Below are 230,686 nucleotides of genomic sequence, written 5' to 3'. Positions count from 1 at the left end.
CAGCCGAGCGACATCGACCTGCTGATGATGCTGACCGACCCGGTCTACGTCGGCTTCTGCCCTGACAGCGCGCATATCCTGCTGTCGGGCGGCGATCCGGCCACCGTGGTCGCCCGACACATCGAGCGCGTCGTCACCGCGCACTGGAAGGACGCGAAGGGGCCGATGCCGATCAACATCCCCATCGACCACGGCATCCATCACGCCCACCGCGAATATTTCTGCGCCATCGGCGAAGGCACGGTGGACTTCGACGCCTGGGCCGCGCTCATGATATCGAAGGCCGATCAGAAGTGGGCCATCCTGGAGATCGACGCCGTGCCGGACCCCCTGACCGAGACCCGCAAGTCGCTGGCCTTCGCGGGCGAAGTGATCGCGCGCCTGCCAGCCGGGACCGCTGCATGAGCGGGGCGCTGGCCCGGGCATTGCCCTCCGCGCTGACCTGGCGCGAGAAGCTCAGCTACGCGCTGGGCAATTTCGGCATCAACCTGCCGTTCGGCATGACCAATGCCTACCTGCTCTACTTCTACACCGACATCTATGGTGTGAGCGCGGGCACGGTCGCCTCGCTGTTCCTGATCGCGCGCTGCGTCGATGCGGTGTTCGACCCGCTGATGGGCCTGCTGATCGACCGCACCGAGACGCGCTGGGGCAAGCATCGCCCGTTCCTGCTGTGGCTGGCACTGCCCTTTGCGGTGTGCGGCGCCATCGTGTTCTGGGCGCCGCCGCTCGACGGCTGGCAGAAGATCGCGTTCATCTTCGCGACCTACACGCTGATGGGCATCCTCTATTCCGCCGTCAGCCTGCCGCTCAATTCGATGCTGCCGACGCTGACGCGCGATCCCAAGCAGCGCAACACCGTCAACGCCCTGCGCGAATTCGTGGGCTCCTCGGCCACGGTCGGCATCGGCTATGCGGCGCTGCCGCTGGTCAAGGCATTCAGCAACGGGAACGAGGCGCACGGTTTCGTCGTGCTTGCCTCGATCACCGGCGCGATCACGCTGGTCTGCATGCTCAACGCCTTCGAACACGCGCGAGCGGGTGGAGGTCGATCATTCCGTCGCAAAGCTGACCACCGCGCAGTCGCTTCAGGCCACGCGCGGCAACTGGCCGTGGATCGCGACGATGCTGGTCAACTTCTTCTTCTGGATCGGCTTTACTGGCCATATCCAGTCGTTCGTCTACTTCGCGCAGAACGTGCTGGGCGATGCCGAATTCACCTCCACGCTGATGCTGACGATGCTTGCGGTGCTGGTCGGCACCGGCCTTGCGGGCGTCTGCGCCAATGCCATCGGCAAGCGCATGACGGGCGCCATCGGCGCCGTCGTCGCCACCGTATTCACCGCGATAATGCCATTGTCGAACGACCATACCTGGCTGATCGCGACCAACTGCATCGCCTACATCGGGCAAGGCCTGATCGGCGGCCTGCTGTTCTCGCTGATGGCCGATGCGGTGGACTACGGCGCGTGGAAGTCCGGCTATCGCGCGCAGGGCTTCCTCTTCGCCGCCTCAAGCTTCGGCGTGAAGCTGGGCATGAGCGTGGGCGGAGCGGCAGGCGCGTGGTTCCTCAGCCTTGCCGCCTATGACGCCAAGGCCCCGGTCACGCCCGAAGTCGTCACCGCCGTCATGGCCGGGCACGTCTGGCTGCCTGCCGCAAGCTACGTGGCGATGGGCCTTTCGCTCATCCTGTTCCGCTTCCTCCCCGCTTACAAGAACGCCTGAGACCCCATAAGATGCGCACCCAGTTCGACTACATCATCGTCGGTGCCGGTTCGGCCGGCTGCGTCCTTGCCGAGCGCCTGAGCGCGGACGGTTCCAAGCAGGTTCTGCTGCTGGAGGCGGGCGGCCGGAACGAGGAACTGATGGTCCGCATGCCGCGCGGCATGATCAAGATCTGGACCAAGCCCAAGTGGTACTGGCCGTTCCCCGCCGAGCAGCAGGGCGAACGTCCCGCCGGGGAGACGTGGTTCTACGGCAAGGGCCTTGGCGGATCGAGTGCGGTCAACGGCACCTGGTACTTCCGTGGCCAGCCGCGCGATTACGATGCATGGGCGGCGCGGGGCAACGCGGGCTGGAACTGGGCCGAGATCGAGCGCTGCTATCAGGAACTCGAAGACTATCACGGCAAGAGCTACGGCAAGCGCGGCCGCCGTGGTCCGCTTGAGGTGACGACGGTGCCGCAGGGCGATCCGGTCATGACCGGCGCGATCCTGAGCGCCGCGCGCGAGGCGGGCATCCCGGTGCTCGACGACGTGAACACGCCGGGCACGCAGGTCGCCGGGCCGACGCAGCAGACGGTGGACCCGCGCGGCAACCGCGTGACCGCCTATACCGCGTTCCTGAAGACGGCGGCCAAGCGGCCCAACCTCACCATCCACACCGGTGCGCTGGTGCGCCGCGTGACGTTCGAGGGCAGGCAGGCGACCGGCGTTCTGGTCGACATCGGGGGCGAGCAGGTGGCCTTCACCGCCGGGCGCACGATCCTGACCGCAGGCGTGCTACAGAGCCCCAAGCTGCTCCAGCTTTCGGGCATCGGCCCGGCGGACGTGCTCGCCCGTCACGGCATCGACGTGGTGCATGAGAACCGCCATGTCGGGCGCAACATGAACGAGCACATGATGGTCGCGCTGTCATGGCGGCTCAAGAAGGCGCGCGGGCTCAACCACGAGTTCCGGGGCTGGCGCGCCTACTGGCATGGCCTGCGCTACATCCTGACCGGCAAGGGGCTCATGGCCTCGCTGCTGCCCGAGGTCTCGATCATGGCCTCGCTCGAATCCGATGCCGACTGGCCGGACCTGCAGCTTGGCATCTCGCCTTATTCGATGGCGGCGTCGGAAGACGACAAGCCCGAGGCCGGGCGTGGCCAGACCGAGGCGGTTCCGGGCATCACCGCGACCGCGTTCTGCCTGCGCCCGAACAGCCACGGCTACGTCGAACTGGCGAGCACCGACCCCGCCGCGCCGCCGCGTCTGGTACCCAACTGGTTCGCTGCGCCGGAGGACCGCACCACCATCCTGCGCGCCATCCGCAAGGTGCGCGAGATCATGGCCCAGCCCTCGATCGCGCCCTTCATCGGCGAGGAAACCGTGCCCGGCCCCTCGGTACAGAGCGACGCCGAGATACAGCAGGCGGTGAACTGGATGGTCTCCACCGGCCTCCACGGGACGGGGACGTGCCGCATGGGATCGGCGGAGGAGGGCGTCGTCGATGCCGGGCTCCGGGTCCACGGCGTCTCCGGCCTCTACGTTGCGGACTGCTCGGCGATGCCCACGGCAATCTCGGGCAATACCAACGGTCCGGCGATGGCGTTCGCATGGCGGGCGGCGGAGATCATCGCGGCGGAGTAAGGCCGCACCTCGTCATTGCGAGCGCAGCGAAGCAATCCAGCGGCGCGGGTCGTCGTGGATTGCTTCGCTGCGCTCGCAATGACGAATGGGCTGAACCGAGGTGGCCGCAGGATTGCAATTTTGTAATCGCCGCAACGCCGCTTGCTCCGCCCTGCGTGCCTATGTAACGTTTACATACAATGGCCAACATCAAGGACATCGCCCGCGTCGCGGGAGTATCGGTCGCCACCGTCTCGCGGGCGCTCAGCACACCCTCGCTGGTGCGCCCCGCCACGATCGAGCGGATCGAGGCGGCCATCGCCGACCTCAATTACGAGCCCAACCACCTGGCCGCAGGCCTGCGCCGTCAGCGCAGCGACAACGTGATCGTCGCGGTGCCCAGCATCTACAACCCGTTCACCTCCGCCTTCGTCGAGGGGATCGAGAACGTGGCGCGCGCCAACAAGATGCGCGTCCTGCTCGGCATCACCGAAGGCGATCCCGAGACGCTGAACAAGTACACCTCGATGATCGCGGGCAAGCAGGCCGACGGGCTGATCCTGCTCGAAAAGAACCTCCCCGACATCGTGCTGAGACCCCCGGCCAAGAGCAAGCTGCCGCCGATGGTAGCCGCCTGCGAATATCCGCCGGACCTCGACCTGCCGCGCGTGCGCACCGACAACCATGAGGCGAGCGCGCTGATCGTCGGCCATCTTGCCGAGCTTGGCCACCAGCGCATCGCCGCGATCACCGGGCCGCTCGACCAGTTCATGTCGAAGGACCGCCTGTCCGGCTACAAGCTGGGCCTGCTGCGTGCGCGGATCGAGTTCGACGAGGCGATCATCGCCCACGGCGATTTCTCGCTCCAGTCCGGCTACGACGCGATGGTGCGCCTGCTCGATGGCGGGGCGGACTTCACCGCCGTCGCCTGCGCCAACGACGAGATGGCGATGGGCGCGCTCAGCGCGCTCCAGCAGCGCGGCATTTCGGTGCCGGACGAGATGTCGGTCGCCGGTTTCGACGACTTGCGCTTCGGCGCCTTCGCGATTCCGCCGCTGACCACGGTTCACATTCCCACGGTGGAGATCGGCGAGGCGGCGATGCGGCTGATGCTGGACTCGCTGCTCCAGCAGGACCGCGAGGGGCCGGCACGCGAAGTCGTGCTGCCGCACCGCCTGATCGTGCGCCAGTCCACCGCCGCGCCGAGGAAGCGCAAGCGCAAGGCGTAATTCCTCCCCGAGACAAGCTCGGGGAGGGGGCCCGCCGCGAAGCGGTGGTGGAGGGGGAGAACCTCGCGCCATTCCCCCTCCGTCAGCCCTGACGGGCTGCCACCTCCCCGAGACAAGCTCGGGGAGGAATTAGGCACCGTCCAGACGAAAGGCGCTCTCGCTCAAGAGTGCGCGCGCCACGCGCGTAAGATCGGGCTCGATTGAACCCGTGGCAATTCGGTGCGAACCTCGCGCCGTCAACGACAGGAGCGTGGGATGGAAGTGGCGGTGCAGGCGAAGCCGGAGGCGGAGAGCAAATACGAGCTGCTCACGATCGAGCGGCTCAACCCCACGATCGGCGCGTATGTCAGCGGCGTCGACCTGACGCAGCCTTATGGCGAGGATGTGGCCGAGGAACTGCGCATGGCGCTGGCCGACCACCTCGTGATCTTCCTGCGCGACCAGCCGCTCGATTTCGACGCGCATCGCCGTCTCGCGGCGGTGTTCGGAGAGGCGCACGTCGCGCCCAGCACGAAGCCGTGGCGCGTGCCGGGCTACGACGAGATCACGAAGATGCACGCTGACGAGAACTCGACCTATGTCGCGGGCGAGGACTGGCACTCGGACATGAGCTGCGATCCGGAGCCGCCGATGGGCTCGATCCTCTATCTCCACACGATCCCGCCGCTGGGCGGCGACACCGTGTTCTCCAACATGTACGCCGCGTGGGATGCGCTGTCCGACCGGATGAAGGCGCATCTGGAAGGGCTGACCGCCGTGCATGACGGCGTGAAGGCGTTCGGCGACATCGTGCCCGAGGGCATGGAACTGCCGCGCACCTCGCACCCGATCGCGCGCGTCCATCCGGTGACGGGCCGCAAGGCGCTCTACGTCAACCGGGGCTACACGACGAAGATCAACGGGCTCGCGGAGCGGGAGAGCGAGGCGCTGCTGACCTTCCTGTTCGAGCATGTGCAGAGCCCGATGTTCCAGTGCCGCTTCACCTGGAGCCCGCACGCCATCGCCGTGTGGGACAACCGTTGCGGCCAGCACATGGCGATCTGGGACTACTTCCCGCAGGTCCGTTCGGGCTATCGCATCCAGGTGAAGGGCGAGCGTCCGGTCTGATCCGGGGCTGAGGTTGAAGGAAAAAGGGGCCGGGAGCGTGATGCTCCCAGCCCCTTTTTCGCTTAACCCCGTTCGTCATTGCGAGCGTAGCGAAGCAATCCACGGTCGGCCCGTTCCACTGGATTGCTTCGCTACGCTCGCAATGACGAAACTCCGAACTACTCTGCCGCGACCACTGGCACTTCCACCGCCTCACCGCGCTCGCCCGGCTTGCGCAGGATGGCGACGGCGAGGAACAGCACCGCGCTCACCACCGCGAGGGCGAGGAATATCCCCGCGAAGCTGCCCGTCCGGTCCTTGATCGCGCCGCCCAGCACCGGGCCGACTGCGGCGGTGGTCGAGACCGCCATCATGATCGAGTACAGTTCCAGCGAGGCGCGCTGGCCGAAGTAGGACTGCAGCAGCATCACCGTGCTGACGTAGCTGAAGCCCAGCCCCGCGCCGAACGCGACCATCCACAGCACGACCGAGAGGGGCCCGTCGCTGAGCGCCAGCGTGGCAGCGGAGACGCCGAGGCAGCCGAGCGAGAACATCGTCAGCGTGCGCGCCGAGGTCTTCTCCCCCGCGATGCCCGCCAGCGCCGATCCCACCGCGCAGACCAGCGCCGAGAGGCTGATGAGCTGCGATGCGCGGTCGGCGGCGATGCCGTGCTCCATCAGGTGCTGGTACGCGAAGCTGTGCGTCGTGGTGTTGATGGCAAGGCAGGCGGTATAGGCGAAGACCACCACCCAGAACTGAGGGGTCGCCAGCGCGCGGCGCACGGTCCATTCCGCCGGGGCGCCGGGCGCGGGGGCCTGTTCCTCCGGCGCGCCGATGTGCAGGCGGCTGGCGGTGAGGGTGCAGAAGCCGCCGACCACGACCGAGGCGATGGCGAAGAGCAACCAGTAGAACCGCCAGTCGAACCCGGCCGACTGCGTGCCGTACCACAGCAGCGGCCCGGCGACGGCGCCGAGGTTGCCGATGGTGAAGTAGAGCCCCAGCACCGTCGACCGGCGCCTGAAGCTGCTCGACAGCACATGGACGGCGGGCACGGTGCCGCAGAAGCAGTAGCCGATGCCCAGCAGCGTCGTGCCGAGGTAATACGTCCCCACCCCCTGCGAGGTGTAGAGCAGCCCGAAGGCGAGGAACAGCAGCACCGTCCCCGTCAGCAGCGTGCGCCCCACCCCCAGCTTGCGAATGGTGAAGGCGGGCGCGAGGCTGACGATCCCGCAGGCCGTGCCGAGCAGGGTGAAGCCGAAGCCCGCCTGCGCCCACGACATGCCGAACGCCTCCACCATCGAAGGCAGCACCATGCCGAGCGAGTTGAACGACCCCGCCGAGAGCAGGAAGTACATCAGGCACAGCGCCTGGAGCACGATATAGACGAGCAGACGGGTGTTCATGCTTCGGATCCCTCTCGGGAGATGCCCCTTGGGCGCGAGCCTTCGGGGCGTGTGGACGTAGCGGCGTTCACGACGCCTGCAACGGGTTGTGCCTCTCCACGCCGGCGATGATGGCACTGCCGGAGTTCGCGGTCGAGAGGGAGTTGTGCATCAGGCGATCATCGCGCGTGTTCAGATCGGGCACGTTCATGGCGTCCAGGCCTTCACCACCGCCGCGCTCGTCACCAGCAGCGAGGTGTGCTGGTTGAGCGCGCTGAGCGAATGGGTGTGCAGGTCCGGGTCGAAGGCGGCGCAGGCGTCGGACACCACGAACGTATGGAAATCGCGGTGGAAGGCGTCGCGCGTGGTGGAATCGACGCAGCAGTCGGTGGTGAGGCCGGTCATCACCAGCGTGTCGATCCCGCGTGCGCGCAGCTGCTGCTCGAAATCGGTGCCGTGGAAGCTGGAGTAGGCGAGCTTCGACACCTCGATGTCGCCGGGTTCGGGCGCGACGCGGTAGTAGTCCTCCCCGCCCGAGCCGATGCGGCAGATGCCCTCGCTGCCCGGCGTGCCGCGCCGGACCATCCAGGTCCTGAGCGCGTTGGAGTCGGTCTCGGGCCGCGTCATCACCCGCATGAAGCCCACCGTCGCCCCGGCGTTACGGGCGGCGGCGATCAGTTCCTCGATGCGGTCGATGGCGGTTTCGGCGGGGCTCATGTCGGTGCCGAAGCGGCCGATCAGCCCCTCGGGCGAGGCGAAGTCCACCTGCACGTCCACCACGATGAGCGCGGTGCGCGCGGGCGCGATCATCTCGCCCGGTTCGTCGACGTGCGGGAGATCAGCCATGGGCGGCCTCGGCCATCTGGGCCGGGAACCGCTCGCGCAGGACCGGCAGCACCTTCTCGCCGAAGATCGGGAGCGAGGCGTGATAGTCCGGGAAGATCAGCATGAGCCCGTCGAGCGAGGTCTTCTCGAAGATCTCGGACAGGCGCGCGATCACCGTCTCCGGCGTGCCCAGCACATGCGGGGTCATGAAAGTGGAGCGGGCCTTCTGGGTGAAGGCGTTCTCCTTGCCGATCTCGGCGTCGAGGAAGCCGTAGGCGCGCATCATGCCGTGGAGCGCGCCTTCGTCGAACCCGGCGCGGAAGTGGGCGGCGGTTTCCTCTGCCGCCGCGTCGGTCTCGCCGAAGACGACGGTCATCATCGAATAGGTGCGGATCTTCGCGCCGTGCTCCGCCGCGCCCGCCTTGGCGTCGGCGCTGGCCTTCGCCAGTTCATCGACGTTGCCGCCCGACAGGAACAGCGCGTCCATCTCGTTCGCGGTGAAGGCGATGCCGACCTTCGACGTGCCCGCGCAGACGAGGAACGGCGGGGTCGATGGCTTGGGGTTCGACATGCAGTCTTCGAGGGTGAAGTACTTGCCCTCCATCGACACCGAGTCCTCTGTCCACAGCGCCTTGATGGCCTGGATCCACTCGGTCGCGAGGACATAACGCTCGTCATGGTCGACGCCCTCGGGCCAGGCGCCCATCTGCGAGAATTCGCCCTTGTACGATCCGGTGACGACGTTCAGCCCCGCGCGCCCGTGGCTGATCTGGTCGAGCGTGGCGATCATCTTGGCGGTGACGGCGGGGTTCTGGAGGATGGTGTGGACGGTGGCCCAGACCTTCACCCGGCTCGTCGCCTGCGCCAGCCCCGCCATCATCATCGGCGAGTCCAGCGAAGCGTTCCAGTGCTTCGTCTCGCCGCCGTAGCCGCGGTACTTGGCCATCGCCATGATGAAGTCGAGGCCGATCTCCTCGGCCAGCTGCGCGGCCTTGAGGTTGTAGTCGTAGGAGCCGTCGAGCGCGGGGGCGTTCTTCGACAGGATCCAGCCGCCGTTCGCCATCGGCATGAAGATGCCGAGGTCGCGCCCGCCGGTGTCGGAGGGGAGGCCGAAGCTGGCCGGTCTCGGTTGGCTCTGGATCATGTCTTGCCTGTCCCTGAAGTTCTGGCGCGAGGTTAGGATGGGGTGCCGCGTGGTTCTTGTCACCCTGCGCCCGCCCTGTTGTCGCCGGTCAAGGTGCCAGACAACAACGGGTGCGCGCGGGGTATAGATGCGCGGTGTGGGACGGGCTAGGCCCGCCGCAAATCCGCGAAGGGGAGACAGACATGAGCAACTGGTTCATCACCGGCGTCAGCACCGGCCTTGGCCGCGCGATCGCTTCGGCGGCGCTGGAGGCGGGGCATACCGTCGTCGGCACGGTGCGCAATCCCGACGCCGTCGCCGCTTTCGAGGCGCTGGGCGAGGGGGCCATCGGCATGGTGCTCGACGTGACCGACGCCGAGGCCGTGAAGGCCGTGGTCGATGCGGCGGAGGCGCGGACCGGGGGGCTCGACGTCATCGTGAACAACGCTGGGCTCGGCTACACCGGCGCTATCGAGGAGACGCCGATCGCGGATGCCAAGGCGCTGTTCGAGGTCAACGTCTGGGGCGCGCTGGCGGTGATCCAGGCGGCGCTGCCGTATCTGCGCGCGCGCAAGGCGGGACACATCGTCAACGTCGGCTCGATCAGCGGGCTGGCGTGCTGGAACGGCACCGGCATCTACGGCGCCACCAAGTTCGCGCTCGACTGCATCGGGCGCACGCTGGCGCAGGAGGTCAATCCGCTGGGAATCAGGGTGACGAACGTCGCGCCCGGCGGCATGCGCACCGAGTTCGCCGCATCGCGCCTGCTGGGGGCGGAGCCGACCATCGCCGACTATGCGGAGACGGCCCACGTCGCGCGCACCGTGCTCACCGGCCACCATGGCGAGGAGCCGAGCGACCCGGCGAAGATTGCGCAGGCGATCCTCACCGCCGTCGCCGCCGACGAGCCGCCGCTGGTGCTGCTGCTCGGCACCGATGCGCTCGGCTATGCGGAACGCGAGTTCGCGATGCTGCAGGGGCAGGTAGACGGGTGGAAGCACCTGACGACAGGCGTTGGGGCATAGTTCCACCGACCCCTGAACTGTCGCAGCCAAATCTATAATCGCGTTCCCAATTCCACGTGCGACGCGGTACATCCATCTACCGAACCGGTCACATAACGGGTTAAATTTCCCGTTATGTGACCCAGTTTACGCAGTGCCGATAGCAATATGTCCTAATAAACCCTCGCTGGTCGCGCAATAAACGAGTCGATTTCTTTCAGATCAAGCAAAGTTGCGTCGTGCATCCTGTATATTGCTTGCTTGGGTTTCGATGTGTGGCGCTTCGGGAGGGTGTTCCAATGAACAGGCTCAGAATGATTGCCTGTGCCGTTGCCGTGTTTGCCGTCGTCGGTGGAGCCGGTGGCGGACGGGCGCAGGACGATACCGATACGCTTTCCGTCATCGCGCCGCCGAACGTCGAGACATGGTCCAAGACCGTGTTCCGCCAGTTCGAGCGCAAGATGCGATATCCCATGCCGCTGGCCGGCGCGCCCATGAGCGAGGGCATCGTCGCGGTGAAGTTCGCCTGCAGCGAGAACGGCCAGCCAAGTGCCGTGCGGCTCTACGAGACATCCGGCCATCGCGATCTCGACAAGGCCACGATGCGCGCGGTCGAGCGGATCGCCACGCTTCATCCGCTGCCGCGCGGCGTTTCGGACGATCAGCAGTACGTCGTGCGCGTGCTCTTCGCGTCCTCGGAGAACTATGCGCGCAACAAGATGAAGGAACTGCGGGCGGACGCCGCGCGGCAGAACGCCTGGGTCGGGCGCAGCGGCACGACGACCGCGATGGTGGAGATCCTGCCCGTCGGTGGGTGAGTAAGGTGACAATTCCTCCCCGAGCTTGTCTCGGGGAGGTGGCAGTCGCGCAGCGACTGACGGAGGGGGAATTTCCCGAACTCTCCCCCTCCACCACCCGCTCCGCGGGCGGTCCCCCTCCCCGAGCAAGCTCGGGGAGGAATTTCGAACTACGCCGCGAAGAGGCTTTTTCTTATCACCGCGTGGACGCCCCAGTTGCCATTAGCGACCTGGCTGATGCCGAAGTCCACGCCCACCGACAGCAGCGAGATCGCCTCGTCCTCGCTCAGGTCGCGCAGCGTCATCAGGAAGCGCCGCGCCTTGCGGAAGGCGTCGCGCATGGCGGCGTCGATGGAGCTTTGCTTGTAGACCTCGCTTTGCGCATTGGCGCCCAGATCCTTGAGGTATTCCGGGCTGGAGAAGCCCAGGATCACCCATTCGTCCTTCGTCTCGATCATCGGATAGTCGATGTCGCGGATGTACTTGCGGCTGGTCTTGGCGGGGTGGAGGATGACCTGGATCACCGCCGTCATCGAGCATTCGATGGCCGTGCCGCACAGTTCGCTGTCACCCTGGCTGGCATGGGGATCGCCCATCGAGAGCAGGCCGCCCGGAACGCCCACCGGCAGGAAGCAACTGGACCCGGCGCCGAGCCGCCAGTTGTCGATGTTGCCGCCGAAGTTGGCGGGTGGGACAGAATCGATCAGTTCGGAATGCGCTGGCGCCAGTGCGATCACGCCGAAGTGCGGGCGCACGGGGATCGTCACGTCGCGCAGCACGTCGAAATTGCGGGTGATGCTTTCGGGATCGACCGGCACGCCGGGATAGTCGTAGCGCTCGTGGACCACGCCCGAAGGGTCGGTCTGCGGGGTCCAGCGGTACGAATAGACCGCCTGGGCGGTGGCGCGGCCGGGTTCGTTGTCGATCTCGTAGATCGTGATGACCTCGCGCTGCTTGGGCTCGGTCAGGAGGTCGTTGTAGTGGTAGCCCCAGTAGGCCGCGACATTCGAGCCGAAGGCGCGGCCCGCGAAGCGCGGGTTCTGGCTGGGGCGGTTCTCCATGTCGAGGATGCGCACTTCGATCACGTCGCCGGGGCGCGCGCCCTCGACCGCGATCGGCCCGGTGCAGATGTGGACGCCGAAGCCCTCGCCGGGGCCGCGCCCGAGGGCGGAAGCGTCGAAGGGACCGGCGCCGCGCCGTTCCACCGCCTTGCCCTCGGCGGTCCAGTGGAACACCGCCTCCGCGCCCGCATCGCCCTCGATCATGCGTTCGGCATCGTCGTTGGCGTGGTGCGTCAGCGTCTCGATCGTGACGTAGTCGCCCGAGCGGATCTCCAGCGCCGGTTGCAGGGACCGGCTGAAGTAGCCCCAGTGGATCGTGTCGGGCCGCGCGGGCAGGAAGTGGTGGCGGCGCGATTTCGCGGCATCGTCGAGGCTGGGCAGGCCCGCCAGCACGCTTGCGGGCTCGCGGTTGTCCATGCGCACGTCCCGCGCCTTTTCCGGACGGCCGCGGCGCGGGGTCTCGGCGGGCGAGGTCGCGATCTCGGGCGACTTGCGATACTCGCGCGGGCTCATCCCGTACTGCTCGCGGAAGGCGCGGGAGAACGAGGCGCTGTCGTTGAAGCCCCACTGGAACAGGATTTCCGAGATCGAGCGCTGCGCGTGGAGCGGGCTGCCGAGGTCGAGGCGGCAGCGCTCCAGCCTGCGCAGCTTTACGTAATGCCCGAAGCTCTCGCCATGGCTCTCGAACAGCTTTTGCAGGTAGCGCGGCGAGATGTTGTGCTCGGCGGCGATCTGGTGGGTGTTGAGGTTGGGGTCCGACAGCCGCATCTCGATCGACTGGAACACCCGCTCCAGGATCGCGGCCCGCCCGCCCGCCGCGCCGCCGAGCTGCTTGGCGGGGGCGCGGTCGAGCAGGGTGGCGGCGATCATCTCTGGCAGGGCGAGTTCGACCGGGCGGATCTGGTCGTCCGAGACGTCGAGGATGGTGTCGGCCACGGTGCGCAGCAGGCTCGACATCATGCGGCCCACGGCGGTGTCGGCGATCAGGTCGCTGATCTCGGTCGGCAGCTGCGAGCGGGATTTGAGCGCCGGAAGGCTGTGCGGCACCTTGACGATGAGCAGGCGGAAATCGCCCTCCATGGCGATCCGGCAGCGGGTGTCGCCACCGCCGTAGACCATGTCGCCCTCGCCGATCTCGACCTCGCGGTCTCCGCTGCTGGCGGCGATGCGGCCTTCGAGCAGGAGGACGAGCCAGAAGCAGCGCGCCTCCTGCCGGAAGTCGAGGGTCATCGCCTGCGCCGTGCCGGTGCAGCGGACGAACTGGATCTTCTGTCCGCTGGTGAAGCTGACGAGGTCTCCGTAGATATCCTCGTTCTCGGACTCCAGCTCCAGCGACACGCGCTGCAATGCGAAACGCCAGGCCTGCAATCGCTGGTCGTGCGGATAGGCATTGGTGGTCAAGCGCACGCCGGTCATGCCGGTAAATTCCTTCTTGGCGGCCCAGCCGGTCGACGCCGCGCGCCGCCGGAATTTCCCCGTTTCTCGTCATTGCGAGCGAAGCGAAGCAATCCAGGGCCGCCTGGGACTGCCCTGGATTGCTTCGCTTCGCTCGCAATGACGAAGAGGGTCATGGCATGAGCCTATCCGACAGTTTCCAATCCCGCCAGACGCCTATGCCAACCTTTTGTGTGCGCTGCGGTAACGATGGACCAGCCACTTGTTGAACTGGCCCTGCGCGCCTTCCTGCCACGAATAGCGGCCGCGCGGGGCGAAGCGGGATCGCAGACCCTCCTGCACCAGTTCGTCGACGTGGAAATCCTGCGCGATGATATGCGCGGTGGCGCGCATGTTCATGTCCAGCTTGTGCTCGAAATTGGGATCCTTCATCGCGCCCGGCGCGAACAGCAGGCCGGTGTCCATCTCCAGCGATTCCGGGCCGTCGGGCCGCAGGATCAGGTAGATCACCATGTCGCTCATCATGATGAGGCTGAGCGAGGGCGGGACGTTGGCGAAGGTCATCCGGTTGCGCATCGCGTCGGACAGGCCGGGGAAGATCGGCAGCACCGCGCGCTGGGTGGCGTTGAAGCTGGCGTCGGGGTGCAGCGTGCCGTTGAAGCGCAGGAACCCGGCGTCCTCGGGTTCGGAATGCGGGAACTCCGCCTTGCCGGACGGCACGAAGTCATGCAGCGGCCCGGCGTGAAGGCGGCTGGCGTGGTAGCCGTCGTTGTTGTTCTCGAACATGACCTTCCAGTTCCACGGCAGCTTCGCCGCCGGGTCCGGGCGCGGGCCTTCCGCGCTGGCAAGGTCGTAGCCCGCGATCGCCTCGGCCACGCCGGTCAGGCGGGGTGCGAGGGGCGCGGCGTTCTCGTCGAAGTTGATGAAGATAAAGCCGTTCCAGATCTCGACCGCGAAGCGCGGCAGGCTGTTGGCCTTGCGGTCGAAATTGCAGGTCTTGTTCATCGCCGGAGCGGCGACCAGCGTGCCGTCGAGCGAGTAGCTCCAGTGGTGGTACGGGCACAGGAACCCGCGCGCCGAACCGCTCCCCTCGGCCACCAGCATCGCGCGGTGCTGGCACACCGCCGACATCGCGCGCACTTCGCCCTGCAGGTTGCGCGAGACGATGATGGGCTCGTTGATGGTGCGGGTGGTGAAGAAATCGCCGGGGTTCGGAACCCAGTCCTCCCGCCCGACGCACTGCCACTCGGCATAGTAGAGCGCGTCCTTCTCGAACTCGTAGAAGTCTTTCGACGTGTAGCACGAAGGCGGCAGCGTGACCGCATCCTCGAGCGCCACCGCCGATGCGGAGAGGGAATCGATGAAGGCGTCTGTCATCGTCGTTACCGGAGTCGATGCGGGCATGGTCTGACCATCCTGAGTGCTGTCATGTACGCGCTAGGTGCCGTTCAGTGCATTTGTGCATGCGGCACCCGCGAAGGCAATATTGCATTTGCGAGAAAGGCTTACTCGCGCGTGTAATCCTCTGGAATCCTTGGCGGATCTCCGGCCTTGCCCCAGAGCAGGATCTCGTTGCCCCAGGGATCGCGGAAGCAGTGGTTGAGGCCGTTGAAGGTGCCCCAGAAGTGGTTGCGCCACAGCACCGTCGCGCCCCGCTCCTCGGCGGCGGAGAGGATGCGCTCGGGGGTATCGTCGTCGCTGATGAGTACCCAGATGCGCGGTTTTCTGCCCTCCGTGGAGATGGCGCGCGGCTCGACGCCCTCGGCATCGGGGTGCGGGCGGGCGTTGGCGGGGTCGAAGATCCCGACATGCAGGTTGCCGATCTGGCTGTCCGAACCGTCGGGATTCGGGAACATGCCGCCGGGCACCATGCGGTGATAGACCCCCTCGGGCTTGTGATCGTCGCGCCAGCCGAAGACTTCGGCGTAGAAACGCCCCGCGGCGGCCGGATCGTCGGCCGGCAGGTCTACGAAGATGAGCGTGTTGGGCATGCCTTGGGGTTCCTTCTCGTGTGCCCAAGGTCTGCGCCAAGTACGCCCGCGGCTCTTGGCGGCAGGCGTCCGGTTTGTTGACGGGCGGGACGACATGTTGATCGCGCCAAGTTCCAGTGCGCTGAGGGCCAAGACCCTTTTTCGCCCTCAGGGGAAGGTGAAGCCGACGAACCTCCACACCAACAAGGGGCACTGCATGGCTTCGGTCACCACTCTGACATCGGCGAAGGCGGAGACGCGGCCTTCGGCGATCTGGCATCTCAAGGCCACGCCGGAGACCATTCACTGGGGCTACTTCTCGCCCGAGATCAAGCCGGCGCTGACGATCAAGAGCGGCGATCTGGTCCATGCCGAGGCGATCACCCACCACGCCGGAGACGCGCCCGACCTGATGTTCGACGAGGGCGTGGAGCGCATCTTCCGCGAGGTCGATCCGTCCACCCGCGCGCCCGGCGTCCACATCATGACTGGCCCGATCTACATCGAGGATGCGGAGCCGGGCGACATGATCGAGGTGCGCTATCTCCAGATGCGGCCGCGCAACAACTACGGATCGAACCTCGCGGCGAACTGGGGGCATCTGTATGAGGAGTTCGGCAAGAAGGAGCGGGTGACGATCTACGAGCTGGACCCCAGCGCCAACACCGCCCATGCCCTATATGCCTATGATTTCCCCGGCGAATACCTCGTTCCCGGCACCATCACCAACTGCCCGGTGTGCGACCGTCACCCGGCGCTGCCCGGCATCACCATCCCGGCGCGCCCGCATCTAGGCACTGCGGGCGTGGCGCCTGCGGTCGACGCGCCGGTCTCGACCATTCCGCCGGGGCTGCATGGCGGCAACATCGACAACTGGCGCATCGGCGCGGGCTCCACGATGTTCTACAAGTGCCAGGTCAAGGGCGGCCTGTTCTCCATCGGCGACCCCCACGTCAGCCAGGGCGACGGCGAGATCAGCGGCACCGCGATCGAGGCTTCGCTCGACTGCCTGTTCCAGATAATCCTGCGCAAGGACTTCTCGTTTCCTTCGCCGCTGCTGGAAACGCCCGAGAACTGGATCGTCCACGGCTTCGGCAAGGATCTCGACCAGGCGATGAAGAACTGTTCGATGGACATGCTCCACCTGCTTCACGAGCAGCAGGGGCTGAGCAAGGAGGACGCCTATTCGCTGATGAGCGTGGCTGCCGACTTCGGCGTGACGCAGGTGGTGGACGGCACGCTGGGCGTGCACGCGCGGATCGAACGCCGCATCTTCCCGAGCAAGGGCACCGTCATCGACCCGACCTGACAAGTTCACCCTCACTCCTGACGGAGGGAGACTTCATGGCCCGGTTCCTTGCGGGGAGTCGGGCCTTTTTTTGTGCTTTCGTCATTGCGAGCGAAGCGAAGCAATCCAGCGGCACACGCCACTCTGGATTGCTTCGCTTCGCTCGCAATGACGACGGAGGGTGGACGCCTCAGCGGCCCTTCATTACCCGCCCGATGGCCAGCCGCACGTCGCGTTCGCCGTAGGGCTTGGTCACCACCGGCACGCCTTTGAACGCGCCGGACTGGAGCGAGCGTTCGCCGTAGCCGCTAGCGAAGATGAACGGGATGCCGCGCTCCTCCAGCGCATGGCCGACGGCCTCGCTGGTGTCCTTGCCCAGATTGACGTCGAGCATCGCGAAGCTGACGTCCGCGCCCTCCAGCACGCCGAGCGCCGCATTGACCGAGCCGGCGATGCGGCAGTCGGTGAAGCCGAAGCCGCGCAGCACGTCCTCCGCTTCCATGGCGATGATGACGTTGTCCTCGACGATGAGCGCGACACCGGATGCCAGCGCCTCGGTGAACTCGGCGGGATGCGGCGGTTCGGAGGCGGGCTCGCGGATGACCGCGCCGGGCGTCTCGAAGCCGGAGATGTGCTCGTCCGGGATCAGGAACAGGGCATGCAGGCCCTCCACCGGGTAGATGACCGAGGCGGTGCCGCCCAGTTCGTGCGGGATGGTGCGCTCGATGATGGTGGAGCCGAAGCCGCGACGGGTGGGCTCTTTCACCGGCGGGCCGCCTTCCTCGCGCCAGTCGATCTCCAGCGAACCATCGTCGCCCCGGCTGAGCGTCACCGTGACCTGCCCGTTCGAGTCCGACAGTGCCCCGTACTTGCAGGAATTGGTCATCAGTTCGTGGATCACCAGCGCCAGCGTAGTGAAGGCCCCCGGCGCGATCAGCGCGTCCGGCCCCTCGATCACCACGCGGTCGAGCGAGTGGCTGGCGTAGGCGTCGGTCTCGGTGCGGATGAGGTCGTAGAGCGAGGAGGGCGACCAGTCCTTGCGCGTCACCTGGTCGTGCGCGCGGGCAAGGGCGTGGATGCGGCTGCCGACGATCTCGGCGAACTCGTCGATCGTCGTCGCGCCTTCCTTGCTCTGCGCGACGAGGCCGCGGATGAGGTTGAGGATGTTGCGCACGCGATGGTTCAGTTCCGCGATCAGCATGTCCTGCTGCTGGCTCGCCTGCTCGCGCTCGGCATTGGCGGCGTCGGACAGGCGGAGCACGACTTCCAGCAGCGTGATGCGCAGGGCATCGGCGCTGGACACTTCCTCGTCGGTCCATGGCAGGGAGTAGCCGCGCCGTTCCTCCTTCCAGATCTCGAAGCTCTTGCGCGGGGTCAGGCGCGCGCCGTTGGGGCCGAGTTCGATGGCCTTTTCGGGGTTCCCCGCCCACTTCACCTCGCGCACCGCCTCGTTGCGGAACAGCACGATGTAGTCGCGCGGGGTGCGGCTGACGGGCAGGGCGAGCAGGCCCGCCGACTTGTCCGCCCACTCGGACGCGGCGGGATACACGGTGCCGATATTGTCCGATGCCCAGACGGTGCTGGCGCCCGCCGTGTTCAGGAACCGGGCGAGCGCGGCGAACTGGGTCTGGTCGGGCACGGAACCGTGGCCGATGAAGCGCCCGTCCACCCAGCCGACGACGCCGTCGAACGGGATTACCTGCCGGATCGAGTCGGTGAAGTCGTCGAAGGCTTCCAGCAGCGATCCGCCGCCTGCGACGCGGGCCATGATCTCGTCATGGAGGCGCATCGATTCCGCGCGCTTCTCCATCGAGAAGTCGGTTTCCTTCTGCTCCAGCAGGTAGGAGAAGAATTCGCCGAACAGCTCGCTCGCTGTGCGCACGGAGTAGGACAGGCGCAACGGCGAATAGTGGTGGCAGGCCATCAACCCCCACAGCTTGCCGCGCCGCATGATCGAGACGGACATGGATGCCTTGACGCCCATGTTGCGCAGATACTCGATGTGGATTGGCGAGACCGCGCGCAGGCCTGACATCGACAGGTCCAGCGGATCGCCGTTGGGGTTGGTCGCCGGGATGATCGGCACCGTCGGATCGTCCACGTCGCTGATGATGCGCAGCATGTTGCGGGTGTAAAGCTTGCGCGCCTGTGCCGGGATGTCGGACGCGGGGAAGTGCTGCCCCTTGAAGCTGTCCACCATGCCGTTGAGGCTTTCGGCGATGACTTCGCCCGCGCCGTCGCCCTCGAAGCGGTAGACCATGACGCGGTCGAACCCGGTCAGGCCGCGCAGGTGGCGCGCCGCGCTGGAACAGAGCTGCTCGATGGTGGGCGACTGGCGCAGCCGCTCGATCATCGGGCGCACGTAGGAAACGAAATCGCGCCGCTTGCCGCCTTCGTGCGGTTCGATTTCCAGCACGAAGGAGCGGCCCGAATTGTGGACCGCCACGTCGAAGGCCCGTCCGTCGCCGATCAGATCGACGTCGAACATGCGCTCCACGGTATTGGCGCTGCCGAGAATCTGCAGGCGGGTGCGGATGTCGTGCATCGCCTCCTGCGCGAGAAACTCCACCGCCGACAGCCCGACGAGGTCGCGCGGATCGCGGCCGAACAGGTCCTCGCAGTTGAGCGAGACGTGGTTGATGATCCAGTCGCTGGAGAACGACAGCAGCCAGCCGAAGCTCTGGATGCGGCCGATGATGTGGATCGGCTCCAGGTCGCAGGTGGAAAGATCTACCGGATGCATCGCCTCAGCCATCGACGCGCGCCTGGACCTGCGCGCTGGCTTCGAAGGCGTGTGAGAACGTGTCGAATGCCGCCAGCGCGGCGGCGCGGGCGGCGTCGGCCTGCGCGGGCTGGAAGGCGCGGGTGCGCAGCACGGGGACGAGCGCCTTCCACGCGTCATGGCCGCGGCCGTCACTCATGTAGGCGGAGCGGAAGCCCTGCGCCTCGCCCCAGTATCCCTTCTGGCGGATGACCGCGAGGCCGAGTCGCGAGCCGCACACGACATATGCGACGCCCGCGTCCGCACCGTCTCCTGCGATCTGGCCGGTGACGCCCGTGGCGGGCAGTTTGCCGACGCCCAGCTTGTCGAGGTCGGCGCGCAGCATGGCCGGGTAGTCCGGGCATTCGAGGCCCAGTTCGCCCTCGATGAAGCTGCGGAACGTCTCGAACAGCGGTGCGAGGCCGATCGCGTGGGCGGTGAGAAACCGCGCGAGATCGGCGCGTTTCGACAGGTCCAGAGAACCGAACGAGGCGTCGAGGCGTTCGTGGGACGGTCCCGTGGCTTCGCGCAGGGCGCTGAGAAGGTCGGGCATTACGGGCGATCCGAAGTCGGCTTGCATGTCTATCCGCATAAGTGCCCGCAGGCGATTGCAGGCGAACCGGTCGGCGCGCCTGGCTTCGGGAACCCGTGGGCTCCGTTTATGTTCCTCAGTAACACAATAACATGCTCCGGCGACGCGGTCTGTTCACTAATGATCGCTCCGCGTGGAACCGGACCCACATAACGGGGTTGTCTTCGGGGACGGCGTGGGATCGCCGCCGTCGCGGCCAAGGACATTTCATGAGCACCATCCCGCAGACGAGCCCGGTATCTGCCGCCTCCATCGCCGGCAGCGACCTGCTGACGGCGCTGCGGCAGGACGATTTCGCCTTCATCGAGCCCAGACTGGGCGAATGTCGATTGCGTGCGGGAGAGATCATCTACCAGCCCGGCGACAACGTGGATTACTGCTATTTCCCGACCGGCGGGGCGATGTGCTCCTACTTCGTGGAGATGGAGGACGGCACGGCGGTCGAAACGATCCTCGTCGGCCGCGAGGGTGCGCTTGGCGGGATCGTCAGCCATGGCTCGCTGCCCGCCTATGCCCGCGCCAACGTGCTGCACGAGGGCGTCTTCCTGCGCATCGCCACGCGCGACATCGAGGCGGCGAAGGAGCGCTCACCCGCCGTCGCGCACCTGTTCGCGCGCTATGCCGACTGCGTGATGGCGCAAGTGTTCCAGTCGATCGCCTGCAACGCCGTCCACACCATCGAGCAGCGCGCCGCCAAGTGGCTCTCCGCCGCCGTCGACCGCATCGGCCGCAACGACGTGACGATGACGCAGGAGCAGCTCGCCTCGATGATGGGCATCGGGCGCAGCTACGCCAGCCGCGTCCTCCAGCGCTTCAAGCGCGACGGCATGGTGCGCACCCGGCGCGGCGGCATCGAGGTGCTCGACCGGGAGGGCCTCAAGGCGCGCGCCTGCGCCTGCAACGATCAGGTCGAAGGCCACTTCCGCCGCGTGCTCGGAGACGTCTACCCCAAGGAGGGGTAACAACACCTTCGTCATTGCGAGCGCAGCGAAGCAATCCAGCGCGGTGCCGTGACGCTGGATTGCTTCGCTGCGCTCGCAATGACGAGAGGTCTAACGCCCCGCCAGGATGACCGGCGCGATCTGGCGGCTTGCCACCTCCCGTAGCACGAAGCTGCTGCGGATGCGGCGCACATGCGGCAGCACCGACAGTTCCTTGCGGTAGATCATGTCGTAATCCTCGAGCGACTGGACGTTGAGGATCATCAGGAAGTCGGTGTCGCCGGTGACGAAGGCGCAGAACTGCATCGACGGGCTGTCCAGCACCGCCGTCTCGAAGTCCTGCAGCACCGATTCCGCCTGAGAGACAAGCTCGATTGAGACCATAACCAGCGTCCCGTAGCCCAGCGAGCGGACGTTGAGGTGCGCCGAGTAATGCGTGATGTACCCCGATTCCTCGAGGATCTTGCGGCGGCGGGCGACCGCGGTGCTCGACAGATGGACCTTCTCGCCCAGCCACACGTCCGATGCGCGCCCGTCCGAGACGAGAGCGCGCATCAGGCGCAGGTCGGTGTCGTCCAGTTCGTGCTGCGCGGGTTTCCCGCGCGCGGCATCGAGCCAGTGCAGCTTGCCTGACGGCATGTCCATCTTGTTGAGCGCCCCTTTTTTGATTTTCGAAACCATATTGCCGGACGTCCGTTCGATTTCAAACAAAAGGGTGCGGAAAGAGCCGTTACTCGGATAGAATGTTGTCGAACCACCCCGTATCGCCCCCGATGGGCATGCCGGCGGGGATCGGCGGGCGCGGGCGGGACTGCTTGCCGATCTCAGCTTCAAGGCGCTCGGGATCGCCCAGCAGCGCCGCCATCGACACCTGCCACAGCGCATCCTCGGACCCGCCCTTCGCCTTCGCGAAGCCGAGCGCGGTCTCCTTGAGGAAGCCGTCGAGCAGCGCGGCGACGTCCGCTGGCGTGTCCGCATCGCGGCGGGCGGCGGCGATGCCGAGCAGCGTGGTCTGCGCGATCCGGCGCGACACCGCGTCGCCATGGGCGGCGATCACCGGGGACAGCTTCTGGAGCAGGGTGCCGACGCCGGGCTGCTGCGCATCATAGCCGTGCTGGATGTGCAGGCGTGTCAGGCGGGCCGGGGCGAGCAGGCTGTCGAGCGTCATCTGCGCCGCGACTTGCGCCGCGACGAGAGGATCGAACACCGCCGAGCCCGCGCCGCGCAGCACTTCGGGCGCGGCCTCCACGTCGGTGCGGGCGCTGGTGCCGCTCGAAAGCGCCAGGCTGAGCGATGCGGGCACCGTCAGCACCGTGGGGGAGAGGGTGCCGACCAGCGCGTCGATCGCGGCGACCTGCTGCGCGGCGGGGACCGGGCTGGGCGTCTCGCGCCCGTCGCCGACGACCGCATATTCGTAGTTCACGCCGCCCACCAGCTTGCCGGTGGCGTCGATCGAATAGCGGTGGAACAGCCAGATCGGGACGAACTTGCGGCGCAGGTTGGACAGCGGCTCTCCGGCGAGCAGCACGTTCGGGCCGAAGTTCGCAAGCGCGATGCGGCGCACGTCCATCGTGTGGGCAAGGTCTTCGGGCGTGTCCTGCCCTTCGGTCCACATGTTGACGCCGGGCACGGCAAGGTCGGGCGCGCGGCCGTCGATGTCGGTGCCGTAGATGAGGCCCGCCTTCTTGATGGCGTCGGCCTTCTCCGCTGCCGCCACGTCCGGATCGACGCCGGGGGCGGGCTGGCCGTAGAGCCAGTCGACGGTGAACTTGTCCCACTTGCCGATGCCGCTGGCATAGGCGTCGGCGAGGGTCAGCCTGCCGCTCACGATGTCCACCTTCGGCCCCGGATAATCCATCACCGAGGCGCGGTCCTGCAGGCTGGCCTTGAAGTTGTGGACGAAGCCGATGGCGTGGCCGACTTCGTGCGCGCCCAGCTGGCTGATGCGGGCAAGCGCCGCGCGGACCGGGTCGTCAGGGCCGCCACTGTTGTTGTGCGCGGTGCCGACGAGGCCCTCGAAGATGGTGATGTCCTGTCGCACGCGCAGCGCGCCGAGCACGACGTTGCCCTTGACGATCTCTCCGGTGCGCGGGTCGATCACGCCGCCGCCGTAGGACCAGCTGCGGTTCTGGCGGTCGGTCCAGTTGACCACGTTGTAGCGCACGTCCTGCGGATCGACGTTCGGCGGCAGGATTTCCACCTTGAAGGCATCGACGAGGCCCGCCGCGTCGAAGGCATCGGCCCACCAGCGCACGCCGTCGGCCAGCGCGGTGCGGATGGGATCGGGTGCGGCGCTGTCGATGTAGAAGACGATGGGCTTCTTCACCGGCGAGCGCGCGGCGGTGGGATCGGTCTTCTCCAGCCTGAAGCGGTTGGCGTATTCGACCAGCATCGGCTGGCCGAGCGGGGTGCCGAAGTCATAGGCCTGCGTGGCGTGCGTGCCCGAACGGATGTCGAACTTGCGCGGCACGAAGCCGGGCTCCGGCAGGGCGACGAGCGAGGAATGCACGGTCACGCTGACGGCGCGGCCATCGGGGGCGAGCACGTCCAGTTCGCGCCCGGCGCTGTCGGCGGTGAAGGTCTGCACCGTTTCCAGTTCGATGTTCTTCGGGAAGACCTTGACCGATCCGGTGTCGAGCGCGCTCAGCTTCTCGGACAGCTTGTAGCCCTTGGCGCTTTCGCCGATGGCGCCGGCAAGATCCATCGCGTCGGTCATCAGCAGCGGGGTCAGGTCAACGGTGACGGGGCCGTTCCCGGTGCCGCTGACGATCTCCAGCATGGCGACGGTGCTGAACGGGAAGCTGGCGCGCGCGCCTTTCGCGATCCCGGCGTCGCCGCTGGCGCGGAAGCGCGGGTTCTCGAACACGACGGCGACCTTGCCGCCCATGCGGCGGAACGCGAGCACCTTGGTATCGCCCTGCATGCCGCGGTCGATGCGGATCGCCGCGGAGCCGAGGCCGGTCTTGATCGCCTGCGTGAAGAGGTAGCGTCCCGAGACGCCGTCCGCGTCGGCGGGGGGCAGGGTGAACATGACCTTGCCCTTGGCGGCATCGACCTGGACCGGCAGCAGCGCACCGTCCGGCGAGGTGGTCGCGGCCACCGGCGCAGCCGATGCAGGCGCGACGGCAAGGCAGGCGACCAGTGCGCAGCTTGCGGCAAGGACGGGCTTCATGCGGGAGACGAACGACATCGAAATGCTTCCCCTTGTCTGGATATGGTTCCGTTCCCGGAACTTGCGGCGAGAGCGTGGACCCCTTCATCTCGCCGATGCAGCAAAGCCTAGCCGAAACCGGGCGCAGGTTCCCCGAACTTATCGGGTTTGTCGCGCATGCCGTTGAAGGATTCCTGCGTGACCGGCAAATATGGCGCTGATTTCATGCATCGACCGGCAAACCCTTGGGGAACTCGGGCAACCGCAGCGGAATGCTGCGCTGCATTTCGCGAATCACTGCGGTTCGGGCTTTCAAAAAATGCGCACGGGTTTCGCGTCGTGCATTTTTCTTGCGTCGATGGTCGTCGTGGCATCGAAATCCATCAACTGGCGCTGCAAATAGCCTGAACTTTCGTGGGATCGTTCGCCCCCTTCCAGATAGTATCGACGTCATCGGGCAGCAGTCGGGTTCGGGGGCAAAACCGAAATCCAAGCCGACACTGCCGGATGATGGCCCCTCTCGAACCATTCAAGGACGGTTCGGCGAGGGCGGGGAATACGGTTCGATGGATGATCCGCCGCAGGGCGGCACCGCGAGGGCGGTGAGCGCACCCGTGCGCCTGTCGGATCGATGCTTTCTCCATCCATCGGGACATGAGGGTGCCTGTGGCGAGGGATTCAGTCACAGGGAGTTTTCGCGATGCGCAATGCAGTCATGACCTCGAAGACACGGGGCGCCATGGAAACCTTTACAGCGCGTTCGGTCCGTGCCCTACTGCTGGCAGGCGTGGCCGCGCCGCTGCTTGCCGCCGCCCCGGCCTTCGCGCAGGGAGCCCCGGCCGACGAGGAGCCCGTAAACGATATCGTCGTGACCGGCTCGCGCATCGTCGGTGATGGCTATAGCGCGCCAACTCCGGTGGCGGTGCTGGGCGAGGCGGACATCGCCGCGCAGGCCCCCGCCAACATCTCCGACTTCGTGAACCAGCTTCCCGCCATCGCCGGCAGCGGCACTTCGGGCAGTTCCTCCGGCGGCCTGTCGAACGCGGGCGCGGGCATCAACTCGATCGGCCTGCGCGGCCTCGGCGTCGGGCGCACGCTGGTGCTGGTCGACGGCCAGCGCTCGGTCGCATCGACCGTGGGTGGCACCGTGGACATCAACACCATCCCGCAGGATCTGGTGAAGCGCGTCGAGGTCATCACCGGCGGCGCCTCGGCCGCCTACGGTTCGGACGCGGTGGGCGGTGTCGTCAACTTCATCCTCGACACCGGCTACAAGGGCTTCAAGCTCGGCGCGGACACCGGCATCTCCACTTATGGCGACGCCTTCAACTACCGCTTCTCGGGCACGGCAGGCTTCTCGCTGCTGGACGACAGGCTGCACCTCCTCACCAATGTCTCCTACTTCAAGCAGACGCGCGAGGAAGGGATCGACCGCGACTGGAACAACGGCGGCTACTTCCAGATCAACAACCCGGCCTACACCGCCACCAACGGCCAGCCGCAGCGCTATGTCGGCAGCGGCATCGGCCCGGCGGGCTATACCGCAGGCGGCCTCATCACCAGCGGCCCGCTGCGCGGCACCTATTTCCTGGGTGACGGGCAGACCAGCCAGCTCAACTTCGGCACCCTCGCCAGCCCTTGGATGGTCGGCGGCGACTGGCAGACGACGCTCGACGGGCACCTTGGCACCAACACCCTCGTCCCCCTCGACGAGCGCCTGAGCGCGTTCCAGCGCATCGGCTTCGACGTGACGCCGGACATCGAGATCTTCGGCCAGTTCTCCTACAACCGCTCGGTCAGCGCCAGTTCGTACCAGCAGACGCCCAGCACCGGCGTGACCATCCAGCGCGACAACGCCTACCTCCTCAGCCAGTACCCCACCGTGGCGGCGGACATGGCGGCGCGGGCCCTGCAGTCGATCACCATCGGCACGTCGAACGCGGGCTTCCCGATCCCGGGCAGCAACATCAAGCGCGAGGTCTATCGCGGCGTCATCGGCGCCAAGGGCAACCTCGACCTGTTCAGCAAGCCGATGGCCTGGGACGTCTACTACCAGAAGGGCGTGACCAAGGCGCGCGAGGAGCTGACCAACACCTGGAACAACGCCCGCATGGCGCTGGCGCAGGATGCGGTGTTCGACGGTTCGGGCAACATCGTGTGCCGTTCGACGCTCGCCAACCCGACCAACGGCTGCGTGCCCATCGACCGCCTTGGCACCAGCGGACCGTCGCAGGCTGCGCTCGACTACATCTACATGGACGGCTACCAGCCGCTGCGTCACCAGACCATCAAGCAGGACGTCGCCGCCGCGACGATCTCGGGCAAGGCCTTCGCCCTGCCCGCCGGTGAAGTGGCCTTCGCGACCGGCGTCGAGTGGCGGCGCGAGCAGATCAACGGCGAGGTGGACCCGATCCACAACTCCGGCTGGCTCTACGGCAACTTCCGCGTCAACCAGGGCAAGTACGACGTCTACGAGGGCTTCCTCGAAGTGGACGTGCCGGTGTTCGACGGCATGAACATAAACGCGGCCGCACGCGGCACGCACTATTCCACCTCGGGCTGGGTCGGCACCTGGAAGGTCGGCGCGAACTGGCAGGCGATCGACGCCCTGCGCTTCCGCGGCAACATCAGCCACGACATCCGCGCGCCCAACCTGGACGAGCTGTTCGCGGCGGGCACCGCGCGCACCAACTCGGTCATCATCCCGACGGGCGCGAACGCGCCGCAGACCGGATCGCTGCAGTTCGTGCAGAACGCCTTCGGCAACCGCGCGCTCAAGCCGGAAGTGGCGGACAGCTGGACGCTGGGCGCGATCTTCGAGCCGGGGTTCCTGCCGGGCTTCTCGCTCTCGTTCGATTACTACCAGATCAAGATCAAGGACGCGATCGGCTCCATCACCGCGCAGCAGACGGTGGACCTGTGCTACGAGCAGGGCATCACCTCCTACTGCCCGAACATCCACTTCGTGAACGGTCAGCTGAGCACGATCGACCTGACGCCGATCAACTTCGCCCGCCAGAAGACCAAGGGCTTCGATATCGAGGCGAGCTACACCACGCAGGTCGGCCCCGGCACCCTGCGCCTGCACGGTCAGGCGACGCACTACATCGAGAACGTCATCGACGACGGCATCAGCTTCCCGATCGACTACGCCGGCGTGCTGGCGGGCGGCACGTATGCCTCGCCCAACTGGGTCTACCGCCTGAGCGCGTTCTACGACATCGATCCGGTGACGTTCAACCTGGTGGCGCGCGGCTTCACCGACGGCGTCTACGGCAACGACTGGATCGAGTGCAGCGGCGACTGCCCGACCAGCAGCGCGCAGTACCGCACGATCAACGACAACTCGATCGACGGCGCGGTCTACTTCGACGCATCGGTCGACTTCAAGTTCCCGGCCATGGGCGACGGCATCGGGCACCTGACCTTCATCGTCAACAACCTGCTGAACAAGGACCCGGTGCTCGTCGGCAACGGTCCGGACGGCAACAACGTGCCCGCCTACGCCCAGACCAACCGTGGCCGCTACGACGTGATCGGCCGCACCTTCCGCGTCTCGGCGAAGATCGAGTTCTGATGATCTTCGAAGCAATCCAGTGCCGTGGAAGGCCGCTGGATTGCTTCGCTACCCTCGCAATGACGAAAGTTTTGGATGCCCGTTGAGGCCAGAGGAGTTCCCCCGATGAAGACGTTCAAGCGCGCCGCGACCAAGGCGGTTCTGGCTGCTGCCCTTGCCTCCACCGTTATGGGCGGTGTCCCCGCACACGCCGCTGCTCCGCAGGCGCTGAAGGACGAAGTGGCCGCCGAGGTGGAGGCGCAGCGCAAGCAGATCCAGGTCATGGTCGACCAGATCTTCAGCTATGCCGAACCCGGCTTCCAGGAAGTGAAGACCAGCGAGTACCTGACCGGCATCCTCGAAAAGAACGGCTTCAAGGTGGAGCGCGGCGTCGCGGGCATTCCCACCGCCTTCACCGCCACCTGGGGCAAGGGCGGCCCGAAGATCGCGCTGGGCAGCGATATCGACGACGTGCTCGGCGTTTCGCAGACCCCCGGCCTGCCGTATCTCAAGCCGCTGGTGGAAGGCGCTCCGGGCCATGGCGAGGGCCATAACTCGGGCATGCCGCTGATGGTCGCCGCTGCCATCGCCACCAAGAAGGTGATGACCAAGCACGGCCTCGAAGGGCGCCTGATGCTGTGGCCCGGCGTCGCCGAGGAACTGCTGGCGACCAAGGCCTATTTCGTGCGCGCGGGCATGTTCAAGGACGTCGACGCCTCGATCTTCACCCACGTCAGCTCCGATTTCTCGACCGGCTACGGCGAGATGGGCAACAACGGCATGGTCTCGGTGGAATACACCTTCAAGGGCAAGACCGCGCACTCGGCGGGCATGCCGTGGGAAGGCCGCAGCGCGCTCGACGCGGTGGAAATCATGGACGTCGCGTGGAACTTCCGGCGCGAGCACCTGCCGCTGACGCAGCGGTCGCACATGATCATCACCAACGGCGGCGGCCAGCCCAACGTGGTGCCGGACAAGGCCAGCATCTGGTACTTCTTCCGCGAGCGCACCTTCTCCGACATCCGCAAGCTCTACGAGACCGGCAACGACATCGCCAAGGCCGCAGCCCTCGCCACCGGCACCACGATGACGCAGCAGACGCTGGGCTACGCCGCGCCCAACTTCGGCAACAAGCCCATCGCTGAGGCCGCCTATGCCAACATCAAGGCCGTCGGCATGCCCAAGTGGTCGGCGGACGATCAGGCCTTCGCCAAGGCCGCGCAGACCTACAACGAGCGCAAGATCGAGCCGCTCAAGACCGAAGTCACCGAACTCTCGACGCCAGAGAACCGCAAGCCCTCGACCGGCGGCGGCTCGGACGACATCGGCGACATCATGTGGGCGGTGCCGACGATCACCATCCGCTTCCCGTCGAACATCCCCAACATGATCGGCCACAACTCCACCTCGGCAATCGCGATGGCGACCCCGATCGCGCACAAGGGCGTGGAAGCCGGGGCCAAGGCGGTGGCGATGACCGTGCTCGACCTCGTGACGACGCCGCAGCTGATCGCGGACGCCAAGGCGTACTTCACCGATGTGCAGCTGAAGACCGACACCTATGCGCCGGTCCTCACCGACAAGGACGTGCCCGCGATCTGGCTGAACGAGCGCAACATGCAGCTCTATCGCCCGATGATGGAGAAGTACTACTACAATCCGGCGAAGTACCCGACCTATCTCGACCAGCTGGGCGTCAAGTACCCCACCCTGACCAAGCCGGCGGAGTGAGAGGCATGGGCATCATGGACTCTGTCACTGTCGTTTCCACCGCCGTCATTGCGAGCGGCGAAGCCGCGCGGCAATCCGACCCTGTGCAAGACCGCGCTGGATTGCTTCGCTTCGCTCGCAATGACGAAGGTTTGGGAGGCAGTGTCGAAGGTATTGCAGGCAACGCCGCTTCCCCCACGTTCGTCATTGCGAGGCCCGAAGGGCCGCGGCAATCCAGCGCGCCACGCCGCCCCACCGGGCTGCTCCGCTCGCTGATTGCCGCAGCGCTGGCTTCCGTGGCCATCGCTCCCGGCACGGCGCATGCCGCCGCCGATCCGGCGATGAAGCAGGAAGTCGTCGCCGCCGTGGAGGCGCAGCGCAAGCAGATCCAGGTCATGGTCGACCAGATCTACTCGTTCGCCGAACCCGGTTTCCAGGAGGTGAAGACCAGCGAATACCTTGCGGGCATCCTCGAAAAGAACGGCTTCAAGGTGGAGCGCGGCGTTGCCGGCGTGCCCACCGCGTTCACCGCGACGTGGGGCACCGGCGGGCCGAAGATCGCGCTCGGCAGTGATATCGACGGGCTGCTCGGCGTCTCGCAGACGCCCGGCACGGCGGAAGTGAAGCCGCTGATCGAGGGCGCTCCGGGCCATGGGGAGGGCCATAACTCGGGCATGCCGCTGATGGTCGCCGCCGCGCTTGCCGCCAAGCAGGTTATGACCAAGCACGGCATCCAGGGTCGCCTGATGCTGTGGCCCGGCGTCGCCGAGGAACTGCTGGCGACCAAGGCGTACTATGTGCGCGCGGGCATGTTCAAGGACGTGGACGCCTCCATCTTCGCGCACGTCAACACCGGCTTCGGCACCGGCTGGGGCGACCTCGGCCTGACCGGGCTGATCTCGGTCGAGTACGAGTGGAAGGGCAAGACCGCGCACTCCGCAGGCTCCCCGTGGGAAGGGCGCAGTGCGCTCGACGGCGTGGAACTGATGGACGTCATGTGGAACTTCCGGCGCGAGCATCTGCCGCTCTCGCAGCGTTCGCACGATGTCATCACCAACGGCGGCGGCCAGCCCAACGTCGTGCCCGACCGCGCGAGCAGCTGGTACTATTTCCGCGACAAGGACTTCGGCACGCTGCGCAACCTCTACGAGACCGGCAACCAGGTGGCCGAGGCGGCGGCGCTGGCGTCGGGCACCACGGTCAGCCGCAAGGTGCTGGGCTATGCGGCGCCGAACTACGGCAACAAGCCGCTGGCGGAGGCGCTCTACGCCAATATCCAGACGGTGGGCGTGCCGCAGTGGTCCGCCGCCGATCAGGCTTTCGCCAAGGCGGTGCAGGTGAAGAACCACCTGAAAGTGGAGCCGCTGGCCGACAAGGTCGCCCCGCTCTCCACGCCCGAGACGCGCGGCAACGCCAGCTTCGGCGGTTCGGACGACATCGGCGACGTGATGTGGACGGTGCCCACCGTCACCATCGGCTATCCGGCGAACGTCCCCAACGTCATCTTCCACCACGCCACCGCCGCGATGGCGATGGCGACGCCGATCGCGCACAAGGGCACCGTCGTCGGCGCCAAGGCGGTGGCGATGACCATCCTCGACCTGATGACGACGCCCGAACTCGTCACTCAGGCGAAGACCTGGATGCGCGACGTCCAGTTGAAGGACCAGAAGTACGATCCCCTGATTGCCGCCACCGACATGCCCGCCATCGACCGCAACGCGCGCACGATGGGGCTCATGCGTCCGGCGATGCAGGGCCAGTACTACGATCCGAAGAAGTACGACTCCTACCTGCAGCAGCTTGGCATAGACTACGAAGCCGCGGGTCGCGAAACCTCGGGCGCAGGCAGCTAGCCTCCCAGTTGCGCCACCGGCCGGGGTGCGAACACCCTGACAAGATCAAACTGCCCCGGCCGGCTCTTTTCCATTTCCGACATCCTCCTTCATGCGAAGGGACACGCAGATGGCACGCATCATCGTCATCGGCGCCGGTATCACCGGCGTCACGGCCGCCTATGCCCTGCTCGGGCGCGGGCACGAGGTCACTCTGGTCGAGCGGCACCGCTATCCGGCGATGGAGACATCCTTCGCCAACGGCGGGCAGCTTTCGGCCAGCAATGCCGAAGTGTGGAATTCGATGGCGACGATCGCCAAGGGGCTGCGCTGGATCTTCCGCCCCGACGCGCCGCTGCTGTTCAACCCGCGCCCCTCGCTCCACAAGTATTCGTGGATGGCCGAATTCGTGGGCGCCATCGGCAGGCACCGCGCCAATACGGTGGAGACCACCCGCCTCGCCATCGCCGCGCGCCGCCACCTGTTCGACATCGCCGAGCGCGAGGGCATCGACTTTGACCTGTCGCGCTGCGGCATCCTCCACTTCTACCGCAACGCCGAGACGTTCGAGGCGGCGCGGCGCGGCAACGACCTGCTGCGCGAGGGCGGGCTGGAACGGGACGAGGTCTCCCCCGCCGACATCGCCCGCATCGAGCCGACGCTGACCGGCGATTTTCGCGGCGGCTTCTTCACCCCGTCGGATTCGACCGGGGACATTCACAAGTTCACCACCGGCCTCGCCCGGGCCTGCGCGCGGATGGGCGCGCGGTTCGTGCTGGGCGGGGAGGTGGACGGCATAGCGCTTCGTTCCGACGGTGTGTCGGTGCGACTGCAGGCGGCGGGCGGCCTTGGGGAAGGATCCGATACCGGCCGCCTGCAGGACCTGTCGACCGATGATCTCGGTGCGGAAATGCTTGTCGAGGGCGACATGCTGATGGTCTGCGCGGGCGTCGGCAGCCGGGCGCTGGCGGCGAAGCTGGGGGACCGGGTGAACATCTACCCGGTCAAGGGCTACTCGATCACCGTCATGCTGAACGATGCCGAGAGTCAGGCCGCCGCCCCGCGCGTCAGCCTGCTCGACGAGGATGCCAAGATCGTCACCAGCCGCCTCGGCGACGAGCGGTTCCGGGTGGCGGGGACGGCGGAGTTCAACGGCTTCAACCGCGACATCCGCGCCGACCGCATCCGTCCGCTGGTGGACTGGAGCGAGCGGCACTTCCCCGGCATGTGTACGCGCCAGGTGGTGCCCTGGGCGGGGCTGAGGCCGATGACGCCGACGATGATGCCCTTCGTCGGCCCCGGCCAGCACCCGCGCGTGTTCTACAACACCGGCCACGGCCACCTCGGCTGGACGCTCTCCGCGATCACGGCGGAGATGGCCTGCGAGGCGGTGTGGCAGGCGCAGGCGGACCCGCTGCGGCTCAGGGCGTAGGAACCCCGCCCTTCGCCTCACCATCGTCATTGCGACCGCAGCGAAGCAATCCGGCACGGAGCGCGCCGCTGGATTGCCGCGGCCCTGCGGGCCTCGCAATGACGGTGGTTGGGTGGCTCAGGGCGTAAGAGGCAGCAGCGGCGCGCGTCGGTAGAACGACAGGTCCTCGATCTCGTAGCACGGCGGCGTCTCGTCCGTCCGCGCATCGTGCAGCCGCTTCCAGTGCGCGAAGAGGCCCATGATGTGCGGCGGGTCGCCGTGGATCTCGGTGAAGCCGCCGTTGAGGCTGCGCGTGTCGAAGTAGGCCGCGTTCACCTCGTCCGCCCACAGCTCGGTCGCGAGCGGATAGCCCATGTCGATCCACCGCTGCCGCTCCGCCGCGAAGTCGGAGACGAGGTAGGCGACGTGGTGGAACCCCTCTTGACCGCGCGCATACATGTCGCGGTAGATCGAGGGGCTCTCGTCATGCTGCTCGATGAACTGGATCATCAGGTCGCCGAGGTAGCCGAAGGCGTAGGACACGTCCGCCTCGTTCGCGGTGCCGCGATAGGTGAACTCGTCGCAGTGGTGGTGGCGCACCATGCAGAACGGCCCGGCGCCGAAGGCCTGCGCCCACTTCGCCGCCGCCTCGTCGATGCTGTTCACGAAGAACGCCTGCTGGAACAATGCGCGGTCCATCGTCTCTCCCGTCATGCCTGTTGTGGTTCGCGGGGAGAGTGTGGGGCGGGCGCGGGCGAGGGCGCAATCGGGCGAATGGCTAGGGGGAGGTGGCCCCGCCCTTCGTCATTGCGAGCGTAGCGAAGCAATCCACGAACGGCGCGCGACCGTGGATTGCTTCGCTGCGCTCGCAATGACGAACCGGATTGGCCCTCAAATCTCCATCGCCCCTGCCTTCGCATGGGCGACGGGGTGTTGGGGTAGGATGTCATCCGGTCAAACCCAGTCCGTCATTCCCGCGAAGGCGGGAACCCATCTCCTGACTGAGCCTATTGCACGGGCATCAGATGGGTCCCCGCCTTCGCGGGGATGACCATATGGGGTGGTGGGGCGGGAGGTTGGAAGGTCACCCCCCCTCACTCCGATCGCAGCGGGCCGCTGGCGCTCACCCGGATCGTGTTGCCGAAGCGGTCCGACTTGCTGTCCCCGTCGCGCAGGAGTGGCTGGCCGTCGACGGTCAGCGCGGTGGAACTGCCGGTCAGCGTCACCTCCACGGGGATCGAGGTGCTGGAGGACGAGCCGCCCTTGGTGCCGGTGTAGCTGAACTTCGCGACCGCCTTCCACGCCGCCCGTTGCCCGTTGACGGTACAGGCCGCCCGCGTGGAGACGACGAGCGAGACCTGGGACCACATCCCGCCCGGATCGTAGCCGTCGTAGGGGCTCGAAGGCTGCCCCACCTGCGTGGACACGTCGTACTCGACCGCTATCGACCTTGCTGCCATCTCCCGATGTCCTAACCCCCGCGCAGGCGGCCGACGGCGGTGGCGATGCCACGCAGGCGGCCCGCGCTGACCTTGGCCGCATCGGCCGAAACGTTGCCGACGGTGAGCGCGCCCGCGACCTTGGCGGGATCGGCGGCGGCAAGGTCGGCCACGGTCTTTATGCCCGCGCCCGCCAGCGCCTGCCGTTCCTCGGGCGTGGCGGCGGCGAAGGCGTCGATGGCGGCGGCGCCGGGGCCTGCCTCACCGGCATGGAGGCCGACGGCGCCGATCCCGGCGATGGTGTCCGCGCCGGCCGCCCTGATCTCCTCCACGCGCGTGGTGACGACCTTGTCGGCCATCTCGTCGGTATTGGCGAAGCTGGCCGAGGCGTCGACGTTCCTGAGCGCGTCGCGCAGCATGACGCCGCCGCCGATGTCCTCGGTGCCGAACTCACGTTCGAGATCGGCCTTGGTGAAGGCCTGCCCGCCGAACTTGTCCTTCACCTTGTCGGCGTTCTCGACCGACCATGCGCCGATCCGCCCCGCCACTTCCATGCGCGGGTCGAGGTAGCCCGCCTTGGGCGCGGCGGCAGCGGCGACGGGCGTCAGCACGGTGCCGATGGGGGTCTGCCACAGCTCCACCTTGCCGCCGTTGAACACCCCTTCCGATATGCGCGTCGCCTTCATGCCGCCGATCAGGCCCACGGTGGCATCGTCGCGCGGGGTCCAGACCTTGTCGCTGGCGATCAGTTCACTGGCGATGCCGGGGTAGATCACGCGCGGGTCGCGCACACGGGGATCGAGGGGGCCGACATCAATGGGATAGGGCAGCACCTCCAGCGGCTTCTTCGGCTGGAACACCTCGCCGGGGAAGCGGATCGGCGGCAGGGTCACGTCGCCGCTCTTGGGCGAGAGATCGTGGATGTCGGCGTTGATGCGGTTCAGTTCGGCGCGCACTTCCTCCAGCAGCAGCGAAAGCTGGCCGCGCAGTTCCATCATGCATTCGAACAGGCCTGAGGTATCGCGCGACAGCGCGTCGAGATCGGCCTCGATCTTGTGGAAGCGGGCGTTGAAGCCCTCGTCCCCGTTGGAGCCTTCGGCGGAGACGACGTCCTCGCCGTCCTGCCAGTCGGCATGGATGAAAGTGCGGGCGAATTCCGGCTCGCAGTCGTCGTCGGTCGAGGCGAGCGGCTTCGAGTAGTTGAAGCGCCGCCGCGATCCGCCGATCTTGTCCTGGATGATCGAGACCGCCAGCACCGACTTCTGCGCGTCGGTCAGTTCGTACTTGTCGAGCAGCTTGAACACCTCGGTGGTGTCGAGGTCGTAGCTGGTCTTCAGGATGGTGTCGAAACTAGCCATGGCTTGTCTCCGGGGCAGGGGAGCCCGCGCGGCGGGGGCGGTGGAACCGGCGCCATGTGCGCGCGGCGGAAGGATCGAGCGGGGTCAGCGCGCCGTCGTCGGCGGCGACGTGGAAGCGGCGGATCGGCCAGGTGTTGATCTCGATGCCGGCGGGATTGCGCAGCGCCAGCATGTTCATCAGCATCTCGTACTGTGCGAAGGAGAGGAGATCGCCGTCCCCGGCCTCCACCCGCACCTCGTAGGGATCGGTGCCGCCGAGCCGCTGGTAGCCGAGCACGACGACGGCGTAGAGGCCCACCCCGCGCGCGACCATCTGCGTCGCCGTCCCCGTGGCGCGGGTGAGGCGCGCCGGGACTTCGCCGTTGGCGGACGGCGTGCCCGCGGACTTGTCGACCGGGGACAGAAACCAGCGGTACATGGTCGATGCCTTGCCGGTCAGGTTGGCCCCGGCCACCGGCAGCGCCACGGTGGAGACCAGCAGCGCTGCGGTGCCGGGGGAGAACAGCGGGACGGCGGCGGCAGCCCCGGCGCGCCTCAGGTCCGCGCCCAGCTCACCGAGCGTGCGCCATGCGGCGTCGTCGCCGTTGGCCAGCGCCGTGGCGGTGTCGGCGGGGAGCGCGAGCAGCGTCCAGGCATCGGCGGGCAGCGCGGCGAGCGCGTCGCGGATCGGCTGCCAGTCGTCGATCACCGGGAGCCCGGCGGCGCGCAGGCGCAGGCTGGCGGCGGCGTCGGGCGCGTTCGCGGCGGCGAGCGGGGGGGCGGGGTCGGCGCTCACCGTGACGCCGGGCAGGCGTTCCGCCGCGCGCGCCTGTGCTCCGGCCAGAACGGCGGATGACGCGGCTCCGGCGGCGGGCACGAAGCTGGCGGCGAAATCCTGCGTCGCCGCGCCGCCTGCCGCTCCCGGATGGAGCAGCGTCTGCCCGGCGATCGCCAGTGCCCCGGTGCCGAGGTGCGATAGGAACAGCTCGCCTGCCGCCGATGGGTGGACGGTGCGGAACCCGCAGGCGCGCAGGATCCACGCGCCGGTGGGGTCGTCCCCGGGCGCGGCGGGCGGCTCCAGCGCGCGGAAGGTGGCGCGGGTGGCTGGATCGGCCACGTTCGCGCCCGTCTGCACGGCCTGATGTACGGCGGCGATGGTCGCGGCGGCAAGCGGCGCGATGGCGATGCCGAGGCCCATGGCGTGACGCGGGTCGCCATCCGGATCGAGCGCGCGGAGCAGCTGCGGCTTCTCGGCGATGCCCAGCGCCTCCAGCAGCCCCGCCAGCCGGTCCAGCCCACGCGCGAGGTCCGGGGCCATGGCGGCATCGGGCGCGGTCAGCGTGACGCGTGCCTGCAAGCGGGCGATCAGCGCCTCCAGCCCGGCGCGATCCTCGGACGACAGCCTGCGCTCGGGCGGCAGCGCACCCCCGGCGTCGACCAGCACCCACTTGCGCAGGTAGTCGACGAAGGCCTGCCGCCGCGCCCGCGCCTTCGTCTCGTCCGCATCCACCGAGACGAGCGATACGGCGACCGAGAACGGGTTGGCGTTCTCCAGCAGGTGCAGCGCCCCGGCAAAGCCCATGTCCGCCACCGGACCGAGCGGCCCCAGCCGCGCGTCGTACTGGGCGCGGCGGGGAAAGGCGACGCTGCGATAGAGGGCGAGGCGGCGGCGGTAGTCGGCATCGGCCTCGGGCTGGTCCACGGTGCTCACGGTGCCGTCCGCAGCCAGCGTCGGTCGGGTCCGCAATCGCGCGACGCCGAGGTCACCGCCGTGCCGGTCGAGCGCGTTGCCCTCGGCGGTGGCGATGTGGCGCGCCGCACCCACCGCGCGGGCATGGCGGCGCAGGGCCACCGTCTCCGCATCCAGAAGCGCCATCAGTCGCCCCAGACGCCCCGACAGCAGCACGCCGGTGACGCTCTGGCGCACCTCGGTGTCGTTCAGTACACCCTGCGGGCCGGTCAGTTCGAGGCGGATACGGAACGGTCCGACCAGCTCCGTGGCGGGATCGGCGACCGGAACATGGAGCGGCAGCACCGTCCCCGCCTCGGACCAACCCGCGAAAATCAGCGGTTCCAGGTCACGCACAGGCCCCGGAGACATGAGCCGCGCCGCCACCCGCAGCGGCTCCGGCCCAAGGTCGGCGGTCAGCGCAAGGAACATCGCCGCCTCCCGCAAAGGCGCCTCAAGTCCCAGAATTCCGCCGTTTCCGACCGTCACCATCTCCACCCGCGCGGCCGCACTCGCCGGCCCGGTCATGTCCTGCGCCAGCCGCGCCAGAATGTTGGCGGCGAACGGATCGGCGGGAAGAAGGGCGGTGTCCATCGGCGGGCTCCTAGAGAATCTCGAGCCCGGACGGGTCATCGACGAAGACCGCCACCTGATCGCGGCTGAGCGTCATGTTGTCGTTCTCAGGCAGCAGCGAAGCCTGCAAAGCCGCGGCATCCGACACCGCCGTCGCGAAATCGAATGCCGATGGCGAAGGCAGAAGTCGGGCCAGATGCAGGTCCAGAACGTCCTCGATCCCCGGCTCGTTCAGCATTGCCCACGTCACCTGCGCCGCGCGCACCGGCTCTCCGAACGACAGCCCGCGCACATAGGCGCGCACCCGGTCGAGTACCCGTTGCTTGAGCGCCATCGCGGCAGGCGAGGCGTTGACGCTGGCGCGGTCCCCGGCGGGCAGCGGCTCGCCCCTGACGACGAGCCGGGCATGGATGGCGACGCCGACTTCCTCGGCCTGCCGGATATCGGGGAAGATGCCGATCGGCCGCAAATCCTCCAGCGCTTCCGCAACCGAGGCGCGCAGCCCGTCGGCACCCTCCCAGATCGCCGCCGGGGAGGGCTTCACCAGCACCCGGAACGCGTAGCTGGAGCCATAGTCGCGCGCGGCGGAGAACAGGTTCTGGATGAAGTTGAAGTTGCCGAAGATCGAGCGGTCGAGGTCCAGTCCGCCATACTCGTCGATCACCTGCACTGCCTCCACGCCGGGCACCAGCAGCGCCGCCGTGCGCATGGCCTCGACGCTCCAGATCGAGCGGGGCGCGGAGAGAACGAGTTCGCGGTAACGCGCGTCGCTCCACAGCAGTTCGCCACCGGTCAGCGGCGCGGTGTGGGCGATGACTGCGGCCGCTTCCGACGCCATGGCATTGGCTTCGGCCAGTTCGCGCAGGCCGTCGAGCGCCGGGTCCACCGGGTTCCACAAGGCCAGCTTCGCCTCAGGGACGGCAGGGTCGAGGTTGTGCCCCGCGCCCGGATAGAAGGCCTGTACGCGCACGGTGACGGTGGTGCGCCCCTCGGTGAAGCGCGCGCTTTCGGACAGGGCGGCGTGGTGTCCGCCCGCACTCAGCAGCCGCGCGCCCGCTGGGATGACGAAGCCGCCCGCGGGCAGCGGCGCGGCGAGGGTCACGGACACGGTCCCGCTCGCCTGCAGTTCCGGGCGGGGCAGCCCGAGTTCCTCGCCCAGCCGCGACAGCGCGTCTCCGCTCGCGCTCGATACGAAGAGACTGTCGTAAAGCCCGGCCAGCGTGGCGTGGGTCCGCGCGTGTTCCAGCGCCGACATCTCGACCATGCGGCGCAGCACGGAGCCGGGCCGCACGTCCACGTCGTCACCGAAATAGAGCCGCGCGCGGGCGAGGCCCTCGGCCACCAGCCGGGCGTAGGGCTTGGGGTTGAAGCCTTGCGCGGTGAGGCCGTAAGCCCCGCCCGCGCTGTCACGCAGGTCGGCCTCGGCGATGGCCGAAGGGTCGATGGCGACGGTGTCCGCTTCAGGCATTCGGCAACCCCTCGATGGCAATGGTGGCGTATTCGCCGAGCACCGTCTCGAAGACGGCGACGACGGAAAGCGCGGTGGTGCGTTCGGCGGCGGATCCCGCGCCGGACGGGCCTGCGAACGGGCGCGACTCGCCGTCGATGCTGACCTCGACGATGCGGCGGATGCGGGCGTCGGACTGGAGCACGCGGATCACGGCGACGCGGATGCGCTCGCGCAGCATCATCGGGTCGCTCTCCTCGAACATGGCGGCGAAGGCATCGGACCCGAAGGCCTGGTTGAGCGGGTCGGTGCCGAGCCCGGTGCAGAGTGCAAGGCGCAAGTCCTGCGTCAGCGCGTCCATGCCCGAAACCAGCGCGATGTCGCCGTCCGCGAAGGCGATGTCCTGGCCGACATCCTCCTCGGTGCCGGTCGACACGAAGGCCGGGCCCCAGCCGAGGAGCCGCCTTGCGCGAAGGGTCGTCCCGTTCATGATCCGCTCCCGTGCGTCATGCCTGCTTCACGTCCATCGTGCCCGAGACTTCGACGGCGACGTTCTTCGCCTTGATCGTCACGGTGCCGTCCTGCTCCATGGTGATGCTTGCCTCGCCGTCCATCTGCTCGATGACGATGGCGTGGTCCGATGCGCCGTTGGTGGTGGGCCGGTCGCCCGCCCGGCCGAGCGCTTTGTCGCCCACGCGGATCAGCAGCCGCCCCACTTCAATGATGCGGTTGCCTTCGCTGTCGATGAGATCGTTGGTCGCCAGCGCGTCGGACGGGGGGAGGACCGGCCCGGCCATCGCCTCGTTCCTGTCGGCGGGTTCGACGCCTGTCGGGAGGGAGAGCCACCAGTCCTCCGCAAGCGCCTGCACCGGGCGCGCGGCATCGTCGCCGGGCTTGCCATGCCACAGCGCACCGACATCGACAGGATCCTCACGGTCCCCGCGCGCGTGGACGAGCATCACGCGCGTACCCGGATAGCGCGGAACGACCAGCCCGAACCGCCCCCACGCGAAGGGCGAGGCATAGGCGATATCTGCGGTTGTCGAGGGGGTGCCCCGGAATATCTCGCCCAGTGCCGACAGGCGCGGCGTGCCGTCGGGGTCGGTCGGGTTGACGATAACCTCGGTGGAGAGCGGCAGGTGGTCCGGCCCCGCCCCGGAGCCTGCCATCGCGGCGACGACCTCGCCCACTTGCGCGGGCATGCGGTATTGCAGGGTCCGCTCGACGGTGCCCTGCACCGAGGCGGAGAGCGCGCCTTCGGGCGTGCCGTCGTCGTGCGGGCGCGGCGCGGTTCTGGCCGGGGTGCCCGGACCGGACGAGGGCACGTCCCAGATCGAGGTGGGCCTGCCGCCGGTGGTCTCCACCTCTACGCCGGTGAGGATGGTGATGAAGCCGCTGTCGCGCTCGATCCGGTGGTTCACCGTGGCGACGTAAAGCTCCATCGCCTGTTTCCAGTCGGGCGCGATCGGCAGACCTTCGGGCGATGCCGCCAGCGGCGAGGCGGCAAGGGGGAAGGCGACCACGTCGCCGGGCCGGATTTCCGGCGCGCCGACCAGCGTCAGGCGGAAGCCGCGCCGCATCTCGGGCTTGGCCGTGGCATTGGCCGGGCCGAACTCGAAACGGGGATCGCGGCGCTCCGCGCGGGTCTCAGCCTGCGCGATGAGGCCGTTGTCGGCCGAGATGCCGATCGGCTTGGCTTTGATGCCGGTGTCGGAGAACGGCACCGCGCGACCGACGCCGATGCAGAGCCTGCCGCCGCGCACCAGCAGCGGGCCGCGCCCCTCGCGGCGGTGGATGCCCTCGATCAACTGGCCGAGCCGCTGCACCTCGCCCAGCGCCTCCGCGCCAACCGAGAGGTGCAGCGCGGGCATCTCCGGTTGCGGCGGGAGCGTGGGGTCGGGCGGGATCCGATACTCGCCGGGCGTGAAGCCGCATTGCTTCAACACGCCGACCACGGCCTCTTCGGGGGTGCGGAAGGAGCCGGTCCCGTCGGTCACGCGCCGCTGCGACAGGCGATGGGCGATCCACTCGCGCGCCTGCAGGGTGACGGTGTAGGCGACGCCCTCGACGGTCGGGGTGACGGCGGTGATCGCGAATTTGCCGACCGACACCAGCTTGCCCGTCGCCCAGCCGAGGCTGAGTTCGGCGACGAGGTCCACCTTGTCGGCCCTGTCGCATTCGGCCTTGGCGATGGTGAGGCGGTCGAAATCCTCCGGGTGCGCGCGCAGCAGCGCGATGGAGAATGCGCCCGCCGCCAGCCCCACCTGCGCATCGGCGTCGATGCGGGCGTAGTGGGTAGCGTGGCCGAAGGTCATCAGCGGCGGCGCTGCGCCAAGGAAGGGACGCTCCTTCAGCAGTTGTGCCGTGACCTGCGGGTCGGATGGCGAGATCGTCAGCGACCATGCGGCGGCGACACCCGGCTTGTCCAAGAGGCGCACTTCACGCATCGGCGAACGTCCGCCCGTAGCCGCGCGGGCGTCCGGAGCCCGGTCCCAGCCTTGCATCCGCGACGACGGGGGCCGCCTCGGGATACGCGCCATCCGCGAGCCGCCGCTGGACCGCGTGCCGCGCGGTCGGGGCCTCGAAGCGGGCCGTCGCAGCACCATGGTGCGTCCATTCGAAGGCGACAAACGACCCGAAGTCCGCCGCTCCGACGAGGCTTCCGGCGTGGATGCGCCAGCCGGTGATGCGCAGGCGCAGTCCGGGTGCGGCATTGCCCACGAAGCGCACCGGTCCGAGCACCAGCGGGGCGATCCCCGCCAGCGCGCCGCCGTTGCCTCTCAACAGCAGCCGGAGGGGCAGGGGGTGCTCCGAGGCGCTGGCGCTATCGCTCGCCACGGCTTCCTTCGGCACCGTCAGCCAGTACCGCGCGAGGCCGCTGGGTGCGACGAGTCCGAGCGACAGGCCGGGGCCGAGCGGCACGACATGCGGCAGCCCGGCGGCGATCGGCGATGTCGTCGCGGTGAATGCGGGCAGCGGCTCGGGCCGTTCGGGAACGGTGGCGCGCACGATCAGCGGAAGGGCGGGAGGGCGTGCCATCATCCCACCGCGAACTCGGCCAGCGTGCCCACTGCGGTGGCTGCCATGTCGAGCATGTCGGACAGGGGGCCGGGACGCGGCAGGTGGACGAGCGTCATCGACACGTCGATCACGTCGCGCCGGGTGGCGCTGGCGGAAAGGTTGAGCGACTGGACGTAGAGGTCGGTGCGGATCGTCATCGAGGTGACGAGCACCAGCCCGCCGACACCGCCGCCGGGAATGCGCTCCAGCACCGATCCGCGCACCCCCGCGTTGGCGACGCTTTCCAGCCGCTCCTTCCAGAGAAACCGGTCCCAGCCGATCAGCGAGGCGGAGAGCGTCAGCGTATCGTCGTGCGTGTCCGACAGCTGGCGAGAGCCCGCCGCGCCCAATGGCGGACGGTGGTAGCTTGACGCGACCGCGAGCGAGGACACCGCCCAGAGCGGGATGAACGACGGCCCGTCCGCCAGCACCGCCGAGGGCATCGCACGCGGGCCGAGTCCGGCCACGCCGTTGACGTCGGCCTCTATGAAGTTGCTGAGGAAGCTGCGTCTGGCCATCAGTGCGCTCCGGCGAGGTGGGGAAGGGAGGTCACGGCGCGTTCTCCGCGTCGGAGGCGATCCATCCGGCGAGCACCGGGAGCAGCCGCCCGAAGGCGGGCGCGGCGAGCGGGTCGGCGTCGGGACGGACCTGCAGCACCAGATCGGTCGGTCGCGGCGCGCCTGCAGTCGTGACGACGAGGTGCGGGCCGTCGGCGATGCGACCGATGCGGATCGCGGCGGGGGCGCCATCGGCGCGGCGCAGGCCGGGGTAGGCGGAGAGCTCACCGGCTCCGGCGATGGTCAGGCCGCTGCGGGCGAAGCGCAGGCCGTCGGTCATGTCCAGCAAGGCGCGCAGTTCCGGGCCGGGATCGACCTCGCGCATGGCGAGAGCGGCGGCGCGGTCGTCCGCAGACAACGGGGGGCGGGCGTCCACCCGGTCGGGGCGCAGCGCGATCAGTTCGGCGAGTTGCACGGCCTGCTGCCGGATCAGGCGCGGCGCGCGCCATGGCCGGGCTCCCGCCGCGACGCCGGTCACGAAGCTGCCGAGGTCCCGCGCGCAGAGCACGGCGGACTCCGGTCCGGGATAGACGCTGTCCACCCCCAGCACCGCCCCCGCGCCCGCGTGCATCGAGCCCTCGGCATCGAGCACGAAGACCACGTCCGAGCGGTTCCAGCCGAACGCCGCCCCGCCCGGATACTCGCGCGCGATCCGCTCGCGCCCGGAGAAATCCAGCATGTCGGCGAGATCCCAGACCTCCCCCTCGTCCAGCGACAGCCCGTCGCTCGCCTGATAGAGCGCGCCGAGTTCCGGCGGCACCCGTCCGTCCGCCATGGCGTGCGCGAGCGCCGGGCGAGGTGCGGGGGAGGCGGTGCGGCGCTCCATCCCGTCGAGCGCCGCGCCCACGGCGGCGATGCGCTCGTCCACGGTCATGGCACGATCCCCGCCATCTGCTCGGTCCAGCCGCCGAGCAGCGCCTTGCGTTCGGCCTGCGTCATGTTCGGCAGGATGCGGTCGATGAAGTAGCGATCGTGCGCGGCGAGGTATTCGCGGATCGCCTTGTCGGAGATGCCCACGGTCTTCATCTCCGCCGCCGCTGTGTGGCGCATGTCGGCATAAGTCGCTTTCGCGATCTGCCCCGGCGTCATGCGTGATCCGGGTTCGGTCGGGTGGAGGCCGGTGCGGCCCTCGATCGCGGTGATGCGCCCGTGCGGGCTGCCCGCGCGCGAATTGCGCAGCCAGATCGTTGGCGCGGCGTCGGGATCGTAGCCGAAATCGCCGAACACCTCCTTCATCGGGTGCGATTGGACCCCGTGGTGCGCGTTCAGCAGGGAGGTGGTCGAGACCTTGCGCGCATAGGGATCGATGCTCACCTGCTCCTCGCGGATGGTGATGCTGGTGCCGTCGGCCTGCACCGAAGTCAGTTCGTAGCGGTTGTCGACCACGCGCAGTTCGCCGGTGCTGCCGTCGCCGTCGAAGGCGCGGCGGTAGACGCCGGGGCGCTTGGGATCCTCCACCCATTCCTTGCGGCCCGCCCGGCTGTCCCGGAGCCGGTAGCCCTTGTCCCCCGGCGCCCGGCCCCTGCTGTCGAGGAAGTCCGCGGCATGGGGCCGCGGGGTCGATTGCGTGCCCTGCTCGGCGAAAGCGGTTAGCGGGCTCCTGCCCGACCCGGTCAGCGCATCGTGGAACTTGCGCGCCAGTTCGTCCTGCGCCGCCGGGGGCAGCACGAAGGGTTCGAGCGGCTTGGCGGCATCCGCCAGCGCGGCGTCGATCTCCTTGTACTTCTTCGCCAGCCGGGCGAAATTGCCGTCGAGGTCGGCCTTGGACGGTGCATCGTCGCCGAAGCGCATCACTTTTTTATAGATCGCCTCCAGTTCGAGCCGCAGCCGCAGCACCTTGTCGATCTGCCGCCCCCGCACGGTGACGTAGTGGTCGCCCGCGTGGCGCATCACCCAGACCACCATGTCCTCCACCATCTCCCCGCCCGCCGTGCCGTGCAGGCGGGAGAGGCGCGTCTTCAGCCGCTTGAGCGTCGCCGAAGCCTCGATCGCGCGCGCCACGTCGAAGGCGGTGTCGGCGTTCATGAAGCGCCAGAGCCTTGCCATCAGAACGTCCCCTTGCGGGCGCGTTCGGCGCCTTCGGACCTGGCCTTGTCGCTGTCGCCCTCTTCATTCAGCAGGCGCTCGATGTTGGTGCGGGCTATGGCCCCGTCCGCGCCGCTGGTGTTCCCGCCGCCCACCGTCAGCTCGATCTCCTTGACCAGTGCCTCCATCGCCGGACGGATTGCCGCCTCGACGACCTGGCCCATGACCTGATCGGTGGCGATCTCCTTCACGAAGGCGACGATGAGGCCGTGCTTGAGCTGGTCCGCGATCTCTTCGGCGACTTCCTTGGCTATGCCCCTGGCGATCTGCTTCGAGCCCGCCTTCACGCCCTGCCGCACGACCGCGACGGTGCCTTTCGCACCCCACTTCGCCGCCTTTCCGGCGAGCGGAATGAACGAGAACGCGCCCTCCAGCTCGGCCATGAACAGGTCCAGCTCCGCGTCGGCGAGGGCATAGACCTTGTCGGCGTCCATCAGGCCCTTGAGCATGTCCATCCGCTCGTGCGCGTCGTGCAGGTGGATCGCCGCCATGCCCGCCTGCGCCGCCGCGCCCAGCGGGGGGCACACGACGCTGAGCAGCAGCATCCCGGTGAATTCGAAGAACTGGTTGATGCCCTGCCGCCCCAGCTCCGCGCTGAACGCGCGGTCCAGCCCCTCGGCATAGCGGGAATCGCCGAGGAAGCTTGCGCCGATGGCCTGATGGGCCAGCAGGTGCAGCCCGCCGAGCACGACCGTGGTGCCGGGCACGTCGGCCTTGGCGATGTCCTCCTGTATCTTGGAGGCGCGGAAGGCGAACTCGGCGGGGCCTTCCGCTTCGGCGGTGATCTTCGTGTTGCCGTCGAGCATCTCTGCCAGCAGTGCGCGCAGGTAGCTCTTGAGCATGTCCGGGCGGGCCTGCGCCATCATCGCGGCTTGCGGCAGGTCGGTGATCTTGCGGATCAGCGGGTCGATGGCCTCGGCCGTGCCGGTGCCGAGCGCGATGGCCTGCTCCAGTTCCTCCATCGTCCACCGCCGCCCGCGCGGATCGCGCACGCGCGGCACGTCGTCGGTGCCGAGTTCGACCCTGGCCTCGACTTTCGCCTGCCCCGCTTTCGTGCGGGAATCGTACAGGAGCGTGGTGCTCTGCTCCTCGCCGATGGCCGCCGTCAGCGCCTGCCGCGCCTCGCGCCACGTCGCGTAGCCGGAGGCCACCGTGCTGGCGACGGTGCGGCGGTTCTCGTTCAGCCAGGCGGTCAGCGTCTTGCGCAGCAGCTGCAGTTCCGCCTGCGGCGCCATCATCTGCACCAGCATCGTCTCGACCAGCTGGGCATAGCGATCGAAGTTGTTCACCCGCAGCAGGATCTCGTGCCGGGACGAGAGGCACAGCTGGATCAGGATCGACTTGCACGCGACCTTGAACCCGAAGGCGATGGAATCGCGCATCGCCGGCGAATATTCGTGCAGGAAGTGCAGGTGCCACGATACGCCATCGCCGGTGTAGTAGCTGCCCAGTCGCGCGGCGTTGGCCTTGTCGCGATAAGCGTCGAACAGCAGGTTCGACATCGCGGTCATCATCGGCACCGTCCCGCCGAGGTGACGGATGGTGCGCAGGACCGGGCTGTCGGCGGGCTCGAAATCGACGTCGCCCAGCGATCCGCCGCCGCTGACGCGCCTGAACACCGGGGACAGCGTGGCCGCGACGCCCGCCGCGCTCATGCCGGTATAGGCGACCATCGGGGACTGGTCCGCCTTGGGCATCACGCCGGTCATCGTCGCCGCGCGCACGCCTTCGAAGCCCGATGCGTTGGAGGCACGCGCGCCCCACATCTTAGCCGCGCCGACGAGGAAGGAGCCGGGATACTTCCCCTCCGGCATCGACAGGCGAAAGGCGACGCGCCGCATCATCTCGCGCAGGCGCTCGCCGACGGGGCCGAGGTCGTCGAACGAGAGTTCGCCATTCAGCGGCCCGAGGTCGATCTCCACTGGCTCGCCGCCGGGGCCGGAGGGGAACACGAAGCGGGCGGACGTGCCCTCGGCCTCGCCCTCCTCGGACCCGCCCCCGGCGCGCGCCTTCGCCTCGCCCGAGGCATCGCCATCGCCCACGCCGTCGCCGGTGCCGCTTCCGCTGCCCTTGGGGCCGCCCTTGCCCTTGCCCCGCGCGCCGGTGCCGCCACCGCCGCCGCCTTCGCCGTCCTCCAGCAGTCGGGGATCCCAGTGTGCGTAGACGATGGGATAGAGCTTGATCGGCCTGCCGGAGCCGATCACGTCCGGCACCGCTCCGTAGGCGACACCGCCGCTGCCGTCCGTGAAGCGGGCGAAGGTCAGCGACGCGCCGCCATTGCGCTTCTTCGCGTCGGCTATCGCCGCCTCCACGCGCGGATGGATCACCGCGCCGAGGTTCCTGCGCAGCGTCGCCGCGTCGGCATCGCGCAGCTTGCCCCTGGCGGTCTGCCGCTTCTCCTCGATCACGCCTTCGATGAAGGCATCGAAGTGATCGCGCATCGCGGCCGCGACGTCCTGCCCCGGCGCGGCGGATTCGATCTGGCCGACGCCGGTGAGGCTGACGGGGCTCGGCTGCGCCTTGCCGTGGTCGTTCTCGTCGACATGGAACACATCGACGTTGCCGAGCGAGAACATCCGGTCGACCGTCAGCGTATCGACATCGCCGTTGAAGTCGGCAAGGCCGATCCAGAACGTATGGTCCTTGAGGAACAGGCACCCGATGCGCCCTTCCGGCGCGGAGACCCGCCCTACCGAGGCGGGGCGGGCCAGCAGCGAGCGGATCGTGTTGCGGAACGCCTCGTCCAAGGCCCTTTTGGTGGTGAAGCGATAGAACAGCCCGACGTAGCCACGCGGGTACGCCATCTGGAATTCGCGGGGCTCCACCGCGAAGACGATCTCGTCCGGGTGCGCGCCCGATGCTGTGTCGTAGCTGGGCGCGAGGTAGCTGCCGGGCACCATGCGGTCGGCATCCGGCACCGCGCCTTCGCCGTCGCGCAGCGGTTCGGGGGCGGCGGTGTCGGCGGGGCGGTGGAGTTCGGGCTCCACGCCCGCGCGGATCGCGCCCGCGACGATGGCCTCCAGCGCGGCGCGGTGGGCGGGGTCGAGGCGGCCCATGGCGCCGCGCCAGCAAAAGGTCGGCGTGGAGAGCGTCAGCGAAAGATAGTCGCCACGGTCCTTCAGTTCCTCGGCAGCAGTCTTCGCGGCGCGGGCGCAGGCGCGCTGCACGGCGGCTTCCAGCACCTCATGCCCGCCCGGAGCGGCGGTGCGCGGGTCGAGCCGAAGCCTGACCGGCATGGAGACCGAGAGCGCCATCGCCGACTAGCCCGGATGGCCCAGACGCGCGGCGGCGCGGCGCAGCGCGTCGCCGGTCATCTGCCGCAAGTCGGCCTCACCGCCGCCCGAGACGATCTCGATCTCGACCGGAAAGACGACCTGCACCATGGCGCGGGCATCCTCGATCGCGGCCTCCGCCTCCGCTGCGGAGCCCGCTGCCGGGTAGACCAGCTCGTTCTCGTGGACGACGGCAAGGCCGGTCGTCAGGACGCGGCGGGGTGGGGGCAGGCCGCTGGAGAGGCCGATCACGCGCATCGGTCAGCCTCCCGCTCAGACGCCGACCTTGGTGGATGCGACCGCGTAAGCGCCCGCGTTGCTCTCGGTATTGCCCGACTTGGCCTTGCCCGACATCGCGAAGCCTGAGAACGTCGAGGTCGGCGCGCCCGATATCGAAGCGTTGGTGGGCGTGACGTTGGTGATGATGCAGTCGGCCAGCACGATGCTTTCGAACGCCCAGTCCGCCTCGTCGCCGTCGCGCACTTCGAGTTCGATGTTGAACGGGATGCCCTGCAGCGCGAGGTGGGTCAGCCGGGCCGAGGCGCCGTCCGCCCCGATGGCCTTCACCGTCATCGAGAAGTTCACCTGATCGGGCGAGAAGATCACGCCGATGTGCGTCGCCTCGATCGAATGGACCGGCTCCGCATTCAGCGAGAACGAGGGCTGGAAGGAATCGATCGGGGTGATCTGCCTGACCTGGCCGTTCTCGGTGTACTTGACGGACAGGCGTGAGCGCCAGTTGGACATGACGGGTTCCTCCTAAGCGGGGGTCGGAAGCGGGGTTAGAATCGGGGTTGCAGGGCGATGTTCAGCAGGTGGACCGCCGGCCCGAGGGTGATCGAGACGAGCATCTCCACCACCCGCTCGGCCCGCGCCTCTGCGACGGCCTGCGCCTCTCCGGCGGAGCGGGAGGCTTCGGGGACGCGCAGGATCTCCAGCACCGGGATGAGCACCGAATAGCCGTCTATCCCGCCGGGACCGATCAGCCGGTCGAGGATGCCCTGCGCGCGGTTGACCACGCCGTTGAGGCCCGCGCGGGTGATGCGCGCATCGCCGATCATGCCGATCAGCCCGGCCTTCAGGCGGTACTCCACGTCGTCGAGCAGGCGCACGACATCGATGTACTTGAGCGAGGCGTCGCTGGTGAAGGCGCAGCCCTCGGCGAAGTGCAGGCTCTCGCCGGGGATCAGCGTGGGATCGATGATCGGGATCACCTGCGCCTCGGACAGCGCCTTGATCTCGGTCGGGCCGAACTGCTGGGCGAGGGGGAGCGAGAAGCCCGCGACCTTCTTGAGCACGATCGAGGCCGCGACCGGCTGCCCGGCGATGGCGGATGCGGCGGCGCAGCCCACGTCGGGCGTCTCTCCCGCATCGTCCGCTCCGCGCGCCGCCACGCAGACGAGGCGCGAGACCGAGGACTTGAGGCCGTCTACCGAGGCGGCCACGTCTTCGGCATATGTCGCGGACTTCGCCAGCGCCGGGTCGATGGCGAAGACGCCGATGCGCTTGGCGCCGTCTGCGGAGGCGCCCTCGACATGGTCCTTGAGCGCCTTGATCGCGGGGTTCTTGTCCGCCGCCGTTTCGCCCGCGCCGGGCTTCTTCGCGTATTGTCCCGCGACCGCGACGAACGTCACGTCGTCCGCTGCCAGCAGCGCGCCCAGCGCTGCGGCAAAGTCGCTGCCGTCAAGTTTCACGCCGTAGATCTTGGAAGGACGCGGCGATTGCAGAAGCGCGGCCTTGAGGCCCACGAACAGCGCGGTGGAGGTCGTCACCGCGCCAGTCGGGCCGACGTCGGCGAAGGCGGCGGCGGCCTCGGCGATGGAGCCCACGGCGACGGGCACGTTGGCCGCCGCGCTGCCCTTGTTGGACGCGCCCACCACGGCGAGCACGCCCGGCGCGCGCTGCGCCACGGGTTGCAGGCCCTTGGTGTCGATGGTCACGTCTATGAACGGATAGGCGATCGACATGCAGTTTCTCCGATCAAGGCCGGTCCCCAGCATTCCGCCTGCCGCGCCGACCGGAGGCGCGGGGCGGCAGGAAAATCAGGCGGTGGCGATTGCGATCCCGTGGGTGCGCAGCCACGCGGAGGCATCGCCAAGCCGCGCGGCGGGAGAGCCGCCGGGCCAGTCGGTGTCGTCGAACCAGTTCGCAGGCGCGATCCAGACCGCGATGACATCCGCGCGGCGGCGCAGGCCGGGCGTGGGCGCGGCGGCGATGCCCTCGGTGCCGAGCCGCTCCTGCAGCCGCCGGGTCCGGCGCATCAGCGCGTCGAGCGAGAAGCCGGAGGCGGCGGGGTCGACGATGAGGATCGCGGCGGCGAGTTCCAGCCGCACCGGGACGGGCGCGGGCGGGGCTTCGGAGGCGAAGCGGACCTGAAAGCCGCCAACCTGCTCGGGCGCCCATTCGCGGGCCAGATAGCCGTCGCCCTCCGGGCCGAGCAGGGCCGTGACGTCTCCGCTGTCGATAGTGCCCGGACGCTCCGCCGCCTCGCCCAGCCGGGTGGCGAGTTGCGCGTCGGTGCCGGTGCGACCGACGAAGGCCCCGGCGACGCGGTCCACGCGTCCGCCGCCGACCTGCCCCCGGCCGATCACGGCGCCGCGCCAGACCGCTGCGCCGTCGTCGGGCGCGCTGCTGCTGCCTTCGAGGTCGAACTGGCCCTCGGCACGCATGCCTGCGCCGTCCCAGCGCGCCTCGATGCGGCCGATCTGGCGTTGCGGGAGGGCGGCGGGGAAAGTCAGCGCATCGAACGTTGCAGACCACGGGGCGTCCAGCGTTCCGGGCTCGAAGTCATAGGCGGCAAGCGCGATGCGTTCGAGCGCCCCGGCATCGAACACCTGCCCGCGTGTCGACGCGGAGGACAGTCGCACGAAAAGGCGATCCTCGAACCGCAAATCCCCGCCCCTTTCATATGAGTATTGATCCGAATGAAGTTCGGATAAATTCAAGACTCGGTGAAGTCGGATCGGAGACTGATTTGAATCAAAATCGCGGTCAACGCGGTTTTGTGTGACATTTGTTGTGAGGATTATTAGGGATAAATTGCGTGTTTATGCCGATAAAGGGCGAGCAGAACTGCTTCGAGAAGCTCGACTCGGCTCCAGTTTGTTGTGCTGACCCTCGACGGCACAGTACGCCTGCTTCGGCAGGCCGTCCAAAGGGTGAAGTGCGTCTCGTCCCGTGCAGGGCACGGCGCGGCTTGGGCGTAGTCTCGTCATTGCGAGCGCAGCGAAGCAATCCAGCGTCGTGAGCCGACCGGGGATTGCTTCGCTGCGCTCGCAATGACGATGTTTTGGGTTTGCTGGCTGCTCACGCGCCACCTGTCGGCAGCGCGTGAGCGGGAAGGTTCAGCCCTTGCCGCGCGCAGCCTGACGGCGTGCGGCGGTCGCGGCGACGTCGGCGGGGGAGACGACGCCGTCCTTGTCCGCGTCCTGTTCGGCGAAGGCGCGCCCGCCCGAGACGTCGAACTCGGCCTGCGTCATCTTGCCGTCCTTGTCCTTGTCGAGCACGCCGAAGCGGACGTGGGTCTGGCGGATCTGGCGCTGACGCTCCTCGGTTTTGCGCTCCTCGGTATCGTCCGAGGCGGCAAGCTGCTGTTCGAGGCGCGCAGTATATTCGGCGAGGTATTCCGCTTCGGAGACCCAGCCATCCTTGTTGGCGTCGGTCGCCTGGAAGCGGGCGACGCGGCCCTTGTCGAACTCGGCGCGGCTGACGCTGCCGTCGTGGTCGGCGTCGTAGTCGTGGATGAAGGCGTTGCCTTCATGCGGGGCGGCAAGCGCGGGCGAGGCGGCGGCCAGCAGGGCAGCACCGGCGGCGATCAGGGCGGTTTTCATCTTAGGTTTCCTCAAAAAAGCGACGCGGCACTCAGGCGGCGTCGAAGACCAGGGTGTAGGTGTAGCTGCGATAGGGCGTCTCGGACCCGGCGGGGGCCGCGCCGCGATGGCGCACGAGGACGAGGTAGGTGCCCGCGTCCGGCGGGGTCACGCTGAAGCCGCCGTCCTTGCCGGTCTTCACCTCGGCGGCGATCTTGCGGCCGTCGTAGTATCCGGCGGACCGGAACACGGTGATTTCCGCACCGGCCAGCGGCTTGCCGTCGAACAGCACCGCGAAGCTGGCGGGCGATCCGGCGGCGATGCCGTTGGGGTGCGACTTGGCGGCGATCTCGAGCGCCTTGCCGGTGGGCTTGAGCGCGGTTTCGCTGGGCGCGCCGCGCGTCACGTAGGCTTCGGCGAGCGTCATGCTCTGGACGTCGACCATCTCGGCGCCCGCAGGCGCCTCGCCGCCTTCGCCGCGCATCACCCATTCCTCGCCGCGCTTGAACATCTTGCCCTTGCGCCCGGCGCGCTGGCCGGTGGTGACGCGCCAGGTGCCGTCTGACGGGATGTTCGCTTCGAACACGGACAAGTCGCGCAAGTGCGTGACCGGCTGGACCTCGTGCGGCTGGCCGTCGGGCCCGACGACGTGGAACGGCGCATCGCGCATGGCGACCTCGGGCACGAAGGCGTCCTCGGCGAAACTCGACTGGACGGTGATGTGATCGGCCTTGCCCACGTCGAACTGGGTTGGGAGCACGTAGGGCATGTGCGCCCAGGCGGTGGCCCCCATGCTGCCGGTGGTGCCGAATGCCACGGCAAGGAATGCGGCGGTAAGCCGCGACTTGGTCGGAATCATCGGAAATCCCCTCTGAATGTGCATTAGGAACTAAAGATATTGAGAATCACTTGCAATAATTTTTTGTCGTCGTATCAGCGCCGCATTCCGGGGGCGGGTCGCTCCCGCTTCCTGAGGGGGATCACGGTAATGACGATGTTGAAGGCCGCGCTGGTTGCGGGCACCGCGCTGGTGGCGTTCCAGCTTCCGGCGATGGCGCAGGATGGGGCGCAGGACGCGGCCGCGCAGGAAGAGGCGGACACCACGCGCCTCTCGCTCGACCGCGTGGTCGTCTCGGCAGGCACCGAGAAGGTCGCGATCGATACGCCGCAGGCGGTGTCGGTCATCGAGCAGGAGGACATCGACCGCGCGCAGGCGTCCACCATCGGCGACCTTCTGGCCGACGTTCCGGGCGTCAACGTGCAGGGCGGCGTCAGCCAGCTGGGCCAGGGCTTCAACATCCGCGGCATGGGCACCGCGATCGGCGATTCCGACAACCGCATCCTGATGACGGTCGACGGCGTGACCAAGTTCTACGAGCAGTACCGCATGGGCGCGTTCTTCAGCGAGCCCGAGCTGTACAAGCGCGTCGAGGTGCTGCGCGGTCCCGCATCGTCCACGCTCTACGGCGCGGGCGCGCTGGCGGGCGTCATCAACTTCACCACCAAGGACGCCTCGGACTTCCTTGCCCCCGGCGATCCGATCGCGGTGCGCCTGAAAGGCGCGACCGAGACGAATGCCGAGGCCTATACCCTCTCGGGCATCGTCGCGGTGCAGCCGATCGAGGGCGTGGAACTGCTGGGCAGCTACAACCTGCGCCGCTCGGACGACTACAAGAGCGGCAACGGCGACACCGTGCCCGCTTCCGCCAACGAATCCGACAGCTGGCTCGCCAAGGCGCGCTTCACCATCGGCGGCAACAAGAAGCACGCGATCTGGGCGTCCTACCAGGACTGGATCAGCGACGCGCCGCAGGTTTACGACCAGATCTCGGCGGCGACCGGCGCCTCGCTGATGCGCCGCCGCGTCCATGACAAGACTGCCGTGGTCGGCTACGTCAATGATTTCGACGGCAGCAAGATCCTCAACATCGAAGCGCAGGCCGCCTACTCGCTGTCGCGCGTTCACCAGACCGAGACGACGTTCCTCGGCGCCAACCTCGCCTATTCCGAGTTCTCCTACGAGAGCTGGCAGGCGAACCTGCGCAACACCAGCGAGTTCGACCTCGGCGGCGACTGGACGGCGTACCTGATCGTCGGCGGCCAGTGGAGCACGCAGAAGCGCCGCAACCCGCGCGTTACCTTCGGCGGCGTCGTCACCCCCGGCGCGGGCACCCACCCCGAAGGCGAGATGACCCGCACCGGCCTCTACAGCCAGCTTGAGATCGTCTGGTCGGACAAGCTGACGATCATGCCCGGCGCCCGCATCGACTGGACCAACCTCAAGCCCGGCAGGACCGTGGTGGGCGGCACCGTGCTGACCGACAAGGTCAAGGACCACGCCGTCTCGCCCAAGCTGGCGGCGCTCTACAACCTGACCGACTGGCTCGGCGTGTTCGGCTCGGTCGCGCACACGGTACGCATGCCCAACGTCGACGAGATCTTCACCCGCTCGGCGACGCGCCCGAACAACCCCGATCTCAAGCCCGAGGAATCGGACAACTACGAAGCCGGCTTCACGCTCGCCTTCGACGACGTGCTGGGTCGCGGCAGCCGCCTGCGCACCAAGACGACGCTGTTCCAGAACGACGTGAAGAACCTCATCGTCAACGTATCTGCCGCAGCGGGAACGCCCTATTTCCAGAACATTGGCCGCTCGCGGTTCAAGGGGCTGGAGATCGAGGCGGAATACGGCCTCGGCAACGTTTTCGTGCGCGGCAACGCCTCCTTCATCGAGGGCAAGGACCGGCTGACCGGGCTCTATCTCAACACCATCCCCGCCAACACCTACCGCCTGACCCTCGGTTATGCCGATCCGGCGAGCGGCTTCTCCGGCGGCTGGACCGGCGAGTTCGCCGAGAAGCAGGACAAGGTGAACACCGGCCAGTTCGCCTCGGCGGGTTCGGGCCTGCCGTCGCCGGGCTATACCGCCCACAACGTCTTCCTGACCTTCCGCCCGCAGACGGAGCCCGGGAAGAAGGGCGGCTTCGAGTTCCGGCTCGCGGTGGACAACCTGTTCGACAAGCAGTTCCGTCGCCACCTGTCCGCGCTTGCGGCGGAAGGCCGGAGCTTCAAGTTCACCGTCGCGAACACGTTCTGACGGCGATGTACGGCGAGCGGCGTCCTTTCCGGATCGGGGCACCGGCGGCAGCGTCGCTGGCGGTCAACGGGGCGTTGCTTGCCGTATTGCTCGGCCTCGGCGCAGGGGGGAAAGCGCCGGGGCCGCGCTTGCCGGCGCTGACTTCGGTCTCGCTGGCGGTGACGAAGGGTGCCGAGAAGGGCGAGGAGGAGGCCGAACCCACCGCGCAGCCCGCCGCAGCCACGCCCGCTGCGGCCCCCTCGCCGCCCGCGCCGGAGCAGCGCGCCGTGCTGCCCCCGGTCGTGCCGCTCAGTCCGCTGGTCGTTCCGGTGACGCCCGGCGAGGCGAAGCCGGTACCGGTCGAGGCCCGGCCCGTGGCTCCGGCGGCGCCCGCCGCGCCCGCTGTTCCGGCGAAGGCCGCCGCTGCGGCGGCTGCGGCTCCCGCTCAGCCCGCACGCAAGGGCGCGGCGGACGGTCTTGCCGTGCGCGCGCCCTCGGGCACCGGGCGCGGCTATGCGGCGAAAATCCAGTCGTGGATTCACGCCCACAAGATCTATCCGCGCCGCTCGCGGATGCGGCACGAGGAAGGCGTGGTGCAGGTGCGCTTCACGCTCGACCGCGCCGGGATGCTGCTCGACGGTGCGGTGCTGCGCGGGTCCGGTTTTACGGCGCTCGATGAGGAGGCGATGGCGGTCCTGCGCCGCGCCTCGCCGTTCCCTCGCGCGCCGGTCGAAGTCACTGGCGAACGGATAGAATTCACCGTTCCAATAGAGTTTTCGCTCAGTATCTGAGGCCCGTGCGACGGACGGTTGCGGCCCATTGTCGAATGATGGTCATGATAAAGCCATCGAATTGACACTGAACTTGCGCTTTGGCGTCATGAATCAGTCCTAGCAACGCCCCCGCGACCAAAAGGGGGCAACAACCATGACCGAGATGAATCCCGCCACCACCTATACGGATGGTGACGTAGACACCAACGACACCACGCAGCGCTCGCTTGAGAGCATGGCCGCCGAGCGTTACTCGCGCCGCCAGGCCCTCTACCGCGGCGCCGGCGCGACCACGATGGCCTTCATGGGCACCAGCCTGCTCGCCGCCTGCGACGACGAAGGCGCCGAAGGCAGCATCGGCGGCAGCGTCACCGTTACCGCGGGCAGCAACGTCGCGACCAGCGCGGGCCGTCCGGTCACGCTTACCGGCAACGTTTCGGGCAGCGGCAGCGACATCGGCTGGACCCAGCAGAGCGGCCCGACCGTCGAACTGACCGGCAGCGGCAACGTGGTGAGCTTCATCGCCCCGGCCGTGTCGACCGCCACCGACCTGATCTTCCAGTTCAGCGCCAAGCCGCTGATCGGTGCCGCCAAGACCGCCACGACCACCGTGCGCGTCTCGCCCGCCGTCCTCGGCTTCACCGCCGTCGCGCATAGCCTGGGCGACACCGTGGTCGTGCCGGAAGGCTACTCGATCACCGTCATGACCCGTCTCGGCGACCCGATCGCCGCGGGCGTCGCCGCCTACAAGAACGACGGCACCGACGCCGACTTCGACAAGCGCATCGGCGACCACCACGACGCGCTGCACTTCTTCGGTCTTTCGGCCACCGGCACGCCGGACCGCAACACCTCGACGCGCGGTCTGATGGTCCAGAACCACGAGAACATCACGCAGACCTACCTGCACCCGACCGGCGCCACCGCCTCGCCGCGCCCGCTGGCTGAAGCGCTCAAGGAAATGGAATGCCACGGCGTCTCGGTCGTCGAGTACGCCGATGCGGGCGACCGCAAGTGGAGCTACAAGCAGGACAGCACCTTCAACCGCCGCATCACGCCGAACACGCCGATGGCGTTCAACGGCCCGGCGGCAGGATCGGCCTACCTCGTCACCGCCTACTCCAAGGACGGCAAGGCCGGTCGCGGCACCATCAACAACTGCGCCAACGGCGTGAGCGGCTGGAACACCAACCTCACCTGCGAGGAAAACTACGCCGGCTACTTCCGCCGCGACGCCTCGGACGATGCCAAGCGCACGATCCCCGAGATCGACTCGCTGAACCGCAACGGCATCACCAGCCGTTCGGGCAGCTACTCGTGGTCGACCGCGTCGAGCACCGACACGCGCTTCACCCGCTGGAACGCGACGATCACCGGCGCGACGTCGGCCGACGACTTCCGCTACGAGCCGAACCAGTTCGGTTGGGTGGTCGAGATCGACCCGTACAACCCGACCTCGACCCCGCGCAAGCGCACCGCGCTGGGCCGTTTCGGCCATGAAGGCGCGTTCGTCCGCGCGGTCGCCAGCCAGAAGGTCGGCGTCTACATGGGCGACGACTCGCGCGGCGAATACCTCTACAAGTTCGTCTCGAACGCCACCTGGGCCGCCGCCGACGCGGATGCCGCCGACCGCCTCGCGATCGGTGACAAGTACCTCGACACCGGCACGCTCTACGTCGCCCGCTTCAACGCGGACGGCACCGGCACCTGGCTGCCGCTGGTCTACAGCCCGACCTTCCCGAAGCGTCCGGCCAGCGGTTCGTACCGCGAGTACACCTTCACCAGCCAGGCCGACATCTGCGTCAACACCCGCTTCGCCGCCGACGCGGTGGGCGCGACGCCGATGGACCGCCCGGAATGGACCGTGGGCAATCCGGTCACCGGCGAAATCTACCTCACGCTGACCAACTCGAACAACTCGTTCCGCCCGGTCACCGGCACCAACGCCGCCAACCCGCGCTCGTACAACGACCCCAAGGGGCCGTCGAACACCGCGCAGACCGGCAACCCGAACGGCCACATCGTCCGCCTGCGCGAAGACGGCGACACCACCAGCGCCACCAGCTTCAAGTGGGACATCTACCTGTTTGGCGCGGACTCGACCGATGCCGATCCGACCAACGTCAACATCTCGGGCCTCACCACCGCCAACGACTTCTCCAGCCCGGACGGCGCGTACTTCTCGCGCTCGACCAACCCTTCGGGCCAGATCAAGCCGGTGATGTGGATCGAGACCGACGACGGCGCGCTGACCGACCGCACCAACTGCATGCTGCTCGCCGCGATCCCGGGCACCGTGGGTGACGGCGGCGCGAAGACGATCACCAACACCAACGGCGGCACCGGCACGCAGAACACCTTCGTCGGCGCCAAGGCGACGGCGGCCAACCTGCGCCGCTTCCTCGTCGGCCCGAAGCAGTGCGAGATCACCGGCATCGACCAGACGCCGGACGGCCGCACCCTGTTCGTGGGCATCCAGCACCCGGGCGAGGACGGCACTTACGCGGCGCCGGGCAGCAACTGGCCCTACACGCAGGCCGGCACCCCGGCGGCGACCGTGCGTCCGCGCTCGGCGCTGATCGCGATCACCAAGAACGACGGCGGCGTGATCGGCCTCTGATCGGTTCGACGGGTTCTCCTTTCGGGAGAATGCAGGGGGAGGGAGCGCCGGCGGGCGCTTCCTCCCTTCGTCGTTAGGCAAACCCGACCGTCGTCATTGCGAGCGCAGCGAAGCAATCCACGGTCGGCCCACGCCGCGCCGGATTGCCGCGCGGCTTCGCCGCTCGCAATGACGATCCGGGCGGAACGATTGATGCCTCGGTTGACTAGGTAATATACGAAACATATACGCATCGTATATCCATCAACCGAGAGACACCGCCATGGGCATCGTCAAGATCGCCGACGACCTGCATGAAGAAGCCCGCCGCGCCAGCGCCGTCATGTGCCGCTCCATCAACGCGCAGGCCGAGTTCTGGATGAAGGTCGGCATGCTGGCCGAGGCCAATCCGACCCTCTCGTTCAACGAGATCGTGCGGCAGCAGCTCGCCGGGGCGGTCGCGCAGGATGGGCCAGAGGACAGGCCGGAAGACAGGGCCGCCGCCTGACATGGTCAAGACTCCCGACGAACTCGCGCTCATGCGCATTTCCGGCCGCCTGCTCGCTTCCGTATTCGAGATGCTAGACGGGCAGGATCTGGCGGGACTGTCGACGATGGCGGTCAACGACATGGTCGAGCGCTTCATCACGCATGACCTTGCCGCGCGGCCTGCCAGCAAGGGGCAGTACGGGTTCAAGTACGTGCTCAACTGCTCGATCAACCACGTCGTCTGCCATGGCGTGCCCGATGCCGGTGAGGTGATCCGCGACGGGGACATCATCAACCTCGACATCACGCTGGAGAAGAACGGCTTCATCGCCGATTCCAGCAAGACCTACGTCGTCGGCGAGGTGCCCCCCGCCACGCGGCGGCTGGTGCGGGTGGCGCAGGAAGCGATGTGGCAGGGCATCCGGCAGGTCCGCCCCGGCGCGCGCATGGGCGACATCGGCTTCGCCATCGAGCAGCACGCCAGGCGCAACGGCTATTCGGTGGTGCGCGAATACTGCGGCCACGGCATCGGGCGCGAGATGCACGAGGAACCGCAGGTGCTCAACTTCGGTCGTCGCGGCACCGGCGTCCTGCTGCGCGAGGGCATGGTCTTCACCATCGAGCCCATGGTCAACCAGGGCACCCGCAAGGTCTCCACCGAGGACGACGGCTGGACCGTCGTCACTAACGACCGCAAGCTCTCCGCCCAGTTCGAGCATACCGTGGCGGTGACGGCCGACGGGGTCGAGGTGCTCACCCTGCGGCGGGACGAGAAGGTGCCTGCGCGGGGGTGAGGTTTTGGGGTTGTGGGCGGGAAACGGGCTGTCGGGAGACGGCCCAAAACAGACGTTGGGTAAGCGCCGAAATAGTAAGCTGCACTCAGCTGCCCCCGAACCTGCCTACCGAAGTTTAAATCAACTGTTGATCGGACATCACGGGATGAGATCGGCATCATCTCCGGATACTGCGTCCAAGAGATCTTCACCGGCAGGTCGGCCAATTTTGGCCTCTTTCTTTTGCTCAGAAATCTCGCGGATACGCTGGAGTCGCTCCTTCCGTTCGTGGCGAGCCACATACCACTCTTCAAAAAGCATTTCAACCAGTTCTATGAGTAGTTGAGCTTCCATAGGATCGACATCAACGATTAAATCGATGTCCTTCTCCATATGGGCGCCGATATTACCAATACTTCTTACTTGATCTATAGCTTCTATACTTTCTTCAGTCACTCCGCTTGGCGCATTTCCCTTACGGACCATATCTTTTAGAGATTGAATCTCGTCAAAAAGGGTTTTCTTGTCTTTAATTCCGCAAAAATCGCGAATCATGCCCTGCAAGCAACGGCGAACGAGTGTTGCTGATGCCTTGGGGCTAAGATCTCGGATCGAGCAGGCTTCTTCGTAATCTTCCCGCAGCGCATAGGGGATGAATTCGGGTTGAGGCTTGCTTGCAGAATTTGGAATTAATCGAAGGGACCGGTACTTTCTCTGCCGTCCAATTTTGTTGACATACATGAATCCATGCAGCGCCAGCGTAAGCGTTATTTGTCTACAACTTGGATTGGCGCATGCTACCGCGGTCGTTTCGTAAGCGCTTTGCGAGGGTAGCGCGTCTGAGAAATCCAACTTTATCCAGTTTCGTTGATGATTTTCGCCGTGAACCACCTGCGCAAAATTGCAGTGAGGGCAAATCCACCGATCCATATCCTGTTATATCCACCTCTTAACGTGAGGTGATCTTAGCCACCAATTGTCCAAGGACAAGCCGCGTGAAATGCTTGCCCGTGCACCGACCAACTCTCTAATGGGTTCATAGTCAGCAACGGCCGCTTCTCACCCTTTTACGCCGTCACCCTGAACTTGTTTCAGGGTCTATCAGGCCGCTCGCCCAGTTTTGGCATCAATGGGCCGAGGGCGGAGCGTGCGACACAACGATCCGGCGTAGACTGCCCGATGGATACTGAAACAAGTTCAGGGTGACGAAACGGGAATGTCGCGTTCGCTTCGCATTCTTTACGTCGAAATCCGGACTGAAAGCGCGCGCCTGTTCCTCCCCCTTGGGGGAGGGGTACCATGCGCAGCATGGTGGAGGGGTACCCTCGGGATTGCTGGAACTCGATCGGCGCGCGGTGTTTCAAGGCGTTCGAGCGGAAGGGCACGCGATCCGCTGCGTGCCCCTCCACCACCCTTCGGGTGGTCCCCCTCCCCGTGCCGGGGAGGAGCCCCGTCGTCAGAACCTGTCCGCGTTCATGACTTTCGCCCAGGCGGCGACGAAGTCGTCCACGAACTTCTGCTTCGCGTCGTCCGAGGCGTAGACTTCGGACACCGCGCGCAGTTCGGAGTTGGAGCCGAAGGCGAGGTCCACCGGGGTCGCCGTCCAGCGCGGCTTGCCGGTCTTGCGGTCGCTGCCCTGATAGAGCCCCGGCGTGGTCCCCTTCGCCCAGACCGTGTCCATCGACAGCAGGTTGACGAAGAAGGCATTGTCGAGCTGCCCCGGGGTGGCGGTGAACACGCCAGCCGTGGACTTGCCCGCATTCGCGCCGAGCGCGCGCATGCCGCCGACCAGCACGGTCATTTCCGGCACCGTCAGGTCGAGCGCATCCGCCTTGTCGACGAGCGCGGCGGCGGGATCGAGGCGGTAGTCGGCGGTGTAGAAGTTGCGGAAGCCGTCCGCCTTGGGCTCAAGGTAGGCGAAGGAGGCGGGGTCGGTCTGGTCCTGCGCGGCATCGACGCGGCCCGGGGTGAAGGGCACCGTCACCGTGTACCCGGCCTTGCCCGCCGCCTGCTCGACGGCGGCGTTGCCGCCCAGCACGATGAGATCGGCCATCGACACCTGCCTGCCCGACTTTGCGAAGTCCTTCTGCACCGCCGTCAGCTTCGTGAGCACCCTGGCGAGTTCGGCAGGGTCGTTCACCGCCCAGCCGCGCTGCGGATCGAGCCGCAGGCGCGCGCCGTTGGCGCCGCCGCGCATGTCGGTGCCGCGGAAGGTCGAGGCCGAGGCCCATGCCGTGCGCACCAGTTCCGGCACGGTCAGGCCCGAGGCCAGCAGCTTCACCTTCAGCGCCGCTTGGTCCGCCTCGCCGACCGGCTCGAAGCTCGCCCTGGGCAGCGGATCCTGCCATTCGAAGGTCTGGCTCGGCACGTCCTTGCCCAGATAGCGCGCCTGCGGGCCGAGATCGCGGTGGGTCAGCTTGAACCACGCGCGGGCGAAGGCCTGCGCGAATTCCTCCGGATTGTCGTGCCAGCGCTGCGCCACCTTGCGGAACGCGGGGTCTTCCTTGATCGCGATGTCGGTGGTGAACATGATCGGCGCGTGGGTCTTGCCCTTGATGTGCGCGTCGGGGACCATGTTGGCGGCGGCCGGATCGGTGGGTATCCACTGCGTCGCGCCCGCCGGGCTCTTGGTCTTCACCCATTCGAAGTCGAGCAGGTTGTCGAGGTATTGCGAGGTGAACTTGATCGGGTTCGACGACCACGCGCCTTCGAGGCCGCTGGACACGGCATCCTCGGCATTGCCCTTGCCGCACTTGTTCTCCCACCCGAAGCCCTGCTTCTCGACCCCGGCGGAGGTGGGATCGTCGCCCACGCACTTGTCGGGCGCGTGCGCGCCATGGGCCTTGCCGAAGGTGTGGCCGCCCGCGATCAGTGCCAGCGTCTCCTCGTCGTTCATCGCCATGTTGCCGAAGGCGCGGCGGATGTCGGCGGCGGCGGAGATCGGATCGTGGTTGGCGTTGGGGCCTTCCGGGTTGACGTAGATGAGGCCCATCTGCGTCGCGGCGAGCGGGCCTTTCAGGTTGCCCTTCGCGTCGCGGCGTTTGTCGGTCATCATCTTGGTCTCCGGCCCCCAGAACACGAGGTCCGGCTGCCACGCATCGATGCGGCCGCCCGCGAAGCCGATGGTCTTGAAGCCCATGTCCTCCAGCGCGACGTTGCCGGTCAGCACCATGAGGTCGCCCCATGACAGCTTGCGGCCGTACTTCTGCTTGATCGGCCAGACGAGGCGGCGGGCCTTGTCTAGACTGACGTTGTCGGGCCAGGAATTGAGCGGCTCGAAGCGCTGCTCGCCGCCGTCCGAGCCGCCGCGTCCGTCGCCCACGCGGTAGGTGCCGGCGCTGTGCCAGGCCATGCGGATGAAGAACGGGCCGTAATGGCCGTAGTCGGCGGGCCACCACGGTTGCGACGTCGTCAGCACCTTGCGGATGTCCGCCTTCACCGCGTCGAGGTCGAGCGTGGCGAACTCCTTGGCGTAATCGTAGTCGGCGCCATAGGGGTTGGAGTGCGCCTCGTGCTGGCGCAGGGCGGAAAGGTCCAGTTGCTTCGGCCACCACTCCTTGTTGGTCATGCCGTCCGGCTTGGTGCCGCCGGGGGAGGCGGGCTGTTCGGTGACGGTCTCGGCTTCGGTCGCTGCCTTGTTCGGCTTGGCCTCCTGTGCGGCGAATGCGGGGGTGGCGAGCGCGCAGCAGGCGGCGCTCAGAAGCAGGGCGAACGAACGGGTTCGGGGGGTGGCCATGGGTTCTCTCCTCCTGTTTGCTTTGGCCCGTTTCCGGGCAGGAGGAACCTACGCCCGCGCGGCGGGGGCGCAAAGCCGCGCTTCTTCGATGAGAGTGATCGGCGGCGGCGATCATTTGCCGTTCCCCATCGCCGGGGCGTTGCGCGCGCATGGCTCTGGAAAGCGCGCGGGGTCTGGCTTAATAGACAGGTCTGTTGAATAGCGCGCATGGGAGAGATCGCGTGACCACTCCGGAGGCCTACGAGCCCAACCGCCTGACCGCCGCCGACATGGACGCGGAAGTGCTCGCCACTTATCCGACCGAGGCGTTTCTCTCGAAGGACTACCTCGCGGCGGAGAAGAAGCTGCTGTGGCCCAAGGTCTGGCAGATGGTCGAGCGGGAGAGCGACCTGCCCAATCCCGGCGACTGGCTGACGTATGACGTGGCGGACGAGTCCATCATCGTGCTGAGGAAGGACGACGGATCGCTGCGCGCGTTCCACAATGTCTGCCCGCACCGGGGACGCCAGCTCGTCTCGGTGCCTGACATGCTGCCGGGCAAGGTGCATGATGTCAGGGGCTCCAACCGGCGCAACTTCATCTGCGGGTTCCACGGCTGGACCTTCGACCTCGACGGGCAGAACACCTACATCCTCGACCCGCAGGACTGGCAGAACAAGCTGACGGCGGACATGACCTGCCTTTCGCAAGTGCAGGTCGATACCTGGGGCGGCTACATCTACGTCACCATGGACCCGGACGCGGTGCCGCTGGCCGAGTGGATGGGCCGCGCCGGGGAGATCCTCGGCCACTTCCAGCTGGAGAAGATGCGCTACAAGTGGCGCCAGTGGGCGATCTACGACTGCAACTGGAAGACCGCGATCGAGGCGTTCCTGGAGCCCTACCACGTCGCCGGCACGCATACGCAGCTGCTGGCCTACGGCGATTACTACGCGCTCAGCCGCCAGTACGGGCTGCATTCGGTATCGAGCTACGACACGCGCGACGCCAAGTTCCAGATGAGCGAGAGCGCCGGCACCACCCGCGCCGGCAAGGGCGACGACCCGCGCGTCTCCACCTATGAGCTTATCCGCGAGAACTACGAGACGGTGAACTACTCCGCCTCCACCGAGACGCTGGTGAACGCCGCCTCACGCCTCCAGACCGAGCTGCCCGAGACCGCCACCCCGCAGGAATGCATCGCCCACTGGCTGAAATCCGCCAAGGCCGACGATGCCGCGCGCGGGGTGATCTGGCCCGAAGTCCCGCCCGAGATCAAGAAGGAGGGCGGCCTCGCCTGGGGCCTGTTCCCCAACCAGAACATCCTCCACGGCGAGACTTTCGCGCTGTGCTACCGCGTGCGCCCGTACAAGGACGACCCGGACAAGTGCGTGTTCGAAAGCTACGCCCTCGAACGCTTCCCCGATGGCGAGGAGCCCGAGACCGAGTGGACTTATGCCGATCCCGTGGGCGAGCTGTGGGGATCGGTGCTGGCGCAGGACTTCTCGAACATGCAGTTCGTGCAGAAGGGCATGAAGTCCAGCGGCTTTCGCGGCCCGCTGCCCAATCCGCACCAGGAGCAGAAGGTCATCAACCTCCACCGCAACCTCGCCAACTTCATGGGCGGCCGCGGCGCGCCCGTGAAGCTGGGGGTGTAGGCCCCTCCATTCGTCATTGCGAGCGTAGCGAAGCAATCCACGGGTGGCCCGCAACGCTGGATTGCCGCGGCCCTTCGGGCCTCGCAATGACGAAGGGGGACGGGGACGCGGCAGGCGAGCCTCAGCCCTCCCGTTCGGCCGCTTCCCGCGCCTTGCGCAGTTCCACTTCGCGGCGCAGCACCTCGAGCTTGCGGTGGATCGCCGCGCGCACCTCGACGAGCGACTGCTCGTTCTCGTTCAGCACCTCGCGGCGGATGCGTTCGTAGAGGGGCGAGCCCGGCGGCACCTCGCGCGCATCCTCGGTGCCGTAGCGCGAGGCGCGGCGCTGGCGCAGCAGGAACAGCATGAGCGCGGTGTCGTAGCGGGTATACGTGGCCACCACCTTGCCCTGGCTCGCCACCGGGCGCTCCTCGCCTTGGATAGCGCGTTCGAGCGCGCAGTCCTCCAGCCGCATCATGCCCCGGTCGACGGCCCTGTCCCAGGCGGCGGAGAATCCTTCCGCGCCCTTGCGGTGCCGCAGCGCGTAGAGCGCCTCCAGGCTGACGCCGATGGTCCGCGCCGCCTGCGTGACGATGCCGCTGGCGGCGAGCGCCGCGATGAAGGCGCGCTGCCGCTCGGGCGTGATCGAGTTGCGGCGCGGCGCCGCATGGAGATAGGGCGCAAAGCCCAGCAGCGGATCGTCCTCAGCCGGCGGCTCCTCGGGAAACGCCACCCGCGACGTCCGCCGCGAAGGCCGCACCGAGCTGCAACGACCCCGTTCCTCCACCTGCGGGGGAGGGGGACCATCGGCGGAGCCGCCAAGGTGAGGTGTATCGGAGGGGCACGCGGCAGATTGCGTACCCTCGCCGGAGGAGGCCGGATCGCCGCCACCGGAAGAAGTCAGGGAAAGCGGCGCCGGGACGGAAGGCTCACCGTGCGCCGAGGGGCCGAAAGGCATGGATTGTCGCGACATAAGGCAGGGAACTCCATGGGTGGTCGGAGTGGATGCCCCATATGGCGGACCTATGTATGCCGGTTCGCGGTGTGTAGGAAAATGGTTTTTCCGGCAACAAAGCAGGAAATTATTGTATCATTGCCCTTGTTGTCGAGAACACCTTGCGGTGACGGTATTTTCAAGGCGACTTACCTCGCATTGATTTAAATGAACTACTCGGCCGCCGATATTAACAGATATTTGAGAGATATCACGGCTGATGAGTGCAATTTTCACATCAGTTGTTTTTTCGAATTTTCTGTTATTGATGATGATATCGGCGCCAGAGGGTGTAGAGTTAATATTCAGATAAATTATTGAATTTATATTGGTCCCGAATATAAAAGATATTGCATCTCTCCATCCTAAATTTTGTTCAGAAATGCGCGGCGTAAATCTGCCGTATCGAAATCTATTTTTATCATCCGTATTATTTTTCGACACTGCATATTTGGCTCCTTGCCATCTATTTCTCGCGATATCCTTGCCGTTAGTGCTTAAGTGAAAGCCGCGAGTGTCTTCCGTGTTATGGATGTTTCGTTCAATTTCATCGGCGCCCGCCAGTAACTTTGCTGCATCCAGCAAATCCTCGTACTTGACGTGATGATAGTCATTTGCGAGGGTAATATTATAAAGAAAATTTGGAGTATAAAAATTATTATGACTACACAACTGTGTGGCGGAATCGTCATCGAAATACAAAATTCCTACCATTAATCGCGAAAGCATGGGGTTTGCAAGGCTAGTGATATGAAAATCAACTGGGATGGCGGGGCGGGTGCCCAATTCTCCTAGATAAAAAGTCCTAGTAGGAGCTACGTAAATAGCTTCAGAATCTTTCTGGCAGGCGATATTTTTAGGAGAATGTAGAGCTAGTCCAGTAAATGCACATTCTGTCTTGTCTTCTACGCAATTAATATCCCGTAAGGCCATGATGAATGGATTAAGTCCAGTTAGCCATCCGTTGTCTAGGGCGGGTGGCGGTGCGCTGCTGGCTGCGCTTGGAATTATCAAGGAGTTAATCAGCACGCATATGAATACGGAAAGCGCCTTTTCCATCATATTGGGTCCGTCGATCTAAGGGCGTTGGCTGGGATTAATGAGCAAAAGCGCGGCATGGCAAAAAAGGCAACATGCTTGAAGTATCAGAAAAATCCCTTGCAGGAAAATTCTGTTTTCGATCAAGTCCATTCTAAAAGTCGAAAAATATTCTTGTATAGATACTTCATACATAAATCGCAATCCACAATATATTCCCGCTATGCAAAGTATAGATGAAAAAATAAAAATAATAAAATCAACAATTTTATATATTTCTTTGAATTTCTGTGTGAAAATCCAAGTACTTCCAGCAAAAATTCCTACTGAAAGATTGAGGATTTTTTCGGATAAACTCAAGAATGCTTGTGGAGAAAACTCTGTGAAATGGGGATTGGCGATTATTTGAGGTATGGCGGGGGATGAGCGAAAGAAAAGTGAGAGCGAAGCAATTGTCAGAGGTGGTGCTAAAAAGCTGACGGCAAAAATGAATTGCGCTTGCTTGCGTGAAATGCCGGTCAAATCTTGTGGCATAACAGGCCTCCCATACTCGGAATAATGGTGCGGGTTGGGTGGGTTGCGGTCAAGATGGTGTAGTTAGCGTGTGTTGAGGGCCTCCCTTGACCCCATCCCCCCAATCCCCTAAAGGCGCGCATCCCTCGCGGGCTTGCTCGCGGTGGTGACATAGAGCTGAACATTGTCGTTCCGGCACGTTTCTCGGCCTTTCCTCAGGTGTTTCACCTTGGCGGGCCGGTGATTGCGGTGCTCGTTTCCAAGCCCGAATCGGGTGAGGGCGGGTCCGGCGGACGGGCGGCAAAGTAATCCGGCAGCGCTCTCGCGGCGGCCGGGTGGAGTGTTTTTCGGCTCACGGGTGCGGCCTTCTCTCATGGGGAGGCGGAATTGACGGCCTGCGGTCCCAGTCTTCGCTGGGATGACGGCTTTCTCCTTCCTCGCTCTCCCGTGAACGGCATCCTACTCTTCCCGACATTCCCGAAAGCCCTCCCGGCCCGGTGACCTCCGGGGTGCGACGGGTCGATGCCGATGGTTTCGGCCTCGATCCATCGCACTCCCATTTGAAAGAAGAGTATAGATGCCCACTATCAACCAGCTGGTCCGCAAGGGCCGCGAGCCGCAGAAGGCCAAGTCGAAGGTTCCTGCCATGGAGCAGAACCCGCAGAAGCGCGGCGTCTGCACCCGCGTGTACACCACGACCCCGAAGAAGCCGAACTCGGCACTTCGCAAGGTCGCCAAGGTGCGCCTGACCAACAGCCGCGAAGTCATCTCGTACATCCCGGGTGAAGGCCACAACCTGCAGGAGCACTCGGTCGTGCTCATCCGCGGCGGCCGCGTCCGCGACCTTCCCGGCGTTCGCTACCACATCCTGCGCGGCGTGCTCGACACGCAGGGCGTCAAGGATCGCAAGCAGAGCCGCTCGAAGTACGGCGCCAAGCGTCCGAAGTAAGCCACTCACAAGGCTCGCGGCGGGGCACCCGTCATCCCGGACTTGATCCGGGACCGCTGGCAGCCTGAAGCAGCCTTGAAGTACAAACACTTACCGAGCGCCCAGTGAGGCCAGCGGTCCCGGATCAGGTCCGGGATGACGTCTGAAGACCTCCGCTACGCTCCGGACCATTTGGAGTTTAAGAAATGTCACGTCGTCGTCGTCCCGAGAAGCGGGAAATCCTGCCTGATCCCAAGTTCGGGGATCTCATCCTGTCGAAGTTCATGAACAACCTCATGTACGACGGCAAGAAGTCGGTCGCCGAAGCGATCGTCTACGGTGCCATGGAAACCATGGAAACCCGCGCCAAGTCGGACCCGATCCAGCTGTTCCACGACGCCCTCAACAACGTCGCGCCGCAGATCGAAGTGCGTTCGCGTCGCGTCGGCGGTGCGACCTACCAGGTTCCCGTCGAGGTTCGTCCCGAGCGTGCGCAGGCTCTCGCCATCCGCTGGCTGATCACCGCCGCGCGCAACCGCCCCGAGACCACCATGTCGGCACGCCTCTCGGGCGAGCTGCTGGATGCCTCGAACAACCGCGGCAACGCGGTCAAGAAGCGCGAAGACACGCACCGCATGGCGGACGCGAACCGCGCCTTCTCGCACTACCGCTGGTAATGTGCTCGGTGTGCGCCCGGGTGATATGGTCATTCGGGCGTCACACTATTATTTCAGGGGGCAAGGTCTTATCTGAAGGCCGCTCTCGCTCCCGAAACCCTCGCTAAGGATTCTCCCATGGCACGCAGCCATCCGCTGAATATGTACCGTAACATCGGTATCATGGCGCACATCGACGCTGGCAAGACCACGACGACCGAGCGCATCCTCTACTACACCGGCAAGTCCTACAAGATCGGCGAAGTCCACGACGGCGCCGCCACCATGGACTGGATGGAGCAGGAGCAGGAACGCGGCATCACCATCACCTCGGCTGCCACCACCTGCTTCTGGACCTCCGAGGGCCAGGAATACCGCATCAACATCATCGACACCCCGGGCCACGTCGACTTCACCATCGAAGTCGAACGCTCGCTGCGCGTGCTCGACGGCGCGGTGGCCTGCTTCGACGGCGTTGCCGGCGTCGAACCGCAGTCCGAAACCGTGTGGCGTCAGGCCGACAAGTACGGCGTGCCCCGCATGTGCTTCATCAACAAGCTCGACCGCACCGGCGCGAACTTCAAGTACTGCGTGCAGTCGATCATCGACCGCCTCGGTGCGACGCCGGCCGTGCTGTACATTCCGATCGGCCTCGAAGCCGACCTGAAGGGCCTCGTCGACCTCGTCCACAACCGTGCGATCGTCTGGAAGGACGAATCGCTGGGCGCCGAATTCTTCTACGAAGAAATCCCGGCCGACCTCGCTGACGAAGCCGCCGAATACCGCATGAAGCTCATCGAACTCGCCGTCGAACAGGACGACGAGGCGATGGAAGCGTACCTCGAAGGCAACGAGCCCGACGTCGCCACGCTCAAGAAGCTGATCCGCAAGGGTACGCTGGGCCACGCGTTCGTGCCGGTCGTCTGCGGTTCGGCGTTCAAGAACAAGGGCGTGCAGCCCCTGCTCGACGCCGTCGTCGACTACCTGCCTTCGCCGCTCGACATCGAAGACGTCCAGGGCGTCAAGGTCGACAGCGACGAGCCCGACAGCCGTCCGCCGTCGGACGAGGCTCCGTTCTCGTCGCTCGCGTTCAAGGTCATGAACGACCCGTTCGTGGGCTCGCTCACCTTCTGCCGCATCTACTCGGGCACGCTCTCGAAGGGTTCGTACCTGAACTCGGTGAAGGGCAAGAAGGAAAAGGTCGGCCGCATTCTCGAAATGCACGCGAACGAGCGTAAGGACATCGACGAGGCCTACGCAGGCGACATCGTTGCTCTTGCCGGCATGAAGGAAACCACCACGGGCGACACGCTCTGCGCCGAACGCGCGCCGATCGTTCTCGAACGCATGGAATTCCCCGAGCCGGTCATCGAACTGTCGGTCGAACCCAAGACCAAGGCCGACCAGGAGAAGATGGGCATCGCGCTCAACCGTCTCTCGGCCGAGGATCCCTCGTTCCGCGTTTCGACCGACCACGAGTCCGGCCAGACCATCATCAAGGGCATGGGCGAACTTCACCTGGACATCATCGTCGACCGTATGCGTCGCGAGTTCAAGGTCGAGGCGAACGTCGGCGCTCCGCAGGTCGCTTACCGCGAATACCTCGGCAAGCCGGTGGACGTCGACTACACCCACAAGAAGCAGTCGGGTGGTACGGGTCAGTTCGGTCGCGTGAAGGTCAAGGTCACGCCGGGCGAGCGCGGTTCGGGCATCACCTTCAAGGACGAGATCAAGGGCGGTAACATTCCGAAGGAATACATCCCCGCGATCGAAAAGGGCATGCGCGAAACCGCTGCCTCGGGCTCGCTGGTCGGCTTCCCGATCATCGACTTCGAAATCGTCCTCTACGACGGTTCGTACCACGACGTCGACTCGAGCGCCCTGGCGTTCGAAATCGCCGGTCGCGGTGCCATGCGTGAAGTCGCCCAGAAGGCCGGCATCAAGCTGCTCGAACCGATCATGAAGGTCGAAGTCGTGACCCCGGAAGAGTTCATGGGCGACGTCATCGGCGACCTGAACTCGCGTCGTGGCCAGATCCAGGGCACCGACACCCGTGGCAACGCACAGGTCGTGGAGGCGAACACCCCGCTCGCCAACATGTTCGGTTACGTGAACTCGCTGCGCTCCTTCACCCAGGGTCGCGCGAACTATTCGATGATCTTCTCCCACTACGACGAGGTCCCGGCGAACGTCGCGGCCGAAGTCAAGGAGAAGCTTGCCTGAGGGCAAGAAAGGTTTTAGGGGCGGCGCCTGATTCCATGGGAGCCGCTCCGATACCCGCGGATTCAAATTCAAGACGAAAGAAGGTTTGAAAATGGCCAAGGCAAAATTCGAGCGGAACAAGCCGCACTGCAACATCGGCACCATCGGTCACGTCGATCACGGCAAGACCACGCTGACCGCCGCGATCACCAAGGTGATGGCTGAAGCGTTCGGTGGTACCGCCGTCGACTTCGCGAACATCGACAAGGCTCCCGAAGAGCGCGAGCGCGGCATCACCATCTCGACCGCACACGTCGAGTACGAGACCGATGCTCGTCACTACGCGCACGTCGACTGCCCGGGTCACGCTGACTACGTGAAGAACATGATCACCGGTGCCGCCCAGATGGACGGCGCGATCCTGGTCGTGAACGCTGCTGACGGCCCGATGCCGCAGACCCGTGAGCACATCCTGCTCGCTCGCCAGGTCGGCGTGCCGCAGCTGGTCGTGTACATGAACAAGGTCGACCAGGTCGACGACGAGGAGCTCCTGGAGCTCGTCGAACTCGAAGTTCGTGAACTGCTCTCGTCCTACGACTTCGACGGCGACAACATCCCCGTCGTCAAGGGTTCGGCTCTGGCCGCTCTCGAAGGTCGCGACGACAACATCGGCAAGGAATCCATCCTTGAGCTGATGAAGGCCGTTGACGACTTCATCCCGCAGCCGCCGCGTCCCACCGACAAGGCGTTCCTGATGCCCGTCGAAGACGTGTTCTCGATCTCGGGTCGTGGTACGGTCGTCACCGGCCGCGTCGAGACCGGCATCGTCAAGGTTGGCGAGGAAGTCGAAGTCGTCGGCATCCGCAACACCCAGAAGACCACCGTCACCGGCGTCGAAATGTTCCGCAAGCTGCTCGATCAGGGTGAAGCCGGCGACAACATCGGCGCGCTGGTTCGTGGCCTGAAGCGTGAAGACGTCGAGCGTGGCCAGGTTCTGGCGAAGCCCGGCACCGTGACCCCGCACACCGAGTTCTCGGCCGAGGTCTACGTTCTGTCGAAGGAAGAAGGCGGCCGTCACACCCCGTTCTTCGCGAACTACCGTCCGCAGTTCTACTTCCGCACCACCGACGTGACCGGCGAAGTGATCCTCCCCGAGGGCACCGAGATGGTCATGCCGGGCGACAACGTCTCGCTGTCGGTCAAGCTGATCGCCCCGATCGCCATGGACGAAGGTCTGCGCTTCGCAATCCGCGAAGGCGGCCGCACCGTCGGTTCGGGCGTCGTTGCCTCGATCACGAAGTAATTCGTCGATCGGCCAACAACGGCTGAAAGTGATTGGCCCGGCGTTCCGAAAGGAACGCCGGGCTTTTCGCTTTTATGGCGGGCATTGAAATTGCCTTCGCCATGCGCTCAGACTGAGCCGGCGGCGGAGTGGCGTTGCATCTCCCATGCCTCTGTAAGCTCAGCCAGAGCGGAGCGAAGTATGGGAATTGCGGGCTTCAGGGCTGCCGCAATTCGCCCTGCGCGATCTTCCATGCATCCGAGCCCTTTGGTGCCTCGGGGATGGACTTGAGATCGATGTAATAGACCGGCGGCGGGACTTTGCCGAACGGTATGGTGATGCAGGGGCCGAGGCAGCCCGGCAGGTTCCACAGGTCGGGTGGATGCAGTGCGCCGGTGCGCGTGCTTTCTTCTACCGACTTCGAGGCGGGAACCCGCTGGCTGGAGCCGTCGCCGCCGTGGGAGCAGACGACGATGGTGCCGTCATCGCCTCCGTTACTGGCGCGGGCGGCGTCGCGGCAGGCATCGTCCACCGGGCCGCCTTTGGGGTCGGGCATGCCGACGTGGGCGGTAAGGACGTCCGTGTCGTCCAGATCGATGGGAATTTCGCTTCCGGTCGGGCCGTAGGCGGAACCTGCCGCGGCGGCAGGTCCGGACGCAAGGCATGCGATAGTCAGCGCGGCAAGCGCGCCTGAAATTGTCGTGATCGTGGAGGGCATTGGCAGCGGCTTCTGTTAGGCGTCGCAGTGCCAAGGTAGGTCGCCGATCTGGTGCAGGGAAGGGGCGATGCGACGAACCGCGCTCCTGCTGCCGAAAACCTGCCGTTCCACATGAAATCAGGGCTTGCCCGACTCGTACTTCGCGTGTAGGGGCCCGGTTCGAATTTGACGGGACTTCGGTCCTTTGGCTCTTTCTCATCGGTAGTAGGTAATGGAAGCTCAGAACATCCGTATCCGCCTGAAGGCGTTTGACCATCGCGTGCTCGACCAGGCTACTGGCGAAATCGCTGACACGGCCCGCCGCACCGGCGCTCTGATTCGTGGCCCCATTCCGCTGCCGACCAAGATCGAGAAGTTCACGGTCAACCGTGGTCCGCACATAGACAAGAAGTCGCGTGAGCAGTTCGAAGTCCGCACCTACAAGCGTCTGCTTGATATCGTGCAGCCGAACGCAGCTACCGTCGACGCTCTGATGAAGCTGGACCTCGCTGCTGGCGTGAACGTCGAGATCAAGCTGGCCTGAAGCCGGTTTAATGGGGTGATCTGAAAAGGTCGCCCCGATGGTCCTTTCCGATCGGACCTAAACTAGATCGAGGATTATCTTGTCGGCTTTCGCAAGCCGGCTTTGCAGGGAGAAACCTGCAGAGACAGCGCCCCGAGGGAAAAAGCCCGAAGGGACACAAGGGATACCTCCGGCGACGTCTTCGGGTTTCGTTCGGGAATGCGTCCCCCGTCTCGTTTCCGCCGGTCCTTCGGGATCGCCAGGGAACACCTGACCCGGACGGGGTTCGTATCACACACAGGGTTGGACATGCGTGCGGGGGATGGTCCTGCGTACGCCTCTGTAAGGAGTAAGGTCATGCGTACCGGCGTGATCGCAAAGAAAGTCGGGATGACCCGCCTGTTCCAGGAGGACGGTCGCCACGTGCCCGTCACCGTCCTGGCGCTGGAGGATTGCCAGGTCGTCTCTGTCCGTACCGAAGAGCGTGACGGCTACGTCGCCGTTCAGCTCGGTGCGGGCGAAGCCAAGCAGAAGAACGTTGCCAAGCCGCAGCGTGAGCACTTCGCTAAGGCTCAGGTTCCCCTCAAGATGCGCGTCGCGGAATTCCGCGTCGCCGACGACGCCCTCCTCGAGGTTGGCGCGACGATTGCGGCTTCGCACTTCGTCCCGGGCCAGCTCGTCGACGTGGGCGGCCACACCCAGGGCAAGGGCTTCCAGGGCGCCATGAAGCGCTGGGGCTTCGGCGGTATGCGCGCCACCCACGGTGTGTCGATCTCGCACCGTGCGCACGGTTCGACGGGTAACCGTCAGGATCCGGGCAAGGTGTTCAAGAACAAGAAGATGGCCGGCCACATGGGCGACCGTCAGCGCACCCAGCAGAACCTCGAGATCGTCCGCGTGGACGACGAGCGTGGCCTGATCTTCGTCAAGGGCTCGGTCCCGGGCGCGAAGAACTCGTGGCTCACCGTTGCGGACGCCGTCAAGGTCGACCGCCACGCCGAGGCTCCGTACCCCGCCGGCATCAAGTCGGTGGCCAACACCAACGACACGGCCGCTGCCGAGACGCCCGCTGAAACCGCGGCTCCCGAAGCGACCGAAGGCCAGGAGGGCTAATCATGAAGGTTCAGGTCCTCAACATCGACGGCTCGACCGGTAACGGCGACATCGAGCTTTCGGACGACGTGTTCGGCCTCGAGCCGCGCGCGGACATCCTGCACCGCGTCGTCACCTGGCAGCTCGAGAACCGTCGCGGCATCGCCCGCGCGACCCGCGAGCGTTCGGAAGTCGCACGCACCGGCAAGAAGTTCGGCAACCAGAAGGGTGGTGGTACCGCTCGTCACGGCGACCGCGCTGCTCCGGTGTTCATCGGCGGTGGTAAGGCTCACGGTGCCCGTCGCCGCGTGTTCAACATCTCGCTGAACAAGAAGATCCGTGCGCTCGGTCTGAAGATGGCCCTCTCGGCCAAGGCTCAGAACGGCCTCGTGATCGTCGACTCCCTCGACATCGCAGACGCCAAGACCAAGGGTCTCGCCGGCCAGCTCGCCAAGGCGAACTTCGGCAAGAAGGTTCTCGTCATGGACGGTGAGCAGGTCAACGAGGGCTTCGCCCTGGCTGCCCGCAACATCGTCGGCGTGAACGTTCTCCCGGCTGTCGGCGCGAACGTCTACGACATCCTGAAGCATGATACGCTGGTGCTGACGCGCGCCGCTGTCGAAAAGCTGGAGGCGCGTTTCAATGGCTAAGACCATCGACATCCGTCACTACGACGTCATCCTTGCTCCGCACATCACCGAGAAGTCGACCCTGCTTTCCGAGCAGAACGCGGTCGTCTTCAAGGTTGCCGACAAGGCGAGCAAGCCCGAGATCAAGGCCGCCGTCGAGGCGCTCTTCGATGTCAAGGTGACCGGCGTGAACACGCTCGTCGTCAAGGGCAAGACCAAGCGCTGGCGCGGTAAGGCTTACCGTCGCAGCGACGTGAAGAAGGCGATCGTCACGCTGGCCGAAGGCCAGTCGATTGACATCACCGAAGGCGCGCGGGGTTAATTTCCGATGGCACTCAAGAACTACAACCCGACCAGCCCCGCTCGCCGCGGCCTGGTCCTCGTCGACAAGTCGTCGCTCTGGAAGGGCAAGCCCCTCAAGGCGCTGACCGAAGGCAAGAGCAAGACCGGCGGCCGCAACAACAAGGGTCACGTGACCTCGCGCGGCATCGCTGGCGGCCACAAGCAGAAGTACCGCTTCATCGACTTCAAGCGTCGCAAGTGGGACATGGAAGCCACCGTCGAGCGGATCGAATACGATCCCAACCGCACCGCGTTCATCGCGCTGGTGAAGTACACGGACGGCGAACAGACCTACATCATCGCGCCGCAGCGTCTCGCAGTCGGTGACGTGATCGTCGCCGGCGAGAAGACCGACGTGAAGCCGGGCAACGCCATGCTTCTGTCGCAGATGCCGGTCGGCACGATCTGCCACAACGTCGAGATGAAGCCCGAGAAGGGCGGCCAGATCGCACGTTCGGCAGGCACCTACGTCCAGGTCGTCGGTCGTGACCGCGGCATGGTCATCGTCCGCCTGAACTCGGGCGAGCAGCGCTACCTGCGCGGCGATTGCATGGGCACGGTTGGCGCGGTCTCGAACCCCGACAACTCGAACCAGACCCTCGCCAAGGCCGGTCGCGGTCGCTGGCTGGGCCGTCGTCCGCTTACCCGCGGTGTCGCCAAGAACCCGGTCGACCACCCGCACGGTGGTGGTGAAGGCCGTACCTCGGGTGGTCGTCACCCGGTTACGCCCTGGGGCAAGCCGACCAAGGGTGCGCGCACCCGCAACAACAAGCAGACGGACAAGCTCATCATCCGTTCGCGTCACGCCAAGAAGAAGAGGTAAGTCACGATGGCACGTTCCGTCTGGAAAGGCCCCTTCGTCGACCTCTACCTTCTCAAGAAGGCCGAAGTCGCGCAGGATGCCGGCAGCCGCGCTGGTCCGATCAAGACCTGGTCGCGTCGCTCCACCATTCTCCCGCAGTTCGTTGGTCTGACCTTCCAGGTCTACAACGGGCACAAGTTCATTCCCGTTGCGGTCAACGAGGACATGGTCGGTCACAAGCTGGGTGAGTTCGCTCCCACCCGCTCGTTCCCCGGCCACGCCGCCGACAAGAAGGGCAAGCGCAAGTGAGCAAGCCAGCAGCACCCCGTCGCGTAGGTGACAAGGAAGCTCTTGCGGTCAACACGAACATTCGTGGTTCGGCCCAGAAGCTCAACCTGGTCGCTGCCCTCATCCGCGGCATGCGCGCCGAAGACGCGATGAACGTCCTGGCCTTCTCCAAGAAGGCCATGGCGGTGGACGCCCGCAAGGTTCTCGCCTCGGCGATCGCCAACGCGGAGAACAACCACAACCTCGACGTCGACGCTCTCGTCGTCGCCGAGGCGTCGGTCGGCAAGTCCGTCACCATGAAGCGTTTCCACGCTCGTGGCCGCGGCAAGTCCACCCGCATCCTCAAGCCGTTTTCGCGCCTGCGGATCGTCGTTCGCGAAGTCGAGGAGGCCTGATCCATGGGTCATAAGAGCAATCCGATCGGTCTGCGTCTGCAGATCAACCGTACCTGGGACAGCCGCTGGTTCGCGGAAGGCCGGGACTACGGCAAGCTGCTTGAGGAAGACCTCAAGATCCGCAAGTTCATCATCGAGACCCTGCCGCAGGCTGCGATCTCGAAGGTGGTGATCGAGCGTCCGGCCAAGCTGTGCCGCATCTCGATCTTCGCTGCCCGTCCCGGTGTCATCATCGGCAAGAAGGGCGCGGACATCGAGAAGCTGCGCAAGCAGCTCGCCACGATGACCTCGAGCGAAGTGAAGCTGAACATCGTCGAAATCCGCAAGCCGGAAGTCGACGCGAAGCTGATCGCCCAGGGCATCGCGGACCAGCTGATCCGTCGCGTGGCGTTCCGCCGTGCGATGAAGCGCGCGATGCAGTCGGCCATGCGTCTGGGTGCCGAAGGCATCAAGATCATGTGCGGCGGCCGTCTCGGCGGTGCGGAAATCGCCCGCGTCGAGCAGTATCGCGAAGGTCGCGTGCCGCTTCACACGCTGCGTGCGAACATCGACTATGCCGACGCCGAGGCGCTGACCGCCTATGGCATCATCGGCATCAAGGTCTGGGTCTTCAAGGGTGAGATCCTGGGCCACGACCCGACGGCGCAGGACCGACTGATGATGGAAGCACAGACTTCCGGCGTCCGTCCGGCCCGCTGATCCCAGGATTAGAGAAGCACCATGCTGCAACCTAAAAAGACCAAGTTCCGCAAGGCCTTCAAGGGCCGGATCAAGGGCGACGCCAAGGGTGGCACCGATCTGAACTTCGGTTCCTACGGCCTCAAGGCCATGGAGCCGGAGCGGATCACCGCCCGCCAGATCGAAGCGGCCCGCCGCGCGATCACCCGTCACCTCAAGCGCCAGGGTCGTCTCTGGATCCGCGTCTTCCCGGACGTGCCGGTTTCGAAGAAGCCTGCCGAAGTCCGTCAGGGTAAGGGCAAGGGTTCGGTCGAATACTGGGCGGCCCGCGTCAAGCCCGGCCGTATCCTGTTCGAAGTCGACGGTGTTGCCGGTCCGCTCGCCGCAGAGGCTTTCAGCCGCGCTGCGATGAAGCTGCCGATCAAGACCAAGGTCGTCGCCCGCCTGGGTGACACTACCCACCTGGGAGGCGAATAATGGCCAAGACCGAAGATCTTCGCGCCAAGACCGACGACCAGCTGACCGCTGACCTCGTCGATCTCAAGCGCGAGCAGTTCAACCTGCGTTTCCAGGCCGCCACGAGCCAGCTCGAGGCCCCGGCACGCATCAAGGAAGTCCGTCGCGACATCGCCCGCATCAAGACGCTCCAGGCTGAGCGTTCCGCCGCGGCGAAGGCGTAAGGAGAAACACGATGCCCAAGCGTATTCTTAGCGGGACCGTCGTCTCCGACAAGACGGACAAGACCGTGACCGTGCTCGTCGAGCGCAAGGTGAAGCACCCCCTCTACGGGAAGATCATCCGCCGCTCGAAGAAGTACCACGCCCACGACGAGGACAACGCCTTCAAGACCGGCGAGAAGGTCCGGATCGAGGAGACGGCTCCGTACTCGAAGACCAAGACCTGGAAGGTTCTTGATCGTCTTCAGGCGAGCAAGGGTACGGCGCTCGAAGCCGAGGTTTGATCCTCGACTGAGATCGAAGCCGGGGACTGCGGTTCCCGGCTTTGGCCTTACCTGACACAAGTGTTGACCTTCGCGGGTGAATGCGGCAAAGGGCCGCCTTCGCCCGCGCAGGGCGACTCGGGCCTCTTCGGGGGCCTGTCTTTTTAGGAACTGCCGGACTGGTTCCGGCAAGCCAGATGAGAAGGACTCGGATCGATGATCCAGATGCAATCCAATCTCGACGTGGCGGACAACAGCGGCGCGAAGCGCGTCCAGTGCATCAAGGTACTGGGTGGCTCCAAGCGTCGTTTCGCCGGCGTCGGCGACATCATCGTGGTGTCGATCAAGGAGGCGCAGCCCCGCGCTCGCGTCAAGAAGGGCGACGTTCACCGTGCCGTGATCGTGCGCACCCGCAAGGACGTGCGCCGCACGGACGGCAGCGTGATCCGCTTCGACAGCAACGCTGCCGTGCTGATCAACAAGAACGAGGAGCCGATCGGCACCCGTATCTTCGGCCCCGTGGTGCGCGAACTGCGCGGCCGCGGCTTCATGAAGATCATCTCGCTCGCGCCGGAGGTGCTGTAATGGCCGCCGCTAAGATCAAGAAGGGTGATGCCGTCGTCGTCCTGTCCGGCAAGGACAAGGGCCGCACCGGCACCGTGCTCCAGGTTCTCCCGAAGGACGGCAAGGTCGTCGTCGAGGGCGTGAACGTCGCGACCAAGCACCGCAAGCCGACCCAGGCGAACCCGCAGGGCGGCATCGACCGCGTTCCGGCGCCGATGGCGATCAGCAAGATCGCGATCGCGGACAAGGACGGCAAGCCGACCCGCGTTCGCTTCGAAACCAAGGACGGCGTCAAGGTCCGCGTGGCCGTGAAGTCCGGGGAGACCATCGATGGCTGAGCAGTACACTCCGCGTCTGCGTACCAAGTTCGACGCTGAAATCGCGAAGGCGATGACCGAGAAGTTCGGTTACAAGAACGTGATGGAAATCCCGAAGATCGAGAAGATCACGCTCAACATGGGCGTCGGCGAGGCGAGCCAGGACAAGAAGAAGGTCCAGACCGCCGCTGCCGAGATGGAAGCCATCGCCGGTCAGAAGCCCGTCATCACCAAGGCCCGCAAGTCGATCGCGCAGTTCAAGCTGCGTGAAGGCATGCCGATCGGCTGCAAGGTGACGCTCCGCCGCGAGCGCATGTACGAGTTCCTCGATCGTCTCGTCACGATCGCGATGCCCCGCATCCGCGACTTCCGTGGCCTGAACCCCAAGTCGTTCGACGGCCGTGGCAACTACGCCATGGGCCTGAAGGAGCAGATCATCTTCCCGGAGATCAGCTACGACAAGATCGACAAGGTTCGCGGCATGGACATCATCGTGACCACCACCGCGAAGACCGACGACGAAGCGCGCGAGCTGCTGCGTCTGTTCGGTTTCCCGTTCCCGGCTGAAGAGTCGGAACAGAAGGAAGCGGCGTGAGCCGCTGAGGAAGAGAGCTTAAGTCCATGGCGAAACTGAGTTCCGTGAACAAGAACGAGCGTCGCAAGAAGCTCGTCAAGAAGTATGCAGGCAAGTACGAGCGCCTCAAGGCGGTCGCTGACGATGAATCGCTCGATGAAACCGAGCGTCTCATTGCTCGCCTGAAGCTGGCCGAGATTCCGCGCAACGGCAACCCGACCCGGGTTCGCAACCGCTGCGCCACGACCGGCCGTCCGCGCGGTTATTACCGCAAGTTCGGCCTGTGCCGCGTCGAGCTGCGTGATCTTGCCAACAAGGGCATGATCCCCGGCGTGACCAAGTCGAGCTGGTAAGGGTTAGAAGCAATGGCATTGACCGATCCCCTGGGTGATATGCTCACCCGCATCCGCAACGGCCAGCAGGCGAAGAAGGACTCCGTCCTGTCGCCGGCCTCGAAGCTGCGTGCGCGCGTCCTGGAAGTCCTCCAGCGTGAAGGCTACATCCGTGGCTTCTCCGACGACGCCACCGGCGCCCACCCGCAGCTGCGCATCGAGCTGAAGTACTTCGAGGGCGAAGCCGCCATCAAGCACATCGCTCGTGTCTCCAAGCCCGGCCGCCGCGTCTACTCGGGTTCGAAGGAACTCCCGGTTGTGCGCAACGGCCTTGGCATCACCATCGTCTCGACGCCCCGCGGCGTGCTTTCGGATGCCGAAGCCCGCGCGCAGAACGTCGGCGGCGAAGTGCTGGCGGAGGTGTTCTAATGAGCCGCATCGGTAAGAAGCCGGTGACCGTTCCTAGCGGCGTCACCGCCAACATCGACAACGGCGTTCTCTCGGTGAAGGGCCCCAAGGGCACCCTGACCCTGAGCCTGTCGGACCAGGTCACCTACGCGGTGGAAGATGGTTCGATCGCCGTGCAGCCCGTCGGGCAGTCGAAGCAGTCGCGCAGCCACTGGGGCCTCCAGCGCACCCTGGTGTCGAATCTGATCGAAGGCGTCACGAACGGCTTCACCAAGATCCTCGACATCAAGGGCGTCGGCTACCGTGCCAACTCTCAGGGCAAGACCCTGAAGCTGCAGCTCGGCTATTCGCACGACGTGGACATCGCCGTGCCGGAAGGCATCGAGGTCAAGACCCCGGATAACACCACGGTCGAAATCTCCGGCATCGACAAGCAGAAGGTCGGCCAGCTTGCGGCCGAGATTCGCCGCTGGCGCAAGCCCGAGCCCTACAAGGGCAAGGGTATCGCCTATCGTGGCGAGTACATCTTCCGCAAGGAAGGGAAGAAGAAGTAATGGCAAAGCTGTCTCTCTTCGATCGCCGCGCGCGCCGCGTTCGCACCGCGCTCAAGGCCCGTTCGGGTGGTCGTCCCCGTCTGTCGGTGCATCGCACCGGCCGTCACATCTATGCGCAGATCATCGACGATGCGCAGGGCCACACCGTCGCTGCAGCCAACACGCTGGGCGCCAAGGGCACCGACCTCGACGCCGCGACCCGCGTTGGCAAGGAACTCGCCGAGGCCGCCAAGAAGGCGGGCGTTACCTCGGTCGTGTTCGACCGCGGTGGCTTCCTGTACCACGGTCGCGTCAAGGCGCTGGCCGAAGCCGCCCGTGAAGGCGGGCTGGAGTTCTGATCATGGCCGACGAAAACAACAACCAGCAGCCGGTTGCGGCTGAAGCCCCCCAGGGCGGCGCTCCCTTCGAGGGTGGCCGCGAAGGTGGACGTGGTCGTGGCGGCCGTGGCCGTGGCGGCAACGACCGTGGCGGCGATCGCGGTGGCCGTGGCCGTCGTGACGACCGTCGTGGCGGTCCGCGCAACGAGGAAGAACAGGGCGAGGAGCTCATCGAGAAGCTCGTCCACATCAACCGCGTTTCGAAGACCGTGAAGGGCGGCAAGCGCTTCGGCTTCGCAGCTCTGGTCGTCGTCGGTGACGGCAAGGGTCGCGTGGGCTTCGGTCACTCGAAGGCCCGCGAAGTCCCCGAAGCGATCACCAAGGCGACTGCCTCGGCCAAGAAGAAGATGATCCGCGTCGCTCTGAAGGAGGGTCGTACCCTCCATCACGACGGCAAGGGCCACTTCGGCGCTGGCAAGGTGAACGTCCGCACGGCTCCGGCCGGTACGGGCATCATCGCCGGTGGTCCGATGCGCGCCGTGTTCGAGAGCCTGGGCGTCGCTGACGTCGTCACCAAGTCGGTGGGCACCTCGAACCCGTACAACATGATCCGCGCCACCTTCGACGCGCTGACCGACCAGACTTCGCCGAAGTCGGTTGCCCAGCGTCGTGGCAAGAAGGTCGCTGACCTGCTTGGTCGCGGTGGCGCTTCCGAGGTGGAGGCCGAGGCCGCCGCCGAAGCCATCGTGGAGTAAGCATCATGGCGAAGATCAAGATCAAGCAGATCGGTTCGCCGATCCGTCGCCCCGAGAGCCAGAAGAAGATCCTCATCGGTCTTGGCCTCGGCAAGATGCACCGCGTCGTGGAACTGGAAGACACCGCCGAAGTGCGCGGTGCCATCGCCAAGCTTCCGCACATGGTTGCTATCGTCGACTGAGCCTTACCGGCTGAGCCAACGAATACAGAAGGGCCCCGGCGGAAACGCCGGGGCCTTTTCTTATTCCTCCCCGAGCTTGCACCCACGAGTTGGCGTCGCTGAAGGATCCAGTTCTCGGAATTGCCGCCTAAACCGTGCAGGAACACGACTGCAGGCCCGTCGCCCTGCGACGAATAATGGATGGTCTCGCCTTCCCAATCGAACGTCATAATGGTCTCATGAGCATGTGAGGTTCAGCGTCCGATGAGGACGACACCGGACAGCAACAGCGTCACGCCGGTGAGGCGCGTCAGATCAAAGGGATGCCGCGACATGCCCAGGATGCCGAAATGATCGAGAGTGACGGCCAGCAGGAGCTGTCCCACTACGATCAGGCCCACGGTCGGGGCAGACCAAGGCGTGGCACCATGAGTACCGCAGTAGAAACGAAGATCGCCCCAAACATGCCCCCTGTCCACGAAAAGCCATTGATACGTCCAAAGACTGAGGCCGGTGACTTTAGGCCCTCGACGGCAAGGGCCACGAACAGCATCGCGACCATGCCAACAAAGTAGCTGATGAAGCCAGCCCACCACGGCGAACCGATCTCGCCCCGCAACCTCGCGTTGACGACCTGCTGCATCGTCGCGCTCGCGCCCGCGGCGATCGTGACTGCAAAGGCCAGAAAGGGCGAAAGAACAGGCATGGCGCGCTTGCCTCAACCGAGTTCGGGGCCGCAGTAACCGACCGCCTTTCGACAGGGAATCGCACCCGAGTGGGCATTGCTGCATAGGCCCTGCAGATGGTTCAGTAGAGCGTGGACCTGGTCTCGCGAGAAGCCCATATCGATGAGGCGCGTCACGTCGCCTTCTTCGACGCAGTCGCAACGGTGGCGTGCGAGCGACGAGAAGACGCGGAGGGATTCCAGCCTCGGGTCAGGAAGGGGGCTATACCTCCGGCTGCCTCGCAACTGGTCGGCATCCCAACCGAACCAGCCACGCGAGGAAGCGTAGCGGGTAGTATCCTCACGTTGGGCCAGATCGATGACCCGAAGTTCGGTAGCGGTGAACTGGCTGGCGTCGAACCCATTCGCCGCAGGCTCGTCAGGCGGCTCAGCCCACTTCACGAAGCTATCGAGCGGGAATGGGAAGAAGGAAGACATCATCATCGAATACTTTCCTGCTTCCTATGCGGCTACAACGGACGATCCGGGCATTGACGGCGCCGCCACGTTCGCCCGCTCATCCTCGACGCGGACCGGCACTGCCCGCTCACGCATCGTGACAAACTCCTCGGCCGAACTCGGGTGAATCCCGACGGTCCGATCAAACTGCCGCTTGGTGGCACCGGCCTCAATCGCGATTGCGATGCCCTGAATGATCTCGGCCGCATCGGCGCCGACCATGTGGGCGCCCAGCACAACGTCGCTGGCGCGGTCGACGACCAGCTTCATCGCGATGCACCGCTGGCTGCCGCTGAGGGCGTGCTTCAGCGGGCGGAACCGGCTGAGATAGACATCGATCACATGGCGCTGCTCCACGGCCTGCGGTTCGGTCAATCCGACCATTGCGACGGGCGGCGTGCTGAAGACCGCGGTGGGAGCACGCGATCCATCGAACTGCGTGGGATTGTCGTTGAACACCGTTTCCGCGAAGGCGCGCGCTTCGGCGATCGCGACCGGCGTGAGGTTGTTCCGGTTCGTCGCGTCGCCGACGGCGTAGATGCCCGCAACGTTGGTCTGCGACCATTCGTCCACGGTGATGGCATTGCGGGCACCAAGCCGGACGCCGACCTCGGCCAGCCCAAGCCCGTCGGTGTTCGGGACTCGGCCCACCGCATAGAGGATTTCATCCGCTTCGAGCACCGTCGCAGAGTTCTGGAGATGTACCCGGACGCCAGCACCGACCTTCTCGATCCTGCCGACCTCGGCACCGGAGAAGACCTTCATTCCGGACTGGACATATTCGCCTGTCAAGTGTTCGCGGACGTCGGGATCGAAGCCCCTCAGCAGGCCATCGCCGCGGGTGATGATTGTCACCTCGCTCCCGAGACCACTGAAGATGCCGGCGAACTCGACGCCGATGTAGCCGCCGCCCACGATGACGATCCGCTTTGGAAGCGCTGGGAGATCAAGGGCCTCATTCGAGGTGATTGCGTACTCGATACCGGGAACCGGCGGCAGAACGGCGCGACTGCCCGTGGCCACAAGGATATTTCTTGCCGTCACAATCCGGTCGTCGATCTGCACGGTGTGGGGCGCGATGATCCGGCCGCGTCCTTCGACGAGCTCGACACCGGCGCTCTCGAGCATGCCGAGGTAGATGCGGTTGAGACGATTGATCTCCCGGTCCTTTGCCGCGATCAGGCTCGGCCAGGAAAACGTCGCATCCTTGATAGTCCAGCCAAAGCCGGCGGCCTCCTCGATCTCCTCGGCGACGTGCGCGCCGTAGACGAGCAACTTCTTGGGGACGCATCCCCGGATAACGCAGGTTCCGCCCACGCGGCTGTCCTCGGCAATGCCGACGCGCGCGCCATAGCTGGCGGCTCGGCGCGAGCCGGCGACGCCGCCGGAGCCGGCGCCAATCGTGAAGAGGTCGAAGTCGAACTGTTCAGACATCTGTCGATCCAATCTTCCAGAGCGTCGGTGCCTGCCGCGACGGGAGGGCGCAAAAGCCGCCCTCGCCGCCGAGCATCCCGCTGGCCGGCTCAGGCGCCGGGCGCGGCGTCAAAAGCCTCGAGCGTGCGGCTTGAATAGACGAGCGCGGCACTCGCATTCATGGCGACCGCCACGCCGAGCGCTTCGGCCACCTCTTCGCGCGTCGCGCCGGCCTTCGCGGCCTCGTTGGTGTGGATCGAGATGCAGCCGTCGCAACGTGTGGTGACGGCAACCGCGAGCGAGATCAACTGGCGGGTCTTCTCGTCCAGGAGCGCGGTCTTCGCGCCGGCGCTGGAAGCCGTCATGTAACCCTTCACCGTGTCGGGCGTCAGGGTTGCCAGTTTGCCCACGTTTGCAAGAAGGTGGGTGCGGTTTTCATTCCAGTCCATTGTCATCTTCCTTGGTGCTGTCGGCCGAAGTGCCGGGGGCGAAAAGTGATTGTTGAGGGTGGGGTGGTCGCGACCGCTGGGTCGGAGGCGCGACCGGGATGCGGATCACCGCGGCGGCGTGTCCTCGGCTGCGCGAGCGGCCAGAACGCTGGGCTGCTGCTCCATGCGCTGCATGAACCGCTCGATCGCGGTGTATTCTGACAGGTCGATGCCGACGCGCGGTGGCCAGCACAGCACGTTGTAGAGGTAGGCATCGGGAGCCGAGAACGCGGCGCCCAGAAGATAGTCGTTCCGGGACAGGTGGTCCTCGATGACCTTGAAGCGGCCGCGCAGGAACCCGTCGGCGAAGCGCGCCTTCGACGCATCATCGATGGAAGGCGAGAACATCGTCGCCATGCCCTTGTGGAGATCTGTCGCGACGACGTTGAGCCATTCCAGCGCGCGGTAGCGCTCGCGGGTGCCGAACGCCGGCAGCAGGCCGCGCTCGGGCACCTGGTCGGCGATCCACTGCAGGAGCACCGCGCCTTCGGTGATCACGTCGCCATCGTCCAGCTGCAGCGCCGGGACGAAGCCCTTGGGTGTCACCTTGAGATAGTCGCCCTCTGGGGTCGTCTTGGTGGCGAAGTCGACCTCGACGAGATCGAAGGCCAGCTCCGCCTCGCGAAGCAGAATCTGCGGCGAGAGGCCGCAGGAGCCATGTGCATAGTAAAGCTTCATCATAATCTCCGTGGTATGAAGGCGTGCGAAAGGGTTCGGCCGCCACCGCGTGCGGCGACCGTTGTTGACCCGGAGGCTGGGATTGTTCGGCTACCGGGCCGTGGTCGGCACGATCGCGTCGATGTCGGAAGCGTCGTGACGTTCGAGCAGGAACCCGCCCGGATTGTCCGACCGGCGATTGACGACCCGGCCGCGCTTCACCGCCGGTCGCTCGCCTATCGCCCGATACCAGCGCAGGAGATGAACATACTCCTCGACGCCGACGAACTCGTGTGTGTTGTAGACCCCGTAGAGGCTGCCGGGCTGCCACGGCCATACTGCCATGTCGGCGATCGTGTATTGATCGCCTGCGAGGAATTCGTTCTTCGCCAGATGCGTGTCGAGGACGTGCAACTGCCGCTTCACTTCCATGGCGTAGCGGTCGATCGCATACTCGATCTTGAACGGGGCATAGGCGTAGAAGTGGCCCAGGCCGCCACCGACGAACGGCGCCGTGCCCATCTGCCACATCAGCCAGTTGAACGTCCGCGTGCGCGCCTGAAGCTCGGTTGGCAGAAACACCCCGAACTTCTCGGCGAGGTAGACGAGGATCGAGCCCGTCTCGAATACGGGCGTGACCGGATCGGAAGAGCGGTCGACCAGGGCCGGAATCTTGGAGTTGGGGTTGATCTCGGTAAAGCCGCTGCCGAACTGGTCACCCTTGAAGATGTCGATCAGCCAGGCGTCATACTCGGCCCCTGTATGGCCGGCGGCGAGTAGTTCCTCGAGCATGATCGTGACTTTCTGCCCATTGGGGGTGCCCTGCGAGTAGAGCTGGAGCGGGTGCTTCCCGATCGGCAGCGCTTTTTCGAAAGTCGCACCCGACACCGGCCGGTTGCTGCTGCCGAAGGCGCCGCCATAGGTCGTCTTCTGCGACCACACCTTCGGCGGCACGTAACCGGCGGGCTGGTTTTGCTGTGCGTCGTTCATCTTGGGCTCCTCAGAAGGGCTTGAGAGGATGTTACGGAGATGGCGGGAGACGCTCGTCTTCAGGCCATTATCTCGGACAGAGCGGGATAGTCAGTGAAGCCCTCGGCGCCCTGCGTGTAGAGTGTTTCTTCCCGCGTCGCATTCAGCGGCGCGCCCTCACGGAAGCGAACGACGAGATCTGGGTTGGCTACGAAGGGCCGGCCGAAACTGATCGCGTCGGCCACTCCACTGTCCAGAGCGGCCTGCGCACTCGCAAAGTCGTAGTCACTGTTAAGAACCAGCGGCCCTGTGAAGTGCGGACGCATCATCGGTGATTGGCGGGGCACGTCGCTCGACACGAAGGTGCCCTGCGGGCTGGCTTCCTTCAGTTCCAGAAATGCGATGCCGATCTTGTCCAACGCCGCCGCGGCGGTTACGAACAGCGGCGTCGGGTCGCTGTCGTCGACCCCATACGTCTCGCCATTGGGGCTGAGGCGGACGGACGTGCGGTCCGCGCCGATGGCCGCGGCCACCGCCTTGGTGACCTCGACTAGCAGGCGCACGCGGTTCTCGATGCAACCACCGTAGCGGTCGGTGCGCGTATTAGAGCCGTTGCGCAGGAACTGGTCGATAAGCTGCCCATTCGCGGCGTGGATCTGCACACCGTCAAAACCGGCGGCCATGGCATTGAGCGCCGCGCGGACGTGGTCGGTGACAATCCCGGGGATCTCCTCGATAGCCAGGGGCCGGGCAACCTCATACGGCATCGTACCGTCATATGTGTGTGCATGTCCGGGTGTAGCGGTCGCGCTGCACGACACAGGCTGCTCGCCCGTGATCGCGGAGTGCGTCATGCGTCCCATGTGCCAGAGCTGTGCGATGATCAGTCCGCCCCGGTCGTGAACAGCCTGCGTTACAGGCTTCCACGCCTCGACCTGCTCTGCCGTCCACAGACCGGGAGCATAGGCCCAGCCGAGGCCCTGACGGGAAATGCCGATGGCCTCGCTGATGATCAGTCCGGCAGAGGCACGCTGCGCATAGTAGTCCACCATGATCGGGGTCGGGACATGGTCACGGGTTGCGCGTCCGCGGGTCATGGGCGCCATCAGCACGCGGTTGGAAGCATTCATTGCGCCAAGCGCGACTGGATCGAAGAGGGTCGTCATGGGGGTCTCCATCAACTCGGTCGCGCCGTCTGGTGCGATGAGCATCAAATTAAGTGGGAGCAAATGGTCGATAAACAGGCCGCTTTTCCGAACATTGCGGCGCAAATCGAAATCATGCTGACGATGCTTCATCGCCCTGCGAGACGGATCAGACGCTTCCTGGGACGAAGAAGTAGTCCCAGCCCCGCAGGTGCCGGATAAAGCGCTCGCTGAGCCCGCCCTGGCGCAGATATTCTCCGGTCGTCGGCAACCCGGGGCTTTTGTGGAAAGGGTCGGCCTGCACGCGCAGGGGATAGTCGCGCTCGAGTATCGCGGGACGGCCCACGATCACAAAGTCGGCCCCTTCGTCGAGAATCTCGGCCGCGTGCTGCGCGGTCCAGATCTTTCCCGCTACGCCCAACCGCACGCCCTTGCGCGCAATCTCCGTGAAGAGACTGAGCATCTTGCGCCCTGCGAAGACACCCTCCTGGACGACCTGCGTGGTGTCCCACAGGGCGAGGTCGAGATAGTCGATCAGCTCGCGATCGAAGATAGTGGCGGCGATCTCGCGCAATTCCTCCAGGACGAGGCCGTATCGCTCGACAGACAGACGCCAGCCGATCTGGAAGTCGGGGCCGCACGCCGCGCGAATGCCCTCCATGATCTCGATCGTCAGGCGTGCTCTGTTTTCGAGGCTTCCGCCATATTTGTCCGTGCGATCATTGAGCAGTGGCGACATGAATTCGAGCAGGATCCAGCCGAACGCGCCGTGGAGAGCAACTCCGTCGAAGCCCGCTTTCTCCGCGCGCTTCGCCGCTGCGATGAAACTATCCCGTATCCGCTCCACCTCCTGAGTGGTCAGCGCCTTCACGCCCGGCAATGTACGATCGGATGCTGGAGATGGAATGCCGCCCAGAACGGGTGCGGCGCGATGGCCGGCATGGTGCAGTTGCACTGCCGACAGGCCGCCGCCTTCCCGGATCAGCCTCGCGATCTCGGTCAGCCCTGGCAGTTGCGCGTCGTCGAAGATGCCCAACTGCCGCGCGAACGCGATGCCACCGGCTTCGACGTGCGAGGCGCAGGTGGTCAGCAGCCCATAGCCGCCTTGCGACAGCTGACGGAACCACTCCAGGTCAAACTCGGAGGCCCGGCCATCGAGCTCACTCTGCTGGTTGGTGAGCGGCGCCAGCATGAAGCGGTTGCGCATCGCCGGTCCGTGGAGAAGCGTGAGCGGTTCGAAGAGATATGATACGGACATATCGGCACTCCTTGATTGCGGTGTGTCTCAGGCAGACAGTTGAATTCGCGTTCAGTAGAAAAAATTCACCGCCATTACTCTGACGATGAGTTTGAATTTCGGCCCAGATTCGGCCAGAACTTTGCCTGTCCGCCTAACCGCGTTGAACTCTTGCTCCTTGACTAATGCCAATGGATCGCCCGATAAATGGTCCGCTTTTCCGAACATTGCGGAAGGATACGATTTCATGGGAATCAGGATCGAGAGCGTAAGCGCCATGACGGCGTTCGTGCAGGCGGCGGACATGCTGAGCTTTAAGCTGGCGGGGCAGCATCTCGGTCTGTCCTCATCTGCAATCGGAAAGACGATCGCCAAACTGGAAGATCAACTGGGCGTGCGGCTCTTCCACCGATCCACTCGGGCCATCGCGTTGACCCAGGAAGGGGAGATTTTTCTCGACCGCTGCCGCACCTTCCTCTCCGGGCTGGAGGCGGCGGAGGCCGAGCTGGCCAACACCACGACCTCGCTCCGGGGTCGGCTGCGGGTTGGCGTCCCGGTCGCCAGCGAATTGCTGACACCGATTTTCGGCGAGTTCATGGAGCGCTATCCCGAGATCGAACTCGACCTCGACTATAATGACCGTTTCGTCGATGTGATCGATGATGGGTTCGATGCGGTCATTCGCTCGGGGGAAGTGAGCGACAGTCGGCTGATGCACGTCAAGCTGGGCGATTTCACGAACCGCCTCGTCGCCTCACCTGCCTATCTGGAGAGGATGGGCGTGCCACGGGTCTCCTCGGACCTGATGAAGCACCGACTCCTGCATCATCGCTTCTACGATACCGGCAAGCTGGGTGACTGGGGACCTGGCATACCGGAGGGCACAGTGCTTCCGGTCGCACTCGCAGTCACGTCGTTCGTCCCGCTCACCGATCTCGCCGAAGGCGGGCATGGGATCGCCAGCCTCCCCTATTTCGCGATCGCGAAACGTCTGAAGGAAGATCGGCTCCGCGAGGTACTCCCAGAAGCCGCGAAGAAGACGAGAGCGCTGCGGCTTCTCTGGCCGCGCAGCAAATTTCCGCTACCGAAGATCTCGGTTTTCGTGAAATTCATGACGGATTCGCTGAAAAGCAACCTGAAGGAGAATGCCGAATAAGGCGGCACCGAACGCACGGCCTCTATCTCAAACGACGTCGATCACGCCCCTTACAAGTGCGCCGCGTCCCGGGCGTCGTCGACCTGTGCGGTCGTGTACCATGACGCAGACGGCTGTGGCATGCGCATGAGCTGGCGGATATGGTCCACGTTGGCACGAGAGGTCAGCTCCTCGAGAAGGGTGAACGCGACCTCGATCGCCGTGCCCGGCCCCGTCGAGGTGATCAGGCCTCCTTCGACGACGATCGGCTCATCGATGAACGTCGCGCCATAGCCTTCAAGCTGCGCCTTCCGCTTGCCGCCGATTTGATGATATGTCGTCGCCCGGCGGCCGCGTAGAACGCCTGCTGCCCCGAGCGACAGGGAAGCGACACACACCGAGGCTACCGGCTTCCCCGCTTCCTCGAACTTCGCGATGACGGACGTGAACTCTGAAGCCAGGGCATCTTCATAGAACCCCGCGCCCTCGAAACCACCAGGGACGGCAAGAGCATCGAAGGTATCGAGATCGAGATCGAGATCGGCGACAACCGCATCGGGGATCACCGAAAAGCCGAAGGTCGCCTTCAGCTTGGGGCGAAGCCCGGCAGACACGAGTTCGATGGGTTCTTCGCCATCAATGTTCGCCCAGCCGAGCACATCCGTGAAGCCGGCAGCCTCGAGCGGCTCGAACCCGTCAGCCAGGAGCAGCAGCACACGTTTTGCCATGGTCGTATCCTTTTCGTGAGCGAAGTTGAGAAAGCGACCGGGCGAGACTATCTCGCCCGGTGCGTCCGGGACAATCAGGCAGCGACATCCAGTTCAGGGAGCGTCGGGTAGTCGAGGTAACCTTCCGCCCCCTGGGTATAGAAATGCTCCGGCCGTGGCTCATTGAGCGGCGCACCTTCGTCCAGACGTCGGACAAGATCAGGATTTGCCAGGAACGACCGACCGAAGCTGATCGAATCGGCGAGACCGCTGTCGAGGTCGGCCTGGGCCCTGGCATGGTCGTAATTGTTGTTGAGGACGAGCGGCCCCTTGAAATGTGGACGGATCATCGGCGATTGGCGCGGCACGTCGGTCTCGCCGAATGCGCTCCCCGCCGCCGTTTCGCGCAGTTCGAGGTAAGCGATACCTATCTCGTCCAGCATAGCCGCCGCTGCCGTGAACAGCGGCGTCGGATTGCTGTCATCCACACCCCAGGTCGCGCCGTTCGGCGACAGACGCACGGCGGTGCGCTCGGCGCCCACGACGTCGCATACAGCCCGCGTCACTTCGCGCAGAAGCCGGATGCGATTTTGAACGCTCCCACCATAATCGTCGTTCCGCAGGTTGCAGTTGTCGCGCAGGAACTGGTCGAGCAACATGCCGTTTGCCCCGTGAATCTGCACCCCGTCGAAGCCGGCAGTGATCGCGTTGCGTGCCGCATGGGCGAAGTCCGCAATGATGCCGGGAATCTCGTCCAGATGCAGGGCGCGCGAGGCTTTGGGAGGCTTGGGACCGTCATACGTCCAATTGTCGATCGGCGGGGTGGTCGCGCTGGCCGATACCGGCTGCTCGCCGATCACCGACGAGTCTCCCGCGCGGCCGTTGTGGGCCAGTTGCGCGATGACCAGACCACCTTTGTCATGAACCGCGCCCGTGATCGGCTTCCACGCCTCAACGTGGTCATCCCTCCAGAGGCCGGGCGTGTAGGTGAACCCAGCGCCCTGCTGCGAGACAGCGATCGCCTCACTCGTGATGAGGCCGGCGGTGGCTCGCTGCGCATAATAGTCCGCCATCATCGCCGTGGGGACATTCTGTCTGGTCGCACGGCTACGCGTCAGCGGCGCCATGACGATGCGATTGCGGGCGACGAGCGCCCCGAGCGCGATAGGATCGAATAATGTCGGCATACCATCTCCATCTTCACACTCGCGTCGTGCAAGGCGATGTGCACGAATTAACCGACGCTGGACTGCCGATAAACAAGCGGCATTTCCGATCATTGCGGAATGAAAAGATGTTATAGGGCGTCTATAGGGAGGGTTTGCCTACCCTCACATCGCTCGATCTCTATGCGTGCAATACTGTGTTGCCGACATTTCGCGTCTCCTCGTAACCCAATTAAAGACCGGACATTTGCCTGACCACCAGTCTTGGGCGGGTAGAATGGGAAACCTGACCGTCCGCAGCTAGGAATGCAAAACTGGCTGCTGAGCGTCCACTAAGGGTCGGTACCGCTGTCCGCCGACGGCGGAAAATCAGTGAAGCGGTGGCGGGCAACTACCTGCATGGCGGCGAAAGTCCGTCTTATGCAACGTGCTAAACCCAGTTTCCCCACGCGCGGGGAAACTGGCATTCCGTCGATTGAACTGATCGTTCGGAGCGTTGTGGCCGCGTCAAAACTTGCCGCGCAGCGAGACGAGGAAATTGCGTGGATCGCCGTAGAAATTGCCGTAGCCTGGGCTGCCGATCGTTACATAATAGGACTTGTCGAACAGGTTGTTCAGATTGGCGCTGATCGAGAACTGATCGCTCACGTCGTATTCTGCGCGCAGCGACCAGATAGCGTATCCGGGCAACCTGAACTGGTACTGGTAGTAGGGGCCGTCGTATAGACCCGTGGCGGGGTTGAGTTCCTGCACGTAGCCCGAACGGAAGTTGCTGCTTTGCGCGGTCACGCCGCCGCCAATGCTCAGGCCCTTGAGTGCGCCTTCACGGAAGGCATAGTCCGTGAAAACCTTGAGCAGGTGCCGGGGGGTGATCTCGGCGAACGAGGCGTCGTTTTCGCGCCGGTTCTCATTATCGTTGTAGGTATAGCCAACCGATACCTGCCAGCCGGGCAGCAGCTCTCCGTTCACTTCAGCTTCGAATCCCTGGCTGCGCAGCGACCCGTCGCGGATATAGCAGCAGTTGTCGGTGGACCCGGCGGGCGGATTGCTGGGATCCGTCGCCGAAGCGCCCTGCTTGCGCACGCGATAGACCGCCAGCGATCCGGTCAGCTTGCCGCCCGCGAACTCGCCCTTCACGCCCGCTTCGTAATTGGTGCCGCTGACAGGGCCCAGCGGTGTTCCGGGTCGCGGCGCCGACATCAGGTTGGCCTGCGACTGGTAGATTTCGGAGTAGCTGGCGTAGAGGCTGAGCGATTTCGTGACGTCGAGCACCGTTGCGACATAAGGCACGAACTTGGTCTTCTGGTCGAGTAGGGACGTCACCGCTCCGGTCGAGATGTTGCGGTTCTCGGTGCGGTCCTTCACCACCAGCCGTCCGCCGCCGATCAGCGACAGCGCGGCGACCGGGCGGACGCGCAGCGATCCGTAGAAGCCGAGGCGTTCGATTCTCGTGCGGCCCTCATAGCCGCCGTCCGTCCATACCGGCGGATAGGCCAGTTCGGGCGGATAGTCCGGATCGAAAACATTGGCCGGCCCGTGATAGGTCCATAAGCTGCGATTGTCCGTCCTGTTGTTCGTGTAGTCCACGCCAAGGACAACGTCGTGCTTCTGGCCAAATGCCTCGAAGCTGCCCGTCGTGTTGAAGTCGAGGGTGAGTTCTCGCACTCTCGACGCGGCCTGGTAGTACCACCAGTCGGCACCGGACCGATCGATCGGATCGACGGCGTTTTCCATCTCCGCCGCATTGGTGCGGTCGTTGGACCGGGTGTAGTTGGCGTTCAGCCGCATCGTCCAAGCTTTGCCGATCGCCTGCTCGATCCGTCCATAGGCGATGTCGATCGTGCGGTCGATCGTGCTCCACGGTGCGCCCATGTTGGTGCTGCGAGGAAAGCCGATGTCCTCGCCACTGCGATAGCGCGGAAGGCTGACGTTGAAACCCTCGTGCTTGTCGACCTGATGGGTGTATCCCGCCAGCAGCAGCGTTCCGGGCGCCGGGTTGTACTCGATCGACCCGTGGGCAAGCCAGCGGTCATCCGTCTTGAAGTCCTGGAAGCTGTCGCTCATGTCGTAGACGCCGATGGCGCGGGCCCGCAGGCTGCCATCTGCGGTCAACGCTCCGGTGAGATCGCCGTTGATTCGGGCATGGTCCCAACTGCCGAAGGTCATCGTGGCGCGGGCCTGCGTATCGGCCATTGCGCGCTTGCGGGTGAAGTTGATTACGCCACCTGCCTCGCCGGCTCCAAACAGCCCGTCCGCGCCGCGGATCAAGGCGATGGAATCGAAGATCGCGGTGTCGAGATCGCCCGTGGTGGTGGACGTCTGCGCGCTGGCGCCACCATCCAGGCGGTAATTCGTGATCGGCAGCCCGCGTGAGGTGTAGGTTGAGGATAGCCAGGCGCGATCTACCGTCACGCCGGTCATCTGCTGCATCACATCCTCGACGGTGAGGAGGTTCTGATCCTCGATCCGTGCGCGCGTCATGACTGTTACCGACTGGGGCGTCTCGCGCAGCGTCTGCAGCGCCTTGCCCACGTTTATGGCGCGGGGCGCATACCGGCCGCTGCCTTCGGTGATCGTGGGATCGCTATCGGGACGCTCGCCGGTGACGGTGATGTCGCGGTCGCTCTGCGGTTCTTCGCGCTCGGTTTCGGCGGTCGGCGCATAAGGTTGGGCGAGTGCGCTGCCCGGCGCTGCAATTGCGGTAAAGGTTGCCACTGCTACGTGCAGATCGCGCAGCAATGCTTTTCTCCGAACGGAGATATTTTGCCTCATGTCTTCCCCCTGAAAGTCTGGATCAACGGTCGGCAGCACCATCGCCGACCGCCACCGTGCGACTGCTGCTCCGGGGGCGCTTAGAATAATTGCTATCACGTCGCAATAGCATTTCTATTTGTGTCCAGCGGGGTATGGCGAAGGGCATGGGATGCGATCGGATGGCGGCTACCGGATCGGGGGCGTGCGCCAAAGCAGCGCCGTGGAACAGGCGTAGATCAGCAGGAAGGCGACGTTCAGCACTGCGGCATAAAACCAGGTACCGACAGGAGCAGGCAGGACTGAACCGGCAGCCGCAATGAGGAGCGGCACGGCAGGGTTGAAGATCAGGGCGCTCCAGCGCGGGTAGGCGCTTTTGCCGGTGGCGATCGTCAGACACAGCGCCAGCATTCCGCAGCCCAGTGTCAGCACCGGAAGGAGCCAGGCGATCAACAACATGTGATTGAACTCATCGCCCAGGGCCAGCAGGGCGTCATGCGCCGCTAGGGGGACGATGGAGATTGTCTGGTATACGCGGCCGACATAGTAGAACCCGGCGTGCCCGAGCGGCGACCAGGCGTTGCCGCACATCAGCAGGATCAGCACCGTCAGCGAGAGCATCCGTCCGGCAGGCCGCGTGCCCTGGTAGAGGTGCCAACTGCCGGCAAGATTGAGCGGGATCGCCAGGTTGTTGAGCAAGGCGCCCAGAGCCAGCCGGTGCTCGGACAGCCCGAGCATCAGCGGCAGGGCGCCAAATGAGATTCGCGACGCATAGGTCTTCGATAGCAGCGGATAGGCTGCAGGATCGGCCGTTCCGCCTACCAGCAAGATATCCCCGATCGACCACAGGACCGCGCCGATCATTCCCGCGATCCCTGCCGCTCTGATTGCCGTGTTCGTCATCATTGGTTCCTGATCCGGGTGTCACCGCATGAAGAATTCGACAGGCACGACCAGTTCGATCGTTGCCCCCTTCACCTCCGGTGGAGGTGCCGGCAAAGGCTGCGCCCGCCGGGGCAGGGCAAGCGCTTCCTGATCAAGCGAGCGGACGCCGCAACTGCGCTCCAATTGGATCGAGCGAATCTTGCCTTCGCGATCCATTACGAACCGGATGTAGGGTACTCCCTGCTGCCGGGCGAAGCGGGCCTCGCGCGGATAGCGCTTGACATTGTTGAGGGCGCCCAGAACCGCGCCTTCCCAGGTCGGCTTCGCGTTCGATGGTGGGGGTGGGGCAGGCGCCGGCTGGCTTTCAGGCTGAGGTATTTGCCTCACCTGCGGTTCGGGAGACGGCGGCGGCGCAAGCAGGACCGGCACCCGGTTGCGCTCCGCGACCGTGACCATGGCGGGCTCGACCACGGGCAGATCGAGGATGGGCTCGTCCATCTGCCTCTTCCTGGGCTCCGGTTCGGCCGGCGGCTCGGGTTGGGGGGCAGGGGAGGGTGCAGGTGCCGCCACATCATAGACGCTGAGCGTCGGCGGCTTCGGCGCGCTGGTGTAACTTTCCCATGAAAGCAGCATGCCGGCGAGAACGAGAAGCAGGACAAGACAGGTTCCGGCCATTCCGAACAGGCGGGACCGCACATCGATGCCATACCGCGCAGGCATTTCGAACGCGGCGGGCATGGCGGCAGGCAGGCGAGCGTTGTTCACGTCTTGCGACACGGTCTGCATGACGGTCAGGTGTTTCATGACAGGCTGCTCCGCAGGAGGGCACACGTGATGGCGAGGGCCGCCGCCGCCGCTGCCAGCCATCCCGATAGCCGGGCCGGATCGCGACTGTGGAACGCGGCCAGGCAAATGAGGGCGAGGATGGCCGGGCCGACCATCAGTGTGATGGTGACGGCATCGGCGCGAGAAACGCCAAGTCGTGCCAGGATCAGTGACAGGACGGTGGTGGCAAGCGCGCCCGTGGCGAACGCGCCGAGGGTTCCGGCAAGAACGCGGAGGACCAGTGATGCCACGGCTCGTGCAGCAGGCCGCCGCATCACTGGCGAACCCGAGACAGAATGCGTTCGCGGTTGGTATTGATGGCTACCACCAGTCCGGCCGCGATGGTGAGCCAACCGACCCAGATGACCGTTCCTTCCCCCCACCCGAAAACCAGTCCTGCCGGCGCGTATGCAACAGCGAGCGACAGGAAGCCGCCCAGGCGCAGGTGCCGGGCGGTGTTCGTCGCCAGTCTGCGGCGCAGCCACTCCTGCTGGTGCCGCTGGAAGGCCAGCAGCAGGCCGGAGAAACCAGCAAGTTGAAGCATGAGGATTACAGCGTGGATCATACCGGGGCCTGTGCCTTCACACGGGCCTGACGGCGTGACGCAGGCTTGCCGTTCTGCCGCGCCGTTCGTCGCGCGGCGAGCGCCAGCAGCGCCGCGGTTGAAAGCATCACCAGATCGAAACCGGCAAAAATCCAGTCGCCCGCAATCAGGCTGGGCAGCAGACCGTGGGAGGTCGTGAGTGCATTCACGGCTGGCACCATGGCGTAGAGCACGGCCCCCGCTGTCAGGACTTCGACCCATGCCCGCCTTGCGGGTCGTCCGATCGCCCAGACGAACAGCGCGCCCCATGCAATGAACATGGCGTCGACTTCCCATGATGCCCGATCGGCGAGCCCGACCGGCAGCAGGCGATTGGCAAGGAAGAATACCGCGATCGCGGCTGACGATCCGGCGATGACGCCGATGTTCAGGCGTTCGACAAGCCGAAAACCGAAATGCGGTCGGGACGGATCGGGCAGTTTCGCACGCCTCTTCACCGTCCAGAGGATCAGGCCTGATCCAGTCATGACGGTGCCGCTCAATCCGGCAAGGAAATACAGCCAGCGCAGCACGGGCGCCGCGAACCATCCGGCATGGAGCTGGACCATGACGTCGCGGGTCGCTTCTGCTCCGCTGGCAGGGCGCGGCCCCTTCAGCACTGTGCCGGAAACGCCGTTGATGGCGATGACGGGAGAACTGCCGCCAAGCCGATCGGGCCGTGGATAGGCGGTCACGACCGCTGCGGCGTCTCCCGGGTTCTGGATGGAGAGGCTGGCGGGCATCTGGCCGATCTGCCCTCGAACCGTGTCGAGTATATCGACCAGCGATATCGTGGCAGCGGGGCGGCCGGACTTCTCCACCTCGGGAGACGACGGGTAGGCCGCCTCGAAATAAGCGTCCTCACTCGCGAAGTTTGCGCTGATCGGCCAGGGCAGCAGCATGTTGGCGAAGATGACGAGGCCGGTGTAGGTAATCATCAGGTGGAAGGGCAGGGCCAGCACGCTGGTGACATTGTGGGCGTCGAGCCAGCTCCTCTGCCCCTTGCCGAAGCGCAGCAGGAAGAAGTCAGTGAAGATCTTCTTGTGCGTGATGATGCCGGAAAGGATTGCGACCAGCATCGCCAGCGAGGCGATGACGATCAGGTAGCGACCGACCCACCACGGCAGATAGCGCAGATTGTAGTGGAAGTGGAAAAGGAAGTCCCCGCCTTCGGTCTCGCGGATCGTCGAACGGCTCCCGGTCACCGGATCGAGCGTGATGCTCGTCCATTCGCCTTCGTCGGTCGAGGGCGGCCATCCCAGCGTCAGTGCCTCGCCTCCACGCGGATTGGGTAGCATCACGGACCAGCTCGGAGCGCCATGCCCACTGGTTGCCAGCAAAGCGTCGGCAGCTTGCAACGCCTGGAGCGTCACCGGGGCCGGCGTCAGTTCGGGGCGCATCCATGCGCTGATCTCGTGGCGGAAGAAGGACGCGGTGCCGGACACGAAGACGAGGAACAGGATCCAGCCGGGGATCAGCCCCGCCCATGTATGGAGCGAGGCCATCGACTGGCGCCATCCGCGTGGCTGTACGTTTCGCTGTGCCACTGCCATCGCTCGATCCCATCAAAAGGGGCAGCACGGCGGCCGCCCCTGCTTCCCGGCGTCGCCGATCCTCAGAACTGCGCGCGCACTGAGGCCACGAAGCTGCGCGGAGACCCGTAGTCGTGGACGTCCACGTCGGTGCGGTAGACCTTGTCGAAGAGGTTGTTGGCGTTGAGGGTCACCATGACCTGCTCGCTGATCGCATAGCGCACCATCGCGTTGACCACGGCGTAACTCTTCTGGGCGTAGCGATCGGCCCAGGCTTCCTCCATCCACGGAGAGTAGATCCGGCTCTGCCAGGTGACGCCGCCGCCGACGGTAAGCTGGCTGAGGGAGGCAGGCGTCCAGCTGGTGAAAAGCTTGACCATGTGCTCGGGCATCTCGCCGTTCAGGCGGGCACCGGCGCTGTCTCTGGTGCGAACCCGGGTGTAGCCGCCCTGGATGCTCCAGCCTTCGATCGGCTCGCCCGAGACTTCGACCTCCCAGCCCCGGCCCTTAGTGTCGTCCATCGCGACATAGGCCTGATCGCCGGTCGGTGTCAGGTTGGTACCGTCCTGCACCGCCAGATTGTCCTTCTTCACCTGGAAGACCGCGGCGCTGGCATTAAGGCGGCCGTCGAACCACTCGCCCTTGATGCCGGCCTCGATGTTCGATCCCGTTTCCGGATCCAGCAGACGGCCTTCGACATCGCGCGAGGACTGCGGATTGAAGATGCTGGTGTAGCTTGCATAGGCCGACAGGTTCGGCGTGACATCGAGGACCGCACCCACGTAAGGGGTGATCTCGTTCCTGTATTTGCGGTCGTCGTAGGCCGCTCCGGTCTCGTCGAGATCGCGCGTGCGCCAGTTGCTCCAGCGCAGGCCGCCCAGGATGGCCAGGGTCTCGGTCGCGCGCAACCGGGTGGCGACGTAGGCGCCGTACTGGCTGACCTTGGTGCCCCAGCCAAACCCGTAGAGAGACCCCCAGTCCGGTTCGGGGAATTGCCGGTTCCAGGTATAGACGTTCACCGTGCTGGCGAAACTCCTGTACCAGTCGGGGGTGTCCTCGTCCGTCCAGGACCCGTTGAAGCCGGCGACCAGCTCATGCCTGCGCCCGAACAGATAATACGCGCCGTCCAGCTTGGCTCCGACCGAATCCACCTTGTTCGTGATCCGATAGCTGCGCAGATGCAGCGCTGTGAAGCCATCGGCATCGGGCAGATCGGCCGCCAGGCCGAAATATTGCTGCGTTTTCACTTCGTTGTGATTGTAGACCAGCTTGGCCCGCCAATCCTCGTCGAAGTTGTGCTCGATCGCGGCGGTCACGCCGATGCGGCGGTCCCGGAAACGGCTCCATTCCGCTTGCGCATTGTCGCGGCGCCCGAACGGCGTCGGGTTGCCGTCCACATCCGTCAGTGCATAGCCCGTGTAGGGCCCCGCGCCGCCCCGGCCGTTGTTCCCCCCAAAGTCGAAGGAAAGGCTGGACAGCGTCCGGCTCGAAAGATCGGCCTCGATGATCCCGTAGCCGACGTACTTGCGATAATGATAGCCTTGCTTCCAGCTATCGCCGTCCTCGAAAGAACCGACAGCCCGTGCGCGCACGGTTCCCTGCGCGTTAAGCGGGCCGCCAAGATCGACCATGGCGTGCACCTGGTCCCAGCGTCCGTAACTGGCCAGGGCGATAGCCTGCAAGGTGTCGGTCGGACGCTTGCGGGTCAGCGCGACCGTCGCGGAAGGATCGCCCGCGCCGGTCAACAGGCCGGTGGCGCCGCGCACGACCGTGATGGAATCATAGACGTCGGTGTTGAGCGTTCCAAGGCCCTGAAGCGCGGCATAGCCGGCGACCGCCGATGTCGGGATGGGTACGCCGTCCAGCATGATGCTGGTGACGGCATAGCCGCGCGAATTGAGGCCGGCGTAGCCGCCGACCGAAGAGCCCCCAGGCTGGTAGAAAATCCCCGGAGCCTGCGCGAGCGCATCGCCCAGCGTGGTGATACCCTGCTGGTCCAGCCGTTCGCGCGTCAGGATGGTGATCGACTGCGGTGTCTCTCGCAAGGTCAGGCCAAGGCCCGTCGCGGCGGCGATCGGACCGGCCGAGGTGTAGGAGCGAGAGTGTTCGGTGAGCGCGGTGCCACTGACCGGACGATCGTAACCGCCCGTCGCCGTACCTTCACCCGCAACCCGCACCGGGCCAAGCTGGATGGCTCCATCGGCCGATTGCGGAGCAGCATCCAATGTGAAACCGTTGCCCCCCGTCTGCCTGAAGGCGAGGCCGGTTCCTGCCAGTATTCTCGACAGGCCCTCCGCAACGCCGGAACGGCCCTTCAGGCCCGGAGACGTGCGCCCCTGAACTTCCGCTGCGTCGTAACGGATCTGTGTCCCACTCTGTCGCGCAAAGCTGTCGATAGCATCCTTGAGCGGACCGCCTGCGATGTCATAGCTGCGGTCGGCTTGCGCCATCGCAGTACTTGGAAGCGCAATCGCGGCTGTCGCCAATCCTGTAGTCAGCAGCAACGGACCCATGCCGCGTGCGAGCGACCGCCCACGGGCCATGCGTTGGAACAGATGCATCGGTTACTCGCCCCCTTATTGCCACACCGTAAGCGCTATTGCGAATCGTTAGCGATATAAGCGTTAAGGGTCAGGTTTTGTAAAGGCAGTATTCGATGGGCCGAGACCACCACATTGCAAGATTTGAATAGTAAACCTGGGTCCGCAGCAGATCGCCGCTTCTCCTCTCTATTCCTGCAATGGTGCCACACCTATGTCGGCTTTAACCCGCTGTCGAAACGGCTCGCCGGTCCCACCTCATCGGCGAAAGGGTTGCTAATGCGACTAATTCGCACTACCGGACTTGTTGCGACGCACAAGTCATGAGGGAATTCATGCGCACCACCTCCACCGCTCTGGCGATCGTCATGGGCTGCTACGCGGGACATGCGATGGCTCAGGTTGCGCCGGACGCGGCGCCTGCTGGGCGCGAAATCATTGTCACGGCCACCGGTCAATCGTCGGCCACGTCGACGACGAAGACAAACACCCCGATCATTGAATCGCCCCAATCCATCTCGATCGTCAGCCGCGAGGAAATGGACCTGCGCGCGTCTCCTACCATCGCCGATGCGCTCGCATACACGGCGGGTGTGCAATCCGAGGCCTTCGGCATCGACAGTCGCGTGGATGAAGTCTCCGTACGCGGCTTCGGAGCGGGCGGGTTCTCATCCAACAACAATTTCGTCGACGGGCTGCGCCTGCCGTCGGGCGGGCAATGGACGCGGCCGGGGTTCGATTCCTTTGCGCTCCAGCAGATCGAGGTGCTCAAGGGGCCGTCCGGTGCGCTCTATGGCCAGACGGCACCGGGCGGGGTGGTCAACGTCGTCAGCAAGCGACCGACCGACACGTTCCAGGCCCAGTTCATGCTACAGGCGATCGGCACGACCGACATGTCCAACTGGAATTACCAGGCCGCCGCCGATGTGTCCGGGCCGATCACCAGCACGCTGTCAGGCCGCGTGGTCGCCCTGTCGCGCTATGGCGACACCCAGGTGGACGACGTGAAGATTGGGCGACAGTACATCTCGCCGAGCCTCACCTGGAAGCCGGATGAAAACACCACCTGGACGGTGATGGGCCAGTACCAGCGCGATGATGGTGGCTCGACGTTCCAGTTTCTTCCGGCGCTCGGATCGCTGACGCGCAGCAACGGCAGATATATCGCGAACGACGCCAATATCGGCGAACCGGACTGGAACACCTTCGATCGCAACCAGTATCTCGCTGCCAGCTTCTTCGAGCACAAGTTCGGGGACAGCGGGCTGACGATCCGCAATAATACTCGCTACACGCATCTGGACACGCTCTACCGGGTGGTCGTGCTCTCCGGAAACACGCTGACGACCTGTCCGGCAACGATCGCAGGTTGCATCCCGGGCCAGACCGTGGCGCGACGCGCGGTGCAGGGTACAGGGGAAAGCGACGGCATCGCCACCGACACCCAGTTGCAGTACGAGTTCTCGACTGGCCCGCTCACGCATACACTGCTCGGCGGCTTCGATTACTTCCATACCGAGTGGGAACATTATCGCGATCTGGTGTCCGGTTCGCTCGTGCTGCCGGTGCTGGACATCTTTGATCCGGTTTCGCGTGGCTCGGCGGGCTTTGCGTCCAACATGACGCCGCAGATCTATACCGAGACGGTAAGCAGACAGGCCGGCGTCTACCTGCAGGACCAGATTGCCGTCGGACGTCTGCGCGTGACCGTGGGGGGACGCCACGACTGGGCGCGTGACCGGACCACAAATCCGATCACCGGCAGCACATATGTCAACAAGTCCGACGCCTTCACCTGGCGCGCCGGTGCGGTCTACCTGTTCGACAACGGCCTTGCGCCGTACGCTAGCTACGCGGAGAGCTTCCTGCCGCAAGTGGCCGATCCCTCGACCACGATCAACGGCACCGGGTTCGTGCCAACCACCGGACAGCAATACGAAGCGGGCCTGCGCTATCAGAGCGGCAGGAACATCTACCTCAGCCTTGGCGCCTACCAGATCACGCAGCAGAACATCGTCACCCCGGCGACGCTGGCGGACATGCCCGCTGGCAGTACCCAGGCCCAGTACCAGGCGCAGGCCTGCTACCCCAACTGCCAGGTGCAGACCGGAGAGGGGCGTATCCGCGGCATCGAATTCGAGGGCAAGGCATCGCTCCCCTGGGGCATGGCCGTCATCGCCACCACGACCAGGAGCTGGAGCAAGATCACCGAAACCAACACGGCAGCGCAACTGGGCAATCGGCTGCCACAGGTGCCGGCTTGGATGGCTTCGCTCTTCCTCGATCAGCGCATCACGGCAGGGCCCCTCGATGGGCTCGGTCTGGGGGGTGGTGTCCGCTACACCGGCAGGAGCGTCGGCGAGAACGCCAATACGCTGGAGATCCCGGACTATGCGCTGTTCGACCTGTTCGTGCGCTATGACTTCGGCAACGGCATGGTCGCCTCCATCAACGGCCGCAACATCGCCGACAAGCGCTACGTGGCGACCTGTACCGCAGTTTCGGCCTGCTACTACGGGCAGGGGCGCAGCCTGACCGCGCGTCTGGACATGCGCTGGTGAGGCGACTGCGCGCACTGCTCGCGATTGTTGCGCTGATGGGAGCGGGGCCGCTTGCCGCCGCGCCCTGGCAGCTTGAACGATCGGACGTCGAGACGGTGGCAGCGGTGGACGGTCATGCCTATCGGGTGATGGTCGCATGGCCCGAAGGAGAGCCGCCCACAGCCGGCTGGCCGGTGCTCTGGCTGCTCGATGGCGAGGACAACTTCGCCATTGCCGCCGTCACGGCGCGCAGGCTGGAGCGCGCCGGCGCCCGCTCCGGCATCCAGCCGGGCGTGATCGTGGCGATCGAAAGCGGCGGGCTGGCGCGCCGGGTGCTCGATTACACGCCGTCCGCGCCGGGTTATGCGATACCCAAAGGCATGCCCGCGCATGGTTTGGCGGTCGGCGGCGGCGATGCGTTTCTCGATTTCGTCGATCGCAGCCTGCGCCCACGCATAGCCGGGCGCCTTCGCATCGATCCGCGTCGGCAGACGCTGATGGGGCACAGCTTCGGCGCGCTTCTGGCGCTCGATGCCATGTACGAAGGTCGTGCCTTTTCGCACATCGTCGCCGTCAGTCCCTCGCTCTGGTACGGCGATGGTGTGCTCCGCAAGGCCGAAGCGAAAGCGGCAGATGGCGCCGGAGCGGCGCTGCTCCTCGCCAGTGCACCGAGCGAGCGGACGGTAGCGGGTCTCTCGGGCACCGATGGCAAAGCGCTGGTCGACCGGTGGCGGGCAGGGGGTCGCGTGGGTCGTTACCTGTCCTTGCCGGGGCAGACCCATGGTTCGACGATGATGGCGGCGATGACCGCCGGGATCGCCGCGGCCTTCGGAAAGGAAGCGCAATGACGCTGTTCTGGGTCGGCGCGCTACTAGTCATGGCCGGATCGCTGGGGGTGTACCTGTCCTCGCCGAACCAGTCTTTGAGCCAGGCGGCGTTCTCGCGCCGTGCCGCCGGGTGGGGCGGCGGCGTGGTCATGCTGGCGGGGCAGGCGGTCCTGCTGGGCTGGGCCGGGCCTGCGACGGCAGTGTTCATCGCGCTCACGGCAGCCTCGCTGGTCTGGAGCATCGTCCCGCTGCTCGCGCTGTGGCTGCGCATGCGCGCGGAGGCCGGACGATGAGCGCCCCTCAGCTGACGAGCCGCGACTGGCTCGGCAAGGCAAGCGCAGGTTTGATCCTGGGGTTCGTGCTGGCACTCGGCCTCAGCGGGTTGATCGCCTGGTCGATCGGGGTGAGCGACACCTTCTTCTCGACCCGCGGGCAACTGGCGATGTGGTCGATGTCGCCGGTCTGGTGCCTGATCCTCAGCCTGTGCTTCCTCTTCCGCTCGGGAGGGCGGGCATGGGGCGTGCTGGGACTGGCCAGCGTGATCGTCTGGGCAAGTGTCTATGCGGCGGGCATGCTCGGATGAAAGTGCGCACCGACATCGTGCGGATGTACAAGGACATCCACGGCTGGGTCGGCATCATCTCGGGCCTCGCGCTTTTCGTCGCCTTCTATGCGGGCGCGATCACGATGTTCGAGGAACAGCTGCAACGCTGGGCTTCGCCGCCCACGTCGCTGGCTGCGCCGGTCTCTCTCGAGCGAACCCCCGAACTGGTCCGCGCCGTGCTCGCAGCGCATCCGGAGGCAGCCAGGGGCTATCAGGTAAACCTGCAGGCCGGCCACGACAACCCCGCGCGGGTTAGCTGGCAAGCGGCGGGAGATGGCGGGGACGAACACGGCGCGCGCCGTACGTTCTATGCTGCATTGGGGACGGATGGAGAACTGCAGGTCGAAGAGCACGGACCTTCGCCGGTCGCGCAGTTCGTCGACGTGCTCCACCAGCAGGTCGGGCTGATGCTGGACCACGAGATCGCGATGCCGATCATGGGAGCGATTGCGCTGCTCTATGCGATCGCGCTGGTTTCGGGCGTGATCGTGCTGTTGCCCAGTCTCGTGAAGGATCTGTTCGCTCTGCGCGCCGGCAAGAACGTCAAGCGCATGTGGCTCGACGTGCACAACCTGCTGGGTGTGTTCAGCCTGCCGTTTCACATCGTGATGGCGCTGACCGCCGTGGTCTTCGCCTTCCATGACCAGTTCTACGACGCGCAGGAGGCGACGTTCGCGCAGGTGGAGGAGCGGCCGGCTGTGGCTGCCGCCGGACCTGCAGCGCAGACAGCGCGGCCGGTCGAGACGGCGTCTCCGGTTGCGGTGGTGCAGAGCCTGTCTCGCGAGGTGCCGGGCTTCGTTCCGGTGGCGCTCGCCTATGGCCAAGGCCGCGACGGGATGCCTTCGCTGCGGGCGATGGGACGTGATCCGCGCTATGGCCTGCGCGGGCCGACCTATACAGTCGCGGCGCTCGATCCTGCGTCGGGGGCAGTCAGGGACCGGGATTATCTAGGCGGACAGCAGGACGGATGGGGTGCGACCGTCACCAGCTTCTTTGCACTCCATTTCGGCAGCTTTGGTGGCACCGGCGTACGATGGGCCTATTTCGTGCTGGGCCTGGGCGGCGCGTTCCTCTTCTACACCGGCAACCTCTTATGGGTGGAAAGCCGGCGCCGGCGGGAGCGCAAGGCGGGTGCGGTGACGCAGACCCGATCGACGCGGGTGCTTGGCGCCCTGACAGTAGGCGTCCCATTGGGTTGCATGGCGGGAATCTCGGTGACCTTGGCGGCAGCCAAGGTCATGGGGGCGAGCGCGACCGAAGGGAGGCACAGCCTGGTCTATCACGTGGTCTTTGCAGGCTTCGTGCTCTGGGCGCTGCTGCGCGGCAGCGCGCGAGGGGCGGTGGAGCTTCTGCCCGTCACCGCCCTCGCAATGCTGTCCATTCCCTTCGCGACGCTCCTCTTCGCGTCTGTGCATCCGGCCGAGATGGTGGTTGTCGATCTGATGGCCGGCACTGCTGCAGCGGCGCTGGTTCTGGCCTGGAATGCGACGCGCCGCCGTGTCGGCAACGGTCCGAGGGACAGCGTGTGGAGCGACCGGGGTCCAGCAGCACAGGATCGTGTGCGGGTAATGAAAGGGTAGTCATGGGCTATTCGAACCGTGCTCTGCATCGCCGGCCGCGTACCGAACAGGCCGTTCTTGGCATTTTGCGTGGGGAACGCAAAGCGCTGCGCAGTCCTGCCGAAATACAGGCATTTGATCAATTGGGTGCTCTGGCGGGTGCGAATGGAATTGCCATCTGCGACATAGGTACGGCTTATCTGGGGGATGGCGAACTTAGGCTGCTGTCGTGGCTCGCTGCGGCGCAGCGTCCCACAAAGGAAGTCGTCCCTCCGGACGATGTCCAACTGTATGCCGCGATCGCCGAATGTGCGAGCTTGCTGTTGGCATCGGGGATGCGTCTGTATCCGCTTACCCTCTATCGTCGTCATCTGACAGCCAATGCATGAAAATTGGCACAAGGTGGTCGCTCTGTCACTCGATGCAGCAGCGAGCCGACGGGATCGCGCAATAAGAAGGATTGCCGGGCCCGAAGCGTCCGGTCCGCAACCAGGCAAAACAATTGGGCAACTGAGCGATCGCGACGGCTCGCCTCGGCGGCAGCTGTCACGGTCGCCAAAGCTGCCGATGCTGAAGAGATCACCTCTCCTGCGATGACCACTGACGGCTACTGACGTAGCATCGAGTGTCGGGTTTCGGGTGCGGAAGTCTCTGGCCTTCAGTACAGATTGTCCTTGTAGTCCTTTTCCAGCCCCTTCTGCATCAGCGTGCTCATCCCCGGAACGGCAATGCTGGCGCGCGCCAGCGCGGCGGCCCAGCCTCGGTTCCTGTTGAGCTTGATATGCGCGAGGAAAAGCTTGGTCGGCTCGATGCCTTTCTCGGGCGTGACCGGCCAAAGTGCCGCACGCTTCAGGGCTGCACTTTCGCGCAGTTCGAGGCCGGCGATTTCGACGCCGATCGCCAGGGACGGGACTTTGCCCTGCACCGCAAAGCGTTCGCGAATGGCGGGATCGGTGGTGATACGTGCCTGTCCGTGGACTCGTGCGACGTTGGTGGAGCCCGGCACCAGCAACGCCAGCGCAACCCGTGGCTGTTCGATGATGTTGCGCAAGCTGTCCAACCGGCGGTTCCCGGGGCGATCGGCGAACCACAGGGTGCGGTGCTCCAGTTGGACCATGCCCCCCGCCGGATCGCCCTTGGGGCTGAGGTCGGCCCAGCCCCGCGCGCTCATCGACGCGAGGGCGACGAAACGGACCGCATCGGTGAAGGGCGCCGCTTCGCGAGGCGTTTCCGCACCGGCCGCGTCCCAGAATCGGGAGCGGATCATGGCCTTTGCGCAATGGCCGTAGCATTCGCAGACCTCGATCTGCACCGCGCCGTCCTGCAGCCCCGATACCCGGCCATTGATGCGCAGCGTCTCGCCGACACCGGGCAGCAGGAACAGGGCGCCGACGTGTGCGCCGAGCACGGCCAGCGCGGGCTCGTCAAGCATGGCCAAAGGGATGCGCAATGTGCGTGCGTCTCCGTCCGCGTACCCGACGACGCATCCGGCCAGCGTCACCCTCAGGCCTTGCGCACTTCCAAAACCCAGGAAGGCCAGGGGAGAGCGTGAGAGCCAAGCAAGCGCGCCGGCATCGAGATGATCGATGACCTTGAGGTGCATCGCTGGTGGGGTCTGTCCCACCACGGCTTCCAGCGCTTCGATGGAGGCGATGTCGGTCGAACCGGTCATGCCGAAAGTCTCCCATTTTTCGAACGAAGGATCCGGGCCCACTGACATCCGCGCGGCAGCACAGCGGTGCCGGAGCATAGGGCGCAGAATAGGACCGCTGGCGCCATTATTGCAACTGATTATCATTATATGATACGAGCCAGCAAAATAGTGGGGGAATCATGAAGACATTCACGCTGCTGAGCCTTGCTGCATCTGTCATCGCCGTCGCTTCCAACGCGAGGGCACAGGACACCGAACCGGGCAATCAGGATCCGATCCTCGTCACCGGCACGCATCTGGAAGCACCGGTAGTGGCGGGGAAGACCGCCATCCCCATGCTGGAAACGCCGCAGGCCATCTCTGTCGTTTCCGCCAACGACATCGAAGCGCGCGGTGTCACCCGCCTCTCGGAAGCGCTGCGTACGGTCGCGGGTGTCTCTCGCAGCACGACATACGGATTCTATGATGCCTACACGATCCGCGGCTTCGATGCGGCCTATGGCAGCGTCTATCTCGACGGTCTGGTCAACGAGGCCGGCGTGGGCTTCAATCAGGAACTCTCGGCGGTGGAACAGGTCGAGGTGCTCAAGGGGCCTTCGTCCATGCTGTTTGGGCAGGCGCCGTTGGGCGGCCTCATCAATCTGGTCAGCAAGCGCCCGCGCGAGGATGCGTTTCTAAAGGTTACGGCTTCGACCGGTTCGTGGAACCTGGTGGAAAGCACGGTCGATGCCAATGCGCCGCTGAATGCCGCTGGCACCTTGCTGGGGCGGATCAACCTCACCTATCGGGATGCCGACAGCTTCGTGCGCAATGCCGGCATCAACCGCATCTTCGTGGCGCCTGCGATCACCTGGCGGCCGGGGCCGGATACGACCCTGACGGTGCTGGGCCGCTACCAGCGCGACCATGACAGTCCGATCTCGCCCATTCCCGCGTACGGCACCGTACTGCCGGGCCTCGTTTCCATCCCCGACGACTTCGCGATCAACAATGCGGGCAGCCAGCGCGTCGTCAACAATCGCGACCGGGTTCAGGCCGGCTATATCTTCGACCATCGCTTCAGCGAGGGGCTGAACTTCTCGCAAACCCTGCGGTACACGCGCCGCAAGGAATACTGGAACCGCTGGATGTTCGCGGCAGGCTTCATCGATGCGGACGGCAACTATTCCGATGAGCCGACCGACACCATCGGCCGCTATTTCTACGGGCCTTACAATGCCACGGACAAGGATTTCGCCGTAGACAGCCGTTTCACCGGGAAATTCCGCACCGGCGGCATCACGCACGAATGGCTGGGCGGCATCGACTATCGCCAGAGCCGCAGCACCTATTTCAGCGCCGGTGATTACGATTCCACGCATTTCCCGCTGAACATCGCCAATCCCGATTATGACGAAGTCTACGATACCAGCTTCGTGCAGGGCGCGCCCGGCGGCAGCAAGGCACACCAGACCGGGATCTACCTGCAGGATCACCTGAAGTTCGGAGATTTCGCCACCCTGACCATCGGTGGGCGTTACGACTGGGCGGAAGCATCCGGGCAGAAGGACGATGCCTTCAGCCCGCGCATCGGCGCCACTGTGAAACTGGCGACCGGCGTGAATGCCTACGCCAGCTGGTCGAAGTCGTTCCTGCCCCAGCTCTACAGCCAGCAGGTCGTGGGGTTTGATGCAGACGGCAATCCCATCGGCGCCCCGGTTCCGCCCGAGCGCGGCAAGAACATCGAACTGGGCGTCAAGTTCGCACCCGATGGCACGCGCCTCAGCGGCAGCCTCGCCATCTATCAGCTGACCCGGCAGAACGTCACAACGTCCGATCCCGTTTACCTGGATTTCTCGGTCGTTACCGGAGAGCAACGGGCGCGGGGCATCGAGGCGGAGATGCAATGGCAGCCGATCAGCGGCCTCAGCCTCAACCTTGCCTACACGTTCACCGATGCCAAGGTGACGAAAGACAACTTCTTCACCGTCGGCGCGCCGCTCTCCAACGTGCCCCGGCACAACATCGGAGCCTTCGCGCAGTACGAGGTGCAGGACGGCCCGCTCGCCGGGCTGGGCGCGACGCTGGGCGTGAGCTATAACGGCAGGCGCAATGGCGATATCTATTCGGTCAACCCGGACGGGTCGGTGCTGCTCTGGTTGCCGGCTTACGCACTGGTCGATGCGGGGCTTTCCTACAGGCGTGAAGGCTGGGGCCTGCAGCTGACCGTCGCCAACCTGTTCGACGAGCGCTACTTCCCCGACACGGGTGGTATCGACCGCGTGACCCCCGGCAATCCGCGCAACTGGAGACTGACGCTTTCACGCACGTTCTGAACACCAGGCTGCTGTGCGAAACATAGTGCCGATGGTCATTCATCGCTGCGGACACATTTGCATCGAGAATTGCTTATCGGCACGGTTGCGAATGATTCTCATTTGTTGAGAAATCGCCGATCCGCTTGAAAGATCAGCGGATGCGGCATCCGCTCGAAAGAAGGATCGATTTTGCGTTCCGACACCCTTTGGGTCGAGATTTAAGGCGCACACTGGGAGAGCTCTCACTGGCAACAATCGCCCGAGGATTGCCGCGACGAACGGCAATGGCGCTGAACGCTGTTCGTTTACCGAAGAGCGCGTCATCCGGATGCTGCGGGGAGATCAGACCGATGATCGAACGCCGGTCCTCTATGCTGCACAATTTGATCGGCTACGCGACTTGGCGTACCGCGCTGGCATGCGCGTCAATGTCCCGGGCACAATCTGGCTCGGCAATGACGAGCTGTTGCTGCTTTCCTGGCTGGCGCAGGCGCAGCAGGTTCTGGGCTACACGAAGTCATTTCACAGCGACGCCACGCTGACGCTCGCAGTCGTTCACTCCGCTGGCACCCTCAACGCGCTGGGCATTCAACTGCCGCCGCTTACCCTCCAGCATGCGACGTTGGTTGAGGAAGCTGAATTACTTTCCCGCCGCGAGCGGCGCGTGCGACGGTGGCTGCTATCCCGCGTTCGAAATCCGGAGCCTGCCAGTCCCGTTGGGGCCAAATGCTGAGTATCGAATAAGGGAAAGCACCGAGGGCTCGATGAATTGTCGATATTCATTTTTGATCGTTGCCACATAACAAGCTTCTACATAGTGGCTGCGATCAATTCGCATTAGCAACTTTCAGGGCTGAGAGCTGAACTGTCCTTGGGAGGGGCAGTGGCCGAGTTTCATGTCGCTCCATCAGAGCGACATGAAATGTCGCGCCTTTTTTAAACGGGGGATTACATTGACAGGATTTCGCAAGCGTATTCTCGCTACAACTTCGCTCGCCAGCGTTCTGGCCATGCCACAGCTCGTCGCTGCCGCCGAGGCTGATGCCCAGGCAGGCAGTTCCTATTCCCGCGTCGGGGACATTCCTTCGGATATCGTCGTTTCGGCGACGGGTTACGAACTCAACGTGCAGGACGCGCCTGCGACGATCTCGGTGATCACTGCCGACGAGATCAAGCAGCGGTCCTACACCGACATCACAGACGTTCTGATGAACGTGCCTGGCGTCCACATTCAGGGCGGCGGTGTTGAACAGTCGGTCATGATCCGCGGCATGAGCTCGGACTACACGCTGTTTCTCGTCGACGGCAAGCGCATGCAGGACAACCAAGCCTTCGGTCTGAACGGGCAGCAGGCGGGTACGCCGATCAACTTCCTGCCGCCACTGGACTCGATCGAACGCATCGAGGTCATTCGCGGTCCCGCATCCTCGCTTTACGGATCCGATGCCATCGGCGGTGTCATCAACGTCATCACCAAGAAGGTGATGAACGACTTCGGTGGCAGCTTCACGACGGAATACATCAAGTCCGGTCCGGGCAATGACGTGACGAATGACGGCGTCAATGCCAGCCTTGCCCTCAACATCCCGATGATCAGGGATCGCCTGTCGCTGCAGGTCACCGGCGGGCTGCGCTATCAGGACGAAGCCGATTTCGTCGGCGGGGACGATAGCGCGGCAGCCGACCCCGAGTTCAAACGCAAGAATATCGCCGCCAAGCTCAGCTTCCGCCTTGACGACGCGAATACTTTCACTGCGGGCGCGGGCCACACGATCCAGGAGCGCACCGCCAATCCCGGAAAGAGCCTGGCCGAAGGTGAGGACGCGACGTACACCAAGACGCTGCGCGATAACTTCTTCGTCACGCACGAGGGTGACTTCGGCAATCTGGTGTGGAACAGCTACGTCACTTACGACACTTCCAAGAACCCGACCCGCGTGAACGCAACGACGGGCAACGGCATCGACTTCGACACCCTCGTCGCCAACACGCAGGCCGCGCTGCAGTTGTCTCGCCACAAGGTCGTGGGCGGGATCAACTACTTTCATGAGAAGCTTCAGGACGGTGCCACCAACGGCCTCAACCTGCCAGGCTTCGTGGTTCCCACCGACGTCGTCACGATGGACCGCAAGCAGTACGCGGCGTTCCTCGAAGACAACTGGGAAATCGTCGATGACCTCTCGCTGCTGCTCAGCGGTCGCGTCGACCACAGCGAGAACTTCGGCACGCGCTTCAGCCCTAAGGCTTACGCAGTGTTCAACATGACTGACAGTTTCACCATCAAGGGCGGCATCACGTCGGGTTACAAGGTGCCCAGCCTGCGGTCGGCCGCAACCGACTTCGGCTCGACCTCGATGGGCGGCGTGATCATCGGCAATCCGGACCTCAAGCCGGAAAAGACGATGAACTACGAGGCAGGCGTCAGCTACGTGAACAAGGGCGCGGGCATCTCTGCCAGCCTGACCGCATACCAGAGCGACTTCAAGGACAAGCTCCTGCGCACCGGCCGCATCTGCGCGCAGAACGTGGTCTGCGAATATGGCGGCGTCACCTATCCGGCGCACCAGTTCGGCTACACCACCTATGAGAACGTCGATACGGCGCGGCTCCGGGGCGTGGAGTGGACGGTCGACTGGAACGTCATGAATGGCCTGCGCTACCGCCACAGCTACACATATTCCGAGACCGAGCAGACCTCGGGCACGAACAAGGGCAAGCCGCTCAACGACATCCCCGAGCACATGTTCAACGCTTCGCTGGACTGGAAGGCGAGCCGCAACTTCAACCTCTGGGGCCAGCTGAACTATCGCGGCAAGACCTCGGGCCGCACAACCAATTCGAGCGGTTCGGGAACCAACGATTTCCGTTATCCGCCCTACACGTTCTACAACCTTGGCGTCGTCATCAAGCCAAAGCGCGACTTGCGACTGAATGTAGGCGTCTACAACCTCACCAACAAGAAAGTCACGGCGGAAGAGGGCTATGCCTACGTCCTCGACGGTCGCCGCTTCAGCGCCTCGTTGAGCGTCGATTTCTAAAAACCTGAGCCCCGGTTCCGCCAAGCGAAAGGCAGTTGCCATGCCGATTTCCAGAACGACCATCATGAAGTCCGCTGCGGCCATGCTCATCGGCATGGCCTGCGTCTCCGCTCCCGCGATGGGCCCCGCCATGGGCAAGGACATCGCCATCGCTCACGCCAAGGGCGAGACGGTGCTCAAATCCGTACCGCAAAAAGTGGCGGTCTACGATCTCGCCACGCTCGACATTCTCCATGCGCTGCAGGTGGATGCCGTTGCCGGCGTGCCCAAAGGCGCTGAGGGCAAGGGCAATTTCCCGCCGCACATCGCGGGCTTCGGCGATGCGAAGTACAGCAACGTCGGTACGCTGTTCGAGCCGGACCTCGCCGCTCTGCGCACACTCCAGCCTGACCTGATCGTGATCGGCGGGCGCTCGGCGAAGAAGTACGACGAAGTCGCCGCGATCGGACCGACGATCGACATGTCCTCCTCGGACAAGGACCTGGCCGCGACCGCGATCGCCAGTACGCGCAAGCTGGGCACGCTGTTCGGCGTCTCCGATCGCGCTGATGCCAGCGTCGCCCGGTTCGAGGCCGTGCTCGCGCAGTTGCGTGCGCAGGCCGCCGGGGCGGGCACGGGGTTGGTCCTGTTCGCTGCCGGGCAGGGTGTCATGGTCCATGCTCCGGGTGATCGGTTCGGCCATGTCTACGACTTCGTTGGCATTCGCCCTGCCGTCGCGCCTGCTGCGCCTGCACCTTCCGGTCCGCGTCCTGTCGCCGGTTCTCCCGAGGCCGCGGCCGCGCGCAAGCTCCAGCAGGAGACTCTGGTCAAGGCGCTCGGAAGCGAGCCGAACTGGCTTTTCGTGATCGACCGCAATGCCGCGACCGGCAACAAGCCGAGCACGATCGCACAAACGCTCGGTGCCGATGCGCGAGTGTCCGCCACCAAGGCCTGGAAGGCCGGGCGCGTGGTCTATCTCGATCCCAAGACGTGGTATCTTGTCGGCGCGGGCATCGATGCCCTGTCGCAGAGCGCGGTCGATACCACAGCGGTACTCAAGGCCGGCGCCGGCTGACCTTCCGGCCGATCAGGGTGCAACGGCAGTAGCGCAGTCCGGGAGGACGGTGAGTGCGATGCCGTTGCTCTCGAACCACTGCGAGAGGGCTTGGGCGCGGACCTGTGCCGAGGGCGGCACATACATCGCCGGATGCGCAAGCCCCTGCATCATGAGCAATTGCAGCGACTGCAGCAGCATCCCGGCATTGCCCGAGAACACCGGCAGGGCAAGCAGTTCTTCCCAGCTCGCCGGCCCCGAGGCGAGGCGCTCGAGCAGCGACGTGAACACCGCTTCCGGTCCGGTGATCGGGCCGATCGGCGTCGTGAACGTAACCGGTCCCTTGGCCGGAGCGCCGGGGAGCAGGCGGAACCGCGCGCCGCGCAGGCCTTCGAGCATCGCCTGTGCGCCAGGCGCCGCTGCGTCCCGCTGGAACATATCCATGCGCTGATGCGCGCCCCTTGCCATGTCCTTGAGCGTTTCCGCCAGTGCGGGCACGGCGGTTCGCCGGACGATGTCCTGTAGTCTGCCGGGGATCGACAGCGACAGGTCCAGATTGTTGAACACGTCCGCGCTACCCAGGAACGCGAGGCCCGTCTCTGCCACTTGCTGATGGACGTCCACCGAATGCTGCGGCGTCCAGTGGTCGGTGAGGAATTCGTGGGCCAGATCGGCGGGCTCACGCCGCGCCAGATTGGCAACATGCACCAGCATCGCCGGCTTGTCCGCGTATAGGCCGCCCTGCAGCAATTGCTGCACCAGCATCATGCCCGTCTGCGCCTTGCGCGGCGACGGGCCGGGCATGTGGTGCGCGCAGAGGTTGAGCAGGTGCTGCAACGGCAACATCTCGGTCGAGCCAGGGTGGCACATGTAGTGCAGATAGAACAGTCCGCCCGGCTTCAACGCCTGCGATACGCAGTCGAGCAGCGCCGCGCGGTGTTCGGGCGCGATCCACGACCAGGCGCCGTGGCTGGTAACGAAATCGAAAGTACGTTCGTTGGCCTTCGCGAAAGTCGAGAAGTCGGCGTGCACGAACTCTACATTGTCGAGCCCGCAATGCTCCGCCGCCGCATGGGCGAAGGCGAGGTGGTCCGCGTTGAAATCGACGCCGACGAACTGCGCCTGCGGATGGCACGCGGCCGATACCAGCAGGTTGATGCCAACGCCACAGCCCAGTTCGCACAGGACGAAGGGCATGTGCGGCATGGGCGCCGTGACGCCGAGAAGACTGGCCACCGTAGTCAGCCAGAGCGGCTGCATTTCCTTGTAAAAAAATGCCGGATAGCGAACATCGCTGATGTAACCGTCAGTCCAAGTCATTCAATGTCCACGATGGTGCCTCGTATCCTTGCCCTAAGGGCTGCACCAGGTGGCCTCAATAGCCAACGGCGAGATGGTCGAAAAAGTTAGAATGGCGGCATGCTGCGCAGCAAGCACAAGACGACACGAAAGCGCTCGGGCGCCTGTCACATCCCCGAGCTATTCGAGCGCTTTGGCCTCGTTCGCCTGGCGGACTTAGCGGTCGCCCGCCGTCGTTGAAGGCGTGATGTCTTACATGGGAGCCGGCTGCGGCAGATCTGCACGTCCAGTTCGATGAGCAGGGAGTGGAAATTGATCGTCTGGCAAGTCGTGCAGGCCTGCCGCACGACGTCGCGTCACTTCATACTCTGCCGGAAGCAGATATGTTGCTATCGCTCTAAAATCGCTTCCACCAACGGCCTGCCTTCCTCATGACGGTGCACGCGGCGTTCATGATGCGATGATGCTGGCATTTCGCGGTTTCGGGGCGGCCTGAACGCCGCCCCGATCCTTGCCGTCAGAAGCTGACCCGAGCGCTGACACGGATATCGCGACCGGCGAGCATCGAGTAGTCTTTGAGGAACGACGACGCGCGACGAGCGGCAACATCGAAGATGTTGTTGGCCGAAAGCGCGAAGCTGAGCGGTCGCTCGTCGCCCCAGGGACGGATGTTCACTTCCGCGTTCACCATGGTGTAGCCAGGGGTCGGAGTCTCGAATTCGGACGTGCGGTCCTGCCTGGTGACGCGCTCCACTTCGCCGCGGATGTCGAACATGGGTGCCTGATAGCTCAGGCCGCCGAGCACACGCAGCGGCGGGATCCGCGGCGCGGGGCCGACGTTCCTGACTTGCGCATGGACGTAGTCGCCAAGCGCGTCCGCCACCACCTTGGCGTCGCCGAAGCGGGCTAGGGTGAGCGAGCCCTGTGCCTCGAAACCGTAGTAGCGCGCGTCGGCCTGACGGAACTGGTAAACGGGCAGGCCGTCCTCCTCCGCGCCGGTCAGATCCTCGTAGATGAAGTTCGAGAACCAGGTGTGATAGGCCGATGCCTCGAAGGTGTAGTTCTCGCCGCTGCCGCGCAGGATTGCCTCGATGCTGTTGGCCTTTTCCAGCTTGAAGTCCGGATTGCCGACCTCGAATGCCTGCGTGCCTGCGTGCGCACCGTTGGCGAAGATCTCCTCGCCGGACGGCGCGCGCTCTGTGTGCGACAGGTTGAGGCCGACGCGCCAGTTGTCGTTCAGGCCATAGGAGCCGCCGATCGAGCCGGAGAACGCATCGTAGCTGCGGCTGCCGTCGAAGAACTGCTCCTGATCGCTCAGCGGGCTGGCAGACAGGTGGGTATGCTCGTAGCGGCCGCCGGCTTCGAACTTGAGCGGGCCGTAGTCCAGCTGTTGCAGGGTGAACAGGCCGACCTGGGTGGTGGTATTCTTCGGCAGGAAGGCTTCTTCGCCGATGACGTTGAAGTCGCGGTTGTAAAGCTGCACGCCGGTGACGCCGTGCCACGCACCGTGCTTCGCCTGCGTGAATTCGAGACGGCCCTCCATCCCCTTGTTGTAGAACGCGGTGCCGACCGAGCCGTCTTCCTCGAGTTCTGCATGGGTATAGTCCGCATAGCCGAGGCGTAGCGATACCTTGTCGAGCACGTTGCCGTCGCCGTCGAGTTCGGCGCGCATGTCGATGCGGTCCTGCTTCATGCTGAGGCGGGGCGCTTCCTGCTCGTCGCCCTGCTGCGTGGCGAAGCGGATCGGTACGCCGTACAGGCTGTCGTAGTGGCTGTAGGACACCCCTATGTTGCCGCCGGTGCCGATGTAGGCAAGACCGGCGCCGGCGGTCCAGGTCTTTGCCGCCGAATTCGGCAGCTTGCCCTTGACCGCAGCATTGGCGGCGTAGTCGATCGCTTCCTCGCCATCCTCGGGCTCTTCGGCGGGCAGCAGGCTCGTCGCGATGGCCTGGTCGCGCAGTGCCGGGGTGAGGGCATGGCCGCCGATGCGCACGTTGTCGCTCTTGAGGTAGCTGCCATCGGCGTGGGCGACCCAGCCGCCATCAGGGCCGTTGCTTAGCGGCACGTCGATCGAGGCGGAGCCCGAGCGTTCATTGGCGGCCGAACCGTAAGTCCCCATCGCGTCGACATGGACCGGCTCGCTCGGCACTGCGGTGGGTATCCGCTTGTCGATGACGTTCACGACACCGCCGATCGCGGATGAGCCGTAAAGCAGGGACTGCGGCCCGCGCAGCACCTCGATGCGCTCGGCCAGCAACGGGTTTACGACGACTGCATGGTCAACCGAGGTGTTAGACACGTCGATCGAGCCGAGGCCGTTGGTCAGCACGCGTACGCGCTCCCCCTGCAGGCCGCGCAGTACCGGGCGCGACGCGCTGGGCCCGAAGGACGTGGCCGAGACGCCGGGTTCATGCTCCAGCGTCTCGCCGATCGAGGGCCGCATCGCCTGCGCCAGATCCTTGCCCTGAACGACCGCGACGCTGGACAGCATGTCCTGACGCCGGGTCGGCAGCACGCCGGTTACGATGATCTCGGAACCTGCGGACTGGTGGTACGTGTCTGTGGAGGCGTCGGGCGCGGACTGGGCATGGGAAACGACGGGAAGCGCCAGGACGCTCAGTGCGCAACCCGTGAGAAGCTGAAATTTCATGGACCTGATACCTTGGGAGGGATGGTGTAACATATCATGACTTACCCGTGCCGCCGGGACTCGGGAGGTCGATGCAGGCTTTAGCGTGATCCATGTAATGTTACAACATCGTGTCCTGATGGTTTCTCCCTTGTGTCCCAAGCTGAAAAGCTGAGTGGCTACCGCCTCGCCCGGTCGCCGCGATTTGGTGCCGCAACAGGCAGCTCGAACTGCTGCTCTCGAAAATCTCGGGAAAGAGTGAACAGGGCATTGACCCTGTAGCTGCTACAGGGACTATCGATGCTCCCTCGACGGGCGTTACCGGGGCGGCAGCAATTGATCTCGAATGGATACTCGTACCGTCTGAGCACGCTGGCGCTCGCGATCGGCTTGGCATTGCCGCAGGGCCTTCACGCGCAGGAGGAGCCGCAGGCGGATGAAGAGACCGAAATCGTCGTGCAGGCGACACGCAACGGTCGCCGCGTGCAGGATGAGCCGATCAGGGTCGATGTCATCAATCGCGAGGAGATCGAGGAGAAGCTCCTGATGCGTCCCGGCAACATCGCCATGCTGGTCAGCGAGACGCCGGGCGTGCGCGTGCAGACGACTTCATCTGCGTTGGGCGCCGCCAATGTGCGGATACAGGGGTTGAAGGGGCGCTACACGCAGATACTAGCGGATGGGCTGCCGCTTTACGGCGGGCAGACACCCTCGATCGGCCTCCTGCAGATTCCGCCCACCGATCTTGGGCAGGTGGAGATCATCAAGGGGGCGACTTCGGCGCTTTATGGGCCGTCCGCGTTGGGGGGTGTCATCAATCTCGTATCCCGCCGTCCGCAGACCGCGCCGCAGGGCGAACTGCTGCTCAACGCCACCAGCCGCGATGGGCTGGACGCGACGGGTTATGTCGCGGCGCCGCTGACGGGCACGTTGAGCGCTTCGCTCACCGCCGGCTACGACCGCCAGAGCCGTCGCGACCTGAACGACGACGGCTGGGCGGACATGCCCGGATATGAGCGCTTTGCCGTGCGCCCGCGGCTGTTTCTGGACGCGGCCGACGGCACAAATGCGCTGCTGACGTTCGGCACCATGGCCGAGCAGCGCGATGGCGGCACCATGCCCGGAGCCGCCATGCCTGACGGCGCGCCGTTCGCGCAAACCCTGCGCAGCCGCCGCTATGATCTCGGCCTGACCGCTGAGATGCCGCTCGAAGGTCTCGGCACCCTGCATCTGCGCGCGTCAGGCGTTACACAGCTGCACCGCCATGTCTTCGGTGACACGGTGGAGCACGACCGCCACCGCACCGCACTGGCCGAGGCTTCCGTCGGCGGGCGAGTTGGGGCAACGAACTGGCTGGCAGGCGTCGCGATCCAGGTCGACGATTATCGCTCGAAGGCTTTCGCGGATTTCGACTACAGTTACTTCGTGCCCGCCCTGTTCGTGCAGGGAGAGCATGAGGTTGCCGCCGACCTGACACTGGCGGCAAGCACGCGCTGGGATGCGCACAGCGAATACGGCTCGCATCTCAGCCCAAGGCTGTCGGCACTTTATCGCCCCGGACCGTGGACGATCCGCGCTTCGCTGGGACGCGGCTTCTATGCACCGACGCCATTCGTAGAGGAGACCGAGGCGAACGGCCTGTCGCGCCTCGCGCCCTACGGCAAGCTGAAGGCCGAGATCGCCGACAGCAGTTCGATCGACTTCGGCTATGCCAGCGGCCCTGTCGAAGCAAACTTCAGCTTTTTCGCGTCCGATATCGACCATGCCCAGCAGTTGCAGGTCGTCGACGACGAGCATGTCACGCTGGTCAGCGCCGAGGGCGTCACCCGCACACGGGGTGCGGAAGTGCTGCTGCGTTATCGGTGGGATGCCGTGTCGCTTACCGCCAGTTACGTGCACGTCGTCGCGAGCGAGCCCGATCCCGATGGGGATGGTCGGCGAACGGTGCCGCTGACGCCGCGCGACGCCGTGGGGCTGGTCGGCATGTGGGAAAAGGAAGGGCGAGGGCGGTTCGGGGTCGAGGCCTACTACACCGGGCGCCAGTCGCTTGACGACAATCCCTATCGGACGCGCGGCAAACCCTACGTCCTCCTCGGTGCGATGGGGGAACTGGCGCTGGGCAGGGTCAGCCTGTTCGCGAACGCGGAAAATCTGCTGAACGTGCGACAGACGAAGTACGACCCGCTGCTGTTGTCCCGACGGGCACCGACGGGAGCATGGACGGTCGATGCCTGGGCACCGACCGATGGATTCACGGTAAACGGAGGGGTGCGGATCCGGTTTGGCGCCGAATAAGGGGTGGGGCAAACTTGCGCCGTATCTGCCGGCAGGCCCTATGCGGCTTGCAGTGACTAAAGGGGCAAAAGCATGGCACTCACGATCGGAGATATGGGCAAGGTAACCGGCACCAAGGTCGAGACGATCCGCTATTATGAACGCATCGGCCTGCTTCCCAGGCCGGCACGAACGGCGGGCAATTACCGCGATTATGGTGAGGCTGAACTTGGCCGCCTGTCCTTCATCCGCCGCGCCCGCGACCTGGGATTTTCGCTCGATCAGGTTCGCGCGTTGCTCGGCATATCGGGGGATCGCAGCTGCGACTGCGCAGGCATCGATGCTATCGCGAAGGAGCATCTGGTGGAAGTGGAGCGCAAGCTGGCGGATCTTGCTGCGCTTCGCAGGGAACTCAAGCGGGTGATCGATTCCTGCGATGGCGGGATCGTCGCTGACTGCCGGATCATCGAAGCACTTGGCCCGGTTTGCAAACCCCACAGCGCCGGTTGATCCATGGCTGATTGTTTTATCGCCGCAATTCCGGCGCATCGCGCCATGGTCTTCGGCTAAACCGGGCCGGAGTGACGCGGCACCCGGCGGGCCGTCTGGATGCCACCGGTCAGCAGGAGCAGTCGCTGCCGCCAGGGCAGCGGGCCTGCCTTAGCCGCCAGTTGGCAAGGTGGGCCCCTGCAAGCAGCAGGCTGCCCGTAACCGTCACTGCGGTCTCCGCAGCTTCGCTGCCCTCCATGGCGACACCGACCGCAAGCAGGACAAGCCCGATCAATCCGCATGCCAGCGGTCCGACCGCCCCGCTGGAACGCCAACCGGGAACAAGTGCCAGCGCGCTGGTGGGAATCGCGAATGCCAGAAGGAGAGTGTGGAAGCGCTCTCCCGGATCGATGCTTCCGGCAAGACTGGGCAAGGCGGCGATGATCAACGGCAGTACGAGGCAGTGAATGAGGCAAGCGGCGGAAGCGCAGGTTGCAGCGCCGTCGAGCCAATTGCCCACGGCAGGTCGGGATTCCTTTTTCATTTTAAGCCTTTTCACGCGCCTTGCTGTCGCGTAATGATATACCGTAACATTAAAGGCAAGAGGCTCCATGACTCTCTCTCGCACTCCCTCGCCCGCCGATGGCGGGAAGCTGCCCGTCACCGTCCTGTCCGGCTTTCTCGGGGCGGGCAAGACGACGCTGCTCAACCATATCCTCGCCAACCGAGAGAGGCGGCGCGTGGCGGTCATCGTCAACGACATGTCCGAGGTGAACATCGACGCCGACCTTGTACGCGGCGGTGATGCGGCGCTGGCGCGATCGGAAGAAACGCTGGTCGAGATGACTAACGGCTGCATCTGCTGCACCTTGCGCGATGATCTGCTGCAGGAAGTGCGCGCGCTCGCCGCGGCGGGCCGTTTCGATTATCTGGTGATCGAGAGCACCGGGATTTCCGAGCCGCTGCCGGTCGCCAGTACTTTCTCGTTCCGGGATGAGGCCGGGCTGTCCCTTGGCGATGTCGCCCGGCTCGATACGATGGTCACCGTGGTCGATGCGATCAACGTGCTGAAAGACTATTCCAGTCAGGACTTCCTTGCCGATCGCGGCGAGGCGTTGGGCGAAGACGACACCCGCAGCCTTGTCGGCCTGCTGGTCGAGCAAATCGAGTTCGCCGACGTCGTGATCGTCAACAAGGCATCGTCCGTCACTGCCGAGCAACTGGCGGTGGTCAAGAAGCTGGTAGCCAGCCTCAATGCCGACGCGCGCATCCTGACCTGCGACCAGGGCCGCGCCCCGCTCGATGCGATCCTCGATACCGGCCTGTTCGACGAGGAGAAGGCAGCGCAGAACCCGCTCTGGGCCAAGGAACTCTATGGCTATGCCAAACACGTTTCCGAGACCGAGGAGTACGGGATCGAGAGCTTCGTCTACCGCGCCCGCCGCCCGTTCGATCCTGCGCGGTTCTACGCCTTCCTGACCGGCGACGGGCTTGATGCGGTGGTCCGTGCCAAGGGCCATTTCTGGCTGGCGACACGGCCCGATTGGGTGGGTGAACTGGCCGTCGCGGGCGCGCAGACCATGACCTCGCGGATGGGCCGCTGGTGGGGCAGCATTCCCAAGAACCAGTGGCCCGAGGACGATCGCTTCGAGACGTTCGTCGCGCGGCACTGGGACCAGACCTGGGGCGACCGACGGCAGGAACTGGTGTTCATCGGCATCGGCATGGACGAGGTCCGCATTCGCACCCGGCTCGATGCCTGCCTGCTGCCGGTCGACGATTTCACGCCCGCCCGGTGGCAGGATCTGCGCGATCCGTTCCCCGCCTGGGGCGAGCAGGCGATGGAGGCGGCAGAGTGAGCATCACGACGCTCGACCGCACTCGCGCCGCGTGGATCGCCGATGAAGATCCGGCCGTGCTTGGCCGCATCCATGACAGCCATGTCCAACTCGCCTTGTGGCAACGGCCCCGCCCGAATGATCTGGACTGGCTCGACACGCTCGATTTCGACGAGATCGACGATGTGCAGGAGACTCTGGTAGTGGAAAGCCTGACCTCCACATTGCCTGCCGCGCTGGTCGAAGCAGGCTACCCCGAAGGTTCGCATACCGCGCTGGCTCTGGAGATCACTGGCCTCGCCCGCAGCTATGCCCGGATCATGGACGTCGGTTCCATCCGCATGCGGCTTGAGATCGTCGAGACCGATGCCTGCCGCAAGTTCCACATGGACAACGTCAAGGCCCGCCTGCTGATGCCGCTCACCGAGCCCGGCACGCAATGGATCGAAGCGGAGGCTGGGCCAGATGCCCCGATCAACCACCTGCGCGCCGGCGATGTCGGAATGTTCAAGGGCCGCGTCTGGGCCGAGACTCCGGCAATCCTCCATCGTTCGCCGCCGATCTCAGGAACAGGCGTGGCGCGCCTTCTCCTTGTGCTCGACCTGCCGTCCCCGGCGCACACCACCTAAAACCTGGAAGCCGCTTTGCGATGACCACTCCACTGTCGCTACGCAACTACAAGGAATGGAAGCACTGCATCACGCAGCTTTGCCGCATTCCGCTGACCCTGCCTTATGTCGAGACACGCCTCGCGGCACTGCAGGACCCGCGCGATCATACCACCCAGCGCTTCATCGAGACCTGGGGCAAGGGCCATCTCGCTCAGGTCATCGAGTGGTTTCGGCTCGCCCGTGCCGAGTTGAAGGGTAATCCGCAATGAGCACGCTGTTCACCGGCGGGCAGTCGCTGATCCCCGTCTCCGTGCTGACCGGGTTTCTGGGCAGCGGCAAGACGACCGTGCTCAATCACCTTGTCCGCTCCGAACGCATGAGCCGCGCGCTCGTCATCATCAACGAGTTCGGAGCGGTCGGGCTGGACCACGACCTCGTCGCACGATCGACAGAGGATCTGGTTGTCGAGATGATGGGCGGATGCCTGTGCTGCACGATCCGGGGCGATCTGCTGGCAACTTTGCGCGATGCGCCCTGGCGCTTCAGCCGCGACGGCACCTGCTGGTTCGACCGTGTCGTGATCGAGACGACGGGCCTCGCCGACCCGGCACCCATCCTGCACACGCTGATGACCGACGAGCGGTTGCAGACGCTCTATCGTCTCGACGGGGTGATCGCCACCGTCGATGCCGCCAATAACAGCGCGACGCTCGATGCGCACGAGGAAGCGGTGAAACAGGCCGCCGTCGCCGACCGCATCCTGCTGACCAAGACCGATCTCGTCTCAGACGAAGATCGCCGCGCGCTGGAAGCAAGGCTTCGCGCCTTGAACCCGGCAGCACCGATCGTCACGACGACGAACGGCGAGGTGGATGCCGCGCTGCTGTTCGATGCCGGGCTCTACAATCCCGAAACCAGGAGCGACGATGTGCGCCGCTGGCTGAAGACAGAGGCCTATGAGGATCACGGGCACCACCACGATCATGGGCACGATCATGGGCATGAGCACCACCATCACGACGTCAATCGGCACGACAGTTCGATTCACGCCACCTGCCTCACCTTCGATGAACCCCTGCAGGCCCACGCCTTCGAACGATGGCTCGACATTCTGGCCGCATTCAAGGGCGCGGACATCCTGCGGGTGAAGGGCATCGTCAACATCGTCGGAGAGGATCGCCCGGTGGTGATCCACGGCGTCCAGCACGTGTTCCATCCGCCGATCCTGCTGGACGGCTGGCCCTCCGACGATCGCCGCACCCGGCTCGTCTTCATCACGCGCAATGTCACGCCGGACGAACTGCAGGGCACGCTGGCGCTGATGACGATCGGCCTGACCCGGTTCGGCCTTCAGGGACTGGTCGACAACGTGCCATCCAGCGGGCTGTTGCGGATCTGAGCGAGCCCGGTTCGGGACGAATGGCGGGAGCGCCCGGAAGCAGCCGATCTGAGGCAACCCGCCTCAGCGGATCACGGCGCAGGCGATGCGGTCACCCGCGCCGCCGATGGGTTGCGTCGTATAGTCGTCGGGGTTGGCGTGAATGACAAGCGCCGAACCATCGGTGTCCAGCAGCGCGGGGCGGCCATCGGCGCCCTTCAGCGATGCCAGCGTCGATTGCAACTCGACTACCGCCTTGCCCTTGGCATCGACATGGAGGTTGGGCAGATCGCCTGCATCGTTTGCGCCTTCGACCATGAAGCCATGAACCACAGGCTTTACCGAATGAACGTGCGCACCGGCCGCTTTGAAGGCAGCATCGCTGCAGTCGCCTTTCTCGTGAAAATGCATGCCGTGCCATCCCGCGGGCAGCCCGCGTGCATCGACGCGCAGCAGCACACCCGATGCCGTTTCCTTGACACTGATCGTACCGATTGCCTTGTGCCTGGCATTATAGATCGTGCCCCCGGCCTCGCCGTCGGCGGCTACCGCCAAGGGGCCCCAGCCAAGCGTCAGCACGGCAGCGGCAAGTGTTGCACTTCGCAGGATCATTCACACTTCCTTTGCTTACTTCAAAGTTCCCAGGCACGGCGCACACAGGCCCGAGGCTTCCACTACCATGGTTGACAAGGAGAACCCGACGGTGCCGCACAGCGCCCGCATATCAGGCTCGCGGTCCGGCAGGACGATGGTTCTGGCTGTTCGGCAGCGCCTGCACACGACGAAGCCGCTCCCTTGTTCAGGCGCCAGCGCATAGGCGTTGAGCGTCTCGATCCGCATCACCTGACCGCGATGTATAAGCCGCACCAGTACGCGATAGGCCTGCATGGCCGACAGAGGGGAACCCTGCTGCGCTGCCATGCGCGTTATCTCGTAGGCGGAGTACGGCAGACCCGCCTTTAATGTCGACAGCACGATCTGATCGAGTTGTCTCGCACTACGAGGTGCAGGCGGAATCGCGCGTGCCTTGGGCGCTTTTGTGCGTGTCGGATCCTCTGCCATATGCTCCCCCAATCCACGGTGAGGCAAACGGTCTCCCGCCCGCGATGAACGGATGATTCCGCGACGTTACTTCTGATAATGAGACGATATAACGTCCCTGTATGTCAAGGCGTTCCCTATGCTCGCTCAATCGTTGGCTTCTTGCGCTGGGCGTCCTTGTGACGCCGCTCGCGGCTCCTGCTCCGGCGTTCGCCCGGCTCCAGTGCGTCCCCTATGCCCGCGACGTGTCCGGCATCGACATCCACGGAAATGCGCATACCTGGTGGAAGCAGGCCGATGGTGTCTATCGACGCGGGACAACGCCGCTCAAGGATGCAGTCATGGTATTCCGCTCCACCAGCGCCATGCCCTATGGGCACGTCGCAGTGGTGCATGAGATCGTGGACGCGCGCCATGTGCTGCTCGACCATGCAAACTGGTCCCGGCCCGGAATGATCGAGCATCAGGCGCTGGCCGAGGATGTGTCGGAGGCCGGAGACTGGAGCGAAGTCCGCGTCTGGTTTGAACCCATCCACGCCCTGGGCGGACGGACCAATCCCGTCTTCGGATTTATCTACAACAGCACTCCCCAACCTGCCGGAAACGCAGAAATGCAGATCGTATCCGTAAAGGCAGCTACCGACGCAGCTCAATTCGCATCAGCGGCAGACTGACTCTGCGCGCCAATAAGCAGGTTACGGGCTCGACCCGTTCGGCGGCGAGCCATAGGCTCTATGCTCTACCGGCTTCGCTGCATTACTTTTTCCGATTTCGGGTACAGACTACAGCAAAATGACGACTAAGACCGTGCCGAAGCATCAACCATCATATGTGGGGTTCCGCAGCGATGACGTAGTCATTGCCGCAAGGAAGGCTGCCGTCGCGCTCGATCGCTGATAGCGCTTCCTCTCTTAACGACATGGCATGATCCCCGAGTGCCGATGCGAGGTTTCGGTCGGTGAGGCGGGCAATGCGCTGCTCGCACATCGCGATCTGCGCCTGCACGAAACGAGCGCCGAAGCGGATCGGAAAACGCTGAGCACAGATCGGTGCAAATTCTGCTCGATGCAGCGCCTCCATAACCCACTCGGCAGGATATTCGCGATAGGGCCGCTCCCCCGCGAGCAGGAGGCAGGAATCGCGCAAGCGACCGATACGCCAGATGATGTGCGCGGCAGGATCGGCGGGTTCGTCGACAGGCACGTAGGGATCGAGGCCGATGACGTAGAGTCGTCCGCCCACGAGCGGCCGCAGGCGGGCGAACAGGCGCTCCTGGAAGTAGGGCGCGAAGCCATCGATCGCGCCGACCAGATAGTCGGCCAGCACGGTGTCGTAAGTCTCGCCCGCCAGCAGCACAGGGTCTGCCCAGTTGCCGAGCACGATGCGATCTTCGGGGCGCCGCCGAGCCTCTGCGATATCGCGCACCTGCATGGCGTGCCCCTCGGCGCCCGTCACCGCGGTCCAGCGCTCCGTCTGAAGCGACTGGACCCAGCGGATCGATCCCGAGCCGGTGCCCGCATCGAGGACCGAGCCCCAGGCCCGGTCCCCCTGCAGTTCCTCGACGTAGGCGAACAGCGTGGAGGTAGCCACGCTGTCCTTGTCCTTCGTCATCAGAATACTGTCCGCAGGCCAACCACCAGGTTGCGCCCGCGCAGCGGTGATGCATCCTTGATGAAGGAAGCGTGGTTGAAGGCGAGAGCGTTCGCCAGGTTGGTGCCCCGAAGATAGATCTCGGCCGACTGCTCGCCAAGGTCGAGCTTGTAAGAGACAGTAGCGTTCACCATGTCATAGCCGGGCGAGCGCGTTTCATAGGCAGCGATGCGGTCCTGTTCGAAGACGCGGAAGTATTCCGCGTTCACCGTGAAGCCCGCCAGCGCCACGTCGCCGCGTGCGCCGAGACGTCCTGCGGGGATGCGCGGCAGGTTGCCTCCCGCATCCTTGAACTTTGCTCGCACATAGTCCCCGAATACCGCAAGACCGAGTGCGGGCGAGAACTGGTGGTGAATCTCGCCATCGATGCCGGTGAAAGTGGCGTCGTGGGCAGTGTAGCTGATGAGCCGGAAGTCCTCGAACCGGTCCAGCGTCTCGGCGTAGATGTAGCCGTCGAAGTCCTGGTGATAGGCGCCCAGGGTGAAGTGGGTATCGCCTAGCGACTTGCGCAGCGTCACGTCCACGGAATGCGAGGTTTCCTTGCCCAGCGTCGCGTCGCCCACCTCATAGGTGTTGGTCGCAAGGTGCACGCCGCGCGCGAACAGTTCCTGCGCGGTGGGCGCGCGCTGCGAGCGGGCGAGCGAGACGGCGACCGAATAACCACTCCCGGCTTCCCAGATTGCTGCACCGGAAACCGAAAATGGGTTGTGCTCTGCGCGGCGGTTCAGTGTCGTCTCGACCTTCTGCCATTCCTGCCGGACGGCGGCCTCGAAGCGGACGGGGCCGGACTGCAGAGTCTCGAACAGGAACAGGCCGGTATTCGTGGTCTCGCTCTCGGGCAGGTAGGCTTCGGTGCCGACGGCGCTGAAGTCGCTCTTCGCATGTTGCACGCCGAAGGTGCCGCGCAGACCTGCGAGTGGCTTGTGCGTCAGTTCGAGGCGGACGTCGTGCGCCTTGTTGCGGAACGTCGTCGCAACTTCATCGTGCTCCAGTTCCTCATGACGATACTTGGTGATGCCCGCACGGAAACGGACCCGCTCGAAACCGGGAAGTGGTTCTTCGTAGTCGCTGCGAATGTCGATCCGCTCGCTGCGCAGGCGCACGTAGGGGACTTCCTCGTGGCCTTCCTCGTGCTCGTGTTCATGATCGTGGTCATGCTCGTGGCTGTGGTCGTGCCCGCCACAGTGCAGGCTGGAGCCATGGGGGTGGCAATCCTCGTAGTCGTGGCTATGGCCGGGCAGGCCGTATTCACTTGTATGCCGGGTATAGGCCGCTCCGATGTAGCCGCGCTCGCCCACCCAGGCACCGCCGACCGACCAGGTCGATGTGTCATTGTACGAGCCGTCGACATGACGTTCGCCGAAGCGCGACGGCACGCGGTAGTCGTCGCTGGAACGGGCCACGCCCTCCACGCGGATGGCGAAATTGCCGATAGCGCCGGTCAGGCCGCCCACCAGCGACTGCTCATTGTCTGCCGTGCCGAGACGGCCTTCGGCAATGCCCTCGATCCCGTCGGTCGGGAGGGTAGTCGGGATCTTGCTGTCAAGCACGTTCACTGCGCCGCCGATTGCGCCGCCGCCGTAGAGCAGCGTCGCCGGCCCGCGCAGGACTTCAATCCCGCGCATCAGCAAGGGTTCGGTGACGACGGCATGGTCGGGGGAAACCTGAGAGGCGTCCTGGATCTGCGAGGCGTCGGACAATACCTGCACGCGCGGCGCGGTCTGGCCTCGGATGACCGGACGGCTGGCGCCGCCGCCGAAGTTGTCGAAGTTGACGCCCGGCTGTCCGGCAAGCGTCTCTCCCAGTGTTGCCTGGCGACGATGAACGAGATCATCCCCGCCGAGGGTAAGGACCGGGGTGACCGTTTCGTCCGCTCGCTGCTGGAGCGCGGTTGCCGTGACCACAATGTCGTCGGCTCGATGGGCATTCGTCGATTGCGCCAACGCGTGCGGTGCCGCGATGCAGGCGCCCGCGACAGACGCCAGGAGTACTGCGTGTTTCATGCCGGATTGTTCCCCTCTAGGCTGAGGGGCATCCGCTACGTCATTAAGAGATGTTATAACATCCTCTTTTTTGTTGCAAATCATTTCTGCCGGATGAGCATCGCCTGAAGGTGACGCATGGGCGGTCAGCAGGGGCGATTTCCTGCTGACCGTCGCAGTACCTGTCAGAAGGAATGCCGCATACCGAAGGCAACGCTGCGACCACGCAGCGGCGACTGGTCCTTGACGAAAGAGGTATGCGCGAACGCCAGATCGTTCAGCAGGTTGGTGCCGCGCAGATAAAACTCGACGGACTGCTCGACCCCGACATCGAAACGATAGCTGAGCGTGGCGTTCAGCATGTCGTAGCCGCCGGTGCGGGTTTCGTAGGACGCGAACTTGTCCTGGGCGAAGGTGTGGTAATATTCCAGATCGCCCGAGAGCGGTCCTGCACGGTGCTCGTAGCGCGCGCCCAGTCGGCCGGGGGGAATGCGCGGCAGATTGTCGTTCTCGCTCTTCAGCTTCGCATCGACATAGTCACCGAACACCGTCACGCGCGACTGCGGTGTGAAGCGATAGCTGATCTGCCCGTCGACGCCGGTGAAGCGTGCGTCGGCGACCGTGTAGATCAGCCAGTTGTGAACGACGCCGGTTTCGCTGTCGGTGTCGAGCAGGCGGGCGAAGATGTAATTGTCGATGTCCTGATGGTACAGGCCAAGCTCGAACTCGAGCGGCCCGCCGACCTTGCGGAAGGTAAGGTTGATCGAATTGTTCTTCTCCAGCGCGTCCCCGGCGGGGTCCGGAATTCCGGGAAGACCCAGTATGCTCGGCGGCGCGGCAAGCCCGATTTCGTAGCTGTTCGTAGCCAGATTGTTCCCGGCGGCATAGAGTTCGCGCACGGTGGGCGCGCGCTCGGTATGGGCCAGCGATAGCGCCACGGCATAGCCGCCGCCGACGTTCCAGGTCGCACCGAACGAGGCCGAGAAGGGATCGTGCTTGAGCGCAGGATTCTGATAGTGGAAGTTGAAGAGTTCGTTCTCTTCAAAGAAGTCGAGGTAATCCGGTCCCCAATTATCGATGTAGTACGCGGCATCTTCGTCACTGAGAGTGCTGCGGAACGGGGGTGGGCTGGGGCGAACCTTGCGCCAGTCCTTGCGTGCGGCGATCTCCAGATCGACAGGCCCCACCGAGCGGCTTTCCCTGAGGAAAATGCCTAAATTCTCGGTCCGATAATCGGGGACACCGTCAAGTCCCATGCCGCTTTCGGGGAACGGCACGGCCAGGTCGTTGGCATAAAGGCCGGTGAAGGTGCCGTCGGTATACTGAATGCCCAGCGTTCCGACAAAGCCCAGCAACGGCTTGTGGGTCAGTTCGACACGTCCGTCCCAGACTTCGTTGGTGTAGCGCGAGAACAGGGTCGGCCCGTCGATCTCGTCATGGGCATAGTCGGTGTAGGAACCGCGCACGCGCACATGGCTGAAGCCCGGCAGCAGGTCGTCGTAGTCTGCACGCAGATCGGCGCGGTCGCTGTGCAGCTTGATCATGGCCGTATGATCGTCGGGCGAAGTGACCGGATCCACATAGTCACCATGCGCGCGGCAATGCAGGTCGAAGTAGTCCCAGTAATAGTGCGTGTGGCACACGCCGTTCGCGTGGCTGTGTCCCGGCAGACCGTACTCGCTGTTCATCCGGCTATAGGCGGCACCGATGTAGCCCTTGTCCGTGATCCACGACGCGCCAATGGACCAGGTCGTGTTCTCGGCAAAGGAATCGCGCAGCTTGTCCGAGCCGTAACCGCCCGGCACGTCATAATTGCCGGCCTTGCGGCGCGATCCTTCGGCGTGGATCGCGAACTGGCCGATCCCGGCAGTAATACGGCCGACGATGGTCTTTTCCTCGTCGCCGGTGCCGTATCGCACCTCGCTCGCGCTCGTCAGGCCGCCGGCGGGTACTGCTTTGGGCACCTTGCTGTCGATCAGGTTGATCGCGCCGTTTACGGCGTTGCCGCCGTAACGCACCGCCGCAGGACCACGCTGGACCTCGATCGCGTCGAGCAATAGCGGGTCGGTAGTGATGGCATGGTCAGGCGAGACGGATGAGACGTCGAACAGGTTGGCGCCGTCAGTCAGCACTTCGATGCGCGGCACCGTCTGCCCGCGGATCACCGGACGTGATGCGCCGCCGCCGAAGTTGTCGAGATGAATGCCCGGCATGCCTGCCAGCGTCTCGCCAAGCCCGCCCTGACGGCGATGGACCAGTTCCTCACCAGCCAAAATCTGCACAGGCAGCGGCGTCGCAATCTCGTCCGGGGCAAGCGACCGCCCGGTCACGACGATGTCGCTGGCGCGGCGCGCGCGCTGCTCGTCCTCAGTCTCGGGAACGGCCTGCTGAGCCGATGCCATACCCGGCATGCACGCACCAATGGACGTGGCCGCAAGCAGCAGCGCTGCGCGGCGAATTTCATGCACTTTCACGATTGTCACCCCATTTGAAATGGAGTGTTGAATAGAGATGATATACCATTACGTCCAATGAAGAACTGTTTCATTTCATTGCCATGGCACCTCCGAACCCTCTAACCCTCGGAGTGTCAAACTTTCCTGAGATCCCGTTCCATACTGCGATGTCCCATCACCGCGCTAACGATATTCATGACAGCAGTACCTGCGGCCTAGGCAGCGAACAAGGTGAGAGCCGATCGTTCATGGTCAGCATGGATATGGCTACCAGATGCATGGAATTTTCCACGCGCAAGTCCAGGTAGTAAATGTTACGCTTTATGTGACTGCCTAACTGTCTGCCGCCATTTCGAAATGGCGCGCATTGCCTCCGTCTCAAGACGGAACGCCAAGCATGTTAGTCAGTAGCTGCCGCATCCACAGTCGCATCGAACGGTATGATCAACCGACTGCTGGCCTATTCTCGCCGGCCAGATCGCTGAATCTTAAAACGATGCCCGAAACGCGATGGCTCGCAAATACTCCTCGGAGCCTTCAAAAATGGCAACTACTCCAGAGTCCGTGTCTCAAACCTGCCAATCTCCTTACGGCCAGTCATTAGCATCCCGTATGGGAAAGCGGACGGGCCGCACCTGGAGACGGAAAATCGGTGCCTTAACGGCCACTAAGGGTCGGTTTCGCTGAGTGTGGTCGTGGGATATTGCCATAATCCCGGGGCGAAGGGTGATCGCGGGCAGAGCCAGAATCAGCTTTGGAGAAGAGCAAACATGTTGTGTGATTGCGGTCAATTTTGAATGATCGGTTATAGGCAATAGCCGATCATATTGCTGCTTTCAATTCTGCCAAGCGTTCCTGGCAGAGTTCATTTACTATTTCGCCGAGCATTTCCACGCGCTCTGCCAGCCAGTCGAATTCGTCGCTGGTCATCCTGAAGTGGTCCGAGTGACGCGATTTGACGTATGCGTCCTTCAGCTTTTGAAACATCGCTTCTGACTTTCGCGCAGGCCGGGGCCACGCTTCGATCAGGCGAGGAGACAGCTTTTCTGCTTGAATTCTTAAATATTTGATGTTGTGAACGTATGGCGTGTAAAAGGTGTAAACTAAGAGCACGCAGTAATATAGTCGTTCACACGCCTGTTGTAAATTGAAAGCAGCGTCTGGATGTTTCTGATTTTGGTGTAGAAATTGATAAGTCATTTTTGATGTGACGGCGAGATCAAACCACTTCTCGTAGTATGCCAGCGCCATGTCGTATGCCGCCTGTGCTGTCTTAGGCTTGGGAGAGTGTAATTCGCTGTCGTCGAGCTGGTAGAGTACGATGCCGTCCCGCGCCACGTCCATGAAAAAATAGCGTCCATGAGCGAGCCCATCGTTCACTTCTTGTAGCGTATGCACGATGAAGTTCACTGGGGCGCTGATCCTGCGCGTAATCGACCATTCGCGGTCGAGCCGATCCTCGGCCTTCACCCAGTAGTCCACCCGATCCGTCAACTCCTTCTGATTGACAATGATCAGCAGATCGTAGTCGGATTGATAGCCACGCTTCGTGTGAGGCTCATCCACCCACCGGCCAGTTGCATAGGATCCGAATAGAATGACCTTGAGAATGCGCCCGAGCTTGCGAGGCCCGGTCGGATCACCGTGCGCATCATCGAATTCCTCGAAGAGGATCTGGATGATACGCTCCAGATCACGCTGCTTGTTTGCTGGGAGATGATCGAGACTGTTCTTCATGACTCTATCAATTGGACGGCGGGAGTGGGGGCAGTTCAGCGTGAATGAAATGGCGACGCTTGAACAGGACGTATTGACGGGTTCTGGCCGAACCTTCGAGAAATCTTGGCGCACGGCAGGCAAGCTCGTGCGAGAGATCAGGCCGCCACATACGTCTTCCCGAAATGGGCAGCCAACCGTTCCGCATCGGATGGCGAAACAGGTACTGCGCTTACGGCCGAGACCGCAACCGCGTCGGAGGCACGCTCGAACAACGCGATGCATCGCTGATTGTCGAACCGAGAGGTATAGAGGATCCCGTCCGCGCTCGTCGTCGCGTGGATATGCCCGCTGATTTCCCAAGTTCGCGCGTAGGCGTCGCCATGGAGATCGGTGAAGGACAGGCCGTGTGCGGAGACCCCGGCATCCACGAGCGGATAGAGTCTGAGGGTGCGCGTCGTCACGAGTACGCTTCGCACTCGCGCATCAATCGTTGTTGAGAGTATGTAAGGATTTGCGGGAACGCGCACGAACGTCTCGCCAAACGCCGTCTCGATGGATCGCGCAGCATAAAGTGTCTTGTAGCTGCCATCCGGGGAGTCGAACCTGTTGGCCGGTTTGACGCCAGTCGGACCAAAGAAAATCGGGCTGTGAATGGCGCGATGGTATCGATGCAGATGTACGCCTTCGCCAATACGGCGCATCAAGGTTACGGCCATGACGCGTCAGGCGGCCCAGCCCGAAACGAGCGCGACGAGTTGCTTCAGTGTTTCCGCACCGGGCCTGTGAGCAAGGATCTGCAAGGGGGTTTCCTGATCCGGGCCATAGCCCGAGACTGGCGTCGTAAGCAGCATCAGCTGCTCCCAAGGGTCGGTGTCGCCGAAAGCTTCGAGCAACTGCTTTAGGTTCGCGACGGTTGCGCCGGCCACGAACTGGGCGGCGGGGTAGCGAATCTCGTTACCGTAAGGGACGCCCACGATCTGCCGGCGCTGCCGCTGCTTTTCTATCGCAGCTACACTGACGCCCAGCATCTCGGCGACGTCAGCGCGTTCCAGCATGCCGCCTGCGCGGACTGCCATGTCGTCGCGGAAACGTGCGGTATTCTCGCGTGCAGCCTTGATCGCGGCCAGATCCGCAGCGGATTCCGGCGCAATATCCCGGGGAGCGATCGTGAGGGCATGGCGCAGGTCCTGGGTTCCGACGATATCGGCCAATGTATCGTCGCTCGCGGACTCGACTGCCTTGGCGATTGCCAGCGTCAGCTTCTCCAGAGCTTTGCGGCGGAGGGTGTCGCTGGGGGCCAGGTTTACGGCAGGAGCAGTTCGCCCGCCAGCCGATGGAGCATGCGTTGCCATAATCGTCCTTTCTGTCTCCAATATAGAAAATTGGACAAGAAAGACAATATGTCTTGTGTTTTCGAACGTGACAAAAAAGGGCCTTGGATGGTAATGGAGATGAGAAAGGATTTAGCCGATGGCTGCTACCATCGAACATGACACGGCCCATCAAGACCGTCCTCGTCGGACGCCGTCGGCTTGGTTGTGGAAGCCTTGGTATGCCAAGCTGTGGTGGACTGCGATCCCTGTCTGGTGGCTGGGGCTGGCTGCTTCGACTGAAGTTGAATCCCTTGCCGGTTTCTACGGCGGTGCGCTGGCGGGTTTCCTCAATGTCTTGTTCCTGCCCATGACTGCACTCATCGTGCTGGGCGCTGGCTATGTCCGCCAGTGGATGGACAGCTTTGTCCCTCAGGCCGATGGAAGGCCACTGACGGACGAGGAAGAGGACGAGCTCATGACCGAGCTCGCCCAGCAAGAGCACATGCGCTTCATGGCTGAGATGGAAAGGGGAACCAACATATACGATCCCCGATCGGGGGGGCTGTGGGTTGGAAATCCCAACAACCCAAACAATGGATCCTACATCGATCCGCACAGGCATCGTCATTTCTGATGGTTTTTGAAGCTGCTGTCTCCGTCAACGGCACTTCCGTGAACATCGGTTGAGAAGGTTCCCTTCGAGAGGACCGAGTTCTGTTCCAATGATGTGAGTGGCCCGGTAATGTCAAATGTTGCTCGTCCGTCGTCAGCGTCCTTAAGGTAGCGATTGCGTAGGCCGTCGCTTCCCAAGATATGTTTCGACAGTTCGCGAGAAAACGTCGCGGCCGGATCGTAGGTACGCGCTGCGGCAAGTTCTGCTGCTGCTATTGAGTTTCGAACGTCGTAGCTCACGATATCCATCGTGGATTGAGCATTCTCGCTCAGCACTCCGACATCGCGGCTTTCGAACCCCAGATTGGCCCCGAAATTCCCAGACTTTATCTGATCCTTTTTCTCGAAAGGAACATCCGAGCGTCGTCGCCCTCGGTTGGAGGTGGCACTGTGGCCTCCTGATGATTCCGTTTCCGATACGGTGACGGACTTGCCCAAATTGATGCCGATGTTGGTTCCCATCGTAGCCTGGTCCTGAGCGGATCGGGACAACGACCGCTCCCATCCAGTCTGGCTCATGATTGCCTGAACATCCCGTTGAAGGGTGTCGGCGACCTGTGGCTTGAGGCGCCACTCTCCCTTGCGGTTCATCTCGAAGCCGCCACGCAGCCAGTTCGCCAGCATTTCCTGGCCCTCCTGTCCTCCACCCATGAAGTGCTCGATCGTGTCCGGCCCAGCCTGCTTGCCGGCCTCGAAGCGGGTACTGGTGTCGGACCGTGCCGAGCGGGCATGGCTGGTCGCGCTCGACACGAGAAGATCGTTGTGCGCGAAGCTGAAACGGGCCTTGCCGCCGTTGGCAATCGCGCCGAGCTGGCTCTCGTTTATGAGGCCGCCTTTCCACATCGCGGCCGCAGTCTGCGGGGTCAGGTTCAGGCTCATGTCGCCGTTCTGGTCCATCGCGATCTGCCGCCTGGAGAGCGTGACGCCATGCTCGGCGAGCAGGCCCTGCATGCGGGTCAGCCGCTCCTTCTCGACGATGCCGGTGAGCCTGTCGTTGCGCGCGCGATCGGCGATCCCGTCCGTGCCGCCTTCAGCCATGTCTACCTGGTTTCCTGCGGTCCGGGAAAGGGCCTGAATGAAGCTGTCCAGCGTCGCAGCCTCCCGCGTCGAGGTGCCTGCGGCTGCCGCTCCCTCGGCAAAGCCGAAGTTCTCCGCCTGTCGCCGCTGTTCGCCGATCCTCGCAGCAGAGCGCGTACCTGCCGTGCCGACCTCGCGCTGGGCATCGAGCTTGCCGGACCGTTCGGCGAAATCGTAGCCGGCCGCTTCCCGGGTACGGCCGTAGACGCTCGTGCCCACTCGGGTGGCCTCGGCAGTGGCGCCATCGGCGGTCCCGACCTGGCTTGCGGCATTGTAGGTCTCCAGCGCATGGAGAACCTGCGCCTCGCTGCGCCCGGTTGCCTGCGAGAGCCGGCTGATCGCGGTGCTGCGCGCTTCGCCGGACAGGGCGTTGATGAAGCCGATGCGGCGCGAGGTTTCCTCGATCGGCAGTCCAAGCATGGCCGCCGCCTGCCGCTGGCCGTCATTGCTTCCGGTGCGCCAGGCCTGCTCCGTCGCGACGTTGGCCCGCTCTGTCTGCGCCACCCGCTCGCCGGCCTGGTCGCGGCGACCTTCCATGGCGCCGACCTGGATCTGCGCTGATGTCAGGTCATTCGAGATCAGCTGCTGCTGATCGTAGGCATTGGCAATGAGCTTGGCGAACGTCGGATCGGCCTGCGCCTCCGCGATCACGCCCGAGGCCTTGAGCTGCGCGTCGGTGGCCGGGTAGCCGGCGCGTTCGAAGTGGCGGGTCGCCGCCTGCATCATCATGCCATAGGCTCGCTGGTCGCCGAACGCGCGCCACTGGACAAGGTTCTGGCTGAAGGCGGCAAAGGCCTTTTCGCCGGCCTCTCCTGTTCCGAAGTATCCCGTGCCAAGGCTGCGAAGCGCATCCTTCTCGGCGAACTGGTGGATGGCACCCGTTGCGGCGTTGGCCTGGACGGAGCGGGCGACCTCCGGGTCGGAAAGATCGCGGTTGCCGAGGGCAGGGGAGAGGCTGCCGACCTGGCGCGCACCTTCGATGCTGCCGAGCGCGAAGGCGGTGTGCGCCCCGGTGCCGGGGCGATCGGCAAGGATGTGACCTGCTTCACCGAAGCTCCTGTTGCCCTGAAAGTTCGACCGTTCCCCGAAATCACCGAAACTGGAGGCGGCGGCAGCGCGCGATCGCGTTCCCATCGCGCTCGCCTGCGCCTCGAGCGCCGAGGCCTGGCCTTCTGCCGTGACCATCGGTGCCGCTGCCGCCGTGCCTTGGCCGGACACGCCGAGCGCACCCGAGGTGAAAGCGCCGAAGACGTTGCCGCTGAAGCGAAAGACGGTGAAGACGAAGGCACCGGCAAGACCTGCCGCCGCAGTGCGGAAGCTGCCGAACATCGCCAGCGCCTTCATGGCCGCCGATGGTGCGAGGAGCCAGGCGTTGGCGCCCAGCGCATTGGCGCGCAGTTCCTCGAGTACTGCCGTGGCGCGGCCAAGCGTGAGTTGGTGGATGCCGGCATCGATCACGCCCCACAAGGCAACGAACACGAACATGCCGATCGCGAAGCTCGCAACCCGCATGTTCAGTGGCGTGAGAATGAAGAGCAGGGCGATCGGGACCATGAACAGCATGATCCCGAAGACCACCGCACGGATCGTCGGCATCCATTCGTTGGCGACGGACAGCGTGGCAAGGCCGCTGGATACGACGGCCCGGTTGGCCATGACGCGGGCCGCAGAGGCCGGGCTGTCCTCGAACAGCACGTCCCCCACGCTGTTGCCGAGCAGGATATGCGTCAGCAGGCCCTGCGCGGTCATGGGGCGGCCCAGCATCATCTGGCCCATTTCGCCGAGTTGCTGGCGGCAGCGGGCAAGCTGCTGTGCGTTGGTGGCGTCGAACCCGGTGTGAGCGCAGATCTGCCGCGAGTAGTCCTCGAAAAGCGATGGGTCGGACAGTTGACCGGAGATGTGCGCCCACGCCTCGGTGCAACTGACGGTCGTACCGCCCTTGTCGCTGGGGGTGTAGACGGTCGAGAAGGTCGCGGGGCCGGCCATCGCCGCGAAGGCTGCAGGAAGGTCTGAGGACGTCCGAAACAGCTGGTCGTCATCGACCCCGTAGGCAGGCGATACGCGTGCCACCGGATAGCACTGGCGCACGTAGTCCTTGATCGTCGCATCGAGGAAGGTGTCGGTCATGGGACCGCGTGGCGACACTGCGTTCAGGAACAGGTCGAAACTGTGGCCGCCCGCACCGAACTCGATCCTGGCATTCGGGTCCAGAGTGTTGTCGTCAATGGTCTCGGCAAGCGCCCGCTCCATCATGTTCGTCGCACCGGCGACGAGAACCAGCAGGTTGGGGACACCACCGACGGGCTGATAGGCATTGCGAACGCGGTCGTAGACGTGGACAGTGCCGGTCGTCGCCACCAGACCGACGAAGATGCCGACACCGACAAGGATCTGGAAGCCAAAGGCGACGAGCCCCATTCCCGTGCCGCGCACGCTGGCGAGAACGGCTCCGAGGCCAATACCGACAGTCGCCACGATCACCACCAGGGTCTCGTAGCGCGCATCGCCGAAGATCATCGAGACAAGCCGCAAGGCGTCGACGGTCTCGGCGAACCCGCCGTACGTGTGAAAGCTGGTGTCGATCGCGAGCGCCGGGGAGGCGCTGAGCACCGCGCCGAGCCAGATAAGAATCCGACCATACCGGTTCATGGCGAAGCTCCCTACTGCCTGCGCGCGGCAGCGCCGACGGCATCGCGCGCGTCGCGGTCGCGTTCGCGCAGCAGCGAGGCGTAATTGGCCGAAAGGTTCGCCGACGACAGCGCGGCGAGGTAGCTCTGGCGCATCTGCGCGCGCTGTCGCAGCACTTCCTCGCGCAGGTCGCGCAGCTGTTCGATGCCCTTGGACAGGATACGCGTCTGGCAGACATTGGCGGTGGCGCCGTCGGCCGATCCGGCCACGCTCGCGCCACGCTCGGCATTGCTCAGCGTGAAATCGATCGTGCGCGAAAGGTCGTTGAGCATCTGGTAGGCCAGCGTCAGCGCGACCAGCTCGTCGGTATCGGCGATGACGGAATCGACGACGCCCTGGCGCATCCCCCATTCGAGCATGCGATAGACGGGAAGCGTTCGCACGTTCGCCACGAATTGCCGTTCCTCGGCAGATAGCGCGGTACGTGTCCGGATCCTCGTGGCGATCGACTGCATGCGTTCGCGCGCCAGCACCAGCGCGCCGCGACCGCTTCCATCCTGCGCGCAGTCGGCCGTGGTGGGCGGCAGGTTCAGTGCGCGGCGCTGTACACGGCCCGACAGGAAGTCCTGTGCGCTTTCGGTATCCTGCGCCGGGCACTGCGGAATGGCGGTGAACAGCGGGACTTTGTCGTCCGCGTCCCAGCGCATGTAGACATCGCCCACCCGGGCCCGCATCACGCCCGCCCAGTCACCGGCACCGACCCTGGCGGCGGCATGGCTCAGGAGTGATCCGGTCCGGAAGATATCCGTGACCTCCGCGGGACAGTTCGCCAGCGCGTCCTTCAGGTCTTCGGTCGGGTTGTTCGCATTCGCCTCGATCCTCTCCCGGCTGTTCTGGTAACTCTTCGCAAAGCCCTGCTTCACCGAACGGTAGCCGGTCATCTCCTCGATGATCCCGGACATGTTGTCGTCGCCCCTGGCGATCTGCACCATCCGGTTGGCGAGCCGGCAGTCGTTCACATGGATCGAGTTCAGGAAATTGGTGGCCGCCTCCATCTTCGAGACTATCCAGAACTTTTACACGGCGATTACGCGGGCCCGTTTTGGGGTGAAGCTGTGGACCGAGAATCTCGACCGGCTTGTCGATCGTCTGTCGCGGCGGTCAGGCGAGAAGACCTCCGCCCTCGAGGGCTTGGGTCGTCTCGACCTCGATCGCGTCGCCGGGCGCAGCGTTCGTCATTCCGAGCGGATCGCGGCGCTGCGTGACGAGCAGGTGCAACTTCGCCAGAAGCGTGTGGAGGCATCCCTGATCGCGGGCCGGCAGCAAGCGAACCCGCATCCCGATGTGGCCTACAGGCTGGCAGGTGGAGCACAGCAGGCGGCTAAAGTACTGGATCGATGGGTGGCCCGAATATTCCAGGAAAAGTTCGAACGCGAGCCTAGCCTGGATCACGTCACGCCCATGGAGAGCAGGTCGGCACCAATCGAAGGGAGGGTTCGACATGGCCGCTAGGGAGGAGAAGCTTCGTTGGTGGTGGATTTTCATCCGTGGCGGAGCTGCCGTGTGCATCGTGATGACAGGACCTTGTGCTTACGCAAAGCAGACCGCCACCGTAGAACAAGAACAGCGGATCGGCGCCTGTATTCGCCAGTCCTCGCAGGGTCGCCAATGGCTTGAAGACACATTGTGGGCCATCCGCGAACAGGAAGCCGGATGGATCGGCGCGGAAGTGCGCAACACCAATGGGACCCATGATCTCGGGCCCATGCAGATCAACAGTTGGTGGGTTCCCAGGATCGCAGCACTTGTCGGGCGTGACAGAGCCGAGATCAGATCTCGGCTCATCCATGATGCCTGTTTCAACGTTCAGGTTGCGCGTTGGATTTTTCTTACCGGCTTGGCAACGACTGGCGAGTTCTGGAAATCGGTCGGCATTTATCACAGCCCGACGCCATCGCGACAGCAAAGATACGCCCGCGAGGTCGCCACGAAGTTGCACAAACGGTTCGGCAATCGCGCCAGTCGCCGCACGACCGCTGCAGTGGCGAGTCGATGACTGCTGGATTCTCCGCGTCTCATCCGGCTTCCAGACAGTCGCGCAGACTTGGATAACTGTGAGATGGCCTCCCAATTGCCCGCCGCGTCACATAGGCGAGACTTTGGTCTCCGATAGAGTGCATCTGCGTCATCTCGTCCTCTACATGCCGCAATCGGCACTTAAGTGCCCTTGGCCTTCACAATTAGGGGCGTAACGGCTTGGATGACCTGACTTCGCCATCTCGCTATAGGGTCATCTGAAATGGAAAATGCCCGTTTTCTCAGGATGAGTGTAGTACTCCAGCAAAGCGGTCTTTCCAGAGCAACCCTGTATCGGAAGATGGCCGATGGAACGTTCCCCGCGCAGATACATCTCGGCGTACGCGCTGTTGGATGGCGCGTGGAGGACATAGAGGCATGGTGCAACGATCCGCAGGGCTATCGCGTCGATCGGTGACATGCCGGTGCCGGGGTCAATCGGCGAAGCCTCACAGAGTCCGGGATGCGGCCGACTATAATTGCTTAATCGGCAGTGCCCTTCATACGCACTTCCCAGATGCCAGTGCCGGTTCGGTATTCGGACTTTAGTGGTTAACCCTCGAGCGCGCCATCGCGTCGAGTGTGCGACATGGGGGAATTTCGCCTCCATATCTTAGGTGATTGGCACAACCCGCGGTCGTTCGGGATTGTCTGGTAGCCATGGCCTTCCTGCATAGCACATTGCGGAACGAATGTGGAACATATAGCATTTGGGCATCCCCTTTGGAGTGATTCTGAGATGCCCAACCTCGCCAGAATGGATGGGTTGTTCGATCCGAGAGGCTACGCGACCGATGCCGACGCTCCGCCGTTCGGGGAATGGTATCTGGAACAGGCTGCGCGCGGAGGCCTGATCGGCCAGATCGCCGTCGTCGCTTCATCGGACCGCAGCCCTACGAAAATTAGAGACGCCGACGCACCAGATAAGCTCCATGGCAGAATTGGGTAGCGTCACACTATGATAACACCGATGGCCGACGACGCACTGATTGCCTTGGCGCAGCACCGGTTCGAGCAAGCCGATCGCTTCGATGCCACTTATGATGATTGCCGGCTGCTTCATGACATTTTCCCAGCGGTGATTCAGCGTCTCCGCGAGAAAGTGGAGGTTACGCGGGACTTTGTGGCCCTGGACCGATCGGCAACTGAGGTGCCGAAAAACTGGGAGAAGCAGGCAGCTATCGTGGACAGTCGTGCTGAGGACGAACAGATGCAGCTCACGCTGCTCCACATTTAAGAAGAATGAGCGGGCTACGGATGACCGATGAAAAACTGATTGCGCATGCAAGGCGGCTGCATGCTCTGGCATGTGGACAGGGTGCGAGCAGGCACGACCTGATCCAACTCCGAGATCTGGTGCCGATGCTGCTTGAGCGACTCAGCGCACAAATAGCGCTAGAGAAAGAAAGGATCGTCGTACCTCAGGTTAAGGAAGCAGCATTAGCCGGTACGTCCAGCTCCATCAAGGTGACTGTCGTCAAGTGATCTGGATAGTTGTGATCGGTCGCGTTCAAAGTCAAAGAATTGGCGGCCGAGCGCCATGATCGGTTTGCCCAATCGGCTGCTTTGCGCCGATTCCGGCTGCTTGACCGTTGAGCCGCAATTCCCAAAAGCAGCCCATCCTGACTGGTCAGTGAGAAGCAATCTGCGAGAACTCGTTCATCACCATGGCTCCAGTCACGATCAGGATGATGACCAGAAACACGTTGATGCATGCGAACTCTGCCGTCGATTCCAATTCGGTGAAGACAGACCAGAGCTGCAGTTGGGCGGTTTGATTGTGTCGGCTGGGCTATCGTGTTTTAAAAACGCTTGGGAGACTTGAGAGGAACTAGGGTCGTCTCCGGTGATTGCACGATTATCGCAAATGCAGAGTGCCGATCTCCTACGGAGCCGGCGCACTGCTCGAAGGAGCATGATCGTGGACGAAGCCAATTTGAAGTCGGCGGCCGATCTCGCCAAACATCGCAAGGCGGCTTTCCCCAATGAGAGCGCCGAGTATGCCGAGGCGCGCGAGAAGTTACTGGCGCAGGAAATCGAGTTCCGACGCCAGATGACGCGGCTAGCGGAGCAGCGTCAGGCGCTGCCGCCGGGGCCATTGATCGAGAAGGACTATCGTTTTCGCGACGCCGCCGGCACCGATCTCGGGCTGATCGACCTGTTCGGTGACGACGAGACGCTGATCACCTACTTCTGGATGTTCGGACCGCAGCGCGATCGCCCGTGTCCGATGTGCACCAACTGGCTCGGAAGCGTCGACGGAAACGCCTCCGACGTGAAACAGCGCGCCGCGCTCAAGATCCTGGGACGAAGCCCGGTCGCGAGGCAACAGGCCTTTGCCGACGAGCGCGGCTGGCGGAACCTCGATTTCGTCGAGACGGTGGGTGACGACTATGCCCATGACCTGGGCGTGCTGACGCCTGAGGGTGACGAGTATCCCGCGCTCGTGGTGTACCAGCGGGATGGAGATGCAGTCCGGGCGTTCTATTCGGCTGAGATGCCGGCCGAGGCTGCCGATCCCGGGCAGGATCCGAGGACTGCGCCCGACATCGCGTCGCTCTGGAATCTCCTGGACCTCACGCCCGAGGGACGGGGGACGGATTGGTATCCCAAGCTCTCCTACGAACGGGACTGATCCGGCCGCTGGGAAATGCACATCTGGCCCAAGCGCTGGATTAGCCGGCCCATATCAGCGGTTGATCGTTCAGATCCGGACAAAGTGGGGACCGGTGCTGGCAAAGGCCAGATGATGGAGCAACTTCCGCCGCCATGCCGGCACGATCGATGAGGACAAGTCGTGATCCACCATGTCTCAGTTGGAACCAATGACCTCGCGCGCTCGCGGCGCTTCTACGACGCGGTCCTCTCGACCATAGGCCTTTCGTTCATGGCGCAAGACGATGAAGGCATCGGCTGGGGCAGCGGGCTCATGAGCTTCAGCGTCCAGGTGCCCGTCGATGGCAAACCGGCCACGGTCGGCAACGGCAACCACATCTGCTTTGCAGCGGAAGACCGGGAAATGGTTGATCGTTTCTACGCAGCGGCGCTCGAACAGGGCGGCACGAGCGATGGCGAGCCGGGCCTGCGCCCGAAATACGATGCGCATTATTATGGCGCGTTCGTCCGCGACCCTGACGGCAACAAGATCGAGGCGGTCACGTACTCGGCGAAATGATATGCTCGCGGCCGCGGGGAACGACATCGACCGCCACAGGCTTTTCCGCCTGTGAAGATCGCAACCTACAATGTGAACGGCATCAATAGCCGTCTGAACGTGCTGCTGCGCTGGTTGGCATTGGCCGAACCGGATGTCGTTTGCATGCAGGAGCTGAAGGCGCCCGACAGCGGCTTCCCCGAAGCCGCGCTGCGCGATATGGGGTATGCTGCGATCTGGCAGGGCCAGCCACGATGGAACGGGGTCGCGATCCTGTCGCGCGTCGGCGAAATCCACGAGACACGGCGCGGCCTTCCCGGCGACCCCGCCGATGACCAGAGCCGCTATATCGAAGCGGCCATCAACGGCGTGCTGATCGCCGCCCTCTACCTGCCAAACGGCAATCCCCGGCCTGGTCCCAGGTTCGACTACAAGCTGCGCTGGTTCGACCGGCTGCACGACCATCTCGCCGGCCTCGTCGCGCTCGACGCGCCTGTCGTGATCGCCGGCGACTTCAACGTCATGCCGACCGATCTGGATGTCTATGCGCCCGATCGCTGGCGCGACGATGCGCTGTTCGCTGCGCCAGTGCGCGAGGCCTATGCGCGCCTGCTCGGGCAAGGCTGGATCGATGCGCTGCGCGAGCTGCACCCCGGCGAGCCTATCTACACCTTCTGGAAATACTGGCGGAACTCGTTCGAGCGTGACGCGGGATTGCGCATCGACCACGTGCTGCTCAACGAAAAGGCTGCCGCGCGTCTTATTGCTGCCGACGTCGATCGCCGCCCGAGGGCATGGGACAAGACCAGCGACCATGCGCCGGTGTGGATCGAGCTCGCCGACAACGCGAGACGGCGTCGAAAGGCCTAACGCTCGTCTTCAGGCAGACCCGCATACCAGTCGGCGTAAGGACCGGTGCGAGCGAGATGGCGGTTGAGATCGGGCGTGCCGTCGTCCCACCATACCGGGCCACGTTCACCAAGCGCCCGCTTGGCGCAATCGACTTCGACATGCGCTTCGTCCTCAGCCTTCGTGTCCTGGCTCTTGCGAGCGACGGCGACCGCCCGGCGCGCAGCCATCAGCGTTTTGACCAGCTCGTCGCGTTCTGCCGAAGAAAGGCGGGGATCGGACATTCGCCACAGGCGTCCACGCACCACAAAGTAGCGTCCGTCGGGCGTTATCGGGTGCCCGCCGGCGCGCGTTTCATGCGGCGGTCTCATACTGACGAAACCCGTGCCGCTGGACAGCGTTCCCCTTGACGACGGGAGAGCGCGATAATGTCGAGCCAGAGTTTCAAACCCACACTGAGAATGGCGTCTGCTGCGCGACGCGGGCTTCGCCTCCGCGCGAAGTTCGGGCGAGGCGGAACCCAGGTGGGCGTCGATCGCGCGCATCAACTCGCCGAGCGGCGCGACCTCAGCGAAGCCGATGTAAAGGCGATGCACAGCTTCTTCGCTCGGCATGCCGTCGATAAGGACGGCAAGACCCACAAATGGAACTCGGAGAGCGACCCGTCGGCCGGCTTCATCGCCTGACTGCTGTGGGGCGGCGATGCCGGAAAAGCGTGGGCCGATCGCAAAACCACGGCGCTCGACAATTAGGAAACCGACGATGAAGCTCTATTATTCTCCGGGCGCCTGCAGCCTTGCCGACCATATCGCACTCATCGAGAGCGGGCTTCCGTTTGAAGCAGAAGAAGTTGATCTCAAGGCAAAGACCACGGCCAGCGATGCCGACTACAGAGGCATCAATCCCAAAGGATATGTCCCGGCGCTCGGCCTCGACGATGGCAGCGTACTGACCGAGAATATCGCCATCCTTACCTACATCGCCGAGCGCTCCGGCACGCTCATGCCGCCGGGCGATCTGGGCAGATTTCGCGCGCTAGAAGCGCTCGCCTACATCTCGACCGAACTTCACAAGGGCTACAAGCCGTTCTTCATGCCCGATAGCAGCGACGGAGATAGATCGGCCGCACGAGAGATGCTGGCCAAGCGCTTCGCGCTGTTCGAGGAGGCGCTGGGGCAGCAACCGTATGCAGTCGGCGACAGCTTCTCCGTCGCCGACTGCTACCTGTTCGTCATGCTGTTCTGGGCGAAAGAGAAAGCCGGTCTCGCTGTGCCCGCCAGGCTCTCAGCCTATTACGAGCGGCTCCGCGACCGCGACGCGGTCGCGAAGGCACTGACGGAGGAAGGTCTTGCCTGACGGCATTATCATCCGTTGACGATCGTACCGCCATTGGGATGCAGCACCTGTCCCGACATATAGCTGGAGTCCTCGCAGGCGAGGAACAGGAACGCCGGCGCGACCTCATTGGGCTGACCGGGACGCCCCATCGGCGTATTTTCTCCGAAACTCTCCAGCTTTTCCGGGCTCGCACCTCCGCACGGATTGAGCGGAGTCCAGATCGGTCCAGGCGCGACGGCATTCACGCGGATGCCGTCTTCGATCAGATTTTCGGAGAGCGACCGCGTGAAAGCGGTGATCGCGCCCTTGGTCGAGCTGTAGTCGAGCAGTTCCTTGCTGCCCTGGTACATCGTGACGCTGGTGCAATTGACGATCGCGGCGCCGCGCTTGAGGTGGGGTCGCGCGGCCTGGACGAGGAAGAACATGCCGAAAATGTTGGTCTGGAAGGTCCGGCGCAACTGATCCTCGGTGATGTCGGTGATGTCCTTGTCGGGATGCTGTTCGCCGGCATTGTTGACCACGATATCAATCCGGCCGAATTCCTTCATGGTCTGGTCGACGATTGCGTCGGAGAAATCCCTCTGGCCGATATCGCCGCGGATCGTGATCGCCTTGCGGCCTTCCGCCTCGACAATGCGCTTCGTTTCGGCCGCATCATCGTCTTCTAGTAAATATACGATAGCGATATCCGCGCCCTCGCGGGCGTAGAGCGCGGCGACTGCCCGTCCGATGCCGCTGTCGGCACCGGTGATGATTGCGACCTTGCCGGCGAGCCGATCCGAGCCCTTGTAGCGCGGCTGCCATTCCGGCTTGGGCTCCAGCTTGCTCTCGTGGCCGGGCAGCGCGTCTTCGTGAATCATCCTGGCGGTATCGGACATCGGGGTTCTCCTTCGCTTGAAGAACCCATCGGCGCGCGAAGAGTTCTTCACGTCAAAACGGATGATCGCATGCTCGCGGCAGCCGACACGCGAGGAGAGATGAAATGGCGCTCAAGGCACTGGCCCTCAACTGCACCCTCAAGTCTGACGCGCGCGAGGCGAGCTCGACCGATGCGATGATCGCCGTGCTCGAAAAAGCGTTCGGCGAGAAGAAGGTCACGATCACCGAGACCGTTCGGGTGGTGGCGCTCGACATCAAGCCCGGCGTTACATCGGATGAAGGCGAAGGCGACGATTGGCCGGCACTGCGCGCCAATATCCTTGCCCACGACATAGTGATCTTCGGCGGGCCGATCTGGATGGGTCAGATATCGAGCGTTGCCAAACGGGTGCTGGAACGCATGGATGCGTTTCTCTCCGAGACTGATGAGAAGGGACACATGCCGAGCTACGGGAAAGTCGCGGTTGCCGCGATCGTCGGCAATGAGGACGGCGCGCATTTCTCGTCCGCGCAGCTGTTCCAGGCATTGAACGATGTCGGCTGGAGCATCCCCGCGGTCGCGGCCTGCTACTGGGTCGGCGAAGCGATGGGCTCGATCGACTTCAAGGATCTGAAAAAGACCCCGGACAAGGTGACGGAGACCGCAAAAATGGTCGCGAGCAATGCGGCTCACCTTGCCGGGTTGCTTAAGGCGGCACCCTACCCATGAGCCAGATGGCGATCCTCTCGCCGCTGCTAGTCTGCTGGCGCACAAGAATGCAGTTCCCCGCCGAGGGGCTTGAAGGCGAAACGAGCTTCGAGTGGCTGCAGGAAGATGGCCTGATGCTCATGCGCTCGCGCACGGTCGACGCCGACCTGCCGCCACCTGGTGTTGCGGTGATCTGCTATGATGACAGTTCGGCACGCTGGTCGATGGGCTATCACGATGATCGCGGCGTCTCGCGTATCTATGACATGACATTCGATGGCCGAAGGTGGACATTGGCAGGCAAGCCGCAGGATTTTTTCAGCGCTTCGAGGCGACGATCGAGGACGGTCGCATCGATGGGGCATGGCTGAAATCGGACGATGGCAAGGAATGGTTTGAGGATTTTCTAATTAGCTATCACCGTATTGATCGCTGAGATGCGGCCCAGATGGAGGCGTTGGTGCGGGTTCAGAGCCTTCTAACCATTGCCGTTCTTGCGTCGCGTGACCCATCCCTTTCGGGCGGCTGCCGATCTCTGTTCGGCGGTGCCGGACTTGTTGGCTCTGCCGCCACGGCGCGATGACACATGGATGTCGGGCTTACCCCGTCCTGACCCCGACTTGTTGCCGCCGCCGCTCTCCTTGTTGACCGTCGCCCAGGCGCGGGCGGCTGCTTCCTTCTTGGGAACGCCGCGCTCCTCATAGCCTTCCTCGATATGCGCGGCCTTGCGCTTCTGCTTGTCTGTATAAGCCGATTTGTCGCCGCGCGGCATACCAACTCTCCTTCATCTTCCCCGCTCAAACGAAAAACCGAGGGACATCGTTCCAGTTGCTGATGCTGGCCGGGCCGCACCGAGTGGGGGTCGCAAAGCACGCGGGACGCGGTCATTTCCACTGCTTCACGCGTTGGAGATGACGATAGAAAACTTCGGTGAGCAATGACAATTGGTGAAGAATTCCGCGTCGGGCGCGTGGCCTCGCTCTCGGTCATTTCTTCTCGCGCGCTAGGCATTCCGGTTCGGTCCGCTTGCCCAGTAGAGGTGGCAGGGCGGGATATTCCACCATTCGTAGGCCTCGCGCAGGTCGGAGAAATGGCGCTCAATCAGGGGCCTGATCGCCGTGCGCATTTGATAGGCCGCAAGCTGCCCGGAAAGTTTGAGCGCCAAGGCGCTCTCCCGCATGATCGCATCGCCTTCAGCGGGCCCGAGCGTCGAGAAAGGCAGCCCGGTCACGATACAGTCGGCCCGGCCGAGGCCATGGTGGTCAAGATGATCGTTCACCTCCTGTGCCGACCCTTCGACAACGATCAGCCGGTGGTCGTCGCAGTACGAGCGCAGGCTCCTGGCGAACTCTGCGCCGGTCTCGATCGCCACGAGCCGCGTGTCGGGACGCATGCGCCGGAGGATCTCGAAGGTGAAGCGACCGCTTCCCGGGCCATATTCGATCAACAGTGCGATCTGTGACCAGTCGAGCGGTCCAAGTAAATGATCGACCATCTTCATGCTCGCGGGAAAGGCTGACCCGACAGCGCCGGGGTTTCGAATGAATTCCGACAGAGCAACCCAGCCTGTGTCTTTCATCGGCCTCTCCTTCGATGGAGAACCGCTGAGCGCCCCATTGGCTTCAGGGCATTTTCCGACCAGTAACATTCCGCTTCCAAATCGATGGCCCGCGCCCAGCTTCAACTGGATCGCGCCTTGCCTCGCAGATATAGAGTCACCGGCATCAGGAGCTTAAGGCATTGGACTCAACCGGAACCGAGGCGAAGACTATCGACGACCTGCAGGCTGTCGTCGCGCGCTCGCGTCTGGACGCAGACCGCCTCAAGCTCGCACTCGCGGCCGGCGCTATCGTCGGGACCTGGTTCTGGGATGTGCCCGCCGACCGTTTCACGGTCGATGAGCCTTTTGCCGAGGCGTTCGGTCTCGACCCCGCCCTGGGGCGCGAAGGTCTTAGCCTTGGTGAGATTATCGGCACCGTCCATCCCGAAGACCGCGCCGGCCTCATCGCCGCCATTGATGAGGCGCTCGCGAGGGGAGGTCGCTACGCCCATCAGTACCGCGTCTGCCGCACCGATGGCCAGTATCACTGGATCGAGGCCAACGGACACGTCGTCCATGATGAAGGCGGCAGGCCGACAAGCTTTCCCGGCGTGATTATCGACATCGGAGAACGACGCCGGATCGAGGCTGAACGCGACAGCGCGCGGGCGCTGCTGACCAATTTCGTCGATGCCATGCCCGGCGTCGTCTACGCCAAAGATCGCGATGGCCGGCTGATGATCGGCAACCATGGTACGAGCGAACTCATCGGCAAGGCACCCGAGGATTTTATCGGCCGCACGGACCTGGAGGTGCTGGAGGACAAACAGCAGGCCGCCATGGTGATGGCGACCGATCAGCGGATCATGGCCAGCGGCCGTTCTGAACAGGTCGAGGAGGATGTGAATTTTCCCGACGGCCGGCGTGCCATCTGGCTGTCGACCAAATCACCGCTGAGGGATGCCGGTGGTGCGGTGGTGGGCCTTGTCGGAACCTCGCTCGATATCACCGAACGAAAGGCCATTGAAGCCAGCCACCGCGAGATCGAGGAACGCTACCGGCTCGCCATCGGTGCTACGAGCGACGTGATCTGGGATTGGCGCCTCGCCGATGGGCACGTCGTCTGGAACGAGGCACTGGCGACGCGCTTCGGCCATGCGATGGAGCAGACAAGCGCACAATGGTGGCTCGACCGCATCCACCCCGACGACCGCGCGCGGATCGAGGCCAGCATTCATGCCGTCATCGATCATGGCGGAACCAGCTGGACCGACGAGTATCGCTTCCAGCGCGCTGACCGCAGCTACGCATTTGTGCTCGATCGCGGCGCCGTGCTGCGCAAAGACGATGGCGCTCCCGTTCGCATGATCGGCGCGATGCTCGATCAGACCGAGCGCAAGGCAGCAGAGGCCGCGCTCGCGGAAAGTGAAGAGCGGCTGCGTCTCGCGACCGAAGCCTCCGATGTCGGCCTCTGGGACGTCGACATCGTAGAAGACGTGTTGATCTGGCCGGCCCGCACCAAGGGCATGTTTGGCATTTCGCCCGATGTGCCGGTATCGATGCGCGACTTCTACGCGGGACTGCATCCTGACGATCTTGCCGCGACCAGCGCGGCATTCGCGGCGGCCGCCGATCCCGAAAAGCGCGCGCTCTACGATGTGGAATATCGAACCGTCGGCAAGGAGGATGGGATTATCCGCTGGGTCGCGGCCAAGGGCCGCGGCGTGTTCGAGGAGGATCGCTGCATCCGCGTGGTCGGCGTTGCGATCGACGTCACGACGCGCAAGGCTGATGAGGCGCAGCTCCTCGAACTTAACGAACGGCTTGAACTGCGCGTCGCCGAGGAGGTCGCCGAGCGGACAAGAGCCGAGGATGCGCTGCGCCAGAGCCAGAAGATGGAAGCGGTCGGTCAACTCACCGGCGGTATCGCGCACGACTTCAACAATATGCTTGCCGTCATCGTCGGGTCGCTGGATCTGCTGACCCGAAGAATGGGAGATGCCGATCCCAGGGCCCGGCGCTATGTGGACGCAGCGATGGATGGCGCGCGGCGCGCGGCTCAACTCACCCAGCGCCTCCTGGCTTTTTCGCGCCAGCAGCCCCTCAAGCCCGAGGCGTTAGACGCGAACAAGCTGGTTGCCGGCATCTCCGATCTGCTGCGCCATACGCTTTCCGATATTCAGCCCGAGACCGTGCTGGCTGGCGGGCTTTGGCGGACTTTCGCCGATCCCAACCAACTCGAGAATGTCATCCTGAACCTCGCCGTCAATGCGCGAGATGCCATGGCCGATGGCGGGAAGCTGACGATCGAAACCGCCAATTGCCATCTCGACGCTCGCTACGCGGCCGGCCATCTCGGCGTGCCGGCCGGGCAGTATGTAATGATCGCTGTGAGCGACACCGGCAGCGGCATGCCCGAGGAGGTCATTGCCAAGGCGTTCGACCCCTTCTTCACCACCAAGGAGGTTGGGCGCGGCACGGGCCTTGGCCTCAGCCAGGTCTATGGGTTCGTCAAACAGTCGGGCGGACATGTGAAGATCTATTCCGAGGTCGGCCAGGGGACTACGGTGAAGGTATATCTGCCCCGTCTCATGGGCGCAGTCGAAGAAGTAGAGAGCGCCCAGACGGATGACGCGCTGCCGATAGGCGAGAGCCAGGAAGTGATCCTCGTTGTCGAGGATGAGCCGGGTGTGCGCCAGTTCTCGGTCGATGCTCTGAGTGAGCTTGGCTATCGCGTGCTCGAGGCTGATGGAGCAGCGGCGGCGCTCAAGCTGATCGATACCCATCCCGAAATCGCGCTGATGTTCACCGATGTTGTCATGCCCGAGATCAATGGCCGTAAGCTTGCAGACGAGGCACGCCAGCGGCGCCCCGACCTCAAGGTTCTCTTCACCACCGGCTATACCCGCAACGCCGTCGTCCATAACGGTGTGCTCGATCCTGGCGTGCATCTGATTGGCAAGCCCTTCACGGTCGAGGAACTGGCGACGGCTGTGCGTATCGTGATCGAAGAAGACACCGAATAGGCTTCTTGGGCGCGTGCCTGCTCGATCGCTGTTTTGCCCTACGATCGTCGATTGCGAGGAAGCCAATATTCATAGGGCGTCGCAGGCGTGGCGTGAGTTGGTCAGGAGCCGACGGCGCGTGAATGCCGGCTGTCCACAAGGCGCGGCTGCGGACCGGTCGTTCGTCTATCGGCCCATTGCCGGCTGTTAGGCTGTTACCCATCGCCAAAATGAGGAATAGAACCTGTCTACCCCTTCATCACGCGAGTAGGTGGCTTGAATAGCGACAACTATCGTAATTCATGATCGCGCCGAGTTCCGTTCAGTATCGGTCGAAAGCCTCGGCACCGACAATTCGACGGACTTCGTTTTCCCAAACGCGTAAGACGCGACGCTTTTCCTTGAGATACTCGTGCTTATTGTAGACGCCCCGCACGCCGGCTATTTTATGCGCAAGAACGCGCTCGATGTGATCCGCCGCAAGTACGGTGTCCTCCTCATCGTCGAGTATTCCGCTGGCTAAAGTCGAAAACGTCCTGCGAAGGTCATGGGCAGTCCAACGTTCGAACCTTCGGCCTGCCGCCGCCGCCTTGGCAGCCATCGTAGCATTCAGGAAATTTAGCGCGTTGCATAGGTCGTAGACCGTATAAGCGGCCTCGTCGAAGTGAGCCCTGAGAGATGGGAAGACCACATTATAATTGTGGCTGGAAATACGGTTCGAAATCAGACTCCATGCTTTATCGCCGAATGGCGTGATGTGAGCGAGTTTACCTTTCATCCGTTCCGCAGGCAGATCCATCCATTCGCGCGAAAGATCCAGCTCCTCCCGAACGACATCACGCAATTCGTCACGGCGTTGGCCGGTCAGCAGAAGGGTCAGGAAAAAAGCGCGGGACGTTGCATCCAACTCGCCGGCGGCATCCCAGAGCCAGCGCACTTCCATCTCGTTTAGATAGCGGTCCCGCTTTGCGGATTTGTCGGCCCGAAGCCTTCTTGCGGGAGAGTTCGTCAGGCCCGTCTTCGCTTCGGCTTCCTCAGCCCAGGTAAAGAACCGCTTGATGTATCGTACCGTGTTGTTGAATGCCGCAACCTTACCCATGTCGCGAAGTGGGGCAACGAGATCGGCCAATTCCAGGTAGGTCACCTCCGTGAGAAGTTTAGGGCCAATCGTCGCAGCGAAAATACGCCTCCACACGTGGCCTTTGTCCGCTATGGTAGCCGCTGCGTTCTCGCCCTTGATCGATGCCATGTAGATGTCCCAAGCCTCCTGGCAGGACATAATTTTGCGCGGCGCCTCGACGGGCAGTTGTTGAGTATCAATTCCATTACCGAACTCGACGTAAACGTCGACACCTTTGGCTAGCTTGCCATTGATCTCATCGGCCCAGGCGCGGGCCTTAGCTAACGTCACTCCCAGGCCGCCCTCGTATCGACCACCCGCAATCTTTCGCGGTGTCCCTCTCACTCGACCTTGCCACTGCCAGGTGCCACCGCGCGCACCGACGATGAATGTCAGCCCCTTGGTCACATCTACCAATCGGGCGTTCGCCCGTGCAGCATCAGCAGACTTGATCTGCAACGCTGTTAATGGCGCTCGGGGCTTCGCCATCGTCTTACATCCTTCAAGTCAGCAGCTCAGTATCCTGATCAGGTGTATCCTAAACGTATCCTAATTGTGATTTAACCCCCAAAACCCCCAAATCTGGATACACGACGTGGTCATCGAAGAAGCCGTCATCAGATCTAAAATCGGGATCAGTGCGGGTGCTCATCGTCCTTCCGCCCGCGCAATGCCTCGATCACTTCGCGCATCGTCTCGGTGTCGCGCAGGTTGAGGTCGCGCTGGGGGTAGGGCACCTTGATGCCGTGCTCGCGCATCAGCTTCCACAGGGTCTTGAGGACATCGGATCTAACGTTTCCAATGCCTTCCTCGGGATCGGTGATCCACACATGGATGACGAAGCTGACGCCATTTTCGGCGAAGCTGTCGAGCCAGACGGTCGGCGGCGGGGCGACGAGGACACGCTTCACCGACCTCGCGGCCTCGAGCATCAGCTGCTCGGCCAGCTCGATGTCGGAGGCGTAGGGGACTACCACCGGCACCTGGATACGCACGTTGCGGCTTGAGTAGGACCAGTTCTCGACCTGATTGATCATCAGGTTCTCGTTCGGGATCAGGTATTCCTTCTGGTCTCGCGTGGTGAGCGAGACGGCGCGGATGCCGATGCGGCGGATCTGGCCGAAGGTGTACTGGCCGCCCTGGTCGGTGATGGCGATCACGTCGCCGGGCTTGATGGACTTGTCCATCAGCAGAATGATGCCCGCGATCAGGTTGCCGAAGGTCTTCTGGAGGCCGAAGCCGATGGCGAGGCCGAACGCGCCGGAGAACACCGTGAGCGCCGTCAGGTCGATGCCCAGCACATCGATGCCGACGAGGATGGCGACGGTCCAGATGAACAGGCTGACCATCTTCTCGGTCAGCAGCCGCTGCGTCATGTCGAGGCGGGTGGCGCGGGCGAGCACGCGGCTCGACAGGCGGCTCGCGCCCCAGGCGATGGTGATGACGAGCGCGAGGACACCCACCACCACCGTCAGATCCCAGAGCGAGAAGCGGGAGCCGCCGACCTGTATCGCCAGCGTGTCGAGCGTGTCGACGACGTTGCCGACGACATCGCTGCGGGCCGAGACGATCGTTTTGATGCCCTCGGCGCCGGCCACCGGCTCGCCGCGCTCGATCACCACCGCGGTCGCCGTGGCCGTGGGGCTCGGCGACGCGGTGGCGAGGGCGGTCACTGGCCCCGCCATGCCGCCAGTGCCTGTTCGATGTCGGCGATGAGGTCGGTCGCGGATTCAAGGCCGACGGACAGGCGAACGCCGTGGCGGTCGCCGTCCTGCGAGGGGGCGGGGGGCCAACTCATGCGGCTGCGATAGCCGGAAGGCTCGATGGGGATGGCGAGGCTTTCGAAGCCGCCCCACGAATAGCCGATGCCGAACAGCGTCAGCGCGTCGATGAAGCGGTTGCGCGCGGCCGCGTCGCCCCCCTTGAACACGAAGCTGAACAGGCCGCAGCCGCCGGTGAAGTCCCGCTTCCACAAGTCGTGCCCCGGCGCGCCGGGCAGCATCGGGCAGAGCACTTGCGCGATTTCCGGACGCCCGGAGAGCCATTTGGCGATCTCCAGCGCGCTTTCGGCCTCGCGGGCGAGGCGCAGGTGGAGCGTGCGCAGGCCGCGCAGGGCGAGCGCCGCGTCGTCCGGCGAGACGATGTTGCCGAGCTGCTGCGCGCGTGCGCGCAGCCGGGCGTGGAGTTCCGGCCCGGCGCTGGCGCTGCCGAGCATGAGGTCGGAATGACCGCCGACGTGCTTGGTCAGCGCCATCAGCACGATGTCGATGCCACGCGGCAGTCCCGCGAAGCCGAGCGGGCTGGCCCAGGTGTTGTCGAGCACGGACACCGCGCCCTTTTCGCGCGCGATGCGGGCGAGGGCGGGCACGTCGCAGACTTCCATCGAGAGGCTGCCCGGCGCCTCGATCAGCACCGCGCGGGTCCGCTCGCAGAAGGCGGCTTCGTAGTCATCGATCTCGAGGGGGTCGAAGAAGCGCGTTTCGATGCCGAAGTCGGTCAGCAGGCCCTTGCCCATCGCGCGGGTGGGGTCATAGGCGTTGTCGGTGATGAGCAGGACGTCGCCCGGCTTCAGCACGGTCAGGAAGACCCCGGCGATGGCGGCGACGCCCGAGGGGTAGAGCACGGTGCCTGCCGCGCCCGGCTCCAGCGCGGTCAGCGCGTCGGCCAGCGCCCACTGCGTCGGTGCGCCACGACGGCCGTAGAAGAAGCGCCCATCCTCGTTGGTGCGGGGGCCTGCGAAGAGGGCGGCGGTGCTCTCGTAAAGGTGCGTGCTGGCGCGCCAGACCGGCGGGTTGACCACCGGCCCGGTCCATTCGCTCCGCCGTCCGGCACCGACGATTAGTGTTGCAGCCTCAAGATCTTCGAGGCGCTTGCTGGTATCCAAGGTCATCTCCGCTTGCTGGTGCGCGGACACTAGGCATTCGGGAGGCCTCGGGAAAGGCCTTGCGGCAAGCCGTCAGCCGACCGCCTGCTGCAACCGGGCGGATTGCACCGGGTAGGCGCGCGCCGCCTCCACCTCGCGGGCGGCAAGGGTACGATGCTCGCCCGGGCCGACATCGAGGCGCAGCGGGGTGAGCGCAGCGCTTCCGGCGGTGCCGACGGTGTAGACGCGGCGGACCGCCGGGCTGGCGACGCTCGACACGAGGCACAGGCGCACCAGCGGCACGAACAGCGAGGCGCTGTTCTGGCGCACGGGTGTGATGGCGTTCAGCGGCAGCAGGATTTCGCCCGAAATCGTGGCGCTCTCCCCGGCGGCCAGCGCGGGCACCGGCTTGAGCGGCGTCAGGTTCTCGATGGCGGGGGCGAGTTGCTCCTCGGGCGGGATCGATCCGTGCGCGCCGATCATGTCGCCGAGCAGGTGGCCCGCTTCCATCGGCGCCGTGGCGGTGACGGTCAGGCGGTACTGCAGCGTGGCGTAGACCAGCGAGAGGCGCAGGCCGACCGGCTCGAACGCGAGTTCCGGCCCGGTGGGCGAGGGTGCGCTTGCGACCGGGGCGGGTTGGGGCACGGGCGCAGGCGGGGGAGGCGGCGGCGCGAAGCTCGGCTGCGGCACCGGTGCGGCGACGGGGGCGGCTTCCTCGGCCTCCCATTCGACCTGATCGGGGCGGGAACGGCGGCGCGTGAGGGCGACGACGCCCCCGATGGCGGCCACCAGAGCCATCGGCGCGGCCCACCACCATGTCGGCCAGGCGGTATCGGTGGATGCGGGTTCGAGAATGGGTGCGGCTGACGGGGCTGGCGTCGGTACAGGCGCGGCCGCCTCGGGCACGGGCGATGCGCTTGGCGAGGGGGCGGTTTGGACGGGCGTGCTCGCCGTGGGTTCCGGCGTGGGCGTCGCCGTCGCGCGCGGAGTGACCGGGGCGGTACTCGGCGCTGCGGTCGGGGTGGCGCGCGGCGTCGGGCGGGGTGAGGGCGTCGCAGTCGCGCTCGGGACCGGCATGGGCCGGACGGTCGGCGGCGGAGGGGCTATCGTCGGCACCGGCTCCGGCGCGGACGTGCTGGGGCGCACGACGGGGTTCTGCGCGTCCACCGGTCCCTGCGCGCGCTGGCCGGTCGGCGTCGCGCTGGGGTCCGGCAGGCTCCACGTATTGGCGGACTGCGCCGCCGCCGGAGCGGTTGCGGACAGGATGAGCGCGGTCGTGCCCGCGCCTGCGAAGATGGAAAGCTTGCCCCTCATGGTCCCTTCGGCTTTCGCCCGATGCGTTGTGAATGGCTCGTTAATGCCTCCAGCGCGCAGCACAAGCCCGCGACAGGCCGTTGCATGGCAGCGCTCTTGCGCGGACGGGTCAATGGAGGCATGGCCGAAGGCATGAACGACACTTCCAAGCCCGCGACTCCGCTGCATCTCGGCCAGCAGAGCGCACTACCCGCATCGCCCGAGCAGGCGGTCCTCGACTACGTACCCAACCCGCGCACCGGCTCGCTCTATCTTGTTCGCTTCGCCGCGCCGGAGTTCACCTCGCTGTGCCCGGTCACCGGACAGCCCGACTTCGCGCATCTCGTCATCGACTATGCGCCGGGCGAGACGATCGTCGAATCGAAGAGCCTCAAGCTGTTCCTCGGCTCTTTCCGCAACCACAACGGCTTCCACGAGGACGTGACGGTCGGCATCGGCCAGCGCCTGTTCGACGAGATGAAGCCCCGCTGGCTGCGCATCGGCGGCTACTGGTATCCGCGCGGCGGCATTCCCATCGACGTGTTCTGGCAGTCCGATGCGCCGCCCGCAGGCCTGTGGGTGCCCGATCAGGGCGTGCCGGGCTACCGCGGCCGGGGCTGAGTACGCTTCGTCATTGCGAGCGCAGCGAAGCAATCCAGCGATGTGGGCCGACCTTGGATTGCTTCGCTGCGCTCGCAATGACGAGGTTTGGTTGAAGAGACTTGCCTAGTAACCCGCCGAGGCGAAGCGTGCGCCGTTGACGCGGGTCAGGTCTATCGTGCCCTTGCCGATGGAGGCCATCTGGCGGCTCGACAGGCACTGCGCATAGACGGTCGGAGCCTCGGCCTTGCGCGCGGCTTCGGTGTCCAGCGCATCGTCGAGGCGGGCATCGCACTGGGTCCGGTCGCTGTAAGTCTGGACCGGAGTGTCGAGGCGCTGGCAGGCCGTACCGTCGTCCGAACAGGCGAACAGGGCGAGGGCGAAGAGAGTAGCGCTCATGTGATGTCTCCTTCCATGGAGAACAACGGCGCCGCGCCCGCTTGTATCCCGGCTTAATGAGAAAAACCGAGTCCGGTCAATATCATTACGGACTGGAACCATCGGGGCCGGAGCGCGTAATAGGCCCCTCATGGACCAGACCAAAGCCAAGCTCGTCATTCGCCAGGCCACCGTCGGCGACGCCCCCGCCATCGCCCGCCTTTCCGTCAAGGTCTACGGCAAGGCCGACGCCTTCACCCGGGCGGAAATTCGGGGTCAGGTCATCAACTTCCCCGAAGGCCAGTTCGTCGCCGAATACGAAGGCAGGGTCGTCGGCCACTGCGCGACGATGATCGTCACCTCCGACCTCGCGTTCAAGCCGCATACCTGGGAAGAGATCAGCAACGGCGGCTACGGGCGCCCGCCCGCGCCCGAGGGCGACGTGCTCTACGGGTTCGAGGTGGTGGTGGATCCGGACTACCGCCGCCTGCGCATCGGCCAGCGCCTCTATCGCAAGCGGCGCGAGGTCTGCCAGTATTTCGAGCTGAAGGGCATCGCCTTCGCAGGCCGCATGCCCGGCTACTTCCGCCGCAAGCGCACGTATCCCGATCCCGCAGACTACGTGCAGGCGGTGAAGGACAAGAAGATCCGCGATCAGGTCATCAACTTCCAGATGAACGAGGGCTACGAGCCGCGCGGCATCCTGCCGGACTATATCCCCACCGACCGCGAGAGCGGCGGCAACGCCGTGCTGATGTACTGGACCAACCCGCTCGCTCCGCGCGACACCGGCAAGGCGGTGCCCGGCCTCAAGGAGCGCGTCCCCTCCAGCGTGCGCGTCGCGACCGTCCAATTCCAGATGCGCAAGATCGAGACCATCGACGAGTTCGAGGCTCAGGTGGAATACTGGATCGACGTCGCGGCGGACTACGAGAGCGACTTCGTGGTGTTCCCCGAACTGTTCACGCTGGAACTGCTCTCCATCGAGGAAAGCAAGCTGGAGCCCGCCGCCGCGATCGAGAAGATCGCCGAATATACCGAGCGCTTCGTGGAATTCATGCAGCGCATGGCGGTCAGCTACAACATCAACATCATCGGCGGCTCGCACCCTACCCGCGTCAAGCTGGGCGGCGGCAAGAGCGAAATCCGCAACATCGCCTATACCTTCCTGCGCGACGGTGCGGTGCACGAGACGCAGAAGCTGCATCCCACGCCCTCCGAACGGCGCTGGTGGAACATCAAGGGCGGCTTCGGCGCCAACGTGATCCCCACCGATTGCGGCCCGATCGGGGTGATGATCTGCTACGACAGCGAGTTCCCCGAACTGGCGCGCCACCTCGTCAACCAGGGCGCGCTGATGCTGTTCGTGCCGTTCTGCACCGACGAGCGGCGCGGTTACCTGCGCGTGCGCTACTGCGCGCAGGCCCGCGCGGTGGAGAACCAGTGCTACGTCGTCACCTCCGGCGTAGTCGGCAACCTGCCCAACGTCGAGAACATGGACGTCCACTACGCCGAAAGCGCGATCCTGACGCCCAGCGACTTCCCCTTCGCCCGCGACGGCGTGGCGGCGGACACCGCGCCGAATACGGAGACGATCGCGATCTCCGACCTCAGCCTCGACGCCCTGCTTACCGCGCGCCAGTCCGGCGCGGTGCAAAACCTCAAGGACCGCCGGTTCGATCTCTATCGCGTGGAGTGGGCCCAGCACTGAGTGCGTCGTCCCGGCGAAGGCCGGGACCGCTGGCTGTCTTTAGGCGCGCCCTGCCGGCGGGGCTTCGACAAGCTCAGCCTGAGCGGGGTTTCAAGGTCTTCGTCATTGCGAGCGCAGCGAAGCAATCCAGCGGCATCGCGTAACGCCGGATTGCTTCGCTGCGCTCGCAATGACGAAAGGGGGGAGGGTGAAGGCAGGTTGTTTCCGCTCACCCTGAGCTTGTCGAAGGGTCAGGCGGAACCTGACGGCCTTCCGATATCCCCCGCGCCGACACTTCGCAGGCACCCGTAAAGGCCCGCCAGGCGCCTTTAGGTGCCCGTAGGTGCCGCTAGGTTCAGTTCAGTACCCCTTTGCGCGCCGTTCGGAACGGTCTATGCCTCTCGATCGTATCCAAAACAAAGCGACGCCATGACCAGAGACCTTACCGTACCCCAGGGCGTTGCCAGTCAGCGCGTCGCCGATATCCTCGCCGAGCGTATCCTATCGGGCGCACTGCCACCCGGCGCCCGCATCAAGCAGGACGAACTGGCGGACGAACTCGCCACCAGCCGCATTCCGGTGCGCGACGCGCTGCGCATCCTCGAGGCGCGCGGCCTCGTCACCATGCGGGCCAATGCGGGTGCGCGCGTCACCAGCCTGACCCGCCGCGACCTCGAGGTGTCCTACGAGATCCGCGAGCGGATCGAACCGCTGCTGCTGGCCGACAGCGTGCCGCACCTGACCGACGCCGACCTTGCCGACCTGCGCGCTGTCATGGAGCGGAATGAGCAAACGAGCGACATCGACGAGGCCATCGCGCTCGGGCGCGAGTTCCACTGGATCACCTACCGCCGCCACTCGACGCCGCTGCTGGCGCAGATCGTCGAGCGGGTGTGGGACACCACGCAGAGCTACCGCCGTGCCTACATGAAGCTGGCGATGGGTAACGCGGTGCCGGGCGCGAAAGGCGAGGGCGGGCGGACGCACGACCTTGAACATCAGCTCCTCTACGATGCCATCGCCAAGCGCGAGGTGGAGACGGCACAAGCGGCGCTGGTGATGCACATCCGGCGGACGCGGACTGGTCTCGTCCGCTATGGCCACCTGTTGAACGACGGGGCGATGCCTCTCGCTGCCGAGTGATGCGGCGTGGCAAGCGCTTGCGAAAGGCGGCGAGGGCGGGCTAGGAAGCCTCTGCCTTCCCCAAGGTTCGCCCATCGTTTCAGGAGAACCTGCGCAGATGATTACCCTCGACCAGTCCCGCACCCTCGTTGCCGCAACCCGCGCCAAGGGCCGGGAGATGGCGCTCAACCCGCTCACCGTCGTGGTGCTGGACGCGGGCGGGCATCTCGTCGCCATGGAGCGCGAGGACGGCTCGGGCTACGGTCGCCCGGATGTGGCGGCAGGCAAGGCCGCGGGCGCGCTGGCGATGGGCGTGTCGAGCCGCAAGCTGGGCGACATGGCGGCGGAACGCCCGCAGTTCATGGCCGCGCTCTCGGCCGCGTGGCACGGCAAGCTGATCCCGGCGGCGGGCGGCGTGCTGGTGCGCGATGCGGCGGGGGCGCTGCTGGGCGCGGTCGGCGTCAGCGGCGACCTGTCCGACAAGGACGAGGAAGCGGCCTTTGCAGGCATCGCTGCGGCAGGGCTGGTCGCAGGCTGACCTCGATTCCTCCCCGAGCTTGTCTCGGGGAGGTGGCAGCCCGAAGGGCTGACGGAGGGGGAATTGCGCGCCTTCTCCCCCTCCACCACCGCCTGCGGCGGCGGTCCCCCTCCCCGAGACAAGCTCGGGGAGGAACTAGATCCGGGCCTCGAAAATCTCCCGCCCGGGCACCGGCATCTCCACCTTGTAGACCGTGCCGGTGCTGGATTCGGTGAAGAACAGCCACTTGTTGTCCGGCCCGCCGTAGGCCGCATTGGTGGTGTAGCGGCCTTCGGGCACGTCGATCCGCAGCATCGGCTCGCCCCGGTCGGAGAACAGCCACACCGCCCCGAAGCCGACGTGGCAGACGACGAGGTTGTCGTTAGCGTCGATCGTCAGCCCGTCCGGCCCGGAGCCGCCGGAAAGCTGGATGTAGGTGCCGACCTTGGAGATCACCTCGCCGTTATTGACGAGCGGGCAGCGCCACACGGCATTGGCGCGGGTGACGGCGAGGTAGAGCGCGGTCTCCGCATTGTTGAGCACGAGGCCGTTGGGGCTGGGGATCCGGTCCAGCATGAGTTCCAGCCGTCCGGTCCCGGCGCGGACGCGGAACAGGCGGCCGTTGGGATTGTGCCAGCCCGACTGGCCCTGGTCGGTGAACCAGATGTCGCCGTTCCTCGCGATCGTCAGGTCGTTGCAGCCGAGGAAGGGCTCCAGGAGGTAGCGCTCGAACCACGGTTCCGACCTGCCGGTGGCGGGGTCGCAGATGACCATGCCCTTGTGGTGGTCCGCCACCAGCAGGCGGCCGTCGCTGAGGAACTTCATGCCGTTGGGCTGGCCGTCGTATTCGAAGCCGACCTCGCACGTCCCGTCGGGGCTGATGCGGAACAGGCGACCCCAGGGGATGTCCGTCACCCACAGGTTGCCCGCCGCGTCGAACACCGGCCCCTCCAGGAACACCGGCGCTGCGGCGCCGTGAAGCTGGACCTGCGCCCACTCGGTCGTCTCGCCGAAGCGGCGGAAGCGATCGGGGATGCGGCAGAACACTTCGGCCGTGACGGCGGGCGGGGCGGCGAACATCGCAGGCGTCCTCTCGATTGATCGCCCGGACGGCAAAGGCCCGGATCGGATACATGTTGTCTGCCCGAACGCTTATTACGCCTTGACCGCCCCGCAAAGAGCTTTCACCACCACACTCAGCAAATCCGCCTCGATGGTATACATCACGGGCAAAAAGGAGAGGAATCCCCGTGAGTTCCCGCGAACTCGTCTGCATAATCGATCCAATCCATCCTGTCGGGGTCGAAGGTATCGCCTCGGCGCATGACGTGATCGGGCTGGATGATCCGCGGGTGGCGGAAGCGAGCGTGATCGTGATCCGCACGAGCCCGCTCGGTCCCGAAATCTTTGGCGCGATGCCGCGCCTCAAGGCTATCGTGAAGCACGGCGCGGGGGTGGACAACATCGCCATTCCCGCTGCCACGGCGCAGGGCGTGATGGTCGCCAACACGCCGGGCGGCAACAACTCGACGGCGGTGGCGGAGGGCGCGGTTTCCCTGATGCTCGGCCTTTTGCGCCGCACGCGCGACATGGATTCGCTTGTTCGAGAAGGCCGCTGGGACGAGCGCTGGGGCATCCGGCTCGGCGATCTGACCGGCGCGCGGGTGGGCCTGATCGGGTTCGGCCGGATCGCCCGGCAGGTCGCGAAGATCTGCGCCCTCGGCTTTGGGTGCGAAGTTCTGGCCTATGATCCGGTGGTGCCGGACGCGGAGGTGCGTGCCGCCGGGGTGGAGCCAGCGGACCTCGCGGGCGTGCTTGGCTGCGATATCGTATCCATCCATACGCCGCTGACCGACACCACGCGCAACCTTATCGATACCGTGGAACTGGGCATGATGCGGCCGCACGCGCTGCTGGTGAACTGCTCGCGCGGGGGCATCGTCAACGAAGCCGCGCTGGCGGAAGCCTTGCGCGTCGGCCAGATCGCGGGCGCGGGCATCGACGTGTTCGAGGACGAACCGCCAGCCTCCGATCATCCGCTGTTCGGCCTCTCAAACTGCCTGCTCTCGCCCCACGTCGCGGGCGTCACCGAGGCCGGGATGAAGGACATGGCGCTTCACGTCGCCGCCGTGATCGACGCCATCAGCCGGGGCGAAGTGCCCGCAACCCTGCTCAATCCGGAGGTTCTGTCGTGACCGTTCCCGTCAAATCCGTGATCTACGCAAGGATCGATCGCCCCGACCCGGCGCTGCTGGAACGTGCCGCGAAGTTCGGCATCGCCGATCTCCATGAGGGATTGGGCGAGATCGCGGGTCGCATGTGCCTGATGAGCCCCGCCATGATCCCGATCGCTCCCGCCCAGAAAGTCTGCGGCCCAGCGGTGACGGCGTGGAACTTCCCGGGCGACAACCTCGCCATCCACGCCGCGCTTTACACGGCGCAGGCGGGCGATGTGCTGGTGCTGACCAACGGCGGCGGGCATCAGGGCGCGCTCTGGGGCGACGTGGCCTGCACGTTTGCGAAGAAGAAGGGGCTCGTCGGCACTGTCGTCCACGGCGCCACGCGCGATGTCGATGCGATCCGGGAACTGGGCTTTCCCGTATGGTCGACGGCGGTCTCCGTCGAGCATCCTAAAAAGCGCGGCCCGGCGGCGGTCAACGTGCCGCTGGTGGTCGATGGCGTGCTGGTGGAACCGGGAGACGTCATCGTCGGCGATTCGGACGGGGTGCTGGTGATCCCCAAGACGCTGCTGGAACTCGCCGTCACCAATGCCGAGGCCCGCGCCGCCAAGGAAGTCGAGTTCCGCCGCCGTATCGGCGAGGGCGAGGTGCTGTTCGATGTGCTCGGCATGAGGGCGCTGGTCGAGGAACTCGGCATCGAGATCAGGGACTGCACCTGGGAGGAGGACCGCCCGGGCTGACGGTTCGGGACGTTCCATGCAGGGAGGCCGGGGCCGTTCGCGCGGCTCCGGCTTTTTTTGTGGCCGTCAGGAATGAAACCGGCCCGGTGACGAATTTGATTGCCGCACTGCACAATCTATCTTGCCGCAACGCAGTCCTGTGCTAGCCATATCTCCCTAGGAAGGGGGAGGGGGAAATCGCCCCCGTCCTGGCATTAACCGGCCTGTCCCGTCGAGCTGAATCGGCGCGTCCGGGCGGCCTGCTAAGGAGTGCTCTCGTGGCCAGCGAACCCGTGTCCGACATCAAGCCCCCCCTTTCCGATTCCGGCGCCTCCGCGCAGATGGAGAAGGACATCCTGCGCGTCCTGCGCCGCCGCATCGGCAAGGACCAGCGCGCGGCCAAGCAGCATGACTGGTACGCGTCCTCGATCCTGACGCTGCGCGACAAGATCATCGATTCGTGGATCGAATCCACGCAGCGCACATACGAGGCGGGCGGCAAGCGCGTCTATTACCTCTCGATGGAGTTCCTGATCGGTCGCCTGCTGCGCGACGCGCTCTCGAACCTTGGCGTCACGCGCGACATGGAGAAGGCGCTGGCCACTTTCGGCCTCGATCTGGCGGAACTTGAGGAGCTTGAGCCCGACGCGGCGCTCGGCAACGGTGGCCTCGGCCGTCTGGCGGCGTGCTTCATGGAGAGCCTCGCGACGCTGGACATCCCGGCCTACGGCTACGGCATCCGCTACGTGAACGGCATGTTCCGCCAGCGCATCGACGATGGCTGGCAGGTCGAACTGCCCGAGACCTGGCTGGCGCACGGCAACCCGTGGGAGTTCGAGCGGCTCGAAAGCACCTACCGCATCGGCTTCGGTGGTGAGGTCGTCGCGCAGGGCGACGGCGTGATGTGGAACCCGGCCGAGGAAGTGGACGCGACTGCGGTCGATACCCCGGTGGTGGGCTGGCGCGGCAAGCGCGTGAACACGCTGCGCCTGTGGACCGCCAACCCGATCGATCCGCTCAAGCTCGATGCCTTCAACGCCGGCGACCACTTCGGCGCGCTGGCGGAGAAGGTGCGCGCCGAAAGCCTTGTGCGCGTGCTCTATCCGGCGGATTCCAGCCCGGCGGGGCAGGAACTGCGGCTGCGGCAGGAATACTTCTTCACCGCTGCCTCGATCCAGGACATCGTGCGGCGCCACGTCCAGTATGAGGGCGATATCCGCACCCTGCCGGAGAAGGCGGCGATCCAGTTGAACGACACGCACCCCTCGGTCGCGGTGGCCGAACTGATGCGCGTGCTGGTCGACCTCGAAGGGCTGGAGTTCAACGAGGCGTGGGAGGTGACGAAGAAGACTGTCTCCTACACCAACCACACCCTGCTGCCCGAGGCGCTGGAAACCTGGCCGCTGCCGCTGTTCGAACGCTTGCTGCCGCGTCACATGCAGATCATCTACGCGATCAACAGCCGCGTCCTGCGCGAAGCGCGCAAGGCGGGCCTGACCGACGGCCAGATCGCCGCGATCAGCCTCATCGACGAGAGCGGGGAGCGTCGGGTGCGCATGGCGAACCTCGCGTTCGTGGGCGCGCATTCGATCAACGGCGTGGCCGCGCTGCATACCGATCTGATGAAGGAGACGGTCTTCGCCGACCTTCATGCGCTCTACCCGGAGCGGATCAACAACAAGACCAACGGCGTCACCCCGCGCCGGTGGCTGCAGCAGTGCAACCCGGGGCTGACCAAGGTCATCAAGGACGCCATCGGGCCGGAGTTCCTCGACGATGCGGCCAAGCTGTCCGCCCTCAACGCGCTGGCCGACGATGCCGCGCTGGGTGAGCGCGTGGCCGAGGTCAAGCGATCGAACAAGGTCGCGCTGGCGGACTACATCAAGAAGACGATGGGCATCCGCCTCGATCCCGATGCGCTGTTCGACGTGCAGATCAAGCGTATCCACGAATACAAGCGCCAATTGCTCAATCTGATCGAGACGGTAGCGCTCTACGACCAGATCCGCAGCCATCCGGAGCGCGACTGGGTGCCGCGCGTGAAGATCTTCGGCGGCAAGGCGGCGCCGAGCTATCACAACGCCAAGCTCATCATCAAGCTGGCCAACGACATCGCCCGGCGCGTCAACTCCGATCCCTCGGTGGGCGGGCTGCTCAAGGTGGTCTACGTCCCGAACTACAATGTCAGCCTGGCCGAGCGGATCATCCCGGCGGCGGACCTTTCGGAACAGATCTCGACCGCAGGCATGGAAGCCTCGGGCACCGGCAACATGAAGTTCGCCCTCAACGGCGCGCTCACCATCGGCACGCTCGACGGCGCCAACGTCGAAATCAAGGAGCATGTGGGCGACGAGAACATCGTCATCTTCGGCCTCACCGCCGAGGAAGTCACCGCCAAGCGCGCCGAGGGCTACAACCCCCGCGCCATCATCGAGGAATCCCGCGAACTGAGCCAGGCGCTCTCCGCGATCTCCTCGGGCGTGTTCTCGCACGACGATCCGCACCGTTACGAGGGGCTCGTCAACGGCATCTACGAGCATGACTGGTTCATGTGCGCAGCCGATTTCGACGCTTACGCCGCCGCCCAACGCGACGTCGACGCGCGGTGGGAAAATAAAGCCGGCTGGCGCGCCTCCGCCATCCGGAACATCGCCAATGTCGGCTGGTTCTCCTCGGATCGGACCATCTCCGAATATGCCAAGGACATCTGGAAAGTTCTGTGAAGCCACCGCAAAGCGCTCTCGATTCTCTGCTTCAAGGCACTCACGCGGACCCGTTTTCGCTTCTTGGAACCCATGCCGGCCCTGACGGTACGCACCTCAGGGCCATTCTTCCCGGCGCCGACGAAGTCGAGGCGTTCAGCCTCGACGGGCACTGGCTCGGAACGCTCGAAAAGGTCGATGATCGCTACCTGTTCGAAGGGCGGCTGCGGATAAAGCCGCAGCCGATCCGCTACCGCTGCACGTCGCAGGAACACGACTGGCTGGTTACCGACCCGTATACCTTCGGCCCGGTGCTCGGCCCGGTGGACGACCTGCTGATCGCGCAGGGCACGCATATGCGCCTGTTCGACAAGCTCGGCGCGCACCTGATCGAGCATGAGGGCGCGCAGGGTGTCCACTTCGCCGTCTGGGCGCCCAATGCCCGGCAGGTCAGCGTCGTGGGCGACTTCAACGACTGGGACGCACGCCGCCACGTCATGCGCAGCCGCGCTGACATCGGCGTGTGGGAAATCTTCATCCCCGACATCGGCGACTATCGGGCCTACAAGTACCATATCGTCGGTGCGGACGGCGCGGTGCAGCCGCTCAAGGCCGACCCCTTCGCCTTCATGTCGGAAATCCGGCCTGACAACGCCTCCGTCACCGCCGTCCCCGCCAAGCTGGACTGGGGCGACGAGGCGCACCTCGATCACTGGGCTTCGGTCGATGCGCGCAAGGTGCCGGTCTCGATCTACGAGGTCCACGCCGGATCGTGGAAGCGGGACCGCTGGAACTGGTTCCTCGACTGGGACGCGCTGGCGGACGAACTGATCCCCTATGTGGTCGAGATGGGGTTCACCCATATCGAGTTCCTGCCGATCAGCGAACACCCCTACGATCCTTCGTGGGGCTACCAGACGACCGGGCTCTATGCCCCGTCATCGCGCTTCGGGGAGCCTGCGGGCTTCGCGCGCTTCGTCGACGGTGCGCACCGGGCGGGCATCGGCGTCCTGCTCGACTGGGTGCCAGCGCACTTCCCCAAGGACGAGCACGGCCTCGTCCGCTTCGATGGCACCGCGCTCTATGAACACGCCGACCCCCGAATGGGCCAGCAGCCGGACTGGGGCACGCTGATCTACAACTTCGGGCGGCGGGAGGTGCAGAGCTACCTCGTCAACAACGCGTTGTTCTGGGCTGAACGCTACCACGTAGACGGGCTGCGCGTGGATGCCGTCGCCTCGATGCTGTACCGCGATTACTCGCGCAAGGCGGGCGAGTGGATCCCCAACCAGGAAGGCGGGCGCGAGAACTGGGAGGCGGTGGAGTTCATGCGCCAGACCAACCGCGCGCTCTATGCGGCGCACCCCGGCTTCATGACCATAGCCGAGGAATCGACCGCATGGCCCGGCGTCACCCAGCCCGCCTACGAAGGTGACGGCAAGGGGCGCGAGACGGCGCTGGGCTTCGGGTTCAAGTGGAACATGGGCTTCATGCACGACACGCTGCGCTACATGGCGCGCGATCCGGTGCATCGGCGCTATCACCATGACGACCTGACCTTCGGCCTGATGTACGCCTTCTCGGAGAACTACGTCCTGCCGCTGAGCCATGACGAGGTGGTCCACGGCAAGGGTTCGCTGCTCGGCAAGATGAGCGGGGACGACTGGCAGAAGTTCGCCAACCTGCGTGCCTACTACGCGTTCATGTGGGGCTACCCCGGCAAGAAGCTGCTGTTCATGGGACAGGAGTTCGCCCAGCGCCGCGAATGGAGCGAGGATCGCGCGCTCGACTGGGAACTGCGAGATGCGCCTTCGCATGAGGGCGTGCGCAATCTGGTCAAGGATTTGAACCGCCTCTACCGCACTAAGCGGGCGCTTCATGCGGGCGACTGCGATGCCGGTGGCTTCGAGTGGCTGGTGGTCGACGACACGGAGAACTGCGTCTTCGCCTGGCTGCGGAAGGCGCCCGGCGCCGCTCCGGTGGCAGTGATCGCGAACATGACGCCCGCCATGCGCACGGGGTACGAGGTGCCGCTGCCGATCGACGGCAAGTGGAACGAGATCCTGAACAGCGATTCCGTGCATTATGGCGGCACCGGCAAGGGCAACCTTGGGCAGGTGAAGGTGTTGGACGGGCACGCGACCGTCACGCTGCCGCCGCTCGCCACGATCATGCTCGAATACGCCGGTTAGGACGAATTCTTTGACAACCCCATATCGTCATTGCGAGCGTAGCGAAGCAATCCAGAGCATTGGCTGACCACGCTGGATTGCTTCGCTACGCTCGCAATGACGAACATAAGAACGGAGAGATACCCGATGAGACCAGCTTCCGGCGCCCCGCTAGCGCGCGACGCCATGGCTTATGTTCTGGCCGGTGGCCGAGGCAGTCGCCTCAGGGAGCTGACGGACAACCGCGCCAAGCCCGCCGTCTATTTCGGCGGCAAGGCGCGCATCATCGACTTTGCGCTGTCGAACGCGATCAACTCGGGCATCCGCCGCATCGGCGTCGCCACTCAGTACAAGGCGCATAGCCTGATCCGCCACATGCAGCGGGCGTGGAACTTCATGAGGCCCGAGCGTAACGAAAGCTTCGACATCCTGCCCGCCAGCCAGCGCATTTCCGAACTGCTGTGGTACGAGGGCACGGCGGATGCGGTGTACCAGAACATCGACATCATCCAGCCGCACGATCCCAAGTACATGGTCATCCTTGCAGGCGATCACGTCTACAAGATGGACTACGAGCGGATGCTGCAGCAGCACGTCAACTCGGGCGCCGACGTGACCGTGGGTTGTCTCGTGGTGCCGCGCATGGACGCGACAGAGTTCGGCGTGATGCACGTCGACGCGACAGATCGCATCACTGCCTTCGTCGAAAAGCCCGCCAACCCGCCGGGAATCCCGGGTCAGGAACATATGGCGCTCGCCTCCATGGGCATCTACGTCTTCAACACCGATTTCCTGTTCGACCAGCTGCGCCGCGACGCCGCCGATCCCGACAGCAAGCGCGACTTCGGCGGGGACATCATCCCCTACATCGTCAAGCACGGCCATGCGCAGGCGCACCGTTTCTCCGACAGCTGTATCCGCGCGGCCGAGGAGATCGAGGAATACTGGCGCGATGCGGGCACGCTCGACGCCTATTTCGATGCGAACCTCGACCTGACCGACACCGTTCCGCAGCTCGACATGTATGACCGCGAATGGCCGATCTGGTCGGATGCGGTCGTGGCCGCTCCCGCCAAGTTCGTCCATGACGAGGAGGGGCGGCGCGGCCATGCGATCTCCTCGCTGATCTCGAACGACTGCATCGTCTCGGGCGCGCTCGCCAAGCGATCGCTGCTGATGACGGGCGTCAAGATGGGCAGCTTCTCCAGCGTGGAGGAGGGGGTGATCCTCCCCTACTGCAACATCGGCCGCAGCGCCCGCCTCAAGCGTGTCATCGTCGATTCCGGCGTGCGCATTCCCGAAGGCCTCGTCGTCGGTGAAGACCCCGAACTCGACGCCCGCCGCTTCCGCCGCACCGACAACGGCGTGTGTTTGATCACCAAACCGATGATCGACCGGCTGGGCTTATGAGGCTCCTATGACGTTGAAGGTTCTCTCGGTCGCCTCGGAAGCGGTGCCGCTGGTCAAGACCGGTGGCCTTGCCGATGTCGTGGGCGCGCTGCCGGGCGCGCTTGCTCCGCATGGTGTGGAGACGACCACGCTGCTGCCCGGCTATCCTTCCGTCATCTCCGCGCTCGGTCGCAAGCCGAAGGTGGTTCACACATGGGATTCGCTGCTCGGCACTCCGGCACGACTGCTTGCAGGCACGCTGCCGGACGGTCATCCGCTGCTGGTGGTCGATGCACCAGCCCTCTACGCCCGCGAAGGCGCGCCCTACACCGATGCGGCCGGGCTCGACTGGGCCGACAACTGGCAGCGCTTCGCCGCGCTGGGACGCGCCGCGGCGGACCTTGCGGGCGGGGCCATGGTGAAGCGCGGCAAGCCGCAGGGCTTCGACCTCGTCCATGCGCATGACTGGCAGGCGGCGCTGGCACCTGCCTACTTGCGCTATGCTCCCTTCGGCGCGACCCGGACGCCGTCCGTCATCACTATTCACAACATGGCATTTCAGGGCTGGTTCGGACCCGAGGTGTTCCTCCGTCTCGGCTTGCCGGAAAGTGCCTGGACCCTCGACGGGGTGGAGTATCACGGCGGTATCGGCATGCTGAAGGCAGGGCTGTCCAGCGCCGATGCAATCACCACTGTCAGCCCAACGTATGCGCGGGAAATCCGCTCGGAAGCGTTTGGCATGGGCCTCGAAGGCCTGATCGTCGAGCGCGGTGACGCTGTATATGGAATCCTCAACGGGATCGACGCCGATGTCTGGAACCCGGCCGCTGATGCGGCGCTGGCCGCACGCTATTCGCACCGTTCTCTCGACAAGCGCCGCGCCAACAAGCGTGCGCTGGAGACCGAGTTCGGCCTCGACGAAGGCGACGGCCCGATCTTCATCGTCATCACCCGCCTGACCTGGCAGAAAGGCATGGACGTCCTCCCCGAAGTGCTGGACCACCTTGTCGGAATCGGCGGAAGACTGGCCTTATTGGGCTCCGGCGATGCCGCACTGGAACGCGCGCTGATCGAAGGTGCGTCGCGCCACCCCGGTCGCGTCGGCATCCGCATAGGCTACGACGAGGCCCTGTCCCACCGTATGCAGGCTGGCGGCGACGCCATCCTCATACCCTCCCGCTTCGAGCCCTGCGGCCTGACCCAACTCTACGGCCTTGCCTACGGTTGCCTGCCTGTAGTGTCGCGCACAGGCGGCCTTGCTGACACCGTGATCGACGCGAATCCGGCCGCCTTGGCCGCCAATTGCGCTACGGGTATCCAGTTCGACGGCGTGAACTACGACGCTCTCGCAGCCGCGATTACCCGTACCGTCCAACTTCACGCGCAACCGGTCGTCTGGGAGCACATCCAGAAGAACGCGATGCGCTGCGACTTCTCATGGACCGCGAGCGGCAAGGCCTACGCCGATCTCTATGCGACGTTAACGGCATGACGATGCTCGGCGCATGGGTTGGAGAGGAAGAAACCCGCTTCGCCGTGCGCTCACCCCATGCGGACACGGTGTGGCTGTGCCTGTTCGACGGCGATGTCGAAACTCGACATGCGATGGAGCGCAGCGGTCCTGAATGGTCGCTTGCACTGCCCGGCAACCTCGCCGGTGCCCGCTACGGTTACCGCGCGACAGGCGAATGGACACCTCAACGCGGCCGCTGGTTCGACCCGTCGAAACTGTTGGTCGATCCCTACGCCGTAGAACTCGACCGCCGCTTCATCCAGAACCCGCGCCTGGCCGAGTTCGGGGCGGATACCGCCGGCATCGTACCGCGTGCTATTGTTCCGGATCAGACGGTTCCTCTGTCTCCGGAGCCTCCCCGCTTTGAGCGGGGCGGGCTTATCTACGAGGTCAATGTCCGCGCTTTCACCATGCTCCATCCCGAAGTGCCCGAAGATCTGCGCGGCACTATTGCGGCACTGGCGCACCCTGCGGTGCTGACGCACCTGCGCAACCTGCATATCACGGCCATCGAACTGATGCCGATCGTTGCCTGGATAGATGAGCGCCATCTGCCGCCGCTCGGTCTGGTCAATGCATGGGGGTACAACCCGGTCGCGATGATGGCGCTCGATCCCGGGCTCTGCCCCGGCGGGATCACGGAGCTGCGCGATGCCGTTGCCGCTCTTCATGCCGCAGGTATCGGCGTGCTGCTCGATGTCGTGTTCAACCATTCCGGCGAGAGCGACCAATTGGGCGGTGTAGTTTCCCTCCGCGGGCTGGATAATGAGGCTTATGCGCACGCGCCCGATGGCGCGCTCATCAACGACACAGGTTGCGGCAATACGCTTGATTTTGCGAACCCCGCAGTCCGCCGTTTGGCACTCGATGCAATGCGCCATTTCGTGACACAGTGCGGGATCGACGGCTTTCGCTTCGATCTCGCGCCGATAATGGCACGAGGCCCGGGTTTCGATCCTGCCGCGCCGATTTTTGCCGAGATCGCGAACGATCCGGTGCTTGCTGATCGCATCCTTATTGCGGAGCCTTGGGACATCGGCCCCGGCGGCTATCAATTAGGTCACTTCCCGCCGAACTGGCTGGAATGGAACGACCGTTTTCGCGACGATGTTCGCCGCTTCTGGAAGGGCGAGGGGAATATCGGTACTCTGGCGACGCGACTAGCGGGTTCCACAGACTTGTTCGGGCTGCAGGATGCGAATGGGTGCCGCTCGGTCAACTTTCTGGCTGCGCACGATGGTTTCACGTTGGCCGATACAGTCGCCTACGCAAATCGTCACAATTTGGCCAATGGTGAAGAAAATCGCGATGGTCATGGTGAGAACTTCAGCTGGAACAACGGTGTTGAAGGGGAAAGCGGGGATGCCGGGGTAAAGGAAAAACGTCTTGCTGACCTTAAGGCGTTGCTTGGCACGCTGTTTGCCTCAACGGGCATTATCATGTTGACCGCAGGCGACGAGTTTGGACGCACTCAGTTGGGCAATAACAACGCCTATTGTCAGGACAACGCGACAGGGTGGGTTGATTGGGAAGTTCGCGATCGCGAACTGGAAAGTCACGTCTTTGCGCTGGCGGCCGCGCGCGCAGCACATTTGTCGTTCCACGCGCGCTTTCCCGAACCGATGACATGGTTGACACGGGAAGAGCACCTCATGACGGTAGGGGATTGGGAATCCCCCCACGCGGACTGGCTCCGTTGCAAGGCTTGCAGCGAAGGTACAAGTTTCGCCATTGATATAGACCGTGCAGCGCGAACGGTGGCAATCCTGTACGAAGCATCCGCTCAATAGACTCCTCTTGATGCGAGGACTGCGGGGACGGTCCGGAGGCAAATTCCGATGTCATAAAGCGTCGATTTTCGCAGGGCGTACCGTGCGTCGAGCCGGATACGGGTATCGTATGCTATCTCGTTGCGACCACTTACCTGCCAAAGCCCTGTAAGCCCGGGACGAACGGAACAATAAGCCGCAAACCTGCTGCCGTAGCGTATGATCTCCGTCTCGATGATAGGTCGTGGGCCAACGACGCTCATATGTCCGGCGAGGATGTTAAACAACTGAGGCAACTCATCGAGGCTGCTTTTGCGCAAGATCGAGCCAATTCCCGTGATACGGGGATCGTTCCGCAATTTCTGATCACGCTCCCATTCTGCGCGCGCATCAGGTGATTGGGCGAGGAGTTCGGTCAGGACATCCTGCGAATTCACCACCATCGTGCGGAACTTCAGGCAGGGGAACGGTTTGCCGTCTCGCCCGATGCGTGACTGGACGAAAAGAACCGGGCCGGGTGCCGAAAGCTTGATCGCCAGTGTCGTAAGCACCAGAAACGGCAGGAAGATGAGGATCGCCAGCAATGATATCGCCACATCGAAAACTCGCCCGGTGACGGAATGTTGGCCGATCAGCGGAGAGTGAGAACAGGTGGCCTCGGTAAAGCGTGGGAGAAAAGGCTTGGCATCAGCCACCCAATGAACAGGTTTCGGACTTGGCAGGATTTGTCGGTTTATAAGCCCGGCGTCTACCGGAAAGATACTGGACGGCTCGTGCTGCGCCGTATCTCTGAAAGTCGAGAGAGCTTCCATGGTCCACCCGTCTGAAAGATGCAGGCATAGCGCTGGATGGCCGGCTGCATCTTGGTTGACGGCATGTTAATATAAGTGGGGTGACGGTCAATAATGCGTCGCTCAATTGCGGAGTTATAAGCATCGATTTGCGATTATATTTTGACGATTTTTAAGATGAAAGTTAAGGTTATCGTCAGAATTTTTAATATAATTCGGTATTAATACGTACTTCAATTTGGATCATTATGGTAATTTTGCGGAGAAGATTAGATCGGCCTCGAAGGAGTTTTCATACGGGCTGACGTGCCCCCGGATATTCCTCCAAGCTTGATTGGAGTCTGCCGTGATGGAAGGACGGACGAATGAAGCGAGCAAGGTTCACGTAAGAGCAGATCATCGGCGTGCTGAAGTAGCGGGAGGCTGGCGCGAAGACTGCCGACCTGGCTCGTCGCCACGACGTGTCGGAAGCGACGATCTACAACAGGAAGGCCAGGTATGGCAGTCTGAAGGTCTCGAAGGCCAAGCGGTTGCGCGCGCTCGAGGACGAGAACGCTAAGCTGAAGCGACTGCTGGCCGAGGCAATGCCCCCAAAGGCGGTCTTCGGGGTCGCAGCGACCGAAGCGCTCGGGTTTGAGGTGGGGCCGGAAAATTTCACCGCTGGCGACAACATGCTCTGCTTCCGGGTGATGCGCCAACGGCTATATGATCGTGCGCAGGGGCGCGGCTGATCCGAACAAACCTTTCGACCTTCCGGATGAAGATCGCGCTTGAACTGAAGGGCGGCCCAAGTTGGTTACCCATTTAGGTCGAGAGCGCGGCACCGGGCTAGCCGCCGCCAAGCGCGATCAGTTTCGCGCTTCTCACGGGCGGCTCTATTGTGAACGTTGCGGGATGAATCCTGTCAAAACATTCGGCTCGGAGATGGGTGAAGCTTGCATCGAGATTCGTCACCGCTGATATGCAGGTCGCCGAAATGGAAGGCGGCCATCGAACTAGGCTTGAGGAGTTGCAGTGCCTTTGCGCGAACTGTCATCGGGTCACCCATCGTGAATTCAAGGCGATGGAGTTTAGGTAGCTGGCAGTTGTTGGTACATCAGCGTGATGGCGAGACAGTAATGCGCCCCTTCCATCCATTTTATCGCACTCACAACAGTGCCAAAAGCTGCCGTCGGGACGAACTGGATATCAGGCCAAGCTATGCCCGCATCATCCCGCCAGATCAGAAGTCGGCGTCATTCCAAATACGGTTACATCTATCGGTTCGTTCTGTGCAGAGGATCTAATTCTCGAATGAGATCAATAAGAAGTCGCAAGGCGGTCGGCACTTGTCGCCGTCCTGAATAGTATGCATGAAATCCTTCGCCCATGGACGCCCAATCGTCCAGGACGAGTTGCAGTGCGCCACATTGTAAATGAGGCCTCAATATCGGTTCCGCACCGTAGATGATGCCGACCCCTCCTAGGCCGAAACTCAGAGCGGGGTGGCTACTGTCAACGGTCAAGGGTCCTGGCATCGTGACGGAGACTGTCTCCTCGCCGCGCTCGAACTCCCAGTCGTACACTTGATCGTTGCCCAGACGGATGCGGATACAGCGATGATTTTGGAGGTCTTGCGGGACGACCGGCGTGCCGAAGCGTTCGAGGTAGGCCGGGGATGCCGCTGCGACCCAGCGGATGTCCGATGAGAGACGCTGTGCGATCATGTCTTCCGGCACCGTGCCGCCGTACCGTATGCCGGCGTCGAAGCCGCCGGCGATCACATCGATCAGCCGATTGCTGACGCTGATGTCGACCTCCACCTCCGGATAGCGCTCGACGAAGATGGGCATCACAGGCCCGAGCAGAAGCGGCACTGCATCTTCGAGGACGTTGATCCTGACCCGGCCGGTCGGCGTATCGCGAAACCGGTTGAGATTTTCTGCTGCATCGCTGACGGTCTGCAATGGGCCCTCGATCGACGCCCGAAGTTCCTCGCCGGCGGCGGTAAGCGTCACGCTTCTTGTGGTTCTGTTCAATAATCGCACGCCGCGCCGCGCCTCCAGTCCGGAGATGGCGTGGCTCAGCGCAGAGGTCGTTACGCCCATTTCCAAGGCCGCTCGCCGGAAATTGGCATGGCGTGCAATGGCGAGAAAGTAGAGAAAATCGGCGAGGTCGGTACGACTGATCTGCATCGGCTCAGCCTATCACGCTGTTGAGCTGCATTCATCAGTTCATTGCTTGGCAGGGCGCTAATCCCGCTCAACCAGGTGGCCTAGATAGGCGTCATGCCGATCGTCCAGAGCGGGCGGTCGTGAACGGGATGCCTGCCATCATGATCAAGCGCGCAATCATTCTTGCCGGTCTCATGGCGGTCACAGGCGCCGCATCGGCTCAGGAAGGACCGACCCCCATGGACATCGCACGCAAGGCCGATCTCAAGACCGTTGACGCCCCATCCGAATATTTCACGGGCAAGGTCACGATCACCGGGCAGTTTCAGCGTCCCGACCCGTCGCGTGTCAGCGGCGCCATTGTCCATTTTGAGCCGGGCGCCCGCAGTGCCTGGCACACGCATCCGGCGGGACAGACGCTGATCGTGACCGAAGGCGTGGGCTGGACCCAGATCGAGGGTGGCGGAAAATATGAGTTCCATGCCGGCGACATTCTGTGGTGCCCGGCCGACCACAAGCACTGGCACGGCGCCACTCCGCACGAGGGCATGACCCATATTGCCATCCAGGACACGGTCGATGGCAGGAATGTCGTGTGGATGGAGAAGGTGACCGACGAGGAGTATCTCGCCCCGCTGGCGAGCGACTGAGCCATGCCGCACATCGTGGTGAAGCTCTACCCCGGCAAGTCCGAGGCCCAGAAGCGGGAATTGTCCGCTGCGATCGTCGGCGATGTGATGCGCATCCTGAATTTCGGCGAGGAGGCGGTGTCGGTCGGGTTCGTGGAAGTCCAGCCAAGTGACTGGTCTTCGCTTGTGTACGAGCCTGACATTCAGGGGAGATGGGCGTCGCTGGCCAAAACGCCGGGTTACGGTCCGGGGCCGAGCGTCGCGAACAAAGGTGAAGGCTGAAAAATGAACCCTGTTTATGATTTCAAAGGGCAGGTCGCGCTGGTGACCGGTGCCGCCAAGGGTATGGGGCTTGCTGCTGCGCGCGCCTTTGCCGAAAATGGCGCCGCGGTGTTGCTGGCCGATATCGACGGGGCACTGGCTGTGCAGGAAGCGCAGCGGATTGTCAGCGAGGGCGGCTCCGCGATTGGCACGGCCTGCGATGTCGCCGACGAAGTTCAGGTGGCGGCGATGATCGACCTTGCGGTCGCCCGCTATGGCAGGCTCGACATGGCGTTCAACAATGCCGGAATCCAGGTGCCGCCGTCCGACGCAGCCGACGAGCCGCTCGAGCACTTTGAGCGCGTCACCGCCATCAACCAGCGCGGGGTCTGGGCCTGCATGAAGCACGAACTGCGGGTGATGCGGGCACAGGGTTCCGGCGCGATCGTCAATTGCTCGTCGCTTGGCGGCCTTGTCGGCCTGCCGCAGCGCGCCGCCTATCACGGTACCAAGCATGCGGTGATTGGCATGACCCGAAGCGCCGGTGTCGAGTATGCGCCGCGCGGCATCCGCATCAACGCCGTGTGCCCCGGCACGATCGACACGCCGATGGTGCAGGACATGCTGGCCGGTCAGCCCGAGGCCATGACCGAGATCATGAAGGAGCAGCCTATCGGGCGGCTCGGCCATTCCGACGAAATCGCCGCCGCCGTGCTGTGGCTGTGCAGTCCGGCAGCGAGCTTCGTGATCGGCGCTGCGCTGCCGGTCGACGGCGGCTTTACCGCGCACTGATGATGCTGGACGCCCAGTTCAGCCGACGAACCGCGATTTTTACGGCCGCCATGGCCGCTATGCCATGGCCGCTCACTGCAGGAGCAGAGATGATGCCCATCGAACCGACCAACGCCCGCAAATCCTTCGGCGACATTGCACCGCACCTCGCCGAGATCACCGACAAGGTGCTGTTCGGCGACGTCTGGGAGAACGCGGCGCTGAAACCTCGCGATCGCAGCCTTGTGACGATCACCTGCCTTATTGCGATGTATCGCATCAATGAGATGCCGTTCCACATCAAGAAGGCCCTCGAAAATGGCGTGACCAGGGACGAGATCGTCGAGACCGTCACCCAGATCGCCTTCTACGCAGGATCGCCGCCCGCAATGACGGCACTTCCGATCCTGAAGCAAGCGTTCGAAGAAGCGGGCGTCTGAGTGCCTGTCGCTTGGCCCTCACGCATATTCGCGGCATCTATGGGCGCGGTTGCGCTCGCCTGCTCAGGAGGCAATGTCATGGCGGTACCGGTGAGCCAGCCCATCGTCCGGATTGCGGAACTGGACATCGATCCGGCACAGCTTGATGCCTATAAAGTGCTACTGAGCGAGGAGATCGACGCCTCGGTTCGTTTGGAGCCTGGTGTGCTTTCTCTGAATGCCGTCTCGGTGAGGGGAGATCCGGCGCAGATACGCATCCTTGAGATTTACGTCGATCAAGCCGCCTATGAAGCGCATTTGAAGACGCCGCACTTCCTCAAATACAAAAGCGGCACCGCCACGATGGTGCGATCGCTCAGGCTCATCGAAACAGATCCGATCCTCTTGCGCACCAAGAGCTCCGATGTGGGGAGCCGCGATCACTGATCTTTTTACGTAGCCGGCACTCAATTCTGTTTTGTGCATTGCCAGCATTATCACGTGATTTACTTAAGGCCGGATAGGCACTTGAAGGCCAGTCTTGCTAATTCAGGATAGAGAAGCAGATCTTCCGCACTTGAGTATCGAGAGGTTTTGCCGAGGCTGTCAGCATCAATGTCATCCGACGTAGTAAGCGATCCCGATACGGATTTGAGGGATTTCGCCGGTTACATTCGTGCGCCTGGGGCGTTATCCCCCTCCTATGGAGCAACAAGCCCTTGTTTTCGCGCTGATCGGCATCCTGGGGATCGGCGCGCAGTGGATCGCCTGGCGTACCGGTTGGCCTGCCATCGCCCTCATGCTGGGGGCAGGCGTCATCGCCGGTCCCGTCACCGGACTCATCGTCCCCGAGCATACCTTCGGCGAACTGCTGGAGCCGATGGTCTCCATCGCGGTCGCGCTGATCCTGTTCGAAGGCGGCCTCAGCCTCAACTTCCGCGAGCTGCGCAAGACCGAGGGCGCGGTGACGCGCCTGATGATGATCGGCATCCCGCTCGGCTGGGTGCTGGGCGCGCTCGCGTGCTACTATGTCGCAGGGCTGGTGTGGCCGGTCGCGATCCTGTTCGCGGGCATCCTCGTCGTCACCGGGCCGACCGTGGTGATCCCGCTGCTGCGCCAGAGCAACGTGGCGCCGCGCCCGCGCGCGATCCTCAAGTGGGAAGCGATCGTCAACGACCCGTTCGGCGCCCTGTGCGCGGTCATCACCTACGAATACCTGCGCCGCGTCGATGAGGGCGGCACGTTGCTCTCCGTCGTCGCCGCGCTGCTCGGCGCGGCGATCGTCGCGGGGCTTATCGGCTACGCCACGGCGCGCGCGATCGCCTGGGCCTTCCCGCGCGGGCACGTGCCCGAATACCTCAAGGCGCCGGTGCTGCTGGTCGCCGTCATCGGCACCTTCGTCCTCTCGAACCTGATCCAGCAGGAGACCGGCCTGCTGGCGGTCACCGTCATGGGCGTCGCCGTCGCCAACATGCGGCTCGATTCCCTGCGCGACATCCATCCGTTCAAGGAGAACGTGACGGTCCTGCTGATTTCGGGCGTCTTCGTGCTGCTTTCCGCCTCGCTGGACTTCGAAGTGCTGCGCCTGTTCGAATGGCGCTTCCTCGCCTTCCTGCTGGCCTTGCTGTTCCTCGTCCGGCCGGCCACGGTGCTGGTGGCGCTGGCCTTCAGCAAGATTCCGTGGAACGAGCGCCTGCTGGTGGCCTGGATCGCGCCGCGCGGCGTCGTCGCGGTCGCCGTCTCCGGCCTGTTCGCGCTGCGGCTCGACCAGCTCGGCTATGGCGACGGCAGCATTCTGGTGACGCTGTCGTTCTCCGTCGTCGTCGCCACCATCGTCGCGCACGGGTTCAGCATCCGCTTCGTGTCGCGCTGGCTCAAGGTCACGGGCGCGACGCAGAAGGGCCTGCTGGTGGTCGGCAGCACGCCGTGGAGCCTCTCGCTCGCACGCCAGCTCCAGTCGCTCGACCTGCCGGTGATGATTACCGACACCAGCTGGCAGCGCCTCTCCGCACCGCGTCAGGCGGGCATTGCGACCTACCATGGCGAGATCCTCGCCGAAGCGACCGAGGAACGGCTGGACCTGACGCAGTTTCAGGTACTTGTCGCCACGACCGAGAACGAGGCCTACAACGCGCTCGTCTGCAGCGAATTCGCGCCCGATATCGGCCGGGATTCGGTCTATCAGCTCGGCGGCTCGGGCGACGACGAGGACCATCGCAGCCTGCCCGAAGCCCTGCGCGGGCGCGCGATGTTCGGCTCCGGGCACGGGGTCGAGGAGATCATGCAGCGCGAGGCGGCGGGCTGGACCTTCCGCAAGACCCGGATCAGCGAGCAGTTCGACTTCGACGACGCCCGCTCGGCCTTGCCCGACGAAGCCGACATGCTGTTCGTGCTGCGCAGGGACGGGCGTATCCGCTTCTTCACGCATGCATCGCGGCCGACGCCGCAGCCGGGGGACGTGGTCGTTTCCTACGGCCCATCGCGCCATGCCGACCCCGACAACAACCGCCCGACGAGGAAGAAGGAGGCGAGCGAATGGGAGAATTGAACAGAGGCGCGAGGGCCGTTCCGATGGCCTGCGCGGTGGGCCTCGCCCTCGGCCTTGCGGCCTGTCAGGCACAGGACGGATCGCGCGCGTCACATACCGATGCCCCCGCGACCGGCGCTGTCGAAGAGGAAGCGGTCGTCACGCCGGAGCCGGAAAAGAAGTCGATCATCCGCGAGGATATCGAAACGCCCGCGACACCGGCACCGGTTCTGGAACCCGAGACGCTGATGATCCCATTCCCGGCGAAGGGCGCTGCGCCGGACGAGACCGGGCTTGCCGTTCTTGACGAGTTCATGACCCATCCCGTCTTCAAGGCCGAGGGGCCGATCACGATCTGGGGACACAGCGATTCCAAAGGCTCCGACAGCCAGAACCTCGCCGCATCGCGCCGCCGTGCGGAGGCGGTCCGTGATTACCTCGTGAAACAGGGCGTGCCGCGCGATCGGATCACCGTCATCGCCCTTGGCGAAGCACGGCCGATCGCCCCCAACCGCAAGCTCGACGGATCGGACGACATGGAGGGGCGCGCGAAGAACCGCCGCGTCGAGATCAAGGTCGACTTGCCGCCTCCGCCGTCGGATACGGAAGCGGCGTCCGGCACCGGCGGCTGATGCGCGCCGCTCACTATCGATTAGCCGGACACATGGGGCACTGCCCGCAAGTTCGCGTCACGGCGCGATGACCGCGATGTCTGCCGGGCGTTTCTGCGCCGTAGCGGCATTACAGTCACCGCTCTGCCCCCTCTAGGTGCCGTTCAGCGCCGTCCTGACGACCGCAAGGTTTTGGCGGCTCCAGCGCATTTCGATGTTGCTCTGTGACCTGCCGGAGCGCAGGCAACCTGCGCTATCGACGCCGGTCTCGCCCGCTGGCTTCACCGCGACGTGCAGCCTGCACCCGAAGCGATGTTAGGGGAACGGGTCGTGCGCCTGGAACATCTGGGTACCGCAAATTGCCGCAGGATCGGCGGCGGGGAGACCGGGAACTGGAGCGAACATGCTATAGGCAACGCCATCGACATCGCCGCCTTCGTCCTGGCTGACGGTCGGCGGGCTGGAGCGCATGCCGCTAGGCCGTCGTTCACTTTGTCGGGCTGTTTCCTGTCAGCCGTTCCGAGATGAAATCGACGAACACGCGAAGCCGCGCCGGCACGTTGGTTCCGCCCAGGAAAACGGCATGGATCGCCTCGACATCGCCGGGATTATAGGCTTCCAGTAGTGGCACCAACTGGCCGGACGCCAGTTCGGGCTGGACGCTGAACCGGCCGACCCGCGTGATGCCGACGCCATCGGCCGCCAACTGCCCTAATGTCTCACCGTTGTTCGCCTCGATGGTCCCGCGCACGCTGAGCGCATAGGCGCGCCCGTCTTTGCGGAAGGGCCAGACCGGCTCGGAGCGGCGAAAATTGAAGTTCAGGCAGTTATGGTCGTGGAGATCCTCTGGCACGACCGGCGTGCCGTGCCGGGCGAGATAAGCCGGGGAGGCGACGATGACGCGGCCATTCTCGCCCAGCTTGCGGGCGGTCAACGGGCTGTCAGCCAGCGGGCCGAAGCGGATCGCGACATCGGCCTGACCACCGGCAATGTCCACCAGTCGGTCGCTCAGGCTGATGTCGACCAATATGTGCGGATAGCGCTGCGCAAATTCGCCGAGCAGCGGCACGATGCACAGCCGGCCATGCGAATGGGCGGCGCTGACCCGCAGCCGCCCACGCGGAGCGCCGCGATCGGCGATCGTCTGTTCGGCCTCGTCCAGATCGGCGAGGATGCGACGCGCGCTGCCAAGATAGGCCTGGCCTTCCGGAGTCAGAGTCAGCGCGCGGGTCGATCGCAGCAGCAGCCGGACTCCAAGCCGATCCTCGATCCGGTCGATTGCACGACTTACCGCCGACGGCGTAAGGCCCAGCAACCGTCCGGCGGCCGAGAAACTGCCTTCCGCGACCACCGCCGCGAAGGTTTCCAGCGCCCGCGCCCGGTCGGCATGAAAGGGCATCTTTTCATCCATTGCAAAGATCCTTCGCTTGGAATCCCTCTAAACGCTGGGAGTCTTTCATTCCATTTATGCGTCCATCACGGAATGGAAAGAGATCACCATGGAATATCGGCAACTGGGAGCATCGGGCCTGCGCGTGCCGGCGCTGAGTTTCGGCACCGGCACCTTCGGCGGCTCCGGACCGCTGTTCGGCGCATGGGGCAACAGCGACGCGCAGGAAGCACGTCGTCTGGTCGACATCTGCCTCGACGCGGGCATCACCCTGTTCGACACCGCCGACGTCTATTCGAACGGCGCCTCGGAAGAAGTGCTGGGCGCGGCGATCAAGGGACGGCGCGATCAGGTGCTGATCTCCACCAAGATCGGCCTGCCGATGGGCGAGCGCCCCAACGACTGGGGTGTTTCGCGCGACCGGCTGATCGGCGGTGTCGAGGTCGCGCTCAGACGCCTTGGCGCCGACCATATCGATCTGCTGCAATTGCATGCCTTCGACGCATCGACCCCGGTGGAGGAATTGCTGACGACGCTCGACCAGTTGGTCCGCGCCGGCAAGCTGCGCCATGTCGGCGTGTCCAACTATCCCGGCTGGCAGCTCATGAAGGCGCTTGGCACGGCGGACCGTCATGGCTGGCCGCGCTTCGTCGTGCACCAGGTCTACTATTCGCTGATCGGCCGCGCCTATGAGGCGGATTTGATGCCGCTCGCCGCCGACCAGGGCGTCGGCGCTATGGTGTGGAGTCCTCTCGGCTGGGGCCGCCTCACCGGCAAGGTCCGACGCAGCAGCCCGATCCCCGAGGGCAGTCGCCTGCACCAGACCGCCGCCTTCGCGCCCCCGGTGGAGGAGGAGCATCTCTATCGCGTCGTCGATGCGCTGGATGAGATCGCGGCCGAAACCGGCAGGACGGTGCCGCAGATCGCGCTCAACTGGCTGTTGCAGCGGCCGACCGTGTCGTCGGTCATCATCGGCGCCCGCAACGAGGAGCAGCTCCGCCAGAATCTCGGCGCGGTCGGCTGGACACTGACCGCCGATCAGGTCGCCCGTCTCGACCGGGCAAGCTACCAGATGCCGGCCTATCCTATCGCACCCTATCACCAGCAGGCCGGTTTTGCCCGGCTGAATCCGCCGCTGGTCTGAAGGGAGAAGCATCATGAAGATCAACCCACCGCTTCTCGCCCTCGCCGCCGGTGCCTTCGGTATCGGCGTCACCGAATTTGCTCCGATGGGCCTGCTGCCCGTCATCGCAACCGACCTTGGCGTCTCGATCCCCTCCGCCGGCCTGCTTATCAGCGCTTATGCGATCGGAGTGATGCTGGGCGCGCCGCTGATGACGCTGACCACCGGCCGACTGCCACGCCGCACGTTGCTGATCGGCCTTGCGGCCATCTTCACGGTCGGCAATCTGATCGCGGCGCTCTCCGACAGCTATGCGATGCTGCTGTTCGCGCGGATCATCACCTCGCTCAATCATGGCGCCTTCTTCGGTGTCGGATCGATCGTCGCCGCCAGTCTGGTTCCGCCCCAGCGGCAGGCCGGTGCGGTCGCGGCCATGTTCATGGGCCTGACGATCGCCAATGTCGTCGGCGTCCCGCTGGCGACCTGGGCTGGGGAAATCCTCGGCTGGCGCGCGGCCTTCTGGGGCGTAGCAGTGCTCGGCGTGTTGACCATAGCGGCCCTACGCCTGACTTTGCCTGACATGCCGGCCCCGACGGATGGCGACGCGCGATCCGAACTGCGTGTGCTCATGCGTGGGCCGGTACTTGCGGCGTTGGGCCTCACCGTGGTCGGTGCCAGCGCGATGTTCACCGTATTCACCTATATCACGCCGATCCTGCGCGATCAGACCCATGGCTCGATCGGGTTCGTGACCGCGATGCTGGTGCTCTACGGAGTGGGCCTCACCATCGGCAACTGGCTGGGCGGACGCTTTGCCGACAGGTCTGTAGACAGGACGCTGATCGTGACGCTTGCCGCGCTGACGGCGATCCTGGTGGCATTTGCCTTTGCCATGCCCTTCGCGGGGCCGACCACTTTGCTGATCTTCCTGTGGGGTATCGCCAGCTTCGCACTGGTGCCACCGCTGCAAGTGCGGGTGATGAGCGCGGCCGCCGATGCGCCTAACCTTGCCTCTTCGATGAACATCGGCGCGTTCAATCTGGGCAATGCGATCGGCGCGGCGCTGGGAGGCGCAGTAATCGCAGCAGGCCTCAGCCTGCCTTTCGTCTCGATTGCAGGCGCGGCCGCGTCAGGGCTTGGCCTGCTTGCCGTCCTGATGAGCTCTCGAAACGCCGTACCCAATAATTTCCGGAACACGGAAGAGCTTTGCGGTGAGGTGAATTGAACCGATGTTCGTCTTTGCAGCCGGTTGAATCGCAAAGCAGTCCGACGGGAATCGGCGACTGGCTGAAACCCGTCAACCACTGGTATCGATGGGCGAAAACCGACTGGTGTTTCCATAAAGCCCACATCGCTTGGGTGACTGTTTTGGTTTCGGATGACAGGAGCGCTAGATCTGCGGCAGCGGCTGATCGGCAAAGCCCCAGCCACGCAATTGCGTTGCGCGGTCGATGAGTGTGTCGGCATCGCCGATCGAAAACGGGTGGGCGTTCTTCATCTTGCCGAGTTCATCCCATGCCACCGGCACCGCGACGGGCGCGCCTTCTCGTGCTCTCGCAGAGTACGGCAGCACGGCGGTCGCTCCGCGCTGGTTGCGCAGCCAGTCGATGAAGATACGCCCCTTGCGCTTGGCCTTGCTCATCGTCGCAACGTAGCGGTCGGGCTCGGAGAGGCTCATCGCCTCGGCGAAGCGGCGGGCGAAGTCCTTGTGGGTGTCCCAGTCGTGGCCGCGTTTCAGCGGCACCACGACATGGACGCCCTTGCCCCCGGACAGCATGGCGAACGTTACCAGTCCGAGGTCCGCCAGCCGCGCGCGGATGTCCATGGCAGCGCGCACGCACTCCCTGAAGTCGAGCCCTTCATCGGGGTCGAGATCGAAGATCATGCGGTCGGGAAGGTCCACGTCGTCGGCGCGCGCCGCCCAGCCGTGGAACTCGATCGTCCCCATCTGCACGCAGGCTAGCAGGCCCTCGACATTGTCGAGGTAGAGGTAGTCCTCCGTGCCGCCGTCCTTCTCACGGATGGGGACATGATGGACGTGATCGCCGAAAGTGCCGCTGTCATGCTTCTGGAAGAAGCATTTCTTCGCGCGGCCCTGCGGACATCGCACAAGGCTGATCGGGCGGTTGGCGGCGAAGGGCAGCATAAGCGGTGCGACGGCAGCATAGTAGTCGGCCAGATCGCCCTTGGTCTCGCCGCTTTCGGGGAAGATCACGCGGTCGCGGTTGCTGATCTTCACGGCGATCTCCGCCTTGGGTGCGGCCTGCGGTTGCTCGGGCGCCACCGACTTCGCCTTCCTGTCGGCCCTGAGACCAAGAAAGCTGCCATGGCGGATGCGGCCGTCGCCGGTTAATTCGGCAAAGGCGACCTCCGCCACCAACTTCGGGGAGACCCAACTCGCGCCCCGCGCCTCCGCGCGCTCGACTTCGACGGGTGCGGTCTTGCGCGCCAGCTTCTCCAATCGGGCAGCCATGTCGGCAAGGCTCCCGGCGTCGAAGCCAGTGCCCACCTTGCCGCGATAGATGAGCGTCTTGTCCTCGTATTGCCCAAGCAGCAGCGAGGAGAACGGCCGCCCCTTGGCGCTGGACTTCGACCAGCCGACGATCACGAACTCCTGCCGGCGGGTACACTTGACCTTGACCCAGTCCTTCGTACGGCCGCCCCGGTAGGGTGCGTCTATGCGCTTGGCGATGATCCCTTCCTGACCGGCGGCGCACATCGCATCGTAAAGCTTTTCGCCCGCACCGATCACATGATCGGCGACGAAGACGGGCGGCTGTGCTTCCGACAGCAGCGCTTCGAGCCGCTCCTTGCGCTCGACGTTGGTCATCGTGGCCAGGTCATCGCCGTCGAGTTCAAGGAGGTCGAAGGCGTGCAGTTCGAGAGCGTCGTCCTTGGTCTGGCTGCCGTGGCCGCGCTTTAACACGCTCTGGAGGCTGGAGAAGTCCGGGTTTCCGTCCCGTCCACGGGCGATGATCTCACCGTCGATCAGACAGGGCGGTAGTTCGAGTGCGGCGATATGCGCGGCGAGAGGGCCGAACTTGTCCGTCCAGTCGAGGCCGCTGCGGGTATGGACCACGACCTTGCCACCCGCCGCCGCGATGAGCGCGCGGTAGCCGTCGAACTTAATCTCGTGCATCCACAGGTTGCCGGTGGGCACGGTGTCGATCAGCGTGGCAAGCTGGACCGGGCGGAACTTCGGCGGCTTGTTCGAGCCCTTGCGGACCGGGCGTTTCTGCCGCGCGTTGCGGGAGGCGGCCTTCTCCATGACCTGTGCGAAGGCATCGCCCTTCTTGCCTTTGAGCGAGTGGGTGCCGTTTTTGTCCGCCTCGATCTCGGCCATGGTGCGGCCGGTGAGCACACTAGTGAGCCCTTGGTCGACCAGAACGTCGCCATGTTCGGCATGGGCGTCGTTCACCTTGCGCAGCAGCCAGTTCTCGCGCTTCTCGCCCGGTCGGGGCTTCATGCGCACCAGCAGCCATTCGCCCTTCATCCGCTCCCCATCGAGCGTGAAGTGGAGGTGGCCGTCCGCGATGTCCTTCGCGCTCTTGCCTGCAATCGGCGCCCAGGTGCCGCGATCCCACAGCATCACCGTACCGCCGCCGTATTCGCCCTTGGGGATGCCGCCTTCGAACTCGCCATACGAAAGGGGATGGTCCTCGGTGCGAACGGCAAGGCGCTTGTCGTCGGGATCGGCGCTCGGCCCCTTCGTCACAGCCCATGACTTGAGCACGCCGTCCACCTCAAGCCGGAAATCCCAGTGCAGCCGCGTCGCCGCGTGCTTCTGGACGACGAAGCTGTTGCCGTTGCCCTTGCTGCGCTTTCCTGCAGGCTCGGCCGTCCTGGCAAAGTCGCGCTTGCGGTTGTACTCGGCGAGCAGGTCCGCGCCGGGGACTCCGGCTTTGCCCTTACGCGCGCTTGCGGGCACGGGTGCCACCGGTCGAGGCGGCCTTCTTCGCCGCAGGTTTGCGTGTCGTGGATGAGGACTTGGCGCTGGTTTTGCCACCTTCGCCCACCGACTTCTTCAGCGCGGCCATGAGGTCGATGACGTTGCCCTTGCCGCTGGCGGGCTCTTCCACGTCCTCGAGGATGCGCTTGTTGCTCTTCGATTTGGCCTTCTTGTCGATCAGGCGATGGAGCGCATCGACGTAACGGTCATGGAACTCGGCGGGCTTGAACGGCGCGGTCTTCTTGTCGATCAGCGCGGTTGCAAGGTCGAGCAGATCTGCGTCGGGCTTCGCATCCTCGATGTCACGGAAGTAGCCCTGCGCCTTGTGGACCTCGTCGGCGTAGCGTAGCACTTCCATCACCAACCCGCGCCCGCAGGGCTTGATCGACACCAGTTGCTCGCGCCCGCGCACCGCCAACTGGCCGAGGCCAACCTTGCGCGTCTTGCGCAATGCCTCGCGCAAAACCGTATAGGCTTCCTCCGCCAGATCGTCGGCGGGGACGACGAAGTAGGGCTTCTCGTAATAGAGCACGTCGATCTCGTCGGCATCGACGAACTGGACCAGCTCCAGCGTCTTGCGGCTCTCGATCTTGACCGCCTCGATTTCCTCCTCGTCGAGCAGGACGTAGTTGCCCTTGGAGACTTCGAAGCCCTTGATGATCTCGTCGCGGTCAACCGGACCGACGCCGGGAGCGACCTTCTCGTAGCGGATGCGCTTGCCGCTGGGTTCGTGGATCTGGTGGAAGGAGATCGCTGCGCCCGAACGGGTCGCCGGGTAGACCTCGATCGGGATCGAGACGAGCGCCAGGCGGATCTGGCCTTTCCAGTATGCGCGTGCGGGCATGGGCGGATTCCTTCCTCGGCATCACAAGCCGGGAGCGGGGCAGGTTGTTCCCGGTGGTGTTACGGCACGGCGCGCGACAGGGCTTCGGAAAGCGTGTCGATCTCTTCCGCCGGGATGCGCCGGGCGATGACGGCCATCGGTTGCCGGGGCTTGTGCGCGTCGATCACGGCGTCGTCTCCGCGCCATTGGCGCAGGCGTTCGGCGAGGTATTGCGGCCTTTGTCCGGCGATGCGGGGGGCGGATTTGCCTTCGGCGTGACAGCTTGCACAGGCGGGTAGCTGGGCCTCGGGCAGCCCTTTCGCCGCCACGGGGTGCAGAGGGGCGGTGGAGGTGCGCGGAAGACCTTTAAGCCCCGCATAGTACGCGGCTAGCGTGCGGATAGCGCGGTCGTCGAGCCCGGCGGCGGCGACCTGCATCGCCGCACTGCCTCGCTTTCCTGCGCGGTACTGGCGCAGGGCTTGTGCGATGTAGGAGGCATCCTGCCCGGCGATGAGGGGGATGTCGGGCTGACCCCGGCCCACGCCGTCCGTACCGTGGCAGCCTGCGCAATCGGCGGAGGCAGGCGGCGCGGTGGCTGTCAGGGGCTGCTCCGCGAGGTCGCGGTACTGCTGTGCATTCATCGTCGGTAGGCTGCGCACGAAGCCGACCATGCGGCGCACTTCGTCGTCGCGGCCGGAGGCGGGCCATGCGGGCATGCCGGTGTATTTTATGCCGTGGCGGATGATCCAGAACAGCTCTCGGTCGGTGTAGTGTCCCGCCGTCTTCGCAAGGTCCGGCGCGGGCGGCGTTGCGGCCTGCATGACGGGCGAGGGCGGTTCGCCCGGTGCGCCGTGGCAGACCTGGCAGGCCTGCCGGAAGTGACCCGCCGCGCTGACGAGGCTGCTGTCGTCTCGCACCTGCTTCGGCGTCTGCACCACGCTGTAGGTGCGGGCGGAGTTCTGCATGGTCCAGTGGAGGAACCAGTCGGTGATCTTCCAATGGCCGGAGGATGCGGCGATCGGCACCAGCCCTGCTGCCGCAACGCCGAGGCCCAGCGCCACCAGCGCGCAGAGGACGAGCACGGCGCGCCCGAACGTGATCTTCACCATCATGCCGAGGCGCTCCTTTCTCCGCGCAGCAAGGTGCCGAGCAGGGCAAGCCCTCCGACCAGATAGCTGACGCCGCCGACCACCAGCATCACCACGCCGCCAAGCTGTTGATCCGCCAGCGGATCGAGCCCGCCGGAGTGGTGCATCCCATGATACAGCGGTCGGGGAGCAAGGCCGATCAGCACGCCGAGCAAAGTCATGTGCATCGAGGTCAGCAGTAGCGCGCCGATGCCGCTGGCCCGGGCGGGGGCGTGGAGCGCGGCGCTCCACAGCAGGAATCCGGCGGCGAGGAAGCTCAGGTGTTCTAGGGCTGGCAGTACCGGCGATGCATCGGCGGCGGCGCGCAGAGCGGGGAGGTGCCAGCTCCAGACGGTCAGAAGTTCGAGCAGCATCATCGCCATTGGCGTGACGACGCGGGGCCAGCGGAGGGCCGGATCGGCGCGGGTTCCAGTCGTTGCGAGCGCGAGTAGTGGGGCTGCCACGGCGACGGCGATCATGTGGCCGGCCATGTGCCCGGTCATTCCGTAGCGCGACAGCGCCCAGCCTACAGGGGCCAGAACGAGGCCGAAAATCAGCGCCATACGCCTCATCGGCAGTCTCCGATGAACACGACAGGCAATGCACTGAACAGCACCGAGACGAAACTGAGCCCCGCCAGAAGCAGTGTCGACTTCGCCAGAAAGCGCAGTCGGTCGACCTCGGTGCCCTGCTCATGCGGGGGCGGGTCGCCGACGGTGCGCTGCTGCTTCCAGGCGATCCAGCCCGACAGCACGATCAGCGCGAGCGCGATCACCGTGCCCACCGTGAACAGCACCGGGAACTTGGCGAAGCGCCCGTCCTTGGCGCAGGAGATCGCCGCCCACAGGTAGCTGAACAGGAAGTGCCCCGCCCAGACCGTCGGCGGGACGATCAGCGTCCAGAGCGTGACCTTGAGCCGCTCGTGCCACTTGCGCCGCTCGCCCATCACGCGACCTCCGGGAACAGGCCGATGGTGAGGTACGTAACCGCCACCGTCAGCGCGAGGAAATGCATGTAGACGGTGACGTTGCGGATGTCGGCATCGTGCTGCGGCGTCATCTTTCCTGCCAGGCTGCGCGCGAGCACGTAGGCGAGCATGATCGCCGCGACGCCGCAATGCGCCGTCGTCCAGATCGCCAGCGTCCACACGATCGCGGGATAGCTGTGCGCCTGCGGGTCCATGCCGGAGAGCCACGGCCCGGCGAGCCCGGCGAAGACGCCCGCCACGCTTGCGCCGATGCCGAGCAGCACGAGCACGCGGGCGAGCGAGACATTGCCCCGCGCGTGGACTTCCCGCGCCCCGACCGTCGCCAGCCAGGTTGCCAATCCGACTGCCAGCGCCACCATCGGCCAGAACACGCCGGGGCCGTCGGCCATCGCCATCGGCGGGAAATCCTCGTGCCGGGTCCAGAAGAAGTAGTAGCCGAAGACGAGGCCCGAGAACGCCGTCGCATCGGCCATCATGGTGATGAACATCGCCCACCACCCCGGCGCCGCGTCGCCCGAGATGTAGAGCGGCAATTCGATGCCGTGGCCGATGGGCTTGCCGGGCTTCTCCGGAATCTCCGCCGTGCCGGTCCACAGCCATGCCAGCACCAGCGCCAGCGTCAGCACGCCCGAGACGAGCGCGGCCCAGTAGAAGTGGTAGGTCGTCAGGATGAACACGCCGCCCAGCGCCACCGCCGTCAGCATCGGTAGCCAGCTTGGCCCGCCGAGGCGGATCACCGAGACGGGCCGTGCGTCCAGCACCGAGGTCACGATGGTCTCGCGCCGGCCTTCCTCGGCATCGGGCAGGAAGTAGCGGCCTTCGTCCACCTTGCGCACGAAGTCCTCCTGATCCCAGATCGGGTAGCGGCTCTCGATCAACGGGATCGAGCGGATGCCCCAGTCCTCGTCATCGGGATGGGCGAGCCATTCCAGCGTGCCCGCAGCCCAAGGATTGCGCGGTGCCTTGGTCCGCCATGGCGAGCGGCACAGGTCGAGCACGATCACCGCCACGCCCGCCGCGATCACGAACGAGCCGATGGTGGAGGCAAGGTTGAGCCCGCCGAGGCCAAGCTCCTCCGGGTAAGTGAAGACGCGGCGCGGCATCCCTTCCAGCCCCGACAGGTGCATCGGGAAGAAGCACAGGTTAGCGCCCACGAAGATCAGCCAGAACGCCGTGCGCCCCAGCCGGTCCGACAGCTTCTTTCCGGTGATCAGCGGCCAGTAGTAATAGAGCCCGGCGAACAGCGGCATCAGCGTGCCGCCGATCAGCACGTAATGCAGGTGCGCGACGACGAAGTAGGTGTCGTGCGCCTGCCAGTCGAACGGGGCGACGGCCACCATCACGCCCGTAAGCCCGCCGATGACGAAGATCGCAAGGCTCCCCGTCGCATAGAGCAGCGGCGTCGACCACACCACGCGGCCCGCCCAGAGCGTCACGATGAACACGAAGATCTGCACCGCCGTGGGGATCGCCACCGCCTCCGACGCGGCGGAGAAGAACGCGAGGCTGATCTTGGGCAGTCCGGTCGCGAACATGTGGTGGACCCAGAGCCCGAAGGACAGGAACGCCGTCCCCACCGCCGCCAGCACGATCCACGGATAGCCCAGCAGGTGCCGCCGCGCGAAGGTGGGCACCAGCATCGCGAAGAGGGCGATGGAGGGCAGGAAGACGATGTAGACCTCCGGGTGGCCGAAGATCCAGAACAGGTGCTGCCACAGCAGCGGATCGCCGCCGCGCTGTGCGTCGAAGAACGGCCAGTCGAGCAGGCGCTCCATCTCGAACAGCACGTCGCCCGCGATCAGCGGCGGGAAGGCGAACAGGATCATCACCGCGACGACGAGGATGTACCAGGCATAGAGCGGCATCAGGTTGAGCCGCATCCCCGGCGGGCGGCATTTCAGGACGCCGACGATCAACTCCACCGCGGCGGCGACCGACGACACCTCGATGAAGGACAGCCCCAGCATCCAGATGTCCGCGCCGAGGCCCGAGAGGTCGGTGCGGGTCGTCAGCGGCGGGTACATGAACCACCCGCCGTCGGGCGCGACATCGAAGAAGATCGAGCCGGAGACGAACACTCCGCCGATCAGGAACGACCAGTATCCGAAGGCGGAAAGGCGCGGAAACGGCAGGTCGCGCGCGCCCAGCAACTGCGGCAGCAGGATGATCGAGACGGCCTCGAACATCGGCACGGCGAAGAGGAACATCATCACCGAGCCGTGCAGGGTGAACAGCTGGTTGAACGTCCCCGCATCGACAAGATCGTTGTCCGGCACCGCCAGCTGCATCCGCATGATGAGCGCGAGCACGCCCGCGAACAGCATGAAGCCGAACGCGGTCAGGACGTACCATACGCCGACGCGGTTGTTGTTGGTGTCGGTCCAGCGCAGGAACAGGCCCTTGGGCGGCTCCCACACCTTGCGCAGCCGGTCCTCCTGTGCGGCGCGCAGCGCGGCGTCGTCCTGATCGTGCAGGCTCATCGTCCCGCCTCCTTCAGCCAGCGGGCGATGGCGAGCGCGTCCGCCTCGGGCATCGCGGCGTAGGCGGGCATGCGGGCTCCGGGCTTGGACTTGTGCGGATCGCGGATGAAGGCGGCGGTGTTCTCCACGGTGGGGGAAAGGATGCCTGCGCCCAGCGTGCGCCGCTCGCCAAAGCGGGTGAGGTCGGGGCCGATGCCCGACCCCCCGCTCTGGCCGCCGTTCAGCGAATGGCACGCATTGCAGCCGCTGGTCGCGAACAGCGCCGCGCCGCGACCCTGCGTGCGGATGGATGGTTCGCGGCTGGCGGCCAGCCATGCGTCGAAGGCGGCGGGCTCCATGGCGATGACGTCGAACGCCATCAGCGCATGGCTGAGGCCGCAGAACTCCGCGCAGACGCCGCGATAGGTGCCCGCCTTGTCGGCCTTCACGACAAGGCGGTTGGTGCGTCCCGGGATCATGTCCATCTTCCCCGCGAGGCCGGGTATCCAGAAGCTGTGGATCACGTCCGTCGCGGTCAGCTCGAACACGACGGTGCGGCCGACCGGGATGCGCACTTCGTTGGCGGAGATCAGGGGAGGCTGGCCCTGAGGCTTGTAGCGCACGCGCCACCAGAACTGCTCGCCCTCGACATGCACGCGCAGGTTCCGCGCCGCGTCGGGCAGCGGGCGCATCGCGGGCAGGGCCCAGACCAGCAGCGCCGTCAGCACCACCGTCGGCACGATCGCGCCTAGCCAGAGCACCATGCGCATCCCGCCCGCATGGTCCATCCGCCCCTCAGGTGCGCGCACCGCCAGCACGAACACCGCCGCGACGCCGAGCGCGATAATGACCGCGCCGATCACCAGCACGTTCGTCATCGTCAGCGTCGAGCGCGCCTCCAGCCCGAACGGCGCCAGCGCGGACTGGTGGCTGTTGCAGCCCGCTAGCAGCAGCGCGCAGACGACGGTCGATTTACGCAAGCCATTCTTCCCCTGTGTTGCGCAAGGCAACGCACGGGGCGGCCGGGGGTTCGATTAGGACGCGTTACAAAGGGTTTCTGCTATTCAGCGCGCTGCGGAGGGCGTGATGCGCCATACCGTGTTGGACAGATCGTCGGCGACGATCAGCGCACGGCGGACCGGATCGTAAGTCACGCCGACCGGACGGCCCCGCGCCTTGCCATCGGGCCCGATGAAGCCGGTCACGAAATCGCGCGGCTTGCCGGAGGGGCGGCCGTTGGTGAAGGGTATCCAAACGACCTTGTATCCGGCCAACTGGCGACGGTTCCAGCTCCCGTGCTCGCCCACGAAGGCGCCGTCGGCGTAATTGCCGCCGAAGCCGCCGCCGGTCAGGAACGTCAGGCCGAGCGCGGCGACATGTGAGCCGAGGGCATAATCGGGGGCGATGGCCTTGCGCACCATCTCGGGTTTCTGCGGATGGACGCGCGGGTCTACGTGATTGCCGTAGTAGCTGTATGGCCAGCCATAAAACGCGCCCGGCTTCACCGACGTCATGTAGTCGGGCACGAGATCGGCACCCAGTTCGTCGCGTTCGTTGACGACGGCCCAGAGCGCCTGTGTCGCCGGATTGATGGCGAGTGCGGTCGGGTTGCGGATGCCCGAGGCATAAGTGCGGTGCGTGCCGCTTTCGCGGTCGATTTCCCACACGACAGCGCGTTCTTCCTCCAGCGCCATGCCGCGTTCGCCGACATTGCTGTTGGAGCCGATGCCGACATAGAGGCGGGTGCCATCGGCACTGGCGGTCAGCGATTTGGTCCAGTGGTGATTGGGATTGGCGGGAAGCCTGGTCACCACGTCGCCGGGCCCGTCGATGCGCGTCATGTCATCGCGATAGGGGAAGCGCAGCAGGGCGTCCTGATCGGCGACGTAGAGATCACCATCGATCAGCGCGAGGCCGTAAGGCGCATTGAGGCCGCCGATCAGCACGGTCTGCAATTCGTATCTGCCGTCACCGTCGCGGTCGCGCAGCAGCGTCACGCGGTTTCCGCCTTTGGTGCCGCTCTTGCCGAGGCTCTTGATGTAGCCGGCGATCACGTCCTTGGGGCGCAGTTTTGGTGCGCCGCCGCCGAGACCCTCGGAAACAAGCACGTCGCCATTGGGCAGGACGAGCGTCTGGCGCGGGACTTTGAGGCCGGTCGCGATCGGGGTGATGGTGAACCCCTGTGGGACGTTGGGCATGGCGCCGTTCCAGCCTGCGGGCCGGGCGATCTTCATCGGTGGCAGCAGCGTTTCCTTCTGCCCCGGCAGTTGCGGCCGGGCACCAGTCTGGTCGAACTCTGGCGCCTTGTTACAGGCGGCGAGAGCGAGCGGTACGGCCAGCGCCAGCATGGCATGTCGCAGCACGGTCATGCGCGTACCTCCTTCGGCATAGTGTAGCCGATCCAGCCCGCAGCCAGCGCAAGCATGGTGGAGATCACAGACAGGGCAAGGCCGGTGGTGCCGACCGAACTCCAACCGTCATGGCTGTGCTGGAAGGCGTTGATAAGGCCGAACAGGAACAGGCCCGCAAGGATCACGGCGAGCCAGCGGCTGCCCGGCCGGCCCAGAAATGCGCGGATCAGAGCCCAGGCGAGCGCCAGTCCGGCAAACACCAGCCCGCCTGCGATCAGCCAGGAGGCGAAGTTCGACCACTGCATTTCCGAACTGTTGAGATATGTCACGTCCGCCAGCAGCGCGCCGGGAAACAGCGCCACGGGAAAGGCCAGCAGGATGCCATGCAAAGGGTGCAACGCCGCCGGGGCGCTGCGCGAAAAGACTCTCGGCAAGGGAAATTCCTCCAACGTCCCGGATCAATGTCTTCGATCAAACCATGGTCAGCAAATGCATCGGATGTCGATGGGTTGCCGCTTGGAGGTGCAGGCTAGGTCACAGCCCCACGTCGCCGCCCGCCGTCGGCCTGCAACTGATGCCTGCTTGACCACGCTAAATCCAAACCAAACTAATCGAGTTCTTCGGGCCCGGCGGTTGCACAATCCAGCCATTCTTCCACGCCATGTCGTTGCGGCGCAGATTAGGCGCTGTCCTTGCCCGCGATTCTCTTGCTCTGGATTGACCGGGGAGCCTGTTCAGGTCGGAGTGGCGACGAGGCGATAGATCGGTGAACTCATGCGCAGCGTCTCGTTTTCCGGCTCGCCGATGACTACCATGCCACCGCATCGGTAACTCCGACCAACAAAGCCCGAAGGCTCACATTGTGATCTGATCGAAACCCCAAGCTCTCCATCAGGAAAACGGGAGGAGGAGCCTTTAAATGGCATTCTGACCCCGAAGCTAACGCGAATGCCCCTCGCCAATGCCGGTGTCAGCTACCTCAAACGCTGTAGATTTAATACAGGGTTGAAGGAAGCAGCGAGGTGGATCGTATTAAAGCACAGTTCTCGGTAGCGTTGCTCTCATTGGGTTGCCTGCGACGGCTTCCTTTGCCGCTAAAATGATTTTCTGCCGATGATCGATGCAGTGCTGGCTGGGGCGGCAGATGAAGATAAATAGTTTATCTTCATGATAATAAATAACAAATGTTGTGAAAAAGTCTTTCGTTCCGGAAAGGGCTCAAATATTTGGGGTTGCGGATAGTTATTTTAGGGCGATTTGAAATTTTGTGGTGATCGGTGCATATTTGTGCTGCCGTGATGCAGCTTGAATGGGTTTACCTTCTTGGGCGGCCGTGATTGTCCGGAGCCGGACCGTCTGCACTTCGGCGTCTGATGGCAACGATGGGTCGTTCCCGCCGATCCGCCTTCGACGTTGCCACTCGTCGCCCGTTACATTCGTACCGGCGATAGATCTGTGGCAGTTCACGTCGATCGGCCGCGAAATTAAAGACGTGCAAAGTTCGGCCAACGTCTAGGGCTCACCCCGCGGCATGCATTCAAGTTAATCATTGGCTGCATCGACTGACCATCTCGACCCATCACTTCGATCGGCCGGAACGGTCGATGGTGACGATACGCCCCGCGGCATCGTATTCCAGAGGGGCCACCCTGACGTTGCGAAGCCAGGTTTTCCCGGACAACTGGCTGTCAGCGTAGAACAGCCACCACTTCCCATCCTTCTGCACGATCGAATGATGCGTGGTCCATCCGGTCACGGGCTCCAGGATGCGGCCCTGGAACGTGAAGGGGCCAACCGGAGAATCTCCGGTGGCATAGACGATGTAGTGAGTGCCGCCCGTCGAATAGCTCAGATAGTACTTGCCGCGATACTTGTGCATCCAGGCGGCTTCGAAGAACCGGCGTTCCGCATCGTCGGCACGGATCGGCGCGCCGTTTGAATCGAGGATCTCGACTGCTCGGGGGGGCGCGGCATACTCGAGCATGTCGCCGGTCATCGGCGCGACCATCGGGGCATACGCCGGTTCGTGCGGGGCACGATCCGCTTCGCGAGGTCCATCGGAGTTGAATACCCCGTTCACCGTCTTCTGAAGCTGTCCACCGGACAAGCCACCGAAATACATGTAGCTGCGACCGTCGTCGTCGGTGAAGACGCTCGGGTCGATGGAGAAGCTGCCCTTGATCGGCTCGGGCCGGGCAGTGAACGGACCTGCGGGGGTGCTAGACGTTGCGACACCGATCCGGAATGCGCCCTGCCGGTCCTTGGCGGGAAAATAGAGGTAGTACGTGCCGTTCTTGAACGCGGCATCCGGCGCCCACATCTGCCGGGCGGCCCAGGGGACGTCATCTATGTCCAGCGCCACCGGATGCAGCGTCACCGGGCCGCCGACATGGTCCATGCTGAGCACGCGATAGTCGCGCATCCTGAAGGCATTGCCTTGACTGTTCAGGAACGGCGCGACATCGGGCAGTGGTGGCCCTTCGATGTCGTGGCTGGGATAGACATAGAAACGCCCGTCGAACACATGGGCAGACGGGTCTGCGGTGAATATCTCGGTCACCAGCGGTGCGTCCGCATTGGATGGGACGCCCGCAGCATCGGTGGCGGCTCCGGTCGATGGCGCATGCGCGCAGCCGGCCAGCGACACTGCCGCCAGCGACGCCGTAAAGAATGTCTTCATGCTTCGATCCTCGGCAAAAGGCCGGTCGCGGCACGGAGGGGTGCGCCGCGACCGGCAGCTCGTCTTGGAGGGGACGAGGGTTCGATCAGAAGGTAACGCGCGCGCCCAGCTGGATCACGCGGCCGGTGTGCTGGTAGGAATAGTTGCGATCGGCATCCTGGTCGGTGAAGCTGTTCTGATAGGTATCGAGCAGGTTGTTGCCGTCGACGCGGACCTGCAGCCAGTCGGTGAACTGGTAGCTGACCGAGGCATCAAGGAACACGGTGCCATGGAAGCCGTCGAACACGTTGCCATTGCCGCCGGTCGTGTCGAGATAGCCCGAGCGGTAGGCGAGCGACGAGCGTACCGCCAGCTTGTCCTTCTCGTAGTAGAGCGTGGCGTTGGCCGACCACTTCGACAGGCCGAGCAGCCGCTCCGTCACCTGTACCTCGGTCAAGACTGGGAAGGTCAATGGCTGCATAGGGGTCGGATTTGTAGCAGCGCCGAACAGACTGTAGCGCGTCTTGGAATCGACGTAAGTCACGTTGCCCGTGAAGCCGAAGCCGTCGAGCGGCGCAGGCAGGAAGGTGAAGGGCAGCTGCAGGCCGACTTCCACGCCCTTGATCGACGCGCCGGGACCGTTGATGGTCGTGGCGATCTGCCAGGGCTGGCCTTCGGGATCAGCGGCTGCGGGCGAGCTGGGAATGATCAGCGATAGCGGCAGGCCGGTGGAGGCATAAGTGCCGATGATCGTCTGCCCGATCGGGAAGCTCTCGATGTCCTTCTTGAACAGGGCCACCGAAATCAGCGATTCACGGGCGAAGTACCATTCGACCGAAAGGTCGTAGGTCGTCGCGCGGGTGGGGTCGAGCTGCGGATTGCCGAAGCTGACGCGATAGTTGAACCCGTCCACCGAGCCGCCCGGCGACAGCGTGCCCAGGCCCGGACGGCGCATGACCTTCGCGATGGCGCCGCGCACGATGAGCTTGCTGGTCGGATAGACCGCAAGGTTCACCGATGGCAGCCAGTCGTCGTAGCTGCGGCTGACGCCGATAGTCTGCGCGTTGTTGATGCCGATCGAGCGCTGCGAGGTATGCACATAGCGAATGCCTGCATTCGCCGCGTACTCGAGGCCGAGGAGATCGCCCTTGATGTTGAACTGCAGATAGCCGCCAGTCGTGCGCTCGCGCACGCTGCGCGTATCGCCGGCGCTGCGGTTGAGCGGCCGACCATAAAGGTCGATCATGTCGGCGACGTAACCCAGGTTCGGCACCACGAAGCTCGTCGTCGTCCCGGCAGGCACGTTGCCCACGTTGGGCAGTGTGTACGTCTCGGTCATGTCCGGGGTCACGGTCATGCCGTAAGTGCCCGGCGCACAGGCGAAGGCGGCGCAATACGTGGAATCGCGCGAACCGGCACGGCTATCGAAGTTGAATTCGCGGAAGATGCCGCCCGCAAGGATCGTGAAACCTTCGGCCGCATCCCACTGCGTGTTCAGCTTCACCGTCTTGTAGTCGTTGACGACGTTCGACGGACGGTCGCGGAACTCGGCGAACTGGAACGAGGAGGGGTCGGTTATCGAATCCGCGAAGGTCAGCTTGGGTGCCCGGCTGTCCTGGCTGTAGTCGTAGGAATAGCCGTTCATGTCGCGGTCGTCGAAGATGATCGTCGTCTCGAACGGCACGTCCGCCTCTGACCGCGAGATACCGCCGATCAGCGTCGCCTTGAACGTGTCCGAGAACTCCTGATCGATGCTGCCGCTGAACTGGTAGAAACTGTTCTTCGACTGGCGATAATAGTCCTCGATACGGACCCAGGCGTTGTTGAACGTGCCGGATACAAGGTTATTGGTCGTCGAGTCGATGACCGGGTTCAGCACATCGATGCCGCGCTCGTTGCCACGGAACAGGACTTCCGCGTACTTCTCGCGACGGTCTTCGGTGTACTTCGCATAAAGCGCGTTGATATTGATGTCCGTGCCGTCGAACGGCTTGATCTCGAACGAGCCCGTCAGGCCGAGGCGCTCGCGCTCGAACTCGATCTGGCCATAGCGCGGAATGCGCGGGTGGAACGCCAGGGCCACGTCGTTGCAGGCTGCGCTCGGCACATAGGTGCCGCCGCTGCGGTTCTGCGTGAAGCACGGCGTTCCGTTCACCGAATTGAAGCGCGCCTGCTGCCAGCGCACGGTGTTGTTGCCGGCCTCCAGCGTCTTGTACTTGGCATAGGCCGCCGAGACGGAGGCTGCCCACACGCCGCCCGGATCCTTCCACGCCAGCAATGCCGCCACGCGAGGACCGACATTGTCGTTGAGGTCGTTGTACTGGACCTTGGCCGAACCGACCAGCGTCAGGCCGTCCTTGTACGACAGGGGGTTGCCGGTGTTGAGATCGACCACCGCACCGAGCGAGCCTTCATCGAGGTTCGCCTCGGCCGTCTTGTGGACCACGAGCGAACGGAACAGGTCCGATGCGAAGATGTTGAAGTCGAAGCCGCGACCGCGGTTCACGGTCGCCGCAGCGACGGTCTCAAGGCCGTTCAGTGTCACCTTGGTGTATTCACCACCCAGGCCGCGAACGGTGATCTGGTTACCCTCGCCGCCCTCGCGACTGATAGCGACACCAGGAATACGCTGAAGCGATTCGGCGAGGTTCTGGTCGGGGAACTTGGCGATGTCTTCCGCGACGATCGCGTCGACGGCGGCGATCGCATCGCGTTTCACGTTGAGCGCCGCGTCGAGCGATTTGCGGAAGCCGGTGACGATAATCTCGGGAGTTCCGCCGTCATCCGTTACTTCGCCGGTCGCCGCGTCCGCAGACGGATCGGCTTCCTGGGCGCTCGCTACTGCCGGTAAAGCTGCCATCGCGATGGCTATAAGCGATGCCGACCCACGCGCGGCCGTCGCTGCTCGCAACCAAATCATGTCCCTACTCCCAATTTTTACCTGTGATATAGGTAGCGCTACCAATTTTAGGAAACCGGTGTCAACAATTTTGGGGCATGTAAATTCCTCGAATATCTGGCTGGCCGCTGGTTGCCTTTAGCGGTAGCCGTCAAACGCTTGATGAAAACGCAATCCGGATTTTAGAGAATGATGGCCCGAGCTGTCGTTCGGCATTTCGCGTGCTTACGATGGCTTTGGTCCACGACGCGCCGGTTGGCGCTCGTCAAACCCGACCCATCTTTGCCGTTCACGAGCGAAATCCGGAAGCCAGGTGCAGACATTCCGGTTCCGGCCAATGGAGGTTCGCTCTGCTTGTTGCATCCGAGCTTGCTTTGATGCGATTCTTCCGTAGCTTACGCAAATATCCATATTGAGGGGCAACAAAATGGATAAGCGCGTTGCGTCGCAGGGCGGACCGTCGAACCGGCGGACGACCAATCTCTTTCTCGGATCCGCTCTGGCGAGCATGGCCGTGGGCCTTGCCTTGCCCGCACATGCACAGGACGCCTGCGGTCCTCACGTCGATGGCGAGGTGACCTGCACTCCGGCGGGCAATCCCTATCCGGACGGGATCGAGTACTACTCTCCCGCCGCCGATCCAGCGCTCGATCCGGGCCTCGATCCTTCAGCGCCGGTGCTGGACCTGACCGTCGTGCTGGAGCCGGGCGTGCGCATCGCGCCGACGACCAGCGTGCCGGGCGTGGCGGTGATCGGGTTCAACGACGGCGCGGTGACGCTCGACGGCGGGGTCGATACCGCGATCGAGGTGAGCGGCACCGGATCGCTCGGCGTGCTGGGCCTCACCAATTACGGCGACCTGACGATCAGCACCGACAGCATCGTCGCTAGCGGGCGCGCGTCGGGCGGGATCAACGCCAATTCCAACGAAGGCGACATCACGATCACCGCCAACACCATCACGGTGACGGGCAACAGCGGGATGGGGATCAGCACCAATTCCTATCGCGGTGACGTGACGATCGACGTCGGCACCGTATCGTCCTCGGGCTACTACGTCGGCGGCATCAATGCCTACGCCGGGCACGGCGACATATCGATCACGGCGGACGCGGTAAGCACGACGGGCGGCAGCTTCTACAGCTACGGCTCCACGGCGATCGAGGCGCGGGCCTATGGCGGTTCGATCGACATGGACCTCCGCACCGTGTCGACCGAGGCGGACTATTCGAACGGCATCACCGCGGTGTCCTTCGCAGGCGACGGCGTGGTGGACATCACCGCCGACACCATCACCACCGCGGGCTTCGCCTCGCTGGGCGTGCTGATGCAGGGCGACACCGCCAACCTCTCGGTCGAGAACCTCAGCACCAGCGGCGATGGAGCCTACGGCGCGGTCATGTTCAGCACCGGCGTCGGCGGGGCGAGCTTCACCTCGACCGGCACGGTATCGACCAGCGGCGAGGATGCCATGGGCGTCTTCGTGAAGTCGTACTACGGCGGCAGCACCGTGATCGACGTCGCCAACGTCACCACGCAGGGTGACAACTCGACGGCGGTCTACGGCTATTCGCAAGTGGGCGACGTGGCGATCACGGTCCATGACGCAGCGACCGTGGGCGACAATTCCCCGGCGGTGGAGGCGGTGGGCTACAACGCCTCCGTCACCGTGACCGGCACCGTCTCGACGCAGGGAGACGCGTCCGAGGGCGTCGTTGCGGTCGGCTTCCTGGGCAATGCCGATGTCGTCAACACCGGTTCGATCAGCACCAGCGGCTACGGTTCGACGGGCATCTACGCGGGCGCCTACTACGACGTGTCGGTGAGCGGCACCGGATCCGTGCAGACGAGCGGCGACGGTGCGGTCGGCATCGAAGGGTTCAGCCTCTACGGCGGGATCAGCATCGCCGCAGGCTCGGTGACGACAACCGGCGAATACGCGCAGGGCATCCGCGCCTATGCGGCGAGCTTCTACGGCGGCAGCGACGTGACGGTGAATGTCGGCTCGGTCGCGACCAGCGGCACGCTGTCGGACGGTATCGCCGCGCTGTCGCTGACCGGCAACGTCGACGTGACCTCCACCGGGGCGATCTCGACGGCGGGAGACGGGGCATTCGGTGCCTATGCCTTCAGCCTTCTGGGCGATGCCTCGATCACCGTCAACGATGTGACCACGACCGGCGACGACGCGGTGGGCGTGCAGGCCTATGGCTACAACGCCAGCGTCACCGTCAACGGCGATCTTTCGACCAGCGGCACTGACGGCGACTTCTACTTCGGCGCGGGCGGCGTGCAGGCGACGGGCTCGTTCGGCACCGCGACGGTCACGATCAACGGCTCGGTGACCACGGCGGGCAATTACGCCACTGGCGTCTTCGCGAGCGGCTATTACGGCGCGACCGTCACCAATTCCGGCGCGATCTCGACCAGCGGCGATTTCGCCAACGGCATCAGCGTCGAGGCGATCTACGGCCCCGGCGTGGTCGTGAACAACGGTACCATCGCAACCTCGGGCGAGAGCAGCGCGGGTATCATCGTCGACGGGTACGACGATGTCGCGGTGCAGGGCTCGGGCTCGGTGACGACATCGGGCAATTATTCTGCGGGCATCGGCGTATCGACGATCTACGGTACGGCTTCGGTCACGATCCGCTCGGTCGCGACCACCGGCGAAGTGGCGACGGCGATCAACGCCTATGGCTCGCAGGGCACGACGGTCAGCGTCGGGACGGTCTCCACCGAGGGAACGAACTCGCTGGGCGTGCTGGCGGGTAGCTACGGCAATGTAAGCGTGACGGCAGGCAATGTCTCCACCGCCGGGGATGACAGCGACGCGATCCGCGCGGCGACGTTCGGCGCAGGCAGCACGATCACCATCGACGCGGGCACGCTGAGCACGACGGGTGCGAACAGCAACGCGATCACCGCGCTCGGCTTCGGCGGCGACGTGGCGGTCAACCTGACCGGCGCGGTTTCGGCGGCGCGGGATACGGCGGTGACGATCCAGTCGGCGGGCGACGTGACCGTGACCATCGGCACGGCTGCCTCGGTGACGGGGGCGATCAACGGTATCGAGACCGATGCCGAGGGCACGACCACGATCACCAACCGGGGCACGCTCAACACCGGCAGCGGCCATGCCATCGTGGTGGCGGGCGGCCCGGCCGTGATCGCCAACGCGGGCACCGTCAACGGGCGAGTGCTGCTGTCGGCGGGCGATGACCGCTTCACCAACAGCGGCCTGTTCCGCGCGAGCGCCAGCAGCGACTTCGGTGCAGGCAGCGACCTGTTCGCCAACTCCGGCACGCTGCTCGTCGATGCGCCGGGCACCGCGCCGCTCAGCGTTACCTTCACCGGGCTGGAGGCCTTCGCCAATTCGGGCCTCGTCGAGATGCGCAACGGCACCGTGGGCGACCAACTGACGCTGCCCGGCTCCTTCACCGGATTGGGCGCGAGCCGTCTCGGGCTCGATCTCACCTCCAGCGCGGCGGGCGTGATGACGGCCGACCGGCTGAACGTCGGCACGGCGGCGGGATCGACGCAGATCCAGCTCGACCTTGGCGGCACCGTCTACGTCACGCCGGGGCTGACGCTGGTGCAGGCTTCGGCGGCATCCTCGCCGACGGCCTTCACGCTGGCGCCGGACCTTGCCGAAGTGGGCTTCGTGGCGCTCGATCTCGTCTACCGGCCGACGACCTTCGCCTATCAACTCGTCGGCACGCCGGGAGCGGGGGTCTATCGCGCGGCCAAGGCGCTCGAGGGGGCGCAGAGCCTCTGGTATCGTTCCGCCGACGCGGTGACGGCGCACCTTGCCGCCGTGCGCGACGGACGCTTCTCCAGCGGCGCGAACGCGGGCGGGTTCTGGATCCAGATGTCGGGCGGGGTCGACAAGCGAGACGAGACGCGCGCGGTCAGCCAGTTCGGCATCGCCCGCAGCTACGACCTCGATTACCGGCAGGACTACTTCGGCGGCCAGCTCGGCTTCGACATCGGCACGATGGGCGAGAAGGGCGGCGTGGTGTTCGGCTTGACCGGCGGCTACCTGTCTTCCACCCTGCGCTTCGAGGAGGCGACCCGGTTCGAATACGACGGGCTCAACCTCGGCGCCTATGCATCGCTGCGGGCAGGCGGGTTCTTCGCCAATGCGCTGGTCAAGTACGACCACTACTGGATCGACGCGCACGGTGGCTCGACCGGGTACAAGGACAGCATCGGCGGCGACGCCATCGGCGCGCAGGCGGAGGCGGGCTTCCGCTTCGGATCGACCGGGTTCTTCGCCGAACCGCTGGCGAGCATCGCCTACGTGCGCACCAGTCTCGACGATCTGAAGGCGCTCGGCCAGGTGCTCGACTACGACCGCGCCGACGGGCTGCGCGGCAAGGCGGGCCTGCGCATCGGCGGCACCACGGCCATCGGCGGCGGCAACATGCTCACGTTCTACGCCAGCGGCATGGCGGTGAAGGAGTTCAAGGGCCGGGACGGCGCGACCTTCGTGTCCGGTCCTTATGCCCTCGCGCTCGGCAACCGACGGATCGGCACGTATGGGCAGGGCACGCTCGGCCTCAACGTGACGACGCCGGGCGGCATCAGCGGCTTCATCGAGGGCACGCTCGACGCCAGCGGGGACTACAGCGGAGCGGGTGGCCGGGCCGGGATCAAGATCCCGTTCTGAGGCATCCCGGCAAGCAGGACATCATGACGGATACCGAATGACGGATACGGGCAAGGCCCCCGCGAACGGGCCGACCAACATCTCGGTCTCGCGGGGGCTGGCGGACTGGCTGCTGCGCAACCGCGCGAGCTTCGCCTTCACCTCGTACCAGACCGGGCAACTGTTCCTGACCGGGGTGCTGGCGAACGGGACGATATCGTTCAACCAGCAGAACTTCACGCGCGCGATGGGCGTCTGCTACCAGCCGGGGCGGCTCTACCTCGGCTCGCTGCATCAGGTCTGGCGGCTGGAGAACATGCTGAAGCCTGGGCAGGTGGCGAACCAGCAGTTCGACATGGCGCTCGTCCCGCGCAATGCGCAGACGACGGGCGATGTCGATGTGCATGAGGTCGGCACCGACCGGGCGGGGCGCGTCCTGTTCGTCAACACGAAGTACAGCTGCCTGGCGACGCTGGACCTCAACCACAGCTTCCGCCCGATCTGGAAGCCGCCCTTCATCTCGAAGCTGGCACCCGAGGATCGCTGCCACCTCAACGGCATGGCGATCCACGACGGCCGCGCGCGCTACGTCACCGCCGTCAGCCGCAGCGACATCGTCAACGGCTGGCGCGAGCGGCGGCACGAAGGCGGCGTGCTGATCGACGTCGAGACCGACCGCATCGTCACCGACCAGCTCTCGATGCCGCACAGCCCGCGCGTCGATGGCGCGTCGGTGCTGGCGCTCGACAGCGGGCGCGGGCAGATCATCCGCATCGACCCGACGACCGGCGGCAAGACCGATATCGCCTTCTGCCCCGGCTTCCTGCGGGGCATGGCGCTGCACAACGGCCATGCCCTCGTCACCGTGTCCAAGCCGCGCAACGGCACCTTCGCGGGCCTCCTGCTCGACGGCGAGATGAAGGCCCGCGATGCCGAGCCATGGTGCGGCGTGCTGGTGGTGGAGCTTGCCACCGGCAGCATCGTCGAGTGGATCAGGCTGGAAGGCTTCATTACCGAACTGTTCGACGTGACCGTGCTGCCCGGCGTCCGCTGCCCAATGTCGATCGGGCCGGAGACGCTGGAAATCCGCTCGACGATCAGCTTCGACGAAACGGTGCGCCCGCTGGAGTGAGGGTATTTGCACGCCGGTCTTCCACCGCTATTTGCCATGCAAACCAAGAATGCATCTCGGTTCGCATAACGCGGTGCATCGTAATTAGCCGAACAACGGCCTTCAAAACCTTGACCCGAAAAGGTCAGGTGGCTCACGGCAAAAGGCCTCCACAATGGAAGAGCGGAACGTCCGGACTTTGAGCTCGAGGGTTAACGGCTGAACGACCGCAAAGGATCGATCGCGGAAGGGACTTCACGCGCCTGTGGGGGGAATGGCTACCACGTGCCCATTCCGGTCACTGCACCTGTTGAGTCAATGCCCTGAAACTTGTCATTCGCAAATGCCTGGTCTCAATTCCCGGCAACCACACGTTTTATGGGATAAACGCCGCTGAACGAATCCCGGTGAGGCAGCTGATCAGACAGCCATCGCAGGCGCGCTTTAGTATCGCCGGAAAACTTGCTGTCGGAAGTCAGTTTTCGGGCGAAATCCGTCCGTAATTGAGCATCTGACGCCAGCAATGCGTCTAGGATCGGTGCGATCACGAAATCCTCGGTATCCGCTGGACCTGACAGCACTTCAGGAAACAGCCCCCATGCAAGGAAGCTGTCCTGGCTTTCGGGCTCCAGCAGCGCAGCCGCCAACAATCCGAGCGGCTGATCGGACCAAACACGTACTGTACCTGCCGAAATCAACGCTTCACCCTGTTCGTGCGTGAAGCGCGCCGTCAACGGTATCCGGCCATCATGTGCCGCAGCCAGTTTCACGTCGTGGAGACGTACCGTATCCACGCGAAGGGTCCGCTCAGTAGACAGGGTTTCGAAGCCGATGCCATGAAGGCGCAGCTTTTCGATCACTTCGGTCTGCGCGGCAGGGACCAGCCATGCCTTCGGCAAAGAGACGGTCTCGGTCGCATCCTGCCCGATGATCGGCATGGGAAAAGTGATGCGCCTGCCCGTCCAGCGCTGTTCCATCCGGCCGGTGGCGGGTGACTTGTATGTCTCGAAGGCGACGCCCTTGAACTTGTCCACCCAGCCGATCGGTTCCTTCGCCGGAGCCCACCGCGTAAGCAGTTGCGCCGGGCGTTCGGCGCGGTCGATGGCCTTGGCTTCGGCGATGCGGCCCGCATCCTGCGCGGCCAGCTTCAGCGCCGCCTCCAGCAGCACATACGTGCCGAGCACACGCTGGCGATAGGGCTTGAGCATATGGTTCTCGACCAGAACCGTGGGCACGCCGATGAAGTCGCCGTAGCCGGTCGAGTAGCGCGGCCCTTCGGGGCTGTAGCGGATGCCTTTCGCGGGATCGCGCGTGTCGATCGGGCTGGGATAGATGATCGGCTCATGCCCGGCATGAGTCAGCGCCGCCTTGACCGTCGGACCGAAGCGCTGCTCCAGCCAGAGCGCGGTGGCGCGGTGGCGCGCGTACTTGCCCCATCCGGCATACGTGTAAGTCACGTCGTACTGCATGTCGAAACCGCCGCTGACATGGCAGTCGATGTAGAGCGCCGGGTCCAGCTTTCGCAGCAGGCCCACCATTGCGCGTATTTCCGGCGTGTCGAGCTTGGCGTAGTCGCGGTTGAGGTTGATGTTGCGGGCGTTGCCCTCGGTGCCCTTCGCCTCGGGCCCGCGGACGTGGAGGAAGTTCCACGGGCTGGAGCGCTCGTGCCCGTCGATGTTCAGGATCGGCACGAAGACGAGATCGACCTTGTTGAGCAGGCTATCCTTGCCGCGCATCGCGATGTCGCGCAGCAGCATCAGTCCTGCATCCTTGCCGTCGATCTCGCCCGAATGGATGCCCGCCTGAACGAGAACAACGGGCTTGCCCGAGCCTCCCTTGCTGGCGCGCACCATCAGCAGATCGCGGCCTTCGCCGGTCTTGCCGAAGCTCTCGACATGGATCAGTGGCGAGGCCCTGGCCAGCCTGTCGAGCCAGGCCCGCACCACGTCATAGCGCGGCGTGGTGCGGAACCCTGCGGCTTCGGCCGGTGTGATCCACGGATCGCCCGCAGGGACGATCAGCTTCTCGCTCGCCCCCGACCATGCGAGCGTGGGCGGCAGCACTGCGGGCGGCGCCAGCGCTGTCGCAGAAGCGGTGGTAGCAATGGCAATGGAAGCGGTAAACGCGGCGAACTTCAGCATCGGTCCGTCTCCTCTCGTCAGAACCGGGCGCGCAGGCCGACGGTGCCGGTACGCGGTGCGCCGGGCTGAACCCAGAGCGGCGAATAGCTGTTGGCGTACCAGTGCTCGTCGAACAGGTTGGTGATCGAGCCGAACAGTTCGAGATGCTTCATCACGTCCACCTTGCCGAACAGACGGAACAGGGTGTGAGAGGGCAGCATGAAATCGGTGCCTGTCTCGCCCGAACGCTTGCCGAGATGCTGCATCCCCGCGCCGATCTGGGCCGCGCGTTCGCCGATGGCGAAAGTCTTCGCGACCTGCATGTTGAGGTTGTGCTTCGGGATATTGATGAGCGGATCGCCGGGACTGATCTGGAACGAAAAGTTCGGGTCGAGCATGCTCGAACGCGCCTCGGCATCCGTATAGGCGTAGCTTACTAGCACATCCACCCCGCCCGGCAGGCGGCCGTTGAGGTCGAACTCCATGCCGCGGCTGCGGGCCTTGCCGATCGCGAGCGAATAGCCGGGGTTGTCGGTATCGGTGGCCAGCACATTGGCCTTGTTCAGCTGGAACACCGCCAGCGTGCCGTTGAGCGCGCCGCCGAGCAGCGTGATCTTCACGCCTGCCTCGATCGATTCGCTGGTTTCGGGATCGAAGATCACGCCGTTCACGTCGGTGCCGATATTGGCGCGGAAGCCCCGCCCATAGGCGGCATAGAGCGACACGGGTTCGGCCAGCTTGTAGACTACGCCCGCCTGCGGGCTGAAGCGATCGACCTTTCGCCTGACGTGCGACATCGCCGCGCCGGGAAGCCGGTTGTCGGTTTCCAGTGTCACCCGGTCATAGCGCCCGCCGATGCGGACCTGAAGGCGCTCAGTGATCTCGATCTGGTCCTGCACGTATGCGCCGGTCGCGCGCTGGCGATCGGTTCGGTCGGTTGTGACCGAGGTCGCCGGCAGGGGAAAGCGGCCATAGACGGGATCGAGGATGTCGATGACGTTGCCCTGCTGTCCGGTCGGGCTCGAGGCGAGCGTCGGCGGGCGGTAGCGGGTGAAGTAGTTGTCGTAGGTGAACTCGTCGTGGTCCGCGCCGATCAGCACGCGATGACGGAGGGGTCCGGTGTCGAATTCGCCTGCAAGTTCGGCGCGGATGACCTTGTGGTTCGCAGCGTAGCGGCGCGAACGGCGCTGGCGCGAGAGTGAACGACCGTCGCGATAGAGTGCCTGACGCGAGGCCACCGTTTCGGCGTCCGAGGAAAAGCCGGTGAGCAGCGTGTCGCGGATGCTGCCGCCGACCAGCAGGCTCCACCGATCGCCGAATTCGTGCTGCAGGCGCAACTGGTGCCCTTCGGCGCGTGCCACGGTGTCACCGTCTCCCGGCTCGCCAAGGAAGCGCGAGCGCGGCACCGTGTCGAAATCACCGTTCAGCACGACGATGCCGCGATCGAATGGCACGGCGACGCGGGTCTTTTCGAAGTCGTAAGTCAGGCGCGTGTCGGGCCCGACGGCGAGGCCGACCGAAGGCAGGAAGCCCCAGCGCGACTGGTGGACGTGATCGCGGAAGGTACCGCCGTCCTCGGCATAGCCGATCAGGCGTACGGTGAGGCCGCCGGTCAGCGCGACGTTGACGTCGGCCTCTCCACGCACCCGGTCCCAGCTGCCGTACTGGATGGCAGCCGTGCCGAAGGTCCGGCCCAGCTCGGCCTGCCTGGTCACGAGGTTGATCGTGCCGCCCGGCTCGCCACGCCCGACCAGCGCCGCGGCGGGCCCCTTCAGTACTTCGACCCGCTCGATGCCCGCGGCATCGCGCTGTCCGCCAAAGCCTCGCCCACCGTTGAAGCCGTTGACAAGATAGCCGCTGGGCATGTTCTCGTCGCCCGCGAAGCCGCGGATCGCGAATGAGTCCCATAGGCCGCCCAGCGTGTTCTGCCGGACCACCGAAGCGTTGAGATCGAGCGCATCGGTCAACCGCTGGATGCCGTTCTGCTCCAGCGTCTTCGCATCGATCTCGGCTATCGACTGCGGGATTTCTGAAACTGCGAAGTTGCCGCGATAGGCCTGGCGCACGCCGGTCACGGTGATCGCCTCGCTGCGTTCCTCGCCGTCGGCCGAAGCGCCGGCCTCGGCCTCTTCGGCAGCGGTTGCGCCGAACGGCGCCATCACCATGGCGAACGGCAGAGTTCCGGCGAGCAGCCGACGATCCTTGGCAAAACGAAGCATGCGATCCCCACGATGAATGTCCCCGAGGAAGCGCTGCTCCTCGATCGGAGCGGGCTTCTGTCAGCACAAATCCCACCCGTCAATGATATGTTGCATCATATCAATTATTGAGGCAGGAGGCCACACGATCCGCAGAAATCCTGGCTTTTCAGCAACATTCGGGAAACATTATGATTGAAACGGCGCCGCCGATCCTGATCGAGAACCTTGTCGTGGCTTACGATGACCATCGGGTTCTCGACGGTCTTTCCCTCTCGGTGCCAGCAGGCAGTGTGACCGCGCTGCTCGGCGGCAATGGCGCGGGGAAATCCACGACGCTTTCGACACTGCTGGGCTTCGTGCAGGCTGCGGCGGGCACCGTCGCAATCTCCGGCGTCGATCCCGGCACTGACCCTGACGCGGCCCGCCGCCAGATCGCCTATCTGCCGGAGAACGTCGCGCTCTATGAACACCTCACCGCCGTGGAGAACGCTCAGTACCTGCTCGCGCTAGCCGACGGAAAACAGGACCGCGCCGCGATCATAGAGGCTTTTTCCGCCGCCGGCCTGCAGGAGCGCGCGTGGGACCAGCGCCTCGGCGCGTTTTCCAAGGGCATGCGCCAGAAGGTCGCCATCGCGGTCGCCCTGCTGCGCGAAGTGCCGGTGCTGCTGCTGGACGAGCCGACTTCGGGCCTCGACCCGCGCGCGACGGCGGATTTCAACGCGCTCGTCCTTGCGGTGCGGGCACGCGGCACGGCGGTCCTGATGGTGACGCACGACCTGCTGAGCGCCGCCGACATCGCCGACCGCATCTGCTTCCTCGAATCGGGCCGCATCGTCGAGGAAGTGACCGCGCAAGGGACGGACCGCTTCGACGTGCGCGCGCTGCATGCCCGTTTCGCGGTCGCCACGCAGGGCCTGGCGGCATGAACCCGGCCACCCTCATAGCGCGTGACGAGTTGCGGCTGATGCGCCGCAACCGCGTCGCGGTGATCGCCTGCCTGCTGCTGGTGCTGCTGACCCTGGTCGCAGTGGCGAGTTCGTGGGCACATCAGCGCGGGATCGAGGACTTGCGCGCGCGGCATCAGCAGGAGGCCGAGCACGCCTTCGACGCGCAGCCCGACCGGCATCCGCATCGCATGGTCCACTACGGCACCTTCATCTTCCGGCCTCTGAGTGCGCTGGCGGCCTTCGATCCGGGGGTCGACGCCTTCACCGGCAATTCGATGTTCCTGGAAGGGCACCGCCAGAACACCGCCAACTTCGGCGACGTCAACCAAAGCTCGCTGCTGATCCGCTTCGGGCAGCTGACGCCCGCCTTCGTGTTGCAGGCGGTGGCGCCGCTGTTGCTGATCTTCCTCGGCTATGGGGCCATCGCCCGCGAAACCGAGCGCGGCACCTTGCGCGTGTTGCTGATGCAGGGGGCGACGCGCGGCGCGATCGTGCGCGGCAAGCTGCGCGCGCTGGGCACCGTCGCGCTGCTGGTCGCCTTGCCCGCGATCCTTGGCCTTATGATGCTGGCGGGGGCGTCCGGCGCGGCGATCCTGCCCGCCGCCGCGATCGTGCTGGGCTATGCGGCATGGCTGCTGTTGTGGATCACTGTCATCGTATTGGTGTCCGCGATGGTCGGCCGCAGCCGCGACGCGCTGCTCGCGCTCGTGGCGATCTGGGCGGTGAGCGTGGTCCTGCTGCCGCGCGTCGCCCCCGATATCGCCAGCGCCGCCGTACCTTTGAAGAACCGGCTCCAGACCGAAGTCGCCATCGCGCGCGACTTGCGCCGCCTTGGCGATGCCCACAATCCGAACGACCCGCACTTCGCCGCGTTCAAGCAATCGGTGCTGCAACGCTACGTCGTGAAGCGGGTGGAAGACCTGCCGGTCAACTACAAGGGCTTGCTCGCGGTGGAGGGCGAGAAAGTCACCTCGGCGCTGTTCGACCGCTACAGCGGCGAGAGCTATGCCGCGCAAGGGTCGCAGAACGCCATCGTCGGCGCGGTGGGCATGTTCAGCCCGGCCATCGCGCTGCGCTCGCTGTCGATGGCGGCGGCGGGGACCGACTTCGCGGCGCACCGCGGCTTTCTCGAACAGGCGGAAGCCTATCGCTACGATCTCATCCAGCGGCTGAACCGGCTGCAGGCCGACGGCGTCACTTACGCCGATGACACCGCCAGCGATGCAGGCGCCGACCGCCGCAAGCGCATCGCGGCCGGAAACTGGGAAAAGATGCCCGACTTCACCTATCGCGCACCCGATGGTGCCACGCTCGCTGCCCACGCCCTGCCGGGACTGGCCGTCGTCACCGGCTGGCTCATCCTTGCCGGTGTGCTCCTTGCCTTCGCTGCCCGCCGTCTGGGCCGTCATCCGGGAGAGCGTCGATGACCCTGTGGATTCACGAAGCCCGCCTGCTGCTGCGCCAGCGCCTTGCCATCGTATCGCTCGGTCTGCTGGCGGTGCTGACGGTGGCGGCGCTGGTCTCGGGAATGGCGCAAGTCTCCCGCCAGCGCGCGGCCATCGCCGCCATTCCCGCCGCGCAGGCCGAGGACATCGGCGCCATCGCCGCCTGGGTCGACAAGGAGAAGGACGCGGGCAGCGCCGCCTATTACAGCTTTCATCCGACCTGGGACGCGCCTTCGCCGCTTGCCTTCACGGCGCTGGGCATGCGCGACGTTTCCCCCTACATCCTGCGCGTCCGTGCGCTGGGCCTTGAGGCGCAGATCTATGACGGTGACACGTTTAACCCCGAACTGGCGCTGCCGGGCCGTTTCGACTTCGCCTTCGTGCTGGTCTTCCTCGCTCCGCTGTTTGTCATCGCCTTGTGCCATGACCTGACCTCGGGCGAGCGTGAGGCTGGACGCTGGCGCACGCTGGCCGCGCTGCCGCACGGCGGTGCGGCCTTGTGGCGACGCCGCACGCTGCTGCGCGCCGCGCTGCTGTGGGCCGCGATCGGCGTGCCGTTCGCCATCGCCGCGCTGATGTCCGGCGTTGCGGCGGGGGCGATCATCGTCATCCTGCTGCTGGTCGTGGCCTATCTGCTGTTCTGGGTCGGCCTGAGCGCGCTGATCGGGCGCTTGCGCTGGAGCAGCGTCGCCAATGCGGCCAGCCTTGCCGCGCTCTGGCTGGTGCTCGTGCTCGTGCTGCCGACGCTCGGCCATGTCGCGATCAACCGTGCGATCCCCGTAAATCAGGGCGCCGAGATCGCGCTGGCCCAGCGAGAGGCGGTCAACCACGCATGGGACATCCCGCGCGAGGAGACGATGCGGGCGTTCTATGCAAATCACCCGCAATGGGCCGATTCCCCGCCGCTCGGCACTGCGTTCCATTATAAGTGGTACTTCGCTTTCCATCAGGTCGGCGACGAGAGCGTGGCGGGAAGGGCGCGCGCCTATCGGCAGGGGCTGGAGGTCCGCGACCGTGCCGCCCGAAGCCTCGGCTGGGTGCTGCCCACGGTCGGCGTTCAGGCGATGCTGACCCGGATGGCACGAACCGACCTTGTTGCGCAGATCGCCTATCGCGACCGCGTGCGCGATTATCATCGCCGCCTGCGCCAATTCTATTACGGCTACATATTCCGCGATCGCCCCTTCGGCAAGGCAGACTTCAACCGTGCCCCGCGCTTCGACGCGGCGATCTGATGGGTAGCGCGGTGGCCGCCATGTCGCCGCGCCACGCCAAGGCCGAATAATGGTTGTCCCGCGGACCATTATCGGAACGCAAATCTCGTCATGCGAAATGTGCGCTCTCCAGTAGAGTGCCGAAATGGCGACTGAAATCCAGCGAGATTGAAGGAGAGACCCTTGATAGGGAGCAGGTCCGCTCGTCTATCGCCCGTCGGCTCGGGATAGATATCAGCGGACTGGTCGAAGCGGATCGTGATGTCGAAGGCGTCGTGGAAATGATGCTGGATGCGACCCAGAATTATACGCAACCTCTGACCGCAGCGTTGGATATTCGCTCATGGAAGAGATCAGAATGTCGAATCGGAGCGCGTGAATTATATCCAGCGAGACATTTATCCGCAAACCGGTCGGACTGCTCCTGGAAGGTAGAAACCGGCAATCGAATGGTTGGGAGGCATCCACCGCATCAGTTCAGTTCGTTGGTGAAGAAGATCCAGACGACGATATTCTCGCGACATGACCTCATGAATTGTCGAGTGGTTAGTGGAGCGCACCTTCGACTGGATGATGTGAAATGGCGGGTTCGCGATTACGAGCAGCGGATCGACATCTCGGAGGCCATAATCCATGCCGCCCTCGGCAGCCTCATCCTCCGAAGAATCGTCCATCCATGAGCATTCCCAAACGGCCTCGTAGGCCTGAACAGTCAGCCAATGTCGGTATCGGTGGTTGTGGGCCCCCGCAACCAACCAACAGAACGCCAAGCCGTCCGAGCAATTGTCGTTCGGTGCGTACCCGACCGTTGATCTGGGGGATGCGCGGTTGGAGCGCGCTAAGACGAAGATCGTGCTCGTCGAAGAGTTCGATCCGGGGGCCGGCAACGAAAACCGCAAGGGAACGACCTTCGAGCAGGTAGGGCGAGCGTGGCATGCCAATCGCCTCTCCGGGCTCGACGAGGCGCATGCGTGGCGATTGCTGCGGCGGTTCGGCTGAATCACACCGGGATTGCCTGAGGCCAGTTTTGTTAAATTAGGCAGCCATTGTGACGTTGTGCAGCATGGCATAGTAGGGTTGCTCGGCTTCGACTGGTGGAATGTTTCCGATTGGCTCCCGCAGGCGCCTGTTGTTGAACCAATCGGCCCATTCCTGCGTGGCGTATTCGACGGCTTCGAGCGAGTGCCAAGGGCCTCGACGATGGATCACCTCGGCCTTGTAAAGACCGTTGATCGTCTCGGCCAAAGCGTTGTCGTAGCTGCCGCCGACGCTGCCGACGGACGGCTCGATGTCGGCTTCAGCGAGGCGCTCAGGGTACTTGATGGACACGTATTGTGATCCGCAGTCGCTATGATGGACCAGGCCGCCGCGATGAACGGGCCGTCGGTCGTGGATAGCGGGCATGGTGCCGCCTTGTCCGAGACCCTGGTGCGCACCGGCTTGCCTCGGATCACCCCTTGCAGGCCAGGATCGCGCATCAACCGTTGGACGGTGCAGCGTGCAATTTCGAAGCCTTCGCGCTTCATCTGCCGCCATACCTTGCGCACACCGTAGACGCCGAAGTTCTCGGCAAAGACACGCAGAACTTCGGGCTTCAGCTCTTCATCCCGCCGGACGCGAGCGGATTGCAAAGCCGGGTCCCGCCGCTTGGCAAGGCGCTCGTGATAGGTGGATGGGGCGATCGGCAGAACCCGGCAGATCGGCTCGACCCCGTAGGCATCGCGATGATCGTCGATAAACGCGATCATCGTTTGAACGGGCGGTCGAGCTCCGCCTGGGCAAAATATGCCGATGCCTTGCGCAGGATCTCATTGGGTTGCCGCAGTTCGCGAACTTCACGCTCCAATGCCTTGAGCTTCTCTGCGGTCTCCGTCGGCACGCCACCGCGCTTGCCGCTGTCCACTTCGAACTTCTTCACCCATACCAGCAGCGTGTGGTCCGAACCCCGATCTTCTCAGCAACCGATGTGATCGCAGCCCAGCGAGAGGGATAATCGCCTTCGTGATCCAGAACCATCCGGATCGCCCGCCACCGAACCTCAGAGGCAAACCTGTTCGTCGTCTTGCTCATCGTAGAGCCTTACTCTCAGGAGTTAGGGCCTCCGGCAATCCCGGCGCGGTTCACCTGCGGCCTTCGCCGCTGAACTGCATAAGCAATGGCCTGCTTCGCTACGTCCTATTGGCTCCGCTGCGCAGCCCACTGCTCAACCCGCGCTCATGCGCAACAACGCTGTCCGCCTCTAATCCGCGCTGGTGGAAACATCGGGGTCACGTCAACGCCAGGTAGCGAAGCGAATGACGCAGGCGATATTGCAGACATATTCGGGAGCGAATCGACCACCTATGTGAGGATGGTGAGAGGGGGCCGGTGGCCAATCAAGCGATTGAGCGGCTAATAAAATAGCCCCGATCTCTTTTTTATGCCGAGTATCGATTAGAGCGATGTCACAGGTGGCGCTAAGCGGTAATCTAACCTTCGCGAAATGCGCGCGCCAACTGGTCGGTCAATGGCTTGAGAATATAGCTCAGCATGGTCCGGCTCCCGGTTTGGATGAAAGTTTCCGCTGGCATGCCGGGGCGTAGCTGGAGCTTACCAAGCCTGCCTATTTCGTGCTTGTCCAGCGCGACCGTCACCCGGTAGAATGCACTACGTGTGGCCTTGTCGTCCGTCCGGTCTGCAGCGACGTGTGTCACCGTTCCTGTCAGTTCCGGTGTGGTGCGGGCGGAGAAGGCGCTGAAACGCACCGTCGCCTTCTGTCCGTTGTGAACCTGATCCACGTCGACCGGTGAAATAGTCGCCTCCACGATCATTCTGCCGTCGTCCGGCACGAGTTCAAGGATCGTCTGGCCGGCGGGCACGACGCCGCCGATAGTCCGGAATGCGAGCTTGTCGATTGTACCGGATTGTGGAGCACGGATCACGGCCCTCTCATAGCTATCGTCAGCGGCGACCTGAGCCCGGCGCAATTCACTGATCCTGGCCAGAACATCCATAAGTTCGGCGGCGGCCGTGCTGCGCGCATCGGCACGCAGGGAACCCATCTGCATGCGCAGTTCACCGATGCGTGCGGTCCCCGATGTCGCTGCTTCGCTTGCGCCACGCGCCTCTGCGCCCAGACCGGAAGCTGATCGCTCAAGTGCGTTCAGGCGATCCAGCGTGGTGTAGCGCTTTTCATAGAGCTTGCGCGTCGCTTCAAGTTCATCGTTGATGAGATCGGCCTGTTCCCTGAAGCTATCCGCTTTGGCCCGTGCGCCGCTGACGTCCGCTTGTGTCTGACTGATCCGCTGCCTAAGCTGTTCGGCCATGGATTGGCGGGCTTGCTGCCGGAGGGCAAATGTCTTGCGCTCCTGTTCCATGAGGATTGCCACGTTGGGGTCGTCCGCTCGGCGCAACAGTTCGGCAGGAAAGCTGATCCCTTGGGCATTATCTCGCTCGGCTGTCAGGCGCGCGGCGCGAGCCAGCAGTTGGTCCACGTTCTCGCCGGTGTAACTGGCGGTAGCGCCGCTGACGGTAGAATCGAGCCTCAAAAGCGGCTGGCCTTTCACTACATGCTCTCCATCATCGACCATTATGTTGGCGATTACTCCGCCCGATGGATGGCCGATTTCCTTTACGTGACTCGACACGGTCACTTCGCCGGCCCCCATCACCGCGCCCGTCATCGGCAGGAACGCCGCCAGCCCGCCTAAGCCAAGCACCAGCGCGCTGCACAGGATGAGTCCGGTTCGTAAATCCCTGCGTAGGCTGCGCTGAGGTTCGTAATCCGGAGAATCGGGGGCTACGGGCAACATGATGGGCTGGGTCAGGATTTGGCTGGACACGTTGGATTACTCCGCTGGAGCGGTTACCGGACTTTGAGGCGCAGGGTTGAAGCTGATGCGTTTGAGCATTTCGTTGCGCTCTCCCATCTGCATGACCTGGCCATCGGCCATGATCATGATGTGATCGACCTGCGCAAATATCGTAGGTCGATGGCCGACGATCACCACGATCGCGCCTCGCTTCTTGGCTGCGGAGATGGCGAGCAGCAAAGCATCTTCCCCGCCGGCATCGAGGTTGGAATTGGCCTCGTCCAACACGATGAGGAACGGCTCTCCGTAAAGAGCACGCGCAAGAGCAATGCGTTGTTTTTGCCCGCCTGAAAGTCCGCCTCCGCTGGACCCGCCAAGCATATATTCGTAACCGCCGGGAAGCGCGAGGATCATGTCATGTACATCGGCGGCTCGTGCGGCGGCGATTATGGCGTCGGGATCCGCTTCCGGATCGAAGCGGGCGATGTTCTGGGCCACGCTGCCCTCGAACAGTTCTATTGCTTGCGGCACATATCCCATGTCCCGGCCCAGCAGAACCGGATCCCATTGATCGAGTGCAGCGCCGTCCAGGCGTACCGCGCCGCGCAGCAGCGGCCATGCGCCGGTAATGGCGCGCATGAGCGAGGATTTTCCAGAGCCGCTGTGCCCGATTACTGCCAGGGCTTCCCCCGCTGATAGCCGGAAAGACACATTGGCTACCGAAACCTTCTGCCGCCCTGGGGGGCCGCACACGATGTTTTGAACTTCCAGATACGCTTTGGGGCGTGGCAGCGGCATCGGTTCTTGCCGGGGTGGGATGCGATGCAGCAGTGAGGTCAGACGCTGCCAGGCCATGGAAGCTTCCGTCATGGGCTTCCACTGCGCGATCGTCTGTTCGACGGGCATCAGTGCGCGCGCACTGAGGATGGAACCGGCGATGATGACGCCGCCGGTTGCATCGTTGTCGATGACCAGAAATGCACCAACGGCCAGGACAAAGGATTGCAGGAACAGGCGAAAAGCCTTGCTTAGTATCTGCATCCGTGCGGAAGCATCGGCAAGGTCGTCGTAAGCGGCGATCAGATGATGGCTTGCCTTGTCCCAACTCGTTCGACGTCTTGCACTCATCCCCAGAACCCGAAGGACTTCGCCATTACGGCGTATGTCTTCCGCCATCGCGGAACGCGCAGCTCCGACCGCTGCGGCTTGCAGAGCAGGCTGCCGTGCGCGTTGGTCACCGAGCGCCATTAGCGCAATCATAACCAGCACACCCATCAGCGTCGCCAAACCCAGCGCCCAGTGAAACAATGTCAGAATGATCAGGAACATCAGAACGTAGGGCAGGTCCAGCAGCGCCAACGGGCCGGGGCCGGTTATGTAGCTGCGTACCAAATCCAGATCGCGTGCGGGCGCGGTGCCTGAAGGCATCGGCCCGACCTCCTGTTCGAAACGACTGAGGATGTCATAGAGTCCGTCACAAAGGCGCTGATCGGTCTGCGCGCCTGTGTGCAGAAGAATTCGTGACCGGATCACGTCGATCGCACCCTGGAAGCCGTAGGCGACCGTCACCATCAGAAGGAGACCCGCGAGGGTCGCCCCACTTCGGCTTGCCAGTACGTCGTCATAGACCAGCAACATGAAGAAAGAGCCGGATAGCAGCAGCACGTTGAAGACGGCGCTGAAAAGCAAAATCGGCCATATTGTCGGTAGAACTGCGCGCAACATAATGCGTACTTCGCCGAAAAGCATGTCTCGGGATGTACTCATCGGGAGGCTCCGTCAGATGTCGCGAGGTGGGGAGAATTGGCGTCTATAACCGACATGTTCATCGCTCTCCGGGCTCGGGCGCCATGAGATGACCGGGTTCGGTATCCTGTTCAATCGCTACGAGTGATGGCGCAAACCGATTGTCTAGCGCCAGGCTATCGACCGCTTCGATGATCGGGCCCGTCGGCAAGCCAGCCAAGTCTGGCCCCCTATGGTTTTCGGGATCGTATGTCGGCGTACCTGGGGCGAAGATATCGGCACGCAATTGTCCCATGGCGCCGAGCAGAAGCGCATGCTGCACATAAAGTTGTGCTTCCGCTTGCGCCTGTGCTTGCCGGGTATTCAGAAGGTCTCGCGCCGTATCGAGAACATCAAGTGAAGTGATCTGTCCGGCAAGCTGCTGCTGCTGCGCACCGTTGAAGGCGCTCTGTGCGGCGGAAATGGCGCGCGTATAAGCGGGCAAAGCACGCCGCGCAGCGGATAGCTGATCCCAATAGCTTGCGATGTCCTCACGCAAATTGCGAGAGGCCTGTTCGAGTTGCTGGAAAGCGGCGTCCGCTAGTTCCCTTGTCTCGCGAATGCGGGCCGAGAGAAGTCCGGCAGAATACAACGGTGCGGTGATGCCTAGTTGAACCTGCGCGGTAAGGTCCCTGGTTCGGTCGCTTTCGACCGACAGCGGAGTACGCGTAAGGTTGCCCTGAATACCGATATAAGGGCGTGCATTGCCGCGAGCCTGCGCGATGCGCGCCTGTGCCGCGGCGAAATCAAGGCGCGCAGCTTCGAGGACGGGGCTGTCATTCCTTCCTATCGACTGGGCCTCATCGATCGTTCTGGGAAGGGGTGGCAGTTGAGGCAGGGGAAACAATTCTTCGGGGTAATGCCCAACCAGATTGCGGTAAGCATTGCGACTGGCAAGCAGTGCGCCTTGCGCCAGTTCAAGCTGCGCCTGGCCGCTGAAAATACGATTGCGGGTCTGCTGCAGATCGGCTTCGGTTGCGTAATGGGCTGAATATCGCGCGTCGATCTGGTCCAGTTGTCTGGTCAGTTGTGACAGGTTTTCCCGAGCGATATCGACCAGCTTCTGATCTCGCAGAACTGCGGTATAGGTGATGATGACATTGGCCATCAGATCCTGTTCTGCCGACCGAATGTCCGCGACCGATGCGCTGTAACCTGCGTCAGCTATGCGGCGCTGTGCTGACAGCCGCCCAAAAGTGAACAGCGGTTGATCCAATGACAGAGATACTTGCGGCGTGAATCCCTCTTGTGTCAGCACCGTGGCGCCGCTCTGCGTAACCCGTCGCCAAGTATAGGAATAACCTGCATCGGCAGTGAGTGTAGGGCCGAACTGCGCTTGCGCTTGACGAACCCGTTGCCGCGCTGCGCGACTTGATGCTCGACTGGCCTCCACTCCAGGGTTGTGCTGATAGGCGCTTGCAAGTGCCTCGCCCAATGTCTCCGCATGTGCGGCGGGGGCGCCCAGTAATACCGTAAGGAGTGGTGGCAAAGAAAGAGCCAGGCACCTTTGCCATAATGGGCATGCCATGGATGAAGCATCCGCTAACCTGGGTGCTTTTTGAGCGCTTGAGGTAACTACTCGCTTGATGGCGATATCGAGGCTTTTCCCTATCAGGGGGCGTCGATCATGATTGGAGAGAGAGCCGTTAGGCATCTTCTCAGGACGTTCTGGCTCACGAAGCACGCGAAAGATCCCCCTGAAAAGTGATCCACCGAAGGTTGCTGCCGGATAGGCACTGCACTTCAGTCGGCCGGTTGAATCGAGTGCAGTCCCACAAGACAATCTCCACACCGGTGCGTTTGTCTCTGACATAAAGGAACGCGACGGAGCGGATGACCGGATCTTGCGGTGAGCCGTAGGCGAGAGAGCGGCGATCCCAGGCCACGACCTTGCAATAGCTCTGCCCTTGGCATTCGCCGAGGCTCTGGACCGCGAGGTCACTGCCATCACCGCCACCTTCGATTGATATGAAATGATCACCTGCGCGCATCTTGGTGATACGCGGTTTGTCAGCCAGTTCAGGAGGCGCGGGCAACGCCGGCACGCTTGGTTCGGTCGCTACATGCAAGCGATGAGCGATAGATAGAAATGCAAGCTTGGGCTCGACCTCCTCTCCGCCTGCGTAAGTCGCCGAGAATGCCGATCTACGGCCCCAGTGACCTCTCCAGCGAAAGAACAGATGAGGGCCTGTGCGCGCGATCTTATCGAGCGACGTACTCCAGTACGGATGCACCCAATCGGTATGATAATGGGTAGCCATTCCCACGTCCGGGTATCTTTCCCCTGCCAGAAATGCTGACGCTGTCTGTCGGGCGCGGTGCCACTGCGCGGGAGATGGTCTGCGTCGTAATGCGCCGTCACATGTAAAAGTGAATTGGCAGCCAGTGGTCCGATCTGTCCCTTGGTAGACGACACCGCAAACCGAATGCGGAAAAGCGGGATGCCGCACCCGGTTCAAGACTACTTGTGCGACAGCAGCTTGTCCGGTGCGGTCATCGCCGGCCTCATACAATATGGCGCTTGCCAGGCAGTCGAGAGCCCGTGCGTAATCGGCCCCTTGCGACGGTATGACGAACGGCGCAGGGAGATCGGAGCCGAGGGGAGCAAATGGTGCTTCGTCGTTGAGCGTGTGTGCATCCCGTTGGGGGATGGAAGTGAACACCGATGGTTTGATACTCGGTGTATCGGCCTCTTCCATGTATGCAACATCGGGCAGTTTGGAAGCGTCAAGGACTTCTTCTGTCGGATAGCGCTGCGGTATGGCTGATTGAACGGGGTAAAACGCAATCGCGAGCAACGCAGCAGCGGTCCATCGCCGCCAATGCATCGGAATGAGACCAATATGCGTCGCCGATACCGGAGCATGGTAAAGGACGGCAAACTCACGCGCGAACGTCAGGTGTGAGAAATATATGCTGATGGTCTTCATCGCGCAAAAGTTACTGAGAGAATTGCATAAAGTTGCGCATAGGGCTCGAAGGGGGCTGCGCCATTCACGAAACGTCGGGAAAAGCCCATATTCGCGTCAGCCGAGAGCCAGCGGTTCAAACGGACGCGCGGGCCACAGGTGATTTCGAAGCGGCGCGCGGAATAGGGTTGCTTGCCGTAGTCTTCGAATGCGACTTTTGCTGAACCCAACCAGGACAGGCTCCGTCGCATTTCATATTCGGCTTCGACGCGGACGATCGTCAGAGTCGCGGCACCGACGAGATCGTAAGGGCTCGTGGTATTGTATTGCTCGATCGTGCCTCGTATCGCGAGCAGGCGCGTGGGGAAGTATCGCAAGTGGCCTGCAACTGCGGGTCCCTTTATGGCGCCGAAGTCAGGCTTCTTGAAATCATAACGGCGATAGCCAACGCCCAACTGCGCATAGAGCACCCGGCTGATCTCGTACCGCAGGCCGAATGTCGCGCTCCGGTTCTGGGCATCGCGATCCGCAAGAAGCGGTGAGAATGCATAATCGAAACGGTCGTAGTCCAGGCTTGCGAAGATCGCAGTACGCCCACTCGTCTCATAAGTTGCAACGCCGTGCAGGCCGAAACGATCGACATTCCGAAATTGCTGATCGAGGATCCCATCCGCCTGGTACGAAATATCTTCATAACGTTGCCGAACCAGGATTACCTGAGTATCAACTGAAAGGCGGTTGAACTGTTTTCGTCCCGTCAGCGATACATGGAACACGCGGCGCATCAGAGGTGCGCCAGCAGCCAGATCGTTCTCGACGGTTCCCCGCTGGATTGCTTCCCGTCGATATCCTATGTCGACTGCGACCGAGTTCGGCCCCGTCGTGCCACGCGTATACGTACCCTGCAGCCGGTACTCGATTGAGTCCTGGTCCGTCAGGCGCAGGTAGGTGCTGCTGCGCGCACTGCCGTCAAAGGCGATGTTCTGAGCGCTGTCCTTCCGAACCGCATGAATCTGTGGCACGGTCTGTAGCGCGATGTCGGACCGTTTGATGCTCGATCGGGTGAAGACATTGTCGTCTGCGCGCGCGGCGAACATTACAGTCGGGAGAACGTCGAACCCGGCAAGATCGTAGCCGATTGCAGCGTATTCAGGGAGTATGCGTCGTCCAGGCACATCATCGGGTTCGTGAATGAGCGGGCCGATGGTCTGGGCGTTTGCCGTCTGTGTCCATCCCGCGGAAAGCAGGAGCACCGTCAACCCATTGCGCATAATGGTCGTGGGGAGGTGCGTAGAACAACAGGAATGACGGATTGCTAGATGTGTCACGGTCAGAACCGACGCTCAAGGATACGCACCGTGTCGCCCGGCATGACCGGGGTCATACCGTCCAGGCGATAGAGACTTTCGCTCGTGCCGTCCTTGTGACGAATATAGACCCTTCCCTCATCCGCGCGATAGGTGAAGCCCTCGGACTTGGCGACCGCGCTAAAGACTGTCAGGCCATCGACGAAAGGATATTCGCCAGGCTTGTTGACTTCGCCCAGTATGTAATACGGTCGAAAATTGAGCACTTCGATAGCGATGCTCGGGTTATCGAGATATCCTTTGCCAAGCGCGGCCGTAAGCCGTTCCGCTAACGCCGAGGCGGTCACACCTTTTGCCTGAACGCTGCCGATCAGTGGGAAAGCGATCGCTCCGGTGCCGTCCACCAGATACTCACCGGTCAGCTTTTCCTCACCATAGACGGTGATCCGCAGCTTGTCGCCGGCGCCTAGCGCGTACTGAACCTCATTCGCCGAGAGCGAGAGACTTGGGAGCGCGCTGTTCGCTGTGCAGCTTGCGGTGAGGGAGGCTGAAGTTAAGAGCGCTGATACAATGAATATCGTCCGCATCGCAATTCCGCTGATCGAAGTATCTATGTTTGGCCTTCTACATTGGCTGATCAGAGGGCCTCGGTTCAAAGGGAGAACCGTTCAATTGCGAGCTAATTGCGGACTATCTCATCCGATAGCGATTAACCTTGTTGGTGCAGAAAGTTTACGGGGTCATGCGGGCCAGCGGCAGGAATACGACGCGGCGGGAGAGCCGACATGCGCCTCCCCCGCCGCGCGTGATGGTCAGCGCCCGGTAACGGTGCCGTCACCCTGTCAGTTGTAAAAGTTGTAGTCGCCCAGAACGAGCTGGTTGCCGTTCATCGAGCCGATCGCGATTATGTAATCGAGGCCGGTGATCGTGCTGTGGATTGAATAGTACTGAGCGTGAACGTCGCCGCCGGGACTGCTGCTGTTCTGACCATACCCGACGAACGTGATCGTCGAGCCGACGCCGAATCCGTCGAGATAGAGAAAATCGTTGTTGCCCGCTTCATAGACTCCCGCCCCGTGGAAGTCGTAGATGACATCCTGGCTCTTGCCTGCGAGAGACGAAGCCCCGGACAGCGTCGGGTCCATATCCGAAAGACGGATCACGAAGGCGTCATTACCTGCGCCGCCGTAGAGATAGTCGACGCCCTTGCCCCCGGCGAGAGCGTCGTTGGCATCGGTACCACCGATGTGGTCGCTGCCACCGGTCCCGAGAATAATTGGCATGAATTTCCTCCTGAGTAGAAATACTGGCCCTATCTTTTATCATTCGCGATAAATGACGGGGCGGTCCGAAAACTACGCGCATCGAAGCATTCGGGACGTAAATGATTTACGACCCGTTCATTATAGTTCGAAACTTTTTGGATGGGCAAGGTAAAGGTCGGGTACGTAAAGTTGTTTGGAGAGTATAACGCATCCGGAATGGAGGATGTTAAGATTCCGGACATGTGCGGATTATGGAATTTTATTTAGTGAAATGCGCTCGATGATCGAGGCATCGCGCCCGCCTGCTTCTTGACGCATTGGCGGGACGCAGATTGAACGGTTCAAACTGGATGCGAATGGCTACCATGTCCGCCGATCCCGGTATTGGCTGCAGAAGGTTTTGCGTGATTCGAAGCGCGCCCATGTGGCGGGGGCGAGGCCATCGTTTTGCGCGCCCTCGCGTCACGAGGCAGAAACGATGAAGATGCTTCGATACAAGCCAGCTGTCCCGAATTTCGGTGACGACCTCAACCCGGTGCTTTGGCCTGAAATCGTGCCGAGCCTGTTCAGTGGAGAAGTGGAGGACGGCGATGTTCGCGCTTTTGTGGGCATCGGCACCATCGTCGGTATCGATCCGGGGCAACATCGTGCATTGCATGTGTTCTCAAGCGGCGCGGGCTACACCGGTATTGAGCGCTGGCAGGACTGCGAGGTTGAGTATCACTGCGTAAGAGGTCCGATCACGGCGCGGGTGCTGGGTATCGATGCGGGTTGCGCGTTGACCGATGGCGCCATTCTGGCAACCATGATCGATGGCTTTCGTCCGCCGATGTCTGGCGTTTCGCGGCGTCCGGTCGTGGTTCCACATTACGAGACCATCGCCTTTCCCGGGTGGGCTGATGCAGTGCAGGCGGCTGGCTTCGATCTCGTCGATCCGCGTGGGACGCCGGAAAATGTTATCCGAGCGCTGGCCGGCGCCAGGCTGGTCCTTACGGAATCGCTTCACGGGGCGATTCTTGCCGATGCGTTTGGGGTGCCATGGCGACCTTTTGCAGTATCGCGGAACTTCTCGACCGCGAAATGGGCGGATTGGACGGCATCGCTCGAACTGACGGTCGATGTCGTTCTGGTGCCGCCGCCTGACCCCATACAACTTTTCCGTTTTGGCAAGCGGGCCGAGCCCTTCGGCGCAATGGTGAGGCTGGATGCGGAGGCGGCATTCGCGGAGTTCCGCAATCGGATCGTGTCGAACGCGCAGCCCCCGTTTCTCAAGGCGCAGGCTAAACGTGTACTCGAAGAGTTGCCGGCGTTCCGGCGCATGCTGGGCTATAACGTCGGGCGTACTGCACAGGCCCTGTCGGACCTTGCCAAGCTCGATCCGTTTCTCAGCAATCCCGGCAAGCGTGAGTCTTTGCGGGATGAAATGCTTGTGCGCTTGCAGGCGTTGGCGCGGCGCCATGGCGCGCGGGCTATGCTGACAACCTGAGCGCTTCAACTTGAAGTGCGGGTGGTTCGTGGGAGCGGTAAGCGATTAGCGGCAGATCTTGCTGCTGGTGATTGCCTGCGCCTCCTGACCGGCTTTAAATGCTTGCGCAAGGCGGCAACCTTCACTCGATAACTGGCTGTATTTCGGATGCACTTCTGATTGAGGACTCGCCACTTCAAACTTTAACCTGATCTCTCGGAGCTGCTGTATCATGCCCCTGGAGAGAGACGGAGGGTGTTCGTCGGGGTGTGGTGCAGCCAATTGGGGACTCACCTTGACCAGGAACTTGTCCGTTTTTCTGGACCTGCTGCGGCTGTTCGCGGCCTTGCTCGTCCTCGTCGGTCATGC

General features: G+C 64.4%; 204 protein-coding genes, 7 pseudogenes and 1 other annotated feature (2 of these 212 only partly in view). Of the genes and pseudogenes, 110 read left to right on the top strand and 101 right to left on the bottom strand.

Translation table 11 applies throughout. From position 1 onward, the window contains the following. The 6 genes and pseudogenes from LO787_RS09690 to LO787_RS09670 all read left to right on the top strand — a co-directional run. Positions 1-405 carry the end of a sugar phosphate isomerase/epimerase family protein gene (locus tag LO787_RS09690; protein ID WP_232495622.1) on the top strand. 546 nt of this gene lie to the left of the window's left edge, so 405 of the gene's 951 nt are visible here — the last part of the coding sequence; its start codon lies beyond the left edge, outside the window; its stop codon occupies positions 403-405. Next, positions 402-965, top strand: a pseudogene (locus LO787_RS26105) (MFS transporter); the annotation flags it as partial. The gene LO787_RS09690 and the pseudogene LO787_RS26105, both read left to right, overlap by 4 nt. A 76-nt stretch (positions 966-1,041) precedes the next feature. Beyond that, positions 1,042-1,725 (top strand): MFS transporter, encoded by a 684-nt coding sequence (locus LO787_RS26100; RefSeq protein WP_255700862.1) that lies wholly within the window; start codon positions 1,042-1,044, stop codon positions 1,723-1,725. An 11-nt stretch (positions 1,726-1,736) separates the two neighbouring features. Continuing rightward, on the top strand, positions 1,737-3,350 hold the full coding sequence (locus LO787_RS09680; protein ID WP_232495621.1) for a GMC family oxidoreductase: 1,614 nt from the start codon (positions 1,737-1,739) through the stop codon (positions 3,348-3,350). Positions 3,351-3,529: 179 nt separating this feature from the next. Further along, a complete protein-coding gene (locus LO787_RS09675; RefSeq protein WP_232495620.1) occupies positions 3,530-4,558 on the top strand; it encodes a LacI family DNA-binding transcriptional regulator in 1,029 nt (342 codons plus the stop codon). 255 nt (positions 4,559-4,813) lie between these two features. Then, a complete protein-coding gene (locus LO787_RS09670; protein WP_232495619.1) occupies positions 4,814-5,665 on the top strand; it encodes a TauD/TfdA dioxygenase family protein in 852 nt (283 codons plus the stop codon). A 158-nt stretch (positions 5,666-5,823) separates the two neighbouring features. Here LO787_RS09670 and LO787_RS09665 read toward each other — a convergent pair whose 3' ends face one another. The 4 genes from LO787_RS09665 to LO787_RS09655 all read right to left on the bottom strand — a co-directional run bounded on the left by LO787_RS09665 (position 5,824) and on the right by LO787_RS09655 (position 8,995). After that, positions 5,824-7,047 (bottom strand): MFS transporter, encoded by a 1,224-nt coding sequence (locus tag LO787_RS09665; protein WP_232495618.1) that lies wholly within the window; start codon positions 7,045-7,047, stop codon positions 5,824-5,826. Between the two features lie 67 nt (positions 7,048-7,114). After that, a complete protein-coding gene (locus LO787_RS26095; protein WP_255700861.1) occupies positions 7,115-7,237 on the bottom strand; it encodes a hypothetical protein in 123 nt (40 codons plus the stop codon). Further along, on the bottom strand, positions 7,234-7,872 hold the full coding sequence (locus tag LO787_RS09660; RefSeq protein WP_232495617.1) for a cysteine hydrolase family protein: 639 nt from the start codon (positions 7,870-7,872) through the stop codon (positions 7,234-7,236). The genes LO787_RS26095 and LO787_RS09660 overlap by 4 nt, the downstream gene beginning before the upstream one ends. Further along, positions 7,865-8,995 carry an LLM class flavin-dependent oxidoreductase gene (locus tag LO787_RS09655; protein WP_232495616.1) on the bottom strand — a complete coding sequence of 377 codons (1,131 nt, stop codon included), beginning with the start codon at positions 8,993-8,995 and terminating at the stop codon, positions 7,865-7,867. The genes LO787_RS09660 and LO787_RS09655 overlap by 8 nt, the downstream gene beginning before the upstream one ends. A 182-nt stretch (positions 8,996-9,177) precedes the next feature. Between LO787_RS09655 and LO787_RS09650 the strand changes: the two genes are divergently transcribed. Both LO787_RS09650 and LO787_RS09645 read left to right on the top strand, forming a co-directional pair. Further along, positions 9,178-9,999 carry an oxidoreductase gene (locus tag LO787_RS09650; RefSeq protein WP_232495615.1) on the top strand — a complete coding sequence of 274 codons (822 nt, stop codon included), beginning with the start codon at positions 9,178-9,180 and terminating at the stop codon, positions 9,997-9,999. 278 nt (positions 10,000-10,277) lie between these two features. Next, entirely contained in the window at positions 10,278-10,796 is a 519-nt protein-coding gene (locus tag LO787_RS09645) for an energy transducer TonB family protein (protein WP_232495614.1), read from the top strand. A gap of 149 nt (positions 10,797-10,945) precedes the next feature. Here the strand turns inward: LO787_RS09645 and LO787_RS09640 are convergent, their stop codons facing one another. The 3 genes from LO787_RS09640 to LO787_RS09630 form a co-directional block, all read right to left on the bottom strand. Continuing rightward, complete coding sequence (locus LO787_RS09640; protein ID WP_232495613.1) at positions 10,946-13,252, bottom strand: acetamidase/formamidase family protein; 2,307 nt, start codon at positions 13,250-13,252, stop codon at positions 10,946-10,948. A gap of 195 nt (positions 13,253-13,447) precedes the next feature. Beyond that, positions 13,448-14,635, bottom strand: a complete 1,188-nt coding sequence (locus tag LO787_RS09635) for an aromatic ring-hydroxylating oxygenase subunit alpha (RefSeq protein ID WP_232495612.1) — start codon at positions 14,633-14,635, stop codon at positions 13,448-13,450. A 101-nt stretch (positions 14,636-14,736) separates the two neighbouring features. Then, complete coding sequence (locus LO787_RS09630) at positions 14,737-15,222, bottom strand: VOC family protein (protein ID WP_232495611.1); 486 nt, start codon at positions 15,220-15,222, stop codon at positions 14,737-14,739. A gap of 196 nt (positions 15,223-15,418) precedes the next feature. On the opposite strand from LO787_RS09630, the gene LO787_RS09625 reads away from it, so the two are divergent. Further along, a complete protein-coding gene (locus tag LO787_RS09625) occupies positions 15,419-16,510 on the top strand; it encodes an acetamidase/formamidase family protein (protein WP_232495610.1) in 1,092 nt (363 codons plus the stop codon). A 169-nt stretch (positions 16,511-16,679) separates the two neighbouring features. Here the strand turns inward: LO787_RS09625 and LO787_RS09620 are convergent, their stop codons facing one another. Then, on the bottom strand, positions 16,680-19,244 hold the full coding sequence (locus LO787_RS09620; protein WP_232495609.1) for an HWE histidine kinase domain-containing protein: 2,565 nt from the start codon (positions 19,242-19,244) through the stop codon (positions 16,680-16,682). Beyond that, the gene (locus LO787_RS09615; RefSeq protein WP_232495608.1) at positions 19,237-19,803 is read right to left on the bottom strand and encodes a biliverdin-producing heme oxygenase; all 567 of its coding nucleotides are present in this window, start codon (positions 19,801-19,803) and stop codon (positions 19,237-19,239) included. Before LO787_RS09615 ends, LO787_RS09620 begins: the two co-directional genes overlap by 8 nt. A gap of 248 nt (positions 19,804-20,051) precedes the next feature. Here LO787_RS09615 and LO787_RS09610 point away from each other — a divergent pair, with 248 nt between their 5' ends. Then, positions 20,052-20,804, top strand: coding sequence for a Crp/Fnr family transcriptional regulator (locus tag LO787_RS09610; RefSeq protein WP_232495607.1), 753 nt, complete (start codon positions 20,052-20,054; stop codon positions 20,802-20,804). Between the two features lie 90 nt (positions 20,805-20,894). Here LO787_RS09610 and LO787_RS09605 read toward each other — a convergent pair whose 3' ends face one another. After that, positions 20,895-21,464, bottom strand: a complete 570-nt coding sequence (locus LO787_RS09605) for an Lrp/AsnC family transcriptional regulator (protein ID WP_420847797.1) — start codon at positions 21,462-21,464, stop codon at positions 20,895-20,897. Positions 21,465-21,513: 49 nt separating this feature from the next. Then, positions 21,514-23,973, bottom strand: a complete 2,460-nt coding sequence (locus LO787_RS09600; RefSeq protein WP_232495605.1) for a zinc-dependent metalloprotease — start codon at positions 23,971-23,973, stop codon at positions 21,514-21,516. 159 nt (positions 23,974-24,132) lie between these two features. Between LO787_RS09600 and LO787_RS09595 the strand changes: the two genes are divergently transcribed. The 5 genes from LO787_RS09595 to LO787_RS09575 all read left to right on the top strand — a co-directional run bounded on the left by LO787_RS09595 (position 24,133) and on the right by LO787_RS09575 (position 32,467). Beyond that, positions 24,133-24,342 carry a hypothetical protein gene (locus LO787_RS09595; protein WP_232495604.1) on the top strand — a complete coding sequence of 70 codons (210 nt, stop codon included), beginning with the start codon at positions 24,133-24,135 and terminating at the stop codon, positions 24,340-24,342. A 331-nt stretch (positions 24,343-24,673) separates the two neighbouring features. Next, a complete protein-coding gene (locus LO787_RS09590) occupies positions 24,674-27,511 on the top strand; it encodes a TonB-dependent receptor domain-containing protein (protein WP_420847814.1) in 2,838 nt (945 codons plus the stop codon). A gap of 105 nt (positions 27,512-27,616) precedes the next feature. Further along, a complete protein-coding gene (locus tag LO787_RS09585) occupies positions 27,617-29,221 on the top strand; it encodes an amidohydrolase (protein WP_232495602.1) in 1,605 nt (534 codons plus the stop codon). Positions 29,222-29,496: 275 nt separating this feature from the next. After that, positions 29,497-31,056, top strand: a complete 1,560-nt coding sequence (locus LO787_RS09580) for an amidohydrolase (RefSeq protein WP_420847796.1) — start codon at positions 29,497-29,499, stop codon at positions 31,054-31,056. Between the two features lie 109 nt (positions 31,057-31,165). Next, entirely contained in the window at positions 31,166-32,467 is a 1,302-nt protein-coding gene (locus LO787_RS09575) for a D-amino acid dehydrogenase (RefSeq protein ID WP_232495601.1), read from the top strand. 117 nt (positions 32,468-32,584) lie between these two features. On the opposite strand, the gene LO787_RS09570 is transcribed toward LO787_RS09575, so the two are convergent. The 18 genes from LO787_RS09570 to LO787_RS09485 form a co-directional block, all read right to left on the bottom strand. Continuing rightward, a complete protein-coding gene (locus LO787_RS09570) occupies positions 32,585-33,145 on the bottom strand; it encodes a VOC family protein (protein ID WP_232495600.1) in 561 nt (186 codons plus the stop codon). A gap of 395 nt (positions 33,146-33,540) precedes the next feature. Then, positions 33,541-33,906, bottom strand: a complete 366-nt coding sequence (locus LO787_RS09565; protein WP_232495599.1) for a hypothetical protein — start codon at positions 33,904-33,906, stop codon at positions 33,541-33,543. Positions 33,907-33,917: 11 nt separating this feature from the next. Next, positions 33,918-35,243, bottom strand: a complete 1,326-nt coding sequence (locus LO787_RS09560; RefSeq protein ID WP_232495598.1) for a hypothetical protein — start codon at positions 35,241-35,243, stop codon at positions 33,918-33,920. Then, complete coding sequence (locus LO787_RS09555) at positions 35,236-37,545, bottom strand: hypothetical protein (RefSeq protein ID WP_232495597.1); 2,310 nt, start codon at positions 37,543-37,545, stop codon at positions 35,236-35,238. The genes LO787_RS09560 and LO787_RS09555 overlap by 8 nt, the downstream gene beginning before the upstream one ends. A gap of 10 nt (positions 37,546-37,555) precedes the next feature. After that, positions 37,556-38,992 carry a baseplate J/gp47 family protein gene (locus LO787_RS09550; RefSeq protein WP_232495596.1) on the bottom strand — a complete coding sequence of 479 codons (1,437 nt, stop codon included), beginning with the start codon at positions 38,990-38,992 and terminating at the stop codon, positions 37,556-37,558. Next, positions 38,985-39,461, bottom strand: coding sequence for a hypothetical protein (locus LO787_RS09545; protein WP_232495595.1), 477 nt, complete (start codon positions 39,459-39,461; stop codon positions 38,985-38,987). The genes LO787_RS09550 and LO787_RS09545 overlap by 8 nt, the downstream gene beginning before the upstream one ends. Before the next feature lie 16 nt (positions 39,462-39,477). Further along, on the bottom strand, positions 39,478-41,418 hold the full coding sequence (locus LO787_RS09540; RefSeq protein ID WP_232495594.1) for a hypothetical protein: 1,941 nt from the start codon (positions 41,416-41,418) through the stop codon (positions 39,478-39,480). Continuing rightward, positions 41,411-42,013, bottom strand: a complete 603-nt coding sequence (locus tag LO787_RS09535) for a hypothetical protein (protein WP_232495593.1) — start codon at positions 42,011-42,013, stop codon at positions 41,411-41,413. The genes LO787_RS09540 and LO787_RS09535 overlap by 8 nt, the downstream gene beginning before the upstream one ends. Beyond that, entirely contained in the window at positions 42,010-42,549 is a 540-nt protein-coding gene (locus LO787_RS09530; protein WP_232495592.1) for a hypothetical protein, read from the bottom strand. Before LO787_RS09530 ends, LO787_RS09535 begins: the two co-directional genes overlap by 4 nt. A gap of 31 nt (positions 42,550-42,580) precedes the next feature. Then, a complete protein-coding gene (locus tag LO787_RS09525; RefSeq protein ID WP_232495591.1) occupies positions 42,581-43,462 on the bottom strand; it encodes a hypothetical protein in 882 nt (293 codons plus the stop codon). Then, entirely contained in the window at positions 43,459-44,634 is a 1,176-nt protein-coding gene (locus tag LO787_RS09520; protein ID WP_232495590.1) for a hypothetical protein, read from the bottom strand. Before LO787_RS09520 ends, LO787_RS09525 begins: the two co-directional genes overlap by 4 nt. After that, a complete protein-coding gene (locus LO787_RS09515) occupies positions 44,634-47,909 on the bottom strand; it encodes a hypothetical protein (protein ID WP_232495589.1) in 3,276 nt (1,091 codons plus the stop codon). The genes LO787_RS09520 and LO787_RS09515 overlap by 1 nt, the downstream gene beginning before the upstream one ends. Positions 47,910-47,933: 24 nt before the next feature. After that, a complete protein-coding gene (locus tag LO787_RS09510) occupies positions 47,934-48,203 on the bottom strand; it encodes a hypothetical protein (protein ID WP_232495588.1) in 270 nt (89 codons plus the stop codon). Between the two features lie 15 nt (positions 48,204-48,218). Continuing rightward, positions 48,219-48,692: a hypothetical protein gene (locus tag LO787_RS09505; RefSeq protein ID WP_232495587.1), complete on the bottom strand. Its 474-nt coding sequence runs from the start codon at positions 48,690-48,692 to the stop codon at positions 48,219-48,221. A gap of 35 nt (positions 48,693-48,727) precedes the next feature. Beyond that, entirely contained in the window at positions 48,728-49,912 is a 1,185-nt protein-coding gene (locus tag LO787_RS09500; RefSeq protein ID WP_232495586.1) for a hypothetical protein, read from the bottom strand. A gap of 75 nt (positions 49,913-49,987) precedes the next feature. Then, a complete protein-coding gene (locus LO787_RS09495) occupies positions 49,988-50,812 on the bottom strand; it encodes a hypothetical protein (protein WP_232495585.1) in 825 nt (274 codons plus the stop codon). A gap of 477 nt (positions 50,813-51,289) precedes the next feature. Then, positions 51,290-51,775 (bottom strand): EF-hand domain-containing protein, encoded by a 486-nt coding sequence (locus LO787_RS09490; RefSeq protein ID WP_232495584.1) that lies wholly within the window; start codon positions 51,773-51,775, stop codon positions 51,290-51,292. A gap of 31 nt (positions 51,776-51,806) precedes the next feature. After that, the gene (locus LO787_RS09485; RefSeq protein ID WP_232495583.1) at positions 51,807-52,613 is read right to left on the bottom strand and encodes a DUF4198 domain-containing protein; all 807 of its coding nucleotides are present in this window, start codon (positions 52,611-52,613) and stop codon (positions 51,807-51,809) included. 129 nt (positions 52,614-52,742) lie between these two features. Between LO787_RS09485 and LO787_RS09480 the strand changes: the two genes are divergently transcribed. From LO787_RS09480 to map, 5 genes are all read left to right on the top strand, one after another. After that, positions 52,743-54,851 carry a TonB-dependent receptor domain-containing protein gene (locus LO787_RS09480; protein ID WP_232495582.1) on the top strand — a complete coding sequence of 703 codons (2,109 nt, stop codon included), beginning with the start codon at positions 52,743-52,745 and terminating at the stop codon, positions 54,849-54,851. A gap of 5 nt (positions 54,852-54,856) precedes the next feature. Beyond that, complete coding sequence (locus LO787_RS09475; RefSeq protein WP_232495581.1) at positions 54,857-55,621, top strand: energy transducer TonB; 765 nt, start codon at positions 54,857-54,859, stop codon at positions 55,619-55,621. Positions 55,622-55,757: 136 nt separating this feature from the next. Beyond that, positions 55,758-58,223, top strand: a complete 2,466-nt coding sequence (locus LO787_RS09470; RefSeq protein ID WP_232495580.1) for a PhoX family protein — start codon at positions 55,758-55,760, stop codon at positions 58,221-58,223. A gap of 262 nt (positions 58,224-58,485) precedes the next feature. Continuing rightward, entirely contained in the window at positions 58,486-58,710 is a 225-nt protein-coding gene (locus LO787_RS09465) for a ParD-like family protein (protein ID WP_232495579.1), read from the top strand. A 1-nt stretch (position 58,711) separates the two neighbouring features. Next, positions 58,712-59,485: a type I methionyl aminopeptidase gene (gene map / locus LO787_RS09460; RefSeq protein WP_232495578.1), complete on the top strand. Its 774-nt coding sequence runs from the start codon at positions 58,712-58,714 to the stop codon at positions 59,483-59,485. A gap of 138 nt (positions 59,486-59,623) precedes the next feature. Here the strand turns inward: map and LO787_RS09455 are convergent, their stop codons facing one another. Together LO787_RS09455 and katG are read right to left on the bottom strand one after the other, a co-directional pair. Continuing rightward, on the bottom strand, positions 59,624-60,355 hold the full coding sequence (locus LO787_RS09455; protein WP_232495577.1) for a DUF4145 domain-containing protein: 732 nt from the start codon (positions 60,353-60,355) through the stop codon (positions 59,624-59,626). Between the two features lie 565 nt (positions 60,356-60,920). Then, entirely contained in the window at positions 60,921-63,200 is a 2,280-nt protein-coding gene (katG, locus tag LO787_RS09450) for a catalase/peroxidase HPI (protein WP_276574175.1), read from the bottom strand. Between the two features lie 269 nt (positions 63,201-63,469). On the opposite strand from katG, the gene LO787_RS09445 reads away from it, so the two are divergent. Further along, positions 63,470-64,837: an aromatic ring-hydroxylating oxygenase subunit alpha gene (locus tag LO787_RS09445; protein WP_420847813.1), complete on the top strand. Its 1,368-nt coding sequence runs from the start codon at positions 63,470-63,472 to the stop codon at positions 64,835-64,837. A gap of 121 nt (positions 64,838-64,958) precedes the next feature. Here the strand turns inward: LO787_RS09445 and LO787_RS09440 are convergent, their stop codons facing one another. The 3 genes from LO787_RS09440 to LO787_RS09430 all read right to left on the bottom strand — a co-directional run bounded on the left by LO787_RS09440 (position 64,959) and on the right by LO787_RS09430 (position 67,382). After that, positions 64,959-65,549 carry a hypothetical protein gene (locus tag LO787_RS09440; protein ID WP_232495575.1) on the bottom strand — a complete coding sequence of 197 codons (591 nt, stop codon included), beginning with the start codon at positions 65,547-65,549 and terminating at the stop codon, positions 64,959-64,961. A 357-nt stretch (positions 65,550-65,906) separates the two neighbouring features. Further along, positions 65,907-66,872: a hypothetical protein gene (locus LO787_RS09435; RefSeq protein ID WP_232495574.1), complete on the bottom strand. Its 966-nt coding sequence runs from the start codon at positions 66,870-66,872 to the stop codon at positions 65,907-65,909. Positions 66,873-66,887: 15 nt separating this feature from the next. Beyond that, positions 66,888-67,382, bottom strand: coding sequence for a hypothetical protein (locus LO787_RS09430; RefSeq protein WP_232495573.1), 495 nt, complete (start codon positions 67,380-67,382; stop codon positions 66,888-66,890). 556 nt (positions 67,383-67,938) lie between these two features. Here LO787_RS09430 and rpsL point away from each other — a divergent pair. The 4 genes from rpsL (at position 67,939) to tuf (ending at position 72,450) form a co-directional block, all read left to right on the top strand. After that, entirely contained in the window at positions 67,939-68,310 is a 372-nt protein-coding gene (gene rpsL, locus LO787_RS09425; protein WP_007011879.1) for a 30S ribosomal protein S12, read from the top strand. A gap of 185 nt (positions 68,311-68,495) precedes the next feature. Continuing rightward, positions 68,496-68,966 carry a 30S ribosomal protein S7 gene (gene rpsG, locus LO787_RS09420; protein ID WP_008828242.1) on the top strand — a complete coding sequence of 157 codons (471 nt, stop codon included), beginning with the start codon at positions 68,496-68,498 and terminating at the stop codon, positions 68,964-68,966. A gap of 117 nt (positions 68,967-69,083) precedes the next feature. Next, positions 69,084-71,168 (top strand): elongation factor G, encoded by a 2,085-nt coding sequence (gene fusA / locus LO787_RS09415; RefSeq protein ID WP_232495572.1) that lies wholly within the window; start codon positions 69,084-69,086, stop codon positions 71,166-71,168. Positions 71,169-71,259: 91 nt separating this feature from the next. Then, complete coding sequence (gene tuf / locus LO787_RS09410; protein ID WP_232495571.1) at positions 71,260-72,450, top strand: elongation factor Tu; 1,191 nt, start codon at positions 71,260-71,262, stop codon at positions 72,448-72,450. Positions 72,451-72,646: 196 nt separating this feature from the next. Here tuf and LO787_RS09405 read toward each other — a convergent pair whose 3' ends face one another. Beyond that, on the bottom strand, positions 72,647-73,147 hold the full coding sequence (locus LO787_RS09405; protein ID WP_232495570.1) for a hypothetical protein: 501 nt from the start codon (positions 73,145-73,147) through the stop codon (positions 72,647-72,649). A 211-nt stretch (positions 73,148-73,358) separates the two neighbouring features. Here LO787_RS09405 and rpsJ point away from each other — a divergent pair, with 211 nt between their 5' ends. The 20 genes from rpsJ (at position 73,359) to rpmD (ending at position 82,818) form a co-directional block, all read left to right on the top strand. Further along, a complete protein-coding gene (gene rpsJ / locus LO787_RS09400; protein WP_007011873.1) occupies positions 73,359-73,670 on the top strand; it encodes a 30S ribosomal protein S10 in 312 nt (103 codons plus the stop codon). Positions 73,671-74,006: 336 nt separating this feature from the next. Further along, positions 74,007-74,762 (top strand): 50S ribosomal protein L3, encoded by a 756-nt coding sequence (rplC, locus tag LO787_RS09395; protein ID WP_232495569.1) that lies wholly within the window; start codon positions 74,007-74,009, stop codon positions 74,760-74,762. 2 nt (positions 74,763-74,764) lie between these two features. Next, positions 74,765-75,391, top strand: coding sequence for a 50S ribosomal protein L4 (rplD, locus tag LO787_RS09390; protein ID WP_232495568.1), 627 nt, complete (start codon positions 74,765-74,767; stop codon positions 75,389-75,391). Then, entirely contained in the window at positions 75,384-75,692 is a 309-nt protein-coding gene (locus LO787_RS09385; protein ID WP_232495567.1) for a 50S ribosomal protein L23, read from the top strand. Before rplD ends, LO787_RS09385 begins: the two co-directional genes overlap by 8 nt. A 6-nt stretch (positions 75,693-75,698) precedes the next feature. Further along, a complete protein-coding gene (gene rplB / locus LO787_RS09380; RefSeq protein WP_103099199.1) occupies positions 75,699-76,535 on the top strand; it encodes a 50S ribosomal protein L2 in 837 nt (278 codons plus the stop codon). A gap of 6 nt (positions 76,536-76,541) precedes the next feature. Further along, the gene (rpsS, locus tag LO787_RS09375; RefSeq protein WP_008828234.1) at positions 76,542-76,823 is read left to right on the top strand and encodes a 30S ribosomal protein S19; all 282 of its coding nucleotides are present in this window, start codon (positions 76,542-76,544) and stop codon (positions 76,821-76,823) included. Continuing rightward, entirely contained in the window at positions 76,820-77,197 is a 378-nt protein-coding gene (gene rplV, locus LO787_RS09370) for a 50S ribosomal protein L22 (protein WP_103099200.1), read from the top strand. Before rpsS ends, rplV begins: the two co-directional genes overlap by 4 nt. Before the next feature lie 3 nt (positions 77,198-77,200). Beyond that, positions 77,201-77,896, top strand: coding sequence for a 30S ribosomal protein S3 (gene rpsC, locus LO787_RS09365; RefSeq protein ID WP_232495566.1), 696 nt, complete (start codon positions 77,201-77,203; stop codon positions 77,894-77,896). Between the two features lie 21 nt (positions 77,897-77,917). Then, positions 77,918-78,352 (top strand): 50S ribosomal protein L16, encoded by a 435-nt coding sequence (gene rplP / locus LO787_RS09360; RefSeq protein WP_103099202.1) that lies wholly within the window; start codon positions 77,918-77,920, stop codon positions 78,350-78,352. Further along, the gene (gene rpmC, locus LO787_RS09355) at positions 78,352-78,555 is read left to right on the top strand and encodes a 50S ribosomal protein L29 (protein ID WP_008828230.1); all 204 of its coding nucleotides are present in this window, start codon (positions 78,352-78,354) and stop codon (positions 78,553-78,555) included. The genes rplP and rpmC overlap by 1 nt, the downstream gene beginning before the upstream one ends. Positions 78,556-78,566: 11 nt before the next feature. Continuing rightward, positions 78,567-78,836: a 30S ribosomal protein S17 gene (rpsQ, locus tag LO787_RS09350; protein WP_159983220.1), complete on the top strand. Its 270-nt coding sequence runs from the start codon at positions 78,567-78,569 to the stop codon at positions 78,834-78,836. Positions 78,837-79,031: 195 nt separating this feature from the next. Then, positions 79,032-79,400, top strand: a complete 369-nt coding sequence (gene rplN / locus LO787_RS09345; RefSeq protein WP_008828228.1) for a 50S ribosomal protein L14 — start codon at positions 79,032-79,034, stop codon at positions 79,398-79,400. Then, entirely contained in the window at positions 79,400-79,717 is a 318-nt protein-coding gene (gene rplX, locus LO787_RS09340) for a 50S ribosomal protein L24 (RefSeq protein ID WP_232495565.1), read from the top strand. The genes rplN and rplX overlap by 1 nt, the downstream gene beginning before the upstream one ends. Then, positions 79,710-80,291, top strand: a complete 582-nt coding sequence (gene rplE / locus LO787_RS09335) for a 50S ribosomal protein L5 (RefSeq protein ID WP_232495564.1) — start codon at positions 79,710-79,712, stop codon at positions 80,289-80,291. The genes rplX and rplE overlap by 8 nt, the downstream gene beginning before the upstream one ends. A gap of 26 nt (positions 80,292-80,317) precedes the next feature. Then, the gene (gene rpsN / locus LO787_RS09330) at positions 80,318-80,623 is read left to right on the top strand and encodes a 30S ribosomal protein S14 (RefSeq protein ID WP_021233433.1); all 306 of its coding nucleotides are present in this window, start codon (positions 80,318-80,320) and stop codon (positions 80,621-80,623) included. A 12-nt stretch (positions 80,624-80,635) separates the two neighbouring features. Further along, entirely contained in the window at positions 80,636-81,031 is a 396-nt protein-coding gene (gene rpsH / locus LO787_RS09325) for a 30S ribosomal protein S8 (RefSeq protein WP_008828224.1), read from the top strand. Continuing rightward, positions 81,031-81,564, top strand: coding sequence for a 50S ribosomal protein L6 (gene rplF / locus LO787_RS09320; protein ID WP_232495563.1), 534 nt, complete (start codon positions 81,031-81,033; stop codon positions 81,562-81,564). The genes rpsH and rplF overlap by 1 nt, the downstream gene beginning before the upstream one ends. Next, positions 81,564-81,902 carry a 50S ribosomal protein L18 gene (rplR, locus tag LO787_RS09315; RefSeq protein ID WP_008828222.1) on the top strand — a complete coding sequence of 113 codons (339 nt, stop codon included), beginning with the start codon at positions 81,564-81,566 and terminating at the stop codon, positions 81,900-81,902. Before rplF ends, rplR begins: the two co-directional genes overlap by 1 nt. A gap of 2 nt (positions 81,903-81,904) precedes the next feature. Then, positions 81,905-82,636 carry a 30S ribosomal protein S5 gene (gene rpsE / locus LO787_RS09310; RefSeq protein ID WP_232495562.1) on the top strand — a complete coding sequence of 244 codons (732 nt, stop codon included), beginning with the start codon at positions 81,905-81,907 and terminating at the stop codon, positions 82,634-82,636. A 5-nt stretch (positions 82,637-82,641) separates the two neighbouring features. Next, positions 82,642-82,818, top strand: a complete 177-nt coding sequence (gene rpmD, locus LO787_RS09305; RefSeq protein ID WP_103099210.1) for a 50S ribosomal protein L30 — start codon at positions 82,642-82,644, stop codon at positions 82,816-82,818. Between the two features lie 233 nt (positions 82,819-83,051). Here the strand turns inward: rpmD and LO787_RS26090 are convergent, their stop codons facing one another. The 9 genes from LO787_RS26090 to LO787_RS09265 form a co-directional block, all read right to left on the bottom strand. Continuing rightward, positions 83,052-83,198: a DMT family transporter gene (locus LO787_RS26090; RefSeq protein WP_255700859.1), complete on the bottom strand. Its 147-nt coding sequence runs from the start codon at positions 83,196-83,198 to the stop codon at positions 83,052-83,054. Then, complete coding sequence (locus LO787_RS26085; protein WP_255700858.1) at positions 83,189-83,503, bottom strand: DMT family transporter; 315 nt, start codon at positions 83,501-83,503, stop codon at positions 83,189-83,191. Before LO787_RS26085 ends, LO787_RS26090 begins: the two co-directional genes overlap by 10 nt. A gap of 12 nt (positions 83,504-83,515) precedes the next feature. Continuing rightward, positions 83,516-83,965, bottom strand: coding sequence for a hypothetical protein (locus LO787_RS09295; protein WP_232495561.1), 450 nt, complete (start codon positions 83,963-83,965; stop codon positions 83,516-83,518). An 18-nt stretch (positions 83,966-83,983) separates the two neighbouring features. Then, positions 83,984-85,414 carry a glutathione-disulfide reductase gene (gor, locus tag LO787_RS09290; protein ID WP_232495560.1) on the bottom strand — a complete coding sequence of 477 codons (1,431 nt, stop codon included), beginning with the start codon at positions 85,412-85,414 and terminating at the stop codon, positions 83,984-83,986. 89 nt (positions 85,415-85,503) lie between these two features. Continuing rightward, positions 85,504-85,842 carry a carboxymuconolactone decarboxylase family protein gene (locus tag LO787_RS09285; RefSeq protein ID WP_232495559.1) on the bottom strand — a complete coding sequence of 113 codons (339 nt, stop codon included), beginning with the start codon at positions 85,840-85,842 and terminating at the stop codon, positions 85,504-85,506. 105 nt (positions 85,843-85,947) lie between these two features. Beyond that, on the bottom strand, positions 85,948-86,562 hold the full coding sequence (gstA, locus tag LO787_RS09280; RefSeq protein WP_232495558.1) for a glutathione transferase GstA: 615 nt from the start codon (positions 86,560-86,562) through the stop codon (positions 85,948-85,950). 87 nt (positions 86,563-86,649) lie between these two features. Continuing rightward, a complete protein-coding gene (gene yghU / locus LO787_RS09275) occupies positions 86,650-87,528 on the bottom strand; it encodes a glutathione-dependent disulfide-bond oxidoreductase (RefSeq protein ID WP_232495557.1) in 879 nt (292 codons plus the stop codon). A gap of 59 nt (positions 87,529-87,587) precedes the next feature. Further along, positions 87,588-88,673 (bottom strand): alkene reductase, encoded by a 1,086-nt coding sequence (locus LO787_RS09270; RefSeq protein WP_232496287.1) that lies wholly within the window; start codon positions 88,671-88,673, stop codon positions 87,588-87,590. A gap of 148 nt (positions 88,674-88,821) precedes the next feature. Beyond that, a complete protein-coding gene (locus LO787_RS09265) occupies positions 88,822-89,910 on the bottom strand; it encodes an NADH:flavin oxidoreductase (protein WP_232495556.1) in 1,089 nt (362 codons plus the stop codon). A gap of 226 nt (positions 89,911-90,136) precedes the next feature. Between LO787_RS09265 and LO787_RS09260 the strand changes: the two genes are divergently transcribed. Further along, positions 90,137-91,045, top strand: a complete 909-nt coding sequence (locus LO787_RS09260) for a LysR family transcriptional regulator (protein ID WP_232495555.1) — start codon at positions 90,137-90,139, stop codon at positions 91,043-91,045. A gap of 50 nt (positions 91,046-91,095) precedes the next feature. Here LO787_RS09260 and LO787_RS09255 read toward each other — a convergent pair whose 3' ends face one another. The 9 genes from LO787_RS09255 to LO787_RS09215 all read right to left on the bottom strand — a co-directional run bounded on the left by LO787_RS09255 (position 91,096) and on the right by LO787_RS09215 (position 101,923). After that, a complete protein-coding gene (locus LO787_RS09255) occupies positions 91,096-91,752 on the bottom strand; it encodes a DJ-1/PfpI family protein (protein WP_232495554.1) in 657 nt (218 codons plus the stop codon). A 74-nt stretch (positions 91,753-91,826) separates the two neighbouring features. After that, complete coding sequence (locus tag LO787_RS09250) at positions 91,827-92,918, bottom strand: alkene reductase (RefSeq protein WP_232495553.1); 1,092 nt, start codon at positions 92,916-92,918, stop codon at positions 91,827-91,829. 486 nt (positions 92,919-93,404) lie between these two features. Then, positions 93,405-95,612: a TonB-dependent siderophore receptor gene (locus LO787_RS09245; protein WP_232495552.1), complete on the bottom strand. Its 2,208-nt coding sequence runs from the start codon at positions 95,610-95,612 to the stop codon at positions 93,405-93,407. Between the two features lie 225 nt (positions 95,613-95,837). Then, positions 95,838-96,554 carry a DUF6796 family protein gene (locus LO787_RS09240; RefSeq protein WP_232495551.1) on the bottom strand — a complete coding sequence of 239 codons (717 nt, stop codon included), beginning with the start codon at positions 96,552-96,554 and terminating at the stop codon, positions 95,838-95,840. Positions 96,555-96,572: 18 nt separating this feature from the next. Then, positions 96,573-97,337, bottom strand: coding sequence for an energy transducer TonB family protein (locus tag LO787_RS09235; RefSeq protein WP_232495550.1), 765 nt, complete (start codon positions 97,335-97,337; stop codon positions 96,573-96,575). Then, positions 97,334-97,609, bottom strand: coding sequence for a hypothetical protein (locus tag LO787_RS09230; RefSeq protein ID WP_232495549.1), 276 nt, complete (start codon positions 97,607-97,609; stop codon positions 97,334-97,336). The genes LO787_RS09235 and LO787_RS09230 overlap by 4 nt, the downstream gene beginning before the upstream one ends. A 23-nt stretch (positions 97,610-97,632) precedes the next feature. Next, positions 97,633-97,923 carry a DUF3325 domain-containing protein gene (locus tag LO787_RS09225; RefSeq protein WP_232495548.1) on the bottom strand — a complete coding sequence of 97 codons (291 nt, stop codon included), beginning with the start codon at positions 97,921-97,923 and terminating at the stop codon, positions 97,633-97,635. Then, entirely contained in the window at positions 97,920-99,446 is a 1,527-nt protein-coding gene (locus LO787_RS09220) for a PepSY-associated TM helix domain-containing protein (RefSeq protein ID WP_232495547.1), read from the bottom strand. The genes LO787_RS09225 and LO787_RS09220 overlap by 4 nt, the downstream gene beginning before the upstream one ends. A gap of 110 nt (positions 99,447-99,556) precedes the next feature. Then, positions 99,557-101,923 (bottom strand): TonB-dependent siderophore receptor, encoded by a 2,367-nt coding sequence (locus LO787_RS09215; protein WP_232495546.1) that lies wholly within the window; start codon positions 101,921-101,923, stop codon positions 99,557-99,559. A 425-nt stretch (positions 101,924-102,348) separates the two neighbouring features. Between LO787_RS09215 and LO787_RS09210 the strand changes: the two genes are divergently transcribed. The 6 genes from LO787_RS09210 to LO787_RS09185 are packed head-to-tail and all read left to right on the top strand — an operon-like array spanning position 102,349 to position 107,932. Next, a complete protein-coding gene (locus LO787_RS09210; protein WP_232495545.1) occupies positions 102,349-104,574 on the top strand; it encodes a TonB-dependent siderophore receptor in 2,226 nt (741 codons plus the stop codon). Next, the gene (locus tag LO787_RS09205; RefSeq protein WP_232495544.1) at positions 104,571-105,401 is read left to right on the top strand and encodes an alpha/beta hydrolase; all 831 of its coding nucleotides are present in this window, start codon (positions 104,571-104,573) and stop codon (positions 105,399-105,401) included. The genes LO787_RS09210 and LO787_RS09205 overlap by 4 nt, the downstream gene beginning before the upstream one ends. Continuing rightward, positions 105,398-105,673: a hypothetical protein gene (locus tag LO787_RS09200; protein ID WP_232495543.1), complete on the top strand. Its 276-nt coding sequence runs from the start codon at positions 105,398-105,400 to the stop codon at positions 105,671-105,673. The genes LO787_RS09205 and LO787_RS09200 overlap by 4 nt, the downstream gene beginning before the upstream one ends. After that, positions 105,670-105,963 (top strand): hypothetical protein, encoded by a 294-nt coding sequence (locus tag LO787_RS09195; protein ID WP_232495542.1) that lies wholly within the window; start codon positions 105,670-105,672, stop codon positions 105,961-105,963. Before LO787_RS09200 ends, LO787_RS09195 begins: the two co-directional genes overlap by 4 nt. After that, the gene (locus LO787_RS09190) at positions 105,960-107,564 is read left to right on the top strand and encodes a PepSY-associated TM helix domain-containing protein (RefSeq protein WP_232495541.1); all 1,605 of its coding nucleotides are present in this window, start codon (positions 105,960-105,962) and stop codon (positions 107,562-107,564) included. Before LO787_RS09195 ends, LO787_RS09190 begins: the two co-directional genes overlap by 4 nt. A 2-nt stretch (positions 107,565-107,566) precedes the next feature. After that, a complete protein-coding gene (locus LO787_RS09185) occupies positions 107,567-107,932 on the top strand; it encodes a hypothetical protein (RefSeq protein WP_232495540.1) in 366 nt (121 codons plus the stop codon). 269 nt (positions 107,933-108,201) lie between these two features. On the opposite strand, the gene LO787_RS09180 is transcribed toward LO787_RS09185, so the two are convergent. Further along, entirely contained in the window at positions 108,202-109,215 is a 1,014-nt protein-coding gene (locus tag LO787_RS09180) for a pyridoxamine 5'-phosphate oxidase family protein (protein WP_232495539.1), read from the bottom strand. A gap of 161 nt (positions 109,216-109,376) precedes the next feature. Here LO787_RS09180 and LO787_RS09175 point away from each other — a divergent pair, with 161 nt between their 5' ends. The 4 genes from LO787_RS09175 to LO787_RS09160 all read left to right on the top strand — a co-directional run bounded on the left by LO787_RS09175 (position 109,377) and on the right by LO787_RS09160 (position 115,586). Next, positions 109,377-111,512: a TonB-dependent siderophore receptor gene (locus LO787_RS09175; protein WP_232495538.1), complete on the top strand. Its 2,136-nt coding sequence runs from the start codon at positions 109,377-109,379 to the stop codon at positions 111,510-111,512. A gap of 400 nt (positions 111,513-111,912) precedes the next feature. After that, the gene (locus LO787_RS09170) at positions 111,913-112,227 is read left to right on the top strand and encodes a hypothetical protein (RefSeq protein WP_232495537.1); all 315 of its coding nucleotides are present in this window, start codon (positions 111,913-111,915) and stop codon (positions 112,225-112,227) included. 220 nt (positions 112,228-112,447) lie between these two features. Further along, a complete protein-coding gene (locus LO787_RS09165; protein ID WP_232495536.1) occupies positions 112,448-114,532 on the top strand; it encodes a TonB-dependent receptor domain-containing protein in 2,085 nt (694 codons plus the stop codon). 64 nt (positions 114,533-114,596) lie between these two features. Beyond that, the gene (locus LO787_RS09160; protein ID WP_232495535.1) at positions 114,597-115,586 is read left to right on the top strand and encodes a siderophore ABC transporter substrate-binding protein; all 990 of its coding nucleotides are present in this window, start codon (positions 114,597-114,599) and stop codon (positions 115,584-115,586) included. Positions 115,587-115,598: 12 nt separating this feature from the next. Here the strand turns inward: LO787_RS09160 and LO787_RS09155 are convergent, their stop codons facing one another. Both LO787_RS09155 and LO787_RS09150 read right to left on the bottom strand, forming a co-directional pair. After that, the gene (locus tag LO787_RS09155) at positions 115,599-116,885 is read right to left on the bottom strand and encodes a class I SAM-dependent methyltransferase (protein WP_232495534.1); all 1,287 of its coding nucleotides are present in this window, start codon (positions 116,883-116,885) and stop codon (positions 115,599-115,601) included. Positions 116,886-117,381: 496 nt separating this feature from the next. Next, positions 117,382-119,514, bottom strand: coding sequence for a TonB-dependent receptor (locus tag LO787_RS09150; protein WP_232495533.1), 2,133 nt, complete (start codon positions 119,512-119,514; stop codon positions 117,382-117,384). A 315-nt stretch (positions 119,515-119,829) separates the two neighbouring features. Here LO787_RS09150 and LO787_RS09145 point away from each other — a divergent pair, with 315 nt between their 5' ends. After that, the gene (locus tag LO787_RS09145) at positions 119,830-121,788 is read left to right on the top strand and encodes a TonB-dependent receptor plug domain-containing protein (RefSeq protein WP_232495532.1); all 1,959 of its coding nucleotides are present in this window, start codon (positions 119,830-119,832) and stop codon (positions 121,786-121,788) included. Between the two features lie 72 nt (positions 121,789-121,860). Beyond that, positions 121,861-122,277: a MerR family transcriptional regulator gene (locus LO787_RS09140; protein WP_232495531.1), complete on the top strand. Its 417-nt coding sequence runs from the start codon at positions 121,861-121,863 to the stop codon at positions 122,275-122,277. A 109-nt stretch (positions 122,278-122,386) separates the two neighbouring features. Here the strand turns inward: LO787_RS09140 and LO787_RS09135 are convergent, their stop codons facing one another. Then, on the bottom strand, positions 122,387-122,800 hold the full coding sequence (locus LO787_RS09135) for a MerC domain-containing protein (protein ID WP_232495530.1): 414 nt from the start codon (positions 122,798-122,800) through the stop codon (positions 122,387-122,389). A gap of 67 nt (positions 122,801-122,867) precedes the next feature. Between LO787_RS09135 and LO787_RS09130 the strand changes: the two genes are divergently transcribed. From LO787_RS09130 to LO787_RS09115, 4 genes are read left to right on the top strand one after another with little or no spacing between them, the layout of a single operon-like run. Continuing rightward, on the top strand, positions 122,868-124,115 hold the full coding sequence (locus LO787_RS09130; RefSeq protein WP_232495529.1) for a GTP-binding protein: 1,248 nt from the start codon (positions 122,868-122,870) through the stop codon (positions 124,113-124,115). Then, the gene (locus tag LO787_RS09125; protein ID WP_232495528.1) at positions 124,112-124,723 is read left to right on the top strand and encodes a DUF1826 domain-containing protein; all 612 of its coding nucleotides are present in this window, start codon (positions 124,112-124,114) and stop codon (positions 124,721-124,723) included. Before LO787_RS09130 ends, LO787_RS09125 begins: the two co-directional genes overlap by 4 nt. 20 nt (positions 124,724-124,743) lie before the next feature. Continuing rightward, positions 124,744-124,974, top strand: coding sequence for a hypothetical protein (locus tag LO787_RS09120; RefSeq protein WP_232495527.1), 231 nt, complete (start codon positions 124,744-124,746; stop codon positions 124,972-124,974). Next, the gene (locus LO787_RS09115; RefSeq protein WP_232495526.1) at positions 124,971-126,104 is read left to right on the top strand and encodes a CobW family GTP-binding protein; all 1,134 of its coding nucleotides are present in this window, start codon (positions 124,971-124,973) and stop codon (positions 126,102-126,104) included. The genes LO787_RS09120 and LO787_RS09115 overlap by 4 nt, the downstream gene beginning before the upstream one ends. 63 nt (positions 126,105-126,167) lie before the next feature. On the opposite strand, the gene LO787_RS09110 is transcribed toward LO787_RS09115, so the two are convergent. Next, positions 126,168-126,695 (bottom strand): superoxide dismutase family protein, encoded by a 528-nt coding sequence (locus LO787_RS09110; protein WP_232495525.1) that lies wholly within the window; start codon positions 126,693-126,695, stop codon positions 126,168-126,170. Positions 126,696-126,710: 15 nt separating this feature from the next. Further along, positions 126,711-127,145 carry a helix-turn-helix domain-containing protein gene (locus LO787_RS09105; protein WP_232495524.1) on the bottom strand — a complete coding sequence of 145 codons (435 nt, stop codon included), beginning with the start codon at positions 127,143-127,145 and terminating at the stop codon, positions 126,711-126,713. Between the two features lie 224 nt (positions 127,146-127,369). Between LO787_RS09105 and LO787_RS09100 the strand changes: the two genes are divergently transcribed. Continuing rightward, positions 127,370-127,798 (top strand): CHAP domain-containing protein, encoded by a 429-nt coding sequence (locus tag LO787_RS09100; protein WP_232495523.1) that lies wholly within the window; start codon positions 127,370-127,372, stop codon positions 127,796-127,798. 151 nt (positions 127,799-127,949) lie between these two features. Here the strand turns inward: LO787_RS09100 and LO787_RS09095 are convergent, their stop codons facing one another. From LO787_RS09095 to LO787_RS09070, 6 genes are all read right to left on the bottom strand, one after another. Further along, on the bottom strand, positions 127,950-128,735 hold the full coding sequence (locus LO787_RS09095; RefSeq protein WP_232495522.1) for a class I SAM-dependent methyltransferase: 786 nt from the start codon (positions 128,733-128,735) through the stop codon (positions 127,950-127,952). Then, entirely contained in the window at positions 128,735-130,678 is a 1,944-nt protein-coding gene (locus LO787_RS09090) for a TonB-dependent receptor domain-containing protein (protein WP_232495521.1), read from the bottom strand. The genes LO787_RS09095 and LO787_RS09090 overlap by 1 nt, the downstream gene beginning before the upstream one ends. A gap of 263 nt (positions 130,679-130,941) precedes the next feature. Continuing rightward, positions 130,942-133,158, bottom strand: a complete 2,217-nt coding sequence (locus LO787_RS09085) for a TonB-dependent receptor domain-containing protein (protein WP_232495520.1) — start codon at positions 133,156-133,158, stop codon at positions 130,942-130,944. Positions 133,159-134,034: 876 nt separating this feature from the next. After that, a complete protein-coding gene (locus LO787_RS09080; protein WP_232495519.1) occupies positions 134,035-134,949 on the bottom strand; it encodes a HEPN domain-containing protein in 915 nt (304 codons plus the stop codon). Positions 134,950-135,086: 137 nt separating this feature from the next. Next, positions 135,087-135,647, bottom strand: a complete 561-nt coding sequence (locus LO787_RS09075) for an RES family NAD+ phosphorylase (protein WP_232495518.1) — start codon at positions 135,645-135,647, stop codon at positions 135,087-135,089. Positions 135,648-135,653: 6 nt separating this feature from the next. Next, positions 135,654-136,283, bottom strand: a complete 630-nt coding sequence (locus LO787_RS09070; protein ID WP_232495517.1) for a MerR family transcriptional regulator — start codon at positions 136,281-136,283, stop codon at positions 135,654-135,656. A gap of 118 nt (positions 136,284-136,401) precedes the next feature. Between LO787_RS09070 and LO787_RS09065 the strand changes: the two genes are divergently transcribed. Continuing rightward, positions 136,402-136,878, top strand: coding sequence for a hypothetical protein (locus LO787_RS09065; RefSeq protein ID WP_232495516.1), 477 nt, complete (start codon positions 136,402-136,404; stop codon positions 136,876-136,878). On the opposite strand, the gene LO787_RS09060 is transcribed toward LO787_RS09065, so the two are convergent. Further along, positions 136,869-140,642: a conjugal transfer protein TraG N-terminal domain-containing protein gene (locus LO787_RS09060; RefSeq protein WP_232495515.1), complete on the bottom strand. Its 3,774-nt coding sequence runs from the start codon at positions 140,640-140,642 to the stop codon at positions 136,869-136,871. The genes LO787_RS09065 and LO787_RS09060 overlap by 10 nt on opposite strands. A gap of 11 nt (positions 140,643-140,653) precedes the next feature. Beyond that, positions 140,654-141,688, bottom strand: a pseudogene (locus LO787_RS09055) (conjugal transfer protein TraH); the annotation flags it as partial. Here LO787_RS09055 and LO787_RS09050 point away from each other — a divergent pair. The 8 genes from LO787_RS09050 to xth all read left to right on the top strand — a co-directional run bounded on the left by LO787_RS09050 (position 141,663) and on the right by xth (position 146,721). Beyond that, positions 141,663-142,133, top strand: coding sequence for a hypothetical protein (locus LO787_RS09050; RefSeq protein ID WP_232495514.1), 471 nt, complete (start codon positions 141,663-141,665; stop codon positions 142,131-142,133). The pseudogene LO787_RS09055 and the gene LO787_RS09050 overlap by 26 nt on opposite strands. Next, on the top strand, positions 142,123-142,677 hold the full coding sequence (locus tag LO787_RS09045) for a lytic transglycosylase domain-containing protein (RefSeq protein WP_232495513.1): 555 nt from the start codon (positions 142,123-142,125) through the stop codon (positions 142,675-142,677). The genes LO787_RS09050 and LO787_RS09045 overlap by 11 nt, the downstream gene beginning before the upstream one ends. Before the next feature lie 243 nt (positions 142,678-142,920). Next, the gene (locus LO787_RS09040; RefSeq protein WP_232495512.1) at positions 142,921-143,115 is read left to right on the top strand and encodes a helix-turn-helix transcriptional regulator; all 195 of its coding nucleotides are present in this window, start codon (positions 142,921-142,923) and stop codon (positions 143,113-143,115) included. 552 nt (positions 143,116-143,667) lie between these two features. After that, positions 143,668-143,934 carry a hypothetical protein gene (locus tag LO787_RS09035; protein WP_232495511.1) on the top strand — a complete coding sequence of 89 codons (267 nt, stop codon included), beginning with the start codon at positions 143,668-143,670 and terminating at the stop codon, positions 143,932-143,934. A 20-nt stretch (positions 143,935-143,954) separates the two neighbouring features. Beyond that, positions 143,955-144,182, top strand: coding sequence for a hypothetical protein (locus tag LO787_RS09030; RefSeq protein WP_232495510.1), 228 nt, complete (start codon positions 143,955-143,957; stop codon positions 144,180-144,182). 436 nt (positions 144,183-144,618) lie between these two features. Beyond that, entirely contained in the window at positions 144,619-145,332 is a 714-nt protein-coding gene (locus LO787_RS09025; RefSeq protein WP_232495509.1) for a DUF899 family protein, read from the top strand. Between the two features lie 162 nt (positions 145,333-145,494). Then, positions 145,495-145,872, top strand: coding sequence for a VOC family protein (locus tag LO787_RS09020; protein ID WP_232495508.1), 378 nt, complete (start codon positions 145,495-145,497; stop codon positions 145,870-145,872). A gap of 51 nt (positions 145,873-145,923) precedes the next feature. Beyond that, positions 145,924-146,721 carry an exodeoxyribonuclease III gene (gene xth, locus LO787_RS09015; RefSeq protein WP_232495507.1) on the top strand — a complete coding sequence of 266 codons (798 nt, stop codon included), beginning with the start codon at positions 145,924-145,926 and terminating at the stop codon, positions 146,719-146,721. Here xth and LO787_RS09010 read toward each other — a convergent pair. Next, positions 146,718-146,984, bottom strand: a complete 267-nt coding sequence (locus tag LO787_RS09010) for a hypothetical protein (RefSeq protein WP_338045420.1) — start codon at positions 146,982-146,984, stop codon at positions 146,718-146,720. The two genes, xth and LO787_RS09010, sit on opposite strands and share 4 nt — an antisense overlap. A 240-nt stretch (positions 146,985-147,224) precedes the next feature. Between LO787_RS09010 and LO787_RS09005 the strand changes: the two genes are divergently transcribed. Together LO787_RS09005 and LO787_RS09000 are read left to right on the top strand one after the other, a co-directional pair. Next, the gene (locus LO787_RS09005; protein WP_232495505.1) at positions 147,225-147,386 is read left to right on the top strand and encodes a hypothetical protein; all 162 of its coding nucleotides are present in this window, start codon (positions 147,225-147,227) and stop codon (positions 147,384-147,386) included. Positions 147,387-147,462: 76 nt separating this feature from the next. Next, positions 147,463-148,056 (top strand): glutathione S-transferase C-terminal domain-containing protein, encoded by a 594-nt coding sequence (locus LO787_RS09000; protein WP_232495504.1) that lies wholly within the window; start codon positions 147,463-147,465, stop codon positions 148,054-148,056. An 8-nt stretch (positions 148,057-148,064) separates the two neighbouring features. On the opposite strand, the gene LO787_RS08995 is transcribed toward LO787_RS09000, so the two are convergent. Further along, positions 148,065-148,916 carry an SDR family oxidoreductase gene (locus LO787_RS08995; RefSeq protein WP_232495503.1) on the bottom strand — a complete coding sequence of 284 codons (852 nt, stop codon included), beginning with the start codon at positions 148,914-148,916 and terminating at the stop codon, positions 148,065-148,067. Between the two features lie 104 nt (positions 148,917-149,020). Between LO787_RS08995 and LO787_RS08990 the strand changes: the two genes are divergently transcribed. Further along, a complete protein-coding gene (locus LO787_RS08990; RefSeq protein ID WP_232495502.1) occupies positions 149,021-149,626 on the top strand; it encodes a flavodoxin family protein in 606 nt (201 codons plus the stop codon). Then, positions 149,623-149,976: a hypothetical protein gene (locus LO787_RS08985; RefSeq protein ID WP_232495501.1), complete on the top strand. Its 354-nt coding sequence runs from the start codon at positions 149,623-149,625 to the stop codon at positions 149,974-149,976. The genes LO787_RS08990 and LO787_RS08985 overlap by 4 nt, the downstream gene beginning before the upstream one ends. 107 nt (positions 149,977-150,083) lie before the next feature. Here LO787_RS08985 and LO787_RS08980 read toward each other — a convergent pair whose 3' ends face one another. Continuing rightward, the gene (locus LO787_RS08980; RefSeq protein ID WP_232495500.1) at positions 150,084-150,377 is read right to left on the bottom strand and encodes a plasmid stabilization protein; all 294 of its coding nucleotides are present in this window, start codon (positions 150,375-150,377) and stop codon (positions 150,084-150,086) included. A gap of 231 nt (positions 150,378-150,608) precedes the next feature. Further along, positions 150,609-151,184 carry a class I SAM-dependent methyltransferase gene (locus tag LO787_RS08975; protein WP_232495499.1) on the bottom strand — a complete coding sequence of 192 codons (576 nt, stop codon included), beginning with the start codon at positions 151,182-151,184 and terminating at the stop codon, positions 150,609-150,611. Between the two features lie 161 nt (positions 151,185-151,345). Here LO787_RS08975 and LO787_RS08970 point away from each other — a divergent pair, with 161 nt between their 5' ends. Beyond that, positions 151,346-154,171 (top strand): PAS domain-containing protein, encoded by a 2,826-nt coding sequence (locus tag LO787_RS08970; protein ID WP_232495498.1) that lies wholly within the window; start codon positions 151,346-151,348, stop codon positions 154,169-154,171. A 301-nt stretch (positions 154,172-154,472) separates the two neighbouring features. On the opposite strand, the gene LO787_RS08965 is transcribed toward LO787_RS08970, so the two are convergent. From LO787_RS08965 to LO787_RS08950, 4 genes are all read right to left on the bottom strand, one after another. Continuing rightward, the gene (locus LO787_RS08965; RefSeq protein WP_232495497.1) at positions 154,473-155,759 is read right to left on the bottom strand and encodes a tyrosine-type recombinase/integrase; all 1,287 of its coding nucleotides are present in this window, start codon (positions 155,757-155,759) and stop codon (positions 154,473-154,475) included. Positions 155,760-155,905: 146 nt separating this feature from the next. Then, the gene (locus LO787_RS08960; RefSeq protein ID WP_232495496.1) at positions 155,906-156,955 is read right to left on the bottom strand and encodes a mechanosensitive ion channel family protein; all 1,050 of its coding nucleotides are present in this window, start codon (positions 156,953-156,955) and stop codon (positions 155,906-155,908) included. After that, positions 156,940-158,160, bottom strand: coding sequence for a cystathionine beta-lyase (gene metC, locus LO787_RS08955; RefSeq protein ID WP_232495495.1), 1,221 nt, complete (start codon positions 158,158-158,160; stop codon positions 156,940-156,942). The genes LO787_RS08960 and metC overlap by 16 nt, the downstream gene beginning before the upstream one ends. Before the next feature lie 66 nt (positions 158,161-158,226). Further along, the gene (locus LO787_RS08950) at positions 158,227-159,447 is read right to left on the bottom strand and encodes a hypothetical protein (protein ID WP_232495494.1); all 1,221 of its coding nucleotides are present in this window, start codon (positions 159,445-159,447) and stop codon (positions 158,227-158,229) included. A 132-nt stretch (positions 159,448-159,579) separates the two neighbouring features. Here LO787_RS08950 and queF point away from each other — a divergent pair, with 132 nt between their 5' ends. Further along, the gene (queF, locus tag LO787_RS08945) at positions 159,580-160,047 is read left to right on the top strand and encodes a preQ(1) synthase (protein ID WP_232495493.1); all 468 of its coding nucleotides are present in this window, start codon (positions 159,580-159,582) and stop codon (positions 160,045-160,047) included. Between the two features lie 105 nt (positions 160,048-160,152). On the opposite strand, the gene LO787_RS08940 is transcribed toward queF, so the two are convergent. Beyond that, the gene (locus LO787_RS08940; RefSeq protein ID WP_232495492.1) at positions 160,153-160,425 is read right to left on the bottom strand and encodes a hypothetical protein; all 273 of its coding nucleotides are present in this window, start codon (positions 160,423-160,425) and stop codon (positions 160,153-160,155) included. A 130-nt stretch (positions 160,426-160,555) separates the two neighbouring features. Here LO787_RS08940 and LO787_RS08935 point away from each other — a divergent pair, with 130 nt between their 5' ends. The 3 genes from LO787_RS08935 (at position 160,556) to LO787_RS08925 (ending at position 163,754) form a co-directional block, all read left to right on the top strand. Continuing rightward, a complete protein-coding gene (locus LO787_RS08935) occupies positions 160,556-162,115 on the top strand; it encodes a carbon-nitrogen hydrolase family protein (RefSeq protein ID WP_232495491.1) in 1,560 nt (519 codons plus the stop codon). A 408-nt stretch (positions 162,116-162,523) separates the two neighbouring features. Next, the gene (locus LO787_RS08930; RefSeq protein WP_232495490.1) at positions 162,524-163,237 is read left to right on the top strand and encodes a GntR family transcriptional regulator; all 714 of its coding nucleotides are present in this window, start codon (positions 162,524-162,526) and stop codon (positions 163,235-163,237) included. Positions 163,238-163,334: 97 nt separating this feature from the next. Further along, positions 163,335-163,754 (top strand): GlcG/HbpS family heme-binding protein, encoded by a 420-nt coding sequence (locus LO787_RS08925; RefSeq protein ID WP_232495489.1) that lies wholly within the window; start codon positions 163,335-163,337, stop codon positions 163,752-163,754. 135 nt (positions 163,755-163,889) lie between these two features. On the opposite strand, the gene LO787_RS08920 is transcribed toward LO787_RS08925, so the two are convergent. Beyond that, positions 163,890-164,813, bottom strand: a complete 924-nt coding sequence (locus LO787_RS08920) for an SMP-30/gluconolactonase/LRE family protein (protein ID WP_232495488.1) — start codon at positions 164,811-164,813, stop codon at positions 163,890-163,892. A gap of 170 nt (positions 164,814-164,983) precedes the next feature. On the opposite strand from LO787_RS08920, the gene LO787_RS08915 reads away from it, so the two are divergent. The 7 genes from LO787_RS08915 (at position 164,984) to glgX (ending at position 176,197) form a co-directional block, all read left to right on the top strand. Next, positions 164,984-165,928: a hydroxyacid dehydrogenase gene (locus tag LO787_RS08915; protein WP_232495487.1), complete on the top strand. Its 945-nt coding sequence runs from the start codon at positions 164,984-164,986 to the stop codon at positions 165,926-165,928. Continuing rightward, complete coding sequence (locus tag LO787_RS08910; protein ID WP_232495486.1) at positions 165,925-166,653, top strand: 4-carboxy-4-hydroxy-2-oxoadipate aldolase/oxaloacetate decarboxylase; 729 nt, start codon at positions 165,925-165,927, stop codon at positions 166,651-166,653. The genes LO787_RS08915 and LO787_RS08910 overlap by 4 nt, the downstream gene beginning before the upstream one ends. A gap of 257 nt (positions 166,654-166,910) precedes the next feature. After that, positions 166,911-169,355, top strand: a complete 2,445-nt coding sequence (locus tag LO787_RS08905) for a glycogen/starch/alpha-glucan phosphorylase (RefSeq protein WP_232495485.1) — start codon at positions 166,911-166,913, stop codon at positions 169,353-169,355. Further along, entirely contained in the window at positions 169,352-171,526 is a 2,175-nt protein-coding gene (gene glgB, locus LO787_RS08900; RefSeq protein ID WP_232495484.1) for a 1,4-alpha-glucan branching protein GlgB, read from the top strand. The genes LO787_RS08905 and glgB overlap by 4 nt, the downstream gene beginning before the upstream one ends. Before the next feature lie 126 nt (positions 171,527-171,652). Continuing rightward, positions 171,653-172,915 carry a glucose-1-phosphate adenylyltransferase gene (glgC, locus tag LO787_RS08895; RefSeq protein WP_232495483.1) on the top strand — a complete coding sequence of 421 codons (1,263 nt, stop codon included), beginning with the start codon at positions 171,653-171,655 and terminating at the stop codon, positions 172,913-172,915. 7 nt (positions 172,916-172,922) lie between these two features. Beyond that, on the top strand, positions 172,923-174,386 hold the full coding sequence (glgA, locus tag LO787_RS08890; protein ID WP_232495482.1) for a glycogen synthase GlgA: 1,464 nt from the start codon (positions 172,923-172,925) through the stop codon (positions 174,384-174,386). Then, on the top strand, positions 174,383-176,197 hold the full coding sequence (glgX, locus tag LO787_RS08885) for a glycogen debranching protein GlgX (RefSeq protein WP_232495481.1): 1,815 nt from the start codon (positions 174,383-174,385) through the stop codon (positions 176,195-176,197). Before glgA ends, glgX begins: the two co-directional genes overlap by 4 nt. Here the strand turns inward: glgX and LO787_RS08880 are convergent. Beyond that, positions 176,191-176,988 (bottom strand): sugar transferase, encoded by a 798-nt coding sequence (locus tag LO787_RS08880; RefSeq protein ID WP_232495480.1) that lies wholly within the window; start codon positions 176,986-176,988, stop codon positions 176,191-176,193. The two genes, glgX and LO787_RS08880, sit on opposite strands and share 7 nt — an antisense overlap. 374 nt (positions 176,989-177,362) lie before the next feature. Between LO787_RS08880 and LO787_RS08875 the strand changes: the two are divergent. Beyond that, positions 177,363-177,554, top strand: a pseudogene (locus LO787_RS08875) (transposase); the annotation flags it as partial. A gap of 669 nt (positions 177,555-178,223) precedes the next feature. On the opposite strand, the gene LO787_RS08870 reads toward LO787_RS08875, so the two are convergent. Then, a complete protein-coding gene (locus LO787_RS08870; RefSeq protein ID WP_232495479.1) occupies positions 178,224-179,141 on the bottom strand; it encodes a LysR family transcriptional regulator in 918 nt (305 codons plus the stop codon). 128 nt (positions 179,142-179,269) lie between these two features. Here LO787_RS08870 and LO787_RS08865 point away from each other — a divergent pair, with 128 nt between their 5' ends. The 8 genes from LO787_RS08865 to LO787_RS08830 all read left to right on the top strand — a co-directional run bounded on the left by LO787_RS08865 (position 179,270) and on the right by LO787_RS08830 (position 184,866). After that, a complete protein-coding gene (locus LO787_RS08865; RefSeq protein WP_232495478.1) occupies positions 179,270-179,770 on the top strand; it encodes a (R)-mandelonitrile lyase in 501 nt (166 codons plus the stop codon). A gap of 15 nt (positions 179,771-179,785) precedes the next feature. Continuing rightward, positions 179,786-180,031 carry a tautomerase family protein gene (locus LO787_RS08860; RefSeq protein ID WP_232495477.1) on the top strand — a complete coding sequence of 82 codons (246 nt, stop codon included), beginning with the start codon at positions 179,786-179,788 and terminating at the stop codon, positions 180,029-180,031. A gap of 42 nt (positions 180,032-180,073) precedes the next feature. Further along, complete coding sequence (locus LO787_RS08855; protein WP_232495476.1) at positions 180,074-180,802, top strand: SDR family oxidoreductase; 729 nt, start codon at positions 180,074-180,076, stop codon at positions 180,800-180,802. After that, on the top strand, positions 180,802-181,221 hold the full coding sequence (locus LO787_RS08850; protein WP_232495475.1) for a carboxymuconolactone decarboxylase family protein: 420 nt from the start codon (positions 180,802-180,804) through the stop codon (positions 181,219-181,221). Before LO787_RS08855 ends, LO787_RS08850 begins: the two co-directional genes overlap by 1 nt. 78 nt (positions 181,222-181,299) lie before the next feature. Further along, complete coding sequence (locus LO787_RS08845; RefSeq protein ID WP_232495474.1) at positions 181,300-181,647, top strand: putative quinol monooxygenase; 348 nt, start codon at positions 181,300-181,302, stop codon at positions 181,645-181,647. A gap of 256 nt (positions 181,648-181,903) precedes the next feature. Continuing rightward, positions 181,904-183,748, top strand: a complete 1,845-nt coding sequence (locus tag LO787_RS08840) for a cation:proton antiporter (RefSeq protein ID WP_232495473.1) — start codon at positions 181,904-181,906, stop codon at positions 183,746-183,748. Beyond that, a complete protein-coding gene (locus tag LO787_RS08835) occupies positions 183,736-184,359 on the top strand; it encodes an OmpA family protein (protein ID WP_232495472.1) in 624 nt (207 codons plus the stop codon). Before LO787_RS08840 ends, LO787_RS08835 begins: the two co-directional genes overlap by 13 nt. A 270-nt stretch (positions 184,360-184,629) precedes the next feature. Next, the gene (locus LO787_RS08830) at positions 184,630-184,866 is read left to right on the top strand and encodes an extensin family protein (RefSeq protein WP_232495471.1); all 237 of its coding nucleotides are present in this window, start codon (positions 184,630-184,632) and stop codon (positions 184,864-184,866) included. On the opposite strand, the gene LO787_RS08825 is transcribed toward LO787_RS08830, so the two are convergent. Beyond that, positions 184,826-185,749: a LysR family transcriptional regulator gene (locus LO787_RS08825; protein WP_232495470.1), complete on the bottom strand. Its 924-nt coding sequence runs from the start codon at positions 185,747-185,749 to the stop codon at positions 184,826-184,828. The two genes, LO787_RS08830 and LO787_RS08825, sit on opposite strands and share 41 nt — an antisense overlap. 88 nt (positions 185,750-185,837) lie before the next feature. Here LO787_RS08825 and LO787_RS08820 point away from each other — a divergent pair, with 88 nt between their 5' ends. After that, a complete protein-coding gene (locus tag LO787_RS08820; RefSeq protein WP_232495469.1) occupies positions 185,838-186,872 on the top strand; it encodes an aldo/keto reductase in 1,035 nt (344 codons plus the stop codon). A 13-nt stretch (positions 186,873-186,885) separates the two neighbouring features. Further along, positions 186,886-188,076 carry an MFS transporter gene (locus tag LO787_RS08815; RefSeq protein WP_232495468.1) on the top strand — a complete coding sequence of 397 codons (1,191 nt, stop codon included), beginning with the start codon at positions 186,886-186,888 and terminating at the stop codon, positions 188,074-188,076. Between the two features lie 165 nt (positions 188,077-188,241). On the opposite strand, the gene ligD is transcribed toward LO787_RS08815, so the two are convergent. The 11 genes from ligD to LO787_RS08760 form a co-directional block, all read right to left on the bottom strand. Further along, on the bottom strand, positions 188,242-190,788 hold the full coding sequence (ligD, locus tag LO787_RS08810; RefSeq protein WP_232495467.1) for a DNA ligase D: 2,547 nt from the start codon (positions 190,786-190,788) through the stop codon (positions 188,242-188,244). Next, entirely contained in the window at positions 190,760-191,644 is an 885-nt protein-coding gene (gene ku, locus LO787_RS08805; RefSeq protein WP_232495466.1) for a non-homologous end joining protein Ku, read from the bottom strand. The genes ligD and ku overlap by 29 nt, the downstream gene beginning before the upstream one ends. Positions 191,645-191,703: 59 nt before the next feature. Further along, positions 191,704-192,735 (bottom strand): c-type cytochrome, encoded by a 1,032-nt coding sequence (locus LO787_RS08800; RefSeq protein WP_232495465.1) that lies wholly within the window; start codon positions 192,733-192,735, stop codon positions 191,704-191,706. After that, complete coding sequence (locus LO787_RS08795) at positions 192,732-193,322, bottom strand: cytochrome c oxidase assembly protein (protein WP_232495464.1); 591 nt, start codon at positions 193,320-193,322, stop codon at positions 192,732-192,734. Before LO787_RS08795 ends, LO787_RS08800 begins: the two co-directional genes overlap by 4 nt. Then, positions 193,319-193,696 (bottom strand): hypothetical protein, encoded by a 378-nt coding sequence (locus LO787_RS08790; RefSeq protein ID WP_232495463.1) that lies wholly within the window; start codon positions 193,694-193,696, stop codon positions 193,319-193,321. Before LO787_RS08790 ends, LO787_RS08795 begins: the two co-directional genes overlap by 4 nt. After that, entirely contained in the window at positions 193,696-196,218 is a 2,523-nt protein-coding gene (gene ctaD, locus LO787_RS08785; protein WP_232495462.1) for a cytochrome c oxidase subunit I, read from the bottom strand. Before ctaD ends, LO787_RS08790 begins: the two co-directional genes overlap by 1 nt. Next, positions 196,215-197,177 (bottom strand): cytochrome c oxidase subunit II, encoded by a 963-nt coding sequence (gene coxB / locus LO787_RS08780; protein ID WP_232495461.1) that lies wholly within the window; start codon positions 197,175-197,177, stop codon positions 196,215-196,217. The genes ctaD and coxB overlap by 4 nt, the downstream gene beginning before the upstream one ends. Before the next feature lie 84 nt (positions 197,178-197,261). Then, positions 197,262-198,566, bottom strand: coding sequence for a PQQ-dependent sugar dehydrogenase (locus LO787_RS08775; RefSeq protein WP_232495460.1), 1,305 nt, complete (start codon positions 198,564-198,566; stop codon positions 197,262-197,264). Next, entirely contained in the window at positions 198,563-198,937 is a 375-nt protein-coding gene (locus LO787_RS08770; RefSeq protein WP_420847812.1) for a DUF2231 domain-containing protein, read from the bottom strand. Before LO787_RS08770 ends, LO787_RS08775 begins: the two co-directional genes overlap by 4 nt. 1,190 nt (positions 198,938-200,127) lie before the next feature. Next, the gene (locus LO787_RS08765; RefSeq protein ID WP_232495458.1) at positions 200,128-201,228 is read right to left on the bottom strand and encodes a glycoside hydrolase family 43 protein; all 1,101 of its coding nucleotides are present in this window, start codon (positions 201,226-201,228) and stop codon (positions 200,128-200,130) included. Positions 201,229-201,313: 85 nt separating this feature from the next. Continuing rightward, positions 201,314-204,067 carry a TonB-dependent receptor gene (locus tag LO787_RS08760; RefSeq protein ID WP_232495457.1) on the bottom strand — a complete coding sequence of 918 codons (2,754 nt, stop codon included), beginning with the start codon at positions 204,065-204,067 and terminating at the stop codon, positions 201,314-201,316. Between the two features lie 466 nt (positions 204,068-204,533). Between LO787_RS08760 and LO787_RS08755 the strand changes: the two genes are divergently transcribed. Further along, a complete protein-coding gene (locus LO787_RS08755) occupies positions 204,534-208,778 on the top strand; it encodes an autotransporter outer membrane beta-barrel domain-containing protein (protein ID WP_232495456.1) in 4,245 nt (1,414 codons plus the stop codon). A 37-nt stretch (positions 208,779-208,815) separates the two neighbouring features. Further along, the gene (locus LO787_RS08750; RefSeq protein ID WP_232495455.1) at positions 208,816-209,889 is read left to right on the top strand and encodes a TIGR03032 family protein; all 1,074 of its coding nucleotides are present in this window, start codon (positions 208,816-208,818) and stop codon (positions 209,887-209,889) included. A 332-nt stretch (positions 209,890-210,221) separates the two neighbouring features. Here LO787_RS08750 and LO787_RS08745 read toward each other — a convergent pair whose 3' ends face one another. Then, on the bottom strand, positions 210,222-212,009 hold the full coding sequence (locus LO787_RS08745) for a M14 family metallopeptidase (RefSeq protein ID WP_232495454.1): 1,788 nt from the start codon (positions 212,007-212,009) through the stop codon (positions 210,222-210,224). Positions 212,010-212,026: 17 nt separating this feature from the next. Then, the gene (locus tag LO787_RS08740; protein ID WP_232495453.1) at positions 212,027-214,207 is read right to left on the bottom strand and encodes a TonB-dependent siderophore receptor; all 2,181 of its coding nucleotides are present in this window, start codon (positions 214,205-214,207) and stop codon (positions 212,027-212,029) included. Between the two features lie 170 nt (positions 214,208-214,377). Between LO787_RS08740 and LO787_RS08735 the strand changes: the two genes are divergently transcribed. From LO787_RS08735 to LO787_RS08710, 6 genes and pseudogenes are all read left to right on the top strand, one after another. Continuing rightward, positions 214,378-215,115, top strand: coding sequence for an ABC transporter ATP-binding protein (locus LO787_RS08735; protein WP_232495452.1), 738 nt, complete (start codon positions 214,378-214,380; stop codon positions 215,113-215,115). Continuing rightward, positions 215,112-216,563, top strand: a complete 1,452-nt coding sequence (locus LO787_RS08730; RefSeq protein ID WP_232495451.1) for an ABC transporter permease — start codon at positions 215,112-215,114, stop codon at positions 216,561-216,563. The genes LO787_RS08735 and LO787_RS08730 overlap by 4 nt, the downstream gene beginning before the upstream one ends. Further along, positions 216,560-217,816 (top strand): DUF3526 domain-containing protein, encoded by a 1,257-nt coding sequence (locus LO787_RS08725; RefSeq protein WP_232495450.1) that lies wholly within the window; start codon positions 216,560-216,562, stop codon positions 217,814-217,816. The genes LO787_RS08730 and LO787_RS08725 overlap by 4 nt, the downstream gene beginning before the upstream one ends. A gap of 116 nt (positions 217,817-217,932) precedes the next feature. Further along, positions 217,933-217,989, top strand: a pseudogene (locus LO787_RS08720) (hypothetical protein); the annotation flags it as partial. Positions 217,990-218,338: 349 nt separating this feature from the next. Next, a pseudogene (locus LO787_RS08715) lies at positions 218,339-218,475 on the top strand (IS5/IS1182 family transposase); the annotation flags it as partial. Positions 218,476-218,578: 103 nt separating this feature from the next. Then, on the top strand, positions 218,579-218,794 hold the full coding sequence (locus LO787_RS08710; RefSeq protein ID WP_232496439.1) for a hypothetical protein: 216 nt from the start codon (positions 218,579-218,581) through the stop codon (positions 218,792-218,794). A gap of 36 nt (positions 218,795-218,830) precedes the next feature. Here LO787_RS08710 and LO787_RS08705 read toward each other — a convergent pair. Next, positions 218,831-219,865: pseudogene (locus LO787_RS08705) on the bottom strand (transposase). Continuing rightward, positions 219,469-219,585: a sequence feature (AL1L pseudoknot), on the bottom strand. It overlaps the preceding pseudogene by 117 nt. Before the next feature lie 50 nt (positions 219,866-219,915). Here LO787_RS08705 and LO787_RS08700 point away from each other — a divergent pair. Continuing rightward, positions 219,916-220,038, top strand: a pseudogene (locus tag LO787_RS08700) (IS3 family transposase); the annotation flags it as partial. Positions 220,039-220,263: 225 nt separating this feature from the next. On the opposite strand, the gene LO787_RS08695 reads toward LO787_RS08700, so the two are convergent. The 7 genes from LO787_RS08695 to LO787_RS08665 all read right to left on the bottom strand — a co-directional run bounded on the left by LO787_RS08695 (position 220,264) and on the right by LO787_RS08665 (position 228,870). Next, positions 220,264-221,616, bottom strand: a complete 1,353-nt coding sequence (locus LO787_RS08695; protein WP_232495449.1) for an HlyD family type I secretion periplasmic adaptor subunit — start codon at positions 221,614-221,616, stop codon at positions 220,264-220,266. Between the two features lie 6 nt (positions 221,617-221,622). Further along, positions 221,623-223,353, bottom strand: coding sequence for a type I secretion system permease/ATPase (locus LO787_RS08690; protein ID WP_232495448.1), 1,731 nt, complete (start codon positions 223,351-223,353; stop codon positions 221,623-221,625). Positions 223,354-223,411: 58 nt separating this feature from the next. Continuing rightward, a complete protein-coding gene (locus tag LO787_RS08685; RefSeq protein WP_232495447.1) occupies positions 223,412-224,806 on the bottom strand; it encodes a TolC family outer membrane protein in 1,395 nt (464 codons plus the stop codon). A gap of 238 nt (positions 224,807-225,044) precedes the next feature. Continuing rightward, a complete protein-coding gene (locus LO787_RS08680; RefSeq protein WP_232495446.1) occupies positions 225,045-226,301 on the bottom strand; it encodes a cell wall hydrolase in 1,257 nt (418 codons plus the stop codon). Continuing rightward, the gene (locus LO787_RS08675; protein ID WP_232495445.1) at positions 226,298-227,533 is read right to left on the bottom strand and encodes an outer membrane beta-barrel protein; all 1,236 of its coding nucleotides are present in this window, start codon (positions 227,531-227,533) and stop codon (positions 226,298-226,300) included. Before LO787_RS08675 ends, LO787_RS08680 begins: the two co-directional genes overlap by 4 nt. Positions 227,534-227,610: 77 nt before the next feature. Next, positions 227,611-228,174 (bottom strand): polysaccharide biosynthesis/export family protein, encoded by a 564-nt coding sequence (locus LO787_RS08670; protein ID WP_232495444.1) that lies wholly within the window; start codon positions 228,172-228,174, stop codon positions 227,611-227,613. Positions 228,175-228,429: 255 nt separating this feature from the next. Then, positions 228,430-228,870, bottom strand: coding sequence for a calcium-binding protein (locus tag LO787_RS08665; RefSeq protein WP_232495443.1), 441 nt, complete (start codon positions 228,868-228,870; stop codon positions 228,430-228,432). Positions 228,871-229,330: 460 nt separating this feature from the next. On the opposite strand from LO787_RS08665, the gene LO787_RS08660 reads away from it, so the two are divergent. Together LO787_RS08660 and LO787_RS08655 are read left to right on the top strand one after the other, a co-directional pair. Further along, the gene (locus LO787_RS08660) at positions 229,331-230,338 is read left to right on the top strand and encodes a polysaccharide pyruvyl transferase family protein (RefSeq protein WP_232495442.1); all 1,008 of its coding nucleotides are present in this window, start codon (positions 229,331-229,333) and stop codon (positions 230,336-230,338) included. 286 nt (positions 230,339-230,624) lie between these two features. Beyond that, positions 230,625-230,686: the 5' portion of an acyltransferase family protein gene (locus tag LO787_RS08655; RefSeq protein WP_232495441.1), read on the top strand. It continues 1,042 nt past the right edge of the window; 62 of the gene's 1,104 nt are visible here — the first part of the coding sequence; its start codon is at positions 230,625-230,627; the stop codon falls past the right edge of the window.

Origin of the sequence: Novosphingobium kaempferiae, assembly GCF_021227995.1 — a bacterium.
GTDB lineage: Bacteria > Pseudomonadota > Alphaproteobacteria > Sphingomonadales > Sphingomonadaceae > Novosphingobium > Novosphingobium kaempferiae.
This window is presented reverse-complemented; position numbering and strand designations above follow the sequence as displayed.

What these genes read in the sequence shown, in the direction of transcription:
- LO787_RS08975 (WP_232495499.1), bottom strand. Translation starts at nt 151,184, where the DNA reads ATGAAAGACACAGGCTGGGTTGCTCTGTCGGAATTCATTCGAAACCCC.
- LO787_RS09215 (WP_232495546.1), bottom strand. Translation starts at nt 101,923, where the DNA reads ATGGCGCAAGCCGACCGCAGCTATGACATCGCAGGCGGTCCGCTCAAG.
- LO787_RS09210 (WP_232495545.1), top strand. Translation starts at nt 102,349, where the DNA reads ATGCGCACCACCTCCACCGCTCTGGCGATCGTCATGGGCTGCTACGCG.
- LO787_RS09115 (WP_232495526.1), top strand. Translation starts at nt 124,971, where the DNA reads ATGAGCACGCTGTTCACCGGCGGGCAGTCGCTGATCCCCGTCTCCGTG.
- LO787_RS09540 (WP_232495594.1), bottom strand. Translation starts at nt 41,418, where the DNA reads ATGCGTGAAGTGCGCCTCTTGGACAAGCCGGGTGTCGCCGCCGCATGG.
- LO787_RS08845 (WP_232495474.1), top strand. Translation starts at nt 181,300, where the DNA reads ATGGCGGTACCGGTGAGCCAGCCCATCGTCCGGATTGCGGAACTGGAC.
- LO787_RS09505 (WP_232495587.1), bottom strand. Translation starts at nt 48,692, where the DNA reads ATGTCCAACTGGCGCTCACGCCTGTCCGTCAAGTACACCGAGAACGGC.
- LO787_RS09385 (WP_232495567.1), top strand. Translation starts at nt 75,384, where the DNA reads ATGGCTAAGACCATCGACATCCGTCACTACGACGTCATCCTTGCTCCG.
- LO787_RS09155 (WP_232495534.1), bottom strand. Translation starts at nt 116,885, where the DNA reads ATGACTTGGACTGACGGTTACATCAGCGATGTTCGCTATCCGGCATTT.
- ctaD (WP_232495462.1), bottom strand. Translation starts at nt 196,218, where the DNA reads ATGAGCCTGCACGATCAGGACGACGCCGCGCTGCGCGCCGCACAGGAG.
- LO787_RS09045 (WP_232495513.1), top strand. Translation starts at nt 142,123, where the DNA reads ATGGCCGCTAGGGAGGAGAAGCTTCGTTGGTGGTGGATTTTCATCCGT.
- glgA (WP_232495482.1), top strand. Translation starts at nt 172,923, where the DNA reads ATGACGTTGAAGGTTCTCTCGGTCGCCTCGGAAGCGGTGCCGCTGGTC.
- LO787_RS09510 (WP_232495588.1), bottom strand. Translation starts at nt 48,203, where the DNA reads ATGCGCGTGATCGGCCTCTCCAGCGGCCTGCCCCCACCCCGCCGCGTC.
- LO787_RS09630 (WP_232495611.1), bottom strand. Translation starts at nt 15,222, where the DNA reads ATGCCCAACACGCTCATCTTCGTAGACCTGCCGGCCGACGATCCGGCC.
- LO787_RS09535 (WP_232495593.1), bottom strand. Translation starts at nt 42,013, where the DNA reads ATGATGGCACGCCCTCCCGCCCTTCCGCTGATCGTGCGCGCCACCGTT.
- LO787_RS09175 (WP_232495538.1), top strand. Translation starts at nt 109,377, where the DNA reads ATGAAGACATTCACGCTGCTGAGCCTTGCTGCATCTGTCATCGCCGTC.
- LO787_RS09085 (WP_232495520.1), bottom strand. Translation starts at nt 133,158, where the DNA reads ATGGCATCGGCTCAGCAGGCCGTTCCCGAGACTGAGGACGAGCAGCGC.
- LO787_RS09110 (WP_232495525.1), bottom strand. Translation starts at nt 126,695, where the DNA reads ATGATCCTGCGAAGTGCAACACTTGCCGCTGCCGTGCTGACGCTTGGC.
- LO787_RS09265 (WP_232495556.1), bottom strand. Translation starts at nt 89,910, where the DNA reads ATGTCCGTATCATATCTCTTCGAACCGCTCACGCTTCTCCACGGACCG.
- LO787_RS08980 (WP_232495500.1), bottom strand. Translation starts at nt 150,377, where the DNA reads ATGCCGCGCGGCGACAAATCGGCTTATACAGACAAGCAGAAGCGCAAG.
- rplD (WP_232495568.1), top strand. Translation starts at nt 74,765, where the DNA reads ATGAAGGTTCAGGTCCTCAACATCGACGGCTCGACCGGTAACGGCGAC.
- LO787_RS09070 (WP_232495517.1), bottom strand. Translation starts at nt 136,283, where the DNA reads ATGGCAACGCATGCTCCATCGGCTGGCGGGCGAACTGCTCCTGCCGTA.
- rpsG (WP_008828242.1), top strand. Translation starts at nt 68,496, where the DNA reads ATGTCACGTCGTCGTCGTCCCGAGAAGCGGGAAATCCTGCCTGATCCC.
- LO787_RS09225 (WP_232495548.1), bottom strand. Translation starts at nt 97,923, where the DNA reads ATGATCCACGCTGTAATCCTCATGCTTCAACTTGCTGGTTTCTCCGGC.
- queF (WP_232495493.1), top strand. Translation starts at nt 159,580, where the DNA reads ATGAACGACACTTCCAAGCCCGCGACTCCGCTGCATCTCGGCCAGCAG.
- LO787_RS09180 (WP_232495539.1), bottom strand. Translation starts at nt 109,215, where the DNA reads ATGACCGGTTCGACCGACATCGCCTCCATCGAAGCGCTGGAAGCCGTG.
- LO787_RS09570 (WP_232495600.1), bottom strand. Translation starts at nt 33,145, where the DNA reads ATGGACCGCGCATTGTTCCAGCAGGCGTTCTTCGTGAACAGCATCGAC.
- LO787_RS09240 (WP_232495551.1), bottom strand. Translation starts at nt 96,554, where the DNA reads ATGATGACGAACACGGCAATCAGAGCGGCAGGGATCGCGGGAATGATC.
- rplC (WP_232495569.1), top strand. Translation starts at nt 74,007, where the DNA reads ATGCGTACCGGCGTGATCGCAAAGAAAGTCGGGATGACCCGCCTGTTC.
- LO787_RS09575 (WP_232495601.1), top strand. Translation starts at nt 31,166, where the DNA reads ATGGCACGCATCATCGTCATCGGCGCCGGTATCACCGGCGTCACGGCC.
- LO787_RS08730 (WP_232495451.1), top strand. Translation starts at nt 215,112, where the DNA reads ATGAACCCGGCCACCCTCATAGCGCGTGACGAGTTGCGGCTGATGCGC.
- LO787_RS08950 (WP_232495494.1), bottom strand. Translation starts at nt 159,447, where the DNA reads ATGAGGGGCAAGCTTTCCATCTTCGCAGGCGCGGGCACGACCGCGCTC.
- LO787_RS08790 (WP_232495463.1), bottom strand. Translation starts at nt 193,696, where the DNA reads ATGGGCGAGCGGCGCAAGTGGCACGAGCGGCTCAAGGTCACGCTCTGG.
- LO787_RS09650 (WP_232495615.1), top strand. Translation starts at nt 9,178, where the DNA reads ATGAGCAACTGGTTCATCACCGGCGTCAGCACCGGCCTTGGCCGCGCG.
- rpsS (WP_008828234.1), top strand. Translation starts at nt 76,542, where the DNA reads ATGGCACGTTCCGTCTGGAAAGGCCCCTTCGTCGACCTCTACCTTCTC.
- LO787_RS08765 (WP_232495458.1), bottom strand. Translation starts at nt 201,228, where the DNA reads ATGAAGACATTCTTTACGGCGTCGCTGGCGGCAGTGTCGCTGGCCGGC.
- LO787_RS09435 (WP_232495574.1), bottom strand. Translation starts at nt 66,872, where the DNA reads ATGATGGAAAAGGCGCTTTCCGTATTCATATGCGTGCTGATTAACTCC.
- yghU (WP_232495557.1), bottom strand. Translation starts at nt 87,528, where the DNA reads ATGAACGACGCACAGCAAAACCAGCCCGCCGGTTACGTGCCGCCGAAG.
- rplF (WP_232495563.1), top strand. Translation starts at nt 81,031, where the DNA reads ATGAGCCGCATCGGTAAGAAGCCGGTGACCGTTCCTAGCGGCGTCACC.
- LO787_RS08870 (WP_232495479.1), bottom strand. Translation starts at nt 179,141, where the DNA reads ATGCAGATCAGTCGTACCGACCTCGCCGATTTTCTCTACTTTCTCGCC.
- rplP (WP_103099202.1), top strand. Translation starts at nt 77,918, where the DNA reads ATGCTGCAACCTAAAAAGACCAAGTTCCGCAAGGCCTTCAAGGGCCGG.
- LO787_RS09285 (WP_232495559.1), bottom strand. Translation starts at nt 85,842, where the DNA reads ATGGACTGGAATGAAAACCGCACCCACCTTCTTGCAAACGTGGGCAAA.
- LO787_RS08820 (WP_232495469.1), top strand. Translation starts at nt 185,838, where the DNA reads ATGGAATATCGGCAACTGGGAGCATCGGGCCTGCGCGTGCCGGCGCTG.
- LO787_RS09555 (WP_232495597.1), bottom strand. Translation starts at nt 37,545, where the DNA reads ATGGACACCGCCCTTCTTCCCGCCGATCCGTTCGCCGCCAACATTCTG.
- LO787_RS09490 (WP_232495584.1), bottom strand. Translation starts at nt 51,775, where the DNA reads ATGAAAACCGCCCTGATCGCCGCCGGTGCTGCCCTGCTGGCCGCCGCC.
- LO787_RS09670 (WP_232495619.1), top strand. Translation starts at nt 4,814, where the DNA reads ATGGAAGTGGCGGTGCAGGCGAAGCCGGAGGCGGAGAGCAAATACGAG.
- LO787_RS08940 (WP_232495492.1), bottom strand. Translation starts at nt 160,425, where the DNA reads ATGAGCGCTACTCTCTTCGCCCTCGCCCTGTTCGCCTGTTCGGACGAC.
- katG (WP_276574175.1), bottom strand. Translation starts at nt 63,200, where the DNA reads ATGGCCACCCCCCGAACCCGTTCGTTCGCCCTGCTTCTGAGCGCCGCC.
- LO787_RS09190 (WP_232495541.1), top strand. Translation starts at nt 105,960, where the DNA reads ATGAAAGTGCGCACCGACATCGTGCGGATGTACAAGGACATCCACGGC.
- LO787_RS08795 (WP_232495464.1), bottom strand. Translation starts at nt 193,322, where the DNA reads ATGAGGCGTATGGCGCTGATTTTCGGCCTCGTTCTGGCCCCTGTAGGC.
- LO787_RS09645 (WP_232495614.1), top strand. Translation starts at nt 10,278, where the DNA reads ATGAACAGGCTCAGAATGATTGCCTGTGCCGTTGCCGTGTTTGCCGTC.
- LO787_RS09170 (WP_232495537.1), top strand. Translation starts at nt 111,913, where the DNA reads ATGCGCGTCAATGTCCCGGGCACAATCTGGCTCGGCAATGACGAGCTG.
- LO787_RS09550 (WP_232495596.1), bottom strand. Translation starts at nt 38,992, where the DNA reads ATGCCTGAAGCGGACACCGTCGCCATCGACCCTTCGGCCATCGCCGAG.
- rpsC (WP_232495566.1), top strand. Translation starts at nt 77,201, where the DNA reads ATGGGTCATAAGAGCAATCCGATCGGTCTGCGTCTGCAGATCAACCGT.
- LO787_RS09520 (WP_232495590.1), bottom strand. Translation starts at nt 44,634, where the DNA reads ATGGCAAGGCTCTGGCGCTTCATGAACGCCGACACCGCCTTCGACGTG.
- LO787_RS08880 (WP_232495480.1), bottom strand. Translation starts at nt 176,988, where the DNA reads ATGGAAGCTCTCTCGACTTTCAGAGATACGGCGCAGCACGAGCCGTCC.
- LO787_RS26085 (WP_255700858.1), bottom strand. Translation starts at nt 83,503, where the DNA reads ATGCCTGTTCTTTCGCCCTTTCTGGCCTTTGCAGTCACGATCGCCGCG.
- LO787_RS09640 (WP_232495613.1), bottom strand. Translation starts at nt 13,252, where the DNA reads ATGACCGGCGTGCGCTTGACCACCAATGCCTATCCGCACGACCAGCGA.
- LO787_RS08660 (WP_232495442.1), top strand. Translation starts at nt 229,331, where the DNA reads ATGAAGATGCTTCGATACAAGCCAGCTGTCCCGAATTTCGGTGACGAC.
- LO787_RS09185 (WP_232495540.1), top strand. Translation starts at nt 107,567, where the DNA reads ATGGGCTATTCGAACCGTGCTCTGCATCGCCGGCCGCGTACCGAACAG.
- LO787_RS08755 (WP_232495456.1), top strand. Translation starts at nt 204,534, where the DNA reads ATGGATAAGCGCGTTGCGTCGCAGGGCGGACCGTCGAACCGGCGGACG.
- LO787_RS09120 (WP_232495527.1), top strand. Translation starts at nt 124,744, where the DNA reads ATGACCACTCCACTGTCGCTACGCAACTACAAGGAATGGAAGCACTGC.
- LO787_RS08665 (WP_232495443.1), bottom strand. Translation starts at nt 228,870, where the DNA reads ATGCCAATTATTCTCGGGACCGGTGGCAGCGACCACATCGGTGGTACC.
- LO787_RS09600 (WP_232495605.1), bottom strand. Translation starts at nt 23,973, where the DNA reads ATGTCGTTCGTCTCCCGCATGAAGCCCGTCCTTGCCGCAAGCTGCGCA.
- LO787_RS08925 (WP_232495489.1), top strand. Translation starts at nt 163,335, where the DNA reads ATGATTACCCTCGACCAGTCCCGCACCCTCGTTGCCGCAACCCGCGCC.
- LO787_RS08740 (WP_232495453.1), bottom strand. Translation starts at nt 214,207, where the DNA reads ATGCTTCGTTTTGCCAAGGATCGTCGGCTGCTCGCCGGAACTCTGCCG.
- LO787_RS09665 (WP_232495618.1), bottom strand. Translation starts at nt 7,047, where the DNA reads ATGAACACCCGTCTGCTCGTCTATATCGTGCTCCAGGCGCTGTGCCTG.
- LO787_RS09010 (WP_338045420.1), bottom strand. Translation starts at nt 146,984, where the DNA reads ATGTCCGATCCCCGCCTTTCTTCGGCAGAACGCGACGAGCTGGTCAAA.
- LO787_RS09105 (WP_232495524.1), bottom strand. Translation starts at nt 127,145, where the DNA reads ATGGCAGAGGATCCGACACGCACAAAAGCGCCCAAGGCACGCGCGATT.
- LO787_RS08775 (WP_232495460.1), bottom strand. Translation starts at nt 198,566, where the DNA reads ATGACCGTGCTGCGACATGCCATGCTGGCGCTGGCCGTACCGCTCGCT.
- LO787_RS09585 (WP_232495602.1), top strand. Translation starts at nt 27,617, where the DNA reads ATGAAGACGTTCAAGCGCGCCGCGACCAAGGCGGTTCTGGCTGCTGCC.
- LO787_RS09255 (WP_232495554.1), bottom strand. Translation starts at nt 91,752, where the DNA reads ATGGCAAAACGTGTGCTGCTGCTCCTGGCTGACGGGTTCGAGCCGCTC.
- rplB (WP_103099199.1), top strand. Translation starts at nt 75,699, where the DNA reads ATGGCACTCAAGAACTACAACCCGACCAGCCCCGCTCGCCGCGGCCTG.
- LO787_RS09590 (WP_420847814.1), top strand. Translation starts at nt 24,674, where the DNA reads ATGGAAACCTTTACAGCGCGTTCGGTCCGTGCCCTACTGCTGGCAGGC.
- LO787_RS09150 (WP_232495533.1), bottom strand. Translation starts at nt 119,514, where the DNA reads ATGAAATTTCAGCTTCTCACGGGTTGCGCACTGAGCGTCCTGGCGCTT.
- LO787_RS08930 (WP_232495490.1), top strand. Translation starts at nt 162,524, where the DNA reads ATGACCAGAGACCTTACCGTACCCCAGGGCGTTGCCAGTCAGCGCGTC.
- LO787_RS09525 (WP_232495591.1), bottom strand. Translation starts at nt 43,462, where the DNA reads ATGACCGTGGACGAGCGCATCGCCGCCGTGGGCGCGGCGCTCGACGGG.
- LO787_RS08935 (WP_232495491.1), top strand. Translation starts at nt 160,556, where the DNA reads ATGGACCAGACCAAAGCCAAGCTCGTCATTCGCCAGGCCACCGTCGGC.
- LO787_RS09405 (WP_232495570.1), bottom strand. Translation starts at nt 73,147, where the DNA reads ATGCCCTCCACGATCACGACAATTTCAGGCGCGCTTGCCGCGCTGACT.
- ku (WP_232495466.1), bottom strand. Translation starts at nt 191,644, where the DNA reads ATGCCCGCACGCGCATACTGGAAAGGCCAGATCCGCCTGGCGCTCGTC.
- LO787_RS09475 (WP_232495581.1), top strand. Translation starts at nt 54,857, where the DNA reads ATGTACGGCGAGCGGCGTCCTTTCCGGATCGGGGCACCGGCGGCAGCG.
- rpsJ (WP_007011873.1), top strand. Translation starts at nt 73,359, where the DNA reads ATGGAAGCTCAGAACATCCGTATCCGCCTGAAGGCGTTTGACCATCGC.
- map (WP_232495578.1), top strand. Translation starts at nt 58,712, where the DNA reads ATGGTCAAGACTCCCGACGAACTCGCGCTCATGCGCATTTCCGGCCGC.
- LO787_RS09620 (WP_232495609.1), bottom strand. Translation starts at nt 19,244, where the DNA reads ATGGCTGAGGCGATGCATCCGGTAGATCTTTCCACCTGCGACCTGGAG.
- LO787_RS08965 (WP_232495497.1), bottom strand. Translation starts at nt 155,759, where the DNA reads ATGGCGAAGCCCCGAGCGCCATTAACAGCGTTGCAGATCAAGTCTGCT.
- LO787_RS08835 (WP_232495472.1), top strand. Translation starts at nt 183,736, where the DNA reads ATGGGAGAATTGAACAGAGGCGCGAGGGCCGTTCCGATGGCCTGCGCG.
- LO787_RS09660 (WP_232495617.1), bottom strand. Translation starts at nt 7,872, where the DNA reads ATGGCTGATCTCCCGCACGTCGACGAACCGGGCGAGATGATCGCGCCC.
- LO787_RS09160 (WP_232495535.1), top strand. Translation starts at nt 114,597, where the DNA reads ATGAAGTCCGCTGCGGCCATGCTCATCGGCATGGCCTGCGTCTCCGCT.
- LO787_RS09615 (WP_232495608.1), bottom strand. Translation starts at nt 19,803, where the DNA reads ATGCCCGACCTTCTCAGCGCCCTGCGCGAAGCCACGGGACCGTCCCAC.
- glgX (WP_232495481.1), top strand. Translation starts at nt 174,383, where the DNA reads ATGACGATGCTCGGCGCATGGGTTGGAGAGGAAGAAACCCGCTTCGCC.
- LO787_RS09565 (WP_232495599.1), bottom strand. Translation starts at nt 33,906, where the DNA reads ATGGCAGCAAGGTCGATAGCGGTCGAGTACGACGTGTCCACGCAGGTG.
- LO787_RS09095 (WP_232495522.1), bottom strand. Translation starts at nt 128,735, where the DNA reads ATGACGAAGGACAAGGACAGCGTGGCTACCTCCACGCTGTTCGCCTAC.
- LO787_RS08995 (WP_232495503.1), bottom strand. Translation starts at nt 148,916, where the DNA reads ATGTCCGATACCGCCAGGATGATTCACGAAGACGCGCTGCCCGGCCAC.
- rplN (WP_008828228.1), top strand. Translation starts at nt 79,032, where the DNA reads ATGATCCAGATGCAATCCAATCTCGACGTGGCGGACAACAGCGGCGCG.
- LO787_RS08725 (WP_232495450.1), top strand. Translation starts at nt 216,560, where the DNA reads ATGACCCTGTGGATTCACGAAGCCCGCCTGCTGCTGCGCCAGCGCCTT.
- LO787_RS09500 (WP_232495586.1), bottom strand. Translation starts at nt 49,912, where the DNA reads ATGTCGATCGCCTATCCGTTCATAGACGTGACCATCGACACCAAGGGC.
- LO787_RS09445 (WP_420847813.1), top strand. Translation starts at nt 63,470, where the DNA reads ATGGACGCGGAAGTGCTCGCCACTTATCCGACCGAGGCGTTTCTCTCG.
- glgC (WP_232495483.1), top strand. Translation starts at nt 171,653, where the DNA reads ATGAGACCAGCTTCCGGCGCCCCGCTAGCGCGCGACGCCATGGCTTAT.
- LO787_RS08760 (WP_232495457.1), bottom strand. Translation starts at nt 204,067, where the DNA reads ATGGCAGCTTTACCGGCAGTAGCGAGCGCCCAGGAAGCCGATCCGTCT.
- LO787_RS09625 (WP_232495610.1), top strand. Translation starts at nt 15,419, where the DNA reads ATGGCTTCGGTCACCACTCTGACATCGGCGAAGGCGGAGACGCGGCCT.
- LO787_RS09295 (WP_232495561.1), bottom strand. Translation starts at nt 83,965, where the DNA reads ATGATGATGTCTTCCTTCTTCCCATTCCCGCTCGATAGCTTCGTGAAG.
- fusA (WP_232495572.1), top strand. Translation starts at nt 69,084, where the DNA reads ATGGCACGCAGCCATCCGCTGAATATGTACCGTAACATCGGTATCATG.
- LO787_RS09035 (WP_232495511.1), top strand. Translation starts at nt 143,668, where the DNA reads ATGGCCGACGACGCACTGATTGCCTTGGCGCAGCACCGGTTCGAGCAA.
- rpmD (WP_103099210.1), top strand. Translation starts at nt 82,642, where the DNA reads ATGGCGAAGATCAAGATCAAGCAGATCGGTTCGCCGATCCGTCGCCCC.
- LO787_RS08840 (WP_232495473.1), top strand. Translation starts at nt 181,904, where the DNA reads ATGGAGCAACAAGCCCTTGTTTTCGCGCTGATCGGCATCCTGGGGATC.
- LO787_RS09250 (WP_232495553.1), bottom strand. Translation starts at nt 92,918, where the DNA reads ATGCCGACATTATTCGATCCTATCGCGCTCGGGGCGCTCGTCGCCCGC.
- LO787_RS08750 (WP_232495455.1), top strand. Translation starts at nt 208,816, where the DNA reads ATGACGGATACGGGCAAGGCCCCCGCGAACGGGCCGACCAACATCTCG.
- LO787_RS09065 (WP_232495516.1), top strand. Translation starts at nt 136,402, where the DNA reads ATGGCTGCTACCATCGAACATGACACGGCCCATCAAGACCGTCCTCGT.
- LO787_RS09430 (WP_232495573.1), bottom strand. Translation starts at nt 67,382, where the DNA reads ATGCCACAAGATTTGACCGGCATTTCACGCAAGCAAGCGCAATTCATT.
- LO787_RS09530 (WP_232495592.1), bottom strand. Translation starts at nt 42,549, where the DNA reads ATGGCCAGACGCAGCTTCCTCAGCAACTTCATAGAGGCCGACGTCAAC.
- LO787_RS08735 (WP_232495452.1), top strand. Translation starts at nt 214,378, where the DNA reads ATGATTGAAACGGCGCCGCCGATCCTGATCGAGAACCTTGTCGTGGCT.
- LO787_RS08825 (WP_232495470.1), bottom strand. Translation starts at nt 185,749, where the DNA reads ATGGATGAAAAGATGCCCTTTCATGCCGACCGGGCGCGGGCGCTGGAA.
- LO787_RS09260 (WP_232495555.1), top strand. Translation starts at nt 90,137, where the DNA reads ATGGGAATCAGGATCGAGAGCGTAAGCGCCATGACGGCGTTCGTGCAG.
- LO787_RS09480 (WP_232495582.1), top strand. Translation starts at nt 52,743, where the DNA reads ATGACGATGTTGAAGGCCGCGCTGGTTGCGGGCACCGCGCTGGTGGCG.
- LO787_RS09680 (WP_232495621.1), top strand. Translation starts at nt 1,737, where the DNA reads ATGCGCACCCAGTTCGACTACATCATCGTCGGTGCCGGTTCGGCCGGC.
- LO787_RS09200 (WP_232495543.1), top strand. Translation starts at nt 105,398, where the DNA reads ATGACGCTGTTCTGGGTCGGCGCGCTACTAGTCATGGCCGGATCGCTG.
- LO787_RS09675 (WP_232495620.1), top strand. Translation starts at nt 3,530, where the DNA reads ATGGCCAACATCAAGGACATCGCCCGCGTCGCGGGAGTATCGGTCGCC.
- LO787_RS09470 (WP_232495580.1), top strand. Translation starts at nt 55,758, where the DNA reads ATGACCGAGATGAATCCCGCCACCACCTATACGGATGGTGACGTAGAC.
- LO787_RS08990 (WP_232495502.1), top strand. Translation starts at nt 149,021, where the DNA reads ATGGCGCTCAAGGCACTGGCCCTCAACTGCACCCTCAAGTCTGACGCG.
- LO787_RS09140 (WP_232495531.1), top strand. Translation starts at nt 121,861, where the DNA reads ATGGCACTCACGATCGGAGATATGGGCAAGGTAACCGGCACCAAGGTC.
- LO787_RS08960 (WP_232495496.1), bottom strand. Translation starts at nt 156,955, where the DNA reads ATGGCGGGGCCAGTGACCGCCCTCGCCACCGCGTCGCCGAGCCCCACG.
- rpsH (WP_008828224.1), top strand. Translation starts at nt 80,636, where the DNA reads ATGGCATTGACCGATCCCCTGGGTGATATGCTCACCCGCATCCGCAAC.
- rpmC (WP_008828230.1), top strand. Translation starts at nt 78,352, where the DNA reads ATGGCCAAGACCGAAGATCTTCGCGCCAAGACCGACGACCAGCTGACC.
- rpsN (WP_021233433.1), top strand. Translation starts at nt 80,318, where the DNA reads ATGGCGAAACTGAGTTCCGTGAACAAGAACGAGCGTCGCAAGAAGCTC.
- metC (WP_232495495.1), bottom strand. Translation starts at nt 158,160, where the DNA reads ATGACCTTGGATACCAGCAAGCGCCTCGAAGATCTTGAGGCTGCAACA.
- LO787_RS08680 (WP_232495446.1), bottom strand. Translation starts at nt 226,301, where the DNA reads ATGAAGACCATCAGCATATATTTCTCACACCTGACGTTCGCGCGTGAG.
- LO787_RS09655 (WP_232495616.1), bottom strand. Translation starts at nt 8,995, where the DNA reads ATGATCCAGAGCCAACCGAGACCGGCCAGCTTCGGCCTCCCCTCCGAC.
- LO787_RS08815 (WP_232495468.1), top strand. Translation starts at nt 186,886, where the DNA reads ATGAAGATCAACCCACCGCTTCTCGCCCTCGCCGCCGGTGCCTTCGGT.
- LO787_RS09485 (WP_232495583.1), bottom strand. Translation starts at nt 52,613, where the DNA reads ATGATTCCGACCAAGTCGCGGCTTACCGCCGCATTCCTTGCCGTGGCA.
- LO787_RS09135 (WP_232495530.1), bottom strand. Translation starts at nt 122,800, where the DNA reads ATGAAAAAGGAATCCCGACCTGCCGTGGGCAATTGGCTCGACGGCGCT.
- LO787_RS08865 (WP_232495478.1), top strand. Translation starts at nt 179,270, where the DNA reads ATGCCTGCCATCATGATCAAGCGCGCAATCATTCTTGCCGGTCTCATG.
- LO787_RS08670 (WP_232495444.1), bottom strand. Translation starts at nt 228,174, where the DNA reads ATGCGGACGATATTCATTGTATCAGCGCTCTTAACTTCAGCCTCCCTC.
- LO787_RS09235 (WP_232495550.1), bottom strand. Translation starts at nt 97,337, where the DNA reads ATGAAACACCTGACCGTCATGCAGACCGTGTCGCAAGACGTGAACAAC.
- rpsQ (WP_159983220.1), top strand. Translation starts at nt 78,567, where the DNA reads ATGCCCAAGCGTATTCTTAGCGGGACCGTCGTCTCCGACAAGACGGAC.
- LO787_RS09545 (WP_232495595.1), bottom strand. Translation starts at nt 39,461, where the DNA reads ATGAACGGGACGACCCTTCGCGCAAGGCGGCTCCTCGGCTGGGGCCCG.
- LO787_RS08850 (WP_232495475.1), top strand. Translation starts at nt 180,802, where the DNA reads ATGATGCTGGACGCCCAGTTCAGCCGACGAACCGCGATTTTTACGGCC.
- LO787_RS26095 (WP_255700861.1), bottom strand. Translation starts at nt 7,237, where the DNA reads ATGAACGTGCCCGATCTGAACACGCGCGATGATCGCCTGATGCACAAC.
- LO787_RS09610 (WP_232495607.1), top strand. Translation starts at nt 20,052, where the DNA reads ATGAGCACCATCCCGCAGACGAGCCCGGTATCTGCCGCCTCCATCGCC.
- rplE (WP_232495564.1), top strand. Translation starts at nt 79,710, where the DNA reads ATGGCTGAGCAGTACACTCCGCGTCTGCGTACCAAGTTCGACGCTGAA.
- LO787_RS09465 (WP_232495579.1), top strand. Translation starts at nt 58,486, where the DNA reads ATGGGCATCGTCAAGATCGCCGACGACCTGCATGAAGAAGCCCGCCGC.
- rplR (WP_008828222.1), top strand. Translation starts at nt 81,564, where the DNA reads ATGGCAAAGCTGTCTCTCTTCGATCGCCGCGCGCGCCGCGTTCGCACC.
- LO787_RS08690 (WP_232495448.1), bottom strand. Translation starts at nt 223,353, where the DNA reads ATGAGTACATCCCGAGACATGCTTTTCGGCGAAGTACGCATTATGTTG.
- LO787_RS09130 (WP_232495529.1), top strand. Translation starts at nt 122,868, where the DNA reads ATGACTCTCTCTCGCACTCCCTCGCCCGCCGATGGCGGGAAGCTGCCC.
- tuf (WP_232495571.1), top strand. Translation starts at nt 71,260, where the DNA reads ATGGCCAAGGCAAAATTCGAGCGGAACAAGCCGCACTGCAACATCGGC.
- rplX (WP_232495565.1), top strand. Translation starts at nt 79,400, where the DNA reads ATGGCCGCCGCTAAGATCAAGAAGGGTGATGCCGTCGTCGTCCTGTCC.
- LO787_RS09195 (WP_232495542.1), top strand. Translation starts at nt 105,670, where the DNA reads ATGAGCGCCCCTCAGCTGACGAGCCGCGACTGGCTCGGCAAGGCAAGC.
- rpsL (WP_007011879.1), top strand. Translation starts at nt 67,939, where the DNA reads ATGCCCACTATCAACCAGCTGGTCCGCAAGGGCCGCGAGCCGCAGAAG.
- LO787_RS09605 (WP_420847797.1), bottom strand. Translation starts at nt 21,464, where the DNA reads ATGGTTTCGAAAATCAAAAAAGGGGCGCTCAACAAGATGGACATGCCG.
- LO787_RS09075 (WP_232495518.1), bottom strand. Translation starts at nt 135,647, where the DNA reads ATGGCCGTAACCTTGATGCGCCGTATTGGCGAAGGCGTACATCTGCAT.
- LO787_RS09560 (WP_232495598.1), bottom strand. Translation starts at nt 35,243, where the DNA reads ATGGCTAGTTTCGACACCATCCTGAAGACCAGCTACGACCTCGACACC.
- LO787_RS09515 (WP_232495589.1), bottom strand. Translation starts at nt 47,909, where the DNA reads ATGCCGGTCAGGCTTCGGCTCGACCCGCGCACCGCCGCTCCGGGCGGG.
- LO787_RS08745 (WP_232495454.1), bottom strand. Translation starts at nt 212,009, where the DNA reads ATGCTGAAGTTCGCCGCGTTTACCGCTTCCATTGCCATTGCTACCACC.
- rpsE (WP_232495562.1), top strand. Translation starts at nt 81,905, where the DNA reads ATGGCCGACGAAAACAACAACCAGCAGCCGGTTGCGGCTGAAGCCCCC.
- LO787_RS09220 (WP_232495547.1), bottom strand. Translation starts at nt 99,446, where the DNA reads ATGGCCTCGCTCCATACATGGGCGGGGCTGATCCCCGGCTGGATCCTG.
- LO787_RS09635 (WP_232495612.1), bottom strand. Translation starts at nt 14,635, where the DNA reads ATGCCCGCATCGACTCCGGTAACGACGATGACAGACGCCTTCATCGAT.
- LO787_RS08800 (WP_232495465.1), bottom strand. Translation starts at nt 192,735, where the DNA reads ATGATGGTGAAGATCACGTTCGGGCGCGCCGTGCTCGTCCTCTGCGCG.
- LO787_RS09000 (WP_232495504.1), top strand. Translation starts at nt 147,463, where the DNA reads ATGAAGCTCTATTATTCTCCGGGCGCCTGCAGCCTTGCCGACCATATC.
- LO787_RS08985 (WP_232495501.1), top strand. Translation starts at nt 149,623, where the DNA reads ATGAGCCAGATGGCGATCCTCTCGCCGCTGCTAGTCTGCTGGCGCACA.
- LO787_RS09030 (WP_232495510.1), top strand. Translation starts at nt 143,955, where the DNA reads ATGACCGATGAAAAACTGATTGCGCATGCAAGGCGGCTGCATGCTCTG.
- LO787_RS09060 (WP_232495515.1), bottom strand. Translation starts at nt 140,642, where the DNA reads ATGAACCGGTATGGTCGGATTCTTATCTGGCTCGGCGCGGTGCTCAGC.
- LO787_RS09040 (WP_232495512.1), top strand. Translation starts at nt 142,921, where the DNA reads ATGGAAAATGCCCGTTTTCTCAGGATGAGTGTAGTACTCCAGCAAAGC.
- LO787_RS08920 (WP_232495488.1), bottom strand. Translation starts at nt 164,813, where the DNA reads ATGTTCGCCGCCCCGCCCGCCGTCACGGCCGAAGTGTTCTGCCGCATC.
- LO787_RS09080 (WP_232495519.1), bottom strand. Translation starts at nt 134,949, where the DNA reads ATGAAGAACAGTCTCGATCATCTCCCAGCAAACAAGCAGCGTGATCTG.
- LO787_RS09270 (WP_232496287.1), bottom strand. Translation starts at nt 88,673, where the DNA reads ATGACGACCCTCTTCGATCCAGTCGCGCTTGGCGCAATGAATGCTTCC.
- gstA (WP_232495558.1), bottom strand. Translation starts at nt 86,562, where the DNA reads ATGATGAAGCTTTACTATGCACATGGCTCCTGCGGCCTCTCGCCGCAG.
- gor (WP_232495560.1), bottom strand. Translation starts at nt 85,414, where the DNA reads ATGTCTGAACAGTTCGACTTCGACCTCTTCACGATTGGCGCCGGCTCC.